General features: G+C 66.8%; 191 protein-coding genes, 7 tRNA genes, 3 rRNA genes, 4 pseudogenes and 1 riboswitch (2 of these 206 running past the window's edge). Of the genes and pseudogenes, 135 read left to right on the top strand and 70 right to left on the bottom strand.

Features of this window, described 5'->3' with window-relative positions; translation table 11 throughout:
* Together argH and ABIE00_RS15970 are read left to right on the top strand one after the other, a co-directional pair.
* Positions 1–1018 carry the 3' portion of an argininosuccinate lyase gene (gene argH / locus ABIE00_RS15975; RefSeq protein ID WP_354261742.1) on the top strand. It extends 455 nt beyond the left edge of the window, so 1018 of the gene's 1473 nt are visible here — the last part of the coding sequence; its start codon lies off the left edge, out of view; it ends in the stop codon at positions 1016–1018.
* A 119-nt stretch (positions 1019–1137) separates the two neighbouring features.
* A complete protein-coding gene (locus ABIE00_RS15970; protein ID WP_354261741.1) occupies positions 1138–1923 on the top strand; it encodes a maleylpyruvate isomerase family mycothiol-dependent enzyme in 786 nt (261 codons plus the stop codon).
* A gap of 65 nt (positions 1924–1988) precedes the next feature.
* Here ABIE00_RS15970 and ABIE00_RS15965 read toward each other — a convergent pair whose 3' ends face one another.
* Both ABIE00_RS15965 and ABIE00_RS15960 read right to left on the bottom strand, forming a co-directional pair.
* Positions 1989–2498 carry a methylated-DNA--[protein]-cysteine S-methyltransferase gene (locus ABIE00_RS15965; protein WP_354261740.1) on the bottom strand — a complete coding sequence of 170 codons (510 nt, stop codon included), beginning with the start codon at positions 2496–2498 and terminating at the stop codon, positions 1989–1991.
* Between the two features lie 13 nt (positions 2499–2511).
* Positions 2512–4125 carry a DNA-3-methyladenine glycosylase 2 family protein gene (locus ABIE00_RS15960; protein WP_354261739.1) on the bottom strand — a complete coding sequence of 538 codons (1614 nt, stop codon included), beginning with the start codon at positions 4123–4125 and terminating at the stop codon, positions 2512–2514.
* Between the two features lie 111 nt (positions 4126–4236).
* Here ABIE00_RS15960 and ABIE00_RS15955 point away from each other — a divergent pair, with 111 nt between their 5' ends.
* The 7 genes from ABIE00_RS15955 (at position 4237) to rrf (ending at position 15218) form a co-directional block, all read left to right on the top strand.
* Positions 4237–4875 (top strand): DNA-3-methyladenine glycosylase, encoded by a 639-nt coding sequence (locus tag ABIE00_RS15955; RefSeq protein WP_331575184.1) that lies wholly within the window; start codon positions 4237–4239, stop codon positions 4873–4875.
* A 30-nt stretch (positions 4876–4905) separates the two neighbouring features.
* Positions 4906–5463, top strand: coding sequence for an adenine phosphoribosyltransferase (locus ABIE00_RS15950; protein WP_331575183.1), 558 nt, complete (start codon positions 4906–4908; stop codon positions 5461–5463).
* Between the two features lie 136 nt (positions 5464–5599).
* Positions 5600–7828: a HelD family protein gene (locus ABIE00_RS15945; protein ID WP_354261738.1), complete on the top strand. Its 2229-nt coding sequence runs from the start codon at positions 5600–5602 to the stop codon at positions 7826–7828.
* Positions 7829–7920: 92 nt separating this feature from the next.
* Entirely contained in the window at positions 7921–9234 is a 1314-nt protein-coding gene (tyrS, locus tag ABIE00_RS15940) for a tyrosine--tRNA ligase (protein WP_354261737.1), read from the top strand.
* Positions 9235–9732: 498 nt separating this feature from the next.
* Positions 9733–11260, top strand: a 16S ribosomal RNA gene (locus ABIE00_RS15935).
* Positions 11261–11812: 552 nt separating this feature from the next.
* Positions 11813–14938, top strand: a 23S ribosomal RNA gene (locus tag ABIE00_RS15930).
* A gap of 163 nt (positions 14939–15101) precedes the next feature.
* A 5S ribosomal RNA gene (gene rrf, locus ABIE00_RS15925) occupies positions 15102–15218 on the top strand.
* The 16S, 23S and 5S rRNA genes sit together here, the layout of an rRNA operon.
* A gap of 119 nt (positions 15219–15337) precedes the next feature.
* Here the strand turns inward: rrf and ABIE00_RS15920 are convergent.
* From ABIE00_RS15920 to ABIE00_RS15910, 3 genes are all read right to left on the bottom strand, one after another.
* Positions 15338–17347: a multicopper oxidase domain-containing protein gene (locus ABIE00_RS15920; RefSeq protein WP_354261736.1), complete on the bottom strand. Its 2010-nt coding sequence runs from the start codon at positions 17345–17347 to the stop codon at positions 15338–15340.
* Between the two features lie 150 nt (positions 17348–17497).
* Complete coding sequence (locus ABIE00_RS15915; RefSeq protein ID WP_354261735.1) at positions 17498–19420, bottom strand: bifunctional copper resistance protein CopD/cytochrome c oxidase assembly protein; 1923 nt, start codon at positions 19418–19420, stop codon at positions 17498–17500.
* Between the two features lie 310 nt (positions 19421–19730).
* Positions 19731–20960 carry a hypothetical protein gene (locus ABIE00_RS15910; protein ID WP_354261734.1) on the bottom strand — a complete coding sequence of 410 codons (1230 nt, stop codon included), beginning with the start codon at positions 20958–20960 and terminating at the stop codon, positions 19731–19733.
* On the opposite strand from ABIE00_RS15910, the gene ABIE00_RS15905 reads away from it, so the two are divergent.
* The 12 genes from ABIE00_RS15905 (at position 20913) to ABIE00_RS15850 (ending at position 33032) form a co-directional block, all read left to right on the top strand.
* A complete protein-coding gene (locus ABIE00_RS15905) occupies positions 20913–21782 on the top strand; it encodes a hypothetical protein (RefSeq protein ID WP_354261733.1) in 870 nt (289 codons plus the stop codon). The genes ABIE00_RS15910 and ABIE00_RS15905 overlap by 48 nt on opposite strands.
* 6 nt (positions 21783–21788) lie before the next feature.
* Positions 21789–22781, top strand: a complete 993-nt coding sequence (locus ABIE00_RS15900) for an HAD-IIA family hydrolase (protein ID WP_354261732.1) — start codon at positions 21789–21791, stop codon at positions 22779–22781.
* Positions 22782–22790: 9 nt separating this feature from the next.
* A complete protein-coding gene (locus ABIE00_RS15895) occupies positions 22791–23114 on the top strand; it encodes a hypothetical protein (protein WP_354261731.1) in 324 nt (107 codons plus the stop codon).
* Positions 23115–23116: 2 nt separating this feature from the next.
* Positions 23117–23929 (top strand): TlyA family RNA methyltransferase, encoded by an 813-nt coding sequence (locus tag ABIE00_RS15890; RefSeq protein WP_354261730.1) that lies wholly within the window; start codon positions 23117–23119, stop codon positions 23927–23929.
* 13 nt (positions 23930–23942) lie between these two features.
* Positions 23943–24968, top strand: a complete 1026-nt coding sequence (locus ABIE00_RS15885; RefSeq protein ID WP_354261729.1) for an NAD kinase — start codon at positions 23943–23945, stop codon at positions 24966–24968.
* Positions 24969–24971: 3 nt separating this feature from the next.
* Positions 24972–26711: a DNA repair protein RecN gene (recN, locus tag ABIE00_RS15880; protein WP_354261728.1), complete on the top strand. Its 1740-nt coding sequence runs from the start codon at positions 24972–24974 to the stop codon at positions 26709–26711.
* A 136-nt stretch (positions 26712–26847) separates the two neighbouring features.
* Positions 26848–28608 (top strand): CTP synthase, encoded by a 1761-nt coding sequence (pyrG, locus tag ABIE00_RS15875; protein ID WP_354261727.1) that lies wholly within the window; start codon positions 26848–26850, stop codon positions 28606–28608.
* A gap of 48 nt (positions 28609–28656) precedes the next feature.
* On the top strand, positions 28657–29319 hold the full coding sequence (locus tag ABIE00_RS15870; protein ID WP_354261726.1) for an NUDIX domain-containing protein: 663 nt from the start codon (positions 28657–28659) through the stop codon (positions 29317–29319).
* Entirely contained in the window at positions 29319–30347 is a 1029-nt protein-coding gene (xerD, locus tag ABIE00_RS15865; RefSeq protein WP_354261725.1) for a site-specific tyrosine recombinase XerD, read from the top strand. The genes ABIE00_RS15870 and xerD overlap by 1 nt, the downstream gene beginning before the upstream one ends.
* A gap of 72 nt (positions 30348–30419) precedes the next feature.
* Entirely contained in the window at positions 30420–30911 is a 492-nt protein-coding gene (locus ABIE00_RS15860) for an 8-oxo-dGTP diphosphatase (protein WP_354261724.1), read from the top strand.
* Between the two features lie 74 nt (positions 30912–30985).
* Positions 30986–31510, top strand: coding sequence for an RNA polymerase sigma factor (locus ABIE00_RS15855; protein ID WP_354261723.1), 525 nt, complete (start codon positions 30986–30988; stop codon positions 31508–31510).
* Position 31511: 1 nt separating this feature from the next.
* The gene (locus ABIE00_RS15850; RefSeq protein WP_354261722.1) at positions 31512–33032 is read left to right on the top strand and encodes a hypothetical protein; all 1521 of its coding nucleotides are present in this window, start codon (positions 31512–31514) and stop codon (positions 33030–33032) included.
* A 93-nt stretch (positions 33033–33125) separates the two neighbouring features.
* Here the strand turns inward: ABIE00_RS15850 and ABIE00_RS15845 are convergent, their stop codons facing one another.
* From ABIE00_RS15845 to ABIE00_RS15830, 4 genes are all read right to left on the bottom strand, one after another.
* The gene (locus ABIE00_RS15845) at positions 33126–34265 is read right to left on the bottom strand and encodes a bifunctional 2-methylcitrate synthase/citrate synthase (RefSeq protein ID WP_354261721.1); all 1140 of its coding nucleotides are present in this window, start codon (positions 34263–34265) and stop codon (positions 33126–33128) included.
* Between the two features lie 70 nt (positions 34266–34335).
* A complete protein-coding gene (gene prpB, locus ABIE00_RS15840; RefSeq protein WP_354261720.1) occupies positions 34336–35241 on the bottom strand; it encodes a methylisocitrate lyase in 906 nt (301 codons plus the stop codon).
* Entirely contained in the window at positions 35242–36762 is a 1521-nt protein-coding gene (locus ABIE00_RS15835) for an MmgE/PrpD family protein (RefSeq protein WP_354261719.1), read from the bottom strand.
* A complete protein-coding gene (locus ABIE00_RS15830) occupies positions 36755–37411 on the bottom strand; it encodes a GntR family transcriptional regulator (protein ID WP_354261718.1) in 657 nt (218 codons plus the stop codon). The genes ABIE00_RS15835 and ABIE00_RS15830 overlap by 8 nt, the downstream gene beginning before the upstream one ends.
* A 274-nt stretch (positions 37412–37685) precedes the next feature.
* On the opposite strand from ABIE00_RS15830, the gene ABIE00_RS15825 reads away from it, so the two are divergent.
* Positions 37686–39425: an HNH endonuclease signature motif containing protein gene (locus ABIE00_RS15825; protein WP_354261717.1), complete on the top strand. Its 1740-nt coding sequence runs from the start codon at positions 37686–37688 to the stop codon at positions 39423–39425.
* A gap of 206 nt (positions 39426–39631) precedes the next feature.
* Here ABIE00_RS15825 and ABIE00_RS15820 read toward each other — a convergent pair whose 3' ends face one another.
* Positions 39632–40345, bottom strand: a complete 714-nt coding sequence (locus tag ABIE00_RS15820) for a response regulator (RefSeq protein ID WP_331573591.1) — start codon at positions 40343–40345, stop codon at positions 39632–39634.
* Positions 40342–42063, bottom strand: coding sequence for a sensor histidine kinase (locus ABIE00_RS15815; RefSeq protein WP_354261716.1), 1722 nt, complete (start codon positions 42061–42063; stop codon positions 40342–40344). Before ABIE00_RS15815 ends, ABIE00_RS15820 begins: the two co-directional genes overlap by 4 nt.
* A 140-nt stretch (positions 42064–42203) precedes the next feature.
* Between ABIE00_RS15815 and ABIE00_RS15810 the strand changes: the two genes are divergently transcribed.
* The 10 genes from ABIE00_RS15810 (at position 42204) to ABIE00_RS15765 (ending at position 51866) form a co-directional block, all read left to right on the top strand.
* Positions 42204–43544: a cation:dicarboxylate symporter family transporter gene (locus ABIE00_RS15810; RefSeq protein WP_354261715.1), complete on the top strand. Its 1341-nt coding sequence runs from the start codon at positions 42204–42206 to the stop codon at positions 43542–43544.
* 233 nt (positions 43545–43777) lie between these two features.
* Positions 43778–44677 carry a ParA family protein gene (locus tag ABIE00_RS15805; RefSeq protein WP_003801831.1) on the top strand — a complete coding sequence of 300 codons (900 nt, stop codon included), beginning with the start codon at positions 43778–43780 and terminating at the stop codon, positions 44675–44677.
* Positions 44678–44684: 7 nt separating this feature from the next.
* On the top strand, positions 44685–45524 hold the full coding sequence (locus tag ABIE00_RS15800; protein WP_354261714.1) for a segregation and condensation protein A: 840 nt from the start codon (positions 44685–44687) through the stop codon (positions 45522–45524).
* Positions 45521–46150 (top strand): SMC-Scp complex subunit ScpB, encoded by a 630-nt coding sequence (gene scpB, locus ABIE00_RS15795; RefSeq protein WP_354261713.1) that lies wholly within the window; start codon positions 45521–45523, stop codon positions 46148–46150. Before ABIE00_RS15800 ends, scpB begins: the two co-directional genes overlap by 4 nt.
* Before the next feature lie 106 nt (positions 46151–46256).
* Positions 46257–47495, top strand: a complete 1239-nt coding sequence (locus tag ABIE00_RS15790) for a pseudouridine synthase (protein WP_354261712.1) — start codon at positions 46257–46259, stop codon at positions 47493–47495.
* A 3-nt stretch (positions 47496–47498) separates the two neighbouring features.
* Positions 47499–48608, top strand: coding sequence for a prephenate dehydrogenase (locus ABIE00_RS15785; RefSeq protein WP_354261711.1), 1110 nt, complete (start codon positions 47499–47501; stop codon positions 48606–48608).
* Complete coding sequence (gene cmk, locus ABIE00_RS15780) at positions 48608–49321, top strand: (d)CMP kinase (protein ID WP_331573575.1); 714 nt, start codon at positions 48608–48610, stop codon at positions 49319–49321. The genes ABIE00_RS15785 and cmk overlap by 1 nt, the downstream gene beginning before the upstream one ends.
* Before the next feature lie 88 nt (positions 49322–49409).
* Complete coding sequence (locus ABIE00_RS15775; RefSeq protein WP_354263381.1) at positions 49410–50093, top strand: lysophospholipid acyltransferase family protein; 684 nt, start codon at positions 49410–49412, stop codon at positions 50091–50093.
* Between the two features lie 10 nt (positions 50094–50103).
* Positions 50104–51654 carry a ribosome biogenesis GTPase Der gene (gene der, locus ABIE00_RS15770; RefSeq protein WP_354261710.1) on the top strand — a complete coding sequence of 517 codons (1551 nt, stop codon included), beginning with the start codon at positions 50104–50106 and terminating at the stop codon, positions 51652–51654.
* 138 nt (positions 51655–51792) lie between these two features.
* Positions 51793–51866 (top strand) — tRNA-Pro (locus tag ABIE00_RS15765).
* A gap of 105 nt (positions 51867–51971) precedes the next feature.
* On the opposite strand, the gene ABIE00_RS15760 is transcribed toward ABIE00_RS15765, so the two are convergent.
* Positions 51972–52844, bottom strand: coding sequence for an Fpg/Nei family DNA glycosylase (locus ABIE00_RS15760; RefSeq protein WP_354261709.1), 873 nt, complete (start codon positions 52842–52844; stop codon positions 51972–51974).
* A 153-nt stretch (positions 52845–52997) separates the two neighbouring features.
* Here ABIE00_RS15760 and gcvH point away from each other — a divergent pair, with 153 nt between their 5' ends.
* The 5 genes and pseudogenes from gcvH to ABIE00_RS15735 all read left to right on the top strand — a co-directional run bounded on the left by gcvH (position 52998) and on the right by ABIE00_RS15735 (position 56099).
* The gene (gcvH, locus tag ABIE00_RS15755) at positions 52998–53384 is read left to right on the top strand and encodes a glycine cleavage system protein GcvH (RefSeq protein WP_331573569.1); all 387 of its coding nucleotides are present in this window, start codon (positions 52998–53000) and stop codon (positions 53382–53384) included.
* A 146-nt stretch (positions 53385–53530) separates the two neighbouring features.
* Complete coding sequence (locus ABIE00_RS15750; RefSeq protein ID WP_331573567.1) at positions 53531–54007, top strand: FHA domain-containing protein; 477 nt, start codon at positions 53531–53533, stop codon at positions 54005–54007.
* Between the two features lie 22 nt (positions 54008–54029).
* Positions 54030–54746, top strand: a complete 717-nt coding sequence (ftsR, locus tag ABIE00_RS15745; protein ID WP_043418625.1) for a transcriptional regulator FtsR — start codon at positions 54030–54032, stop codon at positions 54744–54746.
* Positions 54746–55249 carry a bifunctional nuclease family protein gene (locus tag ABIE00_RS15740; RefSeq protein WP_076798054.1) on the top strand — a complete coding sequence of 168 codons (504 nt, stop codon included), beginning with the start codon at positions 54746–54748 and terminating at the stop codon, positions 55247–55249. The genes ftsR and ABIE00_RS15740 overlap by 1 nt, the downstream gene beginning before the upstream one ends.
* Before the next feature lie 252 nt (positions 55250–55501).
* Positions 55502–56099 (top strand): annotated as a pseudogene (locus ABIE00_RS15735) (MerR family transcriptional regulator).
* Between the two features lie 72 nt (positions 56100–56171).
* On the opposite strand, the gene ABIE00_RS15730 reads toward ABIE00_RS15735, so the two are convergent.
* Positions 56172–56993, bottom strand: a complete 822-nt coding sequence (locus ABIE00_RS15730) for a ParA family protein (RefSeq protein ID WP_354261708.1) — start codon at positions 56991–56993, stop codon at positions 56172–56174.
* A 304-nt stretch (positions 56994–57297) separates the two neighbouring features.
* On the opposite strand from ABIE00_RS15730, the gene ABIE00_RS15725 reads away from it, so the two are divergent.
* Positions 57298–60693, top strand: coding sequence for a pyruvate carboxylase (locus ABIE00_RS15725; RefSeq protein WP_354261707.1), 3396 nt, complete (start codon positions 57298–57300; stop codon positions 60691–60693).
* A gap of 173 nt (positions 60694–60866) precedes the next feature.
* Positions 60867–62294: a nucleotide-binding protein gene (locus ABIE00_RS15720; protein WP_354261706.1), complete on the top strand. Its 1428-nt coding sequence runs from the start codon at positions 60867–60869 to the stop codon at positions 62292–62294.
* A 7-nt stretch (positions 62295–62301) separates the two neighbouring features.
* Here the strand turns inward: ABIE00_RS15720 and ABIE00_RS15715 are convergent, their stop codons facing one another.
* The gene (locus tag ABIE00_RS15715; RefSeq protein ID WP_354261705.1) at positions 62302–64122 is read right to left on the bottom strand and encodes an AMP-dependent synthetase/ligase; all 1821 of its coding nucleotides are present in this window, start codon (positions 64120–64122) and stop codon (positions 62302–62304) included.
* A gap of 314 nt (positions 64123–64436) precedes the next feature.
* On the opposite strand from ABIE00_RS15715, the gene ABIE00_RS15710 reads away from it, so the two are divergent.
* Positions 64437–65477 (top strand): ROK family glucokinase, encoded by a 1041-nt coding sequence (locus ABIE00_RS15710; RefSeq protein WP_502914288.1) that lies wholly within the window; start codon positions 64437–64439, stop codon positions 65475–65477.
* Between the two features lie 8 nt (positions 65478–65485).
* Here the strand turns inward: ABIE00_RS15710 and ABIE00_RS15705 are convergent, their stop codons facing one another.
* The 3 genes from ABIE00_RS15705 to ABIE00_RS15695 are packed head-to-tail and all read right to left on the bottom strand — an operon-like array spanning position 65486 to position 67813.
* The gene (locus ABIE00_RS15705) at positions 65486–66223 is read right to left on the bottom strand and encodes a hypothetical protein (RefSeq protein WP_354261703.1); all 738 of its coding nucleotides are present in this window, start codon (positions 66221–66223) and stop codon (positions 65486–65488) included.
* Positions 66216–67028, bottom strand: coding sequence for an alpha/beta hydrolase (locus tag ABIE00_RS15700; protein ID WP_354261702.1), 813 nt, complete (start codon positions 67026–67028; stop codon positions 66216–66218). The genes ABIE00_RS15705 and ABIE00_RS15700 overlap by 8 nt, the downstream gene beginning before the upstream one ends.
* Positions 67025–67813, bottom strand: coding sequence for an alpha/beta hydrolase (locus tag ABIE00_RS15695; RefSeq protein ID WP_354261701.1), 789 nt, complete (start codon positions 67811–67813; stop codon positions 67025–67027). Before ABIE00_RS15695 ends, ABIE00_RS15700 begins: the two co-directional genes overlap by 4 nt.
* A gap of 110 nt (positions 67814–67923) precedes the next feature.
* Between ABIE00_RS15695 and ABIE00_RS15690 the strand changes: the two genes are divergently transcribed.
* Together ABIE00_RS15690 and ABIE00_RS15685 are read left to right on the top strand one after the other, a co-directional pair.
* A complete protein-coding gene (locus tag ABIE00_RS15690; protein WP_331573545.1) occupies positions 67924–68649 on the top strand; it encodes a lysophospholipid acyltransferase family protein in 726 nt (241 codons plus the stop codon).
* Between the two features lie 92 nt (positions 68650–68741).
* Positions 68742–70133: a class II 3-deoxy-7-phosphoheptulonate synthase gene (locus ABIE00_RS15685; RefSeq protein ID WP_331573543.1), complete on the top strand. Its 1392-nt coding sequence runs from the start codon at positions 68742–68744 to the stop codon at positions 70131–70133.
* Between the two features lie 82 nt (positions 70134–70215).
* Here ABIE00_RS15685 and ABIE00_RS15680 read toward each other — a convergent pair whose 3' ends face one another.
* Positions 70216–72381 carry a Stk1 family PASTA domain-containing Ser/Thr kinase gene (locus tag ABIE00_RS15680; RefSeq protein WP_354261700.1) on the bottom strand — a complete coding sequence of 722 codons (2166 nt, stop codon included), beginning with the start codon at positions 72379–72381 and terminating at the stop codon, positions 70216–70218.
* 113 nt (positions 72382–72494) lie between these two features.
* Positions 72495–73814 carry a LysM peptidoglycan-binding domain-containing protein gene (locus tag ABIE00_RS15675; RefSeq protein ID WP_354261699.1) on the bottom strand — a complete coding sequence of 440 codons (1320 nt, stop codon included), beginning with the start codon at positions 73812–73814 and terminating at the stop codon, positions 72495–72497.
* Positions 73815–74064: 250 nt separating this feature from the next.
* Between ABIE00_RS15675 and ABIE00_RS15670 the strand changes: the two genes are divergently transcribed.
* A complete protein-coding gene (locus ABIE00_RS15670; RefSeq protein ID WP_331573537.1) occupies positions 74065–74418 on the top strand; it encodes an Rv2175c family DNA-binding protein in 354 nt (117 codons plus the stop codon).
* 71 nt (positions 74419–74489) lie between these two features.
* On the opposite strand, the gene ABIE00_RS15665 is transcribed toward ABIE00_RS15670, so the two are convergent.
* Both ABIE00_RS15665 and ABIE00_RS15660 read right to left on the bottom strand, forming a co-directional pair.
* Positions 74490–75584 carry a polyprenyl synthetase family protein gene (locus tag ABIE00_RS15665; protein WP_414640538.1) on the bottom strand — a complete coding sequence of 365 codons (1095 nt, stop codon included), beginning with the start codon at positions 75582–75584 and terminating at the stop codon, positions 74490–74492.
* A complete protein-coding gene (locus ABIE00_RS15660) occupies positions 75581–76135 on the bottom strand; it encodes a hypothetical protein (RefSeq protein WP_354261698.1) in 555 nt (184 codons plus the stop codon). The genes ABIE00_RS15665 and ABIE00_RS15660 overlap by 4 nt, the downstream gene beginning before the upstream one ends.
* A gap of 141 nt (positions 76136–76276) precedes the next feature.
* On the opposite strand from ABIE00_RS15660, the gene dinB reads away from it, so the two are divergent.
* The 23 genes from dinB (at position 76277) to dnaE (ending at position 103648) form a co-directional block, all read left to right on the top strand.
* Positions 76277–77437, top strand: a complete 1161-nt coding sequence (dinB, locus tag ABIE00_RS15655; protein ID WP_502914287.1) for a DNA polymerase IV — start codon at positions 76277–76279, stop codon at positions 77435–77437.
* 332 nt (positions 77438–77769) lie between these two features.
* On the top strand, positions 77770–78141 hold the full coding sequence (locus tag ABIE00_RS15650; RefSeq protein ID WP_102973963.1) for an SCO2097 family morphological protein: 372 nt from the start codon (positions 77770–77772) through the stop codon (positions 78139–78141).
* Positions 78142–78519: 378 nt separating this feature from the next.
* Entirely contained in the window at positions 78520–78948 is a 429-nt protein-coding gene (mraZ, locus tag ABIE00_RS15645) for a division/cell wall cluster transcriptional repressor MraZ (protein ID WP_354261696.1), read from the top strand.
* A gap of 174 nt (positions 78949–79122) precedes the next feature.
* Positions 79123–80121, top strand: a complete 999-nt coding sequence (gene rsmH / locus ABIE00_RS15640) for a 16S rRNA (cytosine(1402)-N(4))-methyltransferase RsmH (RefSeq protein WP_354261695.1) — start codon at positions 79123–79125, stop codon at positions 80119–80121.
* On the top strand, positions 80118–80798 hold the full coding sequence (gene ftsL, locus ABIE00_RS15635; protein ID WP_354261694.1) for a cell division protein FtsL: 681 nt from the start codon (positions 80118–80120) through the stop codon (positions 80796–80798). The genes rsmH and ftsL overlap by 4 nt, the downstream gene beginning before the upstream one ends.
* Before the next feature lie 43 nt (positions 80799–80841).
* Entirely contained in the window at positions 80842–82650 is a 1809-nt protein-coding gene (locus tag ABIE00_RS15630; protein WP_354261693.1) for a peptidoglycan D,D-transpeptidase FtsI family protein, read from the top strand.
* A 149-nt stretch (positions 82651–82799) separates the two neighbouring features.
* A complete protein-coding gene (locus ABIE00_RS15625; protein WP_354261692.1) occupies positions 82800–84461 on the top strand; it encodes a UDP-N-acetylmuramoyl-L-alanyl-D-glutamate--2,6-diaminopimelate ligase in 1662 nt (553 codons plus the stop codon).
* A 6-nt stretch (positions 84462–84467) separates the two neighbouring features.
* Positions 84468–85940 (top strand): UDP-N-acetylmuramoyl-tripeptide--D-alanyl-D-alanine ligase, encoded by a 1473-nt coding sequence (locus tag ABIE00_RS15620; RefSeq protein WP_354261691.1) that lies wholly within the window; start codon positions 84468–84470, stop codon positions 85938–85940.
* Positions 85937–87046 carry a phospho-N-acetylmuramoyl-pentapeptide-transferase gene (gene mraY, locus ABIE00_RS15615; RefSeq protein ID WP_354261690.1) on the top strand — a complete coding sequence of 370 codons (1110 nt, stop codon included), beginning with the start codon at positions 85937–85939 and terminating at the stop codon, positions 87044–87046. Before ABIE00_RS15620 ends, mraY begins: the two co-directional genes overlap by 4 nt.
* The gene (gene murD / locus ABIE00_RS15610; RefSeq protein ID WP_354261689.1) at positions 87028–88632 is read left to right on the top strand and encodes a UDP-N-acetylmuramoyl-L-alanine--D-glutamate ligase; all 1605 of its coding nucleotides are present in this window, start codon (positions 87028–87030) and stop codon (positions 88630–88632) included. Before mraY ends, murD begins: the two co-directional genes overlap by 19 nt.
* 2 nt (positions 88633–88634) lie before the next feature.
* A complete protein-coding gene (gene ftsW, locus ABIE00_RS15605) occupies positions 88635–89966 on the top strand; it encodes a putative lipid II flippase FtsW (protein WP_354261688.1) in 1332 nt (443 codons plus the stop codon).
* A gap of 11 nt (positions 89967–89977) precedes the next feature.
* Positions 89978–91078, top strand: coding sequence for an undecaprenyldiphospho-muramoylpentapeptide beta-N-acetylglucosaminyltransferase (murG, locus tag ABIE00_RS15600; protein ID WP_354261687.1), 1101 nt, complete (start codon positions 89978–89980; stop codon positions 91076–91078).
* On the top strand, positions 91075–92454 hold the full coding sequence (murC, locus tag ABIE00_RS15595) for a UDP-N-acetylmuramate--L-alanine ligase (RefSeq protein WP_354261686.1): 1380 nt from the start codon (positions 91075–91077) through the stop codon (positions 92452–92454). Before murG ends, murC begins: the two co-directional genes overlap by 4 nt.
* Entirely contained in the window at positions 92447–93598 is a 1152-nt protein-coding gene (locus ABIE00_RS15590) for a cell division protein FtsQ/DivIB (protein ID WP_354261685.1), read from the top strand. Before murC ends, ABIE00_RS15590 begins: the two co-directional genes overlap by 8 nt.
* Positions 93599–93787: 189 nt before the next feature.
* The gene (gene ftsZ, locus ABIE00_RS15585; RefSeq protein WP_354261684.1) at positions 93788–95020 is read left to right on the top strand and encodes a cell division protein FtsZ; all 1233 of its coding nucleotides are present in this window, start codon (positions 93788–93790) and stop codon (positions 95018–95020) included.
* An 87-nt stretch (positions 95021–95107) separates the two neighbouring features.
* A complete protein-coding gene (pgeF, locus tag ABIE00_RS15580; RefSeq protein ID WP_354261683.1) occupies positions 95108–95800 on the top strand; it encodes a peptidoglycan editing factor PgeF in 693 nt (230 codons plus the stop codon).
* Positions 95793–96530, top strand: coding sequence for a YggS family pyridoxal phosphate-dependent enzyme (locus ABIE00_RS15575; RefSeq protein WP_354261682.1), 738 nt, complete (start codon positions 95793–95795; stop codon positions 96528–96530). Before pgeF ends, ABIE00_RS15575 begins: the two co-directional genes overlap by 8 nt.
* Positions 96531–96619: 89 nt before the next feature.
* Positions 96620–97150 carry a cell division protein SepF gene (locus ABIE00_RS15570; protein WP_354261681.1) on the top strand — a complete coding sequence of 177 codons (531 nt, stop codon included), beginning with the start codon at positions 96620–96622 and terminating at the stop codon, positions 97148–97150.
* Positions 97151–97285: 135 nt separating this feature from the next.
* Complete coding sequence (locus ABIE00_RS15565; RefSeq protein ID WP_354261680.1) at positions 97286–97573, top strand: YggT family protein; 288 nt, start codon at positions 97286–97288, stop codon at positions 97571–97573.
* Positions 97574–97760: 187 nt separating this feature from the next.
* Complete coding sequence (locus ABIE00_RS15560; RefSeq protein WP_331573491.1) at positions 97761–98456, top strand: DivIVA domain-containing protein; 696 nt, start codon at positions 97761–97763, stop codon at positions 98454–98456.
* Between the two features lie 81 nt (positions 98457–98537).
* Positions 98538–99110, top strand: coding sequence for a signal peptidase II (gene lspA, locus ABIE00_RS15555; protein ID WP_354261679.1), 573 nt, complete (start codon positions 98538–98540; stop codon positions 99108–99110).
* Positions 99103–100029: an RluA family pseudouridine synthase gene (locus ABIE00_RS15550; protein WP_354261678.1), complete on the top strand. Its 927-nt coding sequence runs from the start codon at positions 99103–99105 to the stop codon at positions 100027–100029. Before lspA ends, ABIE00_RS15550 begins: the two co-directional genes overlap by 8 nt.
* Positions 100030–100090: 61 nt before the next feature.
* Positions 100091–103648: a DNA polymerase III subunit alpha gene (dnaE, locus tag ABIE00_RS15545; protein ID WP_331573485.1), complete on the top strand. Its 3558-nt coding sequence runs from the start codon at positions 100091–100093 to the stop codon at positions 103646–103648.
* Positions 103649–103661: 13 nt separating this feature from the next.
* On the opposite strand, the gene ABIE00_RS15540 is transcribed toward dnaE, so the two are convergent.
* Positions 103662–104120: a flavin reductase family protein gene (locus tag ABIE00_RS15540; protein WP_354263379.1), complete on the bottom strand. Its 459-nt coding sequence runs from the start codon at positions 104118–104120 to the stop codon at positions 103662–103664.
* A gap of 240 nt (positions 104121–104360) precedes the next feature.
* Between ABIE00_RS15540 and ABIE00_RS15535 the strand changes: the two genes are divergently transcribed.
* From ABIE00_RS15535 to nrdR, 3 genes are all read left to right on the top strand, one after another.
* Entirely contained in the window at positions 104361–104939 is a 579-nt protein-coding gene (locus tag ABIE00_RS15535; RefSeq protein ID WP_354261677.1) for a hypothetical protein, read from the top strand.
* A gap of 9 nt (positions 104940–104948) precedes the next feature.
* On the top strand, positions 104949–106343 hold the full coding sequence (gene hisD, locus ABIE00_RS15530) for a histidinol dehydrogenase (protein ID WP_354261676.1): 1395 nt from the start codon (positions 104949–104951) through the stop codon (positions 106341–106343).
* 151 nt (positions 106344–106494) lie between these two features.
* Entirely contained in the window at positions 106495–107091 is a 597-nt protein-coding gene (gene nrdR / locus ABIE00_RS15525) for a transcriptional regulator NrdR (protein WP_354261675.1), read from the top strand.
* A 137-nt stretch (positions 107092–107228) separates the two neighbouring features.
* Here the strand turns inward: nrdR and ppgK are convergent, their stop codons facing one another.
* Together ppgK and map are read right to left on the bottom strand one after the other, a co-directional pair.
* Positions 107229–108032, bottom strand: a complete 804-nt coding sequence (ppgK, locus tag ABIE00_RS15520; protein ID WP_354261674.1) for a polyphosphate--glucose phosphotransferase — start codon at positions 108030–108032, stop codon at positions 107229–107231.
* Between the two features lie 80 nt (positions 108033–108112).
* Positions 108113–108991 carry a type I methionyl aminopeptidase gene (gene map, locus ABIE00_RS15515; RefSeq protein ID WP_354261673.1) on the bottom strand — a complete coding sequence of 293 codons (879 nt, stop codon included), beginning with the start codon at positions 108989–108991 and terminating at the stop codon, positions 108113–108115.
* A gap of 124 nt (positions 108992–109115) precedes the next feature.
* On the opposite strand from map, the gene ABIE00_RS15510 reads away from it, so the two are divergent.
* Positions 109116–109280 carry an SPOR domain-containing protein gene (locus tag ABIE00_RS15510; protein WP_190603389.1) on the top strand — a complete coding sequence of 55 codons (165 nt, stop codon included), beginning with the start codon at positions 109116–109118 and terminating at the stop codon, positions 109278–109280.
* Between the two features lie 21 nt (positions 109281–109301).
* Here ABIE00_RS15510 and panB read toward each other — a convergent pair whose 3' ends face one another.
* Positions 109302–110207, bottom strand: a complete 906-nt coding sequence (panB, locus tag ABIE00_RS15505; RefSeq protein WP_354261672.1) for a 3-methyl-2-oxobutanoate hydroxymethyltransferase — start codon at positions 110205–110207, stop codon at positions 109302–109304.
* 242 nt (positions 110208–110449) lie between these two features.
* Between panB and glnA (ABIE00_RS15500) the strand changes: the two genes are divergently transcribed.
* The 5 genes from glnA (ABIE00_RS15500) to ABIE00_RS15480 all read left to right on the top strand — a co-directional run bounded on the left by glnA (ABIE00_RS15500) (position 110450) and on the right by ABIE00_RS15480 (position 116533).
* Positions 110450–111790: a type I glutamate--ammonia ligase gene (gene glnA / locus ABIE00_RS15500; protein WP_190603385.1), complete on the top strand. Its 1341-nt coding sequence runs from the start codon at positions 110450–110452 to the stop codon at positions 111788–111790.
* A gap of 9 nt (positions 111791–111799) precedes the next feature.
* On the top strand, positions 111800–114811 hold the full coding sequence (locus ABIE00_RS15495; protein WP_354261671.1) for a bifunctional [glutamine synthetase] adenylyltransferase/[glutamine synthetase]-adenylyl-L-tyrosine phosphorylase: 3012 nt from the start codon (positions 111800–111802) through the stop codon (positions 114809–114811).
* A gap of 21 nt (positions 114812–114832) precedes the next feature.
* Positions 114833–115258: a VOC family protein gene (locus tag ABIE00_RS15490; protein ID WP_354261670.1), complete on the top strand. Its 426-nt coding sequence runs from the start codon at positions 114833–114835 to the stop codon at positions 115256–115258.
* Positions 115259–115264: 6 nt separating this feature from the next.
* Complete coding sequence (locus tag ABIE00_RS15485; protein WP_354261669.1) at positions 115265–115780, top strand: GNAT family N-acetyltransferase; 516 nt, start codon at positions 115265–115267, stop codon at positions 115778–115780.
* Positions 115781–116278: 498 nt separating this feature from the next.
* Complete coding sequence (locus ABIE00_RS15480) at positions 116279–116533, top strand: hypothetical protein (protein WP_354261668.1); 255 nt, start codon at positions 116279–116281, stop codon at positions 116531–116533.
* Positions 116534–116613: 80 nt separating this feature from the next.
* Here the strand turns inward: ABIE00_RS15480 and glnA (ABIE00_RS15475) are convergent, their stop codons facing one another.
* Complete coding sequence (gene glnA / locus ABIE00_RS15475; protein ID WP_331573456.1) at positions 116614–118038, bottom strand: type I glutamate--ammonia ligase; 1425 nt, start codon at positions 118036–118038, stop codon at positions 116614–116616.
* A gap of 271 nt (positions 118039–118309) precedes the next feature.
* Here glnA (ABIE00_RS15475) and ABIE00_RS15470 point away from each other — a divergent pair, with 271 nt between their 5' ends.
* Complete coding sequence (locus ABIE00_RS15470) at positions 118310–118747, top strand: RDD family protein (protein WP_354261667.1); 438 nt, start codon at positions 118310–118312, stop codon at positions 118745–118747.
* Positions 118748–118870: 123 nt separating this feature from the next.
* On the opposite strand, the pseudogene ABIE00_RS25985 reads toward ABIE00_RS15470, so the two are convergent.
* The 4 genes and pseudogenes from ABIE00_RS25985 to lipB form a co-directional block, all read right to left on the bottom strand.
* A pseudogene (locus ABIE00_RS25985) lies at positions 118871–119011 on the bottom strand (DUF3817 domain-containing protein); the annotation flags it as partial.
* A gap of 196 nt (positions 119012–119207) precedes the next feature.
* On the bottom strand, positions 119208–119960 hold the full coding sequence (locus ABIE00_RS15460) for a DUF4191 domain-containing protein (protein ID WP_354261666.1): 753 nt from the start codon (positions 119958–119960) through the stop codon (positions 119208–119210).
* An 87-nt stretch (positions 119961–120047) separates the two neighbouring features.
* The gene (gene lipA / locus ABIE00_RS15455) at positions 120048–121067 is read right to left on the bottom strand and encodes a lipoyl synthase (RefSeq protein WP_354261665.1); all 1020 of its coding nucleotides are present in this window, start codon (positions 121065–121067) and stop codon (positions 120048–120050) included.
* Complete coding sequence (lipB, locus tag ABIE00_RS15450) at positions 121064–121732, bottom strand: lipoyl(octanoyl) transferase LipB (RefSeq protein ID WP_354261664.1); 669 nt, start codon at positions 121730–121732, stop codon at positions 121064–121066. The genes lipA and lipB overlap by 4 nt, the downstream gene beginning before the upstream one ends.
* Positions 121733–121894: 162 nt before the next feature.
* On the opposite strand from lipB, the gene ABIE00_RS15445 reads away from it, so the two are divergent.
* On the top strand, positions 121895–123865 hold the full coding sequence (locus tag ABIE00_RS15445; RefSeq protein ID WP_354261663.1) for a serine/threonine protein kinase: 1971 nt from the start codon (positions 121895–121897) through the stop codon (positions 123863–123865).
* 36 nt (positions 123866–123901) lie between these two features.
* Here the strand turns inward: ABIE00_RS15445 and ABIE00_RS15440 are convergent, their stop codons facing one another.
* On the bottom strand, positions 123902–124795 hold the full coding sequence (locus ABIE00_RS15440; RefSeq protein ID WP_354261662.1) for a TIGR01777 family oxidoreductase: 894 nt from the start codon (positions 124793–124795) through the stop codon (positions 123902–123904).
* A gap of 73 nt (positions 124796–124868) precedes the next feature.
* Here ABIE00_RS15440 and ABIE00_RS15435 point away from each other — a divergent pair, with 73 nt between their 5' ends.
* Complete coding sequence (locus ABIE00_RS15435; RefSeq protein WP_354261661.1) at positions 124869–128417, top strand: S41 family peptidase; 3549 nt, start codon at positions 124869–124871, stop codon at positions 128415–128417.
* A gap of 74 nt (positions 128418–128491) precedes the next feature.
* On the opposite strand, the gene ABIE00_RS15430 is transcribed toward ABIE00_RS15435, so the two are convergent.
* From ABIE00_RS15430 to ABIE00_RS15410, 5 genes are all read right to left on the bottom strand, one after another.
* Positions 128492–128920: an OsmC family protein gene (locus ABIE00_RS15430; RefSeq protein WP_111903455.1), complete on the bottom strand. Its 429-nt coding sequence runs from the start codon at positions 128918–128920 to the stop codon at positions 128492–128494.
* 162 nt (positions 128921–129082) lie between these two features.
* Positions 129083–129454, bottom strand: a complete 372-nt coding sequence (locus ABIE00_RS15425; protein WP_354261660.1) for a hypothetical protein — start codon at positions 129452–129454, stop codon at positions 129083–129085.
* A gap of 151 nt (positions 129455–129605) precedes the next feature.
* On the bottom strand, positions 129606–131375 hold the full coding sequence (sucB, locus tag ABIE00_RS15420; protein WP_354261659.1) for a 2-oxoglutarate dehydrogenase, E2 component, dihydrolipoamide succinyltransferase: 1770 nt from the start codon (positions 131373–131375) through the stop codon (positions 129606–129608).
* Positions 131376–131505: 130 nt separating this feature from the next.
* Positions 131506–132888 (bottom strand): dihydrolipoyl dehydrogenase, encoded by a 1383-nt coding sequence (gene lpdA / locus ABIE00_RS15415; protein ID WP_354261658.1) that lies wholly within the window; start codon positions 132886–132888, stop codon positions 131506–131508.
* A gap of 241 nt (positions 132889–133129) precedes the next feature.
* Entirely contained in the window at positions 133130–134647 is a 1518-nt protein-coding gene (locus tag ABIE00_RS15410; RefSeq protein WP_354261657.1) for a leucyl aminopeptidase, read from the bottom strand.
* A gap of 204 nt (positions 134648–134851) precedes the next feature.
* On the opposite strand from ABIE00_RS15410, the gene ABIE00_RS15405 reads away from it, so the two are divergent.
* The 4 genes from ABIE00_RS15405 (at position 134852) to ABIE00_RS15390 (ending at position 140449) form a co-directional block, all read left to right on the top strand.
* Positions 134852–135790, top strand: coding sequence for a proteasome assembly chaperone family protein (locus ABIE00_RS15405; RefSeq protein WP_190603358.1), 939 nt, complete (start codon positions 134852–134854; stop codon positions 135788–135790).
* 93 nt (positions 135791–135883) lie between these two features.
* Positions 135884–137224, top strand: coding sequence for an MFS transporter (locus ABIE00_RS15400; RefSeq protein ID WP_354261654.1), 1341 nt, complete (start codon positions 135884–135886; stop codon positions 137222–137224).
* Positions 137225–137391: 167 nt separating this feature from the next.
* Positions 137392–138834, top strand: coding sequence for a DUF4192 family protein (locus tag ABIE00_RS15395; RefSeq protein WP_354261652.1), 1443 nt, complete (start codon positions 137392–137394; stop codon positions 138832–138834).
* A gap of 340 nt (positions 138835–139174) precedes the next feature.
* A complete protein-coding gene (locus tag ABIE00_RS15390) occupies positions 139175–140449 on the top strand; it encodes an RNA polymerase sigma factor (RefSeq protein ID WP_331574803.1) in 1275 nt (424 codons plus the stop codon).
* Between the two features lie 396 nt (positions 140450–140845).
* On the opposite strand, the gene ABIE00_RS15385 is transcribed toward ABIE00_RS15390, so the two are convergent.
* Both ABIE00_RS15385 and ABIE00_RS15380 read right to left on the bottom strand, forming a co-directional pair.
* The gene (locus ABIE00_RS15385; protein ID WP_354261651.1) at positions 140846–142486 is read right to left on the bottom strand and encodes an HNH endonuclease; all 1641 of its coding nucleotides are present in this window, start codon (positions 142484–142486) and stop codon (positions 140846–140848) included.
* A 124-nt stretch (positions 142487–142610) separates the two neighbouring features.
* On the bottom strand, positions 142611–142832 hold the full coding sequence (locus ABIE00_RS15380; RefSeq protein ID WP_354261650.1) for a DUF7455 domain-containing protein: 222 nt from the start codon (positions 142830–142832) through the stop codon (positions 142611–142613).
* A gap of 225 nt (positions 142833–143057) precedes the next feature.
* On the opposite strand from ABIE00_RS15380, the gene ABIE00_RS15375 reads away from it, so the two are divergent.
* Positions 143058–145163 (top strand): DNA gyrase/topoisomerase IV subunit B, encoded by a 2106-nt coding sequence (locus tag ABIE00_RS15375; RefSeq protein WP_354261649.1) that lies wholly within the window; start codon positions 143058–143060, stop codon positions 145161–145163.
* Between the two features lie 77 nt (positions 145164–145240).
* On the opposite strand, the gene ABIE00_RS15370 is transcribed toward ABIE00_RS15375, so the two are convergent.
* On the bottom strand, positions 145241–146242 hold the full coding sequence (locus tag ABIE00_RS15370) for a M56 family metallopeptidase (RefSeq protein WP_354261648.1): 1002 nt from the start codon (positions 146240–146242) through the stop codon (positions 145241–145243).
* A 6-nt stretch (positions 146243–146248) separates the two neighbouring features.
* The gene (locus ABIE00_RS15365; protein ID WP_331574799.1) at positions 146249–146635 is read right to left on the bottom strand and encodes a BlaI/MecI/CopY family transcriptional regulator; all 387 of its coding nucleotides are present in this window, start codon (positions 146633–146635) and stop codon (positions 146249–146251) included.
* Positions 146636–146907: 272 nt separating this feature from the next.
* On the opposite strand from ABIE00_RS15365, the gene ABIE00_RS15360 reads away from it, so the two are divergent.
* The 3 genes from ABIE00_RS15360 to cydD are packed head-to-tail and all read left to right on the top strand — an operon-like array spanning position 146908 to position 153101.
* The gene (locus ABIE00_RS15360) at positions 146908–148509 is read left to right on the top strand and encodes a cytochrome ubiquinol oxidase subunit I (protein WP_354261647.1); all 1602 of its coding nucleotides are present in this window, start codon (positions 146908–146910) and stop codon (positions 148507–148509) included.
* Between the two features lie 32 nt (positions 148510–148541).
* A complete protein-coding gene (cydB, locus tag ABIE00_RS15355; protein WP_354261646.1) occupies positions 148542–149591 on the top strand; it encodes a cytochrome d ubiquinol oxidase subunit II in 1050 nt (349 codons plus the stop codon).
* A 6-nt stretch (positions 149592–149597) separates the two neighbouring features.
* Positions 149598–153101 (top strand): thiol reductant ABC exporter subunit CydD, encoded by a 3504-nt coding sequence (cydD, locus tag ABIE00_RS15350; protein WP_354261645.1) that lies wholly within the window; start codon positions 149598–149600, stop codon positions 153099–153101.
* A gap of 59 nt (positions 153102–153160) precedes the next feature.
* On the opposite strand, the gene katG is transcribed toward cydD, so the two are convergent.
* Both katG and ABIE00_RS15340 read right to left on the bottom strand, forming a co-directional pair.
* Positions 153161–155455 (bottom strand): catalase/peroxidase HPI, encoded by a 2295-nt coding sequence (gene katG, locus ABIE00_RS15345; protein ID WP_354261644.1) that lies wholly within the window; start codon positions 155453–155455, stop codon positions 153161–153163.
* 136 nt (positions 155456–155591) lie between these two features.
* The gene (locus ABIE00_RS15340; RefSeq protein ID WP_354261643.1) at positions 155592–155822 is read right to left on the bottom strand and encodes a zinc-ribbon domain-containing protein; all 231 of its coding nucleotides are present in this window, start codon (positions 155820–155822) and stop codon (positions 155592–155594) included.
* 86 nt (positions 155823–155908) lie between these two features.
* Here ABIE00_RS15340 and ABIE00_RS15335 point away from each other — a divergent pair, with 86 nt between their 5' ends.
* The gene (locus ABIE00_RS15335) at positions 155909–156952 is read left to right on the top strand and encodes a GNAT family N-acetyltransferase (protein WP_354261642.1); all 1044 of its coding nucleotides are present in this window, start codon (positions 155909–155911) and stop codon (positions 156950–156952) included.
* A gap of 22 nt (positions 156953–156974) precedes the next feature.
* Here ABIE00_RS15335 and ABIE00_RS15330 read toward each other — a convergent pair whose 3' ends face one another.
* Entirely contained in the window at positions 156975–157493 is a 519-nt protein-coding gene (locus ABIE00_RS15330; protein ID WP_354261641.1) for a DinB family protein, read from the bottom strand.
* 9 nt (positions 157494–157502) lie between these two features.
* Positions 157503–160019, bottom strand: coding sequence for a DNA gyrase/topoisomerase IV subunit A (locus ABIE00_RS15325; RefSeq protein ID WP_354261639.1), 2517 nt, complete (start codon positions 160017–160019; stop codon positions 157503–157505).
* Between the two features lie 56 nt (positions 160020–160075).
* On the opposite strand from ABIE00_RS15325, the gene ABIE00_RS15320 reads away from it, so the two are divergent.
* The 4 genes from ABIE00_RS15320 (at position 160076) to ABIE00_RS15305 (ending at position 165588) form a co-directional block, all read left to right on the top strand.
* Positions 160076–162766 (top strand): bifunctional acetate--CoA ligase family protein/GNAT family N-acetyltransferase, encoded by a 2691-nt coding sequence (locus tag ABIE00_RS15320; protein WP_354261637.1) that lies wholly within the window; start codon positions 160076–160078, stop codon positions 162764–162766.
* Between the two features lie 78 nt (positions 162767–162844).
* Positions 162845–163585 carry a DUF5998 family protein gene (locus ABIE00_RS15315; protein ID WP_354261635.1) on the top strand — a complete coding sequence of 247 codons (741 nt, stop codon included), beginning with the start codon at positions 162845–162847 and terminating at the stop codon, positions 163583–163585.
* A 1-nt stretch (position 163586) separates the two neighbouring features.
* Positions 163587–164870: an alkaline phosphatase family protein gene (locus ABIE00_RS15310; RefSeq protein ID WP_354261633.1), complete on the top strand. Its 1284-nt coding sequence runs from the start codon at positions 163587–163589 to the stop codon at positions 164868–164870.
* Entirely contained in the window at positions 164863–165588 is a 726-nt protein-coding gene (locus tag ABIE00_RS15305) for a thymidine kinase (protein ID WP_354261631.1), read from the top strand. The genes ABIE00_RS15310 and ABIE00_RS15305 overlap by 8 nt, the downstream gene beginning before the upstream one ends.
* 7 nt (positions 165589–165595) lie before the next feature.
* On the opposite strand, the gene sepH is transcribed toward ABIE00_RS15305, so the two are convergent.
* Complete coding sequence (gene sepH / locus ABIE00_RS15300) at positions 165596–167083, bottom strand: septation protein SepH (protein WP_354261629.1); 1488 nt, start codon at positions 167081–167083, stop codon at positions 165596–165598.
* Positions 167084–167342: 259 nt separating this feature from the next.
* Between sepH and ABIE00_RS15295 the strand changes: the two genes are divergently transcribed.
* Entirely contained in the window at positions 167343–167642 is a 300-nt protein-coding gene (locus ABIE00_RS15295) for a DUF4193 domain-containing protein (protein WP_331574786.1), read from the top strand.
* A gap of 72 nt (positions 167643–167714) precedes the next feature.
* On the opposite strand, the gene ABIE00_RS15290 is transcribed toward ABIE00_RS15295, so the two are convergent.
* Positions 167715–168203, bottom strand: coding sequence for a DUF3093 domain-containing protein (locus tag ABIE00_RS15290; protein ID WP_354261627.1), 489 nt, complete (start codon positions 168201–168203; stop codon positions 167715–167717).
* Positions 168204–168280: 77 nt separating this feature from the next.
* Here ABIE00_RS15290 and dut point away from each other — a divergent pair, with 77 nt between their 5' ends.
* The 4 genes from dut (at position 168281) to ABIE00_RS15270 (ending at position 170687) form a co-directional block, all read left to right on the top strand.
* Positions 168281–168826: a dUTP diphosphatase gene (gene dut, locus ABIE00_RS15285; RefSeq protein WP_354261625.1), complete on the top strand. Its 546-nt coding sequence runs from the start codon at positions 168281–168283 to the stop codon at positions 168824–168826.
* A gap of 73 nt (positions 168827–168899) precedes the next feature.
* Positions 168900–169613, top strand: coding sequence for a DUF3710 domain-containing protein (locus ABIE00_RS15280; RefSeq protein WP_354261623.1), 714 nt, complete (start codon positions 168900–168902; stop codon positions 169611–169613).
* Positions 169614–169698: 85 nt separating this feature from the next.
* Positions 169699–169935 (top strand): single stranded DNA-binding domain-containing protein, encoded by a 237-nt coding sequence (locus tag ABIE00_RS15275; protein ID WP_354261621.1) that lies wholly within the window; start codon positions 169699–169701, stop codon positions 169933–169935.
* Positions 169932–170687 carry a DUF3159 domain-containing protein gene (locus ABIE00_RS15270; protein ID WP_354261619.1) on the top strand — a complete coding sequence of 252 codons (756 nt, stop codon included), beginning with the start codon at positions 169932–169934 and terminating at the stop codon, positions 170685–170687. The genes ABIE00_RS15275 and ABIE00_RS15270 overlap by 4 nt, the downstream gene beginning before the upstream one ends.
* On the opposite strand, the gene ABIE00_RS15265 is transcribed toward ABIE00_RS15270, so the two are convergent.
* Both ABIE00_RS15265 and ABIE00_RS15260 read right to left on the bottom strand, forming a co-directional pair.
* The gene (locus ABIE00_RS15265; RefSeq protein ID WP_354261617.1) at positions 170657–171508 is read right to left on the bottom strand and encodes a potassium channel family protein; all 852 of its coding nucleotides are present in this window, start codon (positions 171506–171508) and stop codon (positions 170657–170659) included. The two genes, ABIE00_RS15270 and ABIE00_RS15265, sit on opposite strands and share 31 nt — an antisense overlap.
* Positions 171509–172180, bottom strand: coding sequence for a potassium channel family protein (locus ABIE00_RS15260; protein WP_354261616.1), 672 nt, complete (start codon positions 172178–172180; stop codon positions 171509–171511).
* Positions 172181–172275: 95 nt separating this feature from the next.
* Here ABIE00_RS15260 and ABIE00_RS15255 point away from each other — a divergent pair, with 95 nt between their 5' ends.
* From ABIE00_RS15255 to ABIE00_RS15200, 12 genes are all read left to right on the top strand, one after another.
* Positions 172276–174252 carry an APC family permease gene (locus ABIE00_RS15255; protein WP_354263377.1) on the top strand — a complete coding sequence of 659 codons (1977 nt, stop codon included), beginning with the start codon at positions 172276–172278 and terminating at the stop codon, positions 174250–174252.
* Positions 174249–175610, top strand: coding sequence for a class I SAM-dependent RNA methyltransferase (locus ABIE00_RS15250; RefSeq protein WP_354261614.1), 1362 nt, complete (start codon positions 174249–174251; stop codon positions 175608–175610). The genes ABIE00_RS15255 and ABIE00_RS15250 overlap by 4 nt, the downstream gene beginning before the upstream one ends.
* Positions 175611–175759: 149 nt before the next feature.
* On the top strand, positions 175760–178585 hold the full coding sequence (locus ABIE00_RS15245; RefSeq protein WP_354261612.1) for an aconitate hydratase: 2826 nt from the start codon (positions 175760–175762) through the stop codon (positions 178583–178585).
* Positions 178586–178760: 175 nt separating this feature from the next.
* A complete protein-coding gene (gene dxs / locus ABIE00_RS15240; RefSeq protein WP_354261610.1) occupies positions 178761–180734 on the top strand; it encodes a 1-deoxy-D-xylulose-5-phosphate synthase in 1974 nt (657 codons plus the stop codon).
* A complete protein-coding gene (locus ABIE00_RS15235; RefSeq protein WP_354261608.1) occupies positions 180731–181276 on the top strand; it encodes a DUF402 domain-containing protein in 546 nt (181 codons plus the stop codon). The genes dxs and ABIE00_RS15235 overlap by 4 nt, the downstream gene beginning before the upstream one ends.
* Positions 181273–181833, top strand: a complete 561-nt coding sequence (locus ABIE00_RS15230; protein WP_331574773.1) for a hypothetical protein — start codon at positions 181273–181275, stop codon at positions 181831–181833. The genes ABIE00_RS15235 and ABIE00_RS15230 overlap by 4 nt, the downstream gene beginning before the upstream one ends.
* Before the next feature lie 67 nt (positions 181834–181900).
* Complete coding sequence (locus tag ABIE00_RS15225; protein ID WP_331574772.1) at positions 181901–182119, top strand: helix-hairpin-helix domain-containing protein; 219 nt, start codon at positions 181901–181903, stop codon at positions 182117–182119.
* 91 nt (positions 182120–182210) lie between these two features.
* The gene (locus tag ABIE00_RS15220) at positions 182211–183188 is read left to right on the top strand and encodes an aldo/keto reductase (RefSeq protein ID WP_354261606.1); all 978 of its coding nucleotides are present in this window, start codon (positions 182211–182213) and stop codon (positions 183186–183188) included.
* Positions 183188–184234: a nucleoside hydrolase gene (locus ABIE00_RS15215; RefSeq protein ID WP_354261604.1), complete on the top strand. Its 1047-nt coding sequence runs from the start codon at positions 183188–183190 to the stop codon at positions 184232–184234. The genes ABIE00_RS15220 and ABIE00_RS15215 overlap by 1 nt, the downstream gene beginning before the upstream one ends.
* 124 nt (positions 184235–184358) lie before the next feature.
* Positions 184359–185180: an ECF transporter S component gene (locus tag ABIE00_RS15210; protein WP_354261602.1), complete on the top strand. Its 822-nt coding sequence runs from the start codon at positions 184359–184361 to the stop codon at positions 185178–185180.
* 19 nt (positions 185181–185199) lie between these two features.
* Positions 185200–185988, top strand: coding sequence for an energy-coupling factor transporter transmembrane component T family protein (locus tag ABIE00_RS15205; RefSeq protein WP_354261600.1), 789 nt, complete (start codon positions 185200–185202; stop codon positions 185986–185988).
* Positions 185985–187583, top strand: coding sequence for an ABC transporter ATP-binding protein (locus ABIE00_RS15200; RefSeq protein WP_354261598.1), 1599 nt, complete (start codon positions 185985–185987; stop codon positions 187581–187583). The genes ABIE00_RS15205 and ABIE00_RS15200 overlap by 4 nt, the downstream gene beginning before the upstream one ends.
* Before the next feature lie 103 nt (positions 187584–187686).
* Here the strand turns inward: ABIE00_RS15200 and ABIE00_RS15195 are convergent, their stop codons facing one another.
* The 12 genes from ABIE00_RS15195 to ABIE00_RS15140 form a co-directional block, all read right to left on the bottom strand.
* Positions 187687–189855 (bottom strand): 3-hydroxyacyl-CoA dehydrogenase NAD-binding domain-containing protein, encoded by a 2169-nt coding sequence (locus ABIE00_RS15195; protein ID WP_354261596.1) that lies wholly within the window; start codon positions 189853–189855, stop codon positions 187687–187689.
* 172 nt (positions 189856–190027) lie between these two features.
* Complete coding sequence (locus ABIE00_RS15190) at positions 190028–191827, bottom strand: HNH endonuclease signature motif containing protein (RefSeq protein ID WP_354261594.1); 1800 nt, start codon at positions 191825–191827, stop codon at positions 190028–190030.
* A 159-nt stretch (positions 191828–191986) separates the two neighbouring features.
* Entirely contained in the window at positions 191987–193321 is a 1335-nt protein-coding gene (locus tag ABIE00_RS15185) for an HRDC domain-containing protein (RefSeq protein ID WP_354261592.1), read from the bottom strand.
* Positions 193322–193478: 157 nt separating this feature from the next.
* On the bottom strand, positions 193479–194846 hold the full coding sequence (gene efeB, locus ABIE00_RS15180; RefSeq protein ID WP_354261590.1) for an iron uptake transporter deferrochelatase/peroxidase subunit: 1368 nt from the start codon (positions 194844–194846) through the stop codon (positions 193479–193481).
* Positions 194843–196039, bottom strand: a complete 1197-nt coding sequence (gene efeO / locus ABIE00_RS15175; protein WP_354261588.1) for an iron uptake system protein EfeO — start codon at positions 196037–196039, stop codon at positions 194843–194845. The genes efeB and efeO overlap by 4 nt, the downstream gene beginning before the upstream one ends.
* A gap of 125 nt (positions 196040–196164) precedes the next feature.
* Positions 196165–197019 (bottom strand): iron uptake transporter permease EfeU, encoded by an 855-nt coding sequence (gene efeU / locus ABIE00_RS15170; RefSeq protein ID WP_354261586.1) that lies wholly within the window; start codon positions 197017–197019, stop codon positions 196165–196167.
* A gap of 236 nt (positions 197020–197255) precedes the next feature.
* On the bottom strand, positions 197256–197948 hold the full coding sequence (locus ABIE00_RS15165; protein ID WP_354263376.1) for a DUF3000 domain-containing protein: 693 nt from the start codon (positions 197946–197948) through the stop codon (positions 197256–197258).
* A 68-nt stretch (positions 197949–198016) separates the two neighbouring features.
* Positions 198017–199117: a threonine aldolase family protein gene (locus ABIE00_RS15160; RefSeq protein ID WP_354263375.1), complete on the bottom strand. Its 1101-nt coding sequence runs from the start codon at positions 199115–199117 to the stop codon at positions 198017–198019.
* A 21-nt stretch (positions 199118–199138) separates the two neighbouring features.
* Entirely contained in the window at positions 199139–199963 is an 825-nt protein-coding gene (locus tag ABIE00_RS15155; RefSeq protein ID WP_354261584.1) for an SDR family NAD(P)-dependent oxidoreductase, read from the bottom strand.
* Positions 199960–201363, bottom strand: a complete 1404-nt coding sequence (locus ABIE00_RS15150) for a DUF6421 family protein (RefSeq protein ID WP_354261582.1) — start codon at positions 201361–201363, stop codon at positions 199960–199962. The genes ABIE00_RS15155 and ABIE00_RS15150 overlap by 4 nt, the downstream gene beginning before the upstream one ends.
* A 159-nt stretch (positions 201364–201522) precedes the next feature.
* Positions 201523–201981 carry a peptide-methionine (R)-S-oxide reductase MsrB gene (gene msrB / locus ABIE00_RS15145; protein ID WP_354261580.1) on the bottom strand — a complete coding sequence of 153 codons (459 nt, stop codon included), beginning with the start codon at positions 201979–201981 and terminating at the stop codon, positions 201523–201525.
* A gap of 14 nt (positions 201982–201995) precedes the next feature.
* The gene (locus ABIE00_RS15140) at positions 201996–202487 is read right to left on the bottom strand and encodes a hypothetical protein (protein WP_354261578.1); all 492 of its coding nucleotides are present in this window, start codon (positions 202485–202487) and stop codon (positions 201996–201998) included.
* A 116-nt stretch (positions 202488–202603) separates the two neighbouring features.
* Here ABIE00_RS15140 and ABIE00_RS15135 point away from each other — a divergent pair, with 116 nt between their 5' ends.
* The gene (locus tag ABIE00_RS15135) at positions 202604–203881 is read left to right on the top strand and encodes an alpha/beta hydrolase family protein (protein ID WP_354263374.1); all 1278 of its coding nucleotides are present in this window, start codon (positions 202604–202606) and stop codon (positions 203879–203881) included.
* Here ABIE00_RS15135 and ybaK read toward each other — a convergent pair.
* The 3 genes from ybaK to ABIE00_RS15120 are packed head-to-tail and all read right to left on the bottom strand — an operon-like array spanning position 203878 to position 205845.
* The gene (gene ybaK / locus ABIE00_RS15130) at positions 203878–204399 is read right to left on the bottom strand and encodes a Cys-tRNA(Pro) deacylase (protein ID WP_354261576.1); all 522 of its coding nucleotides are present in this window, start codon (positions 204397–204399) and stop codon (positions 203878–203880) included. The genes ABIE00_RS15135 and ybaK overlap by 4 nt on opposite strands.
* 12 nt (positions 204400–204411) lie before the next feature.
* Positions 204412–204870, bottom strand: coding sequence for a SufE family protein (locus ABIE00_RS15125; protein WP_354261574.1), 459 nt, complete (start codon positions 204868–204870; stop codon positions 204412–204414).
* Between the two features lie 51 nt (positions 204871–204921).
* Positions 204922–205845, bottom strand: coding sequence for a sulfurtransferase (locus tag ABIE00_RS15120; protein ID WP_354261572.1), 924 nt, complete (start codon positions 205843–205845; stop codon positions 204922–204924).
* 218 nt (positions 205846–206063) lie between these two features.
* Here ABIE00_RS15120 and zapE point away from each other — a divergent pair, with 218 nt between their 5' ends.
* A complete protein-coding gene (gene zapE, locus ABIE00_RS15115) occupies positions 206064–207101 on the top strand; it encodes a cell division protein ZapE (protein ID WP_331574753.1) in 1038 nt (345 codons plus the stop codon).
* Positions 207102–207191: 90 nt separating this feature from the next.
* On the opposite strand, the gene ABIE00_RS15110 is transcribed toward zapE, so the two are convergent.
* The 6 genes from ABIE00_RS15110 to ABIE00_RS15085 all read right to left on the bottom strand — a co-directional run bounded on the left by ABIE00_RS15110 (position 207192) and on the right by ABIE00_RS15085 (position 208146).
* Positions 207192–207428 (bottom strand): antitoxin, encoded by a 237-nt coding sequence (locus ABIE00_RS15110; RefSeq protein WP_354261570.1) that lies wholly within the window; start codon positions 207426–207428, stop codon positions 207192–207194.
* A 149-nt stretch (positions 207429–207577) separates the two neighbouring features.
* Positions 207578–207649: transfer RNA gene (locus ABIE00_RS15105), tRNA-Val, on the bottom strand.
* A gap of 52 nt (positions 207650–207701) precedes the next feature.
* Positions 207702–207774 (bottom strand) — tRNA-Gly (locus ABIE00_RS15100).
* 56 nt (positions 207775–207830) lie between these two features.
* Positions 207831–207905 (bottom strand) — tRNA-Val (locus tag ABIE00_RS15095).
* A 38-nt stretch (positions 207906–207943) separates the two neighbouring features.
* Positions 207944–208014 (bottom strand) — tRNA-Cys (locus ABIE00_RS15090).
* Between the two features lie 59 nt (positions 208015–208073).
* Positions 208074–208146 (bottom strand) — tRNA-Gly (locus ABIE00_RS15085).
* 307 nt (positions 208147–208453) lie between these two features.
* On the opposite strand from ABIE00_RS15085, the gene ABIE00_RS15080 reads away from it, so the two are divergent.
* From ABIE00_RS15080 to hisF, 15 genes and pseudogenes are all read left to right on the top strand, one after another.
* Positions 208454–208525: transfer RNA gene (locus tag ABIE00_RS15080), tRNA-Val, on the top strand.
* Positions 208526–208621: 96 nt separating this feature from the next.
* A complete protein-coding gene (locus tag ABIE00_RS15075) occupies positions 208622–209467 on the top strand; it encodes a cytochrome (protein WP_354261569.1) in 846 nt (281 codons plus the stop codon).
* Between the two features lie 157 nt (positions 209468–209624).
* Positions 209625–210224, top strand: a complete 600-nt coding sequence (gene def, locus ABIE00_RS15070) for a peptide deformylase (protein WP_354261567.1) — start codon at positions 209625–209627, stop codon at positions 210222–210224.
* Positions 210221–211142 (top strand): annotated as a pseudogene (fmt, locus tag ABIE00_RS15065) (methionyl-tRNA formyltransferase). The gene def and the pseudogene fmt overlap by 4 nt, the downstream one beginning before the upstream one ends.
* Entirely contained in the window at positions 211139–212764 is a 1626-nt protein-coding gene (locus ABIE00_RS15060) for an RsmB/NOP family class I SAM-dependent RNA methyltransferase (protein WP_354261565.1), read from the top strand. Before fmt ends, ABIE00_RS15060 begins: the two are co-directional and overlap by 4 nt.
* 55 nt (positions 212765–212819) lie before the next feature.
* Complete coding sequence (gene rpe, locus ABIE00_RS15055) at positions 212820–213476, top strand: ribulose-phosphate 3-epimerase (RefSeq protein ID WP_354261563.1); 657 nt, start codon at positions 212820–212822, stop codon at positions 213474–213476.
* Positions 213477–213608: 132 nt separating this feature from the next.
* A riboswitch (FMN riboswitch) is annotated at positions 213609–213757 on the top strand.
* A 95-nt stretch (positions 213758–213852) separates the two neighbouring features.
* The gene (gene pnuC, locus ABIE00_RS15050) at positions 213853–214581 is read left to right on the top strand and encodes a nicotinamide riboside transporter PnuC (protein ID WP_354261562.1); all 729 of its coding nucleotides are present in this window, start codon (positions 213853–213855) and stop codon (positions 214579–214581) included.
* Between the two features lie 50 nt (positions 214582–214631).
* Positions 214632–215729, top strand: coding sequence for a bifunctional diaminohydroxyphosphoribosylaminopyrimidine deaminase/5-amino-6-(5-phosphoribosylamino)uracil reductase RibD (gene ribD, locus ABIE00_RS15045; RefSeq protein WP_354263373.1), 1098 nt, complete (start codon positions 214632–214634; stop codon positions 215727–215729).
* A complete protein-coding gene (locus tag ABIE00_RS15040; RefSeq protein ID WP_354261560.1) occupies positions 215729–216370 on the top strand; it encodes a riboflavin synthase in 642 nt (213 codons plus the stop codon). Before ribD ends, ABIE00_RS15040 begins: the two co-directional genes overlap by 1 nt.
* Positions 216371–216435: 65 nt before the next feature.
* A complete protein-coding gene (ribB, locus tag ABIE00_RS15035) occupies positions 216436–217107 on the top strand; it encodes a 3,4-dihydroxy-2-butanone-4-phosphate synthase (RefSeq protein WP_354263371.1) in 672 nt (223 codons plus the stop codon).
* Positions 217104–217805, top strand: a complete 702-nt coding sequence (ribA, locus tag ABIE00_RS15030; protein ID WP_354261558.1) for a GTP cyclohydrolase II — start codon at positions 217104–217106, stop codon at positions 217803–217805. Before ribB ends, ribA begins: the two co-directional genes overlap by 4 nt.
* A gap of 18 nt (positions 217806–217823) precedes the next feature.
* Positions 217824–218306: a 6,7-dimethyl-8-ribityllumazine synthase gene (ribH, locus tag ABIE00_RS15025; RefSeq protein ID WP_003801528.1), complete on the top strand. Its 483-nt coding sequence runs from the start codon at positions 217824–217826 to the stop codon at positions 218304–218306.
* A gap of 134 nt (positions 218307–218440) precedes the next feature.
* Positions 218441–218704, top strand: a complete 264-nt coding sequence (locus tag ABIE00_RS15020) for a phosphoribosyl-ATP diphosphatase (RefSeq protein ID WP_003801526.1) — start codon at positions 218441–218443, stop codon at positions 218702–218704.
* A gap of 58 nt (positions 218705–218762) precedes the next feature.
* A complete protein-coding gene (gene hisG, locus ABIE00_RS15015) occupies positions 218763–219623 on the top strand; it encodes an ATP phosphoribosyltransferase (protein ID WP_331574743.1) in 861 nt (286 codons plus the stop codon).
* 48 nt (positions 219624–219671) lie between these two features.
* Positions 219672–220448 carry an imidazole glycerol phosphate synthase subunit HisF gene (gene hisF / locus ABIE00_RS15010; protein ID WP_307027100.1) on the top strand — a complete coding sequence of 259 codons (777 nt, stop codon included), beginning with the start codon at positions 219672–219674 and terminating at the stop codon, positions 220446–220448.
* 72 nt (positions 220449–220520) lie between these two features.
* On the opposite strand, the gene ABIE00_RS15005 is transcribed toward hisF, so the two are convergent.
* The gene (locus ABIE00_RS15005) at positions 220521–221165 is read right to left on the bottom strand and encodes a TIGR03085 family metal-binding protein (RefSeq protein ID WP_354263369.1); all 645 of its coding nucleotides are present in this window, start codon (positions 221163–221165) and stop codon (positions 220521–220523) included.
* Between the two features lie 363 nt (positions 221166–221528).
* Between ABIE00_RS15005 and ABIE00_RS25980 the strand changes: the two are divergent.
* The 10 genes and pseudogenes from ABIE00_RS25980 to gltB all read left to right on the top strand — a co-directional run.
* A pseudogene (locus ABIE00_RS25980) lies at positions 221529–221657 on the top strand (IS110 family transposase); the annotation flags it as partial.
* Between the two features lie 182 nt (positions 221658–221839).
* Positions 221840–222298 (top strand): phosphoribosyl-AMP cyclohydrolase, encoded by a 459-nt coding sequence (hisI, locus tag ABIE00_RS14995; protein WP_354261555.1) that lies wholly within the window; start codon positions 221840–221842, stop codon positions 222296–222298.
* A 101-nt stretch (positions 222299–222399) separates the two neighbouring features.
* The gene (locus ABIE00_RS14990; protein WP_354261553.1) at positions 222400–223959 is read left to right on the top strand and encodes an anthranilate synthase component I; all 1560 of its coding nucleotides are present in this window, start codon (positions 222400–222402) and stop codon (positions 223957–223959) included.
* Positions 223959–224591: a Trp biosynthesis-associated membrane protein gene (locus ABIE00_RS14985; RefSeq protein WP_354261551.1), complete on the top strand. Its 633-nt coding sequence runs from the start codon at positions 223959–223961 to the stop codon at positions 224589–224591. The genes ABIE00_RS14990 and ABIE00_RS14985 overlap by 1 nt, the downstream gene beginning before the upstream one ends.
* Before the next feature lie 96 nt (positions 224592–224687).
* On the top strand, positions 224688–224972 hold the full coding sequence (locus ABIE00_RS14980) for an HGxxPAAW family protein (protein WP_331574738.1): 285 nt from the start codon (positions 224688–224690) through the stop codon (positions 224970–224972).
* Positions 224973–224974: 2 nt separating this feature from the next.
* Positions 224975–225793: an indole-3-glycerol phosphate synthase TrpC gene (gene trpC / locus ABIE00_RS14975; RefSeq protein ID WP_354261549.1), complete on the top strand. Its 819-nt coding sequence runs from the start codon at positions 224975–224977 to the stop codon at positions 225791–225793.
* 94 nt (positions 225794–225887) lie between these two features.
* Positions 225888–227213, top strand: coding sequence for a tryptophan synthase subunit beta (gene trpB, locus ABIE00_RS14970; protein ID WP_354261547.1), 1326 nt, complete (start codon positions 225888–225890; stop codon positions 227211–227213).
* Positions 227210–228028 carry a tryptophan synthase subunit alpha gene (gene trpA / locus ABIE00_RS14965; RefSeq protein WP_354261545.1) on the top strand — a complete coding sequence of 273 codons (819 nt, stop codon included), beginning with the start codon at positions 227210–227212 and terminating at the stop codon, positions 228026–228028. Before trpB ends, trpA begins: the two co-directional genes overlap by 4 nt.
* Positions 228029–228035: 7 nt before the next feature.
* Complete coding sequence (gene lgt / locus ABIE00_RS14960; protein WP_354261543.1) at positions 228036–229313, top strand: prolipoprotein diacylglyceryl transferase; 1278 nt, start codon at positions 228036–228038, stop codon at positions 229311–229313.
* A gap of 266 nt (positions 229314–229579) precedes the next feature.
* Positions 229580–230686: the start of a glutamate synthase large subunit gene (gene gltB / locus ABIE00_RS14955; RefSeq protein ID WP_354261541.1), read on the top strand. The gene runs 3510 nt beyond the window's last position; the window shows 1107 of its 4617 coding nt (coding positions 1–1107); it begins with the start codon at positions 229580–229582; its stop codon lies off the right edge, out of view.

Below are 230686 nucleotides of genomic sequence, written 5' to 3'. Positions count from 1 at the left end.
GATCATCGCCCGCGGCGTGCTGGCCACCATCGACGCGCTGGTGGAGCAGGCAAAGGCACATCGCGGCGTGGCCATGCCGGGCCGCACGCACCTGCAGCACGCCCAGCCCGTCCTGCTCAGCCACCACCTCCTGGCCCATGCCTGGGCGCTGCTGCGCGATGTGCAGCGGCTGCAGGACTGGGACAAGCGTGCCGGCGTTTCGCCGTACGGTTCCGGTGCCCTCGCCGGCTCGTCACTGGGCCTTGACCCCGAGGCAGTTGCCGCGGACCTGGGCTTCTTCTCCGCCGTCCACAACTCGATCGACGGCACCGCTTCCCGCGACGTCTTCGCCGAGTTCGGCTGGGTGGCCGCGATGATCGGCGTCGACCTGTCCCGGATCTCGGAGGAAGTCATCTTCTGGGCCACCAAGGAGTTCTCCTTCGTCACGCTGCACGATTCCTACTCCACGGGATCGTCCATCATGCCGCAGAAGAAGAACCCGGACGTGGCCGAGCTGGCCCGCGGCAAGGCCGGCCGGCTGATCGGCAACCTCACCGGCCTGCTGGCCACGCTCAAGGGCCTGCCGCTCGCGTACAACCGCGACCTGCAGGAGGACAAGGAGCCGGTGTTCGACGCCGCCGACACGCTGGAGCTGCTGTTGCCGGCTGTCTCGGGCATGATCGCCACGCTGAAGTTCAATGCCGAGCGAATGGAATCGCTGGCCCCGCAGGGCTTTGCGCTGGCCACGGACATCGCCGAGTGGCTGGTCCGTCAGGGAGTGCCCTTCCGCGAGGCGCACGAACTGTCCGGCGCGGCCGTGAAGCAGGCCGAAAGCCGTAACGTGGAACTGTGGGACCTGACGGACGAGGAGTATGCCGCCATTTCGGAGCACCTCACGCCGGAGGTCCGCAGCGTCCTCAGCACGGAAGGCTCGCTCAACAGCCGGAACTCGCAGGGCGGCACGGCGCCGGCCGCCGTTGAACGCCAGCTCGCTGCGCTGGAAGGCGAGCTCAACGGCGTCCGCGGGTACGCGGGATAGCCAAAAAGCAAAGATTGGGCCCCCGCGTGGAAGATGCCACGGCGGGGGCCCGCGCCGGGGAGGGTCCCGCCTGAGCTTGCGAAGGCAGGGAACCGGCGGGGAGCGTTTAGGATTGCGGCATGACCGCGATCACACCTGACACTTTGCTCGCCGAGCTCCACAAGGCGGCCGACGCCGTTTCCGCCCAGGCCGCCAAGCTCACCGAGGCTGACGTCCCGGCTGAGTCGGCCCTGCCGGGCTGGACCCGCGGGCACGTCCTCGCGCACATCACCGGCATCTCCAACGCGATGGCACGGCAGCTCGAATACGCCGCACGCGGCGAAACCGTGGAACTGTACGACGGCGGCTATGAGGGCCGCACGAAGGCCATCGACATGAGCGCCGGACATGCGCTGGAACAGCACCGCGCCGACCTCGACTCGGCGCTGCAGCGGGCCCTGCGTGCCTTCGATTCTCTCGATGCCGTTGACACAGATGCAGGTGACCCGGATGCCGGTGAGGCGGCTGCCGGCGCCGGGGGCTGGAGCGCACCCATTTCCTACCGCGGGGGAGTGGTGCTGGACGGCGGCTTCGCGCTCTGGCGCGAGCTGGTGATTCACGCGTCCGACCTCAACACCGGCCGCGGCCCGGAAACGTGGAGCAGGCAGTTCTGCGAGCACCTGTTCACGTTCCTTGCCGCGCGCGTGCCCGAGGACCAGAAGCTGGTGCTGCAGCCGCTGGGCTTGCCGCGCGTGACGATCGGGACCGGCGGCCGCTCCACGGTGGTCAACGGAATGGTCACGGACATCGCCGCGTGGCTCGCCGGACGGGAACCGTCGCTGGGGAGCCTGCGTGCCTCGGCCGCTGCCGACGGCGTCGACCTGCCGGACCTCCTGCCCTGGCCATCCGGGGTTCCGGCGAACTAGCGCCTGGCCCCAAACCACAGCAGCCAAACAGCGCGGCTGGTTCAGCTGCCGGTTCAGCTGCTGGTTCAGCGCGCGGCGAGGCCCTGCCTTTCGCGGGCCAGCAGGCTTTCCTTGATCCGCAGCCCCCAGCGGAATCCGCCCATCGTGCCGTCCGTGCGGACCACGCGGTGGCATGGAACGAACAGCGCCGCGGCGTTGAACGCACACGCGCTGGCGGCGGCCCTGACTGCCTTGGCGTTGCCGGACAGCTCAGCATATTCGGTGTAGGTAACCGGCGCCCCCGGGCTGACGGTACGCAGCACGTCCCAGGCATGGGCGCGGAACGGGCCTGATTTCTGCAGGACAGGAACGCTCATGGCCGGAGCCGGATCACCCGCGTAGAAGGCGTCCACGGCCGCGGAAATCGGGCCGAGGTGCTCCACCGGTTCGTAAGCGTCCGGCAGCAGCTCCGGATGGATTTGTCCGGTGAGGTCCTGGGTGTCGGCCGTCCAGCCGGAGGCGAGCACCACGCCGTCGCGGGCGATGATCGTGAACGGCCCGTCCGGCGTGGGCATGGTGAGGAGCTGGGCTTTCATTGCACTGTCACTTTCATCGCACTGTCACTTTCATCGCATTGTCATTTTCGTTGTCTGCACCCCGCGGGCGCCGGGTCCTGGATGCGGCCGCTGCTGACCGCCAGAGATGCATGGTGGCGTATGAACGCCAGGGGCTGACTTCGCGGAAGTCAGAGGACGGAAAGCCCGACGACGGTGCGGTGCCACGTCCACTGCTGCCGGTTATTGGGCTGGCGCCGCCGGGCAGCGCCCGGATTCCGTTGCGTACCGCGGCGTCGTTGGCGAGGAAGACGTCCGGCGCGCCGATGACCCGCATGGCCACATATCCCACCGTCCACGGCCCGATGCCCGGCTGCGGGAGCAGCTTGGCGGAAAGGCCAGGCAAATCGTCACCGTAGCCAAGGTCCAGCGTGTTGTCAGCCAGTGCCGTGGCCACGGCCAGCAGCGACTCCGTCCTGCGCCGCGGGCCACGCAGCAGTTCCGAGCCGGCCTCGGCGATCTGCGTCGGCGAGGGGAACAACCGGGAAAGCCCGTCGCCCGCGGCCGTGCTGGGACTGCCTGCCGCGGCCAGTTGCGTGAGGGCCGTGCGCGCGGCAGCCACCGTGATCTGCTGGCCGACCATGGCCCGGATGAGCAGTTCCTGCGGATCCAGGGCCCCCGGCAGGCGGATCCCCGGCGCTGCCGCCACGGATGCCGCCAGCCGGGGATCGGCGCTGAGCGCGCCGTCGATGGCGACGGGATCGGCGTCGAGGTCAAAAAGCCGGCGGACCCTGCTCAGCAGGGCCGGCAGATCCCGGAGGTCCACCGCGCCGATGGTGAGCACCAGCGGCCGCCGGTGCGGCCCGCCGTCGTACTCCAAAATTCCGCCCTTCAAACTTCCACCCGCGCCGCCGTTGCCCGCGCCGGTGTACTCCACGCTGAACCGCGCGTCCCCGTGCGGGAGCCGCAGTGTCCGGGCGTAGGACGTTGCGGCCCCGGCCTCGATCCCGGGAATGGCGCGGACTGCGAGGAAGCTGAAGACGCCGGGGTCGAACGGCTCGCGGTAGGGGAGGGCCAGCGTGAGCGACGTGCTGGCGGGCGCAGACGGATGGTGCCGGGCGGTGCTGCGCAGGGCGGTCGGCGTCATGTCGAACACCTCGGCCACGGTCTCGTTGAACTGGCGGACGCTGCTGAATCCCGCGGCGAAGGCGACGTCCGCAAGCTTCATCCCCGTGGACACCAGCAGCGTGCGCGCAGTCTGCGCCCTGCTGGCTCGGGCCAGGGACAGGGGACCTGCGCCGAGCTCATGGCTGAGGATCCGGTTCAGCTGGCGGGACGAATAGCCAAGCCGCGCGGCCAGCCCCTCAACGCCGTCGCGGTTGATCACGCCGTCGTTGATCAGGCGCATGGCCCGGCCCGCAATATCCGAGCGCAGGTTCCAGGCCGGCGTGCCCGGCACGGCCTCGGGCAGGCAGCGCTTGCACGCGCGGTACCCGGCCTCGTGGGCGGCGGCCGAAGTCTCATAGAAGGTGACGTTCTCCGCCTTGGGCGTCCTCGCCGGGCACGACGGCCGGCAGTAGATGCCCGTGGTACGCACCGCCGTAAAGAACTGCCCGTCAAAACGGGTGTCCCGCGCATCGATGGCGCGGTAGCGCTGCCAGAAGTCCATGACTCCATCCTGCCAGCCGCCAGGGGCCCGAGCTAGCGGAAATCGGACATGACCGTGGAGTGGCTCCCGGGCATTAGTTCCGGACACCAGGGGCTTCGGTAAAGTCGGGGCATGACCACCAGCGGCCCTGTGCGGCAGTTCCTGTCCGGCGATGCCCGCGAAATAGCCCCGCTGCTTCTTGGCGCCGTCCTGACGCACAACAGCGCGGAAGGTCCCGTGGCCGTGCGGATCACCGAACTCGAGGCCTACATGGGCCCGGTCGATTCACTGCACCCTGACCCCGGGTCGCACACCTACCGCGGCCCCACTCGTCGGAACGCCCCGATGTTCGGTCCGGCCGGGCACCTCTATGTCTACTTCACGTACGGCATGCACTACTGCGCCAACATCGTTTGCGGCCCGGCCGGCCACGCCTCGGCCGTCCTGCTGCGCGCCGGTGAGATCGTGGAAGGCAGGGAACTGGCCCTCGCGCGGCGGCCGGCGTCGAAAGCCGCCAAGGACCTGGCCAGTGGACCCGCCCGGCTGGCCACAGCGCTCGGGCTGACTACCGAGGACAGCGGGCGGGACGCCCTGGCCCCTCCATTTGGCCTGGTGTTGCCGCCGGCCCCCGCCGCCCACGTCAGCACCGGGCCACGGGTCGGCGTCGCCGGGCACGGCGGCACACACGATTATCCATGGCGGTTCTGGCTGACGGGCGACCCCACCGTGTCGCGTTACAAGGCGGCGAAGGCGCGTGCGCCGCGGGCGTAGGTGCCTTCGCCGCGGGCGTAGGCTGGACGGGTGAATCAGAGCGAACAAGCCCCTGGCCCCAGGCCCGTCCCCGTGGACGAACTCATCACGGGCCTATGCGCGACCGTTCCGGACTACCCGAAACCCGGAATCACGTTCAAGGACCTCACCCCTGTCTTCGCCGACGGTCCTGCGTTCCGGGCAGTCGTCGATGCGCTCGTGGAACCCTTCAAGGGACAGTTCGACGCCGTGGCCGGCGTCGAGGCACGGGGCTTCCTGCTCGCCGCCGCCGCGGCCTACGCCACCGGCAAGGGCGTCGTGACCGTGCGGAAGGCCGGAAAGCTGCCGCGCGAGGTTTACTCCGAGGACTATGCCCTGGAATACGGCAACGCCACCCTGGAACTTCACACCACGGACCTGGCCCGCGGCAGCCGGGTGCTTATCCTCGACGACGTCCTTGCCACGGGCGGCACGCTCGGCGCAGCCGCCCGCCTGTTCGAACGCTGCGGTGTCCACGTCTCAGGCGTGGGCGTGGTGATGGAACTCGGCGAGCTGCGCGGCCGCTCCGCCCTGGCCGGACACCGCGTGCGGTCGCTGCTGCGCCTCTGACCGCCTCTGACCAGCGGGCTTGTCGGTGGGCGGCAGGGCCGCGCCGTCAGATAACCTGCTTTAAGCAGCTCAACAGCCGCCACGTCAGCCGAAAAGGTTATAGAATGGACGGTCTGTCTTTTGCGATAGGGGAACGATGCACGACGCCGATTTGGCCCACGAACGGGACTATGTAGCCGGTCTGTATGCCCGGCTTGATGAACTGCGCGAGGAAAAGCGCGCCCAGCTGGCCCAGGTGCGCCGCGCGGGAGCAGTCGGCACCATGCAGAACGTCTCCGAACGTGACGCCTTCGCGGCCCTGTACGAGGACCGCCTCGCCCAACTTGACGCCGTCGACGACCGCCTCGTGTTCGGCCGGCTGGACCTGGACTCCGGCGAGGCGCAGTACATTGGCCGTATCGGGCTCACCACCGAGGACCTCGTCCGGCTCATGGTCGACTGGCGCGCGCCCGAGGCCGGCCACTTCTACCAGGCAACCGCCTTTGACCGGCAGGGCGTGCGCCGGCGCCGGCACCTGATCCTGCAGGGCCGCGAGGTCAAGGCCATCGAGGACGACGTCCTGGACGCTGACATGCTTTCCGACGCCGACTCGCTGCAGGGCGAGGGTGCCCTGCTGGCCGCGCTGAACTCCAAGCGCACCGGCCGCATGTCGGACATCGTGGGCACCATCCAGTCCGAGCAGGACCGCATCATCCGGTCCTCCATCTCCGGCGCCCTCGTGGTCCAGGGCGGGCCGGGCACCGGCAAAACCGCCGTGGCCCTTCACCGGGCCGCCTATCTGCTCTACACCCACCGCGACCGGCTGAAGTCCGCCGGCGTGCTGCTGGTGGGCCCGTCGTCGTCCTTCATGAAATACATCGAACGCGTCCTGCCGTCGCTGGGTGAAACCGGCGTAGTCATGGCCAGCCTCGGCCGGCTCATGCCCGGCATCAACGCTGTACCGGAGCAGGAAGCGGATGTCGCCGCCATCAAGGGCAGGCTGGAGATGGCCGAGGTCATCGCCAACGCCGTGGCCAACCGGCAGCGCATTCCGGCCGAAAACCGGATCCTGGAAGTCGACGGCCGCAAGCTGACCCTCACGCCCCGTCAGGTCCGGCGTGCCCGCGAACGCGCGCGCTCCACCGGCAAGCCGCACAACGAGGCCCGCGTCACGTTCGTCAAGATCCTGCTCCGCGAACTGACGGAGCAGATGACCGAGCTGGTCGAGGCCGGCAACATCGGCAACAACGCCGACCGCTCGTACCTCGCCGAGGACGTGCGGACGGCCCGCGACGTGCGCGTCGCGCTCAACCTGTGCTGGATGCCGATGACGCCCGAGAAGCTGGTGGGCGAGCTCCTCAGCAAGCCCGCACTCCTCGAAGCCTGCACCCCTGGCCTCACCGCCAGGGAACGCGAGCTGCTGCTGCGGGCCCCCGGTGCCCCGTGGACCGAGGCAGACGTCCCGCTGCTCGACGAAGCAGCGGAGCTTCTGGGCGAACTGGATCCCGCGGCAGGCCGCGGCCTCGCCCAGCAGGAGCAGGACCGGGCCCGCGCCCTGGCCAACGCCTGGCAGACCCTGGTCAACATGGAGTCTGCCGGCGTCGACGTGCTGATGTCCGCCGAGGAACTCGTTGAACAGAACGAGGAACGCGAGGCCCGCCTGACAGCTGCCGAGCGTGCCACCAGCGACCGCACGTGGGCCTTCGGCCACATCGTCGTCGACGAGGCACAGGAACTGTCGCCGATGCAGTGGCGGCTCCTGGTCCGGCGCTGCCCGCTCAAGTCCTTCACCATCGTGGGCGACATCGCCCAGACCAGTTCCGTGGCCGGCGCGAAGTCCTGGCAGGGGGCCCTCGCCCCGATGTTCGGAGACCGCTGGCAGCTGGAGGAGCTGACGGTGAACTACCGGACGCCGTCGCAGATCGCCGAAGCGGCGGCGCGCATGGCCAACGCCGCCGGCCTGGTGGTTTCCGCCCCGAAGGCCGTTCGGGAGGGCCGCTGGTCGCCCATTATCGACCGCGTGGAGCGTGGCGGACTGGTAGGTCGGCTGCTGGAGGTCCTCCCCGAGGAGCTCGAAGCGCTCGACGGCGGTCTGCTCGCCGTGATTGCCGACGGCGACCTGCTGCGGGAAGCCACCGTGGCGCTGCGTGCCCAGTACGGTTCCCGGCTGGGCACGGGTGCCGGCAGCTATGAACAGGACGTGGTGGTCATCAGCCCGCGGGAGGCCAAGGGACTTGAGTTCGACGGCGTCGTGGTCCTGGAACCGAGCGCCATGCTGAACCACGAGCACGGCAGGGTGGGCGATTTGTACGTCGCCATGACCCGGCCCACCCAGCGGCTTCGGCTGATCGCGGCCGCGGACGTACCGGCAGGCATCGAGCGTTAGGGTCCAGGGGAGGCCCGGCCGCTCGCGGCCCGGGCCGCCTCCTGCCCTTTCTCGGGGGTCGGCGTGGCGCTGATCCTGCTAACTTAGAAGGCGTGTCACAACTAAACGACCTCGAATCCCAGCAGAACGACCCCAGCTTCGCCAACATCTGGCAGGAGCTCAAATGGCGCGGCCTTGTCCACGTCTCCACCGATGAGGTGGAACTGGAAAAGCTCCTCGCCGGGGAACCGGTCACGTATTACTGCGGATTCGACCCCACGGCGCCGAGCCTCCACCTGGGAAACCTGGTCCAGCTCCTCCTGATGAGGCGCCTCCAGTTGGCCGGCCACAAGCCGCTGGGCCTCGTGGGCGGTTCCACCGGGCTGATCGGCGATCCGCGTCCGACGGCGGAACGCACCTTGAACACGAAGGACACCGTTTCGGAGTGGGTTGGTTACCTGCAGGCCCAGGTCCGCCGCTTCCTCAGCTTTGACGGCGCCAACGCCGCCCGGATGGTCAACAACCTCGACTGGACCGCGCCGCTGAGCGCGATCGACTTTCTCCGCGAGGTCGGCAAACACTTCCGCGTGGGTACGATGTTGCGAAAAGACGCCGTGGCTTCCCGCCTCAGCTCTGAGGAAGGCATCAGCTACACGGAGTTCAGCTACCAGATCCTGCAGGGCATGGATTACCTCCAGCTCTACCGTGACTACGGCTGCATGCTGCAGACCGGTGGATCCGACCAGTGGGGCAACCTCACCAGCGGCACCGAACTCATCCGCAAGGTGGAGGGTAAGACGGTCCATGCACTGGGCACTCCGCTCATCACCAACGCTGACGGCACCAAGTTCGGCAAGAGCGAGGGCAACGCCATCTGGTTGGATTCGGCCATGGTCAGCCCGTACACCTTCTACCAGTTCTGGCTGAACACAGCCGACGCGGATGTTGTGGACCGGCTGAAGGTGTTCACCTTCCTGACCCGGGCCGAGATCGAGGAAATTGCCGCGGCTGTGGCCGAGCGCCCGTTCGCCCGCGAAGGCCAGCGGAAGCTTGCCTACGAGGTGACGGCGCTGGTTCACGGAGCCGAAGCCACTGAAAAGGTCATTGCTGCTTCCGCGGCTGTTTTCGGCAACGGCGATCTTTCGGTGCTCGATGAGCAGACGCTGGCAGCGGCGACGGCCGAACTGCCATCCGCTTCAGTGGACGGAACGGGCCTCGGCATCATCGACCTGCTGGTTGCCTCGGGGCTGTCGGACAGCAAGTCCGCCGCGCGCCGGGTGGTCGGCGAGGGCGGCGCCTACGTCAACAACGCCAAAGTCACAGATCCGGACGCGGTGATCGCCCCGTCCCAGCTGTTGCACGGCAAGTACCTGCTCCTCAGACGCGGCAAGAAGAACCTGGCCACGGTTCAGGTGTCTGGCGCCTAGCACCGGATCCGACAAAATGCACGCTCCTCCGCAGCCGATTTGCACCGCCGCGGGGGAGCGTGTAATGTCTTCTGAGTCGCCGCCGCTGAGTGGTGACAAACCCCCTTCACTAAGAAGCAATTCTTCAACTACGAACGTGTTTGAAGAAAAAGCTTCGCTTGGTGCTGGGCGGATTCATTCAATGAAGTGAATACCGGGTGAATAACCCGGATTTGCAAAGTGAAAATGAATGAAATAAGCTAGAAACATCGCAGCGAAGAAATGCGAAATGCGAATTCCAAAAATCAATTGGAAATAATTTCGATAAGTATTCGAATGTGTCTGTTGTTTGAGAACTCAATAGTGTGCCAAGTTTGTTGATACCGATTTTTTATGGATTGGTTGATTGTGCCGGGCTGCCCACCCCCGTGGTGTGGCCTGGTGTTTTTGGCTGGTTTCAAATTTTGTGCAGCCGTTGTCCCTGTTATTTCCGGGGGTGGTGGTTGTGTCTGTTTTTCTTCAACGGAGAGTTTGATCCTGGCTCAGGATGAACGCTGGCGGCGTGCTTAACACATGCAAGTCGAACGATGGTCCGGTGCTTGCGCCGGGGATTAGTGGCGAACGGGTGAGTAACACGTGAGTAACCTGCCCTTGACTCTGGGATAAGCCTGGGAAACTGGGTCTAATACCGGATATGACTCCTCATCGCATGGTGGGGGGTGGAAAGCTTTTTTGTGGTTTTGGATGGACTCGCGGCCTATCAGCTTGTTGGTGAGGTAATGGCTCACCAAGGCGACGACGGGTAGCCGGCCTGAGAGGGTGACCGGCCACACTGGGACTGAGACACGGCCCAGACTCCTACGGGAGGCAGCAGTGGGGAATATTGCACAATGGGCGAAAGCCTGATGCAGCGACGCCGCGTGAGGGATGACGGCCTTCGGGTTGTAAACCTCTTTCAGTAGGGAAGAAGCGAAAGTGACGGTACCTGCAGAAGAAGCGCCGGCTAACTACGTGCCAGCAGCCGCGGTAATACGTAGGGCGCAAGCGTTATCCGGAATTATTGGGCGTAAAGAGCTCGTAGGCGGTTTGTCGCGTCTGCCGTGAAAGTCCGGGGCTCAACTCCGGATCTGCGGTGGGTACGGGCAGACTAGAGTGATGTAGGGGAGACTGGAATTCCTGGTGTAGCGGTGAAATGCGCAGATATCAGGAGGAACACCGATGGCGAAGGCAGGTCTCTGGGCATTAACTGACGCTGAGGAGCGAAAGCATGGGGAGCGAACAGGATTAGATACCCTGGTAGTCCATGCCGTAAACGTTGGGCACTAGGTGTGGGGGACATTCCACGTTTTCCGCGCCGTAGCTAACGCATTAAGTGCCCCGCCTGGGGAGTACGGCCGCAAGGCTAAAACTCAAAGGAATTGACGGGGGCCCGCACAAGCGGCGGAGCATGCGGATTAATTCGATGCAACGCGAAGAACCTTACCAAGGCTTGACATGGACCGGACCGCCGCAGAAATGTGGTTTCTCCTTTTGGGGCCGGTTCACAGGTGGTGCATGGTTGTCGTCAGCTCGTGTCGTGAGATGTTGGGTTAAGTCCCGCAACGAGCGCAACCCTCGTTCCATGTTGCCAGCACGTAGTGGTGGGGACTCATGGGAGACTGCCGGGGTCAACTCGGAGGAAGGTGGGGACGACGTCAAATCATCATGCCCCTTATGTCTTGGGCTTCACGCATGCTACAATGGCCGGTACAAAGGGTTGCGATACTGTGAGGTGGAGCTAATCCCAAAAAGCCGGTCTCAGTTCGGATTGGGGTCTGCAACTCGACCCCATGAAGTCGGAGTCGCTAGTAATCGCAGATCAGCAACGCTGCGGTGAATACGTTCCCGGGCCTTGTACACACCGCCCGTCAAGTCACGAAAGTTGGTAACACCCGAAGCCGGTGGCCTAACCCCTTGTGGGAGGGAGCCGTCGAAGGTGGGACTGGCGATTGGGACTAAGTCGTAACAAGGTAGCCGTACCGGAAGGTGCGGCTGGATCACCTCCTTTCTAAGGAGCACCTACAGTCTTTCCGGCCCGTGTATGCGGGTGTGGTGGGGTTGTCAGGAGTAAAGGCCCGTTGCGCAGACGGTTGTTCTGCGGCGGGTGCTCATGGGTGGAATATCAGCAAATAGGTGCCTGGTGGCACGGACCGGTGGTTAGTACGGATCCTTCGTTTTTTCTTCGGAAAGGGCGTGGTGGTCCTGGAACGCGGCCGGCACGGGTTGCCGGGTAGTGTTTGGCACACTGTTGGGTCCTGAGGCAACAGGGCCGGGGGAGGGGGTTTTTCTTCTTGTCCCGGGGTTTGTTTGTTTCTGGTTTCCTGGCTGCACCGATCGCGCGTGGTTGGCTCCTTTGGGGGTTGTGTGTGGGGTGTGTGGTACGGGGTTGTTGTTTGAGAACTACATAGTGGACGCGAGCATCTTTTATAAGAAGCAATTTCCAAGAATATGAACCTGGATCTGGCTGCGCGTGATGATGGCTGACTTCTTTGTTGGGGTTGGTGGTTGTTGGGTGTGGTTGGTTTCGTGGTTCTCTCGAAAATTACTGATTGATCTTTGTGGTCAAGTTTTTAAGAGCACACGGTGGATGCCTTGGCATTAGGAGCCGAAGAAGGACGTAGGAATCTGCGATAAGCCTGGGGGAGTCGATAACCGGACTGTGATCCCAGGGTGTCCGAATGGGGAAACCCCGCCAGACGCGCGAGTGATCTGGTGACCCGCATCTGAACACATAGGGTGCGTGGAGGGAACGCGGGGAAGTGAAACATCTCAGTACCCGCAGGAAGAGAAAACAACAGTGATTCCGTTAGTAGTGGCGAGCGAACGCGGATCAGGCTAAACCGACTCATGTGTGATAGCCGGCGGGCGTTGCATGGGCGGGGTTGTGGGACTTGTTGTCCTGGTTCTGCCGGACCGGGGAGGTGTGAGTGCTGGTATAGGTGAACGGTCTTGAAAGGCCGGCCGTAGAGGGTGTGAGCCCCGTAACCGTAATGCTGTGCACCGCCTTTGATGAGTATCCCAAGTAGCACGGGGCCCGAGAAATCCCGTGTGAATCTGTCAGGACCACCTGATAAGCCTAAATACTCCCTAATGACCGATAGCGGACCAGTACCGTGAGGGAAAGGTGAAAAGTACCCCGGGAGGGGAGTGAAACAGTACCTGAAACCGTGTGCTTACAATCCGTCGGAGCAGCCTTGTAGTTGTGACGGCGTGCCTTTTGAAGAATGAGCCTGCGAGTTAGTGTTACGTCGCGAGGTTAACCCGTGTGGGGAAGCCGTAGCGAAAGCGAGTCTGAACAGGGCGTTGCAGTGGCGTGATCTAGACCCGAAGCGAAGTGATCTACCCATGGCCAGGTTGAAGCGACGGTAAGACGTCGTGGAGGACCGAACCCACTTCAGTTGAAAATGGAGGGGATGAGCTGTGGGTAGGGGTGAAAGGCCAATCAAACTTCGTGATAGCTGGTTCTCCCCGAAATGCATTTAGGTGCAGCGTTGCGTGTTTCTTACCGGAGGTAGAGCTACTGGATGGCTAATGGGCCCTACAAGGTTACTGACGTCAGCCAAACTCCGAATGCCGGTAAGTGAGAGCGCAGCAGTGAGACTGTGGGGGATAAGCTTCATAGTCGAGAGGGAAACAGCCCAGACCACCAACTAAGGCCCCTAAGCGTGTGCTAAGTGGGAAAGGATGTGGAGTTGCGAAGACAACCAGGAGGTTGGCTTAGAAGCAGCCATCCTTAAAAGAGTGCGTAATAGCTCACTGGTCAAGTGATTCCGCGCCGACAATGTAGCGGGGCTCAAGTACACCGCCGAAGTTGTGGCATTCACATATTTTCCAAGCCTTTGTGGTTCAGGAGTGTGGATGGGTAGGGGAGCGTCGTGTGGGCGGTGAAGTCGCGGTGTAAACCAGCGGTGGAGCCTACACGAGTGAGAATGCAGGCATGAGTAGCGAAAGACGGGTGAGAAACCCGTCCGCCGGATGATCAAGGGTTCCAGGGTCAAGCTAATCTGCCCTGGGTAAGTCGGGACCTAAGGCGAGGCCGACAGGCGTAGTCGATGGACAACGGGTTGATATTCCCGTACCGGCGAAAAACCGCCCATGTTGAACAGGGGATACTAACCGCCCGAGACCTGCCCGACACCCCTTGTGGGTGAAGGGTTTTGGTGGAGCGCGGGACCTGATCCTGGGAGGCAAGCGTATTAACAGGTGTGACGCAGGAAGGTAGCCGAGCCGGGCGATGGTTGTCCCGGTCCAAGGATGTAGGGCGAACGGTAGGCAAATCCGCTGTTCATGTGCCTGAGATCTGACGGGACTCCCGTAAAGGGGGGATTCGGTGATCCTATGCTGCCTAGAAAAGCATCGGCGCGAGGTTTTAGCCGCCCGTACCCCAAACCGACACAGGTGATCAGGTAGAGAATACTAAGGCGATCGAGAGAATTATGGTTAAGGAACTCGGCAAAATGCCCCCGTAACTTCGGGAGAAGGGGGGCCCCAACCTTGATGGACACGTGCTGTCCGGAGGGGATCGGGGCCGCAGAGACCAGGGGGAAGCGACTGTTTACTAAAAACACAGGTCCGTGCGAAGTCGCAAGACGATGTATACGGACTGACTCCTGCCCGGTGCTGGAAGGTTAAGAGGACCGGTTAGCCTCACGGCGAAGCTGAGAATTTAAGCCCCAGTAAACGGCGGTGGTAACTATAACCATCCTAAGGTAGCGAAATTCCTTGTCGGGTAAGTTCCGACCTGCACGAATGGAGTAACGACTTCCCCGCTGTCTCAACCATAAACTCGGCGAAATTGCAGTACGAGTAAAGATGCTCGTTACGCGCAGCAGGACGGAAAGACCCCGAGACCTTTACTATAGTTTGGTATTGGTGTTCGGAGTGGCTTGTGTAGGATAGGTGGGAGACGTTGAAGCCCGGACGCCAGTTCGGGTGGAGTCATCGTTGAAATACCACTCTGGTCACTTTGGACATCTAACTTCGGCCCGTAATCCGGGTCAGGGACAGTGCCTGATGGGTAGTTTAACTGGGGCGGTTGCCTCCTAAAAAGTAACGGAGGCGCCCAAAGGTTCCCTCAGCCTGGTTGGCAATCAGGTGTCGAGTGTAAGTGCACAAGGGAGCTTGACTGTGAGAGAGACATCTCGAGCAGGGACGAAAGTCGGGACTAGTGATCCGGCGGTACATTGTGGAATGGCCGTCGCTCAACGGATAAAAGGTACCTCGGGGATAACAGGCTGATCTTGCCCAAGAGTCCATATCGACGGCATGGTTTGGCACCTCGATGTCGGCTCGTCGCATCCTGGGGCTGGAGTAGGTCCCAAGGGTTGGGCTGTTCGCCCATTAAAGCGGTACGCGAGCTGGGTTTAGAACGTCGTGAGACAGTTCGGTCCCTATCCGCTGCGCGCGCAGGAAATTTGAGAAGGGCTGTCCTTAGTACGAGAGGACCGGGACGGACGAACCTCTGGTGTGTCAGTTGTACTGCCAAGTGCACCGCTGATTAGCTACGTTCGGATGGGATAACCGCTGAAAGCATCTAAGCGGGAAGCTCGCTTCGAGATGAGATTTCCATACACATTTTGTGTGAGAGGCCCCCAGCCAGACCACTGGGTTGATAGGCCGGATGTGGAAGCGAGGACTAACGACTCGTGAAGCTGACCGGTACTAATAGGCCGATAACTTACACCACACAAGAACAAAGCATGCTTGCGTCCACTATGTGGTTCCCAACCAACAAACCCGCCACGGGCTTGTCCGGTTGCAGGAACCAAGATAACTGAATACAACACCACAGTTGTAACACCACAGATTTCCCCCACACCCCCGCAAGGGCGTGTGCCGGGAGCAAGGGTTACGGCGGTCATAGCGTGGGGGAAACGCCCGGTCCCATTCCGAACCCGGAAGCTAAGACCCACAGCGCCGATGGTACTGCACCCGGGAGGGTGTGGGAGAGTAGGTCACCGCCGGACAACCATTAAAGAAACGGTCGAGAGCCCCAACCACACGGTCGGGGCTCTCCCGCATTTAAACCCCACCCCCCACACCCGGGCCCCTTAGGGAATTGCCGCGGTGGGTTGGACGGGACCGTTCAGCTGGTCCTTACCCTCGCCGTCGCGGTTCCGCCAATGCTCGATTCGGCCTTGACGGCGGTGACCTGCGTGGCGGGTCCAGGTTTGACGTTCAGCGTCCAGGCTCCCAAGGAGCTGGCCTTCACTGCACCCAAGCGGGTGGCGGCACGCCCCGGTGTGACGTCGTACAGCACGACGGTGGCTGAGGTGGGCGCCGTCGATCCCGCGAACTTGGAGGTTCCGGCGAAAGTCATGTCCTTCTTCAGCCGGTGCCGGGCGGTGGTGACGGCCACGACGTCCTTCTGTCCCGCAAGTGCCTCAGCCGATGACGTGGCCGGAGTGGTCGTAACCGGCGCAGCCGCCTCTGCCGGCTGGGTGGCCGGCGGTGATGCCACCTCAGCAGTCCCCTCCGCGGGTGCAGATTGTGCCGGTGCAGGCTGATTGATCAGGTGCGGCCGAACGGCGTCAACCGGATGGTTGGGGTCGGGGTCGTTGGTGTCGATGCCGACGCTGAACTGGGCCATCATGTCGTGGTCCTCGTGGGGCAGGTTATGGCAGTGAATCATGTACCTGCCGCGGTTGTGCTCGAACTTCATGAGCAGCCGGACTGTTTCCCCTTCGCCCACGTAGACCACGTCCTTCGGCCCCTTCTCGTGCGCGAAGGGTGCCTGCCCGTTGCGGCTGAGGACCTGGAAGTCCACCAGGTGGATGTGGACCGGATGGAACCAGCCTCCTGAGCTGTTTTCTATCTCCCAGATTTCCACATCGTCGAGGTCGGGATCGGCAAGGACCTTCCGGTAGCCACTCTCGACCACCTCGTCCCACGTCATCCCCCCGATAGTCCAGATGCCGTTGTCACGCTTCACCCGCATACGCCTGGTTTTTACAGAATCCGAGGCCTTCAGACTCATTGTCATGCTCGGGGCGAGAAGCGTCGGCAGCACCCTGGCGCCGGGTCCGGACGTGTCGACAGGTTCGTCCGTCACGTCGAAGGCCATGACTTTACCGGTGAAGTCGTAGTCGACATTGTTCTTGTTGGACAGATTGCGCAGTTCCACCCGCTTGCCGGCGGGGTACTTCGAAAAGTCGATGAGAACCTCGTAGCGCTCAGCGCCGCCGTGCCGCCAGGATGTCACCTGCTGGGCGGCCGGCATGAGACCGCCGTCCGTGGCGACAATGGTCATGGCATCCCCTGTGCTCAGGGAGAAGCGATAGGAGCGCGCTATGGAAGCATTGAGAATGCGGAAGCGGTAGATCCTTCGCTGGACCTTCATCACCGGCCAGGGCGCCCCGTTCACAAGGATGACGTCGCCCCACAGGCCGGAGTGGGTGTTGTCGTTGTAGCCGAGGGCGCCGTTGGCTGCGAACATTGCGTCGGACACAGTGAGCGGCACATCGAACTTTCCCTGCGGAAGAATGTTGCCTTCCACCTCGTCGTGGAGGTGGTACTGGGCTGCCAGGCCGGAGTAGACGCTCTGGCCCGTGTTGTGGACGGCGTGGTCGTGGTACCACAGGGTCCGTGCCGGCTGGAAGTTGGGGTATTCGTAGTCCTTGCAGTAGTCCCGGCCCGTGAGGTCGTTGGCGTAGCCGTCGAACTGCGGAAGCGACGCAGACCCGTGCAGGTGGGTCGAGGTATCAAGCCGATATCCCCACTGCGGGTGGAACAGAGGCAGGACGTTGTCCATCTCCAGAGTGATGCGTTCGCCCTGGTTCACCTTGATGGTCGGGCCCGGAAAGGTCCCGTTGTAGCCGAGGATAGGTGTGCTGAGGCCCGGAACGATGTTGGCCAGCGCAGCTTTCTGCTCGATCTTGTACAGGTGCCGCTTGCGGCCGTCGGGGTCCACCACCGTGTTCCTGGGCTTGAGGATCTCCGGAATGGAAAGTGTCCGCTGGTAGGGCTTCGGCATGTTTCGGGACGCCAGTTGGCTGGCCGACTTGGCGTTGACCGACGTCAGAGGCACAGCGAGCCCAAAGGCACCGATGATCCCCACTCCACCTATTTGCAGTGCCTGACGGCGTGTAACTGACACGACTACCTCCGACGTCGCTAGAAAGTCCAATTGATTTAGTTGAAGCGTGTAATACCTACCCTGCGGAAACCTTGAGGGAGACATGGCTGCCGGCGGCCTTCTTTGGGTGGAAAGCCACCCATGGCAGGCTCTCTTGGGGGAGGGTGCCCATCAGGGCTCTGAGGACATCACCAGGTCGTGGGCGCGCTCCGAAGCGGAGCGGACCCGTCGCCCCGTACCCGGGGTGCGGCGCCGGCGAGCCCGGTACAGGACCACCGCTGCCGCTATGAAAAGCGTGCTGGCTGCGATGACCCACATGGCCGCGCCCGCGGGTTCCACGACAGCCAGAACCGGCTGGTCCCAGGGCTGGCCCACGGTGATCAGCCATTCCCGCCGCCGCGCGTCCGGCAGCTGGTCTGCCTGCTGGGCGAGGGCCCAGCCGTGTACCCCATAGAGCGCCGCCACGGCACCTATCGTGACGAGCCTGCCGGCCACCGACGATCCAGGCCCGCGGTCCGTGGTTGCACGGGCAAGGGAGGCAGCAAACAGGCAGCCGGAGAGCAGTGCCAACAGGGCCATGGCCTGGTAGCCGAACTGGGTGCGTGACGAATACTCGAGCAACGGGGTGTAGTACAGGGCAGCCAGCACGGCGGCCAGGCCAGCGGCCGCCATGTAGGGAGCCGATGCAGCATTCACAACCGGACGCAGGGTAAGGGTGAGGGCTTCTGCACCGCCTATCGTCCCATCCTGCCTGGGCGTGGCGGCAAGCCTGGCCAAGGTCAGCGGCGCACCGGGCACCAGCAGGAGCGGAACGACGGCCATGAGGAGCATCTGCGTCATGACGTGCGCACTGATCAGGTACTCCTGGTACAACCGGAGCCCTCCGTTGGTGACCATGAACAACAGCGCAACTCCGGCGAACCAGAAGCTGGCGCGGTAGGCCGGCCAACGCCCGCCCCGGTTCCGGACACGCTGCACTCCGGCTGCGTACAGGAACACGGCGACGGCGCAGAGGAAGATCCACAGGGCGTCGGGCTTCCAGCTGAGAAAGATATCCACAAAGCCCGGCAGGCGCAGGGAAACGGGGGCGGGTGCTGCCTGCGAAACCGTGGGTGGCGGGGTGCGCGCCAAGGCCGCCGCGAGTCCTGATGCGGCTGCCATGACGGCAAGCTCGGCCACTGCCAGAGCGGCGAAAGTGGTGCGTGCCCTGCCCGGGACCGATTCCAGCTTTGTGAGGATCCACCTCCGATGCAATGCCCCGAACATGCCCAGAACCCCCAGCAGCGCGGTCTTGGCCACGAGGATCAGGCCGTACTGCGTGGTCAGCCCGTCAAGCGTTCCGAGGCTCGTCACACCAGCCGCCACACCCGAGATGGCCAGGGCAAGGAAGGACAGCAGCGCCAACGTCGAGTAACGCCGGACCACGGTCAGCAACTCTGTTCCCAGCGTCCGCCGAAGCAGGACAAGCGTTGCCAGGCCGCCGATCCAGACGGCAGCCGCGGCCATGTGCATGACCACAGACACCGTGCTGTCGGGGTGGCCGGCACCGCCCGCGGCATGGGAGTTCAGAGCCAGGGGTATCAGCCCCGTGGTAGCCAGACCAGCCGTGATGGCGATACCCCGCTGGCTCTGCACCCCGAAGCACATGAGCGCCACGGTTGCCGTAATCACTACTGTCAGGGCGCTTCTCCGGCCAGCGTCAACGTCGGTCAGGAAGCTGACAAAGATGGTCCCCGATCCTTCCGAAAACAGCGGCAGGTTAGCCAGCGAATGGAAGGTGAGGACGCTGATCGCGGCTGCCGCGGCTGTCCAGAGCACACCGGAGATCCCGGCAATCACCAGCGCCTTCGAAAACGCTTTTCCCTTCGGGGGGAGGGCGAACAGCGCGAGGATAAGTGGCCCGACAGTGCCGGCGGCTGCGACGTTGAAAACAAGTTTGGCAACAGGAAGCCCCCAGATGACCGCTGCACCGGTCCGGTCCAGGAATGCAGCTTCCCTGCCGGCCTCGGTTGAGTAGGCAAGGAACAGTGCCAGCAGCCCGCAGCTCAGGATCATGGCAGCAGCGGCCACCGGCTTCGTCGGCGATGTCTTCATGGTTCCCCCTCGGCGAATGCTGTGGAAGCCAGTCTTGCCACGCCTCCTTGGATTTTTCCTGTGGGTTGTTGCGCTCAGCCTCACGCCCGGCGGTGCGAACGGGCGCTCCGGCCCCGCGGCAGATTGACTGGCCCGCGACCTTGTGAGGATGCACACGCCGGCCTGCGGAAGGCCCTCGCCGTTAGTTGCTGGTACCGGCTCTCACCTAGAATTGCTAGAGATATGCGGACACCGGATGCTTCACCACGGGTCGCGCAGGACAACCAAACACGGATAAGAGCGGCTGCACATCGCGCCAGTGGTCGGCTCACTACAGGAGGAATCCACCATGGCTGAGCACAAAGGCGGCAGTTACCGCGGCGGAAATGACCGGGGAGACTCGGGAAGCAACCGGGGGCGGCAGGGGGGCCCTTTTAGGGGGACCAATAATTCGGGCGGGGATCCGCGGGGTTTCCGCGCCCGTGACGGCCGCGGTTTCGGCGGTGACCCTGACCGTAAGCCGTTCTCTGACCGTCCGCGCCGGGAGGGCGACGGCGAGCGTCGCGGTTTTGGTGGCGGGGAGCGTAAGCCGTTTGGTGATCGTGACCGTAAGCCGTTCTCTGAGCGTCCGCGCCGGGAGGGCGACGGCGAGCGTCGCGGTTTTGGTGGCGGGGAGCGTAAGCCGTTTGGTGATCGTGACCGTAAGCCGTTCTCTGAGCGTCCGCGCCGGGAGGGCGACGGCGAGCGTCGCGGTTTTGGTGGCGGGGAGCGTAAGCCGTTTGGTGATCGTGACCGTAAGCCGTTCTCTGAGCGTCCGCGCCGGGAGGGCGACGGCGAGCGTCGCGGTTTTGGTGGCGGGGAGCGTAAGCCGTTTGGTGATCGTGACCGTAAGCCGTTCTCTGAGCGTCCGCGCCGGGAGGGCGACGGCGAGCGTCGCAGCTTTGGCGGCGGCGACCGCAGGCCATTTGGCGACCGTCCGCGCCGTGAAGGTGAGGGTGACCGCCGCGGGTTCGGTGGCGACGACCGCAGGCCGTTTGGCGACCGTCCGCGCCGTGAAGGCGAGGGGGACCGCCGCAGCTTTGGCAGTGGCGAGCGCAAGCCGTTTGGTGACCGTGACCGTAAGCCGTTCTCTGACCGTCCGCGCCGCGACGGCGAGAGCGACCGCCGCAGCTTTGGTGGCGGAGACAACCGCAGGCCCTTCGGTGAACGGCAGGACCGTGCACCCCGCGAAGACCGCGCCGGCTGGCAGGACCGCGGTGACCGGCAGGACCGCGGTCCCCGCAGCTTTGACCGTGGCGACTCCGGCCCCCGCCAGTTCGGCCGCGACAGGGCTGAGGACCGCCCGGCCCGCGTTCCCAACGCCCGCGACCTGCGCAGCGCCAACCGCCCGGACCGTGAGCGTTCGCCCGAAATCGACGAGGACGTCACGGGCAAGGAACTCGACCGGGCCACGCAGCACCAGATCAAGACGCTCGAATCCAACAGCGCGGAATGGGTCGCCCGCCACCTCGTGATGGCCGGGCGGCTCATCGACGAGGAACCTGAACTGGCGTTCCAGCATGCCCTTGCCGCCAGCCGCCGCGGCGGGCGCCTGGCCGCTGTCCGCGAGGCAGTGGGCCTCACGGCCTACGCCGCCGGACACTACGGCGAAGCCCTGCGCGAATTCCGCACTTACCGGCGGATCAGCGGTTCCAACGTCCACCTGCCTGTGATGGCCGACTGCGAACGCGGCCTGGGCCGGCCCGACCGTGCCCTGGACGTTGTCCGGTCCGAGGAGGCCCAGGACCTCGACGCGCCCGGCAAGGTGGAGCTGGCGATTGTCGCCTCCGGTGCACGCGCCGACCTTGGCCAGCCGGACGCCGCCGTGGCCGAGCTGGAGATCCCGCAGCTGGACATCAACCGCGCCTTTTCCTACAGCCCGCGCCTGTTCCGCGCCTATGCTGACGCACTGACCGCCGCCGGCCGCGAAACCGAAGCCGGGAAGTGGCAGCGGCAGGCTGTCGTGGCCGAAGAAGCACTGGGCCTGGGCATGGCAGAGGAACCCGAAATCATCGACCTCGGCTGGGACGAGGAAGAGGAAGCCAGGGAAGAGGCCGAACGCCGGAAGCGGATTGCGCAGGCAGCAGGTACCGCGGCGCAGGACAAAGGCGAGTCTTCAGACAACCAGGTGCCAGGTATCAGCGCCGCGGAGGAAACTGCAGCGCAGCGGCCGTCAGACGCCGCAGCGGAAGAAAACCTGGACGACGCTGAAGCGGACTACTTCGAACCCGACGACGCCGAATCCGACGAGGACTCCGTCGAGCAGGATGATGACGCTGAAGGCGAAGTCGAGACCGGGCACACCGGTGAGCATGCCGACGGCCACAACGGCTCGGAGGACTGATCGCGGATGAGTGGAGCACAACTGATTTCGCGGTTCGACGCGCTGCTGGCTGATCTGGACGGAGTGGTCTACAAGGGTCCCCACGCCATCCCCGGAGCTGTGGAGTCCCTGCAGCGGCTGGATGGGATCGGCGTCGGCCTCGGTTACGTGACCAACAACGCCTCCCGTACCCCGGCCCAGGTGGCGGCCCACCTGCGTGAGCTCGGTGCCCCCGCCGAAGACCACCAGGTGGTGAGCTCTTCCCAGGCCGGTGCCGACCTGTTGGCGTCCCTGCTTTCCCCGGGCGCCGCCGTGTTGATTACGGGTAGCCCCGCGCTGGCCCACGAGGTCGAGCTTGTTGGCCTGAAGCCGGTGCACAGCGCCGAGGAGAACCCAGTGGCCGTCGTGCAGGGCTTCAACCCTGCGATCGGCTGGAAGGACCTCGCCGAAGCATCATTCGTCCTGGCGGACGGTGACGTGCTGTGGGTTGCGACGAACACTGACATGACGCTCCCGCAGACGCGGGGAACCGCGCCCGGCAACGGGTCCCTCGTGGCCGCCGTGGCAGCCGCAACCGGCCGGCAGCCCCTCGTCGCCGGCAAGCCGGAGGCCCCACTGTTCCACGCCGCGGCGAAGCGGCTTTCTTCGGACCGGCCGCTGGTTGTGGGCGACCGCCTCGACACCGACATCCTGGGTGGCAACCGCGCAGGCTTCGCCACGGTGGCCGTGCTGACCGGCATCGACACCCTGGAAACCATGCTGGCGGCCCGGACCGGGGAGCGTCCCGGCTACATCATCCGGGACCTGGCCGGCCTGTACGAGGCATATCCGGAAATTGATAACGACGGCGGGACGTACCGTTGCGGGAGCGCCTCGGCAACCGTGGCCGGGGACGCCATCCGCATCTCCGGGCCCAAGGATGACCTCGACTCGTGGCGCGCGGCGTGTGCCGCGTGGTGGGCGGCCCGGCCCGACGCCGACGTCGCCACGGCTCCCGAACTCGAGTGGCTGGATCAATAGACTGGTGCCATGCCCGAGTTGAACAACGATGCGCCGAACGGTCCGGTGCCTGATGCCGCAGTGTCAGACACCGCCTGGCCGGACCTGACCCTGCCCGGCAGCCGCGCTGACGGTGCCGGCATCGCCGACCCGGCGGTGCTGGCCATCCTGGACGGGGTCCGCGAGGTCCCCGGGCTCCGGGTTTCGGAGCACCCGGCAGCCTATGCAGGCATGCACGACGCCCTGCTGGAAGCGCTGAACGAAGAGCCGCAGCATGAAGAGCCGCAGCATGAAGAGCCGCAGCACGAAAAGCCGGAGCACCAAGATTCCCGGCACGAGCCGGGCGCCGCCTGACCATGCCCAGACTCGACCAACTGCTCGTCAGCAGGGGATTGGCGCGGTCCCGCACACACGCCGCCCGGCTCATCGCCGAGGGCAAGGTGTCTTCCGAAGGCGACGTCCTTGCCAAAGCTTCGCTGCAGGTGGGCGACGACCGTGAACTGAACGTCGCGGAAGATGCGGCGGACGCTTACGTCAGCCGCGCCGGCCACAAACTGGCCGGCGCGCTGGACGCCTTCCCCGAGGTCGCCGTCGGCAGTAAACGGTGCCTTGACGCCGGGGCCTCCACGGGCGGCTTTACCGACGTCCTGCTGCGGCGGGGCGCCGCGCACGTGGTGGCGGTCGACGTCGGGCACGGCCAGCTGGTGCCGCAGCTCCGCAGCGATCCGCGCGTGAGCGTGCACGAAGGGCTCAACGTCCGCTACATGGGCCCCGAACAGATCGGGGGCCGGGCAGAAGTCACGGTAGCCGACCTGTCCTTTATCTCCCTGACGCTGGTGCTGGCCCCGCTGGCAGCGTGCACCGCCCCGGGCGGCGACCTGGTCCTGATGGTCAAGCCACAGTTCGAGATCGGCAAGGAACGACTGGCCCGCACGGGTGTGGTCACGTCGGAACGCGAACGGCGCCTGGCTGTCGGTAAAGTGGCGGGGGCAGCGCTCGACGCCGGCCTGGAACTGCGGGGGCTGGCCACCAGCCCGTTGCCGGGCCAGGACGGAAATGTCGAATACTTCTTGTGGATAACGCAAAGAATGTCCGAAGACTTGCCTAAGATCGAAGAGCGGGATGCAGCCGTTGCTGCGTTGCTGGGAAAGATCTGGCCGAACCACTAGAGAGCGGAACCCGATGAGCAGGCGTGTACTGGTACTAGCCCATACCGGCCGCGAGGAATCCCTAAAGGCGGCCTGGGAGGCGTGCGCCCAGCTCCACGCCTCCGGCATCATCCCCGTCATGCAGAAGTCCGAACTGGCCGACATGGAGGGCTTCTTCGGCGCCATGGACCAGCCGGTGGAAATCCTCCACGACCACATCCAGCTTCCGGACGTGGAACTGGTCATGGTGCTGGGCGGCGACGGGACCATCCTGCGGGCGGCCGAGCTTGTCCGCGAAGAGGACGTACCGCTGCTGGGCGTGAACCTCGGCCACGTCGGCTTCCTCGCCGAGAGCGAGCGTGCGGACCTCGCCCAGACAGTCGAATGGATCGCCAGCCGTGAGTACACGGTGGAGGAGCGCATGACCATCGACGTCCAGGTCTGGGTCCGCGGTCAGAAGATCTGGCACACGTGGGCCCTGAACGAGGCCGCCATCGAAAAAGGCGACCGGGAGCGCATGCTCGAACTGGTCACCGAGGTGGACGAGCGCCCGCTGACCTCCTTCGGCTGCGACGGCGTGGTGCTTGCCACGCCCACCGGATCCACCGCCTACGCGTTCTCTGCCGGCGGCCCCGTCGTGTGGCCCGAGGTGGAAGCCCTCCTCATCGTGCCCATCAGCGCGCACGCCCTCTTCGCCAAACCGCTGGTGGTCTCGCCCCGGTCCCGGCTGGCCGTGGAAGTCCTCAACCGGACAGACGCCCTCGGTGTGCTGTGGTGCGACGGCAGGCGTTCGGTGGACCTGCCTCCCGGTGCCCGCGTGGAGGTCACCCGGTCCACCACCCCGGTCCGCCTGGCCCGCACCCACCAGACCCCGTTCTCGGCCAGGCTGGTCCGCAAGTTCGAGCTTCCCATCCACGGCTGGCGCGGGCCCGTGCCGCAATCCGAGCAGATCCACACCGGTCCGGTGCCGATCGTGCGCACCCCTCGGACCATGGCGCCGCCCTCGGGCCTTCAGCCGTACGAACCCGGTGCAGCATCCGATCCTCCGACTGAAAAGTGAACCATGCTTGAAGAACTGAGAATCCGCGATCTCGGCGTCATCACCGACGCCACGCTCCCGCTGGGCCCCGGGCTCAGCGTGGTGACCGGCGAAACCGGTGCCGGCAAGACCATGGTGGTCACCGCCGTCGGGCTGCTGCTGGGAGCCCGGTCGGACGCCGGGGCCGTGCGCAGCGGCGCCAAGAGCGCCTCTGCCGAAGCGGTGGTGCAGCTGCAATCCGGGCACTTCGCCCTGGAACGCGCCAGGGACGCCGGGGCCGAGGTTGAGGAGTTCGACGGCGGCGCGGAACTGCTGCTCTCACGGCGCCTGGGCGCGGGCGGACGCAGCCGGGCCTTCCTCGGCGGCCGGGCTGCCCCGGTGGGGGTGCTGGCCGAAATCGGCGAGTCGCTCGTGGTGGTGCACGGGCAGACTGACCAGATCCGGCTCAAAGGGGCCGCGGCGCAGCGTGAGGCACTCGACAAATTTGCCGGGGACGGGCTGGCCTCGACGCTCGCCGGATTCCAGGACCTCTACAGCTCCTGGAAATCCAGCCAGGCCGAGCTGGACTCACTCCGCAGCGCGGAGCGCGAGCGGCTCCGCGAGGCCGAATCCCTGGAAGCCGCGCTGGCGGAGATCGACGCCGTGGACCCGCAGGCGGGGGAGGACGAGGCCCTGAAGGCGGAGGCCGTGAAGCTGGCCAACGTCGAGGAACTCCGGATCGCCGCCACCACCGCACACCAGGCACTGATTGCCGAGGACTTCGGCGAGGCCGGCGACGCCACGTCCCTCGTGGACGCGGCCAAACGGACCCTGGAACACGTGGCTGAGCACGACGAGGAACTCGGATCGGCAGCAGCCCGGCTCGCCGAGGTCGGATTCCTGCTCAACGACATCGCCACCGAACTGGCCAGCTACCAGGCCGGGCTGGACTCGGAGGGGCCGGAGCGCCTGGCCGAAATCGAGGAGCGCCGGGCGTCCCTGGCCAAGCTGGTCCGGAAATACGCGCCCAGCATCGACGAGGTCCTCGAATGGGCGGAGAACGCCCGGGCGCGCTTTGATGAACTGCAGGGCGACTCCACCCGGATCGAGAACCTGGAAGCCGAGGTGGCCAGGGCCTCGGCCGAGCTGAAGAAGCAGGCCGCGGCCATCAGCAAGGTCCGCGCCAAGGCCGCCAAGGACCTCTCCGCCCGGGTCAGCGCCGAACTGAAGGCCCTGGCCATGGCGGACGCCACCCTGGTGATCACCATCGAGGCCGCAGCCCAGCTGGGACCCCACGGCGCGGACGAGATCTCGTTCCTTTTGCAGCCGCACTCCGGCGCACCTGCCCGGCCGCTGGGCAAGGGCGCGTCCGGCGGTGAGCTCTCCAGGGTCATGCTGGCAATCGAGGTGGTGCTGGCCGCGGTGGATCCCGTGCCAACGTTCGTCTTCGATGAGGTGGACGCCGGCGTCGGCGGCCGTGCCGCCGTCGAGATCGGCCGGCGGCTGGCCATGCTGGCCCGCCACGTCCAGGTCCTGGTGGTGACGCATCTGCCGCAGGTCGCGGCGTTCGCCGACCAGCACATCCGTGTGACCAAAACCTCGGTGCGCGGCTCCGACGGCTCCACGGCCAAGGGTTTCACCTCCAGCGACGTCCAGCTCCTGGACGAGGCCGAACGCGTTAGGGAACTCGCCAGGATGCTGGCAGGCCAGGAAGACTCCGAAACCGCCCAGGCGCACGCCCAGGAGCTTCTGGATGACGCCAAGCTCCTGCCGCAGCAGGCCTGAGCCGCTGGCCCCGGGCATGACCTGAACCGGCCCGGGCCCGGCAGGCCAAGCGGGCTCCACTATTGCCTACGGGGCGTGGACAGGGAAAACTGAGGCCTTTGGGGACCGCATACCCGATCCGTGGAAGGCTCATTTGATGATAGGCTCGAATTCCGTGGTGCAGCGATCAAATTCCCGTGTAAATTCCCGGTTCCCGGGCTCCTCCAAGACGACCAAGCACATCTTCGTCACCGGCGGTGTGGCGTCCTCACTCGGCAAGGGACTGACGGCCTCCAGCCTCGGCCACCTGCTGCGGGCACGCGGCCTGTCAGTAACTATGCAGAAGCTCGATCCCTATCTGAACGTGGATCCGGGCACGATGAACCCCTTCCAGCACGGCGAGGTTTTCGTCACAGACGACGGTGCTGAAACCGACCTCGACATCGGACACTACGAGCGTTTCCTCGACGAGAACCTCGAGGGTTCGGCCAACGTGACCACAGGCCAGGTCTACTCCACGGTCATCGCCAAGGAACGCCGCGGCGAGTACCTCGGGGACACCGTCCAGGTCATCCCGCACATCACCGATGAGATCAAGCGCCGGATGCGGCTTCCCTCCGAGGGCAAGAACGCACCGGACGTCATCATCACGGAGATCGGCGGCACCGTCGGCGACATCGAGTCGCAGCCCTTCCTCGAGTCCGCACGCCAGGTCCGCCAGGACATCGGCCGGACCAACGTCTTCTTCCTCCACGTTTCGCTGGTGCCGTACATCGGTCCTTCGCAGGAACTGAAGACCAAGCCCACGCAGCACTCCGTGGCCGCCCTCCGCTCCATCGGCATCCAGCCGGAAGCCATCGTGATCCGTTCGGACCGCGAAGTCCCCGACGCCATGCGCGAGAAGATCGGCCGCATGTGCGACGTCGATATCGACGCCGTGGTCAACGCCGCCGACGCGCCCAGCATCTACGACATCCCCAAGACCCTGCACACCCAGGGCCTGGATTCGTACATCGTCCGGGCGCTGGACCTGCCGTTCAAGGACGTGGACTGGACCAGCTGGGACAAGCTCCTCGAAGCCGTCCACAATCCCAAGCACGAGGTCGAGGTTGCCCTGGTGGGCAAGTACATCGACCTTCCGGACGCCTACCTCTCCGTCACGGAGGCCCTGCGCGCGGGCGGATTCGCCAACAACGCCAAGGTCAAAATCCGCTGGGTGCCGTCGGACGAATGTGAAACGCACGAGGGCGCGGTGCGTTCCCTCGAGGGGGTCGACGCGATCTGCGTTCCGGGCGGCTTCGGCATCCGCGGCCTGGAAGGCAAGCTGGGCGCGCTGAAGTTTGCACGCGAATCCCGCCTGCCCGTGCTGGGCCTCTGCCTTGGCCTGCAGTGCATGGTCATCGAGTACGCCCGCAACGTGGTCGGCCTGGAGGGTGCTTCCTCCAGCGAGTTCGAGCCGGACTCCAAGTACCCGGTCATCGCCACCATGGAAGAGCAGCTGGAATTCGTCGAGGGCCGCGGCGACCTCGGCGGCACCATGCGCCTGGGCCTGTACGAAGCCAAGCTGGACGAGGGCTCCGTCATCGCCGAGACCTACGGCAAAACTACCGTCAGCGAACGCCACCGCCACCGGTACGAGGTGAACAACAAGTACCGCGAACAGATTGCCGCCGAGGGCCTGGTGTTCTCAGGCACGTCCCCGGACGGCAAGCTGGTGGAATACGTGGAGCTGCCCCGCGAGGTGCACCCCTACTACGTGGCCACCCAGGCGCACCCGGAACTGAGCTCACGGCCCACCCGGCCGCACCCGCTCTTTGCCGGCCTGGTGAAGGCTGCCCTGGACCACCAGAGCGGAAGCGACGTCACCGGTTTCGAACCCGCCGCGGCCGCCTCCGGCGAAGCCGCCGCCGCCGAGTAGAACACCCGCACAGTTATTCCACAACACCCATAGAGTAAGGACGGCGCGATGCCCGGTACATCTGAAAACACCCCTGCTGACCGGCAGGTTTCGGATGCGCCGAGCCCGCGCCGTCTGCTCTCCCGGGAACGCGTCTACAACGGCAGGATCTGGGATGTCGTCAGCGACAGCTTTAAGCTGACCGCCGAGGGTGACCCCCTCGTCCGGGACTACATCGAACACCCCGGTGCCGTTGCTGTGCTCCCCATGAACGACGACGGCGAGGTACTGCTGATCAAGCAGTACCGGCACCCGGTGGGCATGGACCTGTGGGAGATTCCCGCAGGCCTGCTCGACATCGAGGGTGAGGACTTCCTGGTGGGCGCCGCACGCGAGCTCGCCGAAGAAGCGGACCTCATCGCCAGCGACTGGAATGTCCTGGTGGACTTCTTCAACTCGCCCGGATCCTCCAGCGAGGCGATCCGCATTTACCTCGCCCGCGGACTCACCGAGGTCCCGCACCACGAGCTGCATGTCCGCACGGACGAAGAGGCGGAAATCGAGCTGCACTGGATCCCCTTGGTGGACGCCGTTGCCGCAGTGCTGGACGGAAGCCTGCACAACCCGTCGGCCGTCGTCGGAATCCTTGCTGCCGCCGCCGCGAAAGCGGACGGCTTCAGCGGACTACGGCCGGGCGATGCCCCCTGGCCGGCACACCCCAGCCAGCGCTGATGTCCGCGGACACGGCGGCACCGGAGGAATCCGAGGCCACGTCGGCACCCCAGCCGGCAGATGGCGCGGAAACGGCGCCGCCGGAACGGCCGCGCACCGCGATTGACCGCGGCGTGACCGACTACCTCCAGCACATGGGCGTCGAACGGGGCCTTGCAGCAAACACACTGTCCGCCTACCGCCGCGACCTCACGCGATACTCGGCCTACCTCGCCGGGCAGGGCCTCAGCAGCCCGGCTGACATTACCCGCCACCACGTGACCGGCTTTGCGCAGGCACTGTCTGACGGCGCCGATGGCGGCACCCCGCTGGGGGTACGGTCCGCGGCGCGAACCGTTGTGGCCGTCCGCGGTCTGCACCGCTTTTGGGCGCTGGAAGGAACGACGACGGCGGACCCCGCCAGCGATGTCCACCCGCCGATGCCGGGCAAACGGCTCCCCAAGGCCATCACCGTGGAGGAAGTCACGCGGATCCTGGAAGCCGCCGGTACTGACACCGCAACCGGCCTCCGGGACCGGGCGCTGCTGGAATTCCTGTACTCCACCGGTGCCCGGATCAGTGAAGCCGTGGGCTTGGACGTCGACGACCTCTCTGTACAGGCCGCTGAATCCGGGCCGGCCATCGTGCGGCTGTTCGGCAAGGGCTCCAAGGAGCGCCTCGTGCCGCTGGGCTCCTTCGCGGCTCGCGCCCTGGACGCCTACCTGGTCCGGGGGCGGCCCTTGCTTGCCGGGAAAGGCACGGGCACCCCTGCGCTGTTCCTGAACGCCAGGGGCGGGCGTATCAGCCGGCAGAGCGCCTGGACCATCCTGAAGGCCGCTGCGGACAAGGCGAACATCACTAAGGACGTTTCCCCGCACACGCTCAGGCACTCCTTCGCCACCCACCTGCTCGAAGGCGGCGCGGACGTCCGCGTGGTCCAGGAACTGCTGGGGCACGCCTCGGTGACCACCACGCAGGTGTACACCCTCGTCACCGCCGACACGCTGCGGGAAGTTTACGCGGCGGCGCACCCTCGGGCGCTGGGATAATCTCCGGGCTTTGGGGTAATCCGGCCCGCGTATAGCCCTCCGGACAGCGCAGGCACCGCTAGGCTGGTCTGCATGACTTCCGTGCCCGTCACCCTCTGCTTCCTGCTACGGGAACGCGTGGAGGTTGGGCTTGAGGTGCTGCTGGGCCTGAAGAGGACCGGCTTCGGAACCGGCAAGATCGTCGGACTCGGCGGCCACGTGGAGGCCGGCGAAACCGATGCCCAGGCGGCATGCCGGGAGGTGCTGGAGGAGGCCGGCGTCGTGGTCCGTGAGGAGGACCTGTTCGATGCGGGAAAGGTGGAGTTCGTTTTCCCCGCCCGGCCGGACTGGGACATGTCCACCCGCCTGTTCACCACCCGCCTGTGGGCCGGCGAACCGGTGGAGAGTTCCGAGATCATCCCGGAGTGGTTTTTGGTTTCTGCCCTTCCGCTGGAGCGCATGTGGCAGGATGCGGAGCACTGGCTGCCGCTGGCGCTGGCCGGGAACGTGGTCGACGCCGTCATCACCCTGAATGAGGACAACGAGACAGTGGCGTCCGCCGAATATTCTTTCCGGGCCGTGTAACCGCCCGTTTCCTCCCGGAAACTATACGGTTAGCCTGCCTGGTCAGGACAGAACTTCTCACGTTTGGGGGATGTGTGGATTCGGAACGCGAACGGGCGTTCGTCGCCGTTCACAGGGACAGCTATCCGCGGGTTTACAGATATGTGCGGCGGCGGGTGGAGTCGCCCGAGCTCGCTGAAGAGCTCGCCGCGGACGTGTTCCGCGTCGCCTGGCAAAAATGGCAAGACCCGCCGCACCCGGATATCGCCTGGCTGTTGACAGTGGCCCGGAACCTCATCGGAAATGCGTACCGGAGCCGCGACCGGCTCGTGGCCCTGCAGGCAAAACTCCGCTCGTCGGCCGAGCTTCGCTCCGGCGCGGACTCCGGGGACCTCCTGGTCCACGACGCGATGGCCGCGCTGCGTGAGAGTGAGCGCGACATCCTGCAGTTGGCCTACTGGGACGAGCTGAGCGTGGCGGAGATCGCCGGCGTTCTGCAGTGCAGCGAAGCTGCTGCCAAGGTCCGCCTGCACCGTGCCCGGGCCGCCTTCCGCAAGCAAATGCCGGTGACCCCGGGGGCGAGCAAACACAACTCCGTCACACAGAAGATGGGTGCATGAGATGGATCCGATCAAGAACCTGATTTCGGGGTCAGACCCGCTCCGCAATGATCCTGCCGCGCTGCCCGACGCCGATGCGGCCCTTCGGCGGGTTACCACCGAGGCCCCGCTGTTCACGGACAGCCTGCCGGCGAACGTACTGCGGTTCGAGGACCGGAAACGGCGGCGGGCGCGCGTTGCCGGGGTGCTGGCCTTGGCTGCGGCAGCGGTGACCGCCGGTGTGCTGGTGGCAACGAACCTTGGTCCGCTGGTATCGGCTCCTGAACCCGCGGGCACCGTTGTGCCGTCGCCGTCTGAATCCACTTCGCCGGCCACACCAAGTCCGACGGCTACGCCCGCCGCGACGCGGAAGGCGACAGCAACGCCAACGCCGACGCCGACTCCAACGCCCACCGCCGCCGCGGTTACCTGGACCACCTTCACGGATGCCACTGGCCAGGCTACCTTCGAACACCCGCTGGGGTGGACCGTGTCCCAGATGCCGCAAACCATCGACGGCGGCGCCTACAACATCGTCGAAGTGAAGAATGCGGCCGGCAAGACTATGTCCACGCTGGGCTTGGTCTACGACGTCACGGGTGGCCCGGTGTGCCCGGCGCCGAAGCCGTACCAGACCCTCGACTCCGTGGTTGTCGACATTCCGCAGAAACCCGCCAAGCTCAGGGAACACCCTCAGGGTCCGTCGGCCTTTGTCTTCCGTGTGATCCAGGGAGACAAGGTCTATGGGTCCCTCGCCCTGGCTGATGGAGATTTGGCTCCGCAGCCCACGACGTGCGGTTTGTATAACGGCATCCTCGGCCCCGACAACGTCCCGTTCGCGCAGTTTGGCGATACCGTGTGGCTCACGTCCGACGGTCAGGACGCTCCACTCACGTTTGACTCGGTTGCCCAGGCCAAGGCTTACATGAAGACGCGGGAGTACCAGGACGTCAAACGCATGCTAATTTCCCTGGCCCTGCAGCCGGCGAAATCGGCAGTCAGCCAGCGGTTTGTCAGCCAGGACGGGCAGGCCAGCTTCGTTCTCCCCGAAGGCTGGGCCGCGAAGGATGTCCCCGTCGGAACTCCTGACTACCCGGGCTCCGGAATTAGGGTGACCGACGAGACCGGAAAGACGGTAGCGGATTTCCAGCACGGCGCCGCCGGCGGCCTTGGGGGTGCGTGCACAAGCGGCAACTACGAAATCACCGAACTGGACACTGCCTCGTCGTCGCTCGGTGCCGCTTGGACGGTGGAGCGCGGGGTGCGGTTCTCCTACCGGGTGATGGACAAGACCTCACTGGGCAAGGGATTCAGCTACCAGTTGGGGCTGGTGGACAAAACAAGCGGAGGAACACAGGACAGCTGCCTGATGTACACGGTGGTGACGGGAACGCCGCGGGGCATATTATCCTTCGCGGACCGGGCAGTGCAGGACGCCGCAGAGCCGACATTCGCAACCATGGCCGAGGCCAGGGCGTACATGGAGACTCCGGAGTACAGGAAACTGAAGGCCATGATCCAAAGCCTGAAGATCAACTCCTGAGCCCTGAATTAGAGGACACTGCGATAAACGACGCCGGGCCGGCCACCCCACAAAGGTGGCCGGCCCGGCGTCGTACGCGTTACAGGCGACCGACTACGGCACGTGCCGTTCGTCCGGGCCGTTGTAAGCACTCAGCGGGCGGATGAGCGAATTCGCGTTCAGCTGCTCCATGAAGTGGGCTGTCCAGCCCGTGATCCGGCTGGCGACGAAGAGCGGCGTGAACATGTTCGTGTCGAAGCCCATGAGGTGGTACGTGGGGCCGGCCGGGTAGTCGAGATTCGGCTTGATGCCCTTGGCCTCATCCATGGCCGATTCGAGCCCGTTGTACAGACCCAGCAGTTCAGGCCGGCCGAAGTGGGCGATCATCTTGTCGAGGGCCGCCTTCATGGTGGGCACGCGGGAATCACCGTGCTTGTAGACCCGGTGGCCGAAGCCCATGACCTTCTTCTTTTGGGCCAGGGCGTTCTCCATCCAGGCCTTGGCGCGGTCGGCGGCTTCCTCGAGCGATTCCTCGGGCCTGATTCCGATCTCGTCGAAGGTGTGCATGACGGCTTCATTGGCTCCGCCGTGCAGTGGTCCCTTGAGTGCGCCGATCGCGCCGGTCACCGCCGAATGGAGGTCGGACAGCGTGGACATGATGACACGCCCGGCGAATGTGGAGGCGTTGAAGGAGTGCTCCGCGTAAAGAATCATGGAGACGTTGAAGGCCTCCACCACTTCCGCGACGGCCTCCTCTCCGAACGTCATCCAGAGGAAGTTGGCGGCGTAGCCCAGGTCATCCCTCGGCTCCACAGGCTCCTGCCCGCGCCGGCGACGCTGGTCATATGCCACCACGGCCGGCATCGCAGCAAACAGGTCAGTTGCCTTGGCCATGTTGGCATCCCGGGAGGAATCCTCCGCGAGCTCGTGGCGGGCGCCCATCACCGATGCGGCGGTGCGGCAGACATCCATCGGGTGCGCCGTCGTCGGCAGGGCATCAATCACCTGCTTGACCACAGGATCCAGAGCCCTTCCGGCGCGCTCGCGGGCCGTAAACTCAGCCAGCTCCTCCTGGGTAGGCAGCTCGCCGTTCCACAGAAGGTAGGCGACCTCTTCGAAGCTGCACCGTGCCGCGAGCTCCTGGACGGGGTAGCCGCGGTACAGCAGTGAGTTCGTGTCGGGATTGACCTTCGAGACTGCGGTGTAGTCCACCACGACGCCATCGAGGCCCTTCTTGATCTCTTCTTCAGCCATGCTGAACTCCTTCGTTCCTTGCGTCCGGTTACCGGCCGGAAGGGCCGGTGGTCCTGCGGGGATTTGGGCGTCAGTCTGTTCCGGGGATCCGGAAGTTGAAGACGCCGGTGTCAAAGCGGTTGTAGGCCTCGTAATCCACCAGGTCGTACAGCCGCGCGCGCGTCAGCATGCTTCCTACCTGTGCCTCCTGCGTTCCGTCGGCCTTAATTGAGTCCAGCGTACGCTCCGCTGCCCCCATGGCACTACGGAGCAGGGTCACCGGATATATCACCATGTTCACGCCCACATTCTGCAGCTGGTCGACGGTAAAGAGGTCGCTCTTGCCGAACTCGGTCATGTTGGCCAGGATCGGCACGTCCACGGCGTCCCGGATGGCCTGGAATTCCTCCAGTGAGGCCATGGCTTCCGGGAAGATCGCATCGGCACCGGCTTCGACGAGGGCCTTTGCCCGGTCTTTTGCTGCTTGGAGGCCTTCGACCGCGCGGATGTCGGTGCGGGCCATGATGAGGAAGTTCGGGTCCCTCCTCGCGTCGGCCGCGGCCCTGATCCGCTTGGTGGCGGTGTCCAGGTCCACGACGTTTTTGCCGTCGAGGTGGCCGCAGCGTTTGGGGTTGAACTGGTCCTCGATGTGGCAGCCGGCGAGCCCGGCGTTTTCGAGTTCCTGGACGCTGCGGGCCACGTTCATGGGTTCGCCGAAGCCTGTGTCGGCGTCCACGATGGAGGGCAGGCCGGTCATCCGGGCGATCTGTCCGGCCCTTGTGGCCACCTCGGTGAGGGTGGTCAGGCCGATGTCCGGCAGGCCAAGGTCATTGGCCAGGACGGCGCCGGAGATGTAGACCCCGGCGAAGCCCTTCTCCTCGATCAGCCGGGCGGAGAGCGGGTTGAACGCCCCGGGGAACTGCTGGATGGTGCCGGAGGCCAGGATCTCCCGCAGCTTGAGGCGTTTGTGTTCCGGGGTTGCGGTGGAGTACAGCATCTAGAACAGCCCCTTGGGCGCGGCGCTGAAATCGATGACGCCCGACGCCGCGGTGATGTTCAGCTGGTCCAGCTCGCCTGCGGCCAGTTCGGGGAGGCGTTCGACGGCGGCAAGGAACCTTTCGATTTCATCCTCCGTTACCAGCCCGGCGGCCAGGGTGCGGAACTTGTTGACGTACTGCTCGCGGGTGAACGGGCGGGCGCCGAGGGGGTGGGCGTCGGCGACGGCGATCTCGTCCCGGATGACGGTGCCGTCGGTGAGGGTGATTTCCACGGACCCGCCGAAGGCCTTCTCGGAGATGTCCAGGGAGTGGTAGCGGCGGGTCCATTCCGGGTCCTCCACCGTGGAGACCTTCTGCCACAGCTTCACCGTGTCGGGCCTTGCTGCGCGGTCGGGGGAGTAGGAGTCCACGTGGTGCCAGGCCCCGTCCTGCAGCGCGACGGTGAAGATGTAGGGGATGGAGTGGTCCAGGGTCTCCCGGCTGGCCGTCGGATCATATTTCTGCGGGTCGTTGGCGCCCGAGCCGATCACGTAGTGGGTGTGGTGGCTGGTCTTGATCAGGACGGACTTCACGTTCGCCGGATCGGTCGCCTCCGGGTGCTCCCGGTTCAGCTTGCGGGCGAGGTCGATCCAGGCCTGGGCCTGGTATTCGGCGGAGTGTTCCTTGGTGTAAGTGTCCAGGATGGCGCGCTTGGCCTCACCGGGCGTGGGGAGCGGAACCATGTAGGAGGCGTCCGGGCCGTCCAGCAGCCAGGCGATCACGCCGTCCTCGCCTTCATAGATGGGAACGGGGGAGGTCTGGCCGCGCATGGACCTGTCCACCGCCTCGACCGCCATCTTCCCGGCAAACGCCGGCGCGTGCGCCTTCCAGGTGGAGATCTCGCCCTTGCGGGACTGCCGGGTGGCGGTGGTCGTGTGCAGGGCCTGTCCGACGGACTGGAAGATCGTTTCGACATCGAGGCCAAGGAGTGTGCCGATGCCGGCGGCCGCGGAGGGGCCAAGGTGGGCGACGTGGTCGATCTTGTGCTTGTGCAGGCAGATCGCCTTCACCAGGTTTACCTGGATTTCGTAGCCGGTGGCGATGCCGCGGATCAGGTCCCTGCCGCTGGAACCGACGTGCTGGGCGACGGCGAGGATCGGGGGAATGTTGTCTCCGGGGTGCGAGTAGTCCGCGGCCAGGAAGGTGTCGTGGTAATCCAGTTCACGGACCGCCACACCGTTGGCCCATGCCGCCCACTCCGGGGAGACCCGCTCGCCGATGCCGAAGACCTTGGCCCCCTTGCCGCCGCTGGACGGGCCATGCGTGAGGGCCTGTGCCCGGGCCGCGACGATCGGGGCCCGGTTCAGCGACGCGATCGCCACGGAGGCGTTGTCGATGATGCGGTTGATGACCATGTCCGTGACGTCGGGCGTTACCTCCACCGGGTCTGCGGCGACCACGGCGATCTTATGGGCGAGCTGCTGTTCGCGCGGGAGGTTTTCCTCGCTCTTATAGACGCGGACGTGGTGTTCCTTAACCATGTGACTCCTTCTGGGCGGATGTGTGGACGGCTTTAACGTGGGAAAGGCTGCGGTGCAGGTGGACGGTGGTGGCCGCTTCGGCCAGCCGGGGGTTGCCGGCCGCTATCGCTTCGGCGATTGCAGCATGTTCCGCTGCGGCGGCCGTGAGCCGGGCCTGATCGTCAGCGGCCAGCCTGCGGACCCGGACCAGGTGGACGCGCAGGCTTCGCATGGCCTGCGCCAGGTAGGAGTTGGAGATCGCCGCGTCAATGGCGGCATCCAGGCGGCCGACGAGCTCGTAGTAGTCGTGCCGTACAGGGTCAGGGGAGTTCAGAAGCGCTGGCGCGTCCAGCAGTTCTTCCTGCAGCTTCCGGAAGACGGCGGCATCGCCGCGCTGGGCTGCCAGCGCGGCAGCCTTCCCCTCGAGGGTTTCGCGGAGCTCAAACAGCTCGTCGATGTCGTCCAGGGAGATATCGGTGACCACGACGCCGCGGCCGCCCGCCGCCGTCAACCCCTCTGCCGTCAGGCGGCTCAGGGCCTCGCGCAGGGGGGTCCTTGAGACACCGAGGCGGGCGGACTGCTCCACTTCGGCGAGTACAGTGCCGGGCAGGAGCCGCCACTCGATGATGTCATCGCGTAATGCAGCATAGGCCCTGTCGCTGGCACGCATGCCGCCTCCTTTCCCGTGGCTTGAATTACCTTGAGTGTATACACACAGTCGAAGTTTGCCTAGATGTTCGGCGCTTTTCCTTAGCGTGATGATCTGCCATGTATACAAACCTCCGCGTCAGCCTGTGTCCTCTAGGTTGCAGATCAGGGCGTTCTGAGCGTTGGGAAGGCCCTGATCTGCTACCCGGTTTTCCTTCAAGAAGTTTTTTGGTCCGGTCCGCAGTGGGTGTGCTTTCCGCCCTTATATTGTCGTAGCCCCCTGTCATGCTGTGGGTATGGATAACGCAGTAGTTGCCGAGACGTTGGAGGCCATCGGTGCCTCTGCTCTTTCGCTGGCTGCTGGGCTGGACCGGGTGGCTGGGCTGGAGCGGGTGGCTGGTCCGGGTCCGCTGCCTGGTGCGGTGGATCCTTTGGGGGATCTGGCGGATGCGTGCCTGGAGGGTCTGGCCGGTGTGGCTGCGATGGAGGCACGGCTGGCGGCGGTGAAGGTGCACCTCGCCGCCGGGTTCGCCGCGGCGGAGGAGGCCATGACTCCACCGGGCGCGTCCGCGCAGGACCGCACCGTCCGGCAGATGTCGGTGACCGCTGAGGTGGCGTGTGCGCTGACCGTCAGCGAAGGGTCGGCGGGATGGTTGCTGGTCGAATCCGCCAAACTCACCCGGGATCTGCCGTTGACGCTGGCCGCGCTCGGGGCAGGGACGCTGTCGTGGCAGCACGGGCGGATCATGTGCGACGAGACCGAGGGGCTGGGCCCGGAAGCGGCGGCGGCGTTTGAGGCGCATTTTTTGGACCCGGACGCGCCGGGGTATGCGCGGGGTTGCCCGGCGGGGGAGCTGACGCCGGCGAGGTTCCGGGCGAAGGCGCGGTATTGGCGGGAACGGCATCATCCGGTCAGCATCGAAAAGCGCCACCACAGGTGTGTGCAGGACCGGCGGCTGGAGTATGCCCCGGACCGGGACGGCATGGCCTGGCTCTCGGCGTATCTGCCCGCGGACCAGGCGGCCGGGATCTGGAACCGCACCACCACCGCCGCCCGTGCCATGCAGGGCCCGGCCGAAACCCGCACCCTGACCCAGCGCCGGGTCGATGCTGCCGCTGCATGGCTGCTCGGCGCAGCACCGGGAGTGGGCGGCACTGCTCAAGGGGACCGGCGCATAGGGTCGGAGCTGGCCGGTCCTGCAGGGTCTGTGTCGGCAGGTGGATCACTTTCCGCAGATTTCGCGTCCGCGGCTTCCCCGTCCAGTGGATCCGAGTCGGCCGGGTCTGCAGGGTCGGTATCGGCTGGTTCCGTTTTGGTCGGTGATGTGCCGTCCCCGACGGCGCAGGTCCTGGTCACGGTTCCGGTGTTTTCGCTGCTCGGCCTGTCCGGGGAACCGGCCACACTCGACGGGCACGGGCCGATCCCGCCATCCATGGCCCGCCGGCTCGTCGCCGACGGCGCAACCTCATTCCTCCGGGTCCTCACCGACCCGCGTGACGGTGCACCCTTGGAGATCGGGCGCACCAGCTACCGGCTGACCAAACCGATGCGCCAATGGCTGCGGCTCCGCGACGCCAAATGCACATTTCCCAACTGCAATAACCACTCCCTGGACAACGACGCCGACCACATCCTCGCCTGGGCCGACGGCGGCGGCACCGGCGTCACCAACCTCGGCCAGCCCTGCCCGAAACACCACAGGCTGAAACACTCGACAGCGTGGCAGCCGGTCGGCGCCACCCGGGACGCCCCACCGGGCTGGATCTCACCGTCGGGCCGGTCCTACCCGGCCGAATACCAGGACTGGGAACCACCAACCTGGCCAGAACCACCGCCCGGCCAAGATTGGCAGGAGCTGCCACCCGGCCAAGACTGGCCGGAGCCACCACGCGGCCGAGACTCGACCGGATCAGCACCTGCTCAGGACTGGCCGGAGCCGCCGGACTGGCTGGAGCCGCCGGACAGGCCCGACGACCTGGATCCGCCGCTGCCTTTGGATCCGTGGCCCTACTGGTCCTCACCCACGGCTGCCTGAGGCCAAGTCTCCGTTCCGGAACCTGCTCTTCGTTCCGGAGCTTGCTCTCCATTTCGGGGTCCGCGCTACATGCCTGTGTAAACGTCAGAATGCCTGACGGGCTCGCCCTCTGCACGGCTGTCCTAAAGCGGGCCGGCCTCTAAATGGCTGTCCCGAACAGGCCCCAGGGGATGATCAGTGCACAGCATCAGAGTGCCTGCTGGTGATCAGGTGCGGGACCAGCGGTATTCGTTCTCGGGGCGGCCCGGTGCGCCGTACCGTGCCGTGCGGGAGACGGTTCCAGCGTCGGCAAGGTACTCAAGGTAGCGGCGGGCGGTTACCCTCGACATTCCCAGGGCCGTCATGACTTCGGTGGCCGAGACGGCACCGGGCTGTTCCTTGATAAAGTCGCGGACGGCGTCGAGCGTTGATGGGGCCAGGCCCTTCGGCAGCGGAAGCTCCGACGGCGCCCGCAGGCTGGCAAACGCCTGGTCCACGTCGCTCTGCGACGCCGCTGCTTTCGCTGATCCCGCCGCCGGTCCCGCAAGCTGCTCGCGGAACTGCCGATAACTCTCCAGTTTGTCCGCGAACGTCGCGTACGTGAACGGCTTGATGAGGTACTGCACGACGCCGATGGAGACGGCGCTGCGGACAATGGCCAGTTCCCGAACGGCTGTGATTGCGATGATGTCGGCGAAGTGCCCGGCGGAGCGCATCCGTCGGGCGATGTCGAGGCCGTGCAGGTCCGGCAGGTTCATGTCCAGCAGAACCAGCTCCACCGGGCTGCCGGCCGCGGAGAACTCGGTGAGCATGCGGAGCGCCGACTGCCCGTCCGGAGCCGTTCCCGCCAGCGCGAAGCCGTCCACCCTGCCCACGTAGGCGGCGTGTGCCGCAGCTGCGACGGGCTCGTCCTCGACGACGAGGACTCGGATGTCTGTCACGTGTGCTCCTCCGGGAGACTCGGTGTGGCCGTGTTGGACGGGGCTGTGCTTGACGGCGATGTGCTTGCCGGGATGGTGTCCGAGGGCAGTACATTGGCAGCGACAGCGGCGGGGAGTGCGATGTCGAAGCGCGCCCCGCCGGCGCTGGAGTTGCTGATGGTCATGGTACCGGCCAGGCGCTGGACGGCCTGTTTCACCAGTGCAAGGCCAAGGCCACGTCCGAAAGGCCCGGCCGCCTTGGTGCTGTACCCGTAGCGGAACACGTCGTCGACTGCTGTTGGATCAATGCCCTTGCCCGAGTCCTGGACTGTGATGTTCAGGCCGCCGCTTGCTGTGTCCACCAGCAGTTCCACCCGCCTGGGGGCCGGCGCGTCGGCGGCGGCGTCGATGGCATTGTCCAGCAGGTTGCCCAGGACCGTGACGAGGTCCTGGACGGCCAGCTCTCCGCTGAGGGCCGGCCCGGATGCCCCGACCACCAGCTCCACGCCGCGCTCGTGCGCTTCCGCCGCCTTGCCCATCACCAGGGCGCTCAGCACCGGCTCCTGCACCGAACCGATCACGTCGTCCGTCAGCTGCTGGCTCAGCTCCAGGTCCTTCGTGGCAAAGTCCAGGGCCTCCTCGGTCCGGCCGAGCTCCATCAGGGAGACCAAGGTGTGCAGCCGGTTGGCGTGCTCGTGGGTCTGCGCACGGAGGGCATCGGAAAGTGTCCGCATGCTCTCCAGCTCCGTGCCCAGGGATTCGATCTCCGTGCGGTCGCGGATGGTGGCAACGGTGCCGAACAACGGTCCCCGCGGCCGTTCGGTGGAGGATCCTGGTCCCACCGCCGGGCGCTGGTTGACCACCAGCACGCCGTTATGGGTGAGGTGGATTTCGTCGTGGGCCGTGCGCCCCGATTCAAAAAGCTCCTTCAGACTGGGCGCCAGGGGCAGGTCGGCGAGCAGGGGGGTCGCGGCATGGTCGTCCTCCGCTTCCCGCGGTTCCAGGCCCAGCAGTTCCGCCGCCTGGTCGTTGTAGATCACCACCCTTCCGGCCGGGTCAATCAGCACAACACCTTCCCGGACCGAATGGAGCACTGATTCGTAGTAGGCGAAGAGCTGGGCCAGCTGCTCCGGACCCCACCCCCTGGTCACCCGCCGCAGGTAGCGGCCAAGAAACCATGACGCGAGCGACCCGCCTGCCAGCAGGGATCCGGATACAGCCAGCAGCGCCGGCAGCCTGCCGGACACGGCCACGTCCACGGTATTGACGGTCACGCCGGCCGCCACCAGCGCGCGGACCCCGCCGCGGGCATCCTTCACCGGGGCGATCGTGCGCACCGACGGCCCCAGCGTTCCGGCCGTGATCTCGGTGAACACGCGGCCCTGCAGTGCCTGCTCGATCGACCCGATGTAGGGGCGGCCTAGCTCCTGGTTCAGCGGGTGGGTCCACCGCGTCCGGTCCGGCGCCATGATGGTGATGAAGTCTGCACCCGAGTCGGCCATGACCTTCAGCGCGTAGGGCTGCAGCTGCGCCGACGGATTCCCGGTGCCGGCGGCCTGCAGGACCAGCGGGTTATCGGCGATGGACGTCGCCAGGGCGCCCATCCGGCGGCCGGCCTCCTCGTAGGCACGGTCCCGGGCGTCCACAAAGACAGCTGTCCCGACAATGGCCGTGAGGGCCAGCATGAACAGCAGGTTCGCAACGAACAGCCGCCTCGCGATGCTCCAGCGGTGGATCATCAACACCTCCCATGACCAATATGAACGCAACGGTGAGCCAAGTCACTCTGTGGCGAATGATGGAAATCACAAAGGACCGACGCGCGGAGCCCAGAGATTGTGCCGAAGCGTCTTCCAGATTATCCATAAGGAGAAACAAGATGGCTTCTCAACGAGGAGAGTCGGCAACGCCGGCTAAAGCCGGGCGTAAGGGTCTCGACAAGTCCCATTACCTGTACATGGCGGTTATCGCCGCGGTCATTCTCGGAGCCCTGGTGGGACTGCTGTTCCCCGAGGTCGGAAAATCACTTAAGCCCCTCGGTGACGGCTTCATCAAGCTGATCAAGATGATGATCGGCCCCGTTATCTTCTGCACCATCGTGCTGGGCATCGGCTCCATCGCCAAGGCCGCCACCGTCGGCAAGGTCGGCGGGCTGGCACTTGGCTACTTCATCGTGATGTCCACGTTCGCACTGGCAATCGGCCTCGTCGTCGGCAACATCATCCACCCGGGTGAAGGGCTGGAGCTCGCACCGTACGACCCCAACAAGAAGGCCGCCACGGACAGCACCGTCGACTTCCTGCTGGGCATTATTCCCGGGGACATTCCGGTGCTTCCCACCCTGCTCGCCGCCATCCTCGTCGGCTTCGCGCTCCAGAAGATGGGCCCGCAGGGCGCGCCGATCCTGAAGGCGATCGGCTACGGCCAGGCCCTGGTGTTCCGCATCCTGATCATGATCATGTGGCTTGCCCCCGTGGGTGCCTTCGGCGCCATCGCCGCGGTAGTCGGCGCCACCGGCTTCCAGGCCATCATCAGCATGTTCACCCTGATGATCGCGTTCTACATCACGTGTGCGCTGTTCATCGTCGTTATTCTCGGCGGCCTGCTGCAGGTGGTCACGGGCGTGAACATCTTCAAGCTCATGAGGTACCTGGCCCGTGAATATCTGCTGATCTTCTCGACGTCGTCCTCGGAAGCCGCACTGCCGCGCCTCATCGCCAAGATGGAGCACCTGGGCGTTTCCAAGCCGGTTGTCGGCGTGACGGTCCCCACCGGCTACTCCTTCAACCTGGACGGCACGGCCATCTACCTGACCATGGCGTCACTCTTCGTAGCCAACGCCATGGGAACACCGCTGGACCTGGGCGCGCAGATCTCCCTGCTGGTCTTCATGATCATCGCCTCCAAGGGCGCGGCCGGCGTTACCGGCGCCGGACTGGCCACACTGGCCGCCGGCCTGCAGGCCCACCAGCCGGCGCTGCTGGGCGGCGTGGGCATGATCGTGGGCATCGACCGCTTCATGTCGGAGGCCCGTGCACTGACCAACTTCACCGGCAACGCCGTCGCCACCCTGCTGGTCGGCACCTGGGTCAAGGAGGTCGACGGCGAACAGGTCAACCGGGTGCTCTCCGGCGAGGCTCCATTCGACGAGCGGACAATGGAGGCGCACCAGCACGGCAGGCTGGCAACGCCTGAACCCGCCGTGGAGGCCAGAGCCTAAGGCCCGACGTCAGTACAGCCATTACCGCCCGCACAGGCCCCGCCTGTGCGGGCGGTTTTCTTGCCGCCCCAACACCAACCTTCGACCTCAGGTACAAGGTAAAGGCTCAACCGCCATCAAAAGTCAAGGTCCATGGATTGCCGTGTCGGGCGCTGTAGCCTTGGGATGGAAGTAGCAGGGGCGCTGGCAGACAGCGGCAGAAAATCACCGTCATCGAAAGTGTGGATTGATACGTGAGCAGCGAACAGGGTTCAGCAACTCTGGAAGGCACGGAACTCGACCTGGAAGACGCCGTCATGGGTCCCACAGGCCGCCCCCACCGCGATTTTCCGGAGCCCGCGCCGCTGTCCTCCCATGGACCGGCCCGCGTTATAGCCATGGTTAACCAGAAGGGCGGGGTGGGTAAGACCACCTCCACCATCAACCTCGCCGCAGCACTGGCCGAATACGGCCGCCGCGTGCTTTTAGTGGACTTCGACCCGCAGGGCGCACTGTCCGCCGGGCTCGGCGTCAACCCCCACGAACTCGATCTGACCGTCTACAACGTCCTGATGGACCGCAAGATCGACATCCGCGAAGCCATCCACCAGACCGGCGTGGAGAACGTGGACCTGCTGCCCGCCAACATCGACCTCTCTGCGGCGGAAGTCCAGCTCGTCAACGAGGTGGCCCGCGAACAGGTCCTCGACCGTGCGCTGAAGAAGGTGGAGGACGAGTACGACGTCGTGCTCATCGACTGCCAGCCTTCCCTCGGCCTGCTCACCGTCAACGCCCTCACCGCGGCCCACGGCGTGATCATCCCGCTTATCTGCGAGTTCTTTGCCCTGCGCGCGGTGGCCCTGCTGGTCGAAACCATCGACAAGGTCCAGGACCGCCTCAACCCGCGGCTGCAGGTAGACGGCGTGCTGGCCACGATGTACGACGCCCGGACGCTGCACAGCCGCGAGGTCATCAGCCGCCTGGTGGAAGCCTTCGGGGACAAGGTCTTCGAAACCGTCATCAAGCGCTCCATCAAGTTCGCCGATGCGACCGTGGCCGCCGAGCCCATCACGAGCTACGCCGGAAACCACGTCGGTGCCGACGCCTACCGCCGCCTGGCCAAGGAACTGATTTCGCGCGGCGGCGCGCCCTAGCCCGAAAATGACCGCAGAGCCGGCAGCGCCCCCCGCCGAGGCCAGGCGGTCCGGCTTCGAAGTACGCCTGGCCAACTTCAGCGGACCCTTCGACCTCCTGCTGGGTCTGATCACCAAACACCAGCTGGACATCACCGAGGTGGCCCTTGCCACGGTCACCGACGAGTTCATCCGGTACATCCGTAACCTGCAGGAGCTGGGGGAGGAGTGGGCGCTTGACGAAGCCAGCGAGTTCCTCGTCATCGCAGCCACGCTGCTGGACCTGAAGGCAGCTCGCCTGCTGCCCGCAGGCGAGGTGGAGGACGACGACGACATCGCCCTCCTCGAGGCACGTGACCTTCTCTTTGCCCGGCTGCTGCAGTACAAGGCCTTCAAGCAGGTCGCCGCGCTGATGGACGCCACACTGGAACTCGAAGCCCGGCGCTATCCGCGGCAGGTCGCCCTCGAGGAACACTTCGCGGCCATGCTGCCGGAACTGGTCTGGAAGCACAGCCCCGCACAGTTCGCGGCGTTGGCTGAGGCGGCACTGAAGCCCAAGGACCCGGCGCCGACGGAGGTGGGAGTGGCCCACCTGCACGGGAGCGCGGTGAGCGTCCGCGAGCAGGCCGAGCTGATTGGGCTGAGGCTGCAGGACGGCAGACCCCTGACCTTCCGGGCCCTGATAGCCGACGCCGAATCCACGCTTGTTGTGGTGGCCCGCTTCCTGGCATTGCTGGAGCTGTTCAGGGACCAGGTGGTGGCCTTCGACCAGCTGGCGCCGCTGGGGGACCTGACAGTGCGGTGGACTGCGGCCGGCACCGGCTGGACCGCGGAGCACCTGAGCGAGGAATACGAGGACCAGCAATGACGGATCCATTTGAGGGCCGGGAACGCGCCGCGCTTGAGGCGGTGCTGATGGTTCTGGACGAGCCCACCTCTGCCGCCGACCTGGCCGCCGGACTGAACCTGACGGTGGCCACCGTCGAGGCGCTGCTGCTGGACCTGCAGCGCGACTATGACGGCTATACTGTTAAAGCCCCGGATATGGAAAATGGCAGTAATGGACCTAAACCTGATGTCGCTTCCAGCCCCCGGGGCTTTGAATTGCGGAACGTCGCCGGCGGCTGGCGCATCTACTCGCGGGCTGAATTCGCTGACGTTGTCGGTGCATTCGTCCTGGAGGGGCAGACAGCCAGGCTGACCCAGGCGGCGCTTGAGACGCTCGCCGTCATCGCGTACCGGCAGCCGGTATCCCGGGCAAGGGTGTCCGCAATTCGTGGAGTCAATGTTGACTCTGTTGTGCGGACGCTGACCCAGCGGGGACTGATCGAGGACGCCGGAACGGATCCGGAGTCTGGCGCTGTCCTGTACCGCACGACGTCGTATTTCCTTGAACGCATGGGAATCGGCTCGGTGGCTGAGTTGCCTCAGCTTTCACCGCACCTTCCGGGGCTTGAAGGAATTGAAGAGTTCTACGACGCCGGAAGAATGTAGGCGGCACGCCTGCGACGCAGTTTTTACCAGGGCAGATTTATTCTGCACGGCTGGCTAGTGTTGTCTTTGGACAACCTTTGACGGTCAAAATCACAGAGGACGGGTCATGACACAGGCGGGACGCCAGGGTTCACCACGTAACAGCTCCGGACGTAAAGGTCCAGAGCGCAACGCCACGCGCGGCGCAGCACAAGGCCGCGGGGCAGTACAGGGCCGCGGCGCAGGCGCCGGGAAGCGCGACTTCCCCAAGGGCGGCGACCGTCCGTTCGGCGACCGCACCTACAAGGCCAAGCCCCGCGAGGAGCGCTTCGTCGATCCCGACGAGGCACCTGCCGGCCGCCGGCCCGCGGGCGACTGGAAGCCGGGCGCCAAGGCTCCCGCACCCAGGACAGGTGCACCCAAGGCCGGCGCGCGCAATGCCGCCGCTTCCCGGAAGCCCGGGGCCAACAGGGCCCCCGGGACCCCGGGCGCGCTGAAGCCCAAGTCGGGCGCTCCCAAGGCTGCGGGTTCGCGCGCCTTCGGCAGCGAACGCTTTGGCCAGAACCTGGGACCGGTACGCCGGCCCTCCCGTACGCGCGGTCCCCGCGCCGAGGTGCCGCAGTCCGAAGTCCACGACGCCGACGGCGTCCGCCTGCAGAAGGTCATGGCTTCCGCCGGCGTCGCTTCGCGCCGCGTCTGCGAAGAGATGATTGCCGAGGGCCGCGTGGAGGTTGACGGCAAGATCGTCACCGAGCTCGGCGTCCGCGTCGACCCCAAGACCGCCGTCATCCACGTGGATGGCCTGCGCATCCAGCTCGATGACACGCTGGTCTACATGGTGTTCAACAAGCCCAAGGGCGTGGTGTCCACCATGGAGGACCCCGAGGGCCGGCCGTGCATCAGCGACTACATCCGCAACAACCAGGGTGAGCGGCTCTTCCACGTGGGGCGCCTTGACGTTGCCACCGAAGGGCTGCTGCTGCTGACCAACGACGGCGAGCTGGCCAACCGGCTGACCCACCCGTCCTACGAGGTGCCAAAGACGTACCTCGTCCAGGTCCGCGGACCGTTCCCCCAAGGCATCGGTTCGCAGCTCAAGGATGGCATCGAACTCGAGGACGGCTTCGCGTCCGTCGACTCCTTCCGTCTGGTGGACTCGACCCCGGGCCACGTGCTGATCGAGGTCGTGCTGCACTCCGGCAAGAACCGCATCGTCCGGCGACTGTTCGACGCCGTCGGTTTCCCGGTGCTGCGCCTGGTGCGCGTCAAGGTCGGTCCGATCGGCCTGGGCGACCAGCGCCAGGGAAGCATCCGCAATCTCGGCAAGCAGGAAGTCGGCCACCTGCTGGCATCCGTGGGGCTGTAAGGGATGTCGGCTTTCCGTACGCACGGCCGCGGACACCTGAACGGGCCGGTCGTCGTTATTGGCACCGGCCTGCTCGGCACCAGCATCGGCCTCGGCCTGCGCGGCCGCGGCGTTGCCGTGTACCTGTCGGATCCGTCGCCCACCAACCAGGCAGTCGCCGTCGACATCGGCGCCGGGCTTCCGCTGGCGGCCATGGGGGACGAAAGTCCTGAACTGGTTGTGGTCGCATCGCCGCCGGACGTGACGGCAGATGTTGTGGAAGGGGCGCTGACAGACTACCCGGACGCCACCGTCGTCGACATTGCCAGCGTCAAGGCTGCGATCCTGCAGGACCTGCGCAACCGTGGTGCGGACCTCAGCCGTTACGTGGGCACCCACCCCATGGCCGGGCGCGAGAAGTCCGGCCCGGTTGCGGCCCGGGGCGAGCTCTTCACTTCCATGCCGTGGGTCGTGTGCCCCACCGAGGAGTCCTCCGCCGGAGCCGTCCAGGCTGCGCGGGCGCTGGCCACCGACCTCGGTGCCCTCGTTTCGCAGTTCACGGCCGAGGAACATGACGGGGCCGTGGCCCTGGTCTCCCACCTGCCGCAGGTGATGTCCTCGCTTCTGGCGACCCGGCTGCAGGACACCCCGATGCACGCCCTCTCCCTCGCGGGGAACGGGCTGCGCGACACCACCCGCATCGCCGCCAGCGACCCCACTTTGTGGGTCCAGATCCTGGGTGCGAATGCCGGCAAGGTGGTGGAGATCCTTTACGGTGTGCGTGATGACCTCAACCGGCTGATCGGAACCCTGGAAGACCCCGCGGCCGCCGGTGCCCGCCTTGACCTGGCGCAGCTGATGAGCGAAGGCAACGCCGGGCAGGCCCGGATCCCGGGCAAGCACGGCGGACCGCCGCAGGCATATTCCTGGCTCACCGTGCTCGTGGACGACAGGCCCGGCCAGATCGCCAGGCTGCTGACCGAGATCGGCGAGATTGGGGTCAACCTCGAGGATCTCCGCCTGGACCACTCCTCAGGACAGAATGTGGGCATGGTGGAGATCTCCGTGCTGCCGAGCGCGCATGACCTCCTCGTAGAAGCACTAAGCGACCGTGGATGGCGGGTACTGCAGTAATGACACAGGAACTGACCGAAACTTTGCCTGCCCTCCGGCTGGGCCGCCCGCTCGTGGTGGCCATTGACGGGCCGTCCGGCTCCGGAAAGTCCAGCGTCAGCAAGGAAGTGGCCCGCCGCCTCAGCCTTGCCTACCTGGACACCGGCGCCATGTACCGGGCCCTCACCTGGTACTGCCTCGACCGCGGAACGGACCTCGCTGACGCCTCCGCCGTCGAGCTGGCTGCCGAAGAACTGCCGCTGGACATCAGCACCAGTCCGCACACCGAGTTTGTGCGGGTCGATGGCACAGACGTTACCGACGCCATCAGGGAACCGGCCATCTCCTCGGCCGTCAGTGCCGTCGCCACCACGCTCGGTGCCCGGACCGAACTCATCCGCCGCCAGCGTGCGCTGATCGAAAAGCACAACCGCCGCATGGTGGTGGAGGGCCGTGACATCACCACCGTCGTCGCCCCGGCTGCCCAGGTCCGCATGCTCCTGACGGCCAGCGAGGAGGCGCGGCTCCGCCGCCGCGGCATCCAGCTCGGCGGAACGCAGAGCGCCGAGCAGCTGGCTGCCCAGGTGACGCAGCGGGACGCGAAGGACTCCACCGTGGTCAACTTCACCCAGGCGGCGGACGGCGTGGTGACACTGGATTCCTCCGAGCTGGATTTCGAGGAAACCGTGGCAGCCGCGCTGCGCATCGTCACCAAGGTCATCAACCATGAGTGATACCGCCAGGACACCGGTCGCCCGGACGCCGGGAACCGGAGTTCCGAGCCCCCGGGTTCCGGGGACCGCTCTCCCGGGTGCGTGGACCATGGGGTGGAGCCGGCCCGTCGGCCGGTTCCTGAACAACAATGTCTACCGCACCTCCGTCACCGGCCGCTCCAACGTTCCGCCCGCTGGCCCGGTGATTTTCGCAGGAAACCACATCAGCTTCCTCGACGGGCCCGTCATGTTCGGCGCCTCGCCCCGGCCCATGCACATCCTCGTAAAAAAGGAGATGTTCAAGGGCTTCCTCGGCCGCATCCTGAGGGCGTCGGGCCAGCTTCCGGTTGACAGGGCAGGGGACCGATCGGTCCTGCAGCTCAGCAAGGACCTGCTCGACGCCGGCCGCTGCATCGGGATTTTGCCCGAGGGAACCCGCGGGAGCGGCACCGCAACGGGCATCAGCAACGGGGTGGCATGGCTCGCCCTGAACTCCGATGCCGTCGTGGTGCCGGTGGCCATCCTGGGCACACGGCAGGGCGGCGAACACCTGGACAGCATCCCCAAACCCGGCCGCCGGCTGCACGTCAGCTTTGGCCAACCCCTTTCACTCCGCCGGAATCCGGGTGAAACGGGGCGTGCTTCAATGGACAGGGCGGCCACGGAAATCCGCGACACCCTGGCCGCGCACGTCCGGAACACCGTCCGGCTCAGCGGGCTGTCATTGCCCTCAGCGGATCATCCGCACCAACGTTCCACCGCAGTAGCCGGACAGCCGGCAGACCACCATTAAGGAAAGTGCAATGAGCGATACGACTCAAACTTCCGGCCACTCCGGCGCCGGCGAAGACGAATACACGCCCACCGGCACCGACCAGGTGGCGGAACATCTGGCGGCCATGGACGACGACGAGGCGGAGCTCCGCGCCGCTTCCCTCCGCGCCGGTCTGGACGACTATGAACTCGACGAGGAAGACGCCGCGCTCCTCAGCGGCCTGCATGACGAGGACGAGCTCGAGAGCCCGCTCAAGCTGGACCCCGTGCTCGCCATCATCGGCCGCCCGAACGTCGGCAAGTCCACCCTTGTGAACCGCATCCTCGGCCGCCGGGAAGCCGTCGTGGAGGACACCCCCGGCGTGACCCGCGACCGAGTCATGTACTCGGCGAACTGGAACGGCCGGAACTTCACCCTGGTGGATACCGGCGGCTGGGAACACGATGCCCGCGGCATCCACGCCCGGGTGGCGGAACAGGCCGAAATGGCCGTGGAGCTGGCGGACGCCGTGCTGTTCGTCGTCGACTCGGCCGTCGGGGCAACCGCCACCGACGAGGCTGTCGTGAAGATGCTCCGCCGGAGCAAGAAGCCGGTCATCCTCGTGGCCAACAAGGTGGACGACTTCGCCCAGGAAGCCGACTCCGCAGTCCTGTGGGGCCTGGGCTTCGGCGAGCCGTACCCCGTCTCCGCGCTCCACGGCCGCGGCGTGGCCGACCTGCTGGACCACGTCATGGACACCCTTCCGGAGTTCTCCACGGTCGAGGGCGTCGAACGCTCCGGCGGCCCGCGCCGGATCGCCCTGATCGGACGCCCCAACGTGGGCAAGTCCTCGCTGCTGAACAAGCTGGCCGGCTCCGAACGTGTGGTGGTGGACAACACCGCCGGCACCACCCGCGACCCGGTTGACGAGTTCATCGAGCTCGGCGGCCAGACCTGGCGCTTTGTGGACACCGCCGGCATCCGCCGGCGCCAGCACATGGCGCAGGGCGCCGACTTCTATGCCTCCCTGCGGACCCAGAGTGCGCTGGAAAAGGCGGAGGTCGCCGTCGTTCTTCTTGCTGTTGACGAAGTGCTCAGCGAACAGGACGTCCGCATCCTGCAGCTGGCCATCGAATCGGGGCGTGCCCTGGTGCTCGCGTTCAACAAATGGGACCTTCTCGACGACGAACGCCGGCGGTACCTGGAACGCGAAATCGAGCAGGACCTGGCCCACGTGGAGTGGGCGCCGCGCGTCAACATTTCCGCCAAGACCGGCTGGCACAAGGACCGCCTGGTGCCGGCGCTGGAGCTGGCGCTGGAAAACTGGGACCGGCGCATTCCCACCGGACGGCTCAATGCCTTCCTGGGCGAGCTGGTGGCGGCACACCCGCACCCGGTCCGCGGCGGCAAGCAGCCCCGCATCCTCTTCGGCACGCAGGCCTCCAGCCGGCCGCCGAAATTCGTCCTGTTCACCACGGGATTCCTGGACCCCGGCTACCGCCGGTTCATCACCCGCCGCCTGCGGGAAACCTTTGGCTTCGAGGGGACACCCATTGAAGTCAGCATGCGTGTGCGTGAAAAGCGCGGCAAGAAGCGTTAATTACGACACACCGGGCGGCGAATGCCGGAAAGTGTCACTGGCACCCTCCGGAATCGTGTAAGCTCTTCTAGGTGGTTCGGCCGGACTGCTTAGATGAAATTCTTCGGAACATCATCTGGCGGAGAACGGCGGAACTGACGGGCTGTAGCGCAGCTTGGTAGCGCACTTGACTGGGGGTCAAGGGGTCGCAGGTTCAAATCCTGTCAGCCCGACCGCAACAAAACCCCGCCAACCCAACAGGGTTGGCGGGGTTTTTTGTTGCCCGCACGACGGCGGCACGTGCTTTCCGGGGCAGGTGCTGCTCGGGCGGCAACGTGCTACTTGAGGAAACGTGAAGTTCTGCGGTCGGCCAGGATCTTTCCGTTGGTCTGGCAGGTGGGGCAGTACTGCAGCGCGGTGTCTGCGAAGGACACCTCGCGGACTGTGTCCCCGCAGACCGGGCACAGCTCACCGGCGCGGCCATGCACATTCATGCCGCTCCGTTTCGCATCCTTGAGGTCGGCCGGTGCCTTCCCCTGGGCCTGGGCCACGGCGGCTCCGAGAACGCTGTGGATGGCGTCGTACAGGATCCCGACCTTCGCCGGCTCCAGGGAATTGGCCATGGCGAACGGGGAGATTTTCGCTGCGTGCAGGATTTCGTCGCTGTAGGCGTTTCCGATGCCGGCGATGACACTTTGGCTGCGCAGCACACCTTTGATCTGGTGCGGGTGCCCGGCCAGGATCTCGGCGAACATCTCGCGGCTGAACGCGGGGATCAGCGGATCCGGGCCCAGCTCGGCGATGCCGGGAACGTCGCCGGGCTTGCGCACCACGTAGACGGCCAGGCCCTTCTTGGTGCCGGCCTCGGTCAGGTCGATGCCCATCTTCCCGCCGTCCGCCCCGGCAAAGTGCAGGCGGGCCGCGATGGGACCCTTTCCGGGCCGGAGCGGATCCGGCGAGGGTTTTTCGGTGAAACGGACCCAGCCCGCCCTGGCGAGGTGGAAGACGAAATAGAGGCCGTCGGCGTCGAGGCTGACGAACTTCCCGAACCGCTCCACGCCGGTGACGGTCCGGCCCGCGAGAGCCGTGTAGGGCGGGTCGGCCGTCTTGAGTACGGCCACGGACAGCACCTGCAGTTTCTCCAGCACCGCGCCGCGCAGCCGCGTGTCGAGGAACGTGCTCAGTGCGGCCACCTCGGGTAGTTCCGGCATGGCACCACTTTGCCACACGGTGTACCGGATTGGGCGGTTCCCGGGGGCATAATGGCACATCCGGCGGCCCCGGACTTGTGCATATACTTTCAACCGGTGGCTGTTCCCTACGCCTCCGTTGACATTGGTGATTGACCCGATGAAAGGCCCCTGATGAGCAACATTCCCTCTGATCTGTCCTACACCGCCGAACACGAATGGGTGACAGCACCGAACGCCGATGGTGTGGTCCGCGTGGGGATCACCGACTTCGCCCAGGACGCCCTCGGGGATGTCGTCTACGCCCAGATGCCCGAAGTTGGCACCACTGTTAAGGCAAACGACGTCGTGGGTGAGGTTGAATCCACCAAGAGCGTCTCCGACATTTACGCGCCTGTCTCCGGCGAGATCGTGGCCCGCAACGAGTCACTGGACACCGATTCGGCACTCATCAACTCCGATCCGTACGGCGACGGCTGGCTCATCGAGGTCAAGCTCGCCGAACCTGATGCAGTGGATTCCCTGCTCAGTGCATCGGAGTACGAACAACAGGTAGGCTAAAGCTAACCGGTCCCGCTGCCCGGCCACAGGAGTCCCGCAATGGAGTCCAAAGGCCGGACGGCGGGCGGCATACCGGGGCTGCCAGGCAGTTCCGGACGGTACGCGTTGATTGCAGGGGGACATCTGCAACGAAGGAGGAAGAATCCATGGTTGGCGGCGAACAGAACCACACCCACGGCGATTACGGCACAGGTGCGGGCAGGGCTTCGGAAACCACCTCGATCAACCTCACTCCGGTTCGTGAAGAGCCCACGATCGTACCCAAGCTCTCTCCGGAGGAACGCTCTGCCGTTGAGGCACTGCCCTCCGGCTCCGCCCTGCTCGTGGCCCACAGCGGGCCGAACTCGGGTGCCCGCTTCCTCCTTGACTCCGATGTCACCACGGCCGGGCGGCACCCGGACGCCGACATTTTCCTCGACGACGTGACGGTCTCCCGCCGCCACGTCGAGTTCCGCCGCACGCCGCGGAGCTTCGAGGTGGTGGACACCGGAAGCCTGAACGGCACCTACGTCAACCATGACCGCGTGGACAGCGTGGAACTGAGGTCCGGAAACGAAGTCCAGATTGGCAAGTTCCGCCTCACCTTCTACCTGAGCCCTGCCCGCGCAGCAGGACGCGTCTGATTCGGAGCGGCTGCCTGTGGCAATGGCACAACCGGAGCGCCGGGGACCGCTGGTCCTGAACATCGGGGAAGTGCTCGCTCAGCTGAGCGATGACTTTCCGAGCATGACGGCGTCAAAAATCAGGTTCCTTGAGGAAAAAGGGCTCATCAATCCCCGGCGTACACCCGCGGGCTACCGGCAGTACTCGGACAGCGACGTCGAGCGGCTGCGCTTCGTCCTGTCGCTGCAGCGTGACCAGTACCTGCCGCTGAAGGTCATCAAGGACTACCTTGACGCCATCGACCGGGGCGAGCGGCCCGAGAACCTTCCGCCCGGGGTTACTGTCTCCCCGCGGATCGTCTCGGACGAACTTGCCGCGGAACTGCAGAACAAGGCACGCAGGCTCAGCGAGGAGCAGCTGCGCGCAGAGTCGGGGGCCAGCGTGCCCCTGCTGCAGTCCCTGCTTAGCTTCGGCCTCATCGGGCACACTGACGGCAAGTTCGACGAGCACGCACTCCAGGTGGCCCGCGCCTGCGTCCAGTTGGAGAGCCACGGCCTGGAGCCCCGGCACCTCCGGCCCTTCCAGGCGGCCGCGGAGCGCGAGTTCGGACTCGTGGAACGCGCCGTAGCCACCCTCACCTCGCGCAGGGACGCTGCGTCGCAGGCCCGCGCGGCGGAAGCCGCCCGGGAAATCAGCGACCTTTGCCTCACCCTGCACCGGGCGCTTGTCCAGGACCGTATCTCGCGGATGGAAATCTGATGATCGAAGTCGAGATTGTGGGCGTCCGCATCGAACTGCCCTCCAACCAGCCCCTGGTTCTGCTCCGCGAGATGCACGGGGAACGGCACGTTCCCATCTGGATCGGGACTCCCGAGGCAAGCGCCATCGCGCTGGCCCAGCAGGGCGTGGTGCCGCCGCGGCCCATGACGCACGACCTTCTGGTTGATGTCGTGGAGACCCTTGGACATTCCGTGGTCAGCGTGAACATCGTGGCTGTGGAGGACAACATCTTCTACGGCCAGCTCCAGTTCGACAACGGGGCCACGGTGAGCTCGCGGGCGTCGGACGCCCTGGCCATCGCACTGCGTGCCAAATGCCGCATCTGGTGCGCTGACTCCGTCATGGACGAGGCCGGTGTGCGCATCACCGAGCACGATGAAGGCGAGGACACGGAGCCCGGGCCCACCGTGGAGGAAGAGCGCGAGCTGCGCCGGTTCCGGGAGTTCCTGGACGACGTCGAGCCCGAGGATTTCGACGGCTAAGGTCACGTTAAGGTTAAAGTTAAGGCTGAAACTTTCGACACGCCCCACTAATCATGCGAACGTCTTTGACCTTGGGCCGTGGCAGGCCTAACGTCGAAGGTACCAAGTTCCCATTGCATACGACAGCGGCGCAAGTCACACTGGAAAGTGCTACTCCGGCCGAATTACAAGCATGAATTTCATTTGGACTTCATGCGCGTAGCAGCTGTTGCGGCAACTTCCTCAGGGGAGCTCATGACAAGGAGGATCCACGTGAGTCCGAAAGGCGAAGCAGGCGAGCTGAAGCAACCCTCGACGGCCGGCGTTGCCGTGCCCGCGAGCGGTGCTCAGGGCCTTCTCTTCACTGAGGATCTCCCGGTTCTGGACGAGGACGCCGGCTACCGCGGGCCCACCGCCTGCAAGGCCGCCGGCATCACCTACCGGCAGCTCGACTACTGGGCCCGTACCGGCCTGGTGGAGCCTGCAGTCCGCGGCGCAGCGGGCTCCGGTTCGCAGCGGCTCTACGGTTTCCGCGACATCCTGGTGCTGAAGGTCGTCAAGCGCCTCCTGGACACGGGCGTATCGCTGCAGCAGATCCGCAGCGCCGTGGAGCACCTCCGTGAACGCGGGGTCGAGGACCTGGCCCAGATCACCCTCATGAGCGATGGTGCCAGCGGTCTACGAATGCACGTCCGCGGACGAGGTCATCGATCTCGTGCAGGGAGGCCAGGGCGTTTTCGGCATCGCCGTCGGCCGCGTGTGGCGCGAAGTCGAGGGGAGCCTCGCCTCGCTGCCCAGCGAGCACGCCGGCGAACAGACATTCCCGGACGATGAACTCAGCAAGCGCCGCGCTGCGCGCAAGATCGGCTAGCAGACTTAAGCAGAAGGCCGCCTCCCGTTGGGGAGGCGGCCTTCACGCGTTCAGCGGGACTGGCAAAAGCTATTAGCGGGCTACCCGGCTGCGGCTGGTCTTAGTGGTGGCCATGAGGTTTTCCAGCAGCGTGTCGTAGAGCCCGGCTGCGGCCTTGGCGGAGTCGCCGGGCCAGTGGTGGACGGAGTGCGCCGCACCCTGGATCTGCTGCCAGTTGGCCTGCTCCGGGATGTGCGGGGCCAGCAGGAGGTCGCCGAACATGGCCTGCATCTCGGCGAGCCGGAAAGCGTGCTCGGAGGACCCGGAGCGCACCCGGTTGGCCACAATGCCGGCGGGGGAGAGGTTCGGCGCGAATTCCTGCCGGAACAGTTGGATGGCCCGCATGGTGCGTTCGGTGCCGGCCACGGAGAAGAGCCCGGGCTCGGCCACCAGCGCCACCTTGGTGCTCGCGGACCAGGCCATGCGCGTGAGGCCGTTCAGGGACGGCGGGCAGTCCACCAGGATGAGCTCGTAAGTATTCGTGCCGGCGAGCACCGCGGACAGCCTGCGCAGATCGCGCTTGCCGAGGTCGGGCCGGTCGTAGATGCCGGTGTAGGCGGACCCGACGGCGACATCGAGCACCGCCGGACCGGAACCGTTGACGACCATCCGGCTGATCCAGCCGCTGGGCACCACGTTCCCGGCGATGTTGGCCTTGCGCGGATTCTTCAGCATCCTGCCGATGTCCAGCTTGTCGCTGGGCTGCACCCCGAGGGCTGTGGTGGCGTCGGCATGGGGATCGAGGTCAACTACGAGGGTTGGGATACCTGCGGCCAGTGCCGCAGACGCCAGTCCGGTTGTAACGGATGTCTTGCCGACACCGCCCTTGAGGCTGCTGATGCTGACTACTTGCACTTGATAAACCAATACCTAACGCCGGTTGCCGTGTTGGGGTACGTTCCGTTCCGGTGCTGCCGGATGGTGCTGCAGGAACAGGGGCAGGCTTCCGCCGCCCCAATCATCATATGTTGACCTTGGCCGGAATCCCTTCTTATCGGGATCCGGGCATGCCTCGCAGTAAATATGGGCCCGGCAGTGAATATGGCCCGGACATGACGGATAATTCTGTGATGGTAGACACAATGATTTGTGTTTCGTCCGGCCCGTCTTACACACTGTGACCACTTACCGATACCACCCGCAATGATGCAGGAGAAGTATGTTTTCCAAGATTCTGGTGGCCAACCGCGGAGAAATCGCAATCCGTGCTTTCCGCGCTGGCTACGAACTGGGCGCCAAGACAGTCGCTGTGTTCCCCAATGAGGACCGTAACTCGATCCACCGCCAGAAGGCCGATGAGGCGTATCTGATTGGCGAAGAGGGACACCCCGTCCGCGCCTACCTGGACGTTGACGAGGTGGTTCGCGTTGCCAAGGAGTCCGGTGCGGACGCCATCTACCCCGGCTACGGCTTCCTCTCCGAGAACCCCGACCTCGCGCGTGCCGCCAAGGCCGCAGGGATCACCTTCGTGGGTCCGCCCGCGGAGGTCCTGGAACTCGCCGGCAACAAGGTGGCAGCTTTGGAGGCCGCCCGGAAGGCCGGCGTCCCTGTGCTGAAGTCGAGCGCGCCGTCGAAGGACCTCGACGAGCTCCTCGCCGCCGCGGATGAGATCGGTTTCCCCATCTTTGCCAAGGCCGTGGCAGGCGGCGGCGGGCGCGGCATGCGCCGCGTCGACACCCGCGAGGCCTTGCCGGAGGCTCTGCAGTCCGCCATGCGCGAAGCCGATGCGGCCTTCGGTGACCCCACCATGTTCCTTGAGCAGGCCGTGCTGCGTCCGCGCCACATCGAGGTCCAGATCCTGGCCGACGCCGAGGGCAACGTCATGCACCTCTTCGAGCGTGACTGTTCCATCCAGCGCCGCCACCAGAAGGTCATCGAGATCGCCCCGGCCCCCAACCTGGACGAAGGTATCCGCCAGGCCCTGTACCGGGATGCCGTGAAGTTCGCCAAGGCCCTGAACTACGTCAACGCCGGAACGGTCGAGTTCCTGGTGGACACCGTGGGCGAACGCGCCGGCCAGCACGTCTTCATCGAAATGAACCCCCGCATCCAGGTGGAGCACACCGTCACGGAAGAGGTCACCGACGTCGACCTCGTCCAGGCCCAGATGCGCATCGCCGCCGGCGAGACCCTGGCCGACCTGGGCCTGTCCCAGGAGACCGTCTTCCTCAAGGGCGCCGCGCTGCAGAGCCGCATCACCACCGAGGACCCGGCCAACGGCTTCCGGCCCGACGTCGGAAAGATCACCGGCTACCGCTCCGCCGGCGGTGCCGGCGTAAGGCTCGACGGCGGTACCGTCTACTCGGGTGCCGAGATCAGCCCGCACTTCGACTCGATGCTGGTGAAGCTCACCTGCCGCGGCCGGGACTACCCCGCCGCCGTTGCCAGGGCGCGCCGGGCACTGGCGGAATTCCGTATCCGCGGTGTCTCCACCAACATCTCCTTCCTGCAGGCCGTCCTTGACGACGCCGACTTCATCGCCGGCAACGTGGCCACGTCCTTCATCGACGAACGGCCCGAACTGCTGAAGGCGCGCGTCTCCGCCGACCGCGGCACCAAGCTGCTGACGTGGCTCGCGGAGGTCACCGTGAACAAGCCGAACGGCGAACTTCCGGTCCACAGCGACCCGGCGGACAAGCTCCCGTCAGTCAAGGGCATCGAAGCCCGCCCCGGCTCCCGCCAGCGACTGCTGGAACTCGGGCCGGAGGGCTTCGCCAAGGCGCTGCGCGAGCAGACGGCCGTGGCCGTCACGGACACCACTTTCCGCGACGCCCACCAGTCCCTGCTGGCCACCCGCGTCCGCACCAGGGACCTGCTGGCCGCCGCACCCGCGGTCTCCACCCTCCTGCCGGATCTGCTGTCCGTTGAGGCCTGGGGCGGCGCTACCTACGATGTCGCCCTGCGCTTCCTCGGCGAGGATCCCTGGGACCGGCTCGCCGCGCTCCGCAAGGCCCTGCCGAACGTCTGCCTGCAGATGCTGCTCCGCGGCCGGAACACCGTGGGCTACACCCCGTATCCCGAGGAAGTGACCGAGGCTTTCGTCAACGAGGCAGCGGCCACGGGCATCGACATCTTCCGCATCTTCGATGCGCTGAACGACGTCAGCCAGATGGCACCTGCCATTCGCGCCGTCCGGGCCACCGGCACCGCCGTCGCCGAGGTGGCACTGTGCTACACGGGCGACATGCTGGACCCGGACGAGACGCTCTACACGCTGGACTACTACCTGGGCCTCGCGGACAGGATCGTTGAAGCGGGCGCCCACATCCTCGCCATCAAGGACATGGCGGGCCTGCTGCGTCCGGCTGCCGCCGCGAAGCTCGTCTCGGCGCTGCGGGAACGCTTCGACCTTCCGGTTCACCTCCACACCCACGACACCGCCGGCGGCCAGCTCGCCACGCTGCTCGCGGCAGTCGATGCAGGCGTGGACGCCGTGGACGTCGCCTCGGCCTCCCTGGCCGGCACCACGAGCCAGCCGTCGGCGTCGGCCCTGGTTGCCGCCCTGGCCCACACGGAACGTGACACCGGGCTCAGCCTGGCCGCCGTCAGCTCCCTCGAACCGTACTGGGAAGCCGTGCGCAGGGTCTACGCTCCCTTCGAGTCGGGCCTGCCGGGCCCGACCGGCCGCGTCTACCAGCACGAAATCCCGGGCGGGCAGCTGTCCAACCTCCGCCAGCAGGCCATCGCGCTGGGCCTGGGCGAGCGCTTCGAGGCGATCGAGGACATGTACACCGCAGCCGACCGGATCCTTGGCCACCTGGTCAAGGTGACCCCGTCGTCCAAGGTGGTGGGCGACCTCGCCCTGCACCTCGTGGGCCTGAACGCAGACCCGGCCGACTTCAACGAGAACCCGCAGAACTACGACATCCCGGACTCCGTTATCGGCTTCCTGTCCGGTGAGCTGGGCGATCCTCCGGGAGGCTGGCCGGAACCGTTCCGCACCAAGGCCCTCCAGGGCCGCAGCATCAAGGTGCGCGATGCCGAGCTGAGTGCCGAGGACAGCGCCGCTCTCCGCGGTGACTCCAAGACCCGCCAGCAGACGCTGAACCGGCTGCTCTTCGCCGGCCCCACCAAGGACTACCTCAAGAGCAGGGAGACGTACGGCAACGTTTCAGTCCTGGACACCCGTGACTACCTCTACGGCCTGCAGCGCGGCGAGGAGCACGTAATCCAGCTCGAAAAGGGTGTGCGCCTCATCGCGTCCCTGGAAGCTGTGTCCGAGCCCGATGAGAAGGGCATGCGCACGGTCATGTGCACACTGAACGGTCAGTCCCGCCCGGTCTCGGTGCGCGACAAGTCCGTCGTCAGCAACGTGAAGACGGCCGAGAAGGCTGACCCGTCCATCCCGGGCCACGTCGCCGCTCCCTTCGCGGGCGCCGTGACGGTCACCGTCAAGGCGGGCGATACCGTCAACGCAGGCGACACCATTGCCACCATCGAGGCGATGAAGATGGAGGCATCCATCACGACGCCGGTGGGCGGCAAGGTGACGCGGCTGGCCATTTCCGCTGTGGAACAGGTCCAGGGTGGCGACCTGCTGATCGTTGTCGAATAAACGCGGCAGGCTACCGCATAACTGCCCGCAGGGTGGCCCGTGGCCGCCCTGCGGGTAGGGTGGAAAACAGAAAAAGGTAGTGGGGACGGCGCCAAGCCGCCCCCACAGCCATTTCCGAACCACACCGGCGGCCGGAACCTGACCGGAAGCCAGTAGAAAACAGAGCAGAAGCCATGACGCAGATCAACACGCCCAAGCCCGGCCCGCGCCCGGACCGGAGCCCCTCTATCTCCCAGGACAGCGCTGCCGACGTTGCTGAGGAAGTCGGAACCGGTCCCGGCGGCGTGCCTCCGGTGGACGGTCCGGATTTGTCGCCGTCAGATGCTGCCGGCGCCGCGCCGACGGGGGACATCAGCGTGGTGACTGTGTCAGACGCCCAGGACCGGACCTCCGCCGGCTCGCTCTCCGCAGTGAATGGCGTGGTGCAGCCGGGCACGGCGACGGCGGCCATGCCCGTGGTGACCGCAGGACCGGGCATCGTCAGCCCCGGCGGAGCAGGCGCAGCCGCCGCGGATACCGGGGCGGCCGGCGTAGCCGCCGCCAATACCGAGGCAGTCGGCGCAGAGCCGGCAAATTCTGATGCAGCGGAACCTGCCATTCCCGCTGCGCCAGTCGCGGAGTCGCCGGCTGAAGAGGTGAAGGACCTCCCCGGCCGCCGGGAAAAACCCGAGGGACCTGAGCCGGCTGCCGCCCTGACCGCCGACCGGCTCCTGACCAGGACCGCGGCCGCTCCGGTCGCAGGCTGGCGCCGCTGGCTCTATCAGGCGACCTTGGGCTACGTGAACCTGGGCGATTCGGACCAGGTCCGCATCCAGCGGGCCATGGAGCACCGCATCGCCACGCGGCTGGGGGAGCGGACCCGGTACGTGCCGGTGCTCTCGCGCAAGGGTGGAGTGGGCAAGACCACCGTCACCACGCTGCTCGGCATGGTGCTGGCGGAGCTGCGGGAGGACCGGGTCATCGCCATGGATGCGAATCCGGACCGGGGCACGCTCTCGGACCGGTCGCCGGGCAGGGCTGATTTCACGGCCCGCCAGCTGGTGAAGGACAGGTTCACGGTGAACTCGTTCGCGCAGCTGTCCAACTACACGGCGCGGGATGGTTCACGCCTCGATGTGCTCGCCTCGGACACCGATCCCATGGTGGCACACGCCTTCGACGACGCCGACTACCGCGCCGTCACCGACATCCTGGGCCGGTACTACTCGATCGTGCTCACCGACTCGGGCACCGGCATGGTGCACTCGGTCATGAAGGGCACTTTGGAAAAGGCCGACGCCGTGGTCCTGGTCTCCGGCGGCAGCGTGGACGAGGCCCGGCTCGCGTCCGAAACGCTGTCCTGGCTGGAAGCCCACGGCCGCCAGGACCTCGTCGCCAAGGCAACAGTGGTCATCAACATGGCCGCCGGTAACCGCACCCTGGTCAACATCGACGAAATCGAGCAGCACTTCCTGTCCAGGGTCAAGAATGTGGTGCGGATTCCGCACGACCGGCACCTTGCGGAAGGCTCGCGGATCAGCCTCAGCCAGCTGAAGCCGGCCACCCGCGCCGCCGCCGTGGAGCTGGCCGCGCTGGTAGTGGACGAACTCCAGCAGTCCTGAGCTCCTGCTAGGCGCGGGTGGGTTTCGGCGACTTGTACATTTCCTCGATCACGCCTTCGAAGTCCTTCATGACCTGGGCGCGCTTGACCTTCATGGACGGGGTCAGGTGGCCGGAGGCTTCAGTGAAGTCGCTCGGCACGATCCGGAAGGACTTGATGGCCTCCGCCTGGGAGACCGACTGGTTGGCCTGGTTGATGAGCTCCTGCACGGCGGCCTTGACTTCGGCGTTGCCGGCGGCGTCGCCCAGGGAGGTGTCCGCGGGCAGGCCGTGACGCTGCAGCCAGCCCGGGAGGGCTTCCTCATCGAGCGTCACGAGGGCGCCGATGAAGGGGCGGTTGTCACCCACGACGAGGACCTGCGACACGAGCGCATCCGCCCGGATCTGGTCCTCGAGCAATGCGGGAACCACGTTCTTGCCGCCCGCGGTGACGATGATTTCCTTCTTCCGGCCGGTGATCAGCAAGTAGCCGTCGTCATCGAGTTGGCCGATATCACCGGTGCGGAACCAGCCGTCAGCGAACGACTCCGCTGTCAGGTCGGGGCGCTGGTAGTACCCGCGCATGACGCAGGCGCCCTTGACGAGGATCTCGCCGTCGTCGGCAATCCGGACACTGTTGCCTGGAATCGGGACGCCGACCGTGCCGATCTTGATCCGCTCCGGCGTGTTGACGCTGACCGGTGCCGTGGTTTCGGTGAGGCCGTAGCCTTCCAGGATCTGCAGTCCAATGCCCTGGAAGAAGTGGCCCAGACGCTCGCCGAGCGGGCCGCCGCCGGACACCGCGTGGGCCACCTCGCCGCCCATGGCGGCGCGGAGCCTGCCGTAGACGAGCTTGTCGAAGATCGCGTGCCTGAGCTTCAGGCCCAGGCCGGCGCCGCCTGCCTGCCGTGCCTGCGAGTAGGCGATGGCAGTCTCGGCGGCCTTGTGGAAGATGGCGCCCTTGCCGCCGTCCTCGGCCTTGGTGAGCGCCGAGTTGTAGACCTTTTCGAATACGCGCGGAACGGCAAGGATGAACGTCGGCTTATAGCTCTGCAGGTCGGGCAGCAGGTGCTTGATGTCGGGGGTGTGCGCCACGGTGACGCCTGCGGCAACGGCCAGGACTGAGATGAAGCGCGCGAAGACATGCGCCAGCGGCAGGAACATGATGGTCCGGGACTGCTCATTGACTATGCCGCTCAGTGAGGTGGCCAGGGCGTTCTCGGACAGTTCCACGAAGTTTCCGTGCGTGAGTTCGCAGCCCTTGGGCCGGCCCGTGGTGCCGGAGGTGTAAATGATGGTGGCAAGGTCGCGGAGCCCGGCGGAGCGCCGCCGTGCGTCGAGTTCCTCATGGCTGACGGCGGCTCCGGCTGCACGCAGGGCGGCGAGGCCGTCCCCCTCCAACTGCCACACGTGGGCCAGCGCCGTGAGCCCCTCCGTGGCTGCCGCCTGCCGGATGATGTTTTCGTGGTGGTCCGATTCGCCGAATGCGGCGACGGCGCCAGAGTCACCCAGGTTCCAAGCGACCTGGGAGGGCGATGACGTTTCGTAGATGGGAACGGAAACGCCACCTGCGAACCAGATGGCGAAGTCGATGAGTGCCCATTCATATCGGGTGCGGGACATGATGCCCACGCGGTCGCCTGCACCAACGCCGCTGGCGATGAGCCCCTTGGCGAGGACGGATACGTCGGCCAGGAATTCGTTGGCACGGATGTCCTGCCACTGACCGGCGGAATCGAGGCGCGAAAAGAGGGCAGGGTTGGAGGCCTTAGCTGCCTGGCGCAGTACGAGGTCCGTGATGTTGCTGTCCAGGGGTACGTTCGCCAAGGGCGGAACGCTGAATTCGCGCACGTTAGCTCCTTTGATATCCGTTGGCCGCAGCGGGTAGTCCTAACCTTAGTACGTCGCCCGTCTGAGGCCGGGAGGTGTAGGTTACCCGTCGGTAACTTTACGGCGGAGGGCCGGATGACGCCAGTTCAGCGCACGTGTCGCGTGTGTGTCGTAGCTGCGAAGACGCGCGACGGCGGCACCTAGAATGGGGGACTATGCAGCCCTCCCCGCCCAACGAGCAGCCAGTCCCGCCCATTGACTCAAGCCGGAGCGGCCTGGCCGGAGGATGGGCGTCCCGGCGCGGGGCGCTACGGCAGCCAGTGTCACGGCATTCGATGCCACGGCGCCCGGTAAAGGGATCCGGCGGACAGCGGGCCGGGCACCGCTTGTTCCGGCAGCAGCTGCGGCTGGGCCGCCGGGGCCTTGCCATCGGCATCGACATTGGCGGCACAAAAGTCGCGGCAGGGGTGGTGGACGCCGAGGGCCACATCCTGAGCGAGGCCCGGCGCTCCACGCCGGGAAGCGATCCGCGTGCCGTGGAGCGCGTCATCGTGGAACTCGTCGAGGAATTGAGCGCCGGTGCCCGGATCAGATCCGTGGGCATTGGCGCCGCCGGCTGGATGGATCTCGACGGCGGCACGGTGCTGTTCAGCCCGCACCTCGCCTGGCGGAACGAACCACTGCGCGAAAACCTGCAGCACTTGCTTCGCCGTCCCGTCATGCTCGTTAACGACGCCGATGCCGCGGCCTGGGCAGAGTGGCGCTTTGGTGCCGGGCAGGGGCAGGACCGGCTGGTCTGTATCACCCTCGGCACCGGCATCGGCGGAGCCATGGTCATGGACGGACACGTTGAGCGCGGCAGGTTCGGCGTGGCGGGGGAGTTCGGCCACCAGATCATCATGCCGGGCGGACACCGGTGCGAATGCGGCAACCGCGGATGCTGGGAACAGTACGCCTCAGGCAACGCCCTTGGCCGCGAGGCCCGGGAACTGGCGCTGGCGAATTCGCCGGTGGCCCAGGAACTTCTCAAGGCCGTGGACGGAAGCGCGGAGCGCATCACCGGAGCCACGGTGACCGAGCTGGCCATTGCCGGCGACGCCGCCTCCCGGGAGCTCCTCGAAGACGTCGGGAACTGGCTTGGGCTGGGGCTGGCCAACCTTGCCGCAGCCCTCGATCCGGGGAAGTTCGTAATCGGCGGCGGGCTTTGCGCGGCCGGCGAACTGCTGGTGGCCCCCGCACGCAAGGCCTTCGCCCGCAACCTCACCGGCCGCGGATTCCGCCCGGCCGCCGAAATCGACCTCGCCGCACTGGGGCCCAACGCCGGGCTGATTGGCGCTGCCGACCTCTCCCGCGCGGTCAGCCGCACGCACCGCTGACCGAAGCGTCAGACCCGGGCACCGTCGTCGTTCTCGTCCTTCTCCTGAGGCAGCTTCATGATCAGATACACCACGGCCGCGATGAAGATGACCACCATGCCCAGGATTGCCAGCAGCGGCGCAGAGCGCCAGAACATGGACGACAGGACCAGGGCAACCGGAGCACCCACGGCGCCCAGCCACGCCAGCATCGTCAGCGGGTCCGTGGCCGACAGCTTGGGCGGTTCCTCCGGGACGAACTCACCGTCGTCGTCCTCGATGCTGTAGTCCCGCGGATCCCCGGCGCCGGCCGGAACGTCGGCCTGCCCGGACCCGGCAGCCTTTTCACGCTCGGCGGCTTTGGCCTGCTCCGCAGCCTGCTGCCGCTCGGCGGCGGACAGCTCGCGGGGCGCCCGGGGAGCCAGGCCCAACGGATCGAAGTCGGTGAAATGCCTTGCAGCGCCTGCCGTGCCGGAACCGGAGTCCGACTGTTCCGCCGGAGCAGGGCCTGCTGCGCGGGCAGAACCAGATGCCGGTGCAGGGTTGGCGCCGTCGGGAGCGTCGCCTGCCCCGTCGCTGGCAGCGGCGCTGTGCCGGGGGCCGCCGTGATGGCGCGGAGAACCGGGCCCGGTGGATTCGCCGTCGCCGGGGACGGCGTCTGTATCCGGCACCGGGGTGTCAGCCGTGAGCCTGGCCACCAGGTCAAGCCAGACGGCGTCGTCCTGGTTGGCGCTCGGATCGGATGCATTCGAATCGGGCCTATTCATCGGTGGCGCCCTTCTGGCTGGCTGTCGCGGAGCCGGCGGTTCCCTGGCGGATGCCCGCCACTACGGAGCGGATGAAGTCCACTGAGCCGCTGAAGATCTGGTCGGCGTCGTGGTCCAGTGTGGCCACGTGGTAACTGTTGTCGAGCCGCGTGAGCTGCAGCGGGGCGTGGGTAAGCCCGCGCTGCAGGGCCATGATGCTGGAATCCGACACAACATGGTCCACCGTCGAGCGGAACACGCGCACCGGTGCCGTGATGCGTGGCAGCAGCCGGACCGTGTCCTTGAACATCTTATTCAGCTCGTGGGCCGCCGCCACCGGGGTCCGCGGATATGCGCCCTCGTCGACGCCCTGCTTCCGGATGTCGTTGGCGATGGCCGGCGTGCTCTTGAGGACCAGCTTGAGGATCCCGGCCAGCGGGGCCCGGCGGTCATCGATGACCAGGCCGGGGTTGACCACGATGGCTCCGGCGACGGGCCGGGTCGCGGCGAGGCGCAGTGCCAGGGCGCCGCCCATGGACAGGCCAGCGGCGAAGACGAGGTCGCACTCGGCCTCGAGCTCCAGGTACGCGGCGTCCATCGCACCGTGCCACTGTTGCCAGCGGCTGCGGGACAGCTCCTGCCAGGTGGTGCCGTGGCCCGGCAGCAGCGGCATCCTGACGGCAAAGCCGGCATCGGCAAAGGACTGGGCCCACGAACGCAGGCTGTGCGGACTCCCGGTGAACCCATGGGACAGGGCGACGCCGATGGACGGTCCCTCGCCGGTGAAGGCGCTGCTGAACGGGCTGTGATCGGGAACGGCGGTCATGACTTCTCCGACGGTATGTGGCTTCGGGAACGCACCTGGAAAAACCTCGCGGAAGACTCGAAAATTTCTTGGGCGTCCGTGTCCAGCGTAGCCACATGGCCGCTGTTCCGAAGCGGCACCACGTCGAGGGCTGCCGAGCTGAGGCGTTTCCGGATCAGGCTGAGCGAGCTCGGGGGCACCACCGCGTCATTGTCCGACTTGAAGACCAGCACCGGGGCGGTGATCCGCGGCAGTCCACGGGTGGCGGCAGCGAACAGCCGTTTCAACTGGTGAACCGCCGCCAGCGGCGTCAGGGAGTAATCGCCGTCGTCGGTGGCGGCCGCCGTCGCACTGTCCTCCGATATGGGGACGGTGGTTCTTTGAATGTACTTCAGCAGGCCTATGATCCGGACCCGCCGGTCGTAAAAGCTGAGGCCGGGATTGACGACGGCGACTCCCGCCACGGTGTGGCGGGATGCGGTGAGCAGGGCGATGGCACCGCCCATCGAGAGGCCGGCAACGTAGCAATCGTCGGTCCTGGCGGCCAGGTCCAGATATGCCGCTTCGAAGGCGCCGTGCCACTCCCGCCATCCTGTCCTGGCAAGATCCTGCCAGCTGGTCCCGTGCCCGGGGAGCAGCGGAACGGTGACGGCGAAGCCTTGCGCGGCCAGATATTCGGCCCAGGGCAGGATGCTGAGGGGGCTGCCGGTAAAGCCGTGCGAAATCGCGATTCCGATCCGCGCATTGGCTCCGTGTCCCGCGTAGCTGAAAGCGGCGGGCCTTGGGCGGTCGCTGCTTTCTGTCATGAAACCATCGTGTCACTGTTCCGGACAATTCTCACTAGAGTAGGGTTGCATTGCAGTGCCGCCGGGCCCTGTGAACGCCCCGGCGGTCGCCTTCCGGAGAGGTAAGACACGTGTTCTATTGGGTGATGAAGCGGATCTTCCTGGGACCGGTGGTCCGCACGCTTTTCCGGCCGTGGGTCAAAGGGCTGGACAACATTCCGTCCGAGGGTGCGGCCATTATTGCCTCCAACCACCTCTCATTTTCGGACTCGATCTTCATGCCGCTGATGGTGCCGCGGCCCGTCATTTTCCTGGCCAAATCCGAGTACTTCACGGGCACCGGGCTCAAGGGCCGGCTGACGGCCATGTTCTTCAGGCTGACCAACCAGCTCCCCATGGACCGTTCCGGCGGAGCGGCCTCGGCGGCCTCACTCGAGGCGGGCATGGACGTGCTGACCCACGGCGGGCTGCTGGGCATCTACCCCGAGGGCACGCGCAGCCCCGACTCGCGGCTGTACCGCGGGAAAGTGGGGGTGGCGCGGCTGGCGCTCCAGGCCGGCGTCCCCGTCATCCCCGTCGCGATGATCGGAACGGACAAGGTCCAGCCCATCGGGAAGCGGCTGCCGAACATCCGCCGCATCGGCATGATCTTCGGCAAACCGCTGGACTTCAGCAGGTATGCAGGCCTGGCCGACGACCGGCTGATCCAGCGGTCCGTCACGGACGAGGTCATGTACGAGCTCATGCGGCTCTCCGGACAGGAATACGTTGACGAGTACGCCTCGGTGGTCAAGCTCAGGCTGGCGGGTAAGTCGGGCGAAGAGCCGGGGGAGGCCGGTTCGTCCCGGTCAGCCTAGGCGCCCGTGCTGGCCCGCATCTGTGACGGCGCGGCCGGGCGGATGACAGTCCGGGTGTCCCGAATCCCGTCCGGCCATCTACTCTTAGTAGTGTGACTGAGCTATCTGCAAAACCTGCCTCTTCCCTGACCAGCACTTCACAGAGCGGTGCTGCCAACTATCCGGGACTCGACAACTGGCGGGACCTTCCCATCTCGCAGCAGCCGAGCTGGCAGGACTCCGAAGTCTTCAACGCATCCGTCAAAGAACTGTCGGCCCTCCCGCCGCTGGTTTTCGCGGGCGAGGTGGACATCCTGCGTGAGCGTCTCGCCGCCGCAGCCCAGGGCAAGGCCTTCCTCCTGCAGGGCGGTGACTGCGCCGAGACCTTTGAGGGCGCCACGGCGGACAAGATCAGTGCACGTGTGAAGACGATCCTGCAGATGGCGGTGGTCCTCACCTACGGTGCCGCGATGCCCGTCATCAAGATGGGGCGCATGGCCGGCCAGTTCGCCAAGCCGCGCTCCTCCAACGACGAAACCCGTGACGGCGTGACGCTGCCGGCCTACCGCGGCGACATCGTGAACGGCTACGACTTCACCCCCGAGTCGCGCGCCCACGACGCCAGCCGCATGCTGCGCGCCTACCACACCTCCGCTTCCACGCTGAACCTCATCCGCGCCTTCACCCAGGGCGGCTTTGCGGATCTCCGCCTGGTCCACACCTGGAACAAGGGCTTCACCGAGAACCCGGCCCACGCCCGCTACGAGTCCCTCGCGCGCGACATCGACCGCGCCATCAAGTTCATGGCATCCTGCGGCGCCGACTTCGAAGCCCTCAAACGGGTCGAATTCTTCGCCAGCCACGAGGCCCTCCTGCTCGACTACGAGCGTGCCCTGACCCGCATCGACTCCCGCACCGGCCTGCCCTACGGCACCTCGGGCCACTTCCTGTGGATCGGCGAGCGTACCCGCGAGCTGGACCACGCCCACGTGGACTACCTGTCCCGGGTCCGTAACCCGATCGGCGTCAAGCTGGGCCCGTCCACGTCCGGTGACGACGCCCTGCGCCTCATCGACAAGCTGGATCCCAACCGCGAGCCCGGCCGGCTCACGTTCATCACCCGCATGGGTGCCGGCAACATCCGCGAGAAGCTCCCGTCGCTCGTTGAGAAGGTCACCGCCTCCGGTGCCCAGGTCCTGTGGGTCACAGACCCGATGCACGGCAACACCGTAACCTCACCCAACGGGTACAAGACCCGGAATTTCGACGACGTCATCGACGAGGTGCGCGGGTTCTTCGAAGTGCACCACAGCCTGGGGACGGTTCCGGGTGGCCTGCACGTCGAGATGACCGGGGACGACGTGGCCGAGTGCCTCGGCGGCGCCGACCCCATCGACCAGGAAGCCTTCCTTGACCGCTACGAGTCGGTCTGCGACCCCCGCCTGAACCACATGCAGTCGCTGGAGATGGCGTTCCTCGTGGCGGGCGCGCTCACCCGCAGGTAAGCGGTGCTGCTGCTCACCTGACTGCGCAAAGAAAGACCGGCGCCGGGGATTCTCCGGCACCGGTCTTTTGTTGTCGTCCGGGCTACACCACGGTGAGAGTGACGACCGAGCCTTCGGGCACCTCGGTATCCACGGGATCCTGGTCCCGCACCGTGCCGAAGAAGCCGCCGAGGATTTCATTGACGCGGACTTGGAACCCGCGCTTCTCAAGGGCTTCGCGGGCCTCGCGGGCCTGCTTGCCGATGTAATTGGGCACCTTGACGAGCTTGGGACCCTCGGAAATCGTCAGGGTGACGGTTTGGCCCCTGGTCAGCGTTCCCGAAGCAGGCTCCTGGCTGACCACGGCGCCCTTCGGAACGTCCTTGTCGTGCACCGTTTCTTCGGCGAACACGGCTTTCAAGCCGGCGGCTTCGATGGCACGGAAGGCCGCGTCCTGGTCCTGCCCGCGCACGTCCGGCACCGGGATGGGCTGCGGGCCTTTCGAAACGGTGAGGCTAACCGGGGTGCCATGCCTTACGGGCGTCCCCGACGCCGGAGCCTGGCCAAGCACCGTGCCGGCCGGCACTTCCTCGTCGAACTTTTCGGTGACCTTGCCCAGCGCCATCCCGGCGCCGTTAAGTGCTTCCTTGGACGCATCGAGCGTCTTGCCGGTCAGTTGCGGCAGGGGAAACAGCTGCGGTCCCTTGGACACGAACAGCGAGACCTGCTGGAATTTGCGGATTTCCGTACCGGCGTCCGGCTCCGATCCCACCACGAGCCCTGCCTTCACGTCGTCGTCGAACACGTCCCGCGTGCTGGACTGGAAACCTGCGTCACGGAGCAGCTGCTGCGCCTCCGCCACGGTCCGGTTCGCCACTGCCGGCACGGTGCCGGGGGAACCGGGTCCCATGCCGAAGAACCACCCCGCCCCCGTGGCCAGCAGCGCGAGGATCACGAGGACCACAATCCAGAGCGCCCCCCGCCGCCGGGAATTCCCCTCCCGGAGCGCGCGGACGGGAGTGGCAGCGGCGCGCGACCGTTCCCTCTGTTCGTGGCGGTCCAGCTTCCGCTGCTCCCGCTTGCTCAAAGGGAGCGGGGCAGCCTCCCTGTCATCGTCATCGAATCTGTAGGGAGGCAGGACCGGCCTGGGGTTCGATGCGGCGGGCGCGGAAAACACGGTGGTCGGGTTGCTGGTGCGTGAAATGACTTCGGTCGGGCGTGCCGGTCCGGCATTATCGCCGTGAATGGGCGCCAGCAGCTCCGTGTGGTTTGCCTGGTTTTCCTGGCCGGCCGGGTTTCCCTGCATGCCGGACGGCTTCCGGGCAGGGGCAGGTGGCGCGCTCATGCCGCGCGGACCGGCGTCGGGAGCCGTGCCGGCCGCCGCAGCCGCCTGCACCGCTGCCGGGGGCTGCAGATCCAGTTCGGCGTCGGTGAGGTTGGTCCGGATATGGCGGAGTTCCGCCAGCAGGGCGTTGCCGTCCACCGGCCGCTGCTCGGGGTCGCTGGCGGTGCACCACTGCACGAGTTCGTCCACTTCCCCGGCGAGCCCCGGAACCAGGCCTGAGGGAGCACCCACGGCGGAGTTCACGTGCTGGTAGGCCACCTGGATGGGGACTTCGCCGTCGAACGGCTGGCGGCCCGTGAGCATCTCGAACAGCATGATGCCGGTGGAGTAGATGTCGCTTCGCGCGTCGGCCGGCTTGCCGAGGACCAGTTCGGGGGAGAGATATGCCACGGTGCCGATCAGGGCGCCTGTGCTGGTTGACGTCGTCACGGCCCGCGCAAGGCCGAAATCGCCGATCTTGATCCTGCCGTCGTCGGCGATCAGGACGTTCTCCGGCTTGACGTCGCGGTGGATGAGCCCGGCGGCATGGGCGGCCCCCAGGCCTTCCACCACCGGATCGATGAGTGCCAGGGCGAGCCGGGGGGACAAGGCGCCCTTGCTGTTGATCACATCGCGGAGGGTATGCCCCCTGATGTACTCCATCACGAGGTAGGCGGTGTCTCCGTCGTGCCCCTGGTCGAGGACGCCCACCACATGCGGGTGTGAGAGCTTCGCGGCTGCCCGTGCTTCGCGGGCCAGGCGGTCGAGGAAGTTGCCGTCGTTGACAAGGTGCGGATGCAGGACTTTCAGGGCGACATCACGGTCCAGCCGCTGGTCCGTGGCCACATAGACGGTGGACATCCCGCCCCGCGCCAATCTGGACTTCACGTGGTAGCGGTTGTCCACCAGCGACCCGACGAGACTGCCTAAAGCGTTTTCCTGCACTCTTCGATACTAAGTGCTGCACGGAAACGGGTCCGAATCAACATGCGATCCGGACCCGTATCGTTATGCTCCCAGGGGCCAGGGTCTCCCGGCGCCGGCTGCAGTTGAGGAGCTCAGCTGAAGGCCTTGCGGTGTGCCTTGATGGCTGCGACGTAGTGCTTGGTGTCTGTGTACATGCCGTGCTTGTTGACCGAGTACTGGCCCTGGTAGTAGCCGGCGATGGCGTAGTCCAGGTTCTTGCTGGTCCGGATCAGCTGGCGGATGATCGCGATTCCTGCGGTGGCGTTGTCGTACGGGTCAAGCAGGTTCAGCTTCCGGCCCACGAGGTCGGATGCCCATTCGCCGGAGGAAGGGATGACCTGCATGGTGCCGATGGCGTTGGCCGGTGACACCGCACGCTGGTTGAACCCGGATTCCTGGTACGCGAAGGCCTGCGCCAGTGCCGGATCGACGCCCATCCGCCGTGCCGTGTCGGCCACGATGGACTGCATCTGGGCGAGCGAGGGAACCGGCGAGGCGTTGAGCAGGGCCTTGTTCTTGTTGGCCGAGCTGACCACGGCTGCCGGGTAGGTGTAGCCGAGGAAGGAGCTGGGCACGAGCGGCGTGACGCTGGATGCCGGCTGGACGGCGCTGGCCTTCCCGGGGATGGCGAGGTTCTGGCCCGGGTAGATGATGCTGGTGACGTTCAGCCGGTTCGCCGACAGGATGTCCGCGAGCCTGACGCCGTGCCTTGCTGCGATGCCGGACAACGTGTCGCCTGACTTGATGACGTAGGAGGCTGAGCGGGTGGCGGCCGGTGCTGCCGTCTTGGCTGGAGCCGCTGCAACAGCGGTGCCGGCGCCCAGGCGGATTTTCTGGCCCGGGTAGATGATGCTGGTGACCTTCAGCCCGTTCCAGCTGAGCACCTGGGAGAGCCTGACGCCGTGCCGCCCGGCGATGCCGCCCAGCGTGTCGCCTGACTTGACCGTGTAGGTTCGTGCAGCGGTCGCGGCGGGCGCCGCAGTGGTCCGGGCGGCCGGAGCCGAGGCGGTCTTCAGCTTGATCCGCTGCCCCGGGTAGATCACGGAGTTCGACTTCAGGTTGTTGAGCTTCAGCACGGCAGTGGTGCTCAGCCCGTACCGGCCGGCGATGCCGCTGACCGTGTCCCCGCGGACCACAGTGTGGGCCGTCGGAGTGACGCGGGTGGGCTGAAGCCCCGCCGGGATCGCGGCCGGCACGGAGGCCGCCGGGATGATGCCCGCCTTGACTGCTGCTGCCTGGGCCTCGATGGCAGCGGCGAGGGTCGCGGGAACGGTTTTGGGCTGGGTATCGGCCGCGGCAGGCTGGGCGACCGCAAGGGAGGAAAGCATGACGGCAGGGAGCGTGGCCGTCGTGGCCGCGATCAGGGGCAGGCCCGGCCGGGGTGGCTGCTTGGTGGAGCGGGTCGTCGTCATGGGAAAGATCCTCTTCTCAGCGGCGAATGCTGTCGGTCATGCCAGTTGCTCGTGATACCAATGTTACTGAAGTTAATCGTGTTGCGAATGTTATCTATGTGAATCTCTCACGATTTCCCGGTTAGCACAAGAATTGGATTTGAGCCGGAAAATCTGTCCGGCTGGGAGTGTCGCGCCCGAAAACGGAGCGTGAGCGCACGCGCCCTGTTTCGACTAGGCTCGCAGGCGCCCGCCGTGGCAACCTTGACCCGTGAGTACTGTAGAAACCCTCGTAGGCGACTGGCTGCCCTTGCCCGACGTCGCCCAGTTGCTGGATGTGTCCATTACCAAAGTCCACGGGCTCCTAGACGAGCGGGCGCTGGCAGCCCTGCGGATTGGCGAGCGCCGGATCCGTTCGGTGCCCGCGGCCTTCATCCAGGACGGCCACGTTGTGGACAGCCTCAAGGGCACGATTGTGGTGCTGGCAGACGCAGGCTTCTCGGACGAAGAGCTTATCGTCTGGCTCTTCACGCCTGACGATTCACTGCGCGGGCGCCCTATTGATGCGCTCCGCGACGGCCGCAAGACCGAAATCCGCCGTCGGGCGCAGTTGCTGGCTTGGTAAATCACCCCGCCTGGTAATACGAACCCAGCCTGGTAACCAACCAACCCGGCAAAACGGGCCGGGCCAGCCGATTAGGCGGCCCGGCTCACTGTCGCCTCAGCAAGCCGGCGCAGCGCGGTTTTGGGGAGGTCTTCCAGCGGCAGCAGCTCGAGTGCCGCGTACGCCGCATCACCAAACTCCCCGATCAGCACTTCCGTGGCCTGCAGTGCCCCGCAGTCGGCAATGATCCGGCGGATCTCGGCCACGTCGTCCTCGCCCAGGTCGGGGCTGCCGAGCTTTGAGTCGATGAACGCGGATTCCTTGGGAGTGGCCATGTCCAGGGCAAAGGCCACGAGGACGGTCCGCTTGCCCTCCCGGAGATCGTCTCCCGCGGGCTTGCCGGTGGTGACCGGGTCGCCGAAGACGCCCAGCACGTCGTCGCGAAGCTGGAAAGCCTCGCCCAGGGGGAGCGCGAAGGCGGAGTAGCCCCTGAGCAGTTCGTCTGAGGCACCGCCGAGCGCCCCGCCCAGGGCGAGCGGATGCTCCGTCGAGTACTTGGCCGACTTGAAGCGGATGATCGACTGGGCGCGGCTGACGGCCCCGGCGCGGTCGCGCACCGGCCCGGCCACCTCTTCGAGGATGTCCAGGTACTGCCCGGCCATGACCTCCGAGCGCATCAGGTTAAAGATCAGCCGTGCCCTGCTTCCTGAGGCCGCCGTTTCGCCGATGTCGGTGAAGGCTTCCTCACTGAAGGACAGGCAGAGGTCGCCGGCGAGAATGGCAGCCGCGTGGCCGAAGCGTTCGCTGTCCAGGGCCCAGCCCTGGGACTCATGGAGCTGGCTGAACCGGCGGTGCACGCTGGGCCCGCCCCTGCGGGTGTCCGACCGGTCGATGATGTCGTCGTGGATCAGGGCGGCAGCCTGGAACAGCTCAAGCGCCGCGCCGGCCGTGACGATGTCCTCGGCGGAGGCAGGGCCGCCGGCTCCACGCCATCCCCAGTAGCACATGAGGGCGCGCAGCCGCTTTCCGCCGGTGACCAGGTTGGAGATGGATCCCATGATGGGATCGATGTCCGGCGAGATTGCCGTCATGATTGACTGCCGGGTCGTCAGGAAGTCTGTGAGCTTTCCCGCTACGGCGGCCACGAAGTCCGCCTGCTCCACGCGAAGCTGCTCGGCCACCATCACTTGACCGACTCGGGCGTCACGTTGGCCCCGATGGTGAAGGTGGAAACCCCGCCGGTTGCCGGGACTGCGATGTTAACTGTCTCGCTTCCAGCCCGCACGAAATCCTTGGACGCAACGCTGCCCACCGTGTTGCCGGGAACGGCCTTGAAACCCTGTGCCTCCAGGGCCTTGGTGTAATAGGCGACGACGGCGGCCGGCTTGGCCGCTGTTGAACCCACCAGTGCGGCGGTGGCCGGAGTTGTCGCCTTGTCGAAACTGCTGGCCACCACCTTTGACCCTGGCATCACGGGAAGAAGCTTTGACGGGAAGCCGGCGACGAGCGCCCCCACTGTGGCTGATGTGCCCGGCGTTGCGCTCGGGCTGGCGGTTGCGGTCGCGGACGCCGTGGCGGTCGCCGTGTTGGTTGCCGCAGCAGGGGCGGAGGCAGGTGCCGTCGCGGGTGTTGCGGAACCGGGTGCCTGTGCCGTGCACGCTGACGCCGCCGCCACTACGGCCACTCCAGCGGCGACCAGCCCGATGCGGGCAGGCATGAGCGTTCCAATGACCTTCACAGGTGCGGTCCTCCTGGGTGTTGATGCCGGATTCAGCCTCCAGTTTAGTCAGGTGCAGGGCATAAGATTGCAGATGTGCGGCCGGACGAAGACAGAGAGCAGACGGAAGCGCGGTTGCGGGACCTTCGGCGGGCGAGCATCATGCACGTCGACATGGACGCGTTTTTTGTCTCGGTTGAACTCCGTGACCGCCCTGCCCTGCGCGGCCGTCCGGTCATCGTGGGCTTCCCGGCGGAGCGCTCCGTGGTGCTGTCCGCTTCGTATGAGGCGCGCAGGTTCGGCGTGAAATCCGCGATGCCCATGGCCGTTGCCCAGCGGCTGTGTCCGCAGGCCAACATCATCGAGCCCAGACACAAGCTGTACTACGAGGTGTCCGGCCAGCTGATGGCCATATTCGAGTCCATCACGGAGCTCGTTGAGCCACTCAGTGTTGACGAGGCATTCCTGGACGTGGGGGGCGCCATCCGCAGACTCGGTGCGCCCCTGGACATCGGACAGCTGATCCGGCGGAGGGTTGCCAGCGAACTGGGCATCACCGCGTCCGTCGGGATCGCCGCCAGCAAGTTCGTGGCCAAGATCGCCTCCACCCGGTGCAAGCCGGACGGCCTGCTGCTCATCCGGCCGGAGCAGACTGTACCGTACCTTCACAGCCTGCCGGTCAATGCCCTGTGGGGTGTTGGGGGAAAGACTGCGGAGGTGCTGGCCCGCATGGGAATCCGCACCGTGGCGGATGTCGCCGCGACGCCTGTCTCCTCGCTCAGGAAGGTGCTGGGCGCCACTGGCGAGCACGTCCACCGGCTCTCCTGGGGCCTCGACAGCCGGACGGTCACCCCGGTGCGGGTTGAGAAAAGCATCGGAGCGGAGGAAACGTTCGCGGCGGACACGGCGGACGATGCCCTGCTGCACCGGGAGCTGCTGCGGCTTTCCCACCGCACCGCCGAGCGGCTCCGCGCGTCCGGGCTGGTGGCCCGGACGGTGGCGCTCAAGCTGCGGTACGCCGATTTCTCCACCGTGACCCGAAGCCGTACGGTCCACACGCCGCTGGACAGCGCCCAGCTCATCTATGCCGTGGTCATCCAGCTGCTGGAGTCACTGGGCAGCCGGCCCCTGACTGTCAGACTGGTGGGTGTACGCGCGGAGCAGCTGGAACCGGCCGCCCAGACCTCCCTTCAGCTGAGCCTGGACAGGCGTGATGACAACTGGCGGGCCGCTGAACAGGCCCTGGACAAGGTGGCGGAAAAATTCGGCAGCAGGTCCGTGCTTCCGGCCCGGTTGCTCGAGCCGGGGAGCGGCAGTTCCTGACGTGTTTCGGCCTGACGTGATTCCGGCGCCATTCGCCTCCGCGGGAAAACGTGTTCATAGCCGCAGATCCGTGTCAGTTCCAGGCCCAGGACACTGTTGCCGCCCGTGAACAGCGTCTTTCAGAACAGCGCCCAACAAACTATCCTTATAGATACAAAGATTTCGAACGTCTGGACATGTGTGGATCACCTGACCCGCCGCGTCAGTATGCTTGAATTCCTGAATCTGCCGAGGTTGGCAGGCCGGGAACCTGGATGGCATGCCGGTCGTTGACGAGGCAGGAACAACCGGTTCCGACCTGTCTGGACGTTGGCCTACTTAAGGAGGTCGTGATGCCGCTCTCGGAGCACGAACAGAAGCTGCTCGAGCAACTCGAGAGGCAACTGCATGAGGACGATCCCAAGTTTGCCAATTCCATGGGCTCGGACCCCGGCCGCAGCTGGTCCACCCGGCACATCGTAATTGGCGTACTGGCCACGCTGGCCGGGGTGCTGCTCCTCCTGGTGGGGGTCTCCCTCCAGAACATATTCGTAGGGGTCCTCGGGTTCGTCGTCATGGGTGCCGGAGTTTACTTTGCCACGATGCGCAGCGTTGCGGCCGGCAAAGCAAAGGCTGGCGGCCATGGCCGCAAGTCGAAGAGCAAGAGCTCCTTTATGAACAGCCTCGAAGAACGATGGGACGAAAGGCGCCGCGGGGAGTCCTGAGCCAGCGCTCCACTTCCCACCACCTCCACTTCGTACCACCCTCCACATCGCACCACCGGCTAGATCCCGGTGGGCACCAATAGTCCAGGAATGACCCGCTGCGGCGGGTCATTCGGCTTTAAGCTGCGGATTTCGGCTCGGAACCGTGTTTCCCTCCGTAACCCCGCCCTGGCTGCCACCGAATGGCGGGGCAATTCCCCTCCACTTTCCACCCCCGGCCAAAATCCCCGCCATTCCGCGGATAAATGTTTATCCAAGCTGCAGAGAAATGCCCGCGCCGCGTTGACTGTGGGGAGAAGTGGAGTAAAGTGGAGCGCGTAAGAGGGTGGTGGCAGCGCGGGGGTTGTTCGGCTTCTGACGGCAGACGGGCGGTGGGACGTGTTCCTTGGGACACACTCGCCGCGTCTTGACGAAAAGGGCAGAATCATTCTTCCCGCCAAGTTCCGTGAGGAGCTTGCCGGCGGACTTGTTCTCACGCGAGGCCAGGAGCGCTGCATCTACGTTTTCAGCGAGCAGGAATTCGCGAGAGTACACGAGCAGATCCGGGAGGCTCCGATCTCCAACAAGCAGGCTCGTGACTACATCCGGATTTTTCTCTCTGGAGCCTCGGACGAGGTACCTGACAAGCAGGGGCGCGTGACCATACCTCCCGCGCTCCGGGAGTACGCAGGGCTCGGCAGGGAGTTGGCTGTTATTGGGGCCGGCACCCGGGCTGAGATCTGGGACGCCCAAGCTTGGAATGCGTACCTGGCGGAGAAGGAAACCTCCTTCTCCGAAACCGACAACCCCATCGCCGGCATCCTTTAGGCCGGCCCGAACCCAGTTCGTTTCTTGGTCGAGATCTCCAGCCGCCCATCCTTGTCGGCTACCTGGCTCACTTCCCCGGAGCCAGGCAGCGCGGAGGATAGGCGCGGATGGGGATCTGGTCCAAGAAACCACCCCCAAAGGAACCATTCCAGGCGCTCTAGGAAGGACGAAGGCGTGACAGAACCCGACCAGCCGAAGCCTACGTCCGAACGCCATGTACCGGTCCTGAAGGACCGGTGCATCAATCTTTTGGCGCCCGGATTCGAGGCAGCGCGACAGCGCGGCGAGACCCCGGTGGCCATCGATGCCACCCTCGGCATGGGCGGGCACTCCGAAGCCATGCTCCAGCGCTTTCCGGACCTGCACCTCGTGGGCATCGACCGGGACGAGGAGGCCCTGGCGCTGGCAGGTGAAAGGCTCCGGCCCTTCGCGGACCGCACCGACCTCGTCCACGCTGTTTACGATGAAATCGCCGACGTGCTTGAGGACCTGGGCATTCCCGAGGTCCACGGCATCCTGATGGATCTCGGGGTCTCGTCCCTGCAGCTCGACGAACGCGAACGCGGTTTCGCCTATTCCTTTGACGCCCCTTTGGATATGCGGATGGACACCAGCCGCGGCCAGACGGCAGCAGACGTCGTTAACACTTACAGCGAAGAGGAACTGGTCAGGATCATCCGCAAGTGGGGTGAGGAAAAGTTCGCGGGCCGCATCGCCAACAGGATCGTCTCCGCCCGGGCAACCAAGCCTTTCACCACCACGGGGGAACTCGTTGAGCAGATCCGGGCGGTGGTTCCGGCCGCCGCTGCCAAGTCCGGCGGACACCCGGCCAAGCGCACGTTCCAGGCGCTGCGCATCGAGGTGAACGAGGAACTCGAAGTCCTCGAGCGGGCGGTCCCGGCGGTGGTGGACGCCATCGCGCTCGGCGGCCGGGTCGTCGTGATGTCGTACCACTCCCTGGAAGACAAGATCGTCAAGGGCGTCTTCCAAACCCGCTCCAAATCCTCAGCCCCGCTCGGATTCCCGGTGGAGCTTGAAGAGCACAAGGCCGAACTGAAAACCCTGACCAAAGGCACCGAGGTGCCTACCGCCGTCGAGATCGCAGAGAATTCGCGTGCAGCATCAGCCCGGCTGCGCGCAGTGGAACGCATCAGAGCCAGGAGAGCAACATGAGCGCAGCAGCTGCCAAGAACCTCGCCCTTCCGTCCGGCCCGAGCGTCCAGGAGATAGAGGCCGGGCTTCCGGGTTCGGCCCGCAAGGCGCGCACACCGCTGTCCCTGGTCCGGTCGGCACCGAAGAAGCGCCGCGCGCCCTTTGTTGTTCTCTGCTTCGGCATGCTGGCCGCCGCGCTGATCGCGGTGCTGGTGCTCAACATCTCTGTATCCACGGCCCAGTACCAGCTGGTCAAGCTGCGTGCCGAGCAGACTGCCCTCACCAAGCAGAACCAGGATCTGACACAGCAGGTGCAAAACTTTGAGGCTCCCCAGAATCTGGCTGCCAAGGCCGCAGAATTGGGAATGGTTGCTTCCACCGGCAAGGGACAGATCGACCTGTCCACGCTGACCGTCAGCGGGGATGCCAAGCCGGCGGTCAAGGGCGACTCGGCCGGAGCGGTGATCGCTGCCCCTGCCGTGCCTGGTCAGCTGAACGTGGTCCCGCCCGCCAGCTCGGGAGAACCGCTGGCAAGCCGGGCGCCCGCCGCCAGTGAGACGGCCTCCGGTGAAAAGGCAGCCGCCGAGCCGGAGACCCCGGCGGCCGCGAAGCCGGCCGAGCCGGCGGCTGCCGCCAAGCCGGCCGCCCTTAACGGGGGAACCATTCCGGCGCCGGAGCAAAGGACGCCGGGGCAGTAAGGCAGGAACAGGCGGCTTTGGCCCACATGGCAAGCAGTAGGGGATGAGCGTGGCGCAAGGCAAGAGCAAGGCAAGCAAGAAGAAGGATGCTAACGCCACGAAGAGGCTCCGTCTGGGACTCAGCATCATGCTTGCACTGCTGGTGGTCGTTGGCGGCAAGCTCTTCCTGGTGCAGGGACTGGACGTTGGCGGCATGGCCGAAGCTGCCCTGGACAACCGGCTGCGTCCCACCGTGCTGCCGGCCGAACGGGGCAGCATCCTGGACGCCAACGGAACCGTGCTGGCCAACAGTGTCATCCGCTACAACATCACTGTTGACCAGTCTGTAAATACCAAGACTGAGTCCTTCAAACGGCTTGAAAATGTGGACGGCAAGGACGAGCTGGTCACCGTGTCGCGCGACCAGGGGATCTCCGAACTGGCCGCCGTCCTGGGGATGAACGTCGAGGACGTGCGTAAATCCGTCACCGGTACCAGGACCTACTACATTGTTGCCAAGGACCTCCGGCCCGACGTCGAGAACCGGGTTTCGGACCTGCAGATCCCCGGTATCTTCTCCGAGGGCACCAGCAAGCGCGTCTATCCCAACGGCTCGGTGGCCGGCGGCATTGTCGGCTTCCTGGAGAACGGCACCACCGGCCAGGCCGGGCTCGAACAGACCCAGGACGAGATACTGCGCGGGACCCCTGGCAAGCGCGTGTTCGAAATCGGCGCCGACGGCCTCCGAATTCCCGTGGGTATCGACGAATTGACGCCCGCGCAGGACGGCAAGGACGTCAAACTCACGCTGAACTCCGACATCCAGTATTTCGCCCAGCAGGCCATCCAGACCCAGGCGGACAAGCTCAGCGCCGAGTGGGGCGTGATCATCGTCTCGGACGTGAAGACCGGCAACATCATCGCCATGGCCGACACCAACACGCCTGACCCCAACGACCCCGGCAAGGTGGCGGCGAAGGACCGCGGCGTCCGCTCCGTCACCGCAGCGTATGAGCCCGGGTCCGTGGAAAAGCCCCTGACGGCTGCCGCGCTGATCCAGGAAGGCAAGTCCAGCCCGCTGGACAGGTTCACGATTCCGCCGTCCCTGGTGATTGACGGCCAGCAATTTGATGACGCGTTTTCGCATGGCACAGAGGAACGGACCCTGGCCGGAATCATCGGCTACTCCATGAACACCGGGACGGTGATGGCGGGCAGTCGCCTGACCCGGGACCAAAGGCACGACTGGCTGCAGAAGTTCGGCATCGGCGAGGCTCCGGACATCGGCCTCCCGGCGGAAGCCAAAGGCATCCTGACCCCGGCTGCACAGTGGGATGACCGGCAGCAGTACACGGTCCTCTTCGGCCAGGGGGTGTCACAGTCGACCCTGCAGACCGTGCGCGCATATCAAACGATCGCCAACGGCGGTGTCATGCTGCAGCCGCGACTGATCGACAGCTACATCAGCCCCGACGGCACCGAAGAGAAGGTGCCGGCCAAACCGTCCCGGCAGATCATTTCCAAGGACACGGCCAAGCAGGTCAGGGACATGCTCGAAAGTGCCGTTACCGAGGGTGAAATCAAGGAAGCCGCCATCGACGGCTACCGCGTGGGAGCGAAGACCGGAACGTCCGAATCCCCGTGCGATGACGGCACGGCCGGCTTCTGCGGCTACACGGCCTCGATCCTGGGGATGGCGCCGATGGACGATCCGCGGTTTATTGTGGAGGTGGTCCTGCAGCGTCCCAAGGGGTCCATCTACGGCATTACCAACGGGCCCGTGTTCCGCTCGGTCATGAGCCAGGTACTGCGGACGTACAACGTTCCGCCGTCCAAGGGCACGCCCGTCAGGCTGCCGCAGTACGCCAAGTGAGGGGTACGCCAAGTGATGGGGAACGCCACGTAATGGGCGCCGCCACGTGACGCAGTACGCAAAGTAACGCCCGCCGAGAAAGACCGCGGTACACCTGAACAAACGGTTCGGTCGTGTCCGTTGGTCAACTAGCACCAACGGAGATTCAGTTGTCACAGCACCATGAGCCCGGCACTGCCGAAGCCCCGGAGGGGCAGGCATCCAAAAGCGGCTTCCGGCCCACCGCCGTTGCCGCCGTCGAACTGGGTGTCATCGGGCAGTCAGTGGGTGTTGCGGTGCCCGGGGCTTCCGAGTCCGTCCAGGTCACCGGTATCTCGCTCGACTCCCGGTCCGTGGAGCGCGGGGACCTGTACGTTGCACTGCCGGGCGCGGCACGCCACGGCGCCGACTTCGCCACGACGGCGATCGGTTCCGGCGCAGTGGCAGTGCTGACGGACGACGCCGGCGCGAAACTCCTGGCCCTCGGGTCCGACATTGCCGTGCCGGTGCTGGTGGTCGCGGAGCCCCGCAGCGTGGTGGGCCGCCTGGCCAGGCTGATCTACCGAAGCCAGGACGCCGACCTTCCGGGCCCCTCGATGTTCGGCGTCACGGGCACCAACGGAAAAACCACCACCACGTACTTCATCAACGCCCTGCTCCAGGCAATGGGTAAGAAGACCGGACTCATCGGCACCATCGAGATCCTGGCCGGCGGGGACCCTATCCCCAGCCTCCTGACCACGCCGGAATCCACCGATGTCCACGCCCTGCTGGCACTCATGCGGGAGCGCGGGCTCGACGCCGCATCCATGGAAGTCTCCTCGCACGCGGTGTCCTTTCGCCGGGTGGACGGCGTGGTGTTCGACGTCGTCGGGTTCACCAACCTCACCCAGGACCACCTGGACCTGCACGGCACCATGGACGAGTATTTCCGGACCAAAGCGGAGCTGTTCACCGCCGAACGCGCCCGTGCCGCCGTCGTGACGGTCGACGACGAATGGGGACGGCAGCTTGCCGCCCGGACGGAGCTTCCGGTCACCACCCTCGCAACCCTCCAGCCCGCCAGCGGGCCGGACACGGACCGGGCGGTGCCTGACTGGACGGTTACCGACCCCAAGCCCCGCGGTCTCGGCACGGAATTCACCCTCCGCGGCCGGAACGGCACGGAACTCCGCGTACACACCGGGCTGCCCGGGGCATTCAATGTCTCCAACGCGGCGCTGGCCCTGACCATGGTGCTCGCCGGGGGCGCAGACCCCGCCGGTGTGCAGGCGGCGCTCGATGCCAGCGATCCCTTCACCGTGGCAGTCCCCGGCCGCATGCAGCTGGTCTCCACCCGGCCGGCCGCCGTCGTCGACTTCGCGCACAACACCGATGCGCTGGCACGCGCCCTGGAAGCCGTCCGGTCCCCGGAGCCCGCGTCCAGGGTCATCGTCGTTTTTGGTGCCACAGGCCAGCGCGACCAGGGCAAGCGTCCCGCCATGGGCGCCACCGCCGCGCGGCTTGCCGACGTGGTGATCGTCAGCGATGACGACCCCCACGACGAGGACGCCGCGGCGATCCGCGCCGAGGTGCTCGTAGGTGCCACGGACGCCAAGGAAGCCGAGCAGCTGGACTGCAGGATCATGGAGGTTTTCCCGCGCGATGCTGCCATCCGTGAGGCCGTCAACCTGGCGGCTCCGGAGGACACCATCCTCGTTGCGGGACGCGGACACGAAGTGTGGCAGGAGGTCAAGGGAGTGAACCTTGCCCTCGACGACAGGGTGGAACTACGGAACGCCTTGACGGCACGAGGATTCACCGTTCTCCAAGACGACGGGATAGAGTCCTAGACCGACATGATTGAACTAACTGCGGCGGAAATCGCCGAAATCACCAACGGCCGGCTGCTTGCCGACCCCGACGTCACCCCGGGATCCGTGGTGACTGACTCGCGGGAGGCCGTTGCCGGCTCCCTCTATGTCGCCAAACCGGGCGAGAGCGCGGACGGGCACAGCTTCGTGGGCGCGGCCTTTGGCCGTGGCGCGGTGCTGGCCCTCACCGAACGCGAAATCAAGGACGGCGCCGGCCGGACCTATCCGTCGGTCGTCGTCGAGGACGCGGTGCTGGCCATGGGCGCCCTGGCGGCAGAGTCCGTCCGGCGGATCCGCCACCACCGCGAGGCGGCCGGCGGGCACCTGACGGTTATCGGCATCACCGGTTCGGCCGGTAAGACCACGACGAAGGACCTGCTCGCGGGCATCCTCTCGGCTGAAGCCCCTACGGTTGCACCCCAGGGCTCCTACAACGGTGAGGTCGGCGTGCCCCTCACGGTGTTCCAGGCCGGCTATGACACCCGGTTCCTGGTCATCGAAATGGGCGCCACCGGCATCGGACACATCCGCTACCTGGCCGACATGGTGCGCCCCGGGATTGGTGTGGTGCTCGGCGTAGGAACAGCCCATGCCGGCGAATTCGGCGGCGTGGAAAACATCGCGGCCGCCAAGGGCGAACTCGCCGAGGCGCTGCCCGCAGACGGCACCGCCGTGCTGAACCTTGACGACTTCCGCGTTGCCCCGATGGCCGCGCGGACCCAGGCCAGTGTCCTGGGCTTCTCCTCGCGCGATGCCGACCCGGACGCTCCTGCAGTCCGCGCCGCCAACCTGGACACCAACGCCACAGGCAACCCCGAGTTCGACCTCGAAGTGCCGGGGGAGCCCACCGTGAGGGTCACGAGCAAACTCATCGGCGAACACCACGTGGCGAACCTCCTCGCCGCCGCAGCGGCCGCGCACGCGGCCGGCATTCCAGCCGAGCGGATCAGCGCTTCACTGAACTCCCAGTCCGCGGCCAGCCGGTGGCGCATGGAGCGGACCGAACGGCCCGACGGCGTCACAGTCATCAACGACGCCTACAACGCCAACCCGGAATCCATGCGGGCCGCCCTGCGCACGCTGGCCGACCTCGGCCGCGGCCGCCGCACCTGGGCCGTACTCGGGGCCATGCTGGAACTCGGCGACGATTCCATCCGCGAGCACACTGCCGTCGGCACCCAGGTGGTGCGGCTGAACATCTCCCGCCTCCTGGTGGTGGGCCGGGAAGCGCGTTCGCTCTACGTTTCCGCCGTGCAGGAAGGGTCCTGGGGGGATGAATGCATCTTCGCGGAGACTGTTGACGAGGCCTACGAACTGCTCCAGGAGCAGCTCGAACCCGGTGACCTGGTGCTGTTCAAGTCCTCGAACAGCGTGGGACTGCGCCATTTGGGTGATCGGATAGCATTACCCCCACATGCCACCCCCACGACTGCCAATGAAGGGAGCGAGCTGCTGTGATTGCACTTCTGATCGGCGCTGGCCTGGCCCTGCTGCTGGCACTGGTGGGCACCCCGCTCTTCATCCGCCTGCTGGTCCACAAGAGCTATGGCCAATTCATCCGCGATGACGGACCGACCTCGCACCACACCAAGCGCGGCACGCCCACCATGGGCGGCACCGTGGTGGTGGGCGCCGTCCTGCTCAGCTACGGACTGACGCACCTGATCATGTGGCTGATGAACCCCCGGTCGCCCGGTCCGTCGGCCTCCGCGCTTCTGCTGCTGTTCCTGATGGTGGGCATGGGCCTGGTGGGCTTCCTCGACGACTTCATCAAGATTTCCCGGCAGCGCAGCCTTGGCCTGAACGCCAAGGCCAAACTGATCCTCCAGGCGGCGGTGGGCATCATCTTCGCCGTGATGGCGCTCTACTTCCCGGACCCTGACGGCCTCACCCCGGCCTCCACCAAGATCTCGCTGGTCCGCGATATCCCCTGGCTGGACCTCGCGTTCGGCGGCACGGTGCTCGGCGCGATTCTCTTTGTGGTGTGGTCAAACCTGATCGTCACCGCGGCCACCAACGGCGTCAATCTCACCGACGGCCTGGACGGGCTGGCCGCCGGCGCGGCCATCATGGTCTTTGGTGCGTACACGCTCATGGGCATCTGGCAGAGCAACCAGGCCTGCGGCTCGCCCCGTCAGGCCGGCAGCGGCTGTTACCAGGTCCGGGATCCCCTGGACCTGGCGCTCCTCGCCGCGATCATGAGCGCCGCGCTGGTGGGCTTCCTGTGGTGGAACACCTCACCGGCCAAGATCTTCATGGGCGACACCGGCTCCCTCGCTATCGGCGGCGCCATCGCAGGGTTCGCCATCCTCTCCCGCACCGAACTGCTGCTCGCCTTCATCGGCGGCCTGTTCGTCCTCATCACGCTCTCCGTCATCATCCAGGTGGGCTACTTCAAGGTGACGAAGGGCAAGCGCTTCTTCAAGATGGCGCCGCTGCAGCACCACTTCGAACTCAAGGGCTGGGCGGAAGTCACCGTGGTTGTCCGGTTCTGGATCCTCGCCGGCCTGTTCGTGGCCGCGGGTCTTGGCATCTTCTACGCAGAATGGGTGGTCCTGCTGTGAACGGCTCCGCATTGCAGAACCATGCAACCGGCCCGGCCAGGCTCAAAGACCTGGTCAGCTGGGACGCCGACTGGGCAGGGCTGCGCGTCGTGGTCACCGGGATCGGTGTCTCCGGCTTCGCAGCCGCGGACACGCTGATCGAACTCGGCGCCCGCGTGGTGGTGGTCGACGGCGCCACCACAGAAACGGCCCAGGCCAAGGCGGACACGCTGCGGATCGTGGGCGCCGCCGATGTCCTCCTCGGGGAGGATGCCGTCCGCACGCTGCCCAAGATCGACGGCGTGAAGCCCGACCTCGTGGTCACCTCACCCGGCTGGCGTCCCGACCAGGCCCTGCTGGCGGCTGCCGCCCGCGCCCACATCCCGGTCTGGGGCGACGTCGAACTCGCCTGGCGGCTCCGTGTCCGCGAGGGCCGCAAAACGGCCGACTGGCTCACCATCACCGGCACGAACGGCAAGACGACGACGGTCGGCCTGACCGAATCCATGCTGCGGGCCGCCGGGCTGAAGGCCATCGCCGTCGGCAACGTCGGTACGCCCATCCTTGATGCCCTCCGTGATCCTGTGGAGTATGACGTCTTCGCCGTGGAGCTCTCCAGCTTCCAGCTGCACTGGTCAGACTCCATCTCGGCCGTCGCCAGCGTGTGCCTCAACGTCGCCGAGGACCACGTGGACTGGCACGGCTCCTACGAGTCCTACCTCGCCGACAAGGCCAAAATCTACGAAAACACGCAGAAGGCCTGCATCTACAACGATGAGCAGATCGAAACCGAGCGCATGGTGGAGGACGCGGACGTGGTGGAGGGCTGCCGCGCCGTGGCTTTCACCACCCTCACTCCGGCCATCAGCATGCTCGGCGTGGTGGAGGGCCTGCTCGTGGACCGCGCCTTCATCCCCGAACGGAAGGACAGCGCCGTCGAACTGGCGTCCATGTCCGACCTCGGCCCCGTGGCGCCCCGCCACATGGTGGCCAACGCCCTGGCCGCCGCGGGCCTGGTTCGTGCCTACGGCGTCAGCCCGGAGCACGTGCGCGAAGGACTGCGGGCCTACATCCCCGGAAGCCACCGCATCCAGCCGGTCGCCAATCAAAACGGCGTTCTCTGGATCAACGACTCCAAAGCCACCAACCCGCACGCCGCTTCCGCCTCCCTGGCGGCCTTTGATCCGGTGGTGTGGATCGCCGGCGGCCTGTCCAAGGGTGTCAGCTACGACGACCTGGTCCGCGACCATGCGCGCCGCCTCAAAGCCGTGGTGCTCATCGGCAAAGACACTGCATCACTGGAAGAGTCCCTGCAGCGACACGCGCCGGATGTCCCCGTCATCAGGCAGGCGGCAGGCCACACTGAAATTGTGCAGTTAGCCGGAACCGGACATGACGCCGCACCGGATTCAGCCGAAACCGGGGAGGCAGTGATGGCCCGGGCCGTTACATCGGCGGCACAGCTCGCCGCCTCGGGTGACACTGTGCTGATGGCCCCGGCTGCTGCATCCATGGATCAGTTCTCTTCCTATGCTCACCGTGGCGACGCCTTCATTGCAGCGGTCCGCGAGCTCGTGGAAGGGGAGGCCCGGACCGGCAAGGAGTAAGTATGGTCAGCACACCCACACGTCCCGCGGCCGCCCGGCAGCGGGCGGGGGAGAACCCTAAACCGGGTGCTGCATCCAAGACTCCCGCCGCCAGGATTCCTGCCGGCGGCCGGCTGCTCCGGTGGTACCGGCGCTTCTGGTCGGCCCTCGAGGGAAACGGAAAGTCGCGCAACGGCTCCACCTACTACCTCATCCTCGGCACCACGCTGGCCCTGACCGCCATCGGCATCATGATGGTGCTGTCTGCATCGAGCGTGGAGGCCATTGCCGCGGGCGAGTCGCCCTATACCGCCGCTCTCAAACAGGGACTGTTCGCCGGAATCGGCACCTTCGGCATGTTCATGCTGTCCCGGATCAACGTCGTGTGGCTGAAAAGGCTCGCCTGGCCGGGCATCATCATTGCCTATGCCCTGCTGGGGCTGGTGCTGGTCATCGGCACCAGCGTCAACGGCAACAAGAACTGGATCGACATAGGCGGGTTCTTCACCCTGCAGCCCTCCGAGGCGGCCAAGCTGGCGCTGGCCCTGTGGATGGCCACCGTGCTGGCCAAGAAGGCGTCACTGCTGCACCAGTGGGGACACGCCGTGGTCCCCGTGGTGCCCATAGCCGGCGGGATCATCGGACTCGTCCTGATCGGAAACGACCTCGGCACCGGCATGCTCATCATGCTCATCACGGCCGCGGCCCTGTTCTTTGCCGGGGTGCGCCTTTACCTGTTCGGGTTCGCGGCCGTGGGCCTGGGAGCCGTCATCGCGTTCATGGCCATGACCAGTTCCAACCGGGTCTGCCGCATCACGTCCTGGTGGACCGGGCAGAGCTGCGGCGACGGCATCGATGCCAACTACCAGTCCACCAACGGCCTTTACGGGCTGGCATCGGGCGGCTGGTTCGGCGTCGGGCTCGGGCAGAGCCGGCAAAAGTACAGCTGGATCCCGGAAGCCCACAACGACTTCATCTTCGCCATCATCGGTGAGGAACTCGGACTGGTGGGGACCGTCGTCGTCCTGGTCCTGTTCGCCATCCTGGGCGCCGCCATCTACCGCGTGGTGGTGGCGCAGGAGGACCTGTTCCACCGGGTCCTTGCCGGAACCATCATGGTGTGGCTGCTGGGCCAGGGAACGGTCAACATGGCCGTGGTCACCGGCCTGATGCCGGTGATCGGCGTTCCCCTGCCGTTCATCTCCTACGGCGGCTCGGCGCTGCTGATGTCGCTCTGCGCGATCGGCGTAGTGTTGTCACTGGCCCGAGAACAGATGGCGCCCAACATCCGGCCCCGTAAACTGCTCGGCCCGTGGCGGCTGCCCGGGCGCAAGAAATCCCGTACGAAAGCGTAAACCAGCACCTGATGAAAACCGAGTCATTGTCCGTGGTCCTCGCCGGCGGCGGAACAGCAGGCCATATCAACCCGCTGCTGGCCATCGCCGCGGCCATCCGCGATGCCCGTCCCGACGCCCGGCTGCTCGCCGTCGGAACAGCCACCGGCATGGAGACCAGACTGGTCCCGGCCGCCGGGCTGGAACTGGCCACCATCGACCGGGTCCCGTTCCCGCGCAAGCCCTCCGCAGACCTGCTTCGCCTTCCCGGCCGCCTCGCCGGCGCTGTGCGGCAGGCCGGACGCATCCTTGACGAAGCCGGTGCGGACGTCCTCGTGGGCGTGGGCGGCTACGTCTGCACGCCCATGTACCTCGCAGCGTGGCGCCGGAAAATCCCCATCGTGATCCACGAAGCCAACACCCGGCCGGGCCTGGCCAACCGGGTCGGGGCGCGGCTGAGCCGGCACGTGGCCGTGGCCTTCGCCGGCACCCCGCTGCGCAACGCCCGCCACGTGGGCATGCCCATGCGCCGCGAAGTCTCGGCCATGGTCAGGGCGACGGCGCGGAACGCCGCGCTGCGCAAGTTGGACCTGCAGCCTGAAAAGCCGGTGCTCATCGTCACCGGCGGCTCGTCCGGGGCGCAAAGCATCAACCGCACCGTGGCTGCTTCGCTCGAGGCGCTGTCCCGGGCGGGCGTCCAGACCATCCACATCACCGGCCGCGGGAAGTCCGTGGAGGACCCGGACGGCAATGTGCTCACCGCCGACGGCTACCGTCAGCTCGAGTACGTGGACGGCATGGAGACCGTCTACGCCGCGGCTGACCTGCTGCTCGCCCGTTCCGGCGCGGCCACCGTGAGCGAGGTGGCCGCCGTCGGTGTTCCCGCGGTGTTCGTGCCGTTGCCGATTGGCAACGGCGAGCAGGCGCTGAATGCGCGCGGACTGGTGGATGCGGGCGGTGCCCTGCTGGTGGCGGACCGGGACTTCACCCCCGAGTGGGTCCGCACCAGCCTCATCCCGCTGCTGACCGACCGTGCGCGCCTGGACACGATGGCGGCGAACGCGGAGAACCTTGGCATCCGAAATGCCGACCGGCTCATGGCAGACCTCGTACTGGAAGCGGTATCCAAATGACCACCAACGCAGCACCCAGCCAGCAAGCACTGGGCCGCGTGCACTTCATCGGAATCGGCGGCGTGGGCATGTCCGCCGTCGCCAGGATCATGGTGGCGCGCGGGATCCCCGTCAGCGGAACGGATGCCAAGGACCTCCCGGTCATGGCGGAGCTCGCCGCGGCCGGCGCCCGGATCTGCGTGGGCTACGAGGCCGGCAACCTCGGTGACGCCCAGACCGTCGTGGCAGGATCGGCCATCCGCAAGGACAATCCGGAACTAAAGGCCGCACGTGCCGCCGGCCTGCCGGTGCTGCACCGTTCCGAAGCCCTTGCCGCCACCATGGGCGAGGACCTGGTGGTGACCGTGGCAGGAACCCACGGGAAGTCCACCACGACCTCCATGATCACCGTGCTGCTGCAGGGCGCGGGCCTGGACCCGTCCTTCGCGATCGGGGCCAATGTTCCGGCGCTTGGCGTGAACGCGGCCAACGGCAGCTCACAGGTGTTCGTTGCCGAGGCGGATGAATCCGATGGTTCTTTCCTGAACTACCGGCCGCAGATCGCCGTCGTCACCAACGTGGAACCGGACCACCTCGATCACTACGGCACTGCCGAAGCCGTGTACGAATCATTCGACCGGTTCACGGCACTGCTGCCCGCGGACGGCGTGCTGGTGGCCTGCGCTGACGACGCCGGGGCGCACGCGCTGGCGCTGCGCACCCGTGAGCGGGGCAACGCCCGCGTTGTCCTGTACGGCACCTCCGAGGCTGCCGACCTCCGGCTCGACGACGGCGGACCCGGCAGGGTGGCCATCACGACGGCGGGCGGCCGGTTCCCGCTGGCACTGCAGGTCCCGGGACGGCACAATGCGCTGAACGCTGCCGCCGCGATGGCGGTGGCGCTGGAACTCGGCGTGGACGCCAGGGCCGCGGCCTCCGCCCTGGCGGGGTTCTCGGGTGCGTCCCGGCGGTTCGAATACAAGGGGGAGGGCCGTGGCGTGCGGGTCTACGACGACTACGCCCACCACCCCACGGAGGTGCGGGCCGCCCTGGCGGCCGCCCGGTCCGTGGCCGGCGACCACAAGGTGCACGTCCTTTTCCAGCCGCACCTATTCTCCCGGACCCGGGAGTTTGCCGCAGAGTTCGCCGATGCGCTCAACGCCGCGGACACTGCCTTGGTGCTCGACATCTACCCCGCCCGCGAGGATCCCATCCCGGGCGTCACCAGCACGCTCATCACCGAGCACCTCGGTTCTGGCGGGCGCCTGGTCGGAGCCGGCGACGAGGCCGTGGCTGCCCTGGCCGCCGCCGCCCAGCCGGGGGACATCATCCTTACCGCCGGCGCCGGGGACGTCACCGCTTACGGGCCGCTGATCGTGGAGTCCCTCGGTGGCTAGCACCCGGCGACCCACCTACCGCCCGGCAAGGCCCGCTGCCCGGGATTCCGGTGCCGGCCCGGACGCTGGTGCTGCCCGGGGCTCCGGCGCAGGGTCAGGCTCCGACGGCCGCAATCCGGAAGTGATCACCGCCTCGAAGGGTGTCCCGGAGAGCGCTGCCCAGGAGAAGCACGGCAGCACGCCGAAGGACAGGACACCCAAGGCCAAGACACCGAAGGCCAGGACACCGAAGGACGCAGCACCCAGCGCCACGACACGAACGGCCAGGGGGCAGGACAAGCCGGCCAAAGCGCCTTGGGCCCGGCTGAAGCGCCAGGAAGCCAAGAACCCGGGCACTACGGCGACCGGTGCCGCCGGGGCGGAAAACACGGGCCCGGGCAAATCAGGCCCGGACAAATCATCGCCGGACAGATCATCGCCGGACAATGTGCTGGCCTTTCCCGAACCCCGCGGCCGGCGGATCAGGCGCAACATCGTCGTGGCGGCGTGTGTCACGGCCGTCCTCGTGGCGGGGCTCATCGCCGCTGCCGTCTATTCCCCGGTGCTCGCTGTGCAAAGCGTCAGCGTCACCGGCACGAAGCTCCTCAAACCGGCCCAGGTGCAGGCGGCGCTCAAGCCGCTGCTGGGCACGCCGCTGCCGCAGGTCAGCGGCTCCGAGGTCGAGTCCCTGCTGAAGCCGCTGGTGCAGATCAAATCGGTCACCACCCAGGCCCACCCTCCGTCCGTCCTGGTGGTGCACGTCCAGGAACGCGTCCCCGTTGCCCTCGTCAAGCGGGGCAACGACTACATGCTCGTGGACGTCGACGGCGTGAAGCTCGGCACCACCGCCGACCCCACGTCCGTGAAGCTGCCGCTGATTGACGGCGGCGCAGGCACCATCGGCAAGGACCTGTTCCAGGCCACGGCCGAGGTCCTCGGCGCGCTGCCGGCCAATGTGCTCGCCAAGCTCTCCAACGCCTCGGCCAAGTCCGTGGACGCGGTGGAACTGAAGCTGTTGGACGGCCAGACCGTGGTCTGGGGCAACGCGGGGGAGAAGGAGCTCAAGGCACGGGTGCTGGAAGCGCTGCTCAAGATGCCAGCCGATCCCGCGAATCCTGTCAATACCTACGACGTAAGCGTGCCGCGTCATCCGGTGACGCGGTGAGCCGCTGTATTTCACGGGGATTAGGACGACACGCGGTGGCGGTTATTGAATGTAGCCAGCAGAGGAAATAGCGTCGCAGAGGTGAGTTACTTGACATAACTATAACCTTCAACTGGAAGGTTAAGGTTCAGGGCTTCAAGCTCGACTCCATCAGTTTTCGCAATAGGACACTAACAAGGGACACGTAACGTGGCAGCTCCGCAGAATTACTTGGCCGTCATCAAGGTCGTCGGCATCGGCGGCGGTGGCGTGAACGCAGTCAACCGCATGATCGAGGTGGGTCTCCGCGGTGTCGAATTCATAGCTATTAACACCGACGCCCAGGCGCTGCTGATGAGTGATGCCGACGTAAAACTCGACGTCGGGCGCGAGCTGACGCGCGGGCTTGGTGCCGGGGCGAACCCGGAGGTCGGCAAGCAGGCTGCCGAGGACCACGCCGACGAGATTGAGGAAGTCCTTCGCGGTGCCGACATGGTCTTCGTGACCGCAGGTGAAGGCGGTGGCACCGGAACCGGTGGCGCCCCGGTCGTTGCCCGCATTGCGCGCTCCCTTGGTGCCCTGACCATCGGCGTTGTCACGCGTCCCTTCACCTTCGAGGGACGGCGCCGCGCAGGCTCTGCCGAGGCGGGCATCGACGCCCTCCGCGACGAGGTGGACACCCTGATCGTGATCCCCAACGACCGCCTGCTGTCGATCAGCGACCGGAACGTCTCCGTCCTGGACGCCTTCCGCTCCGCTGACCAGGTCCTGCTGTCCGGTGTCCAGGGCATCACGGACCTCATCACCACGCCGGGCCTGATCAACCTCGACTTCGCCGACGTGAAATCCGTCATGCAGGGCGCAGGTTCGGCCCTGATGGGCATCGGCTCCGCGCGCGGCGAGGATCGCGCGGTCAAGGCAGCCGAGCTCGCCATCGCCTCCCCGCTGCTGGAAGCCAGCATCGACGGCGCCCACGGTGTCCTGCTGTCCATCCAGGGCGGCTCCGACCTCGGCCTGTTCGAGATCAACGAAGCTGCGCGCCTGGTGCAGGAGGTCGCCCACCCCGAGGCCAACATCATCTTCGGTGCGGTCATCGACGACGCCCTAGGCGATGAAGCCCGCGTCACGGTCATCGCGGCCGGCTTCGACGACGTCAAGGCCACCTCGCCGTCCATGGACCAGTCGCAGCCGCAGGCGGCACCGCAGCGTCCCGCCGTGCCGGCGGCCGCCCCGCAGAGCCAGCCGTCCGCAGGCAGCCAGCAGGTACATGTCCAGCCCGTACACGCCGGCGTCGGCGCCGCAGGCCTCGGCAGCTGGGGGCAGCAGCGCCCCGCCGCTGTCCCCGCTGACTCGGGTTTCGACGTCGACCTTCCGTCGGTGGTAGAGCCTGACCTCACCGGCAGCCGGTCCGACGACCTGGACGTCCCCGATTTCCTGAAGTAGCCCGATTCCCTGAAGTAGGAGGCCGCCGGGCGGACAAACCGCCCGGCCGCTACCCTCGTTTCCTGACCTTGAGTGCCGGAGTTCTGATTGTTTTTGTGGCGTGCTGAAGTGCAGCCTGGCGTGTCCGTGGCGTTCACTGACACGAATGCCGGCAACCTCGCCCTGCACGTGGGCGACGATGCCGCTGCGGTACACCGCCGCAGGGCCCGGCTGGAGCATGCCGCCGGCGTGGCGCCGCGGCGGTTCCAGTACATGAACCAGGTCCACGGCAACGACGTGTCCCTCGTTGTCGAACCTGCGCCGCCGGCACCGACGGCGGATGCTCTGGTGTCCCTCGGCCAGCCGCTTGCGGTGATGGTGGCGGACTGCATTCCGCTGGTCCTGGTGGGTGACGGGGCTTCCGGCCCGGTGCTGGCAGCCGTCCATGCCGGGCGTCCCGGCCTGTTCTCCGGCGTCATTCCGGCGGCGGTTGAGGAAATGCGCGCCTCCGGCGCCACGGATATCCGGGCGTGGCTCGGCCCGTCCGTCTGTGGCAGCTGCTATGAGGTGCCCGCTGAACTCCGCGATGAGGTCGCCGCCGTCCTGCCCTCCACAAGGTCAACCACATCATGGGGAACGCCGGCCCTGGACCTGCCCGCCGGTGCCGCCAGCCAGCTCGACGCCCTGGGCGTTCCCGTCGAATACCGCGGACCCTGCACGCTTGAGAACGAGTCCTTGTTTTCCTACCGCCGTGACTCCCGGTCCGGCAGATTCGCCGGACTGGTGTGGACCCATGACTGACAGGCGGGCAGCCGGGGATGCCCGGACAGTACAGCTGGGGGAGCGCCTGGACGCGGTCCGGCAGCGCATCGACCGTGCCGCCGCTGCGGCGGGCCGCGAAGAGAACCCGCCGCGGCTGATAGTGGTCAGCAAGTTCCACCCTGCCGACGACGTCCGCCGGCTGGCAGCGCTTGGGGTCCGGGACTTCGGGGAGAACCGGGACCAGGAGGCGTCTGCGAAAGCCGAGGAACTCCAGTCCCTGGACCTGACCTGGCATTTCGTGGGCCAGCTCCAGAGCAAGAAGTCCAAGACCGTGGTCCGGTACGCGTCTGCCGTTCATTCGGTGGACCGCTCCCAGCTGGTGACCGCACTGGAGCGGGCCATGGCCGCCCAGCAGGAACTGAACGGCCGTGCCGATCTGGACTGTTTCATCCAGGTAGGCCTGGATGAGGACGCCGGAGCCCACCGCGGCGGGGCGGCGCCTGACGAGGTGCCGCAGCTGGCCGAACAGCTCGAAGCAGCAAACGGGCTTCGCCTGGCCGGTGTCATGGCGGTGGCGCCGCTCGGCGCGGATCCCGATCGGGCGTTTGAAAAACTGCTGGGCATTTCGACCGGCCTGCAGCGGGATTTTCCCGGCGCCACTGGGATTTCCGCCGGCATGAGCCAGGACCTGGAATCAGCTGTCCGATTCGGTGCGACACACCTCCGAATTGGTTCAGATATTCTCGGTTCGCGCCCGGCCGTGCGGTAGCGTCTGTCGTATTGGAAGTGAATGGCGGGGATTCCAATGCTGTCTTGACCTTTGGGCGGCCCGCTTCCGGACACGATTAGGAGTCGACCATGGCTGGCGCTCTGCGCAAGACAATGATCTATCTTGGGCTCGCCGACGGCGATGAACACTACGAGTCTGAGCTTTCCACCCAGCAAAAGGACGAGGACAACTCAATGGAGCATGACCGTGAAGAGCGCCGCGCGCCGGCGCCGCTCCGAGAGGTCACCCGTGAAGTGCCACCAGCTGCCGAAGAGGAATACCGCGCACCCGTGACACCCATCAAGCGTGCGGCATCAAGCCGCGAAGAGACCACCGGACTGCGGCAGATCACCACGATCCACCCCCGTTCCTACAACGACGCCAAGCTCATCGGCGAAAGCTTCCGTGACGGTATCCCCGTCATCATGAATGTGACGGACATGGGGGAGGCGGACGCCAAGCGGCTCGTCGACTTTTCCGCCGGCCTGGTCTTTGGTCTGCGCGGAAGCATCGAACGGGTGACCAACAAGGTTTTCCTGCTGTCGCCGTCGTACGTTGAAGTCATCGGAGATGACAAAAAAGTAAGCGACGCCACCGCCAGTTTCTTCAACCAAAGCTAAAAAACGGCTCTCCGGATGCCAGGCAGGGACACACCTGCCTGGCATCCGTGCTGAAATAGGGGAGCAGCAAAAAACTGGCAGGAATCCAAGGGCGCAGGAGTGCCCGCGATGAACATGGAGACAATGGGTTAGCTCATGGGAATACTATTCGGGCTCGTCTATATCGTCCTGCTGTTCATATTCGTCGCTTTGATTGTCCGCCTTGTCTACGACTGGGTTCAGATGTTCGCGCGGGAGTGGCGTCCACGCGGGGTAGCATTGGTGGCGGCTCATGCGGTCTACTCCGTGACCGATCCGCCGCTGAAGGTCCTGCGGCGGATCATCCCGCCGCTGCGCCTGGGCGGTGTCTCGCTGGACCTCGGTTTCCTGGTGTTGTTCATCGGCCTGAGCATTGCCATGGCGATCACCAAGTCATTTGCATAACTTCATATCAGCCTGCCGCACTCCTTATCAGCTTGCCGCGCCGGGGCCGATCCGCAGGGATCCCCGGGCGCGGAAGACCTTTTGTTTGACGCCACGGTGTTGAATTAGAGGAACCAGACCAAATTTAGGTACCGTAGTTTTGACGGCCGGAAGGCCTCCTGACGAACTAGACCAACGAGGTGACCAGATGGCTTTGACGCCAGAAGACGTTGTCAACAAGCGCTTTCAGCCGACCAAGTTCCGCGAAGGCTATGACCAGGACGAAGTTGACGACTTCCTGGACGAGATCGTCGTCGAACTGCGGCGCCTGAACCAGGAGAACGAAGAGCTTCGCAAGAAGCTCGCCGAAGGCGGCTCCGGTTCGCCGGCTGCCACCTCCGCCGTCGCCCCTGTCGTCGAGAAGGTCCCCGCGCCGTCCAAGTCCGAGAAGGACGAGGCGCGCGCCAAGGCCGAAGCCGAGGCCAAGGCCGCCGAAGCTGCCAAGAAGAAGGAAGCCGAGCAGGCAGCTCCCGTCGCAGCCCAGGCACCCGCCGTCACCAGCAGCAACGTCTCGGAGTCCGCAGCGGGCCTGCTGGCCATGGCCCAGCAGATGCACGACCGCCACGTCGCCGAGGGCCAGCAGCAGCGCGACAAGATCATCGCCGAAGCACAGATCGAAGCCAGCAGCCTGGTCAACGACGCGCAGGAAAAGTCCCGCAAGATCCTCGGTGCACTGGAGCAGCAGCGTTCCGTCCTTGAGCGCAAGGTAGAGCAGCTCCGCGGCTTCGAGCGCGACTACCGCTCACGCCTGAAGGCCTACATCGAGGGCCAGCTGCGCGACCTGGACGCCCGTGGTTCCGTTGCCGCCCCTGAGGTTGGCGAAAGCAGCAGCGCCGCCGTTTAGCACGTATTCTGAAGGCCGGTGGCTGAGGATTCCTCGGCCACCGGCTTTTGCCATTAACGACGGTTCCCGAATGAAAGCACCATGACTGACGACCTTGCCGCTGACGCAGCGCACCCAGCTTCATCATCACCGCGGCCACGGCGCGCCGTCCTGCTGTCCCTGTTCGCAGGGCTGGCAGTCTTCGCCTACGTCTTCGACCAGCTCACCAAGCTGTGGGTTACCAGCACCATGGTGGAGGGCGAACGGATTCCCGTGCTGCCCCCGCTGCTGCACTGGTACTACATCCGCAACTCCGGCGCTGCCTTCTCCATCGGCGAGAACGTGACCTGGGTATTCACGATCATCATGATGGTGGTGGCCGCTGCCATCCTGTTCCAGCTCCGCAAGCTCGGGTCGGCGTGGTGGGCACTGGCGCTGGGTCTGCTGTTCGGCGGCGCCCTGGGGAACCTGACGGACCGGCTGTTCCGGGAACCCTCCTTTGGAATGGGGCACGTGGTGGACTTCATCCAGCTGCCCAACTTCGCGATCTTCAACATCGCCGACTCCGCCGTCGTATCCTCCGTGGTGATCATCTGCCTGCTGACACTGCGGGGGATCGCGCTGGACGGATCGCACCACGCCGTCGAAAAGCGGAAGGGCGGCGACGATGTCTGAGCGGGTGGTGGTGCCCGAGGAGCTGGACGGGGCCCGCGTGGATGCCGGCCTGGCCAAGCTGATGGGCATGTCCCGTTCGTCCGCCGCAACGCTGATCGCCGAAGGCAACGTCGTCAGCGGCGGCAAAACGGTGGGCAAGTCCGCCAAGCTCGCCTCCGGCACCGTGCTGCACGTGACCGTCCCCGAGCGCCGGGATCCCCTTGAAGTCGTGGAGGAAGTTGTGGAAGGCCTGAAGATCCTGCTGGACGACGACGACTTTGTGGTGGTCGACAAACCGGTGGGAGTCGCGGCGCACCCGTCTCCGGGCTGGGTGGGGCCCACCGTCGTGGGCGGCCTCGCCGGTGCCGGCTACCGCATCTCCACGTCCGGCGCTCCGGAACGTGCGGGCATCGTGCACCGGCTCGACGTCGGGACCTCCGGAGTCATGGTGGTGGCCAAGACGGAACCCGCCTACACAGCCCTGAAGCGGGCGTTCAAGGAACGCACCGTGGACAAGGTCTACCACGCTGTGGTCCAGGGCCTGCCGGATCCCCTGCAGGGCACCATCGACGCCCCGATCGGCCGCCACCCCGGCCACGAATGGCGCTTCGCCGTCATCGAGGACGGCCGCCCGTCGGTCACGCACTACGAGGTCCTCGAGGCCTTTGGCAAGGCCACCCTGGTGGAGGTGCACCTGGAAACCGGGAGGACCCACCAGATCCGGGTCCACTTCGCGGCGCTTCGCCATCCGTGCGCCGGCGACCTCACGTATGGGGCCGACCCGCGGCTGGCCGCGACCCTTGGGCTTACCCGGCAATGGCTGCACGCGCGTGAACTGGGCTTTGACCACCCGCGCACCGGGGAACGGGTCACCGTCACCAGCGAATATCCCGAGGACCTCGCATACGCACTGGAGGTCCTGGGCGCCGGCAAGGCCTGAGCCGCCGGCGCGCCGACATTGCCGACATTAATTGTCCGGGGGCCGGCACTAGAATGGTCCGGTGACTTCCAGCAATGACTCGTTCGTACATCTCCACACCCACACCGAGTATTCGATGCTGGACGGCGCCGCCAGGCTCGGCGAGCTGTTCGACGAAACCGAGCGGCTGGGGATGCCCGCCCTGGCGACCACCGACCACGGGTACCTCTTCGGTGCCTTCGACTTCTGGCGGAAGGCCACCGACAAGGGCATCAAGCCCATCATCGGCGTCGAAGCCTATGTGACGCCCGGGACTGCGCGCGGCGACAAGAGCCGTGTCCGCTGGGGCGACGAGAGCCAGCGCAAGGACGACGTCTCCGGCGGTGGCTCGTACACCCACATGACCCTGCTGAGCTACAACAACGTGGGCATGCGGAACCTGTTCCGGGCCTCCTCGATCGCCTCGCTGGACTCGGTCTTCGGCAAGTGGCCCCGGCTGGACCGCGAGTTGCTGAACACCTACTCCGAAGGGCTCATCGCCACCACCGGCTGCCCCTCCGGTGAGGTCCAGACCCGGCTGCGGCTCGGCCAGTACCGCGAAGCGCTGGAGGCGGCCGCGGAGTTCCGGGACATTTTCGGCGCGGAGAATTACTTCTGCGAGCTCATGGACCACGGGCTGGACATTGAACGCCGCGTCACCGGGGACCTCCTTCGGCTGGCCAAGGAACTGAACCTCCCGCTCGTTGCCACCAACGACCTGCACTACACCCACGAGCACGACGCCAAGGCGCACGAAGCCCTGCTGGCCATCCAGTCCGGCTCGACCCTGCTCGAACCCACCTACGATAACGGCGGCTCCCGCTTCGCGTTCTCGGGCAGCGGCTACTACCTGAAGTCGCCGCGGGAAATGCGTGAGCTCTTCCGCGACCACCCGGACGCGTGCGACAACACGCTGCTGATCGCCGAGCGGTGCGAGGTGTCCTTCAACACCGGTGCCAACTACATGCCCCGGTTCCCCTGCCCCGAGGGCGAGGACGAAACGTCCTGGCTGGTCAAGGAAGTGGACAAGGGACTCCAGTACCGCTATCCCGCAGGCATCCCGGATGAGGTCCGCAAGCAGGCCGACTATGAGCTTGGGGTCATCACCTCGATGGGCTTCCCCGGCTACTTCCTCGTGGTGGCCGACTTCATCAACTGGGCCAAGAACAACGGCATCCGCGTGGGTCCGGGCCGTGGCTCGGGCGCAGGCTCCATGGTGGCTTACGCCATGCGCATCACCGACCTTGACCCGCTGCGGCACGGCCTGATCTTCGAGCGGTTCCTGAACCCCGACCGTGTCTCCATGCCTGACTTCGACGTCGACTTCGATGACCGCCGCCGTCCCGAGGTCATCGACTATGTGACCCGCAAGTACGGGGACGAGCGCGTGGCCATGATTGTCACCTACGGCACCATCAAGACCAAGCAGGCGCTGAAGGACTCCTCCCGCGTGCTCGGATACCCGTTCAGCATGGGTGAACAGCTGACCAAGGCACTGCCGCCCGCCGTGATGGCGAAGGATATTCCGCTTGCCGACATCCAGAACAAGGACGCCAAGCGGTACAGCGAGGCGGCGGATTTCCGGCAGCTCATCAGCACGGACCCTGAAGCCGCCAAGGTGTTCGAGACCGCGCTGGGCATTGAGGGCCTGAAGCGCCAATGGGGCGTGCACGCGGCCGGCGTGATCATGTCCTCGGACCCCATCATCGACGTCATTCCGATCATGCGCCGCTTCCAGGACGGCCAGGTCATCACGCAGTTCGACTACCCGACGTCCGAAGGCCTCGGCCTGATCAAGATGGACTTCCTCGGGCTGCGAAACCTGACGATCATTTCCGATGCCCTGGAAAACATCAAGATGAACCGCGGCATCGACCTTGACCTCGAAACGCTGGAACTGGATGACGCGGCGTCCTATGAGCTGCTGGCCCGCGGTGACACCCTGGGCGTCTTCCAGCTCGACGGCGGCCCCATGAGATCCCTGCTCAAACTCATGAAGCCTGACAACTTCGAAGACATTTCCGCCGTCCTGGCACTGTACCGGCCTGGTCCCATGGGCGCCAACGCGCACACCGACTACGCGCTGCGCAAGAACAAGATCCAGGACGTCATCCCGATCCACCCGGAACTCGAGGAACCGCTCAAGGAGATCCTGGGAGGGACGTTCGGCCTGATCGTGTACCAGGAGCAGGTCATGGCCGTGGCCCAGAAGCTCGCCGGCTACTCCCTGGGCCAGGCAGACATTCTGCGCCGCGCCATGGGTAAGAAGAAGAAGTCCGAACTGGACAAACAGTTTGCCGGTTTCTCGCAGGGCATGCAGGACAACGGCTACTCCATGGAGGCCGTCAAGACCCTCTGGGACATCCTGCTGCCCTTCTCCGACTACGCCTTCAACAAGGCGCACTCGGCGGCGTACGGTGTGATCTCCTACTGGACTGCGTACTTGAAGGCACACTACGCGCCGGAGTACATGGCCGCGCTGCTGACCTCGGTGGGCGACGACAAGGACAAGTCCGCGATCTACCTCAACGAATGCCGCCGCATGGGCATCACCGTGCTGCCGCCGGATGTCAACGAATCGGCCCTGAACTTCACCCCGGTGGGAGAGGACATCCGCTTCGGCATGGGCGCCATCCGGAACGTGGGCGTCAACGTCGTCGAGGCCATGGTGGCTGCCCGTGAAAAAGAAGGAGCCTACAGTTCGTTCAAGGACTACCTCATGAAGGTGCCGGCCGTGGTGTGCAACAAGCGCACCATCGAATCCCTGATCAAGGCCGGGGCCTTTGACTCGCTGGGCCACCACCGCCGCGCGCTGGCCATGGTCCACGAAGAGGCCATCGACTCCGTCATCACCCTCAAGCGCAACGAGGCCATCGGCCAGTTCGATCTCTTTGCCGGCTTCGACGAGGCCGAGTCCGAGTCCTCGCTCAGCATCGAGATCCCCGACCTGCCGGAGTGGGAGAAGAAGGACAAGCTCGCCTTCGAACGCGACATGCTGGGCCTGTACGTCTCAGACCATCCGCTGCAGGGCCTGGAAGGGGTCCTCAGCCAGCACGCGGACCAGTCCATTACCTCGATCATCGCGGAGGACGGGCCGCACGACGGCGCCATCGTCACCATCGCGGGCATGATCACCTCGCTAAGCCGCCGGATCGCGAAGGCCAGCGGCAACGCCTACGCCCGGGCGGAGATCGAGGACCTCGGCGGTTCCATGGAGGTCATGTTCTTCGGCCAGGTCTACGGGCCGATTGCCTCGGTTCTCGCCGAGGACCTGATAGTGGTGGTCAAGGGCCGGCTGCAGCGGCGCGACGACGGTGCCGTGACCCTGAACTGCATGGAGCTCTCCGTCCCGGACCTCAGCCAGGGCACCAACGGTCCGCTGGTGATCACCATGCCCACGCACAAGGCCACCGAGGCCGTGGTCACGGAACTTGGGGACGTGCTGCGCAACCACCGGGGCAACTCCGAGGTCCGGGTGAACCTGCAGGGCGACAGCCGCATTGAGGTCATGGCGCTTCCCGTGCACCTGCGGGTGAACCCGAATCCGTCGCTGTTCGGGGACCTGAAGGTGCTGCTGGGGCCGGCCTGCCTGGACGCCTAGGTTTTCGCGGGCCCTAGATTTCGTAGTCCAGCGGAACGGGCTGTCCGTAGGTGCCGGAGTGGTACAGCAGCGGCGAGCCGTCCTCGCCAACCTGCCCTTCGACCACTTCGACCACCACGACGGCATTGTTTTCGAAGGACAGGCGCATCTGGATTTTGCCGATCAGCCAGCCGGAGACGTCCTTGAGCACTGGCACGTCATAGGGGCCGTGGGCCCAATGGTCGCCGGCAAAGCGTTCCTTGGTGCGGGCGAACCGTTCGGCCAGCTCCTGGTTCTCAAGCCCGAGCATGTGCACCCCAATGTACGCGGTGTTGGCCACCGCCGGCCACGAGCTGGAACTGCGCGCCATGTTGAAGGTGAAGCGCGGCGGCTTGGCGGACAGTGACGCAACCGAGGTTGCCGTAAAGCCGTAAGGGACCCCGTCGTAGTTCACGGTGATGATTGCCACGCCCGCTGCGTGCCGGCGGAACATCTCTTTGAACGTGCCCTCGAAGGCACCATCATCTGACGTCACTGGAACCGATCTCCCTACTGCATCCGTGCCGACTGAGTCCCCAGTACAAGACTATTGGGCTTCCGGGCGGATGGGACATTCCCTGGGCGGGCAGGCAGATGGTGCGGATGCCGGCAACATTAGACGGCCACATTTGTTAACGTTTCTTCATGACCCAGCCTGCACCCGTCCCTTCCGTCCGCTCCTCCGAGGAGGCCCATGGCGCCCGGCGGCGGGCCGGCAAGGGCAGGTCAGGCAGTGCCCCGGCCCGGCAGTGCCCGGCCCGGCAGTGCCCGGCCCGGCAGTGCCCGGCCCGGCAAGGGCTGGGCGTGGGCGGCCGGGATTATCGGTGCCGGCATCCCGGCAGGGTTCCTCTGGTGGCTCCTGGCCCCCGGCGGGCAAAACCTCATTTCCGGAAACCCGGCACTGTCCTCCGGAACGAACACCGAGGGCTGGCTGCCCCGGGATCTGGTGCTGGCGGGACTGTTTGTGTTTGCGGGCTGCCTGGTGGCTGTGCTGTTGTCCGGCCGCCGCGGCGGCGGGACGCGGCGGCTGCTGCTGCTGTCCGTCGCGGCAAGCGCGGCGGCGGCCGTGCTGGCATGGCAAACCGGCATGCTGGCGGGCCGCCTGCTGGCAGGGCCGCAGGACACATCGGCCAACGCAAGCGTCGCCTTCTCGCTGCGGTCCCTCACTGTCCTTGTTCTGTGGCCCGCCGCCGTCGCCGCAGGCTTCTTCGTGCTGCGCATCATCGGTCTCCTGCGCGCCTCCGTGGACCAGGAACAGGACGGCGGCGCGTAAAATGTACGGGTGACCACTTCTCCGGACAGCCCCACAAACGCAAACAGCCAGGCACGCCCGAGCACCGCCGCCGTCGACTTCCGCACGGTTGACCTGCGCGGCCGCAGCCTCAGCCTGGCCGAACTCCGCGAGGCGGTGCCGCGGGCGCGGCAGCAGACGGTGGCAGACGCCGAGCAGAAGGTCACCGACATCATCACGGCAGTCCGCCAGCGCGGCTTCGCCGCCCTTACGGAGTTCGCCAGGGCGTTCGACGGCGTGGAACAGGCTCATCCGCGGGTTCCGGCTGAGGCGCTGCAGTCAGCGCTGGACGGACTGGATCCTGCCGTGCGCTCGGCGCTTGAAGAGTCAATCAGCCGCGCCCGCCGGTTTGCGGACGGGCAGCGCCCTGCCGACGTCGACGTCTCCCTGGGCGAGGGCGCCGTCGTCAGCCAGAAGTGGGTGGCCGTGGCACGCGTGGGCCTGTACGTTCCCGGCGGCCTGGCTGTCTACCCCTCCTCGGTGATCATGAACGTGGTGCCGGCGCTGGCCGCAGGGGTGGAGTCGATCGCCCTCGCCTCGCCGCCGCAGAAGGACTTTGGCGGCCTCCCGCACCCCACCATCCTTGCCGCTGCGTCACTGCTGGGCATCGACGAGGTCTACGCCATCGGCGGAGCCCAGGCCATCGCCGCCTTCGCCTACGGGGTGCCCGGCGAAGCGGGGACCCCCGCGCTGGAGCCGGTCGACGTCGTGACCGGCCCCGGCAACATCTTCGTCGCCACGGCCAAGCGCCTGGTCAAGGGCGTAGTGGGGATCGACTCCGAGGCCGGCACCACGGAAATTGCCATCCTCGCGGACTCCACCGCCCGACCTGCCTTCGTTGCCGCCGACCTGATCAGCCAGGCCGAGCACGATCCGAAGGCCGCCTCCGTCCTGATCACGGATTCCCTCCAGCTCGCCGAGGAGGTCCGGGAGGAACTGGAACTGCAGGCTGCCTCGACCAAGCACGGCCAGCGTGTCCGCGAGGCCCTGTCCGGTCCGCAGTCCGGCGTGGTGCTCGTTGATGGGCTCGACCAGGGGATCGCGGCGTGCGATGCCTACGCGGCCGAACACCTGGAGATCATGACCGCGGACGCCCCTGCGGTGGCAGCGCGGATCCGGAACGCCGGCGCCATTTTCGTCGGTGACTACAGCCCGGTAAGCCTCGGCGACTACTGCGCCGGCTCCAACCACGTGCTTCCCACGAGCGGTACGGCGGCCTTCTCGTCCGGGCTGAACGTGACCACGTTCCTGCGCGCCATCCAGGTCATCAACTACTCGGAGGCGGCGCTGGGGCAGGTCAGCGGCCATATCGTCAGCCTCTCCGGCGCGGAGGACCTCCCGGCGCACGGTGATGCGGTGACGGTCAGGTTCCAGGCGTCCCGCTGACCACTACATGTAGTCGTCCGCCACTACATGTAGTAATTACAGGCTTGGTATTCAGCCAGATCTGGCCGTAAACTGGTGGCAACGAAGCTTCGGTGTGGGGCGTCGATATCAGGCTTCGATCAAGGGCCACGACTGAAGGGCAGGGAAAAACGTGTATTGTCCGTTTTGCCGCAACCCTGACTCCCGCGTGGTGGACAGCCGGATGGCCGACGACGGCTCTGCCATCCGCCGCCGCCGGCAGTGCCCCGAGTGCGGGCGCCGCTTCACCACTGTGGAAACCACCAGCCTGTCCGTGATCAAGCGGTCCGGCGTGGGCGAGCCCTTCAGCCGCAGCAAGGTCATCAACGGCGTCCGGAAGGCCTGCCAGGGCCGGCCCGTCAGCGAGGACGACCTCGCCATGCTGGCGCAGGAAGTCGAGGAGAATATCCGGGCCTCCGGCGCTGCGGAGATTGATGCCCACGAGGTTGGCCTGATCATCCTCGGCCCGCTGCAGAAGCTGGACAAGGTGGCGTACCTCCGTTTCGCCAGCGTCTACCAGGCCTTTGAATCACTCGAGGATTTCGAATCCGCCATCGAGCTGCTCCGGCACGAGTCCGCTGAGGTCAAGAGTTCGGATGACAGGAGTCCCGAAGCCAAGGGCTCCGAGGCCAGGAGCCCGCAGGACAAGAACCCCGCGGAAAAGAACCCCGCGGAAAAGAACCCCGCGGGAAAGAACGCAGAAAAGAGCGCCGCGAAGAGCACGCTCTAAAGTCTCCGGTGGCGGCAGCGGAGGGGAAGCCGCAGCCGCCACCGGCTCCAGTGCAAACACAAACGCTAAAGGCGGCAGACCTCGTGTCTGCCGCCTTCAGCGTTTCCGCGGGCCGCGCTGCCGCGGCCCGCGCCGGTTTACTTGGCCAGTTCGTGCTTGACGGCGATCTCGAGGGCAGCGCCGACGATGCCGGCCTCGTTCTTCAGCTCGGCGGGAACGATCGGGGTGCGCAGCTTCATGTGCGGCAGGTACTCATCCGCGCGCTTGGAGATACCGCCGCCCACGATGAAGAGTTCGGGGGAGAACAGGAACTCGACGTGGGAGAAGTACCGCTGCAGCAGGACGCTGTATTCCTCCCAGCTGAGGCCGTCACGTTCGCGGGCCACGGCGGACGCCTTGCTTTCGGCGTCGAACCCGTCGATCTCCAGGTGGCCGAGTTCGGCGTTGGGAACGAGCCGGCCGTTGAAGATGAACGCGGAGCCGATGCCGGTGCCGAGGGTGATGACCAGGACTGTTCCGTCTATGCCGGCGCCGGCGCCGTAGCGGGCTTCGGCCAGGCCGGCCGCGTCGGCGTCGTTGATGACCTCCACCGGGCGGCCCAGGCGCGCCGTGAGCAGTGCGTCAATGTCGGTGTTGAGCCAGCTCTTGTCCACGTTGGCGGCGGAGTGGACCACACCGTGCTGGATGATGCCGGGGAACGTCACGCCGATGGGGCTGTCAACCTCGGGCGCATCGGGACGTGCCGAGAGTTCCTCGACGACCTTGGCCACCACCTCGACCACCGCTTCCGGCGTGGCCGGCTGCGGGGTAGCCAGGCGGAAACGGTCGCCAATCAGTTTGCCCTTCTTCAGGTCGACGATGCCGCCCTTGATTCCGGTTCCGCCGATGTCGATGCCGATCAACGGGGCGTGCTTGCGGGTCTTTTCGTCCTTCTTGGCCAATGGGATTCCGTTCGTGGCAGGGTAGGGGCTCGGGCTGGGCAAGGGTGACTTGCCGGACTGACGCGGGCGGTTGCCTGGCGTCAGGGAAGGGTCAGGATCTCGGCGCCGGATTCGGTGACGAGGAGAGTGTGTTCGAACTGCGCGGTGCGCTTGTGGTCCCTGGTGACCACTGTCCAGTCGTCGGCCCACATGTCCCATTCGATGGTGCCGAGGGTGAGCATGGGCTCGATGGTGAACACCATGCCGGGCTCGATCACGGTGTTGTAGGCGGGCGCGGCGTCGTAGTGCGGGATGATCAGCCCGGTGTGGAAGGCTTCGCCCACACCGTGTCCGGTGAAGTCGCGGACCACGCCGTAGCCGAAGCGCCTGGCATAGGACTCGATGGCGCGGCCGATCACGTTGATCTGGCGTCCGGGGGCGACGGCCTTGATGGCGCGGTTGAGGGACTCCCGGGTCCGCTCCACCAGCAGCCGCGACTCCTCGTCCACCTCGCCCACCAGGAAGGTGTAATTGGTGTCGCCGTGGACCCCGCCAATGAAGGCGGTGATGTCGATGTTGAGGATGTCGCCGTCCTGCACCACCGTGCTGTCCGGAATGCCGTGGCAGATGACCTCATTCAGCGAGGAGCACAGGGACTTGGGAAAGCCGCGGTACCCCAGCGTGGACGGGTAGGCATCGTGGTCCAGCAGGAACTCGTGGCCGATTCGGTCCAGCTCATCGGTGGTGATGCCGGGCCGGATGTGCTTGCCGACCTCCACGATGGCCTGCGCGGCGATCCTGCTGGCCACCCGGATCTTCTCGATGGTTTCCGGTGACTTAACCTCTGACCCGGTGAATTTGGCCGGGCCCGGCTTGCCGACATACTCCGGCCGCGGGATCGACGCGGGAACGGGCCGCTGCGGGCTGACGGTTCCCGGAGTAAGCGTGCCGGTGGGTGCGGTCGAGGCTAAGGAAGGCATAGATTGATCATATAAGGCAGCACAGAACGCCATGTAAATTAATCCGCCCGGCGGTCACCGTTGCGGGTTACGTTACGTGGATCACGGCGGCAGTGTGCCGCTGACCGGAAAGCGAGGAACACCGATGCCCGAGTACTGGTACAACGTCAAGACCCACATGGTGGAGGAAGACGCGATGTCGGATTGGACCCAGCTGATCGGTCCCTACAAGACCCGCGAAGAGGCCGAACACGCCCTCGAGAAGGTCAAGGCGCGCAATGAATCCTGGGAAAAGGGCGACGACGACTGACCCGGGAACGGGTGCCCTGCCTTAGAACGAGTGCTCCGGTCCGGGGAACTGACCAGACCTGACATCGTCGCCGTAGGCCTTGGCGGCGTCGCTGAGGACGGCCCGGAGGTCCGCGTACTGCTTGACGAACTTGGCCATCCTGCCGCCGCGGAGTCCGGCCATGTCCTGCCAGACCAGGACCTGCCCCGTGGTGGCATTGCCTGCGCCGATGCCGATGGTAGGCACCGAAACGGCAGCGTCCACGGCCTTTGCCGTCTCCGCGGGAACCATCTCCATGAGCACGCAGAACGCGCCGGCGTCGGCCAGCGCAGTGGCGTCCTCGACGAGCCGGGCGGCGTCGTCGCCCCGGCCCTGCACGCGGTAGCCGCCCAGGGAATGCTCGCTCTGGGGCGTGAAGCCGATGTGCCCCATGACGGGAATGCCGGCCTGGACCATCGCCCTGACCGTGTCGGCGTAGAACTTGCCGCCCTCGAGCTTCACTGCGTGCGCCAGGCCCTCCTTGAGGAACCGCACGCCGGTGGCCACAGCCTGCTGCGGCGAAACCTCGTAGCTGCCGAAGGGGAGGTCCGCCACGACGAGGGCGCGCTTCGCGGAGCGTGCGACCGCCCGGCACAGCGGCAGCAGCTCGTCGACAGTGACGGGAATGCTGGTTTCGTTGCCAAAGACATTGTTGGACGCGGAGTCGCCCACCAGCAGGACTTCGGTGCCGGCCTGGTCGAAGATCTCCGCCGTGTACTGGTCATACGCCGTGAGCATGGCGAAATGTTCGCCGCTGGTCTTTGCCTGCTGCAGGTGGTGCGTGCGGATCCGGGAGACCGGCTTGCGTGCCGATTCCGACGGCGGCACCGCAGCTGCCGAGGGGCCGTTCCCGTAGGGTGCAGGTACTTCAGCGGACGTGCTTGGATCGGGACTGCTGGTTGAGGCCATGGCAAGAGCGTAGTCCGGGATCCGCCGTGCTAGCCACCGGCCGCCACACGAAGCCGGGTGATTCGCGTCATAGCGGGTTTGCCCGGACAGGCGGCCCGGTCTCCGGTTGAGTGTTAACGCTGTGTTACGCGCCGCAGCGGCGCCAGCATCACGCCCAAATGCTTAGTAAAGTGATGCGTGAGCTGCCGCTGTGCCGTCGTGGACGGACCGGGGCATGAACGTAGACCGGAGAAGAGGCCTTCATGGACCGCCAGCAAGAGTTTGTCCTGCGCACGATCGAAGAGCGCGACGTACGTTTTGTGCGTTTGTGGTTCACCGACGTCGTGGGCTCGCTCAAGTCTGTGGCGCTGGCGCCGGCGGAGGTCGAAGGCGCCTTCGACGAGGGCCTCGGCTTCGACGGCTCGGCCATCGAAGGACTGGCCCGTGTCTTCGAGTCGGACATGCTGGCCCAGCCGGACCCGTCCACGTTCCAGATCCTGCCCTGGCGCGGCGAGACAGAGCAGACGTCCCGCATGTTCTGCGACATCCTGACACCCGACGGTGAGCCCTCGGCAGCTGATCCCCGCAACGTCCTCAAGCGCACCCTGGCCAAGGCCGCCGACATGGGGTTCACCTGCTACACGCACCCCGAGATCGAGTTCTACCTGCTCAAGTCGCAGGAGCCCGGCCCCGACGGTTCACCCATTCCGGTGGACGAGGGCGGCTACTTTGACCACGTCCCCGGCGGCGTGGCCCAGGACTTCCGCCGCACCGCCGTGACCATGCTGGAATCCGTGGGCATCTCCGTGGAGTTCAGCCACCACGAGGCCGGTCCGGGCCAGAACGAAATCGACCTGCGCTACGCCGACGCCCTGCAGACGGCGGACAACATCATGACCTTCCGCACCGTCATCAAGGAGGTGGCGCTGCAGCAGGGCACATACGCCACCTTCATGCCCAAGCCCTTCACAGCCCATCCGGGTTCGGGCATGCACACGCACTTCTCGCTATTCGAAGGTGACACCAACGCGTTCTTTGAGGCCGGTGCGGAGTTCCAGCTCTCCAAGACGGCGCGCCAGTTCATCGCCGGCATCCTCAAGCACGCTCCCGAACTCACGGCGGTCACCAACCAGTTCGTCAACTCCTACAAGCGCCTCTGGGGCGGGGGAGAGGCACCCAGCTACCTGAGCTGGGGCCACAACAACCGTTCCGCCCTGGTCCGGGTCCCGCTGTACAAGCCGGGCAAGGGACAGTCGGCCCGGATCGAATACCGCGGCATCGACTCGGCCGCCAACCCGTACCTTGCCTACGCCGTGCTCCTGGGCGCCGGTCTGAAGGGCATCGAGGAGGGCTACGAGCTGCCCGCAGCGGCCGAGGACGACATCTGGTCGCTGAGCTCCGCGGAGCGCCGCGCCATGGGCCACGACCCCCTCCCGGCCAGCCTGCACGACGCCATCCGTGCCATGGAGGACTCGGAACTGATGCCGCAAATCCTGGGCGAACAGGTCTTCGAACATTTCCTGCGCAACAAGCGGGCGGAGTGGCAGGACTACCGCCTGCAGGTGACCCCCTATGAGCTGCAGCGCAACCTGGCCATCCTTTAGGCGGCTGCGGTGAGCTTGGCCCGCCGGCTCATTACCGCCGGCTTCAGCGACCTCGAAAAGGGCGAGCGGTTCCTCGCCGCCCCCGAACTGGAGGGCATCGACCAGGACATCCTGTTTGCCGGCCTGCAGATGGCGGCGAACCCGGATGCCGCGCTGCAGTCCCTGGTCCGGCTGATCGAAAAGCACCCGGACCTGAGGAAGCTGGCAGCGGCGGACACCGAGGTGAGCGAACCGCTCTACCGTGTCCTGGGCGCCAGCGAAGCGCTGGGTGAGTTCCTGATCCGGCACCCGGAGCACCTCGACGCGTTCAACGTGACCGCCAGCCCGGAACCGCTCCAGGCCGACCCGGCCGAGCTGCGGGCCCAGCTGCTCAGGTCGGTGCGAGCCGACCCCACCGCAGCGCGGCCGGTGGCCGGCATCTCGGGCCCCGAGGCGTACGAGGCGCTCCGCACCGCGTACCGCAGGGGCGTGGTGGATCTGGCAGTCAAGGACCTCTGCGCCGCCGACCCGCTGGACTTCATGCCTGCCGTCGGGGCCGAACTCGCGGACTTGGCCGGGGCGGCCATCGAGGCCGCCCTTGCCGTCTCCCGCGCCGAAGCGGCAGGGAAGTTCGACGCCGGCGAGGTCGCCGACGTCGCACTGTCAGTGATCGGGATGGGCAAGTGCGGAGCCCGCGAACTGAACTACATTTCCGACGTCGATGTCATCTATGTGGTGGAGGCAGGCGGGCTGGACGACACGCGGGCCACCACCATCGGCACGGCGCTGGCCTCCGGGATCTCGCGGGCGATTTCCTCCCCGGCGCGCGAGCCAGGCCTGTGGGAGGTTGACGCCAACCTCCGCCCGGAAGGAAAGTCCGGCCCGCTGGTCCGGACGCTGGCTTCGCACCAGAGCTACTACGCCCGCTGGGCGGAAAGCTGGGAGTTCCAGGCGCTCCTGAAGGCGCGGACCATCGCCGGCGACGCAGAGCTGGGCGCCCGCTACGAGGAGGCCGTATCGCCGCTCGTGTGGACCTCGGCGAACCGCGACGGATTCGTTGAATCCGTGCAGGCGATGCGCCGCCGTGTGACCGAGCACATCCCGCCCGCCGAGGAACAGCGGCAGATCAAGCTGGGCCGGGGCGGACTGCGCGACGTCGAATTCACCGTTCAGCTCCTCCAGCTCGTGCACGGCAAATCGGACGAATCCCTCCGCCGCCGCGACACGACGTCGGCCATTGCCGCCCTGTCCACCGGCGGCTACATCGGCCGGGCGGATGCGGCCGCGTTCGACCATGCCTACCGTTACCTGCGCCTGCTGGAGCACCGCATCCAGCTTTTCCAGCTGCGCCGCACCCACCTCATGCCGGTCAAGGAGGAACCCCTCCGCACCCTGGCCAAGGCAGTGCTGGGCCCCTTCTCAACGGACCGGCCGCACCCGGATGCACTCCTGGCCGCGTGGCAAAAGACGAAGCGCTCCGTGCGTGAGCTCCATGACCGGATCTTCTACCGTCCGCTGCTGAACACTGCCGCCAAGCTCAGCAGCGAGGACGCACGCCTGACGCCCGAAGCCGCGCAGGGCCGGCTCGCTGCGCTCGGTTACCGGGACCCGCAGGGCGCACTCCGCCATATCGAGGCGCTGACCGCCGGTGTCAGCCGTCGGGCCGCCCTGCAGCGGCAGCTGCTGCCCATCCTTCTCGGCTGGCTGGCCGAGGGCGTAGACCCCGACGCCGGTCTGCTCGCCTTCCGCAGGATCAGCGAGGCCCTCGGCACCACGCACTGGTACCTTGGCATGCTCCGCGATTCGGCGGCGGCCGCCGAGCGGCTGTGCCACATGCTGTCCAACTCCCGGCTCATCGCCGACCTCCTCGAGGTTTCGCCGGAATCGGTGTCCTGGCTGGGCACGGACAAGGAACTCGCGCCGCTCAGCTTTGAGGCTCAGTGGCAGGAGATCGCCTCGAAGATGTCCCGGCACGCGGACCCGGAAAGCGCCATGCGCCTCATCAGGCTCATCCGCCGCCGTGAAATCCTGCGGATCGCCATCGCGGACAGCGCCGGCCTGCTCCGCCAGGACCAGGTGGGGGCAGCGCTGGCCGAGACGGACCGCGCCGCCATCCTGGGCGCCCTGCGGGTGGCGGAAAACATTGTCTCCGCCACCGGCCCCCTGAAGACTTCGGTGCTGGTGGTGGCCATGGGCAGGCAGGGCGGACAGGAGATCGGCTACGGTTCCGACGCCGACGTCCTGTACGTCCACCGCGCACTGCCCGGAGCGTCGGACGACGAAGCCCAGCAGCAGGCTGCAAAGATCGTGGGCCATCTCTCCAGCCTGCTGACGCAGCCGCTCAAACCGGCGATCATGGCTGAGCGGGTCCTCGCCGTGGACGCGGACCTCCGCCCGGAGGGGAAGAGCGGGGCCATGGTGCGGTCGCTGGAGTCCTATGGCGAGTACTACCGCCGCTGGTCGCTCATCTGGGAGGCGCAGGCGCTGCTCCGTGCGCGGCCGATCGCCGGCGACGACAGGCTCGCCGCGGACTTCGTGAAGCTGATCGATCCAATCCGCTACCCGGAGGCCGTCTCCGACGCCGACGTCCGGGAGATCCGCCGCATCAAGGCGCGGGTGGAATCCGAGCGGCTGCCCCGCGGTGCCGATCCCGCCAGGCACCTCAAGCTGGGACGCGGTGGCCTGAGCGACGTGGAATGGCTGGTGCAGCTGCTGCAGCTCCAGCACGCCGGAAACCATCCCGAGCTGCGCACCACGTCCACCCTGAAGGCCCTTCACGCGGCGGCCACGCTGGGGCTGCTGGAGGACGAGGACGCCCGCCTGCTCGCCGACGCGTGGCGGCTCGCCAGCCGGATCCGTTCTGCGAACGTGATCTGGACCGGCCGGGCTTCCGACCTGCTGCCCTCCTCCCGGCGCGACCTGGAGGCGGTGGCCCGGTGGTGCGGCTTTGAGGAAGGGATGGCCACGGCCTTCGAGGAGGATTACCTGAGGGTCAGCAGGCGGGCGCGTGCGGTGTTCGAGAAAGTCTTCTACGGCCACTGAACCGGTGCTAGGTTTGGGCGCATGGCTACCCAAATCTTCATGAACCTGCCCGTCCGGGACCTCGACAGATCCGTGCAGTTTTTCACTGCGCTGGGCTTTACATTCAACCAGGATTACACGGACGAGAACGCCACCTGCATGGTCATCAACGACGACGCCTTTGTGATGCTCCTCGTGGAAAAGTTCTTCAAGACGTTCACCGCCAAGGAGATCGTGGACGCGACCTCGGCCACCGAGGCCATCACGGCCTTCTCCGTGGACAGCCGGGACGCCGTGGACCAGATGGTGAGCAAGGCCCTGGCCGCCGGCGGAACCGAGTCGCAGCCGGTGCAGGATTATGGGTTCATGTACAGCCACAGCTTCCAGGATCCGGACGGGCACCTGTGGGAGGTCATGTGGATGGACCCGGCAGGTCCGCCCGACGACGCGGCGGGCCATGCCTCCTGACGGATCATGAGTCCGGACGTATGGCTCATTCCGTTGCGGGACCTGGACGCCGATGCCCGCGCCATCCAGCTGGGCGCGGTGGCGGAACTGGAACTTGCCCCGGGCCAGCTGGAGTTTGTGGGCGACCCGCTGCGCATGATGCTTGCAGGGCTGGAAGACGGGTCCCGCAGGCCCTATGTCATCGAGGCGGGCGGCAGGGCAGCAGGCGTGCTGACGCTGCAGTCGGGGGCAGCCCGGCTCGCCGGCTGGCCCGACGACGACTCCGCCTGGCTGCTCCGCGGGTTCCTCATCGACAGGCGGCGGCAGGGCCAGGGACTGGGCCAGGCGGCAGCCTCGGCGGCGGTGGCGGCGGCCGCCAAACTGACGGCCAGGCTGGGAGGCGGCCAGGCCGGCGTCGTGCTTTCCGTCAACGAGCGAAACCCGGCAGGGCAGGGAGCCTACCTGAAGGCGGGTTTTGCGGACAGAGGCCTTTATCTGGGGAGCGAGGCCGGCCCGCAGCGGACCATGTATGCCGCCTTCTGAACGTTAATCCCCCACAGAATCACCGCCGGACCGTTGCGCCGGCACCGGGGCATGCCTACGCTGTGTCTTGGCAGTGCACTTCAAACCTTGTTGGGGGGAAGGCTTGAAAAGGTCTTCGTCTCGGAGGCACTCGCCGGAACAGGCTGGCTCCCGGTCTCAGCACGTCGGGAGCCAGCTTCCGGAGCACCGACTGCGACAGGATCCGGCAAGCCACCATGCGGACCATGCGCGCGCGCAGGCGAAAAGAGACCGGGCACGAAGGCTCCGGAGGGCCGAGCTGCTGCTCATCGGGGCGGGAGTCGCGGCCACCCTCATCGCGGCGGCGTACCAGTACGCCGGGATCAGGAGCACGCTGGAAAGCAGCACCGCGTCCTCCCTCTACGCCCAGCAGCAGGAGATCGATAGGATCTTCGTGGACAACGTGGACCTGCAGCCGTATTTCTGGGGCCGCGGGAACTGCCTGACCCGTCGGTCATCCGGGACCCTGCGGCGAAGCTGGTGGCGGAGCAGCTGGCGGGCCGGGCGGAAGCTACGGCGCACCGCATCCTGGACCATTTCGCCCACCTCAGGTACCAGATGGGAACCCAGGCCTTCACTTCCGAACGGGCGGACTGGGAGGCCTACATGAGGCGGAGCTTCGCCGACTCCCTCATTCTGTGCCGCGCTCTGCGCGATGATCAGGAAGCCTTCGGCGGCGCGGGCCCGGATTCCCTCTGGGGACGGTACGCGGATGAACCCTGCCGGGGAACTTAGCCCGGAACGGCCGAGGGCGGCCACTGGTCAGAAACCGGTGGCCGCCCTCGGCGGTGTCAGGAGGATCTCCCGGGGCCAGACTAGACGCCGTAGTAGAGCTCGAACTCGTACGGGTTCGGGCGCAGGGACAGCGGGCGGATCTCGTTCTCGTACTTGTATTCGATCCAGGTGTCGATCAGGTCCTGCGTGAACACGCCGCCGGCCTGCAGGAACTCGTTGTCCTCGGCCAGTGCCTGCAGAGCTTCCTCGAGGGTGCCTGGAGCCTTGGGGATGTCCTTGGCTTCTTCGGCGGGGAGCTCGTAAAGGTCCTTGTCGATCGGAGCCGGGGGCTCGATGCGGTTGCGGATACCGTCGATGCCGGCCATCAGCTGGGCAGCGAAGGCCAGGTACGGGTTGGAGGAGGGGTCCGGAGCGCGGAACTCGATGCGCTTGGCCTTCGGATTGGAGCCCGTGATCGGGATACGGATACCGGCGGAGCGGTTGCCCTGCGAGTAGACCATGTTGACCGGGGCTTCGAAGCCCTTGACCAGGCGGCGGTAGGAGTTGACCGTCGGGTTGGTGAAGGCGAGGACAGCGTCGGCGTGCTTGAGCAGACCGCCGATGTACCAGCGGGCGGTGTCGGACAGGCCGGCGTAGCCCTTCTCGTCGTAGAACAGCGGCTCGCCGTTGCTCCACAGCGACTGGTGGCAGTGCATGCCCGAACCGTTGTCACCGAAGACCGGCTTCGGCATGAAGGTGACGGACTTGCCCCAGGCGTCAGCGGTGTTCTTGATGACGTACTTGAACTTCTGCAGGTCATCAGCCGCGTGGGTCAGCGTGGTGAACTTGTAGTTGATCTCGGCCTGGCCGGCGGAGCCAACTTCGTGGTGGCTGCGCTCGACCTCGAGGCCGGCCTCGTCCAGTGCGACACACATGGCGTCACGCAGGTCGGCCTGCTTGTCGGTCGGGGAAACCGGGAAGTAACCGCCCTTGACGGGGGTCTTGTAACCGAGGTTTCCGCCCTCTTCTTCACGGCCGGTGTTCCAGTGGGCTTCTTCGGAGTCGATCTTGTAGAAGCTGCCCTCGGGGGAGGACTTGTACTGGACGTTGTCGAACACGAAGAACTCTGCTTCGGGAGCGAAGAACGCGGTGTCGGCGATGCCGGTGGAGGCGAGGTAGGCTTCAGCCTTCTCTGCCACGCCACGGGGGTCGCGGTGGTACGGGTCGCCCGTACGGGGGTTCACGATGGAGAAGTTCAGCGCAAGGGTCTTCTCCATGCGGAAGGTGTCCAGGAACGCGGTGGTGACGTCCGGAATGAGCTGCATGTCAGACTCGGCGATGCCCTGGAAGCCGCGGATGGAGGAACCATCGAACAGCTGGCCGTTGACGAAGAAGTCTGCGTCCACGCTCTTGGCCGGCACGTTGAAGTGCTGCTGAACGCCCGGGAGGTCGGTGAAGCGGATATCGATAAACCGAATGTCTTCATCTTTGATGAACTTGAGGACTTCGTCCGCAGTCTTGAACATCTATGCTCCTTACGCATATGTAATAACTGGCTAGAAAGCCAAGTGGTCCAGCGCAATCCAATGAGCGGAAACACAAAAGTGCCCCGCTCCAGGCTCGCTAGCAACTGTTACCACCCTAGGGATTCGGGATTTCCCGTCCGTGTCCGCTTTGTTTCCGGCAGGTTACAGAACCTACTGATATGTAAACGCTATACGGTGTCCACACTGTGGTCCATGCCTATCCAGAGTGTGAACGTCGGCGGGGCCGCGGGCGGCTCGGTAAACTTAATGAGTGGTAGATCGCAAAGACATCGGTTCGTGGCTCAGCGGGCCGGACACTTCCGGCATTTCCAAGTACCCCGGGGAACGCCTGGGCTTTCCCGAGTCGGGCCCGGGGTCCATGGCCCGTGCCGGCCGCCGGATCCTGGCGATCACGATTGACTGGACCATCGCGCTGCTGATCAGCAACGTGTTCCTCGGCGGCAATTCCATGGCCACACTGGGCATCTTTGCGGCGGAGCAGATCCTGCTGGTCGGTACCCTGGGGTACAGCATCGGCCACCGCGTGATGGGCATCCACGTGGTGAAGCCGGACGGTTCAGCGGCTGGCCCGCTGGCCGCCCTGGTCCGCACTGTCCTGCTGTGCCTGGTGATTCCGGCGGTCATCTTCGACCCGGACCAGCGCGGACTCCATGACAAGGCCATGAACACGGTCCTCGTCCGCATGTAGCCGGCTGTCGGCATGTAGGCCGCTGCCGGCAGGCAGCCGCACGGGGGAGAGGTATCCCCGCCGGAGCGCCCACCGCTCAAACAGGACGGTGGCGAAGGGGAAAACCGCCGAGAGGCCCGCGAACAGCGCCACCCTGAATGGCCAGCGCTGCAGCCGCCACAGCACGAGGGCTGCCATTCCGTAGCCGATGAACAGTGCGCCGTGCACCGGGCCGGCAATCTCCACGCCGAGTTCGGTGGTCCCTGCGATCCACTTGAAGTACATGCCGGCCAGGAGCGCGGCCCAGCTGCAGGCTTCGGCCACCGCGAGAAGGCGGAAGGCACGGACGACGGCGGACGGGAGTTTCACAGGAGGCTCCGGCTTCTGTAGGGGCTGGGTCTGGCTGGCTGGGCAATGCCGTCCAAACGAAAACGCCCCGGGGCCGGCGCATATGCGGCGGGCCCGGGGCGTTTCGAGCGGATTAGCGTCCGCGCTGGGGGCGGGCTTTGTAGGGGTCCACGCCCTTGGGGATCGGAAGGCGGCTACCCAGCGACGAGATGCGCTTGGACACTGCGCTGACCTCGGTCTTGGTGAGCTCGTTGTTGAGCTTGTTCATCCTTTTCGCCACCTGGCTGATGGGGACCTGGCCGTCGCCGCGCCCGGTTTCGATGACGTGGATGGTGACATTGGGAAGGATGCGAGCCAGCTTCTTCCGCTCGCCTTCGATCAGCGGGCGCACGCGGTGCGTGGGGCCTTCGGCAACCAGCACGACGCCGGGACGCCCTACGGCGCGGAAAACGGCGTCCTGCGTGCGCGGGTTTACAGCCACGGGCTGTTCCTCGGTGATCCAGCCGCGTTTCAGCGTGCTGAGGGCTGCCCCGGACGCACCTGGCTGGTTTTCGATCTGGGCGAAGGCGGCCCGCTCGGCCCGGCGCGACAGGATGAAGGTAGCCGCCAGGAAACCCAGCGGGATGCCGATGATCAGGCCGGTAATCCAGTTGTTCAGCAACAGGCCAACGATGAGGCTGACAGCCACGACGCCCAGGAACGCCAGCAGCATGAGCCACGGCACCATGGGGTCGTGGCGGCGGGTCATGTTGAAGACTTCGCGGATCTGCTTGAGCCGGCTGGGCTTCTTTTCCTTCACGGCCTTCGGCTTGCGCCCAAAAAGACCGCGCTTGGAGCCATCAGCGGCTGCAGGAGTGTTGTTGCTGGAGTCAGGGGATTTCGCCATAGTGCCTTAATTCTACGTGATCCATGACAAAGGGCCGGACGCCGAAATGTTCGACGTCCGGCCCTTGGCCACGGGAAATACGTGCCGCTACTGGTGTGCTGCGAGCAGGGAGCTGGCTTCCTGGCGGGTGGTTCCGGAGTCTTGGATGCCGTCGGCGATGTGGGCGAGTTCGGCGGGGATGTCGCGGCCTTTTTTGCGCATGGCGGTGGCCCAGAGCCTGCCGGCGCGGTAGGAGGAGCGGACCAGGGGTCCGGACATGACGCCGAGGAACCCGATTTCTTCGGCTTCGTGCTGGAGGTCCACGAATTCCTGTGGCTTGACCCAGCGGTCCACGGGCAGGTGCCGTTCGGAGGGGCGCAGGTACTGGGTGATGGTGATCAGGTCGCAGCCGGCCTGGTGGAGGTCGCGGAGGGCTTCGGAGATTTCCTCGCGGGTTTCGCCCATGCCCAGGATCAGGTTGGACTTGGTGACCATGCCCAGGTTCCGGCCCTGGCTGATGACGTCCAGGGAGCGTTCGTAGCGGAATGCGGGGCGGATGCGCTTGAAGATCCGGGGCACGGTTTCGACGTTGTGCGCGAACACCTCGGGGGCGGAGTCGCAGATCGCGGCGATGTGTTCGGGTTTGCCGGAGAAGTCCGGGATCAGGAGTTCGACGCCGGTGCCGGGGTTAAGTTCGTGGATCTTGCGGACCGTTTCGGCGTAGAGCCAGACGCCTTCGTCTTCGAGGTCGTCCCGGGCGACGCCGGTGACGGTGGCGTAGCGCAGCTGCATGGCGTGGACGGAGCGGGCGACCTTGGTGGGTTCGAACCGGTCCACGGGGGAGGGTTTGCCGGTGTCGATCTGGCAGAAGTCGCAGCGGCGGGTGCATTCGGAGCCGCCGATCAGGAAGGTGGCTTCCTTGTCTTCCCAGCATTCGAAGATGTTGGGGCAGCCGGCCTCTTCGCAGACGGTGTGCAGGCCTTCCTTCTTGACCAGGTTCTTCAGGCCGACGAATTCCGGGCCCATCTGGACCTTGGCCTTGATCCAGTCCGGTTTGCGTTCCACCGGGGTGGCCGCATTGCGCTGCTCGATCCGCAGCATTTTCCGGCCTTCTGGTGCCAGTGTCACAGGAGAGCTCCTTCGGGGGTTGCAACTAGGGCGTCTTCATTGTTGCGCAGTTCCTCGGTGATCCGCGAAACGAGATCGGCGGGGGACACGTCGCGGCCCGTTTCCTGGGCGATGGTGGTCACACCGGCGTCGGTGATCCCGCAGGCGATGATCTGGGCGTAGGGCGCGAGGTCGTTGTTGCAGTTGATGGAGAAGCCGTGCATGGTCACGCCCTGGCTGACCCGGATGCCGATGGCGGCGATCTTGCGGGCGGGGCCCTTGGCGTCTTCGTCGATCCAGACACCTGCGCGCCCCTTGATCCGGACCGCCGGGATGCCGTAGTCCGCGAGCACCGCGATGATCACGGCCTCCAGCCGCTCCACGTAATCGCGGATGCCTGCCTTGTTCTTCAGCTTGATGATCGGGTACCCGATAAGCTGGCCCGGCCCGTGCCAGGTGAGCTTGCCGCCGCGGTCCACGGGAACCACGGGGGTGCCGTCGAACGGCCGCTCGTGATCCTCGGTCAGCTTTCCGGCCGTGTAGACGGCGGCATGTTCGAGGAGGAGTACGGTGCTGGGGGCCTTGCCGGCCAGGACATTTTCATGGATTTCGCGCTGGATGTCCCAGGCGTGGCTGTAATCAACGAAATCCGGGGCAAGACCGAGCTTTGTGAACTCAAGAGTCATGCATTCCAGCTTAGACCTCAGCCGGCGTCCTGCCCGGGAGTGTGCCCAAGCTCTCACCCCGACCCTGGTCACATTCCACCCCGTTCCTGAGCAGGCCGAGCGCCCGGGCGTGCCTGTGGATAACTTCTGCAGGAATTGCCGGTTTCCGGTACTCCTTAAGCCATGGACCAGCACAGCTTGGAAAACCACAACCGGGAAGCGGCGCCTGTCGCCGGCGGCTACTCTGCGTGCCGCCGGCTGGGCCGGGGCGGCAGCGCCGAAGTGTGGCTGGTGTCGCAGGACTCCACTGGCGTGAAGTTTGCCCTGAAGTGCTTCGGCCGGCCTCCGGGCGGCGGTGATCCCGGCGGTGGTGAACCAGGCAGCAGTGAACCAGGCAGCAGTGAACCAGGCAGCAGTGAACCAGGCAGTGGGTTCATGGCCCGGGAGGAGGAAGTCCGCCGGGAACTTCTGGTGATCTCTGTCCTGGACCATGAACACCTCGTGAAGGCACACGGCGTGGTCAGTGTGGATCAGCCTGGCCGGACTGATGTGCCTGGCCGGACAGATGAACCCGGAAGGGGCGGCTTCGGTCTTCTGATGGACTACGCGGCCGGTGGCTCGTTGCAGCAGCTGGTTACGGCGAGGGGCGCCCTGAGCGTCGGCGAGACGGTGACGGTCCTGACTCCCATCGCGCAGGTTCTGGGCTATCTGCACGGCAAGGGCTTTACGCACTCTGACGTCGCACCGGGCAACGTACTCTTCACCGCACATGGGAAGCCGCTGCTGGCCGATCTCGGTGTCGCACGGATGGTGGGGGACTTTTCCGGTGTTCCTGACTGGCGCACCGACGGCTTTGCGGATCCGGCTCCGGTGGACGCGGTCCGGGCCGGACTGCAGCCGGAACGCGATGTCTATGCGGCCGCTGCCCTGGGCTGGTACTGCCTCACCGGACAGCCCCCACCGCCGTCAGCGGCGAGGCCACCGCTCTCCCTGCTTGTTCCTGATGTGCCGGCCGAGCTGGCGGCTGCGCTCGAGGCTGGTCTCAGCGACGACCGGCGTCGACGTCCGGCTGCCGCCGAGCTTGCCACGGCCGTCTACCGCAGCGCGACTGCATTACCCGTGGACCTGTCGCGCTCGGTGCACCACAGCGTTCTCCCCGAGTTGCTGACGCGCAGACCCGTCCCGCCGCCAGGCGGGCGACTGAGGAAGCGCCTGCTCGCGTGGGGGAGGCGGCTGAAGAGCACCGGCTGGGTAGCGGCGTTGGGCAGGCCGGCACCTGGTGGGTTTCCGCGAGCGGCACTGGCGGAGCCGGCGGCGGCGCCCCCGTCCGGGGCTGTCCGGAATACCGGAGACAGCCGCCGTGTCAGACACGCGGCAGTCGGGCATGCCGCTGCCAGGGATACCGCGGTCGGGCGCACCGTCAGGCACACCGCGGCCAGTCGGCCGCCCCGACATTCCGCGGGCAGCACGGCAGACGGTGCCTTGCCGATGCGGTCCCGCTGGGCTGCCGCAACCGGCGCGGCCGCCAGCAGGCGTCTGGCAGTAACGGGCGTGCTCACGGCAGCGGTGCTTGCCGGCGCCGGGCTTCTGGGACTTCCCGGGGTGGCACATGAGTCAGGCCATTCGGCTCAGGACCGGACATCGGCGGCCCGGGAGTCAGGCCGGGCGGCGCTGGAGGCAGTCCTGCCGGCGGCCAACCCCAGGTCCCCCCAAAGCGCTGGAGCACAGGCGGCCACCCTGCCCGTTGTTGTCCGGCGGCGGCTCGCGTCGAAGGATCCGGAGGAAGCCGTTCTCGGGCTGGCGCAACTGCGTTCGCTGGCGCTGCGGGAGGGCAGGCTGGACTTGCTCGACGAGGTCAATGCTCCGAACACCCCGGCCCATGCCGCAGACCAACGGATCCGGGCCGGGCTGGAGAAATCCGGGACGCTGCTGGCCGGCTTCACCACGGGCCTCTCCGGTGTTCGCCGACTCCCCGGAAGCACGGCTGCGAGGGCCGTGGTGGCCGTGACGACGTCCACCTCGGCGTATGAGGAGCGCTCCGCCGGAGGTGCGGTCGTGGCCACCGGAGCGCCACAGCAGGATGTCAGGCTGCGGCTCGTCCTGGTCCAGGCGGCGGGACGCTGGCGCATCGCCGATATTCTGCCGGCGGCCTGAACTACCCGCCACCCCTGAACTGCTCTCCGCCCTGAACTACTCGCCGCCTGCCACCCACTTGGCGGCAAGCGCCACCGAGGGATGCCGCCACGTGAACCCTCTTTCCCGGAGCAGCGTCGGCTCGATCCGCTGGCTCGCCAGGAGAAGTTCGTCGGCCAGCTTGCCCATGACGAGGCGCAGTGCCGGGGCCGGCGCGCGCACCAGGGCCGGGCGGTGAAGAGCCTTCGCCAGCCCGGCAACGAGGGTGTTCACATCGGCAGTTTCCGGGGCGGCAACATTCACCGGGCCCGAGTCCCCGGAGGTGAGGAGGAACCCGAACGCTGACGTGAGGTCGGGGAGGGTGATCCACGGCCAGTACTGCCGGCCGTTGCCCAGCGGACCACCAATCCCGGCCCGCAGCAGCGGCAGCAGGCGTCCCATGGCTCCGCCGGATCTGCTCAGCACCACTGCCGTCCTCGGGGTCACCACCCGGACATCGGCGGGGGCCTCGCGGGCCGCCGCTTCCCACTCGACGCAGATGCGCGCCATGATGCCCTGCCCGGCGGGGGAGTTCTCCGTCAGCATGGTGTGCCCGGCGTCGCCGTAGTAGCCGGCGCCGGACTGGCTGATGAAGGTCCGGGGCGGGGAGTCGAGGTGACGCATTGCCGAGGTAAGCGTCCGGGTGGGATCGAGGCGCGACCGGAACAACTCATCGATCCGGTGCGGTGTCCATGGCCTGGCCCCGATGTTGGCGCCGGAGAGGTTAATGACGGCGTCGGCGCCCTCAAGGCTGCCGGGATCCAGGGTTCCGGTGGCGGGATCCCAGGGGATTTCCGACGGCGACGACGGCTGCCGCCTCACCAGCCGGACGACGTCGTGCCCGTCTGAGGAGAGGCGGGAGGAGAGTGCGGTTCCGATGAGCCCGGAGGCGCCTGCCATGACGATACGCATGATCCATCTCACCATGCCCGGCACGGCAGGGCACCTCCCCGACGGCTCATGTCACGTTGACTATGATCGAACGATGACCTCTTCGAGTTACCTCCGGTTCCCTCATGTCCACGGCGATCTGGTCACGTTTGTGGCCGAGGACGATGTCTGGATTGCCCCCCTCAGCGGCGGCCGCGCCTGGCGTGTTTCCTCGCTCCAGCTGCCCGCCCGCAACCCGCGCTTTACGCCGGACGGAAAGAAGCTGGTCTGGACGGTCGTGCAGGGGACGGCTCCCGAGGTGGTCATCGCTGATGTCGACGGCGGGGAATACCGCCAGCTGACCTTCTTTGGCCACAGCACCACCCGGGTTAAGGGCTTCACCCCAGCGGGGGACATCGTGGTCACCAGCGCGTTCCGCCAGGCCGAAAGCCGCCACACGCACGCCTACCGGCTGTCCACCGAAGGCGGCTGGGCCGAGGAGCTCCCGCTGGGGCCGGTCGAGTCGGTGGCCTTCGGACCGGAACTCGGGGACGAAAAGCCGGTGGTGGTGGGCAGCGTGCTGTCCCGCGAGCCGGCCTGGTGGAAGCGCTACCGTGGCGGCACCGCCGGCAAGCTCTGGATCGACAGCGACGGAAACGGCGAGTTTGAACGGCTCGTGCCCGAACTGGACGGCAACCTCGCCGACCCCATGTGGGTGGACGGGCGCATCGCCTTCCTCTCGGACCATGAAGGGTACGGCAACCTGTACTCGGTCCTGCCCGGCGGCGGGGACCTGCGGCGCCACACGGACCACGAGGACTTCTACGTCCGCCACGCCTCCACCGACGGCAAGCGCGTGATCTTCGAATCGGCCGGTGAGCTTTGGCTCCTGCATAACCTCGGGTCCGAGGCCGTCCGGCTGGACGTCACGCTCGGATCGGCGTCCCAGGGCCGCCGTCCCTCGCTCCTGAAGGTCTCCAAACACCTCGGTGAGGTCCGGCCGGACACCACCGGGGAAGCAAGCGCCGTTGAGTCCCACGGAACCATCCACTGGCTGCGGCACAAGGACGGGCCCTCACGTGTTGTGGAAGCGACCGCCGGCGTCCGCGCCCGCCTGCCGCGTCCCCTCCCCGATGGGCGGATCGCCTACGTGGCAGATCACGACGGCGACGAGGCCCTGTTCATCAGGGAAATCGCCCCGCAGGTTCCGGCACCTGGCGGCGCCGACGCAGCAGCCAAAGCAGCGGCCAAGACCAGCGCCGCGCCGGACACCAAGTCCGCGGCAGATCCGCAGGAGGCCGCGTCTCCGGCAATTCCCTTGCCCAGCCCCGTCTCTGCAGCCGGTGTAGCGGGACCCCGCACCACCCATCCCGTGGCCGACGACGCCGCGGCCGACCTCGCCCCAGCGGAGGCAGCGGACGCGACTGCGCAGACAACCGGAACGGCAGCGGCCGAATCGGGCCCGCTCACAGTCCGCTTCCCCAAGCCTTCACGCGCCAGCGCCATCGAAGCCAGCCCGGACGGCCGCCGGATCGCCATCGGAACCGCCTTTGGCGACCTGTACATCGCGGATGCCCAGGACGGCACGCTGACGGCCGTCACCAGCATCGGCGAGGGCAGCATTGAGGACCTTGCCTGGTCGCCGGACTCCGCCTGGCTCGCCTGGTCCGAACCGGTGACGTCCTTTGGCTCACGCAGCCGCCTGCGGCTGGTCCGCGCCGGCGTCCCGGAAAAACCGGCCATCGTGGAGGTGACGGACGGGCGCTTCCGGGACGAATCGCCGTCGTTCTCCCCGGACGGCAAGTTCCTTGCCTTCCTCTCCAACCGCAGTTTTGACCCGGTCTACGACGGCCACTCCTTTGACCTGTCCTTTCCCAGCCCCATCAAGCCCTACCTCGTGGCGCTGGCGGCGGACACCGCGTCACCGTTCGGCCCCAGCGTGGCCCTGGCAGACGGCGCCGAGGCGCAGGCCAACGCGGGACAGGACAAGGCAGCACAGTCTGGTGCAGCCGCGGGGGGCGATACAGCACCGGCCGCCGTCCGGGTGGACGCGGAAGGCCTTGCCCACCGGGTCATCAGCGTCCCGGTTCCGCAGGGCAACTACTCTGACCTGACTGCCGCCGACGGTGCTCTGCTGTGGCTCGACAGCGCCCTGGCCGGTGTCACCGGGGAAGGCAGGGCAAGCCTGGAGGACAAGAACGCGGCCCCGAGCCTGGTCCGCTTCGACCTGGCCAAGCGCAGGAGCACCACCCTCGTGGAGGCCCTGGACAGCTACCGCCTCTCCGGTGACGGCAAGAAGGTGGTCCTGGTCCACGACAAGCAGGTCCGGGTGGTGCCCTCCGACGCCAAGGCCGACGAGGACTCCGGCCAGCTGGTCAAGGTGGACCTCACCCGCATCCGCGTTCTGATGGATCCGCTGCGCGTGTGGGGCCAGGCGTTCGATGAGGCGTGGCGGCTGCAGCGCGACTTCTTCTGGACCGAGGACATGGCTGGCCAGGACTGGGACTCCATCCACGCCCGCTACCGTCCGCTCGTGCAGCGGCTCGGATCGCATGACGACCTGGTGGACCTGCTGTGGGAGCTGCACGGCGAACTGGGCACGTCGCACGCCTACGTGCGCCCGGCGGCGGCCGTTGAGAACGGCAGCAACGGCCAGGGCAGGCTGGGTGCCGACCTCGCCTTCACCGGCGAGGGCTGGGAGATCGAGCGCATCCTGGCCGGCGAATCGTCGGACCCGCTGGCCACTTCGCCGCTGACGCGGCCGGGCGCCGACGCCAAGGCCGGGGACGTTCTGCTGGCGATCGACGGTGTGCGCCTCACCGAGTCGCTCACCCCCGCCATGCAGCTGGTGGGCGCGGCCGGGCGGGCGGTGGAACTGACCATCCGCAACGGCGCCGGCCACGGCGAATCAGCCGGCGTCCAGCGCCGGATTGCCGTCGTCCCGATCAGGGATGAGGAACGGCTCCGGTACCAGGACTGGGTGAACGCCAACCGCCGCACGGTCCGCGAGGCGTCGGACGGCAAGTTCGGATACCTGCACATCCCGGACATGCTGGCCAACGGCTGGGCACAGCTCCACCGTGACTTGGACACCGAGACCGCTCTTGACGGCCTCATCGTGGACGTCCGCCGCAACCGCGGCGGGCACACCTCCCAGCTCGTGGCCGAACTGATCGGGCGGAAGGTGACGGGCTGGAGCATGCCCCGCGGCGAGAAGCCGCGGACGTATCCGCATCACGCGCCGCGTGGCCCGGTGATCATCCTGGCCGACGAATTTGCCGGGTCCGACGGCGACATCATCACCCAGGTGTCCAAGCTGCGCGGCATCGGCCCGGTGATCGGCACCCGCACGTGGGGCGGCGTCGTCGGCATCGACAACCGCTTCACGCTTGCCGACGGAACAGGCGTGACCCAGCCGCGCTACGCCACGTGGTTCGGCGGCGGGGTGGGCTGGAGCGTCGAAAACCACGGCGTGGCTCCGGACATCGAGGTGACGTTCCCACCGCACGCCTACGCTGCCCGCCGGGACCCGCAACTGGAGTCCGGCATCACGGCCTTGAAGGAGATGGTGCAGGAGCTCCCCACGGACCGGCCGCCGGCCCGCGAAGGCTACCGCCGGCTCCGCCCGGAGCCGCTGCCGGCCCGCCGGCAGAGCCAGGCGTAGCGCCCTGAAGCACTGAAGGCCCCGTTCCCCACTGGATTTCTCCAGGGGAACAGGGCCTTCAGTGCTTTACGGGATCAGGAAGCCAGCGTGGCGTCCAGCGTGATCTCAATGCCGGTCAGGGCCTGGGATACCGGGCAGCCCTTCTTGGCGGATTCCGCGATGCGCTGGAAATCCTCCTCGGAGATGCCGGGGATGCGGGCGTTCAGGGTCAGGTGGCTGCCGGTGATGCCGGTGCCGGGCTGGAAGCCGACCTCTGCCTTGGTGTTGACCTCGTCCGGGGTGAAACCGGCCTGGCTGAGCTCGTGGCTGAACGCCATGGAGAAGCATGCGGAGTGTGCCGCGGCGATGAGTTCTTCGGGGCTGGTCTTGCCGCCGGCCGCTTCGGTGCGGGCCTTCCAGGTGACGTCGAACGTGCCGAGGCCCGAGCTGTCCAGGGTGGTGTTGCCTGAGCCTTCCGTCAGGCTGCCGGTCCATACAGTGTGCGCGTTGCGTGTTGTAGCCATGTCACTCCTCAACGTTGATTCGATCCGGGGATACGGCAGCAGCCGTTGCCCCGCCGCTACCAATCCTATGGATTCGGTCCCTCCGGTGCACAGGTTGTCCGCTGTCAGAGGATTATGACCGAATCGCCCGATTTGCGGCTTAGTTCCGGCTTGGTTCCGCTGTTAGTTCCACAGGGTGGCGATGGCGATGTTGATCAGTGCCAGCCCGCCGACGCCGTGTGCCAGGCCGGTTGAGACGGGCTGCCCGTTCTTGACCTTGCGCGCACCAATCACGGCCAGGACGGCGACGATGACGCCGATGACGAACTTGATGCCCAGCTTGGCGTAGTTCGGGTCGCCAAAATTGGTCGGATCCTGGCTGTGCAGAAGCGGAAGGAGGCCCATCATGGCGATGCCCGTGAGCAGCTGCAGGAAGGCTCCGTCGCGCTGGCGGGGGTGCACGGTGGGCTGCCTCATCGTGGCGATCCAGTAGCCCACGATCATGGCGGCTCCGACAACGTGCAGGAACACCAGAATGCTAAAGAGAATAGTCATGGCTCCAGCTTAGCCAGTCTGTTCTACGTCCTGTAGCAAATCCACGCGTGGCCCGGCGGCGGTTTAAACAACGACGGCGGTACGGACTCCGGTGGCAATCCACCGGCGTCCGCACCGCCGTCGTTATTGGCAGTTGGCTACAGTCCCAGGGTTACAGTCCCAGGTCCGCTTCGAACGCGCCCTCTTCGAGGCGGGCCTTCAGCGTCTGCAGGAAGCGTCCTGCGTCCGCACCGTCCACGAGGCGGTGGTCGTAGGTGAGGGACAAGTACATCATGGAGCGGATGGCGATCGAGTCGTCACCGTTCTCGTCCTGGACTACCACGGGGCGCTTGACGATCGCACCGGTGCCCAGGATGCCGACCTGCGGCTGGTTGATGATCGGGGTGTCGAACAGCGCACCGACGGAACCGATGTTGGTGATGCTAAACGTACCGCCGGACAGCTCGTCCGGGCCAATCTTGCCGCTGCGCGTGCGGTCTGCGACGTCGGCGATCTTGCCGGCGAGGCCGGCGAGGTTCAGGTTGCCGGCGTCGGAGATGACCGGAACCAGCAGGCCCTTGTCGGTGTCGACGGCGATCGCCAGGTGCTCGGCGTTGTGGTACGTGATTTCCTGCTTGTCCTCATCGTACGCAGCGTTGAGCTTGGGGTGCTGCTTGAGGGCCTCGGCCACGGCCTTGGCGATGAAGGGCAGGAACGTGAGCTTGACGCCGTTCTGGGCCTGGAACGAGTTCTTGGCCTTGAGGCGCAGCTTGGCCACCTTGGTCATGTCCACTTCGTGTACCTGGGTCAGCTGGGTGGAGACATCCAGCGACTCACGCATGCGGCGGGCGATGACCTGGCGGATCCGCGGAGCCTTCTGCACGGTGCCGCGAAGCGAGGAGGCTGCGGCCGACGGAGCAGCGGACGCTGCGGCCGGGGCTGCTGCCGCTGCCGGAGCGGCCTTGGATTCAGCAGCGGCCAGCACGTCCTGCTTGCGGATGCGGCCGCCGACACCGGTGCCGGAGACGGAAGCGATGTCCACACCGTGCTGGTTAGCGAGCTTGCGCACGAGGGGAGTGACGTAGCCGGACTCGCCGCCCGCGGCCGGAGCGGCCTGCGGAGCCGGTGCAGCCTGGGGGGCCGGTGCAGCCTGCGGTGCCGGTGCTGCCTGCGGTGCCGGTGCTGCCTGCGGGGCAGGCGCGGGGGCTGCTTCCTGGGCGGGGGCGGGCTTCTCAGCTGTCGGTGCGGGCTGTTCCGCGGCCGGGGCGGCAGGAGCTGCTGCCGGAGCCGCAGCAGGGGCAGCGGCGCCGGAACCGATGACGGCGAGGACGGAGCCAACCTCGGCGGTCTCGTCCTCGTTAACGCGGATTTCCTGGAGCGTGCCGGCAACCGGGGACGGGATTTCGGTGTCGACCTTGTCCGTTGAAACTTCGAGCAGCGGCTCGTCAACTTCCACGGTGTCGCCAACGGCCTTGAGCCAGCGGGTGACGGTGCCTTCGGTGACGCTCTCGCCCAGGGCAGGCAGGGTGACCTCGTGGCCTTCGCCGGAGGAGGCGGGTGCGGCCTCGGCTGCAGGGGCTTCCTGGGCCGGTGCCTCTTCGGCGGGAGCGGCAGGTGCCTCTTCGGCGGGGGCTGCTGCCGGTGCTGCGGCAGGTGCCTCTTCGGCGGGGGCTGCTGCGGGGGCTTCTGCAGCGCCGCCGCCCGAGCCGTCACCGATGCGCACCAGGGGCGCGCCAACTTCAGCGGTCTCGTCTTCGGCGACGAGGATTTCCTCGATGACGCCGGCGATCGGAGAGGGGATTTCAGTGTCTACTTTGTCGGTGGAAACCTCGAGCAGCGGTTCGTCCACCTCTACCCGGTCACCTACCTGCTTGAGCCAGCGGGTGACAGTTCCTTCGGTGACGCTCTCACCGAGGGCGGGCAAGTTAACGGATTCAGACATGTCGTCCCCGTTCTCCTTATTGATCTAAAAGTGCGGATGAATTGCTGCATTGTTCGGGCCTGGTGCACCCTGCTGTTCGAGCCGGTGCACCAGGCCCTTGTTGTCTTACGGAGTTCTCTTGCGGAACGACTTAGCCGTGGAGGGGCTTGCCCGCCAGCGCCAGGTGCGCCTCGCCCAGGGATTCGTTCTGGGTCGGGTGGGCGTGGACCAGTGCGGCCACGTCCTCGGGGTATGCTTCCCAGTTCACGATCAGCTGGGCTTCGCCGATCTGCTCACCCATGCGGGCACCGATCATGTGGACGCCGACGACGGGGCCGTCCTTCTGGCGGACCAGCTTGACGATGCCGCTGGTGCCCAGGATGGAGCTCTTGCCGTTTCCGGCGAGGTTGTATTCCTGCGTTTCGACCTGGTCGTCGCCGAACTTGGCCTTGGCACCCTTTTCGGTGTAGCCGACCGTCGCAATCTCCGGCTCGGAGTAAGTGACCTTGGGGATGTTGACGTCTTCGACGATGACAGGCTTCAGGCCGGCGATTTCCTCGGCGACGAAGATGCCCTGCTGGTAGCCGCGGTGCGCCAGCTGCACGCCGGGGACGATGTCGCCGACCGCGTAAATGTTGCCCACGCCGGTGTGCAGGCGCTCGTTGGTGATGACGAAGCCGCGGTCGATGGTGAGCCCGGCCTCTTCGTAGCCGAGGTTTGCGGTGACGGGACCACGGCCGACGGCCACGAGGAGGAGGTCGGCTTCGAAGGTCTTGCCGTCGACAAGGGTGACCTTGACGCCGTCGTCGTTCTGCTCGACGCCCTGGAAGAAGACGCCGGTGGAGAACTTGATGCCGCGCTTCTTGAAGGCGCGCTCAAAGTTCTTGACGATCGTCGCGTCCTCGTTCGGGACGAGGGAGGGGAGTCCTTCAACGATCGTGACGTCAACACCGAAGGACTTCCAGACGGAAGCGAACTCGACGCCGATCACGCCGCCGCCAAGGATGATGGCGCTCTTGGGGATGTAGTCCATGGTGAGGGCTTCATCGGAAGTGATGACCTTGCCGCCGATTTCCAGGCCCGGCAGCGTGCGGGAGTAGGACCCGGTCGCAAGCACGATGTTCTTGCCCTTGTAGGCGGTGCCGTTCACGACGACGGTGTCGGTGCCCTGAAGCTTGCCTTCACCCTCGATGACGGTGATGCCCTTGGACTTGATCAGGCCCTGCAGGCCCTTGAACTTGCCGGCGATGATGCCGTCTTTGTAGGCGTTGACAGCTGTGATGTCGATGCTGTCGAGCGTCACGTTCACGCCGTACTTGGCGGAGTCGCGGGCGTGGTCTGCCAGCTCCGCGGAGTGCAGGAGCGCCTTGGTGGGGATGCAGCCGTTGTGCAGGCATGTGCCGCCGAGCTTGCCCTTCTCCACGAGGCCAACGGTGAAGCCAAGCTGAACGGCCCGGAGAGCCGTGGCGTACCCGCCGCTGCCACCACCGAGTACCAGGATGTCGAATTCTTGCGCAGTTGCCTGATCGGCCACTTAGACGCTCCCTCGCGTGAACGATGACACGAGAGTACGCATCATCTGGTCTTGGAAATTGCTCTGCCGTGATTATGCCAGCAGGCCTTTTCCCTTTCATTTGTGACTACCGTGGTTCACCTTAGCGAACCACTTATCCATGCTCCACCTTGCCGGTCCTTTTGTGGAGCGCTTGTGTCGAGTGTCACGCGGCTGTGTGGCGAGCGGATCACGCTGCCGCACAGCCGCGCGTCACACAGGCTTAGGCCAGGAGGTCCTCGACGTACGCCACCAGCGTGCGCACGGTGCAGCCGGTGCCCTGCTTCGGGGTGTAGCCGTAGGGCGCCCCGTTGTTGAAGGACGGGCCGGCGATGTCGATGTGCGCCCACGGGATGGTCTGGCCGCCCTTGTCCTTGCCCACGAACTCGCGCAGGAACACGGCAGCCGTCATCATGCCGCCGTGGCGCTCACCGATGTTGGCGATGTCCGCCACCTGGGAGTCGAGGCTGGGCCGCAGCTCTTCCGGCAGGGGCATCGGCCAGACGAGTTCGCCGGCACGGTCTGCGGCCGCCTTCAGCGGGCCGGTCACGCTGTCCGCGCCCATGATGCCGGCGGTGCGGTTGCCGAGTGCGATCAGCTGGGCGCCGGTCAGGGTGGCAACGTCGATGATGGCGTCCGGGTACTCCTGGCTGGCCGCGACGATGCCGTCGGCCATGACCAGCCGTCCCTCGGCGTCGGTGTTCAGGACCTCCACCGTCTTGCCGCCGAACATGGTCAGCACGTCGGCGGGACGCGACGCGGCCCCGGAGGGCATGTTCTCGGCGATGCACAGCCAGGCGGTTGCCTTGACGGGCAGTCCCAGGCCAGCGATGGCCAGCACCGTATTAAGTACGACGGCGGCTCCCGCCATATCGCTCTTCATGTCGCCCATGCCCAGGGCCGGCTTAATGGAAATGCCGCCGGTGTCGAACGTGATGCCCTTGCCCACCAGGGCGATCTTCCGGGTCGCCTTGGCGGGGGAGTACTCCACCTTGACCAGGCGCGGCTGCCGGGCCGAGCCCTTGCCGACGCCCATGATGCCGCCGAAGCCCTCCTTCTCCAGGCGCTTCTCGTCCCACACCGTGACCTTGACGGGCAGACCCTTGGCCAGTTCCTTGGCGGCGTCTGCGAACGACTCGGGGTAGAGGTGGCTCGGCGGCTGGTTGACGAGCGAGCGGGTGGCGTTGACAGCCTTGCCCAGCAGGCGCGCACGGTCGAGCGCGGTGTCCACGTCCTTGTCGCCGGCCAGATCAGTGAAGATCGCGACGTCGGCCACAGGATCCTTCAGGCCGTCCTTGGAGGACCTGAATTCGGTGAAGGAGTACGCGCCCAGCGCGGCACCCTCGGCGATGGCCGCAACATCGGCGACCTTCGCCGTCGGGAACGCCAGCGTGACCGAGGACAGGCCGGCAAGCTGGCGGACGGCGGAGCCGGCAGCGCGGCGCAGCGCCTCCCCGGAAACCCGACCCCCGGCGTCGACTTTGCCCACACCGGCCAGCACGAGGATTCCCGAGCCTGTTTCCGGGAGTCCGGGAAGGCGGACCGCCTGGTCCGGAGCGCCGGTGATGCCGAGCACCTTCAGGGAATCGGTCAGGGCCTCTGCGGATTTTGCGGTCAGCGGGTTTTCCAGCAGGAACGGGCCGTCCGTGCCCTGTCCGACGCCGATGACCACCGCGTCACTTGCCGCCTTCTTCAGGTCCCTTGCAATGGCACTAAGGTTGGTTTCAGTATTCTTGACCACGAGGATCGGTCCTCAATTCTCTGTGATTGTTCGGGCAGGGAGCGCAGGCAATAGAGCCAATTCCGATCGTAGTCTCTCGCTCCGAAACTGCGCGGGAGCGCCGGGGAGTCGGGCCGGTTGAGAGCCTCGCCACAACGCCCCGAGGAATGACGCCGCTGTTCCGGGCGTTATGAAGATTAACCCCGACCACGAAAGGAACTCGCCGTGTTTGAAAGGATTTCCGGCTCGCTGCTGGACCCCGATGCGCTCTATGCCAAGAACATTGGGCTGTTCCATAACCCTGAGCTCCGCGGGCTGAACCTGGTAATGGGCTTTACCGGTTTCGCCGACGCCGGCCACGTGGTCCGGCAGATCACCGACGAGCTGCTGGACACGCTCGACTCGGAACGTGTGGCCGTGTTCGACGCCGACCAGCTGATGGACTACCGGTCCCGGCGCCCGCACGTGACCTTTGTTGAGGACCACCTGCAGGACTACCAGCCGCCCACACTCGCCCTGTATCGGCTGGTTGACGGGCTGGGCAAGCCCTTCCTTTTCCTCGCCGGCTTCGAGCCTGACCTGCAGTGGGAACGCTTTGCCCGCGCCGTGGTGCAGATCGTGGAAGCCCTGGACGTCAACCTGGTGACCTGGATCCACTCGATTCCCATGCCCGTGCCGCACACCCGTCCGGTCGGGGTGACCGTGCACGGCAACCGGCCCGAACTTATTGAAGGCATCTCCTCCTGGAAGCCCACCGTGGAAGTGCCGGCCGCCGTCGGGCATGTCCTGGAGCTCCGCCTGACTGACGCCGGCCGCAATGTTGCCGGGTACGTGATCCACGTGCCGCACTACCTCGCCGAGGCGGAGTACCCCACAGCCGCTGTGGCGGGGCTGGAGTACCTGGGTGCCGCCACTTCGCTGATGTTGCCCACCGACCGGCTGCGCGAATCCGGCCGGGAAGTTGGCCGGCAGATTGCCGAGCAGATTGAGGCGTCTGAGGAAGTGCAGCAGGTGGTGGCCCGGCTCGAGGCCCGTTATGACGAAAAGGCCGAGGGCACCGTCCGGCGGTCCCTGCTTGCCAACGAGAACGATGAACTGCCCGACGGCGATGCGCTGGGTGCCGCTGTGGAGGCTTACCTGGCGCGGGAAAACCCCGCGCCGTAAGCCCCGTCACGGGGCGGCATAAGACTCGTCACTCGACGGCCAAAACCGGCCAATTTAAATAGTATTTTTGTCCGTGCAGGGGATAATAAAAGGGTGACTGCACCCCGCGCCTGGCTCATTTGGTCCATTGGCATCTTCTCGTACCTCGTGGCTGTGACGCAGCGTACGTCGTTCGGTGTAGTCGGCCTCGAGGCGACCGAGAGGTTCCACGCCAGCGCCTCGGCCATCTCCTTTTTCACTGTGCTGCAGCTGCTGGTGTACGCCGGACTTCAGATTCCGGTGGGCGTACTGGTGGACAGGTTCGGTTCCCGGGCCATGATTGCCGGCGGAGCTCTGCTGATGGGCGTGGGCCAGCTGCAGCTGGCCTTTGCCGAGAGCGTCCCGGCCGGTGTGCTGGGCCGCGTGCTCGTGGGTGCCGGCGACGCCATGACCTTCATCTCCGTCATCCGGCTGATTCCGCTGTGGTTCGCGCCCGCCCGCGTTCCGCTGCTGACCCAGCTGACCGGTATGTCCGGGCAGCTCGGCCAGCTGCTGAGCGTGGTGCCGTTCGCCTTTATTCTTCACGCTGCGGGCTGGACCCCGGCGTTCCTTGCCCTGGCCGGATTCTCCGGAGTCGCCGTCGTGCTCGTGGTCCTGATGCTGCAGGACGTGCCCCCCGGCACGCCCAGGCAGGAAGCCGCCAAGGGGCTGCGCGCCACCGGCGTTTCCCTGTCGCGCGCGTGGAAGCAGCCGGGGACCCGGCTGGGGATGTGGAGCCACTTCACTATCCAGTTCAGCGGCACGGTGTTTGCTATGACCTGGGGCTACCCGTTCCTGATTTCGGCGCAGGGCCTCAATGCCGGCACCGTCGCATCGCTCATGTCCCTGTATGTGGCCGGGGCCATCGGGGCAGGGCCACTGATCGGGCGCTTTGTTGCGCGGCACCCGCTCCGTCGCTCCACCATGGTCCTCCTCCTCGTCGCTGCCACGGCCGCAGCCTGGGCGGCCGTGCTGCTGTATCCCGGGCGCTCGCCGCTGTGGCTGCTGGCCGTCCTCATCGTGGTGCTGGCCATCGGCGGCCCGGGATCCATGATCGGCTTCGACTTCGCGCGCACCTTCAACCCGGCGCATCGGATCGGTACCGCTACCGGCATCGTCAATGTGGGCGGCTTTTTCGCGGCGCTGATGGCCATCTACCTGATCGGCGCAGTGCTGGACATCCTCAACTCCACCGGCTTTTCCCGCGGGGAACTCTACGGCCTGGAGCCCTTCCGCATCGCGCTCTGCGTGCACTTCCTGCTCCTCGGCGTGGGCTCCGTCGCCATGCTGGTGGTCCGCCGCAAGGTCCGCCGTCAAATGGCTGCCCAGGGCGTCGTGGTGCCGCCGCTGCTGCAGGCAATGGCCCAGCAGCGCAGGGAACGGATTGCCCGCCGCAAGGCCCTGTCCCGCGATTAGGGTTTCACCGCAGCTGCGGCGCCGGCTGACGGCCCACGGCGGCACTGCCCGTCACGTCCACTGTTCCTTCCTCCACTGTTCCTCAGCAGGTGCTTTTGGCGGCCGGTTTTCCACATGGCACAGAACGGGTATCGCGGATGCCGTGACCGCCGTCGGAAGCTGTTTGCATGACAGCACCGGAGCATCTCACCATCAGTGGACCCGAAGACATCCTTGGTTATATCCCGCACAGTCTGGGCTATTGGCCGTCGGACAGCCTCGTGGCCATGACCATGCAGGGCAAACGTCTCGGAGCAACGCTTCGCGTCGACCTCCCGGAGGGCGGCGGACGCCGCGGCCGGGAGGCTTTCGCCCGGACGGTCGCGGAGTACCTGCTGGCGGACAAGGAAGCCGACGGCACGCTGCTGGTCTTCTTTGCCGACGGCGGTTTCATTGACGACGGCCGGGAAGACGTCGGTCGGAGCAGGGTGGCGTCCTTCTTTCGGCCCCTGCTCGCCGATCTGGAATGCGCGCTCGGGCTGGCCGGCATGCCGGTGCGCGATGCCTGGTGCGTCGGCGAGGAGTATTGGTGCAACGTGTACTGCATAGACAGCAGTTGCTGCCCGCCGCCGGGGCGTCCCGTGGCGGAGATCCGGGACAGCCGGCTCAACGCCGAGATGGTGTATTTGGGCAGCAGCGTCGGTGCGCCGCCCGGGTCCCCTTCGCCACCCAACGCGGATACACCGGCACCCGACGATGCCGCCGTCATGGCAGCCGAGCGCGACTGGACTCGGGCCTTGGCCGGCAAGGGGACTCTTCGGGCGCAGTTCGATGCTGTCCTCGATGCCTGGGCCGCCGCGCTGGAGGCCTTCCCGCCGGTGGCCCTTTCGCCTGAAGCCGTTCCGGGCCGAGCCGGTGCGCTTGATGCCGCTCCGGTTCGAGGCCCGGGCGGCGGACTCGAACCGGACATCGCCGGGTTCCTCCGCGCGTCGCTGCGTGTTCCGGCCTGGCGCGACGCGGTCCTGGTCATGGCCGCGGCCGGGCGCGACTCGGCTGCGACCGGTGCGGAGGCCTTCGGGATTTTCTCCGCCTCTGATGGCCTAGCGGCGTCATGCCCGTCGCTGCCGGAGGCGCGGCTCACCCCGGGCGGCCTGCCCGGCCCTGTGGCCGACGGCCGGGAGGCATCGTCGGCGCCCGGAGCAGCACAGCCATCCGGAACAGGAAAGAGCGCCAGCCGATACCAGCAGGTCGCGACCACAGGTTGGGCCGGCGACGTGGCCGCTTCCGACGGCGGCCCGGATGCCCTGCCCGGTTACGGCGAAGTCCTGTTGGGCCTGAGTCCACCGGTGCCGGACTGGGACACGCTAAAACGCCTTGAGAGCCTGATGCAGGAGCTGTCGTCGAGCGGCGGTGGTGAAGCGCAGGCCGCGGCGTTTACGGCGCTTGGCTGGATCGAGTGGTGCCGGGGGAGGGGTTCATTCGCGCACGCATCCTTAGCCCGGGCTCTGGAAGCCACCCCGGGATACCGGCTGGCAGAGCTGTTGTCCGAGGTAGTCCGGCGCGGAACAATTTGCGGCTGGGCAGGGCGCCGCGAGGCAGCCTGGCAGAGATTCGGATCGGATGCCGCCTAGACTGAGACCGCCGAAGACAGCACCCCGCGTAGAGCGACGGTGCGCTGACTTTGGGTGCAGACCAGAGGCTACCGGAGCCGACACGCCCCGCCGCCGGGAGCTTATTACAGGCCCATCGGCCCCCGGCGCGGAAAATCGTGAGACAATGGAGGCCGAGACCCGGTTGGGTCCGTGAATCAATGCTTGCAGTGGATCCCAAACGGGAACATTGCGGCCGTCCCGGCAGTTCTACTTAGTGGCCCTGTCGGTCGGTTGCATCTGATGTCAATCACGGACTTGACAGGGTCATAGTGGTGTTGCCCGAAGGTGACTCCACAGACCGCCGCTAGAAAGGTTTTCTGTGACCCCGTCTTCCGCGAAGAAGGAACCCGCCGCCCTGGCCGTTGACACTGCCGAGGAGAAGCCGGCGGCATCCAGCGCCAAGCGTCCCGCCACCCGTGCCGCTGGGAAGCCCGAGCCCAAGAAGCGCGGACCTAAGCCCGGAGCCAAGGCTGCAGCCGAAGCTGCCGGAAGCCGCTCAACCGATGACGATGCCGACGTGGAAGTCGAGGAAGACCTCGACGACGCGCAGCCGGACACCGCTGATCTGGTCGATGAACCCGACGAGGCCGGCAAGGAAGCCGCAGCGCCTACCGGTTCGGGATTCGTTTACTCTGACGCCGATGACGACGATGCACCTGTCCAGCAGGTCATGTCGGCCGGCGCCACCGCCGACCCCGTCAAGGACTACCTGAAGCAGATCGGTAAGGTAGCCCTCCTTAACGCCGAACAGGAAGTTGACCTCGCGCTCCGCATCGAGGCCGGCCTGTTCGCCGAAGAGAAGATCGCCGCTGACGACGGCTCCATGGACCCGAAGTACAAGCGCGAGCTTGAGTTCATCATCCATGACGGCAAGCGCGCCAAGAACCACCTGCTCGAGGCCAACCTCCGCCTCGTTGTCTCGCTTGCCAAGCGCTACACCGGTCGCGGCATGCTGTTCCTGGACCTCATCCAGGAAGGCAACCTCGGCCTCATCCGTGCCGTCGAGAAGTTCGACTACACCAAGGGCTTCAAGTTCTCCACCTACGCCACCTGGTGGATCCGTCAGGCCATCACCCGTGCCATGGCGGACCAGGCCCGCACCATCCGTATCCCGGTGCACATGGTGGAAGTTATTAACAAGCTGGCCCGTGTCCAGCGCCAGATGCTGCAGGACCTGGGCCGCGAACCCACGCCCGAGGAGCTGGCGCTCGAGCTGGACATGACCCCGGAGAAGGTCGTCGAAGTCCAGAAGTACGGCCGCGAGCCCATTTCGCTCCACACGCCGCTCGGCGAGGACGGCGACTCCGAGTTCGGTGACCTCATCGAGGACTCCGAAGCAGTCGTTCCGGCCGACGCCGTGAGCTTCACCCTGCTGCAGGAACAGCTGCACTCCGTGCTGGACACCCTGTCCGAGCGCGAAGCCGGCGTTGTTGCCATGCGGTTCGGCCTTACGGATGGCCAGCCGAAGACTTTAGACGAAATCGGCAAGGTCTACGGCGTTACCCGTGAGCGCATCCGTCAGATCGAATCCAAGACCATGTCCAAGCTCCGCCACCCGTCCCGGTCGCAGGTGCTGCGGGACTACCTGGACTAGGAAACGCGAACACGGGCCAGGCCTACCACCGGACATCGGCGGCAGGCCTGGCCTTTGTCATGCCCGGGTCGTGGTGGTGGCACGTGGGGCCCCGAGATACCAACCGTGCCGCCGCGCCGGCGGTCGTCTTCGCGCAGCTATGTCTGGCCTGCGCCCCTCTGTCTGGCCTGCGCCCCTCTGTCTAGTCTGCGCCCTTGGCTACAAGTAACCCAGCTACAGGGAATCCATGGCGGTGGCTTGGCCGCGGCAGGCACCGGCTATCCGCAGCACCGGTAAGCAACCGAGGCAGCAGTCACCCGACTTGGGACACATGGCCGGCCGTTCCGGCTCCCTGGTCAAGGACGCCTGGATCCAGACTGCCTGAGTCCATGTCCGCTGGTTCCGGGCAGCTCGTATTCAGCCAACCGATTTCGGATTCACCCAACCGCTTCCGGCTGGGTACTTACCCGGCAGCGGTGGTGCGGTGGAGTGGTAGGTGTGGCCGGTGGGTGTGGTGATTTCGATGGTGTGTCTCGGTCCTGGTCTGGGTTGGGCTTTCCAGCCGGGGAGTTCTTTGGTGTGGTTGCAGGCTTCGCACAGCCCGGCGCCGTTGGCGAGGGACGTTGGACCTTCGTCGTGCCACGGGATGATGTGGTCGTGGTGGCGGATCGGGGCGTCGCAGTAGGGGGTGCGGCAGGTGTCGTCGCGGATGTGGATGAAGCGCCGCAGCAGTGCCGGGAAAAGCCGCCGTCTCGAATCCATGGCGACGAGGTCGCCGGTCCCGGGCGCGGTGTAGAGGCGCCGGACCCAGATCTTGAGCTCCGGCAGGTTCTTGGCTGAAGTACGCGCAGCTGAATCGTGCGCCGCCGCGGGCGGGACCCGGCCCGGCTCTCCCTGCCCCTGTCCCTGTCCCTGTCCCTGTCCTTGCGTGATGAGTTCCCGGGCCCAGGCGCCGGGGATGATGCCGTAGCCGGGGAGGCGGGCGGGTTCGGTGTCGCCTTGGAGGAGGGTGCGGTCGGTCATGACGAGGTTCAGTTCGATGCCGGTGATGCCGCCGGGGGTGCCGGTGGTGGATTCGACCAGGGTGTCGGCTTTGATCTGGTCGCGGGAGCGGGGGTCGCCGGCGGCGTGGAGGGTGTCGGCGTTCCGGGTCAGTGCCGTGTACACTGCGACGCCTTCGTGGACGGGCAGCAGTGCTGTCAGGTAGGTCATGCAGTCCGGTGCCGGGCGCAGACTCACCCTGCGTTCCGAGGCGGCGTGGCTGGCGCGCTGGGCCACGGACCGGGCGTCTCGGCGGATGGCGGCGGCCTTTACGGCGGCGATGACTGCCCGGGTTCCTGCGCCGTTGAAGGTTCCGGTGTCGGCGGCGAGTTCCTCGTCCACGGCAGCCCGGTCTTCGGCCGTCAGGCAGGCGGTCTCTTTGACGACGTGCAGGGCGCGTTCTTCGTTGAGCTGGCCGGTGTCCAGGGCGGCCAGGCTGTGCGGCATCTCGGTGACCAGGGCCTTAGACGTGCCGAGCAGCCGGTGCCCGCGGTTTGGGGATTCACCGCGGGCCAGCGCGATCTGTTCGGCCGCGCCCAGGTCCCGGTTTGTGCCGCGGTCCTTGCCCAGGTCTTCGGCGGCGAGGGGCGGCCGGTCGGTGGATTCCTGCCGGAGCCGGGACTCGAAGGCCACCGAAAGCCGCGCCTGTTGCCCGGCGGCCCAGCACTTGACGTTCTCGTACCCGCGGACCTGATCGATCAGCCCGGCACTGTCAGCCGTGAGGTCAGCTGCCGGGAGAAAACACCCGGGCGTAGTTCCACGGTCATGGACGCCGCCGTCATCCAAAGGCCCGTCATCAAAGGGGTCCTCGTCGAAAGAACGGTCCGCGAACAGGGCCTCGGGAAACGGGTCCTCCGGCAACGACGCCGGATAAGCGGCGTCGAGATCCTCGTCATACGGCAACCCGTAGTACGGATCGGCGTTGGGAACCGCGGCATCGGGGAGTGCAGCAGCGAGCAGAGTGCCGCCACCCGCGCGGACCGCCAGGGCCTGCTCCGATTCCCCAATTTCATCCATAGCTACAGTCTGAGGAGGGGGTATGACATTTAAGCGCGACAACCGTGCCGGCGACAAAGCAAAAGAGCGACAAAGAAAAAGCCAGGACCCCCGCGGTGGGGATCCTGGCTTTGAACTTTGTTGTCTAGTCGACCGGAACCGGTTCCTTTTCGTGCAACCGGTCCGTCTCATCGTGCCAGTCGGCGCTGAGCGGCCTAAGGGTCGCTTCGACGGCGCGTGAATGGTGGGCGCAGAAGAGCAACTCACCTCCGGAGGACTCGAGTACAACCCGGACGTATGCCTGCGCTCCGCAACGGTCGCACCGGTCAGCTGCGGTTAGTGTGCGGTCGGCAACTGCTGTTGTCATGTCGGCCTCCTTAGTAGATCTGTACATCTATATAACCAGCATTCGCTCCTAATCCATGGCAAGGATGGGTCACTTTCGCTGTCCGCGTATCACGTGTGCGTAACGAACGGCGGGAGCGGGGACCCGTGTCGGGAGTGGCAGTCGGGCATTTGGCGGCATCGGGACTAGGCTAGGGGGAGCTTTTTAACGCCGATCCGGCCTGTTCCTCAAAGGAGTTCACTACCTGTGGCACCGAGTTCTGATTACACCGCCCGCCACCTTTCGGTGCTGGAGGGGCTGGAGGCCGTGCGCAAACGCCCCGGCATGTACATCGGATCCACGGACTCCCGAGGCCTCATGCACTGCCTCTGGGAAATCATCGACAACTCCGTCGACGAGGCACTGGCGGGCTTTGGCCACGACATCAAGATCATCCTGCACGCGGACAACTCCGTAGAGATTCACGACGACGGCCGCGGCATCCCGGTCGACGTCGAACCCAAGACCGGACTCACCGGCGTCGAAGTCGTCTTCACCAAGCTGCACGCCGGCGGCAAGTTCGGCGGCGGCTCCTACACTGCCTCCGGCGGCCTGCACGGCGTCGGCGCCTCCGTCGTCAACGCGCTCTCCGCACGCCTCGACGCCGAGGTGGACCGGGGCGGCAAGACGTACAGGATGTCCTTCCGCCGCGGCGAGCCCGGCCGCTTCAACGACAACGGCCGCCCCAACCCGACCGCCACATTCGCGCCGTTCGTCGAAGACTCCGTCCTCGACGTCGTCGGCAAGGCCAAACGCGGCGTCACCGGTACACGGATCCGTTACTGGGCAGACACCCAGATCTTTACGCAGGACGCCCGGTTCTCCTACGAGGAACTCACCGCACGCGCCCGCCAGACCTCCTTCCTGGTCCCGGGCCTCAAAATTACCGTCCGCGATGAGCGCAAGCTCCCCGGCACGCCCGGTGAGTTCGGCGCGCACGAGGAAGTGTTCCACCACGACGGCGGCATCTCCGAGTTCGTGGAATTCCTCGCCGCCGACTCCGGGGTCACCGACGTCTGGCGCCTGCACGGCTCCGGCAAGTTCAAGGAAACCGTGCCCGTACTCGATGAGAAGGGCCACAGCAAGATCGCGGAAGTGGAACGCGACTGCGAAGTGGACGTGGCACTGCGCTGGGGGATCGGCTACGACACCACTGTCCGCAGCTTCGTGAACATCATCTCCACGCCGAAGGGCGGCACGCACCAGGCCGGCTTCGAGCAGGCCCTCGTCAAGACGTTCCGGAAGGCCGTGGAAGCCAACGCGCGGAAACTCAAGGCCGGCAACGACAAGATCGAGAAGGACGACATCTTCGCCGGCCTCACCGCCGTCCTGACCGTGCGCCTGGCAGAGCCGCAGTTCGAAGGCCAGACCAAGGAAATCCTCGGCACCTCGGCGGTCAAGGCCATCGTGGCCCGCGTGGTGGAGAAGGAGATCGCAGCCAAGCTCAACTCCTCCAACCGCAACGACAAGGCCCAGTCGGCGCTGCTGCTGGAAAAAATCGTCAGCGAGATGAAGTCTCGCATCTCGGCGCGCGTCCACAAGGAGACACAGCGCCGCAAGACCGCGCTCGAGTCGTCGTCCATGCCCACCAAGCTCGCCGACTGCCGCACCGATGATGTCGCCCGTTCCGAACTGTTCATCGTGGAGGGCGACTCGGCCCTCGGCACGGCCAAGCTGGCGCGCTCCTCCGACTTCCAGGCACTGCTGCCCATCCGCGGCAAGATCCTCAACGTCCAGAAGGCCTCCGTGGGCGACATGCTCTCGAATGCCGAGTGCGCAGCACTCATCCAGGTGGTCGGGGCCGGCTCGGGACGCAGCTTCGCGATCGAGGCCGCCCGCTACGGGAAAGTCATCCTGATGACCGACGCCGACGTCGATGGCGCCCACATCCGCACGCTGCTGCTCACCCTGTTCTTCCGGTACATGCGGCCCATGGTGGAGGAGGGCCGCGTGTTCGCTGCCGTGCCGCCGCTGCACCGGGTGGAAGTCATCAACCCCGGCCAGAAGGCCAACGAGATGATCTACACCTATTCCGAGGCCGAGCTGCACGGCCTGCTGGCGAAACTCGCCGCCGAAGGCCGGAAGTACAAGGAACCCATCCAGCGCTACAAGGGCTTGGGCGAGATGGACGCCGAGCAGCTGGCTGAGACCACCATGGACCCCCGGCACCGCATGCTGCGCAAGGTCAACATTGAGAACGCCCAGCAGGCCGAAGCCACGTTCGACCTGCTGATGGGTTCGGACGTCGCGCCGCGCAAGGACTTCATCATCGCCGGTGCATCCAGCCTGGACCGCGAACGCATCGACGCCTAAGCGTCGGCGGCGAGCCGGGGACCGTGAGCCGGTGCCTGGCACCGGCTCAGCGGGCACGCTCGGCGCCCAGGATTTGCTCAGCCCAGCAGGCCGGGCACGATCAGCAGGGCGGTGGGCATGGCCAGCAACAGCGTGCACATGGCAAGGACTGCTGCCCTCAGGCCGCCGGCAAGCGGGGGCTTGGGTGAGAGAAGGCGGCTGACGCGTGACGCCGTCGTACTTGCCGGGCCGGCGCCGCCGGCACCATCCGGCAGCTGCAGGCCCGCACCGGAAAGGCTTGCCCCCGCAAGGCCTACAGGTTCGACGGCGGCGCCCCCCTGAGGTGCCGCCGAGCCGCTCGCGACGATGGCTATGGCCTTGATCAGGGTCGCCTTGCTCTCGGTCTTGAGGGCGGCGTCGTCCGCCAGCATTTCAATCAGGGAGTTCACGGCCTCCTGGGCCAGGCGCGTGGTGGGCAGCCAGGGCAGGGCCTGGCGCCAGGCGGCGAAGGCCCACAGCAGCAGGTGGTGGCGCTGGGTCAGGTGCGCGTTTTCGTGGATCAGGACGGCGCGCAGTTCCGCAGGTTCAAGGGCGGCCATGAGCCCGTCGGAGAGGACCGTGACGGAGCGGGCGCCGCCGGGGAGGCAGTATGCCACCGGGGAATCGTGGCTGATGACCACGGTGCCGGGCCCGTCGTCGGACGGCGAGGCCAGGAGGGCCAGCAGTTCGCGGTGGCGCCTGCGCTGGCGCTCGATCTTGTAATAGGTCAGCAGCAGGGTGAAGACGAGGTGCGCGGTCAGCAGCGCGGCAGCGGAGAGCGCGAAGAGATGCCAAAAGCCGAGTGCCGTGGTGGGCGCTGCAAACAGCACCATGCCTGCCAGCGCGCGGAGGCCCGCAATCAGGTTGTCGCCCACAGGTTCGAGGCCGTAGACCAGCATGGCGCCGATCATGGACAGGCCGCCGGCGAGGGCGATGGCCTGCCACAGCACCATGGCCGTGAACGGGTCGCGCGCCGGCCAGTGGGCGCGCGAAAGGAGGATAGGTACCGGCCAGGCCAGTACTATCGCCAGGACCGCCAGGAAATATGAGGTCCAGAACATCAGGTGCTAGCTGTGGCCAAGCAGTTTGCGCAGCGTCTCGGCTTCACTTTCAGTCACCGAACCGATAAAGCGGGCCAGGACAGCCTCGCGGTCCGGAGCGGAACCCAGCACTTCGTGCATGAGTTCGGCGGTGTGGTCTTCGCGGCTGGATACAGCCTGGTAGCGGTGCGGCCGGGTTCCGCGTTCGCGTTCCACCAAGCCCTTCTTCTCCAGGCGCGAAAGGACCGTCAGGACGGTGGTCACCGCCAGGTCCTTGCCCTCGTGCCCCGCTGCTCCGCCATGCGCTGCCGTGCTCTTCGCAAGCAGGTCCCGCAGCGTGTTGGCCGTGGCTGCTTCGTGGCCCGCCCAGAGCAGGTCCATGACTGCCCGTTCCAGTTCCCCAAGACTTGCCATCTGTACATCCTTCTGACAACGCACTGCCAAGGGCCGGCTGCCCGGCCCGTGCCGTGATTCCAATACTGCAACTTCAAATCTATCGCGTTTGGCCGTTCGTTTCTACATGAGGTAGAACGCTCGGCGCGTCGCGGGCGATTGCGTTCCCCCGATGTGCATGAAACCGTGTTTACAGTGTTCGACCTGTGTTCTACACTCTGTAGAAGTTGAAGTTCTACGTTGTGTAGAAAACAGCGCTGGAGAGCTAGACCCAACCGTAAGTAGGGACCGCCTTGGACGCCTTGGAAATCGCACGCTGGCAATTCGGAATCACCACCGTCTACCACTTCATGATGGTGCCGCTGACAATCGGCCTGGGCCTGGTCGTCGCGGTGATGCAGACCATCTGGCACCGCACCGCGAATCCGGCCTATCTGCGGATGACCAAGTTCTGGGGAAAGCTCTTCCTCATCAACTTCATCATGGGCGTGGCCACGGGCATCGTCCAGGAGTTCCAGTTCGGCATGGCCTGGAGCGAATACAGCCGTTTCGTGGGTGACGTCTTCGGCGCACCGCTGGCCCTCGAAGCTCTGCTGGCGTTTTTCGTCGAGTCAACGTTCCTGGGCCTGTGGATCTTCGGCTGGAAGCAGCTGAAGAAAGGCGTTCACCTCGCGTGCCTGTGGATCGCCGTCGTCGGCTCGTTCTTCTCCGCCTACTTCATCATCGTGGCCAACAGCTGGATGCAGCACCCCGTGGGGGTCACGATGATTGACGGCCGGCCCGTCATGACCGACGCGTGGGCCGTCTTCACCAACAACACCGCGCTCGTGGCCGTGCCGCACACCCTCTTCGGTGCCCTCGCCGTGGCCGGCGGGTTCCTGCTGGGCATCGCCTGGTACCACCTCTGGCGCAGGCGCCGCGACGGCATCGACACCATCGGTGCTGACGGCAAGGTGGTTGCCGGGGAAGCCGACATCCCGGGCCGCGACCGCACCGACTACTCGGTCTGGATCAAATCCCTGCGGATCGGCGCCGTCGTCGCCATGATCTCTTTCGCCGGAACCGCGATCACCGGTGACCTGCAGGGCAAGCTGATGTTCCAGCAGCAGCCCATGAAGATGGCCGCCGCCGAGGCCGCCTGCCACGACGGAACGGGCTTCTCCGTCCTGAGCGTGGGCAACGTCGGCTCACGCAACTGTGATGACATCAAGGCCGTGATCGAGGTGCCCGGCATTCTCTCCTTCCTTGCCAAGGGCGACTTCACCACCGAGGTGAAGGGCGTCAACAGCCTGATTGACCAGTACAAGGCGGACTACGGCACGCACGTCCCGGACAACCCCATTTACGGTGACCGTGCCGGGCAGGAGATCCAGTACGTGCCCGTCATGGAGGTCACCTACTGGGGCTTCCGCGCCATGATCGGATTCGGCGGCCTCGCAGCCCTCGCCGCCCTGGTGGCACTCTGGCTGACGCGCAAGGGCACCGTCCCCGAGTCGCGCTGGCTGATGCGGCTGGCTGTGTTCGGCATCCTCGCATCCTTCGGAGCCAACGCCGCGGGCTGGATCTTCACGGAAATGGGCCGGCAGCCGTTTGTCGTAGCCCCCAACCCCGACCTCAACGGCATCGACCAGGTGTTCATGTTCACGGCCGCGGCCGTCTCTCCAGGGGTCTCCGCGGGAGAAATCCTGACCTCCCTGGTTGTCCTCACCCTGATCTACGCGGTGCTTCTGGTGGTCGAGGTGAAGCTCCTGGTGAAATACGTGCGCGGCGGCGTCGTCTCGGCCATGCCCGAACTTGCCCACGCACCGGTGGACGAGAACGAGGACGCCACACCCCGCGACGGCGGACCGGACAGGCCCGGAACTGCCGACGACGTCCTGGCCTTCGCCTACTAAGCCCGAGCCTATAAAGACCGAGGATACAAAGCATGGAACTGCTGCCAACCATATGGTTCATTGCCATCGCGGTCCTGTGGACCGGCTACCTCTTCCTGGAGGGCTTCGACCTGGGCGTCGGGATGCTGATGAAGATCTTTGCCCGCAACAACACCGAACGCCGCGTGCTGCTCAACACCATCGGGCCGGTCTGGGACGGAAATGAAGTCTGGCTCCTGACCGCCGGCGGCGCCACTTTCGCAGCCTTCCCGTTCTGGTACGCCTCCCTGTTCTCCGCCCTGTACCTGCCGCTGCTGCTGGTCCTGGTGGCGCTGATCTTCCGGGCGGTGGCGTTCGAATACCGGGGCAAGGTGGACACCGACCGCTGGCGCAACACCTGGGACTGGGCGATCGCCGTCGGCTCCTTCCTTGCCGCCTTCGGCGTGGGTGCCGCGCTGGGCCTGACCACCACCGGTCTGCCGCTGGACGCCAACGGTGACCGCGACGGCGGCCCGTTCTCCTGGTTCAGCTGGTACGCCGTGCTGGGCGGCCTGGCGGTGGCTTGCTTCGCGCTGCTGCACGCCCTCGCGTTCCTGGCACTGAAGACCGACGGCGAAGTCCGGCACCGCGCGCGGCAGTGGTTCGTCCGGCTGCTTCCCGTGCTGCTCCTCCCGATGGCGGGCTGGGCCATCGGCGTGCAGGTCCTCAGCGGGAAAGCCTGGACACTGGTTGTCCTTGCGGTAGCCGTGGCCGCCGCGGTGGTGGCCTGGGCTCAGGCCCGGAAGGGCAACGAAGGCCGGGCCTTCCTGTCAACGGGTGTGTTCCTGCTGGGCGGCTCCGCCTCCATCTTTGGTGCGGTATTCCCGGTGGTCCTGCCGTCCACCATCGACCCCGCCTACAACCTCACCATCGCCAACGCGTCGTCCTCTGATTACACCCTCGGCCTGATGAGCATCGTGGCGTGCGTCGGACTGCCGCTGGTGATCGCCTACCAGGCCTGGACGTACTGGGTGTTCCGCCGCCGCGTCAGCGCCGCGCACATCCCGGAGGCGCACAGCTTCCTGCCCGCGGTGGCCGCCAAAGCACTGATCAGGAAAGACTGACCCGCAGTGAAACCCCAGTTCCCGTCCGGACCGTCCACCCGCCGCGCCCTGTACGGACTTGGCCTGCTGGCTGCGCTGAAGGCCCTGTCCCTGGTGCTCATGGGACAGGCCGTCGCGTCCGTGCTCGCGGGCCTCATGACCCAGGACCCGGCGTGGGCTGACCAGTTGGGCTGGGGTGCGGCCGGCGTGGCGCTGCGGTCAGTGACCGTCTGGGCGCAGGGCGTCGCTGCAAGGCGGGCCGCGCTGGGGGTCAAGGAGGAGCTGCGGGCGGAGCTTCTGGAGGCCGCACTGCGGACCGGCGTCCGTGCCACCGGCCCTTCCGACGGCGGCCTGGCGGTGCTTGCGACGCGCGGCCTGGATGCCCTGGACAGCTACTACACGCAGTACCTGCCCGCGCTGGTGAACTGTGCGGCCATACCGCTGCTGCTTGGCGCCCGGATCCTGTTCGCCGACTGGATCAGTGCCGTGGTGATTGTGCTGACGGTGCCGCTGGTCCCGTTGTTCATGGTGCTGATTGGCCGCTACACCGAGGACAAGGTACGGGATGCCCAGGCCGCCCTGTCACGGCTCTCCGGGCACATGCTCGAACTCGCCAAGGGGCTTCCGGTATTGGTGGGACTCGGCCGCGCCGCCGCCCAGCGCCGCGCCCTGGAGGACATTTCCGAGGACTACCGGTCCCGGACCATGGGCACCCTGCGGACGGCGTTCCTCTCTGCGCTCGCACTGGAACTGATCGCCACCATCTCCGTTGCCGTGGTGGCGGTGTTCATCGGCGTCCGGCTCGTCCACGGCGACATGGCGCTGGAGGCCGGGCTGCTGGCGCTCATCCTCGCCCCCGACTGCTACCTTCCGCTCCGTGAGCTGGGAACCGCCCACCACGCGAGCGACGACGGCCGGGCAGCACTTGCCGAAACGACGGCGGTGCTGGAGGCGCCGGAGCCCCGGCGGCTCGTGCCGGATCCGGCTTCGGATGGTGAACAGCCCCCAGGCGTGACTGTCCGCGACCTGACCGTGAGTTATCCGGGAAGGCAGGGTCCCGCCGTCGGCCCTCTCAGCTTTTCGGCGCCGGCCGGACTGGTCACAGCGCTGGATGGTCCCAGCGGGGCGGGCAAGAGCACCGTGCTGGGAGTTCTCGCCGGCACGCTCGGAACCGGCGCCGGCACCGCTGTATCCGGAACTCTTCAGGGATTCGCGGCGGGCGATGTGGCCTGGGTCCCGCAGCACCCCGTGATGGTGGCGGACACCGTGCGCGGGGAGGTGCTGCTGTACCTGACTGCGGGCAGTGCGGTGATCCGTGCCGAAGCAGCCAGTAGTGCAGCTTCCGGGGTCGATGAAGTATATGCCGGGGGAGTGCGGCGATGCCTGGCGGCCGTCGGCGCAGACCATCTGGCGGACAAGCATCCGGCCGAACTGAGCCCGGGCGAGTTACGCCGGGTTGCCCTTGCCCGCGGCCTGGCCCGTATCGAGGCCGGCGCCACGGTGTTGCTCCTGGACGAGCCCACCGCCCACCTCGACCGGGACTCGGCGAACCGGGTTCACGAGGCAATCCGATCGCTGCGGGGCCGCGCCACCGTCATCCTGGTGGCCCACGACCGCCAGACGAGGGAACTCGCTGACAGGACCGTGCCGCTGTCCGGACGCGGAGCTGTGGCCGCTGGAGTACCTTCGGCCTCTGTAGAGTCAAGCACTGGAAGTTCCGCCGATGTCCCCGCTTCGGCCAGCGCTGCCGTTCCCGGCGCGACGGCCGGCGGCACATCGGACGAGGCCCAGGCCGGCCCAGGCCGCACCGCCGGGATGCTCGCCCGGCTGCTGGCGCCCGTCCGCGGACGGTTCGCCGCTTCAGGGTTCGTCGGCGCCCTTGCTGCGCTCTTCGCCGTCGCGCTTTCCGGATTGTCCGGATGGCTCATCCTGCGCGCCAGCGAGCAGCCGCCCATCATGTACCTCCTGACAGCCATCGTGGGCGTCCGGTTCTTCGGCATCGGCCGCGCCGTTCTGCGCTACTGGGAACGGCTCCTCCTGCACGAAGCTGTGTTTGCCTCCCTGACGAAGCTCCGCGGCGGCCTCTGGGCGTCCCTGAGCCAGCGGGCGTTGTCCCTGCGCCGGCTGCTGCAGGGCGGCAATGTGCTGGGCGCCGTCATCGAGGATGTTGACACCGTCCGGGACCTGCTCCCGCGGGTGGTGCTGCCGCCGGTTACCGCGGTGGCGGTGGCCGCGGCTGCTGCCGGTACGGTGGCTTGGCTGCTTCCGGCGGCACTGCCGGCATTGCTCGCCGCAGCCCTGGTAAGCCTGCTGGCGGCGCCCGCCGCGGCCCTGCTCGCCGACCGGATGTCGGCACAGGCCGAGCAGCGGCTGCGGTCCGGGGTCCTCCGGCAGGTCGCCGCGGCCCTCGACGCCAGGGCGGATCTGCACGCGAACGGAGCCAAGGACCCGGTTCTGGATGGCATCCGTGCTCTGGACCGTGACGCCACCGGCGCGGCACGGCGTTCGGCCTGGGCTGAAGGGCTCGGCCAGGCACTCACCGTGGCCGCCTGCGGCGCCGCCGCCCTCTACAGTGCCGTGCTGGCCGCTCCACAGGTGCAGGCCGGATCGCTTCCGGCGACCACCGTCGGCGTCGTGGTCCTTCTGCAGCTGGCGCTCGCCGAACCCTTTGGGGCCATGACGACGGCGGTCCGGCAGTTTCCGGCGCTGCGTGCGGTCCTGCGCCGCATCGGTGAGTCCGGCGTCCTGGACCCGGGCGGATTGTGCAGCGGCGACGACAAGGAACCCGCTTATGGCAAGGATTCCGGGCAGCCTTCCCGGCCGGACTTCCGGGAGCTCGGGCAGCCGGGCGTCGAAATGGACGGGCTGTCGGCCGCATGGCCAGGGGGCGCTACCGTCTTCAGCGGTCTGTCGGCCGTGGCTGAGCCCGGGCGCTGGCTGGCGGTCACCGGACAGTCTGGTGCAGGCAAGTCCACGCTGCTGGCAGTGATGCTGGGCTTCCTTCCTGCCCGGGCAGGCCGCATCGCGGTGACGGGCACCGCGGCGTGGTGCCCGCAGGAGGCCCACCTCTTCGATTCGACCGTCCGCGGCAACCTGCTGCTCGGCAGCCCGCGGCAGGAACCCGGCGCCGGGCAGTCAGCAGAGACCGAGCAGGCGATGCGGGAAGCACTGACCGCGGTTGGCCTGACGCCCCTGCTGGCACGGCTGGAAGATGGCCTGGATACCCGAATCGGACCCGGCGGAGCGTTCCTCAGCGGTGGTGAGCGGCAGCGGCTCGCAGTAGCGCGCACCCTCATGACGCAGGCCGATGTGATCCTCCTGGACGAGCCCACGGCCCACCTCGACGCCGAATCAGGCCGGGCGCTGATCGCCGACCTGCGCGCCGGACTCGCGTCGCGGACCGTGGTGCTGGTGACCCACAACCCGGCCGACATCAGCCCCGACGATACGATCCTGGACCTTGGGCCCGAACACCGGCCCGAACAGCTGCCCGTCGCAGCTGCCGTGATGGCGTCCGGCCGGCCGGTGTAGCATCCGGGCCGGCCGCAGCAGCGCCGGCCCGGATGCCCCGGCCAGTCCAGGTTCTCCGGTCAGCGCAGGTCGAAGCGGTCGAGTTCCATGACCTTCACCCAGGCCGCCACGAAGTCATTGACAAACTTCTCTTTGGCGTCGTCGCTGGCGTAGACCTCGGCCAGCGCCCGGAGCTGGGAGTTGGATCCGAACACCAGGTCGACGGGTGTGGCGGTCCACTTCAGTTCACCGGTGGCGACGTCGCTGATCTCGTAGACGTTCTCTTCATCCTCCGATGCCTTCCACCGGGTGCCGGGGGAGAGCAGGTTGACGAAGAAGTCGTTCGTCAGGACCTGCGGGCTGTCGGTCAGGACGCCGTGGGAGGAACCGCCGACGTTGGTGCCCAGGGCACGCATGCCGCCGACGAGCGCCGTCATCTCCGGCGCGGAGAGGCCCAGCAGGTACGCTTTGTCGAGCAGGAGCGTCTCCGGCTGGAGCTTGCCGCCGGCGCGCACATAATTACGGAACCCGTCTGCGCGGGGCTGCAGGTACTCGAAAGACTCGACGTCGGTCTGCTCCTGTGCTGCGTCAGTGCGGCCGGGCCTGAAGGGCACGGTTACGGTGAAGCCGGCATCCTTTGCCGCCTTCTCCACGGCCGCGCAGCCGCCGAGGACGATCAGGTCCGCCAGGGATACCTTCCTGTCCCCGTTCTGGGCAGAGTGGAACTGCTGTTGCACCGTCTCGATCGCCTGCAGCGCAGTCGCCAGCTGCTCAGGCTCGTTGACCTCCCAGCCGCGCTGGGGCTCCAGCCGGATCCGTGCCCCGTTGGCTCCGCCGCGTCTGTCCGTCTTGCGGAACGTGGAGGCCGCGGCCCACGCCGTGCTGGCCAACTGCGAGACGGACAGGCCTGAGTCAAGGAGCTGTTCCTTGAGCGAGGCGATGTCCTGCTCGTCGATCAGCCCGTGCTCGGCTGCGGGAATGGGGTCTTGCCAGAGCTGCGGTTCGGGGACCCACGGGCCGAGCAGGTGGGGGCCGACGGGACCCATGTCGCGGTGCAGCAGCTTGTACCAGGCCTTGGCGAAAGCGAGCGCGAACTCGTCCGGATTTTCCAGGAAACGCCGTGAGATCTTCTCATAGGCAGGGTCGAAGCGCAGAGAGAGGTCCGTGGTGAGCATCGTCGGACGGTGTTTCCTGTCCGGGTCGTGGGCATCCGGGATGTTCTCGGGGGCATCTTTGGCGACCCACTGATGGGCGCCGGCGGGACTCTTGACGAGCTCCCACTCGTGTTCGAACAGGATCTCGAAGAAGCGGTTGGTCCACTCCGTGGGCCGGTCCGTCCAGGTCACCTCGAGGCCAGAGGTGATCGTGTCCGGCCCTTTGCCGCTCCCGTAGGTGCTCAGCCAGCCCAGGCCCTGTGCCTCAAGGTTCGCCGCCTCCGGCTCGGGGCCGACGTGAGCATCGGCGTCACTGGCGCCGTGGGTCTTGCCGAACGTGTGGCCGCCGGCGATCAGGGCCACGGTTTCCTCATCGTTCATCGCCATCCGCTTGAAGGTCTCCCGGATGAATGCTGCGGCGAGCTTGGGATCAGGATTCCCCATGGGTCCCTCGGGATTGACGTAGATCAGGCCCATCTCCGTGGAGCCGACCTCCTCGGCCATCCGGCCCTCGCCGATGTAGCGCTCATCGCCGAGCCATGTGTCCTCCGGACCCCAGAAGATCTCCTCGGGCTCCCACACGTCCTCGCGGCCAAAGGCGAAGCCGAAAGTCGTGAATCCCATCGACTCAAGGGCGACGTTGCCGGCGAGGACGATCAGGTCCGCCCAGGAGAGCTTTTGGCCGTACTTCTGCTTCACGGGCCACAGCAGTCGCCGGGCCTTGTCCAGGTTTGCGTTGTCCGGCCAGCTGTTGAGCGGCGCGAACCGCTGGGTGCCGTCGCCCGCACCGCCGCGGCCGTCGTGGACACGGTAGGTACCGGCGGCATGCCAGCTCAACCGGATCATCAGGCCGCCATAGTGGCCGAAATCCGCGGGCCACCAGTCCTGGGACGTGGTCAGGACCTGTACGATGTCCTGCTTGAGCGCCTCGACGTCGAGCTTCTGGAACTCCTCGCGGTAACTGAACCCGGGACTGAGCGGGTTGCCCGCCGGATGGTTGGCATGAAGCACGGAGAGGTCGAGCTGGTTTGGCCACCAGTCCGTGACGCTCCGCGGCCGGTGCGCCTTGGGCTGCGGCGAGTCGATCGCCGGATTTTCGCTTTCGCTGCCGTGCGACGTCACGCTGTCATGGGCGACCGGGCACCCGTCGGCAACCTTTCGGTCCAGGCCCTGGGCGCTTCCAGGTGTGGGGATCGGGGGACGTTCCTCGTGATCGCTCATCTGCTTCCTTCCCTATGGCCGAGGCCGCGGTCGGACTCGGACAGCCGGTCTAACCCTCCTATTTGACCATGGGACTGGCCTGAACCGAGGGCCGGAAAGCCTCTTCGGGCGGCAGGATCAGCCCCGGTGCACCGGCCTAGCCCACGAGCGCGCGCTTCTGGCGGCCGTTGACCACCGACGAGGCGCCGCAGTTCGAGCAGGTGATCCGGTAGGAGCGGGAGGTCGTGAAGACAGGAACGAAGAACAGCGTGAACCTGGTGGCACGCTCCTCAACGTGCTGATGGGCGAACACACGGCAATACTGGCAGGTCGCCGACCTGCCCGGCAGCAGTTTCTGAACCGTCTTGAATCCGAAGAGAATGAGCATCAGCGGCCTTTCTAGGTCTGGAAACGCACCCGGTCATGGCCAGCGTACGGCTTCCTGCCGATCTACCGGACGGCTAGCCTGTTGCCATGACGCACAATCATGCGCCGGCGGTGGACTTTCCGGACCTGCGGTGGCGGCCCATAGGGGAAGGGGACCTCGACTCCTGGGCCGCGCTGATCGCCCGGACCGCTGCCGCTGAGCGGCCGGTGTGGTTCGAGCGGCGGGCGGACCTGGAACAGATCATGGAGTCCAAGAACAACCCGGTGGGGTCCAACACCGTGCTTGGTCTGGATGCCGACGGCGTTCCCCGGGGGTACGCCCGTCTCACCAAGAACAGGGACGGGGCAAAGGCGCACGGCTTCTGTGCCGTGGACCCGCAGTGGCAGCGCCGCGGAGTGGGCTCAGCCCTCCTGTCCTGGCTGGAGGCGCGGACCCGGCAGCGGTTCGCGGAGGATTCCGGTGCGGGTTCAGGCAGGGGTTCAGGCAGCGGTTCAGGCAGCGAAAGCCCGGACCGTGCAGCGCCCGTCCCACGGCTGCGGATCTTCATTGAGCAGAAGCAGCAGCACCAGTGCGCCCTATTGGAGGAGTCCGGGTATCAGGTGGTCCGCTACTACAACGAGATGCACCGCCCGCTGTCCGCTCCGCTGCCCGAGGCACCCCTCGACCATGGCCTGGAACTGGTGCCGATGGAATCCGGCCTGAGCGAAGCCGTGCGCCTGGCCCATAACCAGGTCTTCGCCGACCACTGGGGCAGCGAACCGAGGGATGAGGAGGCCTGGGGGTTCGTGGTCAACGACCCCCTGGCCCGGCCGGATCTTAGCGCCGTCGTGTTGGCGATCAGCACAGGTGAGGTGGTCGGTTACCAGCTGGCCAGCCACGATCCGGAGACCGCCGTGACCCGCGGGTTCACCGAGGGCTACACGGACCTGCTGGGCGTCCGCCGGGAATTCCGCGGGCGCGGCATCGCGCAGGCGCTCCTCGCCGATGCCATGCGGCGTTTCGCCGCCGCGGGCATGGACAAGGCGTCATTGGATGTGGACTCCGAGAACCCCACCGGCGCCATGGCGCTGTACCGCAAGATGGGCTACGCCCCGGTCAACACGAGCCGGGCCTGGGACAAGGTCCTGTAGTAGCCGCGGCGGAGGTGAGACGTCAGCCGTCCACGTCCGCCAGGTGGTGGACGACGTCGTGAAGGAAATACTGCGCGAGCGTCAGGACAGTGAACTCCGAGCCGTTGCTGCGCAGCCCGGTCCGGCCCCACTGCGACTCCTGCACCCTGGCGAAGGAGGCTGCCACCTGTTCGCCCTCCGTAGTGAGCTCGGCGCTCACCACGGCGGGGTCGGCGTTAGCGTAGTCGCTGTCAACCGCCGTCTGGTCCTGGTCCCAGTTCTCGAACTTCGCGTCGTCCTCGGTGAGCATCAGGTTGAGGCGCCGGTCGAAGAGGCTGAACACGTCCCGGACATGGCAGGCGTACTCCAGCGCGGACCAGGTGCTGCTGTCCGGCCGCTCGGTCGCGTCGGGCCGCCGGAGCACGGCCCGCCATCGGGGCAGCATGTTTTCGACGCTGCCGGGAACCGTTGACGGCGTGACGGCTGACGCGTCGAAGCCGCACTGGGTGCAGGGGCGGGACAGGACCCAGGTCCAGTCCTTTTCATCCGGAACGATAGGCATGGCAGTAGTCTAGGCGGATTCCGGCCAGGCCATGCTCGGGCCGATCACGTCCACCGCCTGCGAGAGCGGAATGCCCGAACCGTCGCGCCGGCCGTGCTCCTGGGGCAGCGAGCGGGCCACCCCTGCCGACGACGACGCCTTGGCCGGACCATGGCCGGCCCACGCCAGCAGCAGCGTGTCCTCGCCCTTCAGGAACCTGTGCGCCCGGACCCCGGCGGTGGCCCGCCCCTTGGCCGGGTATTCGGCGAAGGCCGTCACTTTGGCGGCCCCGGGGGCGGTGCCCGGCAGGGCACCTTCCGTGCCGGAAATGGTAACGACGACGGCGGCCTCGTCGCCGGGGGCGACCGCGCCGAAGAACACCACCTGATCGCCGGCGGCGAGCTTGATGCCTGCCATGCCACCTGCGGTGCGGCCCTGCGGCCGGACACCGGCGGCGCTGAAGCGCAGCAGCTGTGCCTGCCGCGTCAGGAACACCAGGTCGGCGTCCTCGGACCCTGCCGGCGCCACACCCACCACGGTGTCCTTGTCCTTCAGCGTGATCACGTCCCAGTCCTCGCGGTTCAGGGGGTAGTCGGGCTGTACCCGTTTGACCACGCCCTGGGCCGTGCCGATCGCGAGCACCTCGTCGAGCGGAGCGAACGCCACGAGGGACTCGCCCTTAAGGAGTGTGATGAAGTCCGTGGCCGGAACGCCGCCGGCCAGGTTCGGCAGCCCGGAGACCGGCGGGAGGACGGGCATGTCCATCACTTGGATCCGGAGCATGCGCCCCTGGGAGGTGACGGCGGCAATCTCGCCCCGCGCCGACGTCTTGATCACCGAGCGGATCACGTCGTGCTTGGAGCGCGGCCCTGTCTCGGCCAGGCTGTCCTGGTTGGTGGTCCGGGCAATCTGGCCGGAGGCTGTGAGGATCGCCCAGCATGGGTCGTCGGCAATCTCGAGGGCCAGCGGCGCGGGCTTGCCCTTGACCCCTGCCTTGCCCTCGACTCCGGCGGCGCTGGCCACCGTCGGGGCCACGGCCTCGGATTCCAGCAGCACCGTCCGCCGCGGTGTGCCGTACTTCTCCGCGATCTCGCCGAGTTCGCCGGACACCAGCTCCCGCAGCAGCTGATCGGATTCGAGGATGGCCTCCAGTTCGGCGATCTCCTTGCGGAGCTCGTCCTGCTCCTTCTCCAGCTCGATCCTGCTGTACTTGGTCAGCTGGCGGAGCCGGAGCTCGAGGATGTAGTTGGCCTGGATCTCGGAGAGGTCGTAGATGGACATCAGCCGCTCGCGGGCCGCGGAGGCCTCGTCCGAGGACCGGATGATCTGGATGACCTCGTCGATGTCCACGATGGCGACGAGCAGGCCTTCCACCAGGTGGAGGCGGTCCTTCTTCTTGCCAAGCCGGAACACGGTCCGGCGACGCACCACCGAGATGCGGTGGTCCACATAAACGGTGAGCAGCTGCAGCAGGCCCAGCGTCTGCGGCTGCCCCTCGACGAGGGTGACGTTGTTGATGCCGAAGGAATCCTCCATCGGCGAGTAGCGGTAGAGCTGCTGGAGCACGGCGTTCGGGTTGAAGCCGTTCTTCAGCTCGATGACCAGCCGCAGGCCGTGCTTGCGGTCGGTCAGGTCCACGACGTCGCTGATGCCAGCCAGCTTCTTGCTGTTGACGGCGTCCTTGATCTTCTCGATCACCTTTTCCGGGCCCACCATGTACGGCAGCTCGGTGACCACGAGGCCGGTCCGGCGGGCGGAGAGCTGCTCCGCCTCCACCTTGGCGCGGGTCTTGAAGGAGCCGCGGCCCGTGGCGTAGGCGTCCCGGATGCCGTCCAGGCCCACGATGCGCCCGCCGGTGGGCAGGTCGGGGCCGGGGACAAAACGCATGATGTCTTCCAGCGTGGCGTCCGGGTTGGCGATGAGGTGCCGGGCGGCTGCGATGACTTCCACCAGGTTGTGCGGCGCCATGTTCGTGGCCATGCCCACCGCGATGCCGGTGGTGCCGTTGACCAGCAGGTTGGGGAACGCCGCCGGGAGGACCTCCGGCTGGGTGAGCTGGTTGTCGTAGTTGGGGACGAAGTCCACCACGTTCTCGTCGAGGTGGTCCGTCATGCTGAGTGCAGCCGCCGCCAGGCGGGCCTCGGTGTACCGCGGTGCCGCCGGGCCGTCGTCGAGGGAGCCGAAGTTGCCATGGCCGTCGATCAGGGGGAGCCGGAGCGAGAAGTCCTGGGCCATGCGCACCATGGCGTCGTAGATGGCGGTGTCGCCGTGCGGGTGAAGCTTGCCCATGACCTCGCCCACCACACGGGCGCTCTTGACGTGGCCCCGGTCCGGGCGGAGGCCCATGTCGCTCATCATGTAGAGGATGCGGCGCTGGACGGGCTTCAGGCCGTCGCGGGCGTCGGGCAGGGCCCGGGAGTAGATGACCGAGTACGCGTACTCCAGGAAGGAGCCTTCCATCTCGGAAGTCACGTCGATGTCAACGATGTTTTCGGTGTAGTCCTGGACTGTTTCCCCTGCGGGGGTGCGTGTTTGGCGGCGTGCCATGGGGCTGGTGGATCCTTTTTGGGGTGCACTTCGGGAGGTTTGGCTAGGCTAAGCCTATGGTGGATCAGCCCGGGGACGGCGAATATCCGGAATATTGGGAGGCCGATGTCGTTCTGCGGGACGGCGGCACAGCGCATTTGCGGCCCATCCATCCCGCCGACGCGGACGCCGTGCAGACCTTCCACACCCGGCAGTCGCAGGACTCCATCTACATGCGGTTCTTCGCCTTCAAGGAGCGGCTCTCCAGCCGCGAACTCAAGCGTTTCACCGAGGTGGACTACCGGGACCGGGTCGCCTTCGTGATCACCATCGGCGGAGACATCATCGGCATCGGCCGTTACGACCGGCTGGACGATCCCGCCGAAGCCGAGGTGGCCTTCAACATCGCCGACGCGCACCAGGGCCGCGGCATCGGCTCGATCCTGCTGGAGCACCTCGCGGCGGCCGCCCGCGAAAACGGGATCCGCAGGTTCAGCGCCGAGGTCCTGCCCGAGAACCGCAAGATGCTCATGGTCTTCTCCGACGCCGGGTACGATGTCAAACGCCATTTCGACGACGGCGTGGTGAGCCTTGAGTTCAACATCGACCCCACGGACAAATCGCGTGCGGTGATGGAAGCCCGGGAGCACCGCGCGGAGGCGAGGAGCGTGCAGGACCTGCTGGCGCCGTCGTCGGTGGCGGTGATCGGCGCGAGCCGGCGGTGGGGGACGGTGGGGTACCAGCTGCTGGAACACATCATCGAAGGCGGCTTCACCGGTCCCGTCTATGCCATCAACCCCGAAGCCTTTGAGCTGGCCGGCATGCTGTCCTTCGGCAAGCTGTCCGAGGTGCCCGGGCCGGTGCAGCTGGCTATTGTGGCGGTGCCTTACGAGGAAGTCCCCAAGGTGGTGGATGAGTGCGCGGCCGCCGGCGTGAAGGGCGTCCTGGTGGCGTCGGCCGGATTCACCGAGGACGGGGAGCGCGGCCTCGCCCGGCAGCGCGAGCTGGTGCGGCAGGCGCGGGCCAACGGGATGCGCGTCATCGGCCCGGCCTCGCTGGGCATCGTGAACACCAACGCCGCGGTGTCGCTGAACGCCTCCATGGCGCCCAGCCTGGCCCGCGCCGGCGGCCTGGGGCTGTTCAGCCAGTCCGCGGCGATCGGGGTGGCGCTGTATGCGGCGTCCAGCCGGCGCTGCGCCGGCATCTCCACCTTCCTGTCGGCTGGGAACCGGGCCGACGTGTCCGGCAACGACATGATGCAGTTCTGGGAGGACGACGCCGGCACCACCGCCGTGGGCCTGTATCTGGAGTCGATCGGCAACCCGCGTAAATTCTCGCGCATCGCCCGGCGGCTCGCGCGGACCAAGCCGGTAATCGTGGCGAAGTCCACCACCATGGGCCTGCAGCTGCCGCCCGGGCATGCCGTGCGCACCACCCAGGCTCCTGCTGATGCGCTGGACTCGATGATGCGCCAGTCCGGCGTCATCCGGGTGGAGACCATCGAAGAGCTTATGGACGTGGCCCAGATAGTGTCCGCCCAGCCGCTTCCCAAGGGTGCCGGCGTGGCGGTTTTCAGCAACTCCGGGGCGATGGGGAAGGTGGTGGCTGACAGCGCCGTGTCGCACGGCCTGGGCGTTGAGGAACTCGTGACCGGGCTGGACCTGGACGCCGGCCTGTCCCGTGCCCTGCCGGCCCTGCGGGAGCGGCTCCGCGAGGTGCTGGCCAAGGAGGCGGTCCACGCGGCCGTGGTTGCCTTCCTTCCGGCCCGCGGACTGACCGTGGAGAAGATTGCCGGGGCGCTCGCAGAAGCCTCCGCCGCTGCCGGGAAACCGGTGGTGGCGGCCTTCACCGGCATCCTCGATCCGTCGGTCTACGTGGAAGGCATGGTGGGGGAGGGCCCCGGCGCGGCCCCGGTGCCCTGCTACTCGAACCCCGGGGCGGCCGTCGCCGCACTGTCCGCCGTGGTGCGGTACGCCGAGTGGGCGGAACGGGACCAGGGCCTCTTCCTGGATCCCGACGGGTGCGACCCCGACGCCGCACACGCCGACCTCGAAAACCTGCTGGCCGACGTCCGCGGCGAGCAGCTCAAGCAGCTCGAGCCCGAAGACGCAGCGCGGCTGCTGGCGCACTACGGAATCAGGGTCATGCCCTCGGAAGGCTTCGACACAGAGGAGCAAGCCGTGGCGGCAGCCGGCAGGCTGGGCTGGCCGGTGGCCCTGAAGACCACCGATCCGACGCTGCGGCACCGGCTGGACCTCGGCGGGGTGCGGCTGGACATCCAGGACGCGGATTCCCTCCGGCTGAACATCCGCCAGATGCGCCGGGCGCTGGAGCCCTACGGCTTTGCCTCGCTGGAGGTCCAGACCATGGCCCCGGTGGGCCAGGCCTGCACCCTGCGCGCCATTGAGGACCCCCTGCTGGGACCCGTCGTGTCCTTCGGACTGGCCGGCGACGCCGTCAACCTGCTGGACGACTGGGCGCACCGGGCGCCGCCGCTCTCCGGCGCGGACCTTCGCGACCTCATCCGCAGCCCGCGCGCGTCGCGGAAGCTGTTCGGCTACCAGGGGCTGCCCGCCGTCGATGTTTCTGCCCTCGAGGACGTGGCCGCGCGGCTGGCACGGCTCAAGGACGCGCACCCGGAGATCGCCCTGGTGGAGTTCAACCCGGTCCTCGCCACGCCGCAGGGGGCGTTTATCCTCGCGGCTGATGTGCGGATCGGGAACGCGGCGCAGCGCACCGACAGCGCGCGGCGGGCCATGCGGAGCTAGGCTCCGGGCGCAGCGGCATGGCAGGCGATGCCGGCCTATTGGTTAGCGTGTGCCACACCGATCTGTGAAAATGGGGAAATGAGCTCCCAGCCTCCCACCTCGAAGCCTCAAGCGCCCGACCACAGCCCGCAGGCCTTCCACCACAGCTCGCACAACCACAGCGTGCAGGGCCAGAGCCTCGAAGGCGCCCTGCAGCAGGCCGGCTTTTACCCGCTGCTGGTGGCCGACGTGGTGGACGACGCCCTGGACGGCCGGGACTGCCTCGCACACCTGGTCCACCTCGAGACGCACTTCGACCGCGCCGAGGTCCGCCGGCACATCACCGTCCTGGTCCTCACCGAGGACATGCTGGTGATCACGCATGTGGACGACCAGCAGCTCGACGAGGCCGGCGAACAGATCGTGGCGCAGATCTCCACCGAATCCGTTCCCGTCGCGCAGATCCGTTCGGTGGTCCTGAGCTACATGTACGCCCAGCCGCAAAACTACAAGCCCTCGGACCCGGTCCGCGAGGTCACCCTCTCCATTGCCTGGTCCGGCGGCCAGCGCCTGGACATGGGGCCGGCAAGCTGCGGCGACCCGCAGTGCGAGGCGGACCACGGCTACAGCGGCACGATCGCCCAGGAGGACATCGTCCTGCGGATCAGCGCCGAAGCGGACGGTCTGCAGGCGGTCCAGGATGCCAAGCTTTTCGCCCGTGCCCTGCGCGCGGTGAACACCGGATCGCCCGCGCCTGCGCGGCATGCGCCGTCCGCCACCCATCCGCGTCCCCGCATGGGCGTTTTTGCCAACCGGCTCAGCCGCGGGCACAAGCGCTGAGATGCAGGAACAGCCAAACGATTCTTCAGACTCCGCAAGAACTGCTACGAAACCCGGGCCCGCCGTTAGCGGCCTGCCAGCCGCACCGGCCTACGGCCGCGGCTCCGTGGCCGAGGTGCTGGGCAGCGCGGCCGCCAGCCTCGGCGTGCCGGGCTTCGAGAACGTCCTGGGCCTCCCACAGGCCAAGCGCGTGTGCGTGGTCCTGGCCGACGGGCTGGGACGCGGCCTGCTCAAGCAGAAGACGGCTCACACCCCCTTCCTCCGCGGCGTCCTGCAGCAGGGGCAGGCGGCCGTGCCCGTGTGGCTGGATTCCGCGTTTCCGTCCACAACCGCCGCGTCGCTCGCCAGTCTGGGCACGGGCCTCGCTCCCGGCCAGCACGGACTGGTGGGATATGACGTCCTGGATCCGGACCAGGACAAGGTGGTCAACATGCTGGGCAACTGGGATGCCGCCGTTGACCCGCAGAAGTGGCAACCGTTCCCCACGGTCTTCGAACGTGCCTCCGAACACGTGGCGGTCACCACCGTCAGCCTGCCGCAGTTCGGCGGCTCGCCCATGACCCAGGCGGCGCTGCGCGGCGGGACCTTCGTCTCCGGCACTACCTCCCACGCCCGCACCGCGGCGGCGGCCGAGGCCATGGCCGACGCGGATTCCGCCCTCATGTACTTCTACGTGAACGACCTGGACAAGGCCGGCCACCGGTACGGCGCGCAGTCACCCCAGTGGGAGCACCAGCTCGAGGAGCTGGACGCGACGGTCAAGCGCCTGGATGCGTCCCTCCCGGCAGGAACCACGGTGCTGGTCACCGCCGACCACGGAATGCTGGACGTCCCGGAGTCACAGCGACTCGACTACGCCGCCGACGCCGCCCTGGTGGACGGCGTCCGGCACACGGCCGGGGAACCGCGCATGGTGCACCTGTACCTGGAGGACGACGCCGGCGATGCCGCACGGGAACGGTTGCTGGCTGCCTGGCGTGCCCGCTTCGGCGAGCGGATCTGGGCGTTCACCCGGGAGGAAGCCGTGGCTGCCGGGCTCTTCGGTACGGTCCGCCCCGAAGTCATGGGACGCGTGGGCGACGTGATGGTGGCAGCCAGGGACGCGCTGGCGTTCTACGACACGCGCCGGGTACGGCCGACGGCGATGGAGGTCGTGGGCCAGCATGGCTCCCTGACCAAGGCCGAACGCGAAGTCCCGCTGCTCAGTTTCCAGGCTTCCGGCAGGACAGCATCCGGCAAATCAGGTTCCGGCAAGGCGGGCGGGCGGCGGGGCCCCCGTGGCTGAGCTGGTCTTTTTCTCCGGAACCATGGACTCCGGCAAGTCCACCCTTGCACTGCAGATGGACTACAACCATCGTGCCCGCGGCCGCGGCGGGGTGCGGTTCAGCCGCAACGACCGTGCCGGGGACTCCCGGATCTCCAGCCGGCTGGGGCTGCAGGCCGAGGCCGTGGAAGTGGTTGACACCACGGACTTCTGGGATGAAGTGGTGCTCCGCCGCACGCAGGGAATCCGGGTGGATTACCTCATCTGCGACGAGGCACAGTTCTATTCAGCCGTGCAGGTGGAGCAGCTGGCACGAGTGGTGGACGAGATCGAGGTGGACGTCTTTGCCTTCGGCATCACCGCGGACTTCCGGACCCGCCTCTTCCCCGGTTCGCAGCGGCTGATTGAACTCGCGGACCGGGTGCAGGTCCTCCAGGTTGAAGCGCTGTGCTGGTGTGGCCGGCGCGCCACCCACAACGCCAGGACGGTCGACGGCGTGATGGTCACCGAAGGTGCCCAGGTGGTGGTCGGTGATGTGGACATGGCCATTGATCCTGCGGCCGGTGATCAAGGCAGTGATTCAGACTATGTGCCGGTGGTGGGCTATGAGACTCTGTGCCGCAGGCACTTCATGCGCCGGGTCACCGCCCATGGCGCCAGCATCATTGCCCAGCAGGACGAGCTGCTCCCGTTCGAGGTGGACGCCTGCCTGTGGCACGGCGCTAGCGAAAGAGCTTAGCTGGTTCTCAGTCGCCCCGCGTGCCGAAGACGATCTCGTCCCAGCTGGGAACACTTGAACGCTTCGGCCGGGACGGCTGGCGTTCAGGTTCGTCCCGGTCCTGATCGGCGCGGGACGCCCCCTGGCCAGGCTGCGGCCGGGTTCCGTCCAGGCGGCTTCCCTCCAAGCGGTTCCCCTCCAAGCGGCGGCGGGCATTGCCGCGGCCCAGGAGTTCGTCCAGGCCCGGGTTGGCAGGCGACGGGCGGCCGGTAACCGGGCCCGGAGAGTGCGCCGCGGGCGAGTTGGGCTCCTCGGGCTTGGCCGGACCAGGGTCGGTGGAAGCGATGGTGCGGCCGGGCACGATGGTGATTTCCCGCGTGTTGGTACTGACGCCATCGTGAAGCTTCAGCGAGTCGTCGTCGGCATCCTCATGCCGGGGCACCAGGTTGAGACGGGAGACCATCGAGGGCCGGCCATCACGCCGCCGAGCCAGGGTGAACTCTGCCGCCGCAGCCTCGGCGTCGTCGTCGTTCTCCCCGGTTTCCGGCTCCGGATCCTGTTCCGCACTGTCATGTACCGAGTCATCGGGATGCACGGAATCATTCGACGGCCAGGAACCATCGGCCGGCGATTCCGGCCCTGTGCCTGCAGGTGGTTCCTCTGCCCGCGGGTGGGCGGCCGGAACACCGTTTGCGAGCAGCATCGCCAGGGCGTCGTCGCTGTCCTCATCCACGCCAAGCCGCTGGCCGCGCCGTGAACGCAGCATTTCCAACAGTCCGTCCGGGTCCTTCTGCTGGTCTGGGCTGCCCAGGCCGCTGCGGGCTGCTGCCTCCGCGTCGGTCTCGAAGTCGAAAGGCCTGTCGGACACGGCGGACAGCCGGCGGGCAGGAACTGGCCCGTCCAGCGGTTCCAGCTCACTCAGTTGCTGGGCCCAACGGTTCGCGTTCTGCAGGGACTTGCGGGTGGGGTTGAACGTCCACACCGCGGGAGGTTCTTCACCGATGCTCGCGTGGCCACCGGCGGCGGCTTCAAATTTGGCCACCACGGTCCAGGTGCCATCCGGCCGGCGCCATGAGTCCCACTCCAGCGTTGTGGACTGGATGCCGTGGGCGGTGAGCCGGTGGGCCACCATGTCGCCGAGGGTGGCGGGGTTGTCGCCGAAGGCCGACCGGTAGACGTCGTGCCCCGGGGCCGGGGAAGCGACCTCCACCTTCTGGGCCTGCTGGGCGATGTACGCGCGTTCGGCGAGGACCGGCCCTTCGTACCGCTCCACCTTTTCCTGCGGCATGCCGCAGGCGGCGGCAACCTCCGCAGCGGTGGAGCCGCTGCGGATCTTTGCCTGGATGTCGCGGGGAGACATGGGAACGGGAGGGCCGGCGGACGGGCGCGCGGAAGGCCGGCTGGCGGCCAGCCTGAGCGCCTCGTTGATCGGCAGCCGGAACATCGCGCCGGCGGTACCGCTTAACAGGAGATGCTCCCCGTCGTCGTGGACGCCTACAAGCCGTAGATCCTGCATACAATCCTCCACCCTGGCATTACTATCATTCGAAACTCTGCCACCCCGCACCATCTTTTCCCGTTAGGGCAGAGGGCGCGCCGCGAAATTCCGGGAGTTTCGGGCTCTTGGCGGAGGCCGGGGAGAGGCGTTGGATCCGGCTCTGGCTTTTCCGCGCGTCGTGGAGAAAAATGTGCGCGTACCGGGCACAAACCGGGTTCGCCCGGCGTTGTCCCGGATGAATCATTCGAGCGATTCAACGGAATGTGAGCAGCAGGCCATGGCGACTGATTACGATGCGCCGCGAAAGTCTGAAGAGGACCTCAGCGAGGACTCGATTGAGGAGCTCAAGACCCGCCGCGCCGAGAAACCGACGGCAGTGGTGGAGGAAGACGAGTCAGACCTCGCCGAAGGCTACGAGCTGCCCGGAGCCGACCTGTCAGGTGAGGAGCTGCTTGTTCGCGTGCTGCCCGCCCAGGCGGACGAGTTCACGTGTGCCTCGTGCTTCCTGGTCCGGCACCGCTCCCAGATCGCCCGGGAAAAGAACGGGCTGCTGTACTGCCGCGATTGTGAAGGCTAGGCGCGATTGTGAAGGCTGGGCACGGCTGTGAACGTTGGGCGCGATTGTGAGGGCTGGGCGCGGCTGTGAACGTTAGGCGCCGTTGAGGGCAGCGACGAGTTCCTCCGGACGGCGGGTGGAGGTCAGCCAGTAGGGCGTCGGGTCCGACGGGTCGGCGATCTCGATCCTGACCACCGGGTCAATCCATCCCCGGATGCACAGGTAGGCCAGTCCGTTCAGTCGAGTTCCGCGCTCCGCCGTCGCTTCTTTGCCGCGGTACGCCGCGGCCCCGCCGGTCAGGCTGCGTTCGATGCTGGCCCGGCCCACCTGCAGGGTCCGCGTGGTCACCGTCACCGACGGCGTGGACAGGACCAGCAGCACTGCCTCGATGGCGAACAGCACAGCGGCTGCCGTGAAGCCTGCCGCCAGGCTGATGGGGGCGAAGACCAGGATGCCTGCTGATGCGATCCCGACCGCGACCACCCAGATCCACGCGCCAGGCCACAGCTTTTCGGAGAAAACGACGGTTTCGTCCGGTGAAGACGGGTTGCGGGCAGGGACGGCGGCGCTTGATTCGGGCATGCCCACAAGCTTAGTGGCCAGCAGGAGAGCCTACTGCAATAGGAGGAGCCAGAGCGCGGACGATAGAGTGTGGGACTGTGACTGACGAATCTACGGCCATGACATCCCTCTCCCAGCAAGCCCCCCCGACTGCCACTGCGCAGCCGCCCAGGGCGGAGTTCGGAGCACCCACCGTACAGGTGCAGCTGAAAATGCTCGACGACGGCCTGGAAGCGCCGTCGTACGCCCACCCCGGTGATGCCGGGGCGGACCTGCGCGCCCGCGAGGACGTGGTGCTCGAGCCGGGCGAGCGCAGGCTCGTCCCTACAGGTGTAGCCATCGCCCTGCCGGACGGTTTTGTAGCCCTCATCCACCCCCGTTCAGGCCTCGCCACCAAACACGGGCTCACTGTGGTGAACGCCCCCGGAACCGTCGACGCCGGATACCGCGGGGAGATCGCGGTGACGCTGCTCAACACCGACCGCGAGCAGGCCATTGAACTGCGGCGCGGCGATAGAATTGCACAGATGGTGATCCAGCGCGTGGAGCACGCGCAGTTCGTCGCCGTGGGGGAGCTGAACGACTCTGTCCGCGGTGCGGGCGGGTTCGGCTCCACGGGCGGGTTTGCCGTTCCGGGCACGTAACGGCACACCAACGGCTGGGCCGCACACCCGTACTTCGGGGCGCGCGACACGATCACAACTAAGGAGACAACGCATGGTTTTTGGGCGGGGCAAGAAAGCCAAGAGGCAGGAATCGGCAGAACTGGAGGACGTCCAGCCGGACGCCACCCCTGATCCGGCCGAGAACGCTGCGGACGACCGCAGGGCCAACGGTCCCTTCGACGTCTCCGAGATCAGCAGCCGCGACGGCTATGTGGACCTCGGCGCCCTGCTCATCGCCCCGCGCGAAGGACTTCAGCTGCGGCTTGAAGTCGAGGAAGCAACCCAGCGCGTCGTCGCGGTGACCATGGACCTTGAGGGGTCAAGCCTCCAGCTGCAGGCGTTCGCCGCACCCCGCTCCGAAGGGCTCTGGGACGAGATCCGGGAGCAGATCGGCCAGTCTGTTGGTGGCCAGGGCGGCCAGGTCGAGGAAATCCCGGGGGACTACGGCGTCGAACTCGTGGCCAAGCTCCCGGCCGGTGCCCCGGACGGCAGCCAGGGTTACCGCGTCGCCCGCTTCGTCGGCGTCGACGGCCCCCGCTGGTTCCTCCGCGGCGTTTTCGGCGGGGAAGCAGCGCTGGACCGTGAAGCGGCCGCCGGTCTCGAAGACCTGTTCCGGAAGATCGTGGTCATCCGGGGCGAGAACCCCATGCCGCCGAGGGACCTGCTGCAGCTGCGCCTGCCCAAGGACGCTTCCGGACCCGTGCCCCCCGCAGCGCCGGACCTCCAGCAGCCCGAGCGCGGGCCGGAGATCACCCAGATTGGTTGATCCAGGCCGCCCGCAGGACCAAGCGGTACCCATCCGCGGGCTGCCGGAGCGCGGGCGCGCCCTGTGTCACGGATTCATCGAATCGGTGACCTACGCGCCCCCCTCGGAGGTGGCAGCCTTCGCGGCCATTGTCTCGGACCACGACACCCTTCCCGCGGAGGGGCGCGGGCGGCTGCGTGTCATCTGGCTGGGCCGCCACCACATTCCGGGGATCAACGCCGGGACGGAACTCAAGCTCGAAGGCATGCTAACCGTAAAGGAAGGCATGCCCACCATGTTCAATCCCCGCTACGAGATACTGTCCCGCCAGGAGAACCAATGACTTTGCCTGAGAACCCCGATTCGGGACCGGGCCGCGAAGAACCCAAGCCCGCACCCGAAACCCCGGGTTTTGCAGGGCTGGCCGAGGACTACGCGTCCAAGGCAGGGCTGCACCGCACGCACGACGGCCGCATCGACGTCCTGAAGAGCGCCGGCGGCTACCAGGGAATCGCCGAGAGCATCCTGCCCGGCCTCGTCTTCCTGATCGCCTTCACCGCCACCACCGCGCTCACGCCGTCGCTGATAGCCGCGCTGGGTACCGCAGCCGTCTTCACCGTGGTCCGGCTCGTGCAGCGCCGCCCCCTGACCCAGGCGCTGGCCGGCGTCGTCGGTGTGGGCATCTCAGCCTGGCTCGCCAATACGACGGGCAAGGCCGAGGACTTCTACCTCCCGGGATTCCTGACCAATTCCGCCTACATCGTGGCGATGGTCATCTCCATCGCCGTGCGCTGGCCGATCGCCGGCCTGCTGTTCGGATTCATCCGGAACGAAGGCCTGGACTGGCGCAAGGACCCGGCCCGAGTCCGCGCCTACCGGCTGGGCACCTGGATCATCGTCGGTGTGCTGGCGCTGCGCCTGCTGGTGCAGGTTCCCCTGTACCTGATGGGTCCGGACGGGCTGGCGGCGCTGGCCACCACCAGGCTCATCATGGGCGCACCGCTGTACATCCTCGGCGTGTGGATCGCCTGGCTCGTCACACGGCCTGCGGCAACGACCGACGGTCAGCCATCGAAGCCGTCGTCATCCACCTGATCTGTCCGGGCCAGTTGATCTGCGGCTGCCGGCGCCCCGACCGCGGCCGCGCCGCCCTGCGCCGGGCTGCCGGACTCCTGCTGTCCGTCGGACGGCTGTCCCACACCTGACGGCTGCCCCTCACCTGACGCCTGGCGTTCAGCTGACGCCTGCCCTTCACCTGAACTGGGTGACAGCAGCTCGCGCAGCTGGTCTTCGGCCGCGATGGTGGTGACGAAGAACAGTTCGTCGCCGCCGTCGATGACGTCGTCCCGGCTGGGTGTGATCGGTGCCTGGTCCCGCAGGATGGCCACCAGCGTGGAGTCCTCGGGCCAGTCGATGGCACCCACCGTGAGGCCGATGGCGTGGGAGTCATGCGGCACAGTGAACTCGACGATGGAGGACACACCTGTCTGCAGGGTAAGCAGCCGCACCAGGTCGCCGATCTCCACGGCTTCCTCCACCAGCGCCGTCATGAGCTGCGGTGTGTTCACCGCAACGTCCACGCCCCAGGAGTCGTTGAACATCCAGTCGTTCTTCGGGTTGTTCACCCGCCCCACTGTGCGCCCGATCCCGAATTCGGTCTTGGCCAGCAGTGAGACGACGAGGTTCACCTTATCGTCGCCGGTGGCGGAAACCACCACGTCAGCGTCCTCGAGCTTGGCGTCCTGCAGGGTGCTCAGTTCGCACGCGTCGCCCACCAGCCAGTGCGCCCCGCGCAGGCCGCTGCGCCCGATCACTTCGGGCTTGAGGTCAATGAGCAGGATCTCGTGCTTGTGCGCCAGCAGCTCGCGGGCAATCGAGGAGCCAACGCTTCCGGCCCCGACAATGACGACTTTCACTTAGGACTCCTTGGCGGGTGCTTTGGCGAGGATGTGGGCGACTTCGGACGTGCGGTCCACCCGCAGCATGGCATGCACCGTGTCGCCGTCCTGGTAGGAGGTGCCCGCGGCGGGCAGCATCCCCTCGCCGAACCGGGTCAGGTAGGCCACCCGGACGTCGGCCACCTTTTCGATGGAGGAGACCGGATGGCCCACCCATTCCGGATGCAGGTCCAGCTCCGCCAGCACGAGGCGGCCGGACGGGTCGCGGAAGTCCCCGGCGAGGTGCTGTTCGGGAAGGATGCGGCGCAGGACCTGGTCGGCGCTCCAGCGCACCGCGGCCACCGTGGGGATGCCCAGACGCTGGTAGATCTCGGCGCGGCCGGGATCGTAGATGCGGGCCACCACGTGCGGCACATGGAATGTCTCGCGGGCCACCCTGGTGGCCAGGATGTTGGAGTTGTCGCCGCTGGACACGGCTGCGAAGGCATAGGCGTCCGCAACGCCTGCCTGCTTCAGGGTGTCGCGGTCAAAGCCGACGCCGGTGACTTTCCGGCCGGTGAAGCCCGAGCGGAGGCGGCGGAAGGCGCGGTCATCCTGGTCGATGATGGCCACCGAGTGGCCGGCATCCTCGAGCGTATGCGCCAAGGTGGCCCCAACGCGTCCACAACCCATGATCACGAAGTGCGCCACGCGTTCTCTCCTCAACTGTTCGCCGACTGCTCCGTAAGACTCTACCGCCGGAAACCTGCCATGACATCGCGTGCGAATCAGACTAACTTTGTGTGGTGCTGACAATTCTGAATGCCGCGAAGCGCGTGCTGGTGGGAAGGCCCTTCCGGAACGACAGGATGGCCCACACACTCCTGCCGAAGAGGATCGCGCTCCCCATTTTCGCCTCGGATGCCTTGTCATCCGTTGCCTACGCCCCCGATGAGATACTCCTCACGCTGGCCCTGGCCGGCGTGAGCGCGGTGACCATTTCCCCGCTCGTCGGCCTCGCCGTCATGGTGGTCCTGCTCACGGTGGTGGCGTCCTACCGGCAGAATGTGCATGCCTACCCGTCCGGCGGCGGTGACTACGAGATTGCCAACGAGAACCTGGGTAAGTACGCGGGACTGACGGTGGCGTCTGCCCTGCTGGTGGACTACGTCCTGACCGTCGCCGTGTCCATGTCCTCGGCGGCCACCTACCTCACCACTGCCATCCCGTCTCTGCATGGACAGCAGGCACTCATCGCCACCATCGGGGTTGTGATCCTGGCGCTGGTCAACCTGCGCGGCATCAAGGAGGCCGGCAGCGTCTTCGCGGTGCCGACGTACATCTTTATGGCCTCCATCCTGGGCATGACCGTCGTCGGGATCTTCCAGGCCGTGACCGGCCAGCTGGGCAAGGCCCCGTCGGCCGCGTTCACGATCGTCCCCTCACCCGACTTCGACCAGGGACTCGTAGGCCTCGCCGGCGCGTTCCTGTTGCTGCGCGCTTTTTCCTCCGGCGCCGCCGCCCTGACCGGTGTGGAGGCCATCAGCAACGGCGTGCCGAACTTTCAAAAGCCCAAGAGCAAAAACGCGGCCACCACGCTGCTGCTGCTTGGCATCATTGCCTCGGCAATGCTGGCAGGGATCATCTACCTGGCCAACGCCACCAAGGTGCACATCGTGCTGGACCCGGCCACCGAGTTCCTGCTTAACGGCCGACCCCTGCCCGAGGGGTACATCCAGAACCCGGCCATCAGCCAGATTGCGCAGACCATCTTCGGCAACGGCTCCATTCCGTTCTACATCGTGGTCGCGGCCACCGGCGTCATCCTGGTGTTTGCCTCCAACACCGCCTTCAACGGCTTCCCGGTGCTGGGCTCCATCCTCGCCCAGGACGGCTACCTGCCCCGGCAGCTGCGCACCCGCGGCGACAGGCTCGCCTTCAGCAACGGCGTGCTTGCCCTGGCAGCCGGTGCCCTGGTGCTCATCCTGTCGTTCAACGCGGATGTAACCAAGCTCATTCAGCTATATATCGTCGGTGTTTTCATCTCCTTCACGGCCAGCCAGCTTGGCATGGTCCGGCACTGGGGCCGGGAACTGAAACTGGCAAAGGACAAGGCCGTCAAGCGCCGGATGATCAAGTCGCGGACCATCAATATGATCGGCTTCGGCATGACCGCGCTGGTGCTGGTGATCGTACTTATCACCAAGTTCGAGCAGGGCGCCTGGATTGCGCTGCTCGCCATGTTTGTTCTGTTCCTCATCATGTGGAGCATCCGCGCCCACTACGACAACGTCGCCAAGGAGCTGGCGGTCGACGAGGACTCCTCGCCGCGCGCCCTGCCCACCCGCGTGCACGCTGTGCTGCTGGTGTCGCATGTCCGCAAGCCCGTCCTCCGGGCGCTGGCCTATGCGCGGGCTTCCCGGCCGTCGCGGCTTGACGCGATCACCGTGGACATCAACGCCGAGGAAACAGCACACACCCTCGCCGACTGGGAGAAACTGGAGATCCCGGTTCCGCTGACCATCCTCGCCAGCCCGTACCGCGAGACGGTCACGCCGATCATGGACTACATCAAGAACATGCGCCGGGACTCGCCCCGCGACCTCATCGTGGTCTACATCCCCGAGTACGTGGTGGGCAAATGGTGGGAGCAGCTGGTGCATAACCAGACAGCCCTCCGCATCAAGACCCGGCTCCACTTTGAGCCGGGCGTCATGGTTGCCAGCGTTCCCTGGCAGCTCAAATCATCCGAAGAAGCCAAGAGACTGCAGGACATTCAATGAGCCCGGACACCCAGACCACCTCCACCGGACTCGAACTGGTGGTCGACGTCGGCCCCGTGGCCCACGGCGGACACTGCGTGGCCCGGCACGAGGGCCGCGTGGTCTTCGTCCGCCACGGCATCCCGGGGGAGCGGGTGCGGGTCCGGCTCACCGACGCCGAAGAGAAGGCCAAGTTCTGGCGCGCGGACGTTGTGGAAGTCCTGGATGCTTCGCCGGACCGGGTGCCGCACTTCTGGCGGACCGCCGACTCCGCCAGTTCCTGGGCGCACGGGCGCCCGCCGGTCGGCGGCGCCGAACTCGGCCACGTTTCCCTGCAGCGCCAGCGGAGCCTCAAATCGGAGGTGCTGGCCGAACAGCTTAGGCGGCTCGCCGCCGTCGAACTTTCCCCGGACGTGGAAGCGGTCGGAGCAGCAAGTTCCGGAATGACGGACGACGGCGGGGCCGGACTTGGGTGGCGCACCCGCGCCAGCTTTGGCGTCACCAAGAACGGCCGGCTTGGCATGCACGCCCACCGCTCCGACCAGGTTATCGCTGTGCAGGAGATGCCGCTGGCCGTCGATGGGATCAATGCCCTGCGGCTATGGGATGTGGACCTCCAGGGCATCGAGCGGGTGGAGGTGGCGGCACCCGCCAACGGCTCGCGGCCGCTCGTGCTGCTCGCTCCGGCCCCCGGGACCCGCGCCAAACGGCTGAACTCCATAATTTCCCAGCTTCCGTCGGACGTGTCCGTGGCCAGCTACGACCCCCTCAAGAATGAAACCCTGCAGCTCCGCGGCCGGACCTGGGTGCAGGAATCAGCAGCCGGCCATGACTACCGGGTCACGGGTGCGGGTTTCTGGCAGATCCACCGGGACGCGCCGGAAACCCTGGTGGGCGCCGTCACCGGATTCCTGCACGACGGCGGGTTCCTGGAACCCGGCGCCGCAGTGGCCGACCTGTATGCCGGTGCTGGCCTGTTCACCGCCCCGCTGGCCGACGCGGTGGGGGAGACAGGGTCTGTGCTCTCGGTGGAGGGCGCGCCCGGCACCAGCCGGGATGCCCGGAAAAACCTGCACGGTGCTCCGCAGGTGGAGATTGTGCAGGGCAAGGTGGAGCGGGTGCTCCGCCAGCGGCCGCGCCAGTTCGACGCCCTCATTCTCGACCCGCCGCGAGCCGGCGCAGGCAAGGCTGTTGTCAGCCAGCTCATTGCCTCGAACCCCCGCGCCATTGCCTATGTTTCCTGCGACCCGTCGTCGTTCGCACGCGATATTGGTTACTTCCAGCAGGGCGGCTGGCAGCTGTCCGGTCTGCGGGCCTTTGACCTTTACCCGCACACGCACCATCTCGAGACCGTCGCGCTGCTGACTCCCCGCGGGTGATGCAACTACTATGGGCGATGTAGCCCCCGTCGCGCCCGTGTTCCCGGCTGACCATGCAGTTTGATGCGACCGGCACTAATTAGGGTGTCCTAACTAGCAAGCGGTCAACCGCGCGACAAAGATGAAACTGTTGCGAGAGGAGTCCTGCGATGAGCACTGTGGACAGCTTCGGTTCAAAAGGCAAACTTGATGTTGCCGGAACCGAATACGAAATTTTCCGGTTGAACTCCGTTGAAGGTTCAGAAACCCTTCCGTTCAGCCTTAAGGTACTGCTTGAAAACCTGCTGAGGACCGAGGACGGCGCGAACATCACCGCCGATCACGTACGCGCCCTGGCAGGATGGGACCCGAATGCCCAGCCCGACACTGAAATCCAGTTCACGCCCGCCCGCGTGATCATGCAGGACTTCACTGGTGTCCCCTGCGTGGTGGACCTTGCCACCATGCGTGAGGCTGTCAAGGAGCTCGGCGGTGATCCGAAGAGGGTGAACCCGCTGGCCCCGGCCGAGATGGTCATTGACCACTCCGTCCAGATCGACGTTTTCGGTAACTCCGGCGCACTGGAGCGCAACATGGAGATCGAATACCAGCGCAACGGTGAGCGCTACCAGTTCCTGCGCTGGGGCCAGACCGCGTTCGACGACTTCAAGGTCGTCCCGCCGGGAACCGGCATCGTGCACCAGGTCAACATCGAATACCTGGCCCGCACCATCATGACCCGCACCGTTGACGGCGCGCTGCGCGCCTACCCCGACACCTGCGTCGGCACCGACTCGCACACCACCATGGTGAACGGCATGGGCGTGCTCGGCTGGGGCGTCGGCGGCATCGAAGCCGAGGCGGCCATGCTCGGCCAGCCGGTTTCCATGCTCATCCCGCGCGTGGTTGGCTTCAAGCTCAGCGGCAGCATCCCTGCCGGTGCCACCGCCACCGACGTCGTGCTCACCATCACCGAGATGCTGCGCAAGCACGGTGTTGTGGGCAAATTCGTGGAGTTCTACGGCGAAGGCGTTGCCGCGGTGCCGCTGGCCAACCGGGCCACGATCGGCAACATGAGCCCCGAGTTCGGCTCCACGGCTGCCATGTTCCCGATCGACGACGTCACCCTCGACTACCTGCGCCTCACCGGCCGGCCCGAGGAGAACGTCGCCCTGGTGGAGGCCTACGCCAAGGAGCAGGGCCTCTGGCACGATCCGTCCCGCGAACTGCGCTTCTCCGAGTACCTCGAACTGGACCTCTCCACCGTGGTTCCCTCGATCGCCGGCCCGAAGCGTCCGCAGGACCGCATCGAGCTGACCGAGGCCAAGGACGAGTTCCGCCACGACCTCAAGAACTACGTCACCCACGACGCCGACGCCGGCTCGCTGGATGAGTCGCTGGAGGAATCCTTCCCGGCTTCCGACCCGCCCTCCTTCACCACCGGCGCCACGCACGTGACCGACAGCGACCGCGTTCCGCCGAAGTACTCCGCCGCGCACGGTGCCGAGGGCCGCATCTCCAGCCCCGTCGCCATCAAGATGGAGGACGGCCGCGAGTTCGACCTGGACCACGGAGCGGTGACCATCGCCTCGATCACCTCGTGCACCAACACGTCCAACCCGTCGGTCATGCTTGCAGCCGCCGTGCTGGCACGCAACGCCGTGAACAAGGGCCTCACCGCCAAGCCGTGGGTCAAGACCTCCGTTGCCCCCGGTTCCAAAGTGGTCACCGACTACTACGAGAAGTCCGGCCTCACCCCGTACCTGGAGAAGCTCGGCTTCTACATCGTGGGCTACGGCTGCGCCACCTGCATCGGCAACTCCGGCCCGCTGGAAGCCGAGATCTCCGAAGCCATCCAGGCCAACGACCTCGCCGTCAGCGCCGTGCTCTCGGGCAACCGCAACTTCGAAGGCCGCATCAACCCGGACGTCAAGATGAACTACCTGGCCTCCCCGCCGCTGGTCATCGCCTACGCCCTGGCCGGTTCCATGGACTTCGACTTCGAGACCGACCCCCTGGGCAAGGACGAAGCAGGCAACGACGTCTTCCTGAAGGACATCTGGCCCAACCCTGTCGAGGTCCAGGAAGTCATCGACTCCTCCATCGACAAGGAGATGTTCGCCAAGGGCTACGAGGGCGTCTTCGAGGGCGACGACCGCTGGAAGGCGCTCGACACCCCCGCCGGTGACACCTTCGCCTGGGATGAAAAGTCCACGTACGTCCGGAAGCCCCCGTACTTCGAGGGCATGAAGGCCCAGCCGGAGCCCGTCCAGGACATCGCCGGTGCCCGCGTGCTGCTCAAGCTCGGCGACTCCGTCACCACGGACCACATCTCCCCGGCCGGTTCGTTCAAGTCCGACACCCCCGCCGGCCAGTACCTGCTGGCCAACGGCGTGGAGCGCAAGGACTTCAACTCCTACGGCTCGCGCCGTGGCAACCACGAGGTCATGATCCGCGGCACGTTCGCGAACATCCGCATCAAGAACCAGCTCCTGGACGGCGTGGAGGGCGGCTTCACCCGCGACTTCACCCAGGCTGACGGCCCGCAGGCCTACGTCTACGACGCCGCTCAGAACTACCAGGCAGCCGGCACCCCGCTGGTGGTCCTGGCCGGCAAGGAGTACGGCTCCGGTTCGTCCCGTGACTGGGCAGCCAAGGGCACGGCACTGCTGGGCGTCAAGGCCGTCATCGCCGAGAGCTACGAGCGCATCCACCGCTCCAACCTCATCGGCATGGGCGTTCTTCCGCTGCAGTTCCCGGCGGGCGAGTCCGCTGCCACGCTGGGCCTGACGGGCACGGAAACCTTCGCTGTGGAGGGCGTCACCGCCCTGAACGAAGGCACCACGCCCAAGACCCTCAAGGTCACCGCCACCGCCGAGGACGGCTCCACCAAGTCCTTCGACGCAGTGCTCCGCATCGACACCCCGGGTGAAGCGGACTACTACCGCAACGGCGGCATCCTGCAGTACGTTCTGCGCCAGATCTCCGCTAACTAGCGGGATCCAGCCGGGCCAGGCCCGGTAAGCAGCGCGATGAGGCCCCGGCCGGTCAGCAGACCGGCCGGGGCCTGTGCGTTGCGGCCAGCACTGCCCCATGCGCTGGCACTGCCCCATGCGTTTGCGTGGAGGCGTTAGAGTTAATAGGCATGTCTACCAGCCGAAGGAGGGGCCGTTGGGACTCTTGGAGACCATCCGGAATCCGCAGGACCTGAGCAAGTTGGCCGCGGCGCAGCTGGATCAGCTGGCCGCCGAGGTCAGGGAATTCCTGATCGGCAACGTCTCCCAGACGGGAGGGCACCTTGGTCCCAACCTCGGCGTCGTCGAACTGACCATGGCGGTGCACCGGATCTTCGATTCGCCCCGCGACAGCATCGTCTTTGATACCGGCCACCAGTCCTACGTGCACAAGCTCCTGACCGGACGGCACGACTTCAGCACCCTCCGCCAGCAGGGCGGCCTGTCCGGTTACCCGGACCGTGCCGAGTCCGAGCACGACATCGTCGAAAGCTCCCACGCCTCCTCCTCGCTGTCCTGGGCCGACGGCATTTCACGCGCCCGCCAGCTGACCGGCGACGGCGACCGGTACGTCGTCGCCGTCGTCGGGGATGGCGCGCTGACCGGCGGCATGGCCTGGGAAGCCATCAACAACATCGCTGCGGACAAGAAGCGCCGCGTCGTCATCGTCGTGAACGACAACGGCCGCTCCTACGCGCCTACGGTGGGCGGCTTTGCCGACTATCTGGCGTCGCTGCGCCCCACCATCGACTCACTCCGCGCCGCCCCGGCCTACGAGGGCGCGCTGGACTGGTGGAAGAAGAGGCTCCAGAACGGCGGCCCCGCCGGCCAGTTCACCTACAAGAGCCTGCACGCCATGAAAAAGGGCATCAAGGACTGGTGGGCCCCGCAGGGCATGTTCGAGGACCTCGGCATGAAGTACATCGGCCCGGTGGACGGCCACAACCTCCAGGCCATGGAGCACGCCCTCTCAACGGCCAGGAACTATGCCGGGCCGGTCATCGTGCACGCCATGACCGAAAAGGGTCATGGGTACGCACCCGCCCGTGCCCATGAAGCGGACCAGTTCCACGCCGTCGGAATCATCGACCCCGAGACGGGCGAGCCCGCAGAAGCCGGCGGCGCGAAGTCCTGGACGTCGGTCTTCGCCGATGAAATCGCGGACATCGCCGACGAGCGTAAGGACATCGTCGGCATCACCGGCGCCATGCTCATCCCGGTGGGGCTGCACAAGTTCGCGGCACGGCACCCGGAACGCGTGTTCGACGTCGGCATTGCCGAACAGCATGCCCTCACCTCCGCCGCGGGCATGGCTTTCGGCGGGCTGCACCCGGTGGTGGCCGTCTACGCCACCTTCCTCAACCGTGCCTTCGACCAGCTCCTGATGGACGTCGCCCTGCACAAGGCCGGCGTAACGGTCGTCCTGGACCGCGCCGGCGTCACCGGCCCCGACGGCGCCAGCCATCACGGGATGTGGGACATGGCCATGGTCCAGATCGTTCCCGGGCTGCACCTGGCGGCCCCACGCGATGCCACCAGGCTGCGGGAGGAACTCCGCGAAGCCGTCGCGATCGAGGACGCCCCCACAGTCATCCGCTATTCCAAGGGAACCGTCGGCGCCGAGGTCGAGGCCATCGAACGGCTCGACGACGGCGTGGACGTGCTGTCCCGCCGCCCCGCCGGCTCCACGGAAAACGACGTCCTGATCGTCAGTGTGGGCGCCATGTCCGAGCTGGCCCTGAACGTCGCCAACCGGCTCGGTGCCCAGGGCATCAGCTCCACGGTCGTCGATCCGCGCTGGGTGCTCCCGGTCCGGAAGTCGATCATCGCACTGGCCGCCAGGCACCGCCTCGTCATCTGCATCGAGGACGGCGTCCGGGCCGGGGGAGTCGGATCGCGGATCCGCCAGGAGATGCGCGCCGCCGGCGTGGACACTGCCCTGAACGAGGTTGGACTGCCGGTCGAATTCCTGGACCACGGAACACGGAGCCAGGTACTGGAACGCGTAGGCCTCACCGCCCAGCAGATCACCCACGACGTCGTTGCCCAGGTTCTTGGGACCAAGGTCCCGTTCGCGCGTCCGCTGCCGGGCCAGGAACACCCCACCACCGGAAGCCTGCCCAAACTGTGAGGGAGCCTGATTCCCTGCAGCCAGGCGAACTGGTGGTGTCCCGGAACCGCAAGTGGGACGGCACAGCCCATTGGGTGGTGCCCGGCCGCTACCTCGGCGAAGACCAGCACGGCTGGTGGATCTTCCAGCCGGCCAACGAGTTCTGCTCCCGCCCCGGCGCCGCCTTTTACACCGCCTCCGACGCCGTGCTCCTCGTTCCGCGGACCGGGGAGTTCGTTGTCACCTTCTACGACGACACCTACCCTGGCGACTTCCGCGTCTATGTCGACCTGGCCACCGGCCACGAGTGGCACCGGATCAAGCCCGGCGTAACAGAATTCCATATGATCGACATGGACCTGGACGTCATCCGCTCGGTAAAGCGCGGCGTGTTCGTCGACGACGAGGACGAGTTCGCCGAGCACCGGCTCCGCATGGAGTACCCTGAGACGCTGGTGCGCGCCATGCAGGCCGAGTGCGACTCCCTGTTCCTGGCCGTCAAAGGCCAGGATGCGCCCTTTGACGGCACCGATACCACCTGGTTTATGAGAGGACGGGCATGAGCGGAATTATCCGGGTCTACAAGCGCGACGACGAGGGGACCCTGCTGTTCCGTGAAGCATGGTACGACGAGGACTACGGCCAGTTCGTCATGAACCACGGCGCCGTTGGCCACCAGAGCAAGACCCAGGAGACCGACGTCCCGGACGCCGAAGCCGCGGAACGGCTGATGGATGCCTTCGAGATGGCCTGCACCGAAGACGGCTACGCGGAAATTCCCGACGAGGAGCAGTACTGGGTGGTGGCCCAGTACGCACTCAAGACCAGGGAAGGCACCAGCCGCGACCGCTACCTCGAGGAGAAAGCCAAGGACGCACTGTCCGGCCACCTGGCCTGGCGCGGCCTGGGCATTGTGGATCGCTCCGAATTCGGCGACGCCAAGCTCAACATCTTCTGCCTCTGCCCGGACGTGAACAAGGCCGTGAACGCCATCAAGGTCTGCATCCGCGGCGAGGACCTCGACTTCACCAAGCTGAGCATCGGCGCCGCCCCCTTCAGCGACCTCTCGGCCCTGAAGCTCAAGCATTCACCCAAGCAGGTGACCAGCTTCACCCTCTGACCCAGCTTCACACCTAAGGCAGTTCAAGCACCTCAAGCAGTCAAAGCACAAGGGAAGGCAGAACGTCATGACAAAGAAGTCAGCCAAGCCGGGCCGCACGCCGCTTCCGCGGGGCCTCGCCTCGCCCGACCGCAGAATCCTTGCCCACTCAGGCGTGGAGTCACTTGAACAGCTGGCGCAGTTCGGCCGGCGCCAGCTGGCGGCGCTGCCGGGCATCTGCCCGCGGACCCTCGCCCAGCTCCAGGATGCGCTGGAGGAGCACGGCCTGGACTTCGCCTCCGCCTAAACGGGTCCTGCAGCCGGGTGCGCAACGGCCGGCCGCGAAGCGGGCCGGACCGGCCGGGGAGCTGCCGCCTGCGCCGTTATAGGGTGATTCCATGACTGAATACCGCCGTCTTGGAAAATCCGGACTGACCGTCTCCGTCGTGGGCCTCGGCTGCAACAACCTGGGCCGGGCAAACACGGTGACCGAATCGCAGGAGGGGACGGACGCCGTCGTGCATGCCGCCCTCGACGCCGGGGTGACCCTCTTCGACGTCGCCGACACCTACGGCCGCGAGCCGGGACTCAGCGAAACGATGCTCGGCAAGGCCCTGGGGGCCAGGCGCGACGACGTCGTGGTGGCCACCAAGTTCGGCATGGACATGCGCGGAGCCAACGGCGAGGACTTCGGTGCCCGCGGTTCGCGCCGCTATGTCATCCGCGCCGCGGAGGCCTCGCTGCGCCGGCTCGGCACCGACTACATCGATCTGTACCAGTTCCACACGCCCGATCCCCAGACGCCGATCGAGGAGACCCTCGACGCGCTGAACGACCTCGTCACCAGCGGCAAGGTCCGGTACATCGGCCACTCGAACCGTGCCGGCTGGCAGATCGCCGAGGCCGAATTCGTGGCCCGCGCCCGCGGCGGGGCCCGGTTTGTCTCAGCGCAGAACCACTACAACCTCCTGGACCGCCGCGCCGAGCAGGAGGTCACACCGGCCGCCGAAGCGTACGGGCTGGGCGTGCTGCCCTACTTCCCGCTGGCCAACGGCCTGCTGACCGGCAAGTACGCGCAAGACCAGGCACCGGAAGGCTCGCGCCTCAGCCACACGCGGACCAACCTGGTGCACGACGCCGACTGGCAGCAGCTGAAGGCGTTCAGCGCCTTCGCCGCCGCCAGAGACCTGACCGAGGTCCAGGTGACGTTCTCCTGGCTGGCGGCACAGCCGTCGGTCAGCAGCGTGATTGCCGGCGCCACCCGTCCGGAACAGGTCCGGCAGAACGCCGGGGCGGTTGCCTGGGTGCCGGACCGAGCCGAGCTCGACAAACTGGATGCCATCTTCCCGCAGACCCCCAAGGTGGCACTGTTCTGATGCCCTCCATCCTCATGGATGTTGACACCGGGATCGACGACGCCCTGGCGCTGGTCTACCTGCTGTCCCGGCCGGAGGTCCGGATCGAGGCCATCACGTGCACGGCGGGCAACGTGGGCGCCCGCCAGGTGGCGCTTAACAACCTCGCCCTGCTGGAGCTCTGCGGCCGGACAGGCATTGAAGTTGCCATGGGCGCGGAAGTGCCGCTGGAGATCCCGCTGGTCACCACCGAGGAAACCCACGGACCGCAGGGGATCGGCTACGCCGAGCTCCCGCTGCCGCAGCAGGAGGGTTCACCGCGGCATGCCGTGGACGTGTGGGTGGAAGCGGCCCGGGCACACCCAGGGGAACTCACCGGCCTCATCACTGGGCCGCTGACGAACTTTGCCCTGGCGCTGCGTGCTGAGCCTGACCTGCCCAAGCTGCTCAAGGGGCTGGTCATCATGGGCGGCTGCTTCAATTACCAGGGCAACACGACGCCGACGGCGGAGTGGAACGTGTCCGTGGACCCGCATGCGGCCGCGGAAGTTTTCGCCGCCTACAGCGGGCTTCCGGAGGAGAACCTGCCGGTGGTGTGTGCGCTCGAGACCACGGAGCGCATCGAGCTGCGGCCGGAGCACCTGCAGCGTCTCGCCGAGGCTGCCGGGGCAGAACCGGAACTTGTGCTGGCTGAACAGCCGGAGGGGCAGCGAAGCCGCTCGGACAACCCGCTCGTGGCGTGCCTGTCTGATGCCATGCGCTTCTACATGGAGTTCCACCGGCTCTACGACCAGGGCTTCATCGCGCACATGCATGATGCCTTCGCCGCCGCCGCGGCCATCGGGCGCACTCCGTACGGCACGCGGCCAGCCACAGTGCACGTGGAAACGGAGGCGCCCCGCCTGGTCGGGACCACCGTCGCCGACTTCCGGGGCATCTGGAAGGAGCCGTTCAACGCCAGGATCGTCACGTCGAACGACCCCGCGCAGTGCTTCGACGAGCTGATCTCATCGGTGGGCGCTCTGGCGGCCGGTATTGGGAAGCGGCCGCACCAGCCGGAGGCGTAGCACGGTGTGCCCGCAGGTCGGTAGGATGGTAGCCGCGCCGAGGTGACATAGGCGCCCGCTTCCGCGCACGCGGAAGATCACGCCACGGGTGCGGGACCCGCCGTTTTCAGCCGAAGGATCCACCATGTCACAGCCGTCCCTGACCCTTCCTCCCACGGACCGGAATGCTGTCCGCCGGCGCAGGGTCCTTGGGCTGCTCGGCGCCGCGGCCATTGCCGCCACCTTCGTCTTCCTGGTCCTCACCCAGCCCGCCGACATCGCCGGCGGGATCGGCAGCATTTCCTCGCTCGTCGCGCTGGGCGGCTTCCTCCTCGGCGCGCTGCTGCTGATCGTGGGCGTGCTTCCCACCCTGCCCACGTCCACCGTGGTGCTCATCCCCGTGGCGCTGGTCCTGAACATCGTGCTGGGACAGCTCATGGGCACCAGCGGCCTGCCGTTCTACCTCGACTCCATCGGCACGGTGCTCATTGCCGTCCTTGCCGGGCCTGCCGCCGGCGCCGCCACCGGTGCCCTGAGCAGCATCGTGTGGTCGTTCTTCAACCCGACAGTCCTGCCCTTCGCGGCCGGCGCCGCGCTGATCGGTTTCCTGGCCGGCGTGGCCGCGCGGTACGGGCTGTTCCGCCGGTTCTACCTGGCGCCGGTCGCCGGCTTCCTCACGGGCATTGTTGCCGGCGTGGTGTCCGCCCCGATCGCCGCTTTTGTCTTCGGCGGCACCTCAGGAGCCGGCACCGGTGCGATTGTCAGCGCCTTCCGGGCCATGGGCGACACCCTGCTGGCCGCCATCACCAAGCAGGCCCTGATTTCCGATCCCATGGACAAAGCCATCGTCTTCGCCATCGCCGCCATGCTGGTCTACGCGATGCCGCGGCGCACCACGTTCCAGTTCCCGTTCGTCCGCCGCTTCCGCGTCCTGGCCGGCAAGGAGCCGGCGGTGCGGAATTCCTGACTGCCGAACCGCCGGCCAGGTGTCCACACGCCTCAACCCGCTGACCACGCTGACGGCCGCCGCCGCCGTCCTGGTCATTACGACGGCGGCCGACAGTTGGGCCGTATCGCTCACCGTGGCAGCCGGTGCGGTGGTTCTCTCCGCCGTCGCGGGCACCGTCCGCCGGGTCCTGCTGGCCGGGGCTGCCATCATCGTGCCGTTCTGGCTTTCGCTGCTGGTGATCCACGGACTTTTCTTCCCGGAGGGGCGCACGGTGCTCGCCAGCTGGGGCCCCGCCCGGGTGACGGCCGAGGGGCTGGCCTTCGCCGTGGAGATGGGGCTGCGCACCGCAGCCTTCGTCCTGGTGCTGATGGTGTTTTCCTTCAGCGTCCGGGTTTCCCAACTGGTGGCCGCCCTCTCTGCCCGCCGCGTCCCGCCGCAGGTGGGATATGTGTTGGCGTCCACGTTGCTGCTTGCCCCGCTGGTCGCCGCGCGGATGGACAAGGTCCGCCAGGCGCAGGAGTCGCGCGGCCTGGTGGTGGGACGGGGGATCGGCAGCCGGGCAGCGGCCATCCGGCTGCAGATGGTCCCGTTGGTCCTGGGCCTGGTTCACGACGCAGGCATCCGGGCCCAGTCCCTCGACGCGAGGGGGTTCGGGAGCCCCGGTCCCCGCACCAGCTATGCGGAGGTTCCCGATTCAGCCGGCCAGGCAGCCTTCCGCATTGTGGCGGTCCTCCTTGCCTTGGCAGCGGTGGGGTGGCGCGTCGCTGAGGTGCTTTCCAGCGGGTCAGTGTCCGCCCTTTCTCAGTCCATCGGTGGCCAGGCATGATCGCCGACAGGACAGATGGGACCACGCTGCTGGCCTGCATTGACTCGTTTTCGTACCACGGTGACGCCAGCCCCGCGCTGCGCGGGGTGGGGGTGGCCGCGGCTCCCGGCACGCTGACCGCGGTGTTGGGCGGATCCGGCAGCGGAAAGTCCACATTGGGACGGCTCCTTGGTGCGTGGCTGCTCGGCGGGCGGGACGGAATGCTGGCCGGGAGCCTGCAGCTGGACGTGGCCGGAGATCCTGCCGAGGGCGGTCCCCTGTCCTTTACCGGGGCGCCGGATGATCCGCGGATCAATCCCGGAGCGTGGGCACGGCATGTCGGCTACGTGCCGCAGGACGCGGCGTCCATGCTCTCGGCGGTTCGTGGAACCGTGGAGGAGGAGCTCGCCTTCAGCTTGGAAAACCGCGGCGTCCCGCGGGCCGAGATGGTGCGGACTGTCGCCGATATTGCCCGCCGGACCGGACTCGGTGGGCTCCTCCAGCGGGATCCCGCAACGCTGTCCGGCGGCGAGCTCCGCCGTCTGGCTGTGGGTTGCGCGGTGGTGGACGGTCCCGGCGTCCTGGTCCTCGACGAGCCGCTCGAGTCCCTGGACCAGGCCGGGATCCGGACCGTCGTGGAGCTGGTCCATGCCGAGACGGCCCGGGGCACGGCCGTACTGGTGCTGAGCCAGCACGCCGATGCGCTGACCCGCGCCGCGGAGCGCTGGCTGGTATTGAAGGATGGGGAAGTGACGGCGGCCGGACCGCCGGACCGGATTCTGCAGGGTGCGGCGCTGGCTGCGTCCGGCGTCGTGATCTCGGGCGCCTGCCTGGACCCAAACCCGGATCCGGAGCCCGACGCGGAGTCCGAGCCGGCGCCGGCGTCGGCGCCGCCGCCGCCCGCTGCAGCGAGGCTTCCCCAGTCGGAAGCTGCCGCCGTTGGAACTGCTGCGGCTTTGGAGCTGGCGAATGTGGCCTTCGGTTTCGCGTCAGGCCACGTGGCTGCAGGCGACGGCCTGCTCCTGGAGGATGTGGACTTGCAGGTGATGCCCGGGGAAATCGTCGCCGTCACCGGGCCCAACGGTGCCGGCAAGTCCACGCTGCTCCGGCTCTTCAACGGCCTCTACCGCCCGCATCGCGGTGACGTCCGTGTGGCCGGGGAGTCCATTGCCGGTGTTCCCACAGGACTGGTGGCCCGCCGGCTGGGGCTACTCTTCCAGCACCCCCACGACCAGCTGTTCGAGCGCACCGTGCTCCGGGAAGTTTTGTTCGGGCTGGACCGGCTGTTCAGCACGGCGGCGCAGGAACGCGCGTGCGCAGCCTTGGCCGCCGTCGGACTTGAAGACACCGAAAGCGCCCATCCCCATGAGCTGCCGGCGTCCGGCCAGCGGCTGCTGGCCCTCGCCACCGTCCTGGCGCGCGAGCCGTCGGTGTTGGCGCTCGATGAACCGACGGTGGCCCTGGACGCGCACGGCCTCATGCGGCTCACCGACGCCGTGTCAGCGGCGGCCGGCCGCGGCGCCGCCGTCGTGATGGTGACGCACGACCTCCGGTTCGCGAGGTCTCACGCGCACCGGCTGCTCAAGCTCGACGGCGGCCGGCTCCGGTCGCACTGAGGCGCCCGTGAAGCCGCCGGTGTCCTCACCCCAGCTGCCGGTACCGAGCGCGAACGGACACTTGAGGCCCCTTCAGCAGGGTCTCAAGTGTCCTCGCTCTGTGTCAGGAGCGGGATGCCACGCCTGGGGGCAGGAACCGTTTGCCGTTGACGCGCTCCGAAGCTCCCACCCTGTCGAGGTAGGGGGTGATCCCGCCGAGGAACATCGGCCAGCCGGCGCCCAGGATCATGCAGAGGTCGATATCCTGGGGCGCTGCCACCACGCCCTCCTCGAGCATCAGCCCGATCTCCTCGGCCAGCGCGTCCTGGGTCCGGCGCAGCACTTCCTCAGCGGTTGACGGTGTGCTGCCAAAAGATAACAGGGCCGACGTGGCCGCGGGGATCTCCTGGCGGCCATCTTCTGACGCCGACCACAGGGAACGGATGTTGTTGTCGACCAGTTTCTGCAGGTTCTGCGAGACCGGGAAACGGTCCCCGAAGGCCGCATGCAGGGATTCCTGAACGTGCTGGGCCACCGGCAGTCCCACCATGGCGAGGAGCGTGAACGGCGTCATGGGAAGACCCATCGGGCGCAGCGCGGCATCAGCAACTTCGGCCGGCGTGCCTTCGTCGAAGGCGGCCGTGACTTCGCCCATGAGCCGCAGCAGGATCCGGTTGACCACGAACGCCGGCGCATCCTTGACCAGAACGGCCGTCTTCTTCAGGCCCCTGGCGAGTTCGAAAGCAGTGGCGATCACGGTGTCGTCGGACTTTGGTGCCCGGACGATTTCCAACAGCGGCATGACGGCCACGGGATTGAAGAAGTGGAAGCCCACCAGCCGCTCCGGGTGCCGCAGGTCGGCGGCCATGGCCGTCACTGACAGTGAGGATGTGTTGGTGGCGAGGATGCAGTCCGGCCGGACGATGGCCTCAAGCTCGTCGAAGACCTGCTTCTTGACGTTCAGCTCCTCGAAGACGGCCTCGATGACGAAGTCGGCGTCCGCGAACGGCTCCTTGGAGACCGACCCTGTCACGAGGGCCTTGGCCGTCGTGGCTGCGTCGGCGCCCAGCCGGCCTTTCGCCACCAGCTTGTCCACTTCGTTGTGAACGTAACTGACGCCCTTGTCCACCCGGTTCTGGTCGATGTCGGTCAGGACCACCGGAACAGCGAGTTGGCGGGCGAACAGCAGCGCGAGCTGGCCGGCCATCAGGCCGGCGCCGACCACGCCGATCTTCCTGACAGGCCGCGCGAGCCCGCGCTCCGGTGCACCGGCGGGCCGCTTGGCCCGTTTCTGGACGAGTTCGAGGAAGGCGTAGACGGTGGCGCGGAACTCGTCCGTTTGCATGAGGCCGGCCAGCGTTTCGCATTCGAGTGCGGCAGACTCGGCCTGGGTCATGGTGCGGTTCGCCGCCATGATGTTCAGTACCTCTGCCGGCGCGGGGGAAGCGTTGGAGGTTTTGGTTTCGACGACGGCGCGGCCGGCAGCGATGGCGTCCGCCCAGCGCGCGGCGACTCCGGGGTCGGCGGGATCGACGGCGGCGGGCCGTTCGGGTGCTGTACCTGAAACTGCGGTGCCGGCGACAACGCGCGCAGCCCAGGCGACCGACTGCTCGAGGAAATTCTCCGGCTCGAACAGCGCATCAGCGATGCCGAGTTTGAAGGCTTCCGGGCCGGACAGCGTGCGGTTGTTATTCAGCGGGTTCTCGATCATCACCTTGACCGCATTCTCCGGTCCGATCAGCCGCGGCAGAAGGTACACGCCGCCCCATCCGGGCACCAGACCCAGGAAAGCCTCGGGAAGCGCCAGCGCGCCGGCGCCCGTGGACACGGTGCGGTAGGTGGACTGCAGGGCGACCTCCAGTCCGCCGCCCAGGGCCACACCGTTGATAAAGGCGAAGCTGGGAACGCCCAGGTTGGCCAGTGTGGCATAAACGTCGTGGCCCAGCTGGGCCATCCAGAGGCCATGCTCCCGCTCCTGCAGCTTTGTCACCGCGGAGAGGTCGGCGCCGGCGACGAAGAAGTTCGGTTTGCCGGTCACCCCAACGGCCGCAATCTCGCCCGCGGCCGCCCGCCCGCGGAGTCCTTCAAGGACGATGCCCAGTTCAACGAGGGTATTGGGGCCAAGCGTGGTTGGTTTGGACGGGCCCAATCCGTTGTCCAGGGTGATCAGGGCCAGGACGCCGGGGCTGGTGCGGCCTTCTGCAGCGGGGAGTTCGATGTCCTGCACGGAGGAATGAGTGACCGCCTCATCAGGGAAGAGATCGGCAAGCTTGCGGAATTCAGCGGCGCTCATTCTGTGGCTCCTCATTGAGACTGGCATGCGGTAGATGACTCGGCATTGCTGGACGGCAGGACCAGCAAGGGCGGGCACCCGTGAACCCAACGTTACTCGTGAGTAATATCGGCTGCAAGCGCCGGGGCGAGGCATGCCCCATGGCCGTCACGCTTTTGAGGCGGGTGGCTTCTTAGGCGGCTGTGGATGAGGACCAGTAGGGCCAAGGATCTGCGGGCAGCGGTGGTTCAGGGCCGTCGAAAGCCATCAGGCTCTCAATATCGTCAAGGTTGTCGGGGGGTTCTGAAGGCTCGGGGCACTGGTAGCTTTGAAAACCGCCCAGCCCAGGGTAGCTGCCGAACCCGTTGAAGCGATCCGGCAGGTTCGGATGATCTGGCGGCTCGGGACAGTCTTGAGCAGGTGCTGATCCGGTCGAGTCTCGGCCGCGTGGTGGCTCCGGCCAGTTCTGGACTGGCGGTGGTTCTGGCCAGGTGGGTGGTTCCCAGTCCTGGTGCTCGGCCGGGTAGGACCGTCCCTTGGGTGAGATCCAGCCCGGTGGGGTGTCGCGGGTGGCGCCGACTGGTTGCCACGCTGTGGTGTGTTTGAGTCTGTGGTGTTTGGGGCAGGGTTGGCCGAGGTTGGCGGCCCCGGTGCCGCCGCCGTCGGTCCAGGCGAGGATGTGGTCGGCGTCGTTGTCCAGGGAGTGGTTGTTGCAGTTGGGGAATGTGCACTTGGCGTCGCGGAGCCGCAGCCATTGGCGCATTGGTTTGGTCAGCCGGTAGCTGGTGCGGCCGATCTCCAGGGGTGCACCGTCGCGGGGGTCGGTGAGGACCCGGAGGAATGAGGTTGCGCCCTCGGCGACGAGCCGGCGGGCCATGGACGGCGGGATCGGCCCGTGCCCGTCGAGTGTGGCCGGTTCCCCGGACAGGCCGAGCAGCGAAAACACCGGCACGGTGACCAGGACCTGCGCCGCCGGTGACGGCACACCACCGGGCAAAACGGAACCAGCCGATACCGACTCTGCGGACCCGGCCGACTCGGATCCAGTGGACGCGGAAACCGCGGGCGGGAAATCTGTGGAAAGCGATCCACCTGCCTGCACAGACCCTCGGGGCCCGGCCAGCTCCGACCCTGTGGCCGGGTCGTCAGCCGGGCCGCCCACTTCCGGGGCTGGGCCGAGCAGCCATGCGGCGGCGGCATCGACGCGGAGCTGGGTCAGGGTGCGGGTTTCGGCTGGGCCCTGCATGGCACGGGCGGCGGTGGTGGTGCGGTTCCAGATCCCGGCGGCCTGGTCCGCGGGCAGATACGCGGACAGCCAGGCCATGCCGTCCCGGTCCGGGGCATACTCCAGCCGCCGGTCCTGCACACACCTGTGGTGGCGTTTTTCGATGCTGACCGGGTGATGCCGTTCCCGCCAATACCGCGCCTTGGCCCGGAACCTCGCCGGCGTCAGCTCCCCCGCCGGGCAACCCCGCGCATACCCGGGTGCGTCCGGGTCCAAAAAATGCGCCTCAAACGCCGCCGCCGCTTCCGGTCCCAGCCCCTCAGTTTCGTCGCACATGATCCGCCCGTGCTGCCACGAGAGCGTCCCCGCCCCGAGCGCGGCCAGCGCCAACGGCAGATCCCGGGTGAGTTTGGCGGATTCGACCAGCAACCGTCCCGCCGACCCTTCGCTGACGGTCAGCGCACACGCCACCTCAGCAGTCAGTGACATCTGCCGGACGGTGCGGTCCTGCCCGGACGCGCCCGGCGGAGTCATGGCCTCCTCCGCCGCGGCGAACCCGGCGGCGAGGTGCACCTTCACCGCCGCCAGGCGGGCCTCCATCGCAGTCACACCGGCCAGACCCTCCAGGCACGCATCCGCCAGATCCCCCAAAGGATCCACCGCACCAGGCAGCGGACCCGGACCAGCCACCCGTTCCAGCCCAGCAGCCAGCGAAAGAGCAGAGGCACCGATGGCCTCCAACGTCTCCGCAACTACTGCGCTATCCATATTCACAGCATGACAGGGGGCTACGACAATATAAGGGCGGAAAGCACGCCCCATACGGACCGGACCGAAGAATCTTTTTGAATGAAAACTGGGTAGCAGATCAAGGGGCGCACGCCCACTGACGCCTCCCGCGCATCACAGCGCTGCTCAGGCGGCCTCCTATGCGGGGGAGGACTCCTTCGGTTCCCTGGCTTCCTTGGGCGGAAGCGGCAGGGGGTTGAGGAACGCCCCCGTGATCAGCGGCGCCACCAGTCCCACCTGCCACGGCCGGGCACCGAGCTCGCGCAGTTCCTCGGCAATGGCGGCTTCACTTACGTCCGCCGGCGGCCGCCATGCGACGCGGCGAAGGAAGTCCGGGGTCAGCAGGTTTTCGAGCGGAAGCTTGAGCTCGTCCGCCTTCTCCTGCAGCAGCGGCCGGGCGGTCTGCAGCCGCTCGGCGGCGGCAAGGTCGCGGTCGGCCCAGACCCGCGGTGGCGGCGGGGCGTTGGTGGGCAGGTGGAGCGGGGGCAGGTCTTCGAGCGCCCTGGCGGCGGCGATGCACCGCAGCCAGCGCGGGGCCTCCCGCTGCGCAGCCCGGCCGTGGAATCCCTTGGTGCCGAGCAGTTGCGGGACGGTCGTGGGCATTGCCTTGGCCGCGGCGACGAGGGCGGAGTCGGGAATGAGCCGGCCGGGGGCCACATCGCGCTTCTGGGCCAGGGCATCGCGTTCCAGCCACAGCTCCCGCACCGCGGCCAGCTGGCGGCGGTCCCGGATCTGGTGCAGTCCGGACGTCTTGCGCCAGGGGTCCACCCTCGGCGCGGCGAGGCCGGCCGACAGGATCGCGGCGAACTCCTGCTCGGCGTATTCGAGTTTCCCGTCCGCTTCGAGCAGTTCGATGAGTTCCTCGCGCAGCTCCGTCAGGACTTCGACGTCGAGCGCTGCGTACCGGAGCCAGGGTTCCGGCAGGGGACGGGTGGACCAGTCTGCCGCCGAGTGCTCCTTGGCGAGACCGAAACCGAGCAGTTGCTCGATCACGGCGGCGAGGCCGACACGGGGAAGGCCCGCCAGGCGGGCCGCCAGTTCGGTGTCGAAAAGCTTGTCGGGCCACATGCCCAGTTCCGACAGGCAGGGGAGGTCCTGGCTCGCGGCGTGCAGGATCCATTCGACACCCTGCAGGGCATCGTTGATGATTCTCAGGTCCTCGAACGGCTCGGGATCGATCAGCCAGGTGCCGGAACCTTCCCGGCGGATCTGCACGAGGAATGCGCGCTGCCCGTAGCGGAAGCCCGAGGCCCGCTCCGCGTCCACGCCTGCAGGGCCTGTGCCCGCTGCAATTGCGGCGGCGCAGCGTTCCAGCCCGGCCTGGGTTTCGATGACCAGAGGCACCCCGTCGCGGGGGGAATCGAGATCGATGACAACGGGGACCCGGCTGTCAAAGCCTTCCACCGTTATATGGGGTGTATTTTCAGCAGCCGGAGCGCCGGCTGTGGTGTTATCCGGATTTTGAGGGGTCATGATGACCCTAGTTTACCGGCAGCAGGCCCAAGGGCAGTCCGGAACGGCACGGGCCGCCGTCGGAACCGACGGCGGCGCTTGGCCAATGCCACTGTGAATAGACGAAACGAGGCCGGGCGAACAGGGCCTAGGCGAACGCCGCCCACATGTACTCAGCTCAGGCGAAGAGGCCCTCCCCGATGAAGCCGCCCTGCCTGACCCCGGGCGGCACGGCGAAGAGGCCGGAACCCGTGTGTTTGAGGTATTCCAGGGCCAGGACGTCCTGCTTTGCCATGGTCATTTGCATCGGCACGTAGTGCGTCCGCGGGTCCTTGACGAAGGCAATGAAGAACAGCCCGGCGTCGAGGTGGCCCAGCCCGTCCGAGCCGTCGGTGTAGTTGTACCCGCGGCGGAGCATCCGCACGCCGTCGTTCTGGTCCGCGTGGGCCAGACGGACGTGGGAGTCCATGCCGATAAGCGGCTCGCCGTCGTTGCCCTTGATGGCGAAGTTGGGGGCGGTGAACTCCTTGCCGCCGGACAGCGGTGCACCTTCTCCTTTGGTCCGGCCGATCAGGCCTTCCTGTTCGCGGAGTGAGGTACGGTCCCAGATCTCGATATGCATCCGGATGCGCCGCGCCACCAGGTAGCTGCCGCCGGCCATCCAGGCCTCGCCTGCCCGGGATCCGGCGCCGGCCCACACGTGCTCGTCGAGCAGGGCGGTGTCCTCGGCCTTGAGGTTGTTGGTCCCGTCCTTGAAGCCGAACAGGTTGCGCGGGGTCTGCTGCGTGCGCGACGTCGACGACGTCCGGCCGAAGCCCAGCTGGGACCAGCGGACGCGGGCCTTGCCGAAGCCGATGCGGGCCAGGTTGCGGATGGCGTGCACGGCCACCTGGGGATCGTCGGCGCAGGCCTGCACCACGATGTCGCCGCCCGTCCGGGCCGGCTCCAGCGCATCACCGGGGAAGTGCGGCAGATCGATCAAGGCATCGGGACGCTTTCCGCCAAGGCCGAAGCGGGCCTTGCGGTCCTTCTCGAACAGCGAGGCGCCGAAGCCAATCGTGAGCGTGAGCCGTCCGGCGTCCAGGTCCAGAGCCTCGCCGGTGTCCTCCGGCGGGGCGTCGTAGGGGCCGTCGACGGCGCCGGTGGCTCCGGTGGTGCGGCCGGCGGTCATGGCCTCAGCGGCTGCGGTCCAGTCCTTGAGGAGTTCGATCAGCGCCGCACGGTCTTCTGTGGTGACGTCGAATGCCGCCATGTGGAGGCGGTCCTGCGCAGCGGTGGTGATCCCGGCCTGCCGGTCGCCGAAGAAGGGGATGACGGAATCGTTGGCGGCCGGCGGCGCTGCCGCGGCCGCGATGGCGTCGTGGCCGAGCAGGCCTGCGGCGATGCCCGCCACCGCTCCCGCACCGCCCACGCCGGCCAGCCCGAGAAGTCCGCGCCGGGACAGGCGGCGAGTGACGCCGTCGGTCGTCTCCGGTGACGCTACGGAAGACTCGGAGTGCGCATCGGCTGGCGGCTGCTGGCCGCCGCCGAAGGGGCAGCCGCTCACAGCACCACGGCCGCGGTGAGCTTGGACAGCGGCTCGCCGAGGGCATCCACCAAGGCGCTGAGCTGCTGGACCTCATCCTTGCTCAGCTCGTTGTAGTAGGCGAAGCCGTCGCCCTTGGCATGTGTCTTCAGCTCAGCCTGCAGGGCACTGAATTTAGCGTCGAGGTCCTTGGCCAGCGCGGCGTCCTTCTGCTCAAGTGCGGGCTTGAGGTTCTCGAACGCGATCCGGGCGCCGTCCACGTTGGCCTGGAAGTCCCAGAGATCGGTGTGCGACCAGATTTCCTCCTCGCCGGTGACCTTGCCACGGGCCACCTCATCCAGCAGTTCCTTGGCGCCGTTGCCCAGCTTGTCCGCGCTGAGCTCCACGGTGCGGGTGCGGGTGCTGAGTTCGCCGGTGTCGGCCACCAGCTGCTTGGAGATTGCCGAGCGCTCGGCAGCGGTCAGCGCCTTGTAGCCGGCAGGCGGGAACAGGTCCTTCTCCGCACGGTGCCACCCGGTCCACTTCTGTCCCGGCTCCAGGTCCGCCTCACGGGCATCAAGCTTGGGATCGAGATCCCCGAAGGATTCGGCCACGGGTTCGATCCGTTCCCAGTGCATGCGCGTGGCGGCGTACAGGCTCTTGGCCTTGGCGGCATCGCCGGCGGCGTAGGCAGCGGCGAATTCCCTGGTGCCGGCCACCAGCTGCTCGGTCTGGTCCTTGACGTAGGCCGTGTACTGGGTGACTCCGGTGTCCACCAGCTTCTGGTGGTCGGCGTCAGCGGTGGCCTGCTTGCCGGAGTCCTTGACGGTGAAGTCGGCGCGAATGCCGTCGCCCTGCATTCCCGGCTTGCAGGCGGTGGTGTACTTGCCGGCCGGCGCGGTGAGCACCAGGTTGCGGGTGATCCCGGGGCCGATGTTCTCCACCTCGGCCACGATCCGCAGGCCGTCTTCTGCGAGCACGTAAAACTCGGTGACCTCGGCGCCGTCGTTCTTGACGGCGAAGGTCAGGTTCCCGCTCGGGGCAACGGCTGCGGAAACTTTGCACTCGGTATCGGTGCTGGTCACCTGGATGGGTCCGTCGGTTGCGCCGGTCGCGTTGGCGTTTGCGTTGTCGGTGCAGGATGCGAGGGCCAGCGGGAGGACTGCGGTGGCTGCCACGACGGCGAGGCGGGCACCGGCAGTGCGGCGGGTTTTGGGCGAGGTCAAGCCTGGCATGTGGATTCCTTGGAGGTGTGGGGCTGTTGGGGATGCAGCGGGGTTTGGGGGCGGTGTTTGGTTGAAGCAGGCGCTGCCGGTCGGGAAGCCGCCGGTCAGGAAAGTGTCCGTTAGGAAGCTGTCCGTCAGGAAGCGATGGCGGCAGTTGCGGCAGGGGTTTCCGCCGCCGGCCGGAGCCGGCGGCGGAAGTTGGCGCGGAGGTAGCAGAACATGACGGGGACGGCGTACAGGACCCAGGCGGTTGCCTCCAGCCACGTGGTGGCGGGGGAGAAGTTCAGGGTCCCCTTCAGCAGGGTGCCGTACCAGGACGACGGCGGGACGGCGGCTGAGACGTCGAAGGCGAGGCTGTGCAGCCCCGGCAGGATGCCGGCCTCCTGCAGGTCATGGACGCCGTAGGCGAGGACGCCGCCGGCGATGACCACCAGGGCCACGCCCGTCCAGGTGAAGAAGCGGGAAAGGTTGACCTTCAGGACGCCGCGGTGCAGCAGGTACCCGAGCCCTGCTGCCACGGCGAGGCCCAGGAGGGCGCCGGACAGCGGGGTGCCGGATTCGCCGCTGGCCTGGGCTGCGGCCCACAGGAAGAGTGCTGTCTCCAGGCCTTCGCGGCCGACGGCCAGGGCCGCGACAAGCACCAGGCCCCAGGCGGCGCCGTCGGCCACGCCGTCAACGCGGGAGCGCAGTTCGCTGCCGAGCGTGCGGGCGGTGCGCGCCATCCAGAAGACCATCCAGGTGACCAGCCCGACGGCGACGATGGACAGGCCACCACCGATCGCCTCCTGCGCTTCGAAGGTGAGGCCGCGCGGGCCGAAGGTCAGCAGCGCGCCGAAACCAACGGACACGGCGACAGCGATTCCAACTCCGGCCCACAACCGGGGGAGCAACGCACGCCGGCCGCTCTTGGTCAGGTAGGCCATCAGCAGGACCACGATGAGCGTCGCCTCGAGGCCCTCCCGGAGGCCGATGAGGAAGTTGGCTGTCATGTAACGCACCTTCTGCCGGAGGAGCCCGTCTTAGGCTCACCTAAGCACGGGACTTTACACGGCCAAGGCGATTAGGCAAAAGAATCGTGCCGTAATTACTGCGGAAATTACTCCACCGGTTGGGGCAGCACTGTTTTGGGCAGGAGAGAGCAGTGCCGGCGGTGCAATGTAGAGCAGTCCCGGGGCTGCGCTCAGCTGCCGCGATATGCTCAGCTGCAGCGCTATGCGGGCAGCGCCTAGTTGCGGCGCCGGCGAGGAAGTGCGGAGACGCCGTCGGGCAGCGGCGGAAGGCCGGCGAAGGTGCACACCATGTCCGACCACGCCTCGAGGTGGGCCTGGACGTCGGCGCCGGCGGGAGTCCATGAGGCACGGAGTTCAATGTCGATCGAGGCCGGCCGGTCCACCAGCGTTCCGAAGCTTTCGGACAGCACACGGGTGGCCGTGCCGCCGGCCGCGCGATAGGGGGCGTTGTGGGTTTCCAGTGCTTCCACGAGCCAGGTCCAGGCTACCGAGCCGAGCATTTCATCGTTGCCCATCTCGGCATCCAGCTGTGCGCGGATGTAGGTGACGATCCGGAATTCGCCGTCCCACACAGCGGACCCGTCGGGGTCGTGCAGCAGGATGAAGCGCCCGGTGGCGAGTTCCTCGCCGTCGTCATCGTCTGCCGTGGAGGCCGCGGAGCTTCCGGCGGCGGCCGACCTGGCCAGCGCCATGGCCGCCGGACCGTGGACCGGTGAACGGTCCACGGTACTGCTGGACTTGCCGCCGCCCGGAATTATAACCTCCGCGCCGAGGGCGACGGCGAACGGCGCCAGCCGGGCCGGCGCCGGGATCTCGTCGAGGCGCAGCTCGCTGCGGCAGCGTGCTTTGCGGAGCGTTCCCAGCGCATACAGGAAATTCGCGGGAACCTGGGCAAGTGCGTTCACAATGGCAGGGTACGCATTGAAAACCGCCGGTTCCGGCAGGCTCGCCGCCTGCTCACGCAATCCCGCGCATGTTACTGGCCAGACCCGTGCCTGGCGACTTCGGCCTTGATGGCCGCCACGAAGGCATCGACGTCCTCCTCGCTGGTGTCGAAGGAGCACATCCAGCGGACCTCGCGGGTGGCCTCGTTCCAGTCGTAGAAGCGGAAGGACTCCCGGAGCCTGTCCGCCACCCCCTCGGGCAAAACCGCAAAGACGCCGTTGGATTCCGTTTTCTGCGTGGGCTCCACTCCGTCAATCCCGTCCACCGCGGCCCGCAGCCTCGCGGCCATGGCGTTGGCGTGGCCGGCCGAACGGAGCCACAGGTCACCCTCGAGCAGGGCGATGAACTGGGCGGACATGAACCGCATCTTGGAGGCGAGCTGCATGTTCATCTTTCGCAGGAAAAGCAGCCCCTGGGCAGCGTCCGGGTTCAACGCCACCACCACCTCGCCGAACAGGAGCCCGTTCTTGGTTCCGCCGAAGGACAGGATGTCCACGCCGGCGTCGCGCGTGAAGGCCCGGAGGGGAACGCCCAGGTGCGCCGCCGCGTTGGCCAGCCGCGCGCCGTCCATGTGCAGCTTCATGCCCTTGGCATGGACGTGCTCGGCGATTGCCCGGACTTCATCCGCCGTGTAGCAGGTGCCCAGTTCGGTGGTCTGGGTGATGGAGACGGCCAGCGGCTGGGCCCGGTGCTCGTCGCCCCAGCCCCACGCCTCACGGTCAATGAGCTCCGGTGTCAGCTTGCCGTCCGGCGTGGGAACCTGCAGCAGCTTGATGCCGCCGACGCGTTCCGGTGCCCCGTTCTCGTCCATGTTGATGTGCGCCGTCGACGCGCAGACCACGGCACCCCAGCGCGGGAGGAGCGACTGCAGGGACAGCACGTTGGCACCCGTGCCGTTGAACACCGGGAAGCACTCGATGCCCGGCCCGAAGTGTTCCTCCATCAGCTCCTGCAGGCGGGCCGTGTAGGCATCTTCGCCGTAGGAAACCTGGTGCCCCTCGTTGGCGGCGGCCAGCGCAGCCAGCACCTCGGGATGCACCCCCGAGTAGTTGTCCGAGGCAAAGCCGCGCACCGAGGCGTCGTGCAGCCTGGACAGGGTGCCGCTGGCGGCAGTTTCAACTGTTGTTGTCATCTCGTTGGTCACGCTTTCAGTCTAGGTAGTTGGTGCGCTGTGTGTACTTGCAGCACTCTGTGCGGTTGCAGCGCTGGCGGGCTCCGGGGCCAGCATCAGCCGCTGCCCGTTCAGGTCCGCGGCCGGCCGGCTAAAGAGTCCGACGGCGGCCGCCGCCAGCTGCTCGACGTCGGTGTAGCCGGGGAACTTCCGTTCCGGTTGCTTGCTGCGCATGCCTGCGTCCACCAGCGCCTTCACCACGAGGACGACGGCGGCGCTGTGCTGGGCGCCGTCGGCTCGGCTGGTGGGGGCTTGGCTTTCACGGCGGAACCCCTCCGCCACGGCCATGGTCCACGCTTCCGCGGCCGCTTTGGCCGCCACGTAGTTGGCGACGCCGGCGGCGGGACTGTCCACCGCCGTCGAGGACACCATGGCAAACCGTCCGCAGGGCGAGGCGGCGAGGTCGTCGTAGAAGACCCGGGTCACGTTCCGGAGCGTCGTGACGGCACTGCGCTCAAGGAAATCCCAGTCCTCGTCGGTCTGGCTGGTGATGCCCTCCGCGCCGCGCCATCCGCCCACCAGGTGGATCACGCCGTCGATCCTTCCGGCCGTGCGCGCGAGCTCCTGCTGCAGTCCACGCACGGCGGCCAGGTCGCCGAGGTCGCAAACGAGCGGGATGGCGCCGCCCGCCGTTTCCGCAGCAGCCTCGATGCGTGCCTTGTCCGAACCGACGCTGTAGACGGCAAAGCCGGCCTGCAGCAGGGCACGGGCGGCCGCGATGCCCGACGGTCCGCTGCCGCCCGTAACCAGCACGCGCAGTGGGCGGTCATCACTCAGGCCGGTGCCGGCCACGCTGGGGTCTGTCATGCCGCCGTCGCCGCCGGACCGTCCACCGGCAGCGCAGAGTCTGAGGAACCGGTAATGCCTGCGGTGGACTCGATGACTGGGCGCATCTTCTTTTCGAGGGCCTCGTAGAACATGGACAGTGGGAACTCGTCGTCCAGGACCTGGTCGGTGAGCCCGCGCGGCGGCCCGTCGAGGGGGAGGGCGTCCGGCCCCTTGGCCCACACCGAAGCAGGGTTCGGCGTGACGGTGCCGGAGATCAGCTCATACGCTGCCAGCCAGTGGGCGGTCTTGGGCCGGTCGATGGAGCGCCAGTACAGTTCCTCGATCCGGGCACCCAGCTCCACGACGACGCCGGCGACGTGCTCCCAGTCGATGGTCAGGCGGCTGTCGGTCCAGTGGAGGACGCGGTGCTGGTGCAGCCACGCGAACAGCAATTGGCCGCCGAGCCCGTCGTAGTTGCGCACCCGGCTGCCGGTGATGGCGAACCGGAAGATGCGGTCGAAAATGACGGCGTACTGCACGAGCTTGGCGTGCCGGCGGGCTTCCGGATCCGCGGTCTCGTCCTTTTCGATCTTCACCGATTCCCGGAAGGCCGTCAGGTCGCAGCGCAGCTCCTCCAGGGAGTACAGGAAAAACGGCATCCGCTGCTTGATCATGAAGGGATCGAACGGCAGGTCCCCGCGCATGTGCGTGCGGTCGTGGATCAGGTCCCACATGACAAATGTTTTTTCGGTGAGCTCCTGGTCCTCGAGGAGTTCGGCAGCCGCTGCAGGCAGTTCCAGCGAAGTGATGTCGGCGGCGGCCCGCAGGACGCGGCGGAAGCGTGCGGCTTCCCGGTCCGCGAAGATGGCGCCCCAGGTGAACCGCGGCGTCGCCCGCACGCCCACGGTTTCGGGGAACAGCACTGCGGAGTTGGTGTCGTAGCCAGGAGTGAAATCGATGAACCGGATCGGCACGAACAGCCGGTTCGAGTAGTCGCCCTGTTCCAGGCCAGCAATGAAGTCGGGCCACACCACGTCGATGAGGACAGCCTCCACGAGCCGGCTGCTGCTGCCGTTCTGCGTGTACATGGGGAAGACCACCAGGTGCTGCAGGCCGTTCTCGCGGTCCGTCTGCGGCTGGAAGGCCAGGAGGGAGTCGAGGAAGTCGGGCACACCGAACCCGTCCCTGGCCCAGCGGCCAAAGTCGCGGCACACCAGATCCAGGTACAGGGAATCGTGGGGGAACGCCGGTGCCAGCGCCTCGGTGGCAGTGACAAGGGCTTCGACGTGGCCCTGCGCTGCCGCGTGGAGGGTCTGGTCTGGAATCGAACCGTCCTGCACCTGGAGCTGCCGCAGGGCAATAGCCGCGGCCTTGAGACGCTGCCATTCCGGGTGTTCTGCGGAGATTCGGGCTGGTGCTGTGTGTACGGTTACGGTCATCGCTGGCCTCGCCTTTCGGGTTATCTGAGCTTCTACGGCGAGCGTAGCAAGCAGACAGGCTTCCTAATCGATCAAAGGCTCGAGCATAAGAAACTGTAGCGCTCGAGGCTGTCCAAATAACCCCTAGGCGCAGCGCCCGGCAACCTCAGGGGACAAGCCTCAGGGCTGGGCATCCCCGGCGGCCGGAACCAATTTCAGTGAGATGGAGTTGATGCAATACCGCTGGTCGGTCGGGGTTCCGTACCCTTCACCCTCGAACACGTGCCCGAGGTGCGAGTCGCAGTTGGCGCACCGGACCTCGATGCGGTCCATGCCGAGGGTCCGGTCGTGGATGTACCGGACGCGCCCTTCGGCCAGCGGGGCCCAGAAGGACGGCCAGCCGCAGTGCGAATCGAACTTTTCCTTGCTGGTGAACAGTTCTGTCCCGCACGCCCGGCAGTTGTAGACCCCGGCGGTGTGGGTGTCCCAGTATTCGCCGGTGTACGGGCGTTCCGTGCCGGCCTGGCGCAGCACGTGGTACTCCTCCGGAGTCAGTTCCTGCCGCCAGTCTTCGTCGGACCGGCTGGTGGCGGGGGTTGCCGCGGAGTTGGTGAGTTCGGATTTTTCAGGGGTGCTCATAGTCGGACCAACGCTCAAGAGTCCCCGATAAATCCCGAGCCGGCGTACAGGTGCAGCACCGGAAGCCCCAGCTTGTCCTGCGCCCGGTTGGCCCAGTCGGTATGGAAGGTGTCCGACACGGCATGTGGCCTGGTGATGACGACTGCCTGGGCGGCCCCCAGCTCCTTGACCTTGGCCACGAGGCCGTTCACGGCGCCGCCTCCCACCACCTCGCCGGCAACTCCGCCGCCGAGGCCTTCGAGTGCGCTGACCGAGGTGGCGAGCGTGGCGTCCGCGGCTGCCCGTTCCTCCGCAGGGTCGGGGGCATGGGAGGTCAACTCGCGGAAAGCCTTGGCAATGTCCAGCATCGAGAGGTTCTCGAGGAAATCCACGAGCAGATGCCGTTCCGTGTTGGCCGGCACCAGCACAACCAAGGGCGCGTCACCCCCGTCCACCAGGCGTTCAATGTTCACGCGGTCGTCCGCACCCAGCGGCTCTTCAGTCAGAATGACGATTGGATCGCTCATGGCATCAGCCTAGTCCCGCCTGCCAGTGGCCGCATGTATTTGGCCCGCACGCATTTGCTCCGCCCGCCGTCGGCCCGAATGTGCCGTAACGGTTAGGATCCGTCAAGATGGGAGTCATGGATTCCGCGCAGGCCGCTTTGACAACCCCGTCCGCTTCCCAGGGCAATGCAATGACCCTGAGGGCGAAGTGGACACTCGGGGGAATCATCGCCGGCGGCAGCGCGGCTGCCCTGCTCGGTGCCGGATCATCCGCCCTCGCGCTCTACTTTGCCCGCCGCGTGCTCACCCCCGCCCGGGTGCGGGCGGCGGACCAAGAAATCCTGGCGGTCATCAGGGAAGGCCGGGACCTGCAGGTCATCCTCGCGGCCACACCGGAGACAACACACAATGGCGTGTACAGCCTCTTCTTCGACGCCGGTGCCGGGCATGCCCGGATCGGCAGGATCCTTTCCTATTCCCCGGCCGAGCGCACCGTGCTGCGCGAGGTGGAGGCCGTCTACAGCGGCAACCTTGAATCCGCGGGGCGCGGCTGGTGGGGTGGCGCCACGTACCAGCATCCCTCCGACGTCGGGCTGGCCTCCGAGGACGTAGCCATCAAGGTCGAGGGCGGAACAGCCCCCGGCTGGCTGATCCCGGGCGATGCCGGCGCTGAAACCTGGGCCATCATGGTCCACGGGCGCGGGGCCACCCGGCAGGAGTGTCTTCGTGGAGCGCGCGTGGCCCACGAGCTCGGACTGCCCAATCTCCTGGTTTCCTACCGGAACGACGGCCTGGCGCCGGCAGCATTCGACGGCCGGTACGGGCTTGGCTCCACGGAGTGGCGGGACATCGACGCTGCCATCGCCTTTGCCCTGGGCCGCGGCGCCCGGGAGGTTGTGCTCTTTGGCTGGTCGATGGGAGGGGCCATCTGCCTGCAGACCGCGGACCTGTCGGAGCACAGGCACGTCATCCGGGCCATGGTGCTTGATGCGCCCGTGATCGACTGGGTGAATGTGCTGGCCCACCATGCGGAGCTGAACCGGATCCCCTCGGCCGTTGGCCGGTACGGCCAGCTGATGATGGGGCACAAGGTGGGCCGCCGGCTCACCGGGCTGGCTGCGCCAGTGGACCTGAAATCCATGGACTGGGTGTCGCGTGCCGTTGAGCTCCGGACGCCGACGCTCATCATCCACAGCGTGGACGACGAATACGTTCCCTACCAGCCGTCGGCCCAGCTCGCGGAAAAGAACCCGGAGATGGTCACGTTCGAGCCGTTCGAAGGGGCTCGGCATGCCAAGGAGTGGAACGCCGATCCGGCCCGCTGGGAAGGCCTCGTCCGGGCGTGGCTGCAGCAGCAGCTGGCGCCACGCCGGAACCCGGGCCAGCCGGAACCGGGTCAGCCTGCACCCGTCTAGCCTGACCCCCGTTCAAGGTGTGCCTGGGAGGCTGTTCCGATCGTGGCTGTGACGGCCTTGGTGAGGCGCACCAGGTCGCGGGGATCCAGTTCGATGTCCAGGCCGCGCCGGCCCCCGGACACGAGGATGGTGTCCAGCGCGAGGGCACTTTCGTCGATGACGGTGGGGGAGGGCTGCCGCTGCCCCAGGGGCGAAATTCCGCCCAGGACGTAGCCGGTGCGACGTTCGGCCGCCGCCGGATCCGCCATGGCGGCCTTCTTGCTGCCCAGCGCAGCAGCTATCGCTTTCAGGTCCAGGCTTCCGCTGACAGGCACGACGCCGACCGCCAGTTTGCCGTCCACCTCCACCATGAGCGTCTTGAAGACCCTTGCCGGGTCGATGCCCAGGACCTCGGCCGCCTCCATGCCGTAACTGGCTGCGGCCGGATCGTGGCTGTAGGGGTGCAGGTTAAAGGAAACGCCCGCCGCAGCCAGTACGGCTGTGGCAGGCGTTCCCTGCGACGTGTTCTTGCGCGCCATCCGGTCCGGTGCCTAGGCGTAGAGCCGGGCCGCGGCGGCCACCTTGCGCTTGATGCGCCCGAGCATCGCGGTCATGCCGCGCATGCGCAGCGGCGTGATGGCGCGGGTCAGGCCGAGCAGTTCCGGCATATCGTCGGGAACGGCCAGGATCTCCTCGGCGGTGAGGCCGTCCAGACCTTCGTGCAGCACTCCGGCGAAACCACGGGTTGTGGGGGCCTCCGGCGGCGCCTTGAAGAACAGCCGGAAGGCGGGGGAACCGCCGTCGTTCTTTTCCATCTCTATGGTGAGGAAAAGGGGTGACTGGCATTCCACCACCTGCTCCAGCAGCTCGGGGTGGTTGTTCAGGCGCTCCGGAAGCTCCGGCAGGCCGCGGGAAAACTCCAGCAGGAGCTGCAGCCGCTCGGGCTCGCTCAGTGCCTGGAAGTCGTCGACAATCTCCGCCAGGGCGGTGGGAAGTGCTTGAGTACTCATCACTTCCAGCTTACGCAGGTTGTCCCCGTCCGCCGCTTTTTTACGGCGGAATTACCGTGCGGCAACTGCCGGCACCGAGCCGCGTTCCGCGCCCTTGGCAATCGGGACGCGGACAGCGTTGCCCCATTCGGTCCAGGAGCCGTCGTAGTTGCGGACGGTTTCGAAGCCCAGGAGGAACTTCAGCGCGAACCAGGTGTGGCTGGAGCGTTCGCCAATGCGGCAGTAGGCCACGACGTCGTCGCCCTCGGTGAGTCCGGCCTCGCCCAGGTACAGCGCCTCAAGCTCGGCGCGGCTGCGATAGGTGCCGTCCTCTGCTGCCGCCCGTGCCCACGGGATGGACGCCGCGGTGGGAATGTGGCCGCCGCGCAGCGCGCCTTCTTCGGGGTAGGCGGGCATGTGGGTGCGCTGGCCGGTGTATTCCTCGGGGGAGCGGACGTCGATCAGCGGCTTGCCCAGGTGGGCCAGGACGTCTTCCTTGAAGGCGCGGATCGGGGTGTCGTCGCGCTCCACCACGGGGTAGTCGGCCACGGCCGGGGTGGGGATGTCGGTGGTCAGCGCACGGCCTTCGGCGATCCACTTGTCGCGGCCGCCGTCCAGCAGGCGGACATCCTCGTGGCCGAACAGGCTGAAGACCCAGAGGGCGTAGGCGGCCCACCAGTTGGACTTGTCGCCGTAGATGACCACGGTGGCGTCGCGGGAAATGCCCTTGGCGGCGGCCAGAGCGGCAAACGCCTCGCCCTCCACGTAGTCGCGGGTTACTTCGTCGTTCAGGTCGGTGTGCCAGTCGATCTTGACCGCGCCGGGAATGTGGCCGGTTTCGTACAGCAGGACGTCTTCATCGGACTCGACGACGACGAGCCTGCCGTCGTTAAGGGCGCCGGCATCGATGGCCGCAGCCAGCCACTCGGTGGAAACAAGCCGCTCCGGGTGCGCGTAGGCGGCGAACTTCTCGTTCTGTTCAACGGGGTAGGACATGCGTATGGCCTTTCACTGAAACGGTCAGGGCAGACCGCCGGGGGACGGCGGGTCACTGCTCCAACACTAGCCACGGGCCGGTCGGAATGCTCCTGTGTGTTAACAGGACGAAATGTGTGCTTGCTCACGGCATTGCCGGCAGTAAGGCGTTGCCCGCGGGGCGGGCTGCCAATGCCGGTATTCTTGCTGGGGACAAATCACCAGCAGAATGGACCACCTTGGTACAGATCGAAAAGCTCGCCACCCGGACGCCGGCGGTGTCGGTGGATGAGCTCCTCAAAGGTTTCTACCCATCGCCCAGGTTTGGGCAGGTGTCCTTTGCAAGCTACCGGCCTGACCCGAAGCAGCCCAGCCAGGCGGCAGCAGTGAACGCGCTGCAGTCTTTCGCGGGTGGCGTCGGCGCCGGCGACGGCGGGGGACTGTTCAAGAAGCTGTTCGGTAAGAAGGACACGACCCGCGCCGGGATTTACCTTGACGGCGGGTTCGGTGTCGGAAAAACCCACCTGCTGGCCTCGCTCTGGCACGCTGCACCCGGGCCCAAGGCCTTCGGCACCTTTGTGGAATACACCAACCTGGTGGGCGCCCTGTCCTTCCGGAAAACCGTTGAGGCTCTGAGCTCCTACAAACTTGTCTGCATTGACGAGTTCGAACTGGACGATCCGGGGGACACCGTCCTGATGTCCCGCCTGATGCGTGAACTGGCCGACGCCGGCGTGAAGCTCGCGGCCACCTCCAACACCCTGCCGGGCTCGCTGGGCGACGGCCGCTTTGCCGCCGTGGACTTCCAGCGTGAAATCCAGGTCCTGGCGGACCAGTTCGATGTCATCAGGATCGACGGCGAGGACTTCCGCCACCGTGGCCTGCCGGCCGCGCCGGCGCCGCTGCGGAACAGCGAACTGCACGCCCACATGAAGGCGGAGTTTGACGGCAAGACCGTTGCCGAGGATGACTTCGGCACCCTCATATCACATCTCGCGGGCGTCCACCCGAGCCGCTACAGGAAGCTGATTGACGGTGTGGACGGAGTTGTCTGGCGGGACGTGGAAACCATCACCGAGCAGGCCGTGGCGCTGAGGTTCGTGGTGCTCGCCGACCGCCTCTACGACAAGGACGTACCGATCCTTGCCAGCGGCGTTCCCTTCGACAAGCTGTTCACCGAGGACATGATGACCGGCGGCTACATGAAGAAGTACTTCAGGGCGGTTTCCCGGCTTACCGCGCTGGCCCGCGAAGGCCAGAACCACGAGCCCTCGTAATTTCTCCGGAGACACGAAAGGTGCCGGCGCCGCCTCTCGGCGGGACCGGCACCTTTTTGACGTTTTGGGGCGAAGCCCGGTAAGTCCTGGCTACGGAGCCTTCTCAGCCGGCGGCACGCTGTCCGCCGGTCCCTGCGTTGGCCTCTCATTGGCTTTGTCAACGAGAGTGGAAGCGCCAGCCTGGACCTGATCTACCTGGCCGGTGTATTTGCCGCCCGTCTTGGAGTCGACAAAATCACCGGCCTTGTTGATGCCGTCCTTGATGGCCTGCTCGTTGCCGCGGATCAGACCCTGAGCTTTGCCCTTAAGATCGTCAAGTAAACCCACGAGCACCTCCCTTCAATCGCGGAGCCAGTTCGCTCCTCCGCATTCGATCCTAGCCTTGAAGGCGGTGCCTGCCAAGGAGTTCTTGACAAGTCCTGTCAAACAGTATGAGGGCAAGAAAAAAGCAGCTCCGGGGAGCTGCTTTTGTTTCGTGGGCGATACTGGGATCGAACCAGTGACCTCTTCCGTGTCAGGGAAGCGCGCTACCGCTGCGCCAATCGCCCGGAGCCGGTGAAGCCGGCGGTATCCTGGGTTCGGATCCCTAAGGATCAAGAGAGCGGACGACGAGATTCGAACTCGCGACATCCACCTTGGCAAGGTGGTGCTCTACCAGCTGAGCTACGTCCGCATTTTGAAGTTTGGCCAGGTGGCCAAACGTTCAGCTACAAGCAAGTTGCCTTGCTCTGGTGGGCGATACTGGGATCGAACCAGTGACCTCTTCCGTGTCAGGGAAGCGCGCTACCGCTGCGCCAATCGCCCATTGCATCCGGAAACACCGGAAACCATGGTTTTCACCGAGGTGGGTACGGGATTCGAACCCGTGTATACGGCTTTGCAGGCCGCTGCCTCGCCTCTCGGCCAACCCACCGTGTAGGCCTCGATTCCTGGAATCAACTTCCGGGATCCGCGCCATGACAGTGTCCTGCGAGCGGACGACGAGATTCGAACTCGCGACATCCACCTTGGCAAGGTGGTGCTCTACCAGCTGAGCTACGTCCGCATTTCGGAGCCGTGATTCCTTGCCGTATTCGGCAGTTCGTCGCGTTCCAACGAGTAAGAACTCTATAGGAGGTTCCGGGAAACTCCAAATCGAGTGCCGGGCACATGGCCGGGGAAGCCGTACTTCCTTGAATTCTAGGGAAATTTTCGAATTACAGGGGTGTAGTTCCCGAGGGCAGGGCTGGCTGGTTCCGTTTTCGTCCGGGCCTTGGGCCTTGCTCATGCACCTCGCCCGACTGACCTTTTCCGATGGTCTATGCGCCGATTTCCGTTTACCCCCAAACGTCCGCTAGCATTCAAATGCATCGGGGCGATTGGCGCAGTGGTAGCGCGCTTCGTTCACACCGAAGAGGTCACTGGTTCGAACCCAGTATCGCCCACCGATGGAAAGTCCGTTCAGCCCAGGAGATAAAACTGGGAGGGGCGGGCTTTTCTGTTTCCGCATCAATGTCTGACCCCCGTGAAAGAGTCTCACCATGACCGCTCCGCTCCTTGCCCACGCCACGGAATATGGCCGCATGTATGCCCGCTCCACCACGGAGCAGTTCACGGTTCCCTCCATTACCACCGTCATCGGGCAGCAGGCCCACGGGCTGGACGGCTGGTTCGGCTACATGGGCGCCAGCAGCCTGGCCAAGGATCCCTCCCTGCCCGAGATCCTGGGCAGCCCCGCGCGGGTGCGGCAGGCGGTGAACCGAGCGGCTAAGGCGGCCGAAACCTACCGGGACGAGGCCGCGCAGCGCGGGGACCGGGTGCATTACTACTGCGAGCAGGTGGCGCTGCGTGTGCTTGGCCGGCCTCACCAGATGAAGGAAGCCCGGGAAGCGCTGGCTTCCAACGGCGAGGAAGCCTTCGCCGCCCGCTTCGACGAGTGGTGGGAGCTGTTCCGGGTGGAGCCGATCGCTCCGGAGATCACCGTGTGGAACAAGACCGTGGGCTATGCAGGGACGCTGGACCTGGTAGCGAAGATCAACGGCCGCACCTGCCTCATCGACTACAAGACCAAGGGAACGACGCGCGACGGCCAGGTCAAGCCCCTGGACGACAAAGTGGTCATGCAGCTTGTTGCCGGGATGAAGGCGGAGGAAAGCCTGGTGGATCCGGTGGCAGGGGAGTGGGAGCCATGGCAGCACGGCGATGGCCCGGTGCTGCTCGCCGTCGCAATCGGTGAAACCGAAGTCCGGCCCGTCCGCGCCAATCCCGAAGTCCTGAAGCACCACTGGTGGAAGTTTTGTGCCCTGCGCCGGGTATGGGAAATGTCCGCGGACACTGTCAGTGCCGGACCCGCGCTGCTGCCGTTGGCGCCGCCGGTCTACTCCTGACTCCTCCGGAGTTCGACGCTCTTCCACAGTTCGACGCCGGCCGGACCAGAGGACGGGGCTGGTCCGGCCGGCTCCCGCCCTCATCTGCGCCGGCCAGGCCGCAGCAACTAAACTGGACTGGATCCCGTACCCGTTCACCGTGAGGAAATGACTGCACATGGCAATTCTGAATATCCGTATCATCGGCGATCCCGTGCTGCGCACGGTTGCCGACCCTGTCACGGATTTCGGGCCGGAGCTGGCAAGGCTCGTTGCCGATATGACCGAAACCATGGAGGACGTGGAGGGCGCAGGCCTGGCCGCACCCCAGATCGGCGTCAGCCTCCGGGTCTTCACGTACCGCATCGGCGGCGTCGAAGGCCACATCGTCAACCCGGTGCTGGAAAACAGCGAGGACTTCCAGCCGGATGAGGTGGAGGGATGCCTCTCCATTCCGGGCTTGGGCTTCCCGGTCCGCCGATACCGCAGCACCCGGGTGACCGGGGTCGACATGAACGGCAACCCCGTCTCGGTGGAGGCGGAGGGCATGCTTGCCCGCTGCTTCCAGCACGAAACCGACCATCTTGACGGCATCCTGTTCACCGACCGGCTCGAAGGCGAAGACCGCAAGGCCGCCCTGCGTTCGATCCGCAACGCCAACTACGACTCCATCACGGAACAGACCACTGCCAAGCGTGCCAAGACCGTCGGCTCCAGCTTTGGCGGCGGCAGCTTTGGCGCGGCAACCGGATCCGGCAGCTTCGGCGCTGCCGGATGAGGGTCCTCTTTGCTGGAACACCGTCCGTAGCTGTCCCCTCGCTGGATGCGCTGGTGGCCGCCGGTTTCGAGATCGTCGCGGTGCTGACCCGGCCGGATGCGCCGGTGGGACGCAAACGTGTCCTCACGCCGTCGCCCGTTGCTGCCCGGGCGGCCGAGCTGGGCATCGACATCATCCACGCGTCCCGGGTGGACTCCGCCGTGACCGAACGGATCGCCGAAACCCGTCCCGATGTAGCGGCGATCGTCGCCTACGGCGGGCTTGTGCCCCGGGCGGCCCTGGACATTCCGCGGCACGGCTGGATCAACCTGCACTTCTCACTGCTGCCGGCCTGGCGCGGAGCGGCGCCCGTGCAGCGGTCCGTCATCGCCGGCGACGACATCACCGGTGCCGTAACTTTCCAGCTCGAGGAGGGGCTCGACACCGGTCCCGTCATCGGCACGCTGACCGAAGCCGTGGGTCCGGAGGACACCTCCGGGGCGCTGCTTGAACGGCTGTCCCACAGCGGCGCCGTCCTGCTTGCGCAGACACTGTCCGCCGTTGGGTCAGGCGCCGCGTCGCCGATTCCCCAGCAGGGAGAAGTCAGCCTGGCGCCCAAGCTGACCATCGACGACGGCCGCATCGACTGGTCGGAGCCGGCCCTGTCCGTCGGCCGACGCGCACGCGGTGTAACACCCCGAACCGGGGGCCTGGACCACCCTTGAGGGCCAGCGGCTGAAGCTTGAACCGGTGCGGCTCCGTCCCGACGTGACCGACATTCAGCCGGGTCAACTGGTTTTGGCCGGCAAGAGCGTGGTGGTGGGCACCGGTTCGCATGCCGTCGAACTCACCAACGTGCAGCCTGCCGGCAAGAAAATGATGGCCGCAGCCGACTGGGCGCGTGGCCAGTCTTCCCTCGAAAGCGTGGTATTCCAATGAGTGACTCCGGCAGAAGCGGATCCGGACAGGGGCGGCCAAGCCGCGGTGGCCAGCGCGGTTCAGGAGACCAACGCGGTTCAGGTGCCGGCGGTTCCGGTACGGGCGGCTCCGACCAGCGCCGCGGCGGGGGCGGCGCCAGCCGCCGCAACGCCCAGGGCCGGGAGCGCAACCGCGGCCCGCAGCGCAACTTCACCGGGAACGCACCGTCGCAGCGCACCCGCAGGGCAGACCCCGCCAGGCTGGTGGCCTTTGAAGTGCTGCGTGCAGTTGCTGCCGAAGACGCCTATGCAAACCTCGTGCTCCCGGCGCGCATCCGCCAGCACGGCCTCGACCGGCGGGACGCGGGTTTCGCCACCGAACTCAGCTACGGCGCGCTGCGCAACCAGGGCACCTACGACGCCATCCTCGGCCGCTGCGTGGACAGGCCCCTGGACAGGCTGGATCCGGCGGTCCTGGATGCCCTGCGCATCGGCGTCCACCAGCTGCTGGCAATGCGCGTCCCCGCGCATGCGGCCCTTGACCAGACCGTCGGCCTGGCCCGTGCAGTCATCGGCGCCGGCCCGTCCACATTGATCAACGCCGTGCTCCGCAAGGTAACCGCCCGCAGCCTGGACGAGTGGCTGGACGAGCTGGTCGCCGGCGAGCAGGACGAGAACAAAGTTGCTTCCGTCCGCTATGCCCATCCCGAATGGATTGTCCGTGCACTCCGGCAGTCGCTCGTGGCTCACGGCCGGCCGGTCGGCGAGATCAACGACCTCCTGGAAGCGGACAACGCAGCCCCCATCGTCAACCTGGTGGCGCTCCCCGGGCTGGGAAGCCTGGACGAGGCACTAGAGAACGGTGCCATCCCCGGCGAACTGGTGGAAGGGTCCGCGCTGTCCAGCGGTGGCGACCTCGGCCGGCTGGAGTCCGTCCGGTCCGGCACTACACGTGTGCAGGACGTTGGTTCCCAGCTGGTGGCCCGGGCCCTGGCGGCAGCCAGCCTCGAGGCAGGAACTGACAGCGGTACCGCAGAAAACGCCGGGGAGGCCTGGCTCGATCTCTGCGCCGGACCGGGCGGCAAGGCAGCCCTGCTGGGCGCACTGGCAAACGAACGCGGAGCCACACTGCTGGCCAACGAGCCCGCGCCGCACCGGGCCAAACTGGTCAGCCAGGCACTGTCCGCGGTTCCGTCAGACGTCTGGACCGTCCGGACCGGCGACGGCCGCGACCTCGGATCCGAGCAGCCGGCGGCCTTTGACCGTGTGCTCGTCGACGTGCCCTGCAGCGGACTCGGGGCCCTGCGCCGCCGGCCCGAATCCCGCTGGCGCCGCACGCCCAAGGATCTTGCCGATCTGGGACCGCTGCAGCGCGAACTCCTTAATTCTGCCCTGGCGGCCGTCCGGCCCGGCGGCGTGGTGGCCTACGTGACGTGCTCGCCACACCCGGCCGAGACCACCGCGGTGGTCAGTGACGCGCTGCGGAAGCGGGACGACCTGGAACTCCTGGATGCCGGCAGCGCGCTGGACTCCGTCAGCCTCGGCCGCGGCCTGGGCGCGGGGCATGAGAAGACCGCGCAGCTGTGGCCGCACATCCACAGCACGGATGCCATGTTCCTCGCCCTGATCCGCCGCAAGCGCTGAGTTCCCACCGACTGACCCCGTATCCCCGGAAATCCGTCCCGCGAAAGGACCCCGCATGACGCAGTGCTGCATCAACCCCAGCATCCTCTCCGCCGACTTCGTGAACCTCGAAGCCGAGCTGCAGAAAATCAGGAACGCCGATTCCGTGCATGTGGATGTGATGGACAACCACTTTGTCCCCAACCTCACCCTGGGGCTTCCCGTGGTCCAGCGGATCCAGGCGGTCAGCCCTGTTCCGCTGGACGCCCACCTCATGATTTCCGACGCCGACCGCTGGGCACCCGGATACGCGGACGCCGGCGTTGCTTCCGTCACGTTCCACGCCGAGGCGTCTATCGCGCCGGTAAAGCTCGCCCGTGAGCTGCGGTCCCGGGGTTCGAAGGCCGGGATGGCGCTGCGTCCCGCTACGGCGGTGGAGCCGTACCTGGACATGCTTCCCGAGCTGGACATGCTGCTGATCATGACGGTGGAGCCCGGTTTTGGCGGGCAGGCATTCCTTGACCTGACGCTGCCCAAGATCCGCCGCGCCCGAGCGGCGATCGAAGGGTCAGGCGTGAACGTGGCCATCCAGGTCGACGGCGGCATCACCGAGGAAACGATCGTCCGTGCCGCGGAAGCCGGCGCGAATGTCTTTGTGGCCGGCTCGGCCGTTTACGGGGCCGCGGATCCCGCCGACGCCATCGACCGGCTGCGCAAGGCCGGCAGCCTCTAGCCACGGGAACAGGGTCCTGCCCCCAGGAGCGCCGTCACGGCGGCCGCAGCCGGCCTCCATGACGGCCGCATGACGGTTTGTAGCGGGAATAGCCTGGGCACCCGCCAAGTTGTGTCAGAATAGCAACACACAATACGTGCTCCGGGGTCGGTGTAAGTCCGAACCGGCGGTGATAGTCCGCGACCCGCGAGCCGGCGTTTCCGTTATGGAAGCCCGGCGGACGGTTGAACTGGTGAAATTCCGGTACCGACAGTTAAAGTCTGGATGAGAGAAGCACGTACAGCTGTACTTGTGGCGTTCCAGAACGCCGCTGCGTTTCGCTGTCGTATCCCCCCGGAGCAGTCTCGGCTCTTGAGGGAAGGAACGACACGCACGCATGGACATCCTGCGTTGGCTCTTCGAGGCACAGATCCCCGTGGGCGGATCAGTGCTCATTCTCCGCGAAGTGCTGGGAAACACCTTTGGCCTGGCCAGTGCCCTCGGCGGCATGCGGCGCAAGGTCTGGGCATGGCCGGCAGGCATCGCCGGCAACCTGCTCCTCCTGACAGTCTTTCTGGGCAACGTCTTTGGCTCCGCCACGCCCGCCACGCTGTGGGGACAGGCCGGGCGGCAGGTCATGTTCATCATCGTGGCCGTCTACGGCTGGCAGCGCTGGCAGCAGAGCCGCCGGGCGGCAGGATCCTCGACCGCGATCGCCCCCGCCTGGGCCAGTGCCAGGACCCGTGTGGCGCTGGTACTCGCGCTGGTGGCCGGAACCGCTGCCCTCACCCCGCTCTTCGACTCCCTGGGCTCCTACCCGCCGGTGTGGGCCGACGCCTGGACCTTCATGGGCTCGCTCCTGGCCACCTACGGCATGGCCCGCGGCTGGACCGAGTTCTGGCTGATCTGGGTTGCCGTGGACGTGGTGGGCGTTCCGCTGCTCTTCAGCGCCGGGTACTTCGCCAGCGCCTTCATGTACCTGTTCTACGGTTTCTTCACCCTGGCCGGCTTCATCGTCTGGTGGCGGGCGTCCCGGACCCAGGCCCAGGCTCACCCCACGACCGTCGCCGACCCCTCGACCGTCAAGGTTGAGACCGCCTTCCCGGACCCGGCGGTGACCAGGTGACTGCAGCCCAGACACCGGTAACGGCCTTCACCGCCGCTGAAACAGCTGCCATGGACACGGCCCTGGAAGCCGCCCTGCAGGGGCCCCGGGGCGCCAATCCGCTCGTGGGCGCCGTCGTCGTCGGACCTGACGGACGCCAGCTGGCCACGGGTTACCACCGCGGTGCCGGCACCGCGCACGCCGAAGCCGACGCGATAGCGGCGGCGATCAGCTCCGGCGTCGACCTTTCCGGGTCCACGATGGTGGTCACCCTCGAGCCGTGCAACCACGTGGGCCGCACGGGACCGTGCGCCCAGGCCATCATCGACGCCGGGATAGCGAACGTCGTGTACGCCGTCGACGACCCCCATGATCCCGCCGCGGGGGGTGCCGCCACCCTGCGGTCTGCGGGAGTCAGCGTGCGTAGCGGACTGGCCGCCGAACGTGCGCTGGAGCTGAACCGGCGCTGGTTCCAGGCCGTCGACGCCAAGCGCCCGTTCGTTACCCTGCACATCGCCCAGACCCTGGACAGCCGGATCGCGGCCGAGGACGGAACCAGCCAGTGGATTTCCAGCCCTGAATCCCTGGCAGACAACCACGGCATCCGGAACCGGATCGACGCCATACTCGTGGGTACACAGACAGTCCTGGTGGACAACCCCCGCCTGACGGCCCGCGACGCCAACGGCGAAACCACCGGAAAGCAGCCGCTGCGCGCGGTCATGGGACTCCGGGACGTGCCGGAGGATGCCGCGGTACGCGGCGACGACGGCAAGGTCCTGCACCTTCCCACCCGGGACCCGCACGAGGCTTTGGCCATGCTGTTCGCGGCCGGGACCCGGCACGTCATGGTGGAGGGCGGATCGAGGATCCTCAGCGCCTTCCTGGCCGAGGGCCTCGTGGACGAGCTCATCGTCTACCTGGCGCCCACGCTGCTGGGCTCCGGAACACCCGCACTCAACGGCCTGGGCATCGGAACGCTGGCGGCGGCCCAGCGCTGGGAATGGGACGCCGCGTCCGGCGGCGCGGTCCAGTACCTCGGCAGGGACCTTCGACTTCACCTGCTCCCGGAGGAAGCCAGCCGGTTCCAGCCAACAGCAACACAATCAACGTCAACCGATTCACTATCTGTCCGCACAGGAGCGGACACAGCCATGGGAGGCTACTGATGTTCACCGGAATTATCGCCGAACAGGGAAAGGTCCTCTCCGTGGACCGGAATGGGGACACCAGCGCAACGCTGCGCCTGCACGCCCCCGGAACCGCTGAAGGGTTGCCGCTGGGCGGCTCCATCGCGGTCAACGGCGTTTGCCTGACGGCCACGGCCATCGACGGCAAGGACTTCAGCGTCGACGTCATGGGCGAAACCCTCATCCGCAGCACCATCGGCGAGCTCGCCGCGGGCGACCCCGTCAACCTGGAACGCTGCGTCCCCGCCGGAGGGCGCCTTGACGGCCACGTCGTCCAGGGCCACGTGGACGGCGTCGGCGAACTGCTCGAACGCGAGCCGCAGGGAAACTGGGAACGGCTCCGCTTCGGCGTGCCCCAGCGGCTTGCACGGTACATCGCGGAAAAGGGTTCCATCGCGATCGACGGCGTCTCCCTCACCGTCACGGCGGTCAGCCCGGCAGCCGAAACGGCGCCATGGTTCGAGGTGGGGCTCATCCCCACCACCCTGGCCGACACCGGGCTCGGAGCCAAGCCGGCCGGTGCCCGGGTCAACCTCGAGGTGGACGTGCTGGCCAAGTACACCGAACGGCTGCTCGCTTTCCGCGCTGAAGGCACGGCAGGTTCGGAGGTGCAGCTGTGAGCGGCACGGCAAAGCTTGACGCGACGGTTTCCGGCACGGCTTCGGCCGGGCTTGCCCCCGGCAATGTGACCCTGGACCCGATCGAGGACGCTGTCCGTGCCATGGCGGCCGGCCGGCCGGTCCTGGTGGTGGACAACGAGGACCGCGAAAACGAAGGCGACATCATCTTCGCCGCCCAGCACGCCACCCCGGCACTCATGGGCTGGACCATCCGCTACAGCTCCGGCGTTATCTGCGTGCCGCTCGACGGAGCCCGTGCCGACGCGCTGGAACTGCCGCCCATGGTGGAGGTCAACCAGGATTCGAAGGGCACGGCCTACACCGTTTCCTGCGACGCCGCCACCGGAGTGAGCACCGGCATCTCGGCCACCGACCGGGCGCTGACCGCCCGCGTCATATCCGATCCGGCCAGCGGGCCGGAGACGCTGACCCGTCCCGGGCATATTTTCCCGCTGCGGGCCGTTAATGGGGGAGTGCGTGAGCGCCCCGGCCACACCGAAGCGGCCGTCGACCTCTGCCGGCTCGCCGGCCTTGAGCCGGTGGGCGTGATCGCCGAAGTGGTGTACGACGACGGTGAGATGATGCGGCTGGACGGACTCCGGGTTTTTGCTGCCGAGCACGGCTGCCCCTTGATCTCGATTGAGGACCTGGTTGCCTATCTGGGAGCTGACCACCGTGTATCTTCACAGGAGAGCACTTTGGAAGTCAGTCCGGCCGGAGAAGGGGAAACACGATGACGGCATATCAGAAAGCGGAACCGAGCAGCAATGGACGGCAGCCGCATCCGGTGAGCAGCGGCCCCGTGGTCCAGCTGCCCACGGCGTTCGGTGATTTCGTGACGCAGGCCTGGACCGATCTGGTGACCGGCGCCGAACACCTGGCAGTCAGCTCTCCGAACGCACCCAAGGACGGCAAGGCGCCGCTGGTGCGCCTGCATTCGGAATGCCTCACCGGGGACGTTTTTGGCTCCTACCGCTGCGACTGCGGCGAGCAGCTCGCCTACGCCCTGGAGATGATTGCCGAGAACGGCGGCACGCTGCTGTACCTCCGCGGCCAGGAAGGCAGGGGCATCGGGCTGGCCAACAAGATCAAGGCCTACGCCCTGCAGGAGGCCGGGTTCGACACCGTCGAGGCCAACGAGCAGCTGGGCCTGCCCGTGGACGCCCGCTGCTACAAAGCTGCGGCGCAGATCCTGGCCGAAATGGGCCTGCACGAGATCCGGCTGCTGAGCAACAACCCGGATAAGCAGAACCGCCTGGCCACGGCCGGCGTGAAGGTCGTCGAGATGGTGCCCACCGAGGTGCCGTCGCGGGAACAGAACCTCCGGTACCTGCAGACCAAGAAGGACCGCATGGACCACCTGCTGACCCTCGACACCGAGACCGCGGGCCTGCCCCGCACCGGCACTGACACTTTTGACCACGAACAAGACTGAACGGATCACGAAGACTCAATGAGCGGACACGGCGCACCCCAGATTGACCTCACCACCCTCGACCCCGCGGAAACCTCGCAGTTGAAGCTGGCGATCGTCGCGGCAAGCTGGCACACCCAGATCATGGACGGACTCCTGGACGGCGCCCTGCGCGCAGCCAAGGACGCCGGCATCAACGAGCCGACGGTGCTGCGCGTCCCTGGCAGCTTTGAGCTTCCGGTCGCTGCCGCGCGGCTGGCACCGCACTTTGACGCCGTCGTGGCCCTCGGCGTCGTCATCCGCGGCGGAACGCCGCACTTTGACTACGTCTGCCAGGCCGCGACGTCGGGACTCACCGACGTGAGCGTCAGCACCGGCGTTCCGGTCGGGTTCGGCGTGCTCACCTGCGACACCGAAGAACAGGGCCTGGACCGGGCCGGACTGCCGGGATCCTCGGAGGACAAGGGACACGAGGCCGTCACAGCGGCACTCTCCACGGCCCTGTTGCTCAAGAACTACTAAGGAACATTTGCCCAGTTCCAGGGAGGGGCGGGGGTGCGGGCGCAAGCACACGATGTGTGTAATCGCTCACATCCCCGCCGTCATGGAACTGCCCGACAGGCGGGCTCCGGCCCCGAGCAAGTAGGCTGGAGGGCGTGAAGAATTTCGAGACGCTGTTCGCAGAACTGAGCGAGAAGGCAGCGACCCGCCCCGAGGGCTCCCGCACCGTCGCCGAACTGGAGTCGGGAATCCACGGCATCGGCAAGAAGGTCGTGGAGGAAGCGGCTGAAGTCTGGATGGCAGCCGAGTACGAATCCGACGAAGCCGCCGCTGAGGAAATCTCGCAGCTCCTGTACCACCTGCAGGTCCTGATGCTCGCCAAAGGACTCAGCCTGGAAGACGTCTACAAGCATCTCTAGCCGCCTCTGCGTGGCCCCGCTTGCCTGACCCAAACTTCCAAACCAGAAAGACCTCCTAATGCTGCGTGTAGCCGTACCCAACAAGGGATCCCTGTCCGAAGCCGCCTCCGCCATGCTCTCCGAGGCGGGCTACCGCCAGCGCCGGGACAGCCGCGAGCTGGTCATGGTGGACCCGGACAACGACATCGAGTTCTTCTTCCTCCGCCCCCGCGACATCGCCGTTTACGTCGGGCAGGGAACGCTCGACGTCGGAATCACCGGCCGCGACCTGCTGCTGGACGCGCAGGTGGAGGCTGAGGAACTGCTTCCGCTCGGCTTCGCCGCCTCGACATTCCGCTTCGCCGGACCGATCGGCGACTTCAGCGGTGTGGAGGAACTCGAAGGCAAGCGCCTGGCCACCAGCTACGACGGCCTCCTGCGGGATTATCTTGCCGAGCGCGGCATCAAGGCGAAGGTGGTCCGGCTGGATGGTGCGGTGGAATCCTCCGTACGTCTCGGCGTCGCGGACGCCATCGCCGACGTCGTCGAAACGGGCAACACCCTTAAGGCCGCCGGCATGGAGATCTTCGGCGAACCGATCCTCAAGTCCGAGGCGGTCCTCATCCGCCGCACCGGCGAGGGCGGAGCTGCCAACGGCACCGCCAAGGAAATCGACGTCCTGATCCGCCGCCTGCAGGGCGTCCTGGTGGCCCGCCAGTACGTGCTCATGGACTATGACATCCGCAAGGAACTCGTGGAAAAGGCCGCGGGCCTTACCCCCGGCCTGGAATCACCTACCGTTTCGCCGCTGCGCGACTCTGACTGGGTGGCCGTCCGCTCCATGGTGCCCAAGAAGGAAACCAACCGGATCATGGACGAGCTGTACGACCTCGGCGCCCGCGCCATCCTGGTCAGCAGCATCCACGCCTGCCGGATCTGACCCGGTTTCCTTCCGACAGCACACACCAGCAGTACAACAGGAGAAGTCATGGCTGTAGCCGTCCGCGTCATTCCCTGCCTGGACGTTGATGCCGGCCGCGTCGTCAAGGGCATCAACTTCGAAGGCCTCCGCGACGCCGGGGACCCCGTGGAACTGGCCCACCGTTACGACAACGCCGGCGCCGACGAACTCACGTTCCTGGACGTGACCGCATCCTCCGGCAACCGGGAAACGACCTTCGACGTCGTCCGCCGCACCGCCGAGGAAGTGTTCATTCCATTGACCGTCGGCGGCGGTGTCCGCGGCGTGGCCGAGGTGGATAAACTGCTGCGCTTCGGCGCCGACAAGGCCTCCATCAACACCGCCGCCGTGGCACGCCCCGACGTTATCGACGAAATCACCCGGCACTTCGGTTCCCAGGTGCTGGTGCTGTCCGTGGACGCACGGCGCGTCCGCCCCGGATCCCAGCCCACGCCGTCCGGCTTTGAGGTGACCACCCACGGTGGCCGCCAGGGCACCGGAATCGATGCGATCGCCTGGGCCAAGGAAGCGGCGGACCGCGGGGTCGGTGAGATCCTGCTGAACTCGATCGACGCCGACGGCACCAAGGACGGCTTCGACCTCGAGCTCATCCGGCTGGTCCGGTCCGCGGTCAAGGTTCCGATCATCGCCTCCGGCGGCGCCGGTGAACCCGCGCACTTCCCGCCCGCGGTCCAGGCCGGGGCGGATGCAGTGCTCGCGGCGTCGATCTTCCACTGGGGCCCGGACGACATGATGTCCCAGGTCAAGACCGCCATCCGGGACGCCGGCTTCGAGGTCCGCTAGTCCCCACCCAACTGACTCGCACTTGTTGTCGTTTTGAGCGCGCATAACGACAACAACTGCGAGTCAGTTGGACTACAGCCCTACCTCTGCCGACTGGAGGAGGGCGACGGCGTCCGGCTGGCCTTCGAAGGTGACCAGCGCATGGCGTGTGCGGCCGTGGGCATGCATGAGCAGCTCGCCGGGTTCACCCACGATCGCCACGGAGACGGGCGCGCGCTTGGCCACGTGCCGGGGGCCGGAGGGGCTGACCAGGACGATGCCGAGGTCCACGCCGCGGTAGAGGATGGCTGCCCGCTTGACGAGCTCATCCCAGAGGGCGTCCGAGTACTCCTGGTCGAGGGCGCGGGGTGCCCAGCGGTCAACGGCGCGCCGGACGTCCTCCGTGTGGACGAAATATTCGATCAGGTTGGAGCTCTCATCCAGCGCCTTGATCTTCATGGGCGAGAGGGCCGGCGGTCCCGCGCGGAACGAGTTCACAAGCTTGGCGTAGTCGTCGGCGGTCCTGAGCTTTCCGGCCAGGCGCGCTGTTGCCTTGTCGGAAGCCTTGGACAGGCTCTTGATGATCAGGCCCAGCCCGACGGCAGCCTTCCGCTCACGCAGGTACAGGTGTGCTGCGAGGTCTCTGGTCTTCCAGCCCTTGCAGAGCGTGGGGGAGTCAGGACCGGCCGCCAGCAGGGTCTCGGCCAGGACTTCTCGGGACGGATCGACGAAATGCATCACTTGGAAAACTAGCACGTCCCCGGTGGAGTTGCGCAGTCTGGTGATAACGGTGAATTTGTGCCGTTCTTCGCCGTGCTGCCGCGGCCTTTCCGGAACGCGAGACGCTTCAAGAAACTCCAAGCTTTTTCCAAGCTGATGCACCAAGTATTTGCAGGGGGAGTGCACGCAACTGGCTCCAGCGCATCATCAGACGAGTTTGGTCTGCTTCCGGGGATAAGCCGGAAGGCTGCAGTGGAGCGAACAAGAAAACTCCATCTGTGGCAGGGCAACACCCTTTCGCCCTTCACCGGGAGCGTTGCCGGAACCGGAACAGTGGCAGTGACAAGCCCCAGGGCGCACTCGGGAACATGCTCCGTCAGAAGGCCTACTGCACAGCGGAAGAAGCACAACGCCGCCGTCATCTGCCCGGCCCGCCGCCGCTGCGACGTCATCTACTCCATGCTCAGACACGGCACCTTCTACGAGGAAATACCCGCCGTCGCCGCTTGACCAAAAGCATAGGGACACCCCCGTCGGGCTGATATACGCCGGCGCACGGCCCGCAGGCGGCTCAATGCCCCTGCGGGCCGTGCACGTGTCGAGGGGAGCCCGGGCGCGGACGAGGGGAGCGCCACGGTGCTTGTGCCGGCGTCCTGACCCGGTACCCCGGGATGGGCACTAGACTTGACGTGATGTCTGAGCAGCCCGCCCCCAGCCCCGCCCACGCCCCAACCGCCGGCGCACCTTCTTCCGGCGCCTTGTCCTCCGTTGCGGGGGAAAGCCCGCTGAAGGGGAGCCCCCTTCCGGCGGAGATTGCCTCGGCCCTGAAGCGGGACGGCGCCGGGCTCGTGGCTGCCATCGTGCAGCAGTTCGACACCAACGAGGTCCTCATGCTGGGCTGGATGGACGATGAGGCCCTGAACCGGACCATGACCACCGGCCGGGTGACGTTCTACTCGCGTTCCCGCCAGGAGTATTGGCGCAAGGGTGATACTTCCGGCCACGTGCAGTGGGTCAAGTCGGTGGCCCTGGACTGCGACGGCGACGCCCTCCTCGTGCGCGTGGACCAGGTGGGGGCAGCCTGCCACACCGGTACCCGGACCTGCTTTGACGGCCGGGCCTTCGACGTTGTGGCAGGGCCGGCCAACTAACGGCCGGCGCCCCCACCCGACAGGCCTCCACGCGGGCCCCGTAATTATCAGGCCCACACCCAACAGGCTTCATACCCAGAACAGACGGAGAACCAATAGCGATGCAGGACCTCGGAATCATCAGCCCTGGCCTGGAGGAATTCCGGGAACTCGCCGCCCACAGCCGCGTCATCCCTGTCCGGCTCAAGGTGCTGGCAGACGCCGAAACACCGATCGGGCTGTACCGGAAGCTGGCGCAGGGCCAGCCGGGCACGTTCCTCATGGAGTCCGCGGCCGTCGGCGGTGCCTGGTCCCGCTACTCCTTCATCGGTTCCCGGTCCCGCGCCACACTGACCACCAAGGACGGGCAGGCGCACTGGCTGGGCGAGCCGCCGGCGGGTGTGCCCGTGGACGGAAATCCGGTCGACGCCATCCGCGACACCATTGAGGCGCTCCGCACCGACCGGTTCGACGGGCTTCCGCCGTTCACCTCCGGCCTGGTGGGCTTCCTTGGCTGGGAAACGGTCCGCCACTGGGAGAAGCTCACCAGCCCGCCCGAGGACGACCTGCAACTGCCCGAACTGGCCTTGAACCTCGTCACGGACATGGCCGTCCACGACAACATGGACGGCACGGTGCTGCTCATCGCCAACGCCATCAACTTCGACAACAGCTCCGAGCGTGTCGATGAGGCCTGGCACGACGCCGTCGCCCGCGTGAAGGAACTGCTGGCGCGCATCAGTACCCCGGTGGTCCAGCCGGTGTCCGTGCTGGAGCCGGCTGCCCTCGATTTCGCCGCCAGCGTCAAGGAACGGTGGCACGAACCGGAGTACCTTGCCGCCCTCGACCGGGGCAAGGAGGCGATCGTGGACGGTGAAGTCTTCCAGGTGGTCATCTCCCGCCGCTTCGAGATGGAGTGCGGGGCTTCGCCGCTGGACGTCTACCGGGTGCTGCGCAACACCAACCCGAGCCCGTACATGTACATCTTCAGCCTCGAGGACGCCGCCGGCCGGCAGTACTCCATCGTCGGGTCATCGCCCGAGGCGCTCGTGACCGTCACCGGCGAGGACGTCATCACCCACCCCATCGCCGGCTCCCGGCCGCGCGGCAAGACTGTGGACGCGGACAAGGCCATGGCTGAGGAACTCCTCGCGGACCAGAAGGAACGGGCGGAACACCTCATGCTGGTGGACCTGTCCCGGAACGACTTGTCGAAGGTCTGCGTTGCGGGCTCGGTGGATGTCACCCAGTTCATGGAGGTGGAGCGTTTCAGCCACATCATGCACCTGGTCTCCACCGTCGTCGGACGCCTCGCGCCGACGGCGAAGGCGTACGACGTCCTGAAGGCCACCTTCCCGGCCGGTACGCTTTCCGGCGCCCCGAAGCCGCGCGCCCTGCGCCTCCTGGATGAGCTCGAGCCGCACCGGCGCGGCATCTACGGCGGCGTGGTGGGGTACCTGGACTTCGCCGGCGACATGGACATGGCCATCGCCATCCGCTCCGCACTGCTGCGCGAAGGGCGTGCCTACGTCCAGGCGGGCGGCGGCATCGTGGCGGACTCGAGCAACCCTGCCGAGGCGCAGGAAACCGTCAACAAGGCCGCGGCCCCGCTCCGCGCTGTCCACACGGCCGGCTCGCTGCACAACATCGGCCCCGACTCCGTCACCGGGGCAAACTCCTGATGGCGTTTCCCGCAGGATCCGCCGTGCCCGGCAAAACGGGCCGCACGGTGCCGGGCTGGGCCCGCAAGTCCACGGTGGTGCTGCTGATCGCTGCGCTGGCGCTGGCGGCCTTCGGCACCACCACCCAGACCTGGCTGACGGTCCACCTGGACCCCCAGCAGCTGGGCCAGGCCGCCGGCGGCGACGGCCTCCAGGTCCAGGGCAGCAAAGCGGCCACCACGGTCACGGCCCTTGCCCTCGTGGCGCTGGCGGGCGGCCTGGCAGCCTCCATCGCCGGGAAGATCGCACGCTGGGTCATCACGGCCATCATCGTGCTGGCCGCAGCCGGCATCATTGCCGCGGCGGCCACCGTACTCGCAGATCCGCTGGCCGCAGCCCAGGGCTCCATCGCCGCCGCCACGGGGGTGTCGGGAGGGACCGCGGACGTGACCGTCAGCGCCTTCCCGGTGCTCGCCGTCGTCGCAGGTTCGCTGTTGGCCATCGGCGGCCTGCTGGTGGTTCCGGCGGGACGCTACTGGAAGTCGCGGACCAAATACGACGCCGCGGCGGCAGGTCCGGCCGCCGAACAGGGCGGCCCGGTGGACGAGATCGACAGCTGGGACAGGCTCTCCCGGGGCGATGACCCCACCTGAGCCGCGGGTCACGCAGCCACGCACCCCGGCAGCGATGCCGAAGGCCGCGGCAAAAAATGGCAGAATGTAAGCAGTATTGATCCTGAGGAGATTCACATGAGCAAAGCCACTGTTTCCGGTACAAAGCCCGCGGCCCCCAAGGAGCACCACGGCATCGACCACAGCATCGACCTGGGCCACGGCAACAGCCCGGCCGCCTGGACCTGCGTGATCGTCATGCTCATCGGCGCCCTCATCGCCTCCATCGCGTTCGTCATTGCCAACAGCCCGATCTTCTGGGCCGGCATCGCCGTCATGTTCGTTGGCCTGCTGGCCGGCTTCATCATGCGCAAGGCAGGCTACGGCGTGGGCGGCAGCAAGATCAAGAACACCGGCCACTAATCGTGACTGTTCTCGACGACATCAACGCCGGTGCCAGGGAGGACATGGAGGACCGGAAGCGCCTCGTGTCCCTCGCGGAACTGAAAGACCGCGCCCTGGCGGCGGCTCCTGCCCGTGACGCCTGGGCTGCCCTTGGCGGGCTGTCGCAGGACCGCGGTGAGCTCAAGGTCATCGCCGAGATCAAGCGCCGTAGCCCCTCCAAGGGCGACCTCGCCAGCATCGCGGACCCCGCATCGCTGGCCGTGCAGTACGCTGACGGCGGAGCCGCGGTGATCAGCGTGCTGACCGAGCAGCGCCGTTTCAGCGGTTCGCTGGCCGACCTGGACGCCGTCCGCGGCCGGGTGGACGTGCCGCTGCTGCGCAAGGACTTCACGCTGGACGAGTACCAGATCTGGGAAGCCCGCGCCCACGGCGCGGACCTCATCCTGCTGATCGTCGCCGCGCTGTCCGACCAGCAGCTGCGCGAGTTCAGCGCCCTGAGCCGTGAACTCGGCATGAACGTGCTGGTGGAAACGCACACGCCGGATGAAGTCGAGCGCGCCGTGGCCGCCGACGCCAGGATCATCGGCGTCAACGTCCGCAACCTCAAGACGCTCGACGTAGACCGTTCCGTTTTCGCCTCGCTCGCGGGCAGCATCCCCGCCGGCGCCGTGGTGGTGGCGGAGTCGGGCGTTCGGAACGCCGACGACGTTGCGCACTACGCGGCGCATGGCGCCAACGCCATCCTCGTGGGGGAGGCGCTCGTCAGCGACGCCACCCCGCGTGAACGCATCGCGGAGTTCACGGCGGCCGGCGCAGCGGCCATTGCCGCCCGGGCCTGAGCTCCCACCCAACCGTGGCACCTTCTGTCCGCACGACGTGCGGACAGATGGCGCCTGACATCAATAGGAAAAAGTGAACAGGATGGTGAGACTGATGGCCGACGCGCCAACAGCCGGCTCTGACCAGGGCTCGGTGGATGCATTCCTGCAGGGAGGCACCTCGCTGCGCCACGCCCCGGGGCCCTACTTCGGCGCCTATGGCGGGCGCTGGATGCCTGAGTCACTGATCGCGGCCCTGGACGAGCTCGAGGACACGTTCGAGAAGGCCAAGGCCGATCCCGGGTTCACCGCCCAGATCGCGGACCTGAATAAGAACTACTCCGGCCGGCCCTCGCTCCTGACCGAGGCGAAGCGCTTTGCTGAGCACGCCGGCGGAGTCCGGATCTTCCTCAAGCGCGAGGACCTGAACCACACAGGCTCGCACAAGATCAACAACGTGCTGGGACAGGCGCTGCTTGCCAAGCGGATGGGCAAGACCCGCGTGATCGCCGAGACCGGCGCGGGCCAGCACGGCGTGGCCAGTGCGACGGCAGCTGCCCTGCTGGGCCTGGAATGCGTGGTCTACATGGGCGCCGAGGACTGCCGCCGGCAGGCGCTGAACGTGGCCCGGATGGAACTCCTGGGCGCCACGGTCATCCCCGTCACCAACGGATCGCAGACCCTCAAGGACGCGATCAACGAAGCCCTCCGGGACTGGGTGGCCAACGTCGGCAACACCCACTACCTGCTCGGCACGGCAGCAGGCGCCCACCCGTTCCCGGCCCTGGTCCGGTACTTCCATGAAGTCATCGGCGAGGAGGCCCGCGCCCAGATCCTCGAGCAGGCAGGCCGGCTGCCGGACGCCGTCTGCGCCTGCATCGGCGGCGGCTCCAACGCCATCGGCATCTTCCACGGCTTCCTCGATGACCCGTCCGTGAAGATTTACGGCTTCGAGGCCGGCGGTGACGGCGTCGAAACCGGCCGCCACGCGGCCACCATCACGCTCGGCCGGCCCGGGGTGCTGCACGGTGCCCGGTCCTACCTGATGCAGGACGACGACGGCCAGACCATCGAGTCGCACTCCATCTCCGCCGGTCTGGACTACCCCGGCGTCGGACCGGAGCACTCCTACCTGGCCGACATCGGACGCGTCAGCTACGAGCCGATCACGGACAGCGAAGCCATGGAAGCCTTCCGGCTCCTGTGCCGCAACGAGGGCATCATCCCCGCGATCGAGTCCTCCCACGCCCTGGCCGGCGCCATCAAGGTGGGCCAGCGGCTGGCCGCCGAAGCCGGCCCCGCCGGGGCCGCAGACAAGATCGTGATCGTGAACCTGTCCGGCAGGGGAGACAAGGACGTGGCCACCGCGGCAGAGTGGTTCGACCTCCTGGACCAGGACTCGGCCGAAGCAACCATCGGCAAGGAAGGGGAGCAGCTGTGACCACGGCCCCCAACACCAGCACTTCGGCCACCAGCAAGTCGGCCATCGCGATCGACAAGGCCCGCGCGGAGGGCCGTGCGGCCCTGATCGGCTATCTGCCCGCGGGGTACCCCAGCGTCGAGGAGACCATCGCCGCCGGCATCGCCCTCGCGGAAAACGGCGCCGACCTGATCGAGATCGGCATCCCGTACTCGGACCCCGTCATGGACGGCCCGGTCATCCAGGCGGCCACCACCGAGGCCCTGGCCAACGGCTTCCACGTCCGGCAGGTCTTTGACGTCGTCGCCGGGATCACCAGCCAGACCGACGCCGCCGTCCTGGTCATGACGTACTGGAATCCCGTGGTCCGGATGGGCGTGGATGAGTTCTCGCGGCGCCTGGCCGAGGCCGGGGGAGCCGGGCTCATCACCCCGGATCTGATCCCGGATGAGGCGGCCGAGTGGATGGACGCGTCGGAGAAGTACGGCCTGGACCGGGTCTTCCTGGTGGCGCCCTCCTCCACGCCCGAGCGCATGCGCCGGACCGTGGAGGCGAGCCGAGGCTTCGTCTACGCGGTCTCCATCATGGGCGTCACCGGCGCCCGCACGGCCGTAAGCGATGCCGCCACCGGCGTCGTCGCCGCGGCCAAGGCAGCCGGCGCGGAACGCGTGTGCGTCGGCCTCGGCGTGTCCACCGCCGCTCAGGTCGCGGAGATCGCGGCCTACGCGGACGGCGTCATCGTCGGTTCGGCGCTCGTCGCGGCCGTGCGCGACGGCGGCGTGGACGCCGTCGCGAAGCTCACGAAAGACCTCAGTACCGGACTGACCAGGAAGTAACGCAACCATGCAGACGTTCCTCACCGCAGCCGCACTGATTCCGGCCGGCATGGTGCCCGCAAGCATCCCGAGCCCGGACTGGTCCGGATTCGACATTCCGCTGCCGTGGGGATCGCTCCGCATCCACGCCTATGCCCTGTGCATCCTGGCGGGCATCGTCGTGGGCCTGTGGCTGACGTCCGTCCGCTGGGCCAGGCGCGGAGCGCCGGAAGGCAGCGTCTGGGACATCGCCATCTGGGCCATCCCGTTCGGTATCATCGGCGGCCGGCTTTACCACGTGTTCTCGTCCCCGGACGCGTACTTCGGTCCCGGCTTCGACGGCACCGGGGACCTCTCGCTGATCCCGCAGATCCAGCGCGGCGGCCTCGGAATCTGGGGTGCCGTGGTGCTGGGTGCGTTCGGCGCCTGGATCGGCTGCCGCCGTGCCGGCGTCAAGCTCACCGCGTTCATCGACGCCGCGGCCCCGGGGCTGCTGCTGGCGCAGGCCCTCGGCCGGTGGGGAAACTACTTCAACCAGGAACTCTTCGGCGGCCCCACCACTCTTCCGTGGGGACTCCAGGTGGACGCGGACAACGCCAACTTCCCGGCAGGCTACCCGGCGGACACCCTGTTCCACCCCACGTTCCTCTATGAATCGCTGTGGAACATCGCGGGTGTGCTGATCCTGCTGGCCCTCGACCGCCGGTTCCACTTCCGCCGCGGCCGGCTCTTCTGGCTGTACGCCATGTACTACACGCTGGGCCGGGTCTGGATCGAGGCCATGCGGATCGACGACGCCGAGCAGATCAGCCTGTTCGGCATCACCACCCGCCTGAACGTCTGGACCAGCATCTTCGTGTTCATCGCCGCGCTGGCGGTGTTCATCTGGCTGGGCCGGCGCAAGGGCGGCAACCCGGACAGTGTCTACCTGCCGGGCCGGGAGCCGGCCCCCGCTGTCTCCGCGGAGGCTGACGCCGGGGAGCCGCCGTCCGTAAAGGCCGACGGCGGGAAGCCGGCTGGCGTGGCAACGGCAGTTTCGGCGTCGGGCCCGGACTCAACGAAGGGCTCGGCTTCCGCTTCAAATGTGACCGGCAATCCGGTCCGTGATACGGACCCTGTTGTCTCAGATAGTGAATCGCGTGATAATCTCCCTGATAACCAAAACGGTTCCGGGCTAGCTTCTGCCCAAACGGAAGCAGTCCCGGCATCCACCGGCGGAACCCCATCCGCCGCGGAGTCGCGGAACACCGGAAAGTCCGGTGGTACAGACACCGGGACCGCGCCGGAGGCCGACAGCTCACGCTAGAAGGCGCCGGTACCCAGGGCTGCAGAGAGTTACCGCTCGGAGCGCCCACCACCACAGCGTCGTGGCAGAGGCGACTCCGGTCAGCATAGAGCTGCTGGCCGGTCAAGCCCCGGGGCGAAAGCCTGCGTAACTGTTAGTTCAGCACGTATGCCTGCCCTACAATTTCCAGTAAGCAGTAACACTTTGTTGTGCCCATCACAGTGGCGCTCTGAGTGGGGCCAACGTTGTCCCTTCCATACGCACGATCAGGAGGAAGGACGTCTCCCATGACCCAAACTCTTTCAAGCCCCAGCTGGTCCGAACCGAGCCAGCCGGACGCCGCCATGTCGCCGTTCAAGCGGTTTGCGGCGCTCCCCGAGGCATCCGGGCTGTACAACCCGGAGCAGGAGAAGGACGCCTGCGGTCTTGCGATCATCGCCACCCTGCGCGGCGAGCCCGGCTACGACATTGTCGACGCCGCCCTTACCGCCCTGCGCAACCTCGAACACCGCGGTGCCGTCGGCGCTGATGAGGGAACGGGTGATGGTGCCGGCCTCCTGATGCAGGTACCGGACGAGTTCTTCCGTGCCGTCACTGAATTCGAACTTCCTGCCCCCGGCCAGTATGTGGTGGGGACCGCCTTCCTGCCTGCCGAGCAGCGCGAGGCCGAGGCCGCCAAAGCCGGCATCGAGGGCCTGGCCGCCGACGAGGGTCTTACCGTGCTGGGCTGGCGCGAGGTTCCCGTCGTCGCCGACCTGGTCGGTGCCATGGCGCGCGCCTGCATGCCGTACTTCTCACAGCCGTTCTTCGCCTCGGCCACCGGCGAGCAGCTGGACCGCAACGACCTGGACGGCCGCGCCTGGCGGATCCGCAAGCGCGCCCAGAACAAGTTCGGTGTCTATTTCCCGTCGCTGTCCTCCCGGACCATCGTCTACAAGGGCATGCTGACCACCGCGCAGCTGGAGCCGTTCTACCCGGACCTGTCGGACAAGCGCTTCAAGACCAAACTGGCGATCGTCCACTCGCGCTTCTCCACGAATACCTTCCCGTCCTGGCCCCTGGCCCAGCCGTTCCGCACCATCGCCCACAACGGTGAAATCAACACCGTAAAGGGCAACCGGAACTGGATGCGCGCCCGCCAGTCGCAGCTGGCCAACCCGCTGCTGGGCGACTCGCCGGAAGAGCTGTTCCCGATCTGCACGCCGGGCGCGTCCGACTCCGCGTCCTTCGACGAGGTCGCTGAATTGCTGTGGCTGTCCGGCCGCCCCATCACGCACGCCATCATGATGATGATCCCCGAGGCCTGGGAAAACCACGCCACGATGGATCCGGCACGCCGTGCGTTCTATGAGTACCACTCCCTCCTGATGGAACCCTGGGACGGCCCGGCCGCC

Origin of the sequence: Arthrobacter sp. OAP107, assembly GCF_040546765.1 — a bacterium.
Lineage (GTDB): Bacteria > Actinomycetota > Actinomycetes > Actinomycetales > Micrococcaceae > Arthrobacter.
Note: the sequence above shows the minus strand (reverse complement) of the source record. Positions and strands in the feature narration are given on the sequence as shown.

Coding starts and splice junctions, on each gene's coding strand:
- ABIE00_RS15970 (WP_354261741.1), top strand. CDS start 1,138: ATGACCGCGATCACACCTGACACTTTGCTCGCCGAGCTCCACAAGGCG.
- ABIE00_RS15965 (WP_354261740.1), bottom strand. CDS start 2,498: ATGAAAGCCCAGCTCCTCACCATGCCCACGCCGGACGGGCCGTTCACG.
- ABIE00_RS15960 (WP_354261739.1), bottom strand. CDS start 4,125: ATGGACTTCTGGCAGCGCTACCGCGCCATCGATGCGCGGGACACCCGT.
- ABIE00_RS15955 (WP_331575184.1), top strand. CDS start 4,237: ATGACCACCAGCGGCCCTGTGCGGCAGTTCCTGTCCGGCGATGCCCGC.
- ABIE00_RS15945 (WP_354261738.1), top strand. CDS start 5,600: ATGCACGACGCCGATTTGGCCCACGAACGGGACTATGTAGCCGGTCTG.
- ABIE00_RS15915 (WP_354261735.1), bottom strand. CDS start 19,420: ATGAAGACATCGCCGACGAAGCCGGTGGCCGCTGCTGCCATGATCCTG.
- ABIE00_RS15905 (WP_354261733.1), top strand. CDS start 20,913: ATGGCCGGGCGGCTCATCGACGAGGAACCTGAACTGGCGTTCCAGCAT.
- ABIE00_RS15910 (WP_354261734.1), bottom strand. CDS start 20,960: ATGCTGGAACGCCAGTTCAGGTTCCTCGTCGATGAGCCGCCCGGCCAT.
- ABIE00_RS15900 (WP_354261732.1), top strand. CDS start 21,789: ATGAGTGGAGCACAACTGATTTCGCGGTTCGACGCGCTGCTGGCTGAT.
- ABIE00_RS15895 (WP_354261731.1), top strand. CDS start 22,791: ATGCCCGAGTTGAACAACGATGCGCCGAACGGTCCGGTGCCTGATGCC.
- ABIE00_RS15890 (WP_354261730.1), top strand. CDS start 23,117: ATGCCCAGACTCGACCAACTGCTCGTCAGCAGGGGATTGGCGCGGTCC.
- ABIE00_RS15885 (WP_354261729.1), top strand. CDS start 23,943: ATGAGCAGGCGTGTACTGGTACTAGCCCATACCGGCCGCGAGGAATCC.
- recN (WP_354261728.1), top strand. CDS start 24,972: ATGCTTGAAGAACTGAGAATCCGCGATCTCGGCGTCATCACCGACGCC.
- pyrG (WP_354261727.1), top strand. CDS start 26,848: ATGATAGGCTCGAATTCCGTGGTGCAGCGATCAAATTCCCGTGTAAAT.
- ABIE00_RS15870 (WP_354261726.1), top strand. CDS start 28,657: ATGCCCGGTACATCTGAAAACACCCCTGCTGACCGGCAGGTTTCGGAT.
- xerD (WP_354261725.1), top strand. CDS start 29,319: ATGTCCGCGGACACGGCGGCACCGGAGGAATCCGAGGCCACGTCGGCA.
- ABIE00_RS15860 (WP_354261724.1), top strand. CDS start 30,420: ATGACTTCCGTGCCCGTCACCCTCTGCTTCCTGCTACGGGAACGCGTG.
- ABIE00_RS15850 (WP_354261722.1), top strand. CDS start 31,512: ATGGATCCGATCAAGAACCTGATTTCGGGGTCAGACCCGCTCCGCAAT.
- ABIE00_RS15845 (WP_354261721.1), bottom strand. CDS start 34,265: ATGGCTGAAGAAGAGATCAAGAAGGGCCTCGATGGCGTCGTGGTGGAC.
- prpB (WP_354261720.1), bottom strand. CDS start 35,241: ATGCTGTACTCCACCGCAACCCCGGAACACAAACGCCTCAAGCTGCGG.
- ABIE00_RS15835 (WP_354261719.1), bottom strand. CDS start 36,762: ATGGTTAAGGAACACCACGTCCGCGTCTATAAGAGCGAGGAAAACCTC.
- ABIE00_RS15830 (WP_354261718.1), bottom strand. CDS start 37,411: ATGCGTGCCAGCGACAGGGCCTATGCTGCATTACGCGATGACATCATC.
- ABIE00_RS15825 (WP_354261717.1), top strand. CDS start 37,686: ATGGATAACGCAGTAGTTGCCGAGACGTTGGAGGCCATCGGTGCCTCT.
- ABIE00_RS15815 (WP_354261716.1), bottom strand. CDS start 42,063: ATGATCCACCGCTGGAGCATCGCGAGGCGGCTGTTCGTTGCGAACCTG.
- ABIE00_RS15810 (WP_354261715.1), top strand. CDS start 42,204: ATGGCTTCTCAACGAGGAGAGTCGGCAACGCCGGCTAAAGCCGGGCGT.
- ABIE00_RS15800 (WP_354261714.1), top strand. CDS start 44,685: ATGACCGCAGAGCCGGCAGCGCCCCCCGCCGAGGCCAGGCGGTCCGGC.
- scpB (WP_354261713.1), top strand. CDS start 45,521: ATGACGGATCCATTTGAGGGCCGGGAACGCGCCGCGCTTGAGGCGGTG.
- ABIE00_RS15790 (WP_354261712.1), top strand. CDS start 46,257: ATGACACAGGCGGGACGCCAGGGTTCACCACGTAACAGCTCCGGACGT.
- ABIE00_RS15785 (WP_354261711.1), top strand. CDS start 47,499: ATGTCGGCTTTCCGTACGCACGGCCGCGGACACCTGAACGGGCCGGTC.
- cmk (WP_331573575.1), top strand. CDS start 48,608: ATGACACAGGAACTGACCGAAACTTTGCCTGCCCTCCGGCTGGGCCGC.
- ABIE00_RS15775 (WP_354263381.1), top strand. CDS start 49,410: ATGGGGTGGAGCCGGCCCGTCGGCCGGTTCCTGAACAACAATGTCTAC.
- der (WP_354261710.1), top strand. CDS start 50,104: ATGAGCGATACGACTCAAACTTCCGGCCACTCCGGCGCCGGCGAAGAC.
- ABIE00_RS15760 (WP_354261709.1), bottom strand. CDS start 52,844: ATGCCGGAACTACCCGAGGTGGCCGCACTGAGCACGTTCCTCGACACG.
- gcvH (WP_331573569.1), top strand. CDS start 52,998: ATGAGCAACATTCCCTCTGATCTGTCCTACACCGCCGAACACGAATGG.
- ABIE00_RS15750 (WP_331573567.1), top strand. CDS start 53,531: ATGGTTGGCGGCGAACAGAACCACACCCACGGCGATTACGGCACAGGT.
- ftsR (WP_043418625.1), top strand. CDS start 54,030: ATGGCACAACCGGAGCGCCGGGGACCGCTGGTCCTGAACATCGGGGAA.
- ABIE00_RS15740 (WP_076798054.1), top strand. CDS start 54,746: ATGATCGAAGTCGAGATTGTGGGCGTCCGCATCGAACTGCCCTCCAAC.
- ABIE00_RS15725 (WP_354261707.1), top strand. CDS start 57,298: ATGTTTTCCAAGATTCTGGTGGCCAACCGCGGAGAAATCGCAATCCGT.
- ABIE00_RS15720 (WP_354261706.1), top strand. CDS start 60,867: ATGACGCAGATCAACACGCCCAAGCCCGGCCCGCGCCCGGACCGGAGC.
- ABIE00_RS15710 (WP_502914288.1), top strand. CDS start 64,437: ATGCCACGGCGCCCGGTAAAGGGATCCGGCGGACAGCGGGCCGGGCAC.
- ABIE00_RS15705 (WP_354261703.1), bottom strand. CDS start 66,223: ATGAATAGGCCCGATTCGAATGCATCCGATCCGAGCGCCAACCAGGAC.
- ABIE00_RS15700 (WP_354261702.1), bottom strand. CDS start 67,028: ATGACCGCCGTTCCCGATCACAGCCCGTTCAGCAGCGCCTTCACCGGC.
- ABIE00_RS15695 (WP_354261701.1), bottom strand. CDS start 67,813: ATGACAGAAAGCAGCGACCGCCCAAGGCCCGCCGCTTTCAGCTACGCG.
- ABIE00_RS15675 (WP_354261699.1), bottom strand. CDS start 73,814: ATGACGACGACCCGCTCCACCAAGCAGCCACCCCGGCCGGGCCTGCCC.
- dinB (WP_502914287.1), top strand. CDS start 76,277: ATGCACGTCGACATGGACGCGTTTTTTGTCTCGGTTGAACTCCGTGAC.
- ABIE00_RS15650 (WP_102973963.1), top strand. CDS start 77,770: ATGCCGCTCTCGGAGCACGAACAGAAGCTGCTCGAGCAACTCGAGAGG.
- ftsL (WP_354261694.1), top strand. CDS start 80,118: ATGAGCGCAGCAGCTGCCAAGAACCTCGCCCTTCCGTCCGGCCCGAGC.
- ABIE00_RS15630 (WP_354261693.1), top strand. CDS start 80,842: ATGAGCGTGGCGCAAGGCAAGAGCAAGGCAAGCAAGAAGAAGGATGCT.
- ABIE00_RS15620 (WP_354261691.1), top strand. CDS start 84,468: ATGATTGAACTAACTGCGGCGGAAATCGCCGAAATCACCAACGGCCGG.
- murD (WP_354261689.1), top strand. CDS start 87,028: ATGGGTGGTCCTGCTGTGAACGGCTCCGCATTGCAGAACCATGCAACC.
- ftsW (WP_354261688.1), top strand. CDS start 88,635: ATGGTCAGCACACCCACACGTCCCGCGGCCGCCCGGCAGCGGGCGGGG.
- murG (WP_354261687.1), top strand. CDS start 89,978: ATGAAAACCGAGTCATTGTCCGTGGTCCTCGCCGGCGGCGGAACAGCA.
- murC (WP_354261686.1), top strand. CDS start 91,075: ATGACCACCAACGCAGCACCCAGCCAGCAAGCACTGGGCCGCGTGCAC.
- ABIE00_RS15575 (WP_354261682.1), top strand. CDS start 95,793: ATGACTGACAGGCGGGCAGCCGGGGATGCCCGGACAGTACAGCTGGGG.
- ABIE00_RS15570 (WP_354261681.1), top strand. CDS start 96,620: ATGGCTGGCGCTCTGCGCAAGACAATGATCTATCTTGGGCTCGCCGAC.
- ABIE00_RS15565 (WP_354261680.1), top strand. CDS start 97,286: ATGGGAATACTATTCGGGCTCGTCTATATCGTCCTGCTGTTCATATTC.
- ABIE00_RS15560 (WP_331573491.1), top strand. CDS start 97,761: ATGGCTTTGACGCCAGAAGACGTTGTCAACAAGCGCTTTCAGCCGACC.
- lspA (WP_354261679.1), top strand. CDS start 98,538: ATGACTGACGACCTTGCCGCTGACGCAGCGCACCCAGCTTCATCATCA.
- ABIE00_RS15550 (WP_354261678.1), top strand. CDS start 99,103: ATGTCTGAGCGGGTGGTGGTGCCCGAGGAGCTGGACGGGGCCCGCGTG.
- ABIE00_RS15540 (WP_354263379.1), bottom strand. CDS start 104,120: ATGTTCCGCCGGCACGCAGCGGGCGTGGCAATCATCACCGTGAACTAC.
- ABIE00_RS15535 (WP_354261677.1), top strand. CDS start 104,361: ATGGCGCCCGGCGGCGGGCCGGCAAGGGCAGGTCAGGCAGTGCCCCGG.
- map (WP_354261673.1), bottom strand. CDS start 108,991: ATGCCTTCCTTAGCCTCGACCGCACCCACCGGCACGCTTACTCCGGGA.
- ABIE00_RS15510 (WP_190603389.1), top strand. CDS start 109,116: ATGCCCGAGTACTGGTACAACGTCAAGACCCACATGGTGGAGGAAGAC.
- panB (WP_354261672.1), bottom strand. CDS start 110,207: ATGGCCTCAACCAGCAGTCCCGATCCAAGCACGTCCGCTGAAGTACCT.
- glnA (WP_190603385.1), top strand. CDS start 110,450: ATGGACCGCCAGCAAGAGTTTGTCCTGCGCACGATCGAAGAGCGCGAC.
- ABIE00_RS15490 (WP_354261670.1), top strand. CDS start 114,833: ATGGCTACCCAAATCTTCATGAACCTGCCCGTCCGGGACCTCGACAGA.
- ABIE00_RS15485 (WP_354261669.1), top strand. CDS start 115,265: ATGAGTCCGGACGTATGGCTCATTCCGTTGCGGGACCTGGACGCCGAT.
- glnA (WP_331573456.1), bottom strand. CDS start 118,038: ATGTTCAAGACTGCGGACGAAGTCCTCAAGTTCATCAAAGATGAAGAC.
- ABIE00_RS15460 (WP_354261666.1), bottom strand. CDS start 119,960: ATGGCGAAATCCCCTGACTCCAGCAACAACACTCCTGCAGCCGCTGAT.
- lipB (WP_354261664.1), bottom strand. CDS start 121,732: ATGACTCTTGAGTTCACAAAGCTCGGTCTTGCCCCGGATTTCGTTGAT.
- ABIE00_RS15445 (WP_354261663.1), top strand. CDS start 121,895: ATGGACCAGCACAGCTTGGAAAACCACAACCGGGAAGCGGCGCCTGTC.
- ABIE00_RS15440 (WP_354261662.1), bottom strand. CDS start 124,795: ATGCGTATCGTCATGGCAGGCGCCTCCGGGCTCATCGGAACCGCACTC.
- ABIE00_RS15435 (WP_354261661.1), top strand. CDS start 124,869: ATGACCTCTTCGAGTTACCTCCGGTTCCCTCATGTCCACGGCGATCTG.
- ABIE00_RS15430 (WP_111903455.1), bottom strand. CDS start 128,920: ATGGCTACAACACGCAACGCGCACACTGTATGGACCGGCAGCCTGACG.
- ABIE00_RS15425 (WP_354261660.1), bottom strand. CDS start 129,454: ATGACTATTCTCTTTAGCATTCTGGTGTTCCTGCACGTTGTCGGAGCC.
- sucB (WP_354261659.1), bottom strand. CDS start 131,375: ATGTCTGAATCCGTTAACTTGCCCGCCCTCGGTGAGAGCGTCACCGAA.
- ABIE00_RS15395 (WP_354261652.1), top strand. CDS start 137,392: ATGACAGCACCGGAGCATCTCACCATCAGTGGACCCGAAGACATCCTT.
- ABIE00_RS15385 (WP_354261651.1), bottom strand. CDS start 142,486: ATGGATGAAATTGGGGAATCGGAGCAGGCCCTGGCGGTCCGCGCGGGT.
- ABIE00_RS15380 (WP_354261650.1), bottom strand. CDS start 142,832: ATGACAACAGCAGTTGCCGACCGCACACTAACCGCAGCTGACCGGTGC.
- ABIE00_RS15370 (WP_354261648.1), bottom strand. CDS start 146,242: ATGTTCTGGACCTCATATTTCCTGGCGGTCCTGGCGATAGTACTGGCC.
- ABIE00_RS15365 (WP_331574799.1), bottom strand. CDS start 146,635: ATGGCAAGTCTTGGGGAACTGGAACGGGCAGTCATGGACCTGCTCTGG.
- cydB (WP_354261646.1), top strand. CDS start 148,542: ATGGAACTGCTGCCAACCATATGGTTCATTGCCATCGCGGTCCTGTGG.
- katG (WP_354261644.1), bottom strand. CDS start 155,455: ATGAGCGATCACGAGGAACGTCCCCCGATCCCCACACCTGGAAGCGCC.
- ABIE00_RS15340 (WP_354261643.1), bottom strand. CDS start 155,822: ATGCTCATTCTCTTCGGATTCAAGACGGTTCAGAAACTGCTGCCGGGC.
- ABIE00_RS15335 (WP_354261642.1), top strand. CDS start 155,909: ATGACGCACAATCATGCGCCGGCGGTGGACTTTCCGGACCTGCGGTGG.
- ABIE00_RS15330 (WP_354261641.1), bottom strand. CDS start 157,493: ATGCCTATCGTTCCGGATGAAAAGGACTGGACCTGGGTCCTGTCCCGC.
- ABIE00_RS15325 (WP_354261639.1), bottom strand. CDS start 160,019: ATGGCACGCCGCCAAACACGCACCCCCGCAGGGGAAACAGTCCAGGAC.
- ABIE00_RS15320 (WP_354261637.1), top strand. CDS start 160,076: ATGGTGGATCAGCCCGGGGACGGCGAATATCCGGAATATTGGGAGGCC.
- ABIE00_RS15315 (WP_354261635.1), top strand. CDS start 162,845: ATGAGCTCCCAGCCTCCCACCTCGAAGCCTCAAGCGCCCGACCACAGC.
- ABIE00_RS15310 (WP_354261633.1), top strand. CDS start 163,587: ATGCAGGAACAGCCAAACGATTCTTCAGACTCCGCAAGAACTGCTACG.
- sepH (WP_354261629.1), bottom strand. CDS start 167,083: ATGCAGGATCTACGGCTTGTAGGCGTCCACGACGACGGGGAGCATCTC.
- ABIE00_RS15295 (WP_331574786.1), top strand. CDS start 167,343: ATGGCGACTGATTACGATGCGCCGCGAAAGTCTGAAGAGGACCTCAGC.
- ABIE00_RS15290 (WP_354261627.1), bottom strand. CDS start 168,203: ATGCCCGAATCAAGCGCCGCCGTCCCTGCCCGCAACCCGTCTTCACCG.
- ABIE00_RS15280 (WP_354261623.1), top strand. CDS start 168,900: ATGGTTTTTGGGCGGGGCAAGAAAGCCAAGAGGCAGGAATCGGCAGAA.
- ABIE00_RS15270 (WP_354261619.1), top strand. CDS start 169,932: ATGACTTTGCCTGAGAACCCCGATTCGGGACCGGGCCGCGAAGAACCC.
- ABIE00_RS15250 (WP_354261614.1), top strand. CDS start 174,249: ATGAGCCCGGACACCCAGACCACCTCCACCGGACTCGAACTGGTGGTC.
- ABIE00_RS15245 (WP_354261612.1), top strand. CDS start 175,760: ATGAGCACTGTGGACAGCTTCGGTTCAAAAGGCAAACTTGATGTTGCC.
- ABIE00_RS15230 (WP_331574773.1), top strand. CDS start 181,273: ATGAGCGGAATTATCCGGGTCTACAAGCGCGACGACGAGGGGACCCTG.
- ABIE00_RS15225 (WP_331574772.1), top strand. CDS start 181,901: ATGACAAAGAAGTCAGCCAAGCCGGGCCGCACGCCGCTTCCGCGGGGC.
- ABIE00_RS15220 (WP_354261606.1), top strand. CDS start 182,211: ATGACTGAATACCGCCGTCTTGGAAAATCCGGACTGACCGTCTCCGTC.
- ABIE00_RS15215 (WP_354261604.1), top strand. CDS start 183,188: ATGCCCTCCATCCTCATGGATGTTGACACCGGGATCGACGACGCCCTG.
- ABIE00_RS15210 (WP_354261602.1), top strand. CDS start 184,359: ATGTCACAGCCGTCCCTGACCCTTCCTCCCACGGACCGGAATGCTGTC.
- ABIE00_RS15200 (WP_354261598.1), top strand. CDS start 185,985: ATGATCGCCGACAGGACAGATGGGACCACGCTGCTGGCCTGCATTGAC.
- ABIE00_RS15195 (WP_354261596.1), bottom strand. CDS start 189,855: ATGAGCGCCGCTGAATTCCGCAAGCTTGCCGATCTCTTCCCTGATGAG.
- ABIE00_RS15190 (WP_354261594.1), bottom strand. CDS start 191,827: ATGGATAGCGCAGTAGTTGCGGAGACGTTGGAGGCCATCGGTGCCTCT.
- ABIE00_RS15185 (WP_354261592.1), bottom strand. CDS start 193,321: ATGACCCCTCAAAATCCGGATAACACCACAGCCGGCGCTCCGGCTGCT.
- efeO (WP_354261588.1), bottom strand. CDS start 196,039: ATGCCAGGCTTGACCTCGCCCAAAACCCGCCGCACTGCCGGTGCCCGC.
- efeU (WP_354261586.1), bottom strand. CDS start 197,019: ATGACAGCCAACTTCCTCATCGGCCTCCGGGAGGGCCTCGAGGCGACG.
- ABIE00_RS15160 (WP_354263375.1), bottom strand. CDS start 199,117: ATGACAACAACAGTTGAAACTGCCGCCAGCGGCACCCTGTCCAGGCTG.
- ABIE00_RS15155 (WP_354261584.1), bottom strand. CDS start 199,963: ATGACAGACCCCAGCGTGGCCGGCACCGGCCTGAGTGATGACCGCCCA.
- ABIE00_RS15150 (WP_354261582.1), bottom strand. CDS start 201,363: ATGACCGTAACCGTACACACAGCACCAGCCCGAATCTCCGCAGAACAC.
- msrB (WP_354261580.1), bottom strand. CDS start 201,981: ATGAGCACCCCTGAAAAATCCGAACTCACCAACTCCGCGGCAACCCCC.
- ABIE00_RS15140 (WP_354261578.1), bottom strand. CDS start 202,487: ATGAGCGATCCAATCGTCATTCTGACTGAAGAGCCGCTGGGTGCGGAC.
- ABIE00_RS15135 (WP_354263374.1), top strand. CDS start 202,604: ATGGATTCCGCGCAGGCCGCTTTGACAACCCCGTCCGCTTCCCAGGGC.
- ybaK (WP_354261576.1), bottom strand. CDS start 204,399: ATGGCGCGCAAGAACACGTCGCAGGGAACGCCTGCCACAGCCGTACTG.
- ABIE00_RS15125 (WP_354261574.1), bottom strand. CDS start 204,870: ATGAGTACTCAAGCACTTCCCACCGCCCTGGCGGAGATTGTCGACGAC.
- ABIE00_RS15120 (WP_354261572.1), bottom strand. CDS start 205,845: ATGTCCTACCCCGTTGAACAGAACGAGAAGTTCGCCGCCTACGCGCAC.
- ABIE00_RS15075 (WP_354261569.1), top strand. CDS start 208,622: ATGACCGCTCCGCTCCTTGCCCACGCCACGGAATATGGCCGCATGTAT.
- def (WP_354261567.1), top strand. CDS start 209,625: ATGGCAATTCTGAATATCCGTATCATCGGCGATCCCGTGCTGCGCACG.
- ABIE00_RS15060 (WP_354261565.1), top strand. CDS start 211,139: ATGAGTGACTCCGGCAGAAGCGGATCCGGACAGGGGCGGCCAAGCCGC.
- rpe (WP_354261563.1), top strand. CDS start 212,820: ATGACGCAGTGCTGCATCAACCCCAGCATCCTCTCCGCCGACTTCGTG.
- pnuC (WP_354261562.1), top strand. CDS start 213,853: ATGGACATCCTGCGTTGGCTCTTCGAGGCACAGATCCCCGTGGGCGGA.
- ribD (WP_354263373.1), top strand. CDS start 214,632: ATGGACACGGCCCTGGAAGCCGCCCTGCAGGGGCCCCGGGGCGCCAAT.
- ABIE00_RS15040 (WP_354261560.1), top strand. CDS start 215,729: ATGTTCACCGGAATTATCGCCGAACAGGGAAAGGTCCTCTCCGTGGAC.
- ribA (WP_354261558.1), top strand. CDS start 217,104: ATGACGGCATATCAGAAAGCGGAACCGAGCAGCAATGGACGGCAGCCG.
- ribH (WP_003801528.1), top strand. CDS start 217,824: ATGAGCGGACACGGCGCACCCCAGATTGACCTCACCACCCTCGACCCC.
- hisG (WP_331574743.1), top strand. CDS start 218,763: ATGCTGCGTGTAGCCGTACCCAACAAGGGATCCCTGTCCGAAGCCGCC.
- hisF (WP_307027100.1), top strand. CDS start 219,672: ATGGCTGTAGCCGTCCGCGTCATTCCCTGCCTGGACGTTGATGCCGGC.
- ABIE00_RS15005 (WP_354263369.1), bottom strand. CDS start 221,165: ATGCATTTCGTCGATCCGTCCCGAGAAGTCCTGGCCGAGACCCTGCTG.
- hisI (WP_354261555.1), top strand. CDS start 221,840: ATGTCTGAGCAGCCCGCCCCCAGCCCCGCCCACGCCCCAACCGCCGGC.
- ABIE00_RS14990 (WP_354261553.1), top strand. CDS start 222,400: ATGCAGGACCTCGGAATCATCAGCCCTGGCCTGGAGGAATTCCGGGAA.
- ABIE00_RS14985 (WP_354261551.1), top strand. CDS start 223,959: ATGGCGTTTCCCGCAGGATCCGCCGTGCCCGGCAAAACGGGCCGCACG.
- ABIE00_RS14980 (WP_331574738.1), top strand. CDS start 224,688: ATGAGCAAAGCCACTGTTTCCGGTACAAAGCCCGCGGCCCCCAAGGAG.
- trpB (WP_354261547.1), top strand. CDS start 225,888: ATGGCCGACGCGCCAACAGCCGGCTCTGACCAGGGCTCGGTGGATGCA.
- lgt (WP_354261543.1), top strand. CDS start 228,036: ATGCAGACGTTCCTCACCGCAGCCGCACTGATTCCGGCCGGCATGGTG.